This is a genomic window from Yersinia vastinensis (genome assembly GCF_902726565.1).
Taxonomy (GTDB): Bacteria; Pseudomonadota; Gammaproteobacteria; order Enterobacterales; family Enterobacteriaceae; genus Yersinia; species Yersinia vastinensis.
The window spans coordinates 230,687-461,372 of sequence record NZ_CACVAF010000001.1 but is presented as its reverse complement, the minus strand read 5'-3'; the positions used below and the strand labels follow the sequence as shown (position 1 = coordinate 461,372).

Below are 230,686 nucleotides of genomic sequence, written 5' to 3'. Positions count from 1 at the left end.
ACGTTCTAAATGCTGCAATTTATGACGACAATTCCATTCATAGATGATTTTAATTACCACAAAAAAATTCATCCTTTTAAATAAGGTTATTTTTGTCTTATCTTCGCAGTATAAAATTGAATCATTCAACCCTAGAATGCACGGCATTAATATTCATAGGGTAGAGGTCATTTTTTTCATGCTTGATAAGCTCGATAATGCATTCCGCTTCCAGCAAGACGCTCTAAGCTTATTAACCCAACGTCAGGACATATTGGCGTCTAATATCGCTAATGTCGATACACCAGGGTATTTAGCCAGAGATATTGATTTCTCACAGCAATTAAAAAATGCAGTGGATAGAAATGCACCTGAACATGGCCCATTAACTCTGGCATTAACGTCTGGAACACATATTGCTGGCGTGGCTCCGGCCATTGATAACAGCCAATTACTTTATCGAATTCCAGATCAACCTAGTGCCGATGGTAATACGGTGGATATGGATCGTGAACGTGTCAGCTTTGCTGATAACAGCATGAAATACCAATCCAGCCTAACAATTCTCACTTCACAAATTAAAGGCATGATGAGTGTCATCAATCAAGGTTAATTATCGCCATGTCAACATTCAGCATCTTTGAAATATCGGGTTCGGCTCTGGCAGCGCAATCAAAACGGCTTAACGTCAGTGCCAGCAACATGGCCAATGCAGACAGCATTGCCGGGCCTGATGGCCAGCCATACCGCGCCCGACAAGTTATTTTTCAAGTCAATAGCGCACCAGGGCAGGAAATTGGCGGCGTCCAAGTGAGTGATGTCGTGGAAAGCACTGAACCAGACCGCATGCTCTATGAGCCAGCCAATCCGCTCGCTGACGATAAGGGCTATGTGCGTATGCCAAACGTCAATGTTGTGAATGAAATGGTCAATACCATTTCCGCTTCACGTAGTTATCAGGCCAATGCTGAAGTCATTAATACGGCCAAATCTATGATGTTAAAAACATTGACTCTGGGTCAATAAGGAACGGAAAAATGGCTGTTTCACCGGTAATGAATGGAAGCAACGCAAGTGCGGCAAGTAGTGGAAACACTGCCGAGGATTTAACCAATAACTTTATGACGCTCCTCGTTGCGCAGATGCAAAACCAAGATCCAACCAACCCGATGGATAATAACCAGTTAACTTCCCAACTGGCACAGTTCAGTACAGCATCAGGCGTTCAACAGCTTAATTCGACGCTGAGTCAGGTGGGCACCCTTGTCACCAGTATGCAACAGATGAATGCTGCGGATTGGGTCGGTCGAAGTGTATGGGTTGAAGGTAATACGTCCGTTTCCTTTGAAGAAAATGGCAATAAAGAATTTGGCTTCAATATGGATTCTGACGCCGACAAAGTCACTGTCACTCTAACCGACGCGCAAGGCAATGCTTATTCTGCCGAATTAAAAGACATCAAAGCCGGTGTTAATAAATTTACGCTTGATGATCTCAGTGGTTTCCAACCTGCCGAACCACCTGCTGACGGTGGTGGGTATAAAGTCTCGTTCTCCGCATCAAATAGTGATGGCAATACTCCCAATATTGAGTCCCTGAAGAAAGCCAAAGTAGAGAGTGTTTCATTCTCAGCGACGGGTGCTGTATTGCAGTTGGGCTTAAATGGCAGCGCCACATTAGGTGAGGTTTATTCCATTGAGTAATCAGATTTCAATATTTCATTCTAGTATTCAGGAAAATTAATTATGAGTTTTTCACAAGGTCTTAGTGGACTGAGTGCAGCTTCACAAGCACTTGATGTGGTTGGTAACAATATTGCGAACTCCCAAACTGTCGGGTTTAAATCGGGTTCTATCGCCTTTGCCGACGTATTTGCCGGTTCACAAGTCGGTATGGGCGTACAGGTATCGTCGGTTAATCAAAACTTCAGTGATGGTGTTTTAGGTGCGGGCAGCAGCAGCCTTGATATGGGTATTCAAGGGAATGGTTTCTTCCGTTTAACCAATGAAGCCGGGCGCGTATTTTATAGCCGAAATGGACAATTTAAATCCGATGAAAACGGCTATATTGTCAATAACCAAGGTATGTTTTTAACCGGTTTTCAAGCTACCGGCACCCCGCCTGCTATTCAGCCGGGAGCGGCCATCGGTCAAATTCAGATTCCATCAGGACAAATGCCTGCTCGTGCCTCTGATGGCGGCACACTGAGCGGTAATCTGAACTCAGGTACTGAAGCAATAGACCAAACTGCCAATCCATTCGATCCTTCAGACAATAAAAGTTATAGCTCCATTAGTCAGGTAGATGCTTACGACAGCTTGGGGAATAAGCACACCATCAATATTTACTACGTTAAAACCGGTGATAACGAATGGAAAGCCTATTCCAGCAATGTCACCGCTCCAGAGCTAGATGCTAGTGGTGATCCGGTTTATCAGGAGCTAGCACTGAATTTTGACACTTCGGGACAACTGACCACGAATCCAGCAAAGTTGAATGTAAGAGGTGCAGCCTTTAATGGCGGCGAGCCACTGGATTTTGATTTGGATATGGCGGGTATGACCCAACAAGCATCGGATACGGCCATGGATAGCCCCACCACCACCGGTTATGCCCCCGGCCTGATGAATGGCTATGTGGTCGGTGACAATGGACAGATTATTGCCAGCTACAGTAACGGTCAGAAGCAATTATTGGGTCAGGTGGTACTGTCGAACTTCACCAACCCTGGTGGATTGTCTTCTCAAGGCGATAACTGCTGGTCTGAAACACCAGAATCAGGGCAGCCCGTCACCGGTATTGCTGGCACTGGAAACTTAGGCAATTTATATGGCAATCGCCTCGAAGCATCCAACGTTGATCTGAGCAAAGAGATGGTCAACATGATCGTTTATCAGCGCAACTATCAGTCCAACTCACAGACCATTAAAACCCAGTCTGAACTCCTTCAGATTCTGGCTAACCTCGGTTAACGGCTGACTTCTATGGATCGCGCAATCTATACCGCAATGGGTGCGGCTAACGCCGCCCTTAATCGTCAGGGTGTGGTGTCAAACAACCTGGCGAATGCCTCCACGACCGGATTTCGTGCACAACTTTCTGCTTTTCGTGCCGTGCCAGTTGACGGGCCGTCAGTTGCAACTCGCACATTAGTGACGGAATCGACGCCCTATCACGATGACTCGATGGGGACCATCAACCAAACGGGCCGCAATCTGGATGTTGCACTACCGCAAGAAGGTTGGTTGGCAGTCGAACTGCCAGATGGCGCAGAGGGCTACACCCGTGCTGGCAACATCGAAATTGACAGTGAAGGTCTCCTGACAGTCAGAGGACTACCAGTGCTGGGTGATGGTGGTCCAATCAATGCACCGCCACAGGCAGAGTTGACCATCGCCCCCGATGGCACCATTACTGCACGCGGTGCTGGAGAGGAACCTTCCGCGCTGGCTCAGGTTGGGAGACTGAAACTGGTCAATGCCAAGCTTCAGGATCTGTACCACGGCGACGATGGTCTGTTTCATATCGCATCGACGTCACCCAATGCCGGACAGGCTCAGTTGCCTGCGGATCAGGATTTACAGTTAGTTCCCGGCGCACTGGAAAGCAGCAATGTCAGCCCAGTGAAGTCAATGGTGGACATGATTGCCACCGCACGCGGCTTCGATATGAACATGAGAGTCATCAGCGCTGTGGATGATAACGATAAGAAAGCCAACCAGCTACTGGCTATGGGGTAACCCCCGGCAAAGAGGAATTTCAGTATGATCCGTTCTTTATGGATTGCCAAAACAGGTCTTGAAGCGCAGCAAACCAATATGGATGTGATATCCAATAACTTGGCAAACGTCAGTACCAATGGCTTTAAGCGTCAGCGGGCGGTGTTTGAAGATTTGCTTTACCAGACGCTGCGTCAACCTGGCGCCCAATCTTCAGAGCAGACCACGATCCCTACGGGGCTGCAACTGGGTACAGGTGTGCGCCCTGTAGCCACCGAGCGTATTCATAGCCAAGGTAACCTGACTCAAACGAATAACAGCAAAGACTTGGCGATTGAAGGCCACGGCTTCTTTCAGATACAGATGACTGACGGCACAACAGCTTATACCCGCGATGGCTCTTTCCAGTTTGATCAGAATGGTCAATTGGTGACCTCCAGTGGTTATCCCGTTCAGCCCGCTATTACCATCCCGCAGGATGCGGATACCTTAACGGTAGGGAAAGATGGCATTGTCAGCGTCACTGTGCCAGGGCAAACCGCACCACAGCAGATAGGGCAGCTCACACTCAGCACCTTCATTAATGATTCCGGCCTCGAAAGCATTGGTGAGAATCTCTATCGGGAAACGCAATCTTCCGGTGCTCCCAATGAAACGACACCGGGCCTGAATGGAGGTGGATCCCTTCGACAAGGGTATATCGAGACCTCCAACGTCAACGTTGCGGAGGAACTGGTCAACATGATCCAGACTCAGCGCGCCTATGAAATTAATAGCAAAGCCGTATCAACATCAGACCAGATGTTGCAACGCCTGACACAACTTTGATAGCACCCATAAGTCCGGCCTCTGTTGTAAAAATGGGGGCCGATTTATGGCTGTTTTTGACCGCAGTGGATGAAATGAAAAACCAGCCTTGTTCCACCCTATCCGACATGAATGCTTGCCAGATATTCCCAAAGACTTTAATCCCAAAGACTCAACGCATCATACGGTTGTCTTCAGTGTCAGCGGTGCTGGCGTTGTTTCTGACCGGATGCGCCTATATCCCTCATAAGCCTTTAGTCGATGGTGTAACAACGGCCAGCCCGGCGTCACCGGCAATGACCGTCGCAAATGGGTCCATTTTTCAAACCGGACAGGCGATGAGTTATGGCTATCAGCCGATGTTTGAAGATCGCAGACCAAGGAACGTTGGCGACACCTTAACCATTGTGTTGCAAGAGAATGTCAGCGCCAGCAAAAGCTCATCAGCTAATGCCAATCGAGGCGGTTCAACCGGGTTATCCCTTGATACTGTCCCCAGCGCACTCTCTGGATTGTTAGGCGGCGACCGTGCGAATACCTCCATCAGCGGCTCCAATGATTTTTCAGGCAAAGGTGGCGCGGCGGCGAAAAACACGTTCAGCGGTACGATTACCGTTACAGTTCAACAATTGTTAGAGAACGGCAACCTGAGGGTCGTCGGCGAAAAACAGATCGCGATTAATCAGGGTACCGAATTTATTCGTTTCTCCGGCGTCGTCAATCCACGCACGATCAGTAGCAACAACTCAGTGATATCTACCCAAGTTTCCGATGCACGTATTGAATATGTCGGGAACGGATATATCAACGAAGCACAGCAGATGGGCTGGTTACAGCGTCTGTTCCTTAATCTTTCTCCTTTGTAATGAACAGCCAATGAAAACTTCATTTCTCACGTTGTGTCTGAGCCTACTTTGTACTGGCTTGATTTTTTTTACATCGAAAGGCGCTCAGGCCGAACGAATTCGTGATCTCACCACCATTCAGGGGATTCGCAGTAACTCCCTGATGGGGTATGGGTTGATTGTCGGGTTGGATGGCACCGGGGACCAAACGATGCAAACGCCCTTCACCACCCAAAGCCTTAATAACATGCTATCTCAGCTAGGGATAACCGTTCCGGCGGGCACGAACATGCAGCTCAAAAATGTGGCCGCCGTGATGGTGACCGCTGATTTGCCTCCCTTTTCACGACCCGGCGAAAAGATAGATGTGGTGGTTTCTTCTCTGGGCAATGCGAAAAGCCTGCGCGGTGGCACGTTGCTGATGACGCCGCTAAAAGGTGTCGATAATCAGGTTTATGCCTTGGCACAAGGCAACTTGCTGGTATCCGGTGCGGGTGCGCAAAGTGGCGGTAGCCGGGTACAAGTCAATCAGTTAAATGGTGGGCGAATCAGTGGTGGGGCCACGGTTGAACGCGAAGTACCGCTCAACTTTGCAAACCAAAATGTCCTGCGGCTGCAACTCAATGACGAAGATTTCTCGCTGGCTCAACAAGTCAGTGATGAGATAAATCGCCGCTTTGGTGGTGCAACAGCCATGGCGGAAGATTCCCGCACGATTAAGCTTTTCGCCCCTGCCGACAGCGCGGGGAAAGTGCGATTCCTAGCGGATGTACAAAATATTCCCATTCGCGTTGGTGTCATGGACGCCAAAGTGATTGTTAACTCCCGAACCGGCTCCGTCGTCATGAACCGCTATGTTGCCTTGGATGCTTGTGCTATTGCGCAAGGCGATTTAACCGTTGAAGTCACGCAAACCAACGAAGTGAGCCAACCAGACACCCCGCTGGCAGGTGGACAAACGGTAGTGACGCCGAATACACAAATATCGATTCGCGATCAGAATGGCTCTTTGCAACAGGTGAAGACTAGCGCTGATCTCAATAGCGTGGTGCGGGCACTGAACAGTTTAGGGGCAACACCGAATGATCTGATGTCGATAATGCAATCAATGAAAAGTGCCGGTTGCCTACGCGCTAAGTTGGAGACCAACTGATGAGTAACGCACTCTTTTCTACTGGCGCAGCCTTTGATGTTCGCAGCCTCGATGCATTGAAACGTGAAGTTAAAAGTAACTCTCAAGAAGGGGTGAAAGAAGCGGCAAAGCAGATGGAGGGCATGTTTATTCAAATGATGCTCAAGAGTATGCGTGACGCTTCATTTAAAGACGGTCTGCTGCACAGTCAGGAAGCGGATATGTTTACCTCAATGTACGATCAGCAAATATCTCAGGATATTGCTGAGCAAAGCAAAATGGGATTTGCCGACTTGATGGTCAGACAAATGGGTGGGCAGCCCTCAATGACACAAAATACTGTGGGGGTGGCCCCCGCCCCGTATAGCTTGAATATGGACGCCGTAAAGCGGCGAGAAACAACGACTCAACAAGTATCCCAGACAAATGAAGCCAGTCTATTGTCGCGCTTTAGCGGGGGTGTAGAAAAAAGCGCTGATTTTATTTCCCGCATGCTGCAACCCGCTATCACTGCTGCGCAAAAAAGCGGTATTCCACATCAACTGATTATTGCTCAAGCGGCACTTGAATCGGGTTGGGGAAATAAAGAAATCACGACAACAAATGGTAAACCAAGCCATAACTTATTTGGCATAAAGGCGACGTCAGATTGGAAAGGCGATACAACGGAAATAATGACAACTGAATATATCAATGGCACGGCACAAAAAGTGAAAGCCGCATTTAAAGTCTATCCATCATATTCAGATGCACTGTCAGATTATACTGCGTTGCTAACAAACAATCCGCGTTACCAGAATGTTGCGAAAGCTAATTCACCAGAGCGTGCAGCACATGCATTACAGTCCGGCGGTTATGCTACCGATCCGAGCTACGCCAAAAAATTAATTAACATCATTCAGCAGGTCAAAGGGAACATCCATCAGGGCGTGAATGCCTATAAAACGGATCTTTCTTCATTATTTTAGCCAATCACTGTTTAGTTAATTTTTTGACAACCGATAGTTTATATATGGTGCGAATTTTCCTACAGAATTTTCTTGAAGAGGTTCGTCAGTAAATTTTACGAATAATACAATGTCGGTGATTTATGAATCTGATTAATTTGGCTCAGAGTGGACTGAGTTCGGCACAATCTGCACTCAACGTCGTTGGTAACAATTTAAATAACGCCGTGACGCCAGGATACAGCCGGCAAAATATTATGTTAGGCCAAGCCGGGGGGAAAACCACGAACGTTGGTTTCTTTGGCTACGGTGTTCAAGTTAATGGCGTACAGCGCGCTTACGATGGCTTTATTAATAATCAAGTGCGTGGCTCAATGACTGAGTTTATGGGGTTAAGCAGCCGTGCCCAACAACTTAGTCAGATAGATAATATGCTGGGTGACGATACCGATAATATTTCAGTCACCATGGGTAATATCTTCGAATCACTTAAAAAAGTGAGTAGTGATCCTGTCAGTGCAGCCGCTCGCCAAGGCGCATTAGGCCAGTTCAAGGCTATTTCCAATCAATTTAATAGCAACAGCAACACACTCAATGGATTGGAAAAAAGTACCAATACACAAATTACCCAGAGTGTTGCAGATATCAACGCCAGCGCCAAGCAACTGGCAAAACTGAATCAAGAGATTGAAAAAATTCATGGTCAAACGGGTGACCTGCCTGCTGATTTACTTGATCAGCGCGACTCACTGCTCAGTGCGCTTAGTGAGCAAGTGGGGATCCGGGTCAATGAAAACACCACGACGGGTCGAGTCGATGTCACATTAGCGAATGGTATGCCATTGGTTAATGGGGACCGCGCCTACCAACTGGAAGCCTCCGTTTCTTCTGAAGACCCTTCTAAGACGGTTGTGTCCTACATCGATGCCGCAGGCAATAAAATGCCGTTGGATGAATCGAAAATGACCGGTGGGAAACTAGGTGGGTTATTTAAATTCCGTAACGAAGATTTAGTCGATGCCCGTAATCAGTTAAACCAACTCGCTTTGCAAATGGCGAATAAGTTTAATGAGGTTAACGCTAACGGTTATGACCGAGAAGGCAATGCCGGGGGAGATCTATTCAACATCGCGAATCCTGTAGCCTTAGCTAACCGCAATAATACCAGTGATGCCACTCTGGATATTAGCTATTCAGATATTAGTAACGTCAAAGCTGAAGATTATACCCTCACCTATAAAGGCCCTGGTCAAAATGACTGGGAAGTACAAACTCGCGATGGCAGAACGATTACGCCCACCATTGGTAGCGCTGGTGAACTTGAATTTGATGGTATTTCTATTCAACCACAGGGCACGCCACAACCGAATGACAGCTTTGTCTTCAACCCAACAGCGGGGGTTGCATCAGGGCTCAGCGTTGCAATTACTGACGGCGATAAAATAGCAGCTTCAAGTTCATCTGATCCGTCCGATGAAAGTAATAATGAAAATCTTGAAGCCATGTTAGGCATTCAAAATATGACGTTAGTCGGTAATGCAACCTTGACGGAAGCTTATGCCAGCCTAGTCAGTTCTGTCGGTTCATCCATGACAGCGCTAAAAGCCGAAGCGACCACCACAACAAAGGTACTTGAGGCTGCGCTATATCAACAACAGAGTATTTCTGGGGTTGATATGAATGAGGAGTACATGAACTTACAAATGTATACCCAATATTATCAAGCTAATGCACAAGTGCTTCAGACAGCAACCACCCTCTTTGATGCACTACTCAGTATTAGATAACGTCCCATTCTATGGTGCCACCAGCAGTTTGATAAAAGATTAAGGAAATAGCGATGCGTCTCAGTACCCAGTATATGTATCAGAATAATATCAATAGCATGTCGAAGGCCATGACCGCTGGAAATGATATTTATACCCGGATGTCAGCCCAGAGAACCTTGCTAACACCTTCTGATGATCCTGGTGGTGCTTCACAAGCGATCATTTATCAAAATGCGCTGGCAAATATGCAGCAATTTGATACTGCGCGCTTGTACGCCCAAGATGCACTGCAACAGGAAGACAACACGCTCACCTCCATTGGTAACATCTTAACCAAAGAGTTAAGTGCGAAAATTGTTGCTGGCGGCAACGGTGCCTTTTCAGACGCAGATAGAGAAGCATTGGCGACTGAATTACAAGGTATCCGCGATAACTTGTTGAATTTAGGCAACACCACTAATGGCAGTGGCCGCTATATTTTCGGTGGTTTTAAAACGGGAGCAGAGCCTTTCCAAAAAGATGGCACCTACGTGGGCGGAGATACGCCAATAACCCATTTAGTTGCAGACAGCACCGAAATTCAAGTGAGCCATCTGGGTAGCGATATCTTTTTAAGTGGGAGCAGCGACGATATTTTCGCTGCATTGGATAACGCTATTGCAGCGCTAAATGAACCTATTGTCGATGATGCTGACCGTGAAGCACTGCAAAAAACACTCGATAGCACCAATATTGCCATCAAGAAAGGCATTGATAACCTCGGAAAAATACAGGCTGAGGTTGGAACCAGCTTACAGCAGATAGAATCGCTGGGGCTACGCTCGGATGTGCAAAAAATCAATATTCAGACGCTGTTACAACAAACTGTCGGCTCAGATATAGATACATTTATTACATTAACATCTCAATCGAAAATGTCGGAATTTGCACTCAGCGCTTCAATGATGGTTTTCCAGAGTATGCAGACAATGTCGATATTTAATATGTAGTATCAACATTGCAATATTTCGCATTAGCAGGATTATCAACCTGAATATTTAATAATCATTCTCATTATATTTCTGAGGTACATCTACAACAGTTCACTGTTGGTGATTAAGGATCGTCATGTTTAAAAAATTAAAAATATCCACAGCTTTATCTATCGTGATTGCTATTTTTGCACTGTTCCTCATGCTGATAACAGCGTTCAGTGTGTTACATGCCATTGCGAATAAGGATAACTTTAATCGTGCTATCGTCGTCTCTAAAAATATAGAGGTCATGAGTGATGCCATCTTTAACCTTAATAGTGGGCTGGCGCATGTTAATGGGCTGATGTCACGCACAAGTCTTAATCGCCCTGTTAAGCAAGAATCTATTGATCGCGCCAAAGATATTCTCTCCCAAGCTAATATTGATATGAAAACCTTTATGTCAATGCCGTTTAGCTCACCAGAGGAAAAACAAGTCGCGATAGATTTGAGTAAACAGTTTGATCGGGTACTGAATTTATCTCTAGCAAAAGTTAACTACATCCTTGACCCGGCAAGTTCCCCCGATAACATTGACAATGAAATGCAAGAACGTGCGTCCTTAAGAGAGCAAATACAGCGTCACAGTCAAATTATCAACCAGCTTAATAACGAATATATTCAACAAGCCGAAAACGATTATTACTCGATGGTTACGATGGCCGCTATCGTGTTGGGCTGTTCAATCGTGATGATGTTCTTGGTTCGTATCTGGCTAAAACGTGTTTTGATATCACGAATGGCGCAAACATCTCAATCGATCAAAAAGATTGCTGCGGGCGATTTGAGTGAAGAAATACAAACTGGGGATGAAAATGAACTGGGCCTGATGTTGATTGAGCTGGAAAAAATGCGCACGTCACTAACCGAAGTTATCTCTGGTATCCGTGATGGTGTGAGCCATATTTATGGCAATGCTCAAGAAATATCACTGGGTAATAATGACCTTTCTGCACGTACCGAAGAACAGGCTTCAGCCTTACAGCAAACCGCAGCTAGCATGGAAGAGCTAAAAACCACTGTTCGTCAGAACGCGGATAACGCCCACACCGCACGCCAATTAGCAGAAAGTGCCAGCCTTAATGCTCGTAATGGTGGCGATGTGATGAGTAATCTCGAAGAAATTATGCAACAGATTACGCAAAGCTCACGCCAGATTGCTGATATCAACGGTGTCATCGACAGTATCGCTAATCAGACCAATATCTTAGCCCTGAATGCCGCAGTAGAAGCGGCCCGAGCAGGCGAACAAGGACGTGGCTTTGCCGTTGTTGCCGGTGAAGTCCGCAATCTGGCCAAGCGCAGTGCTGATGCCGCCAAAGAGATTAGCCAGCTAATAACCACTTGTGTTGCAAATATGAATACTGGTTCTCAGCAGGTTAATGTAGCGGGAACAGTTATGAAGGATATTGTTAATTCTGTGACCCAAGTGACAGACATTATGGGGGAAATCACCTCAGCTTCAGATGAACAAAGCGCGGGCATCAATCAAATTGCGCAAGCCGTTAACGAAATGGATCAAGTTACTCAACAAAATGCTGTCATGGTAGAAGAGGCAGCAACCGCAGCCAGCAGCCTGGAAACACAAACAGAAGCGCTGGATAACATCATTTCTGAGTTCGTTCTCAATCCATCTCTGCATAAAAATAGCGAACTAAGCAATACTCTAAAGCCGGTTCGCCCTAACCAAGAGATGCATAAAAAAGACTCAGAAGTGAATAAAAATGCAGTTGAGGCGCAGTGGGAAACCTTCTAAAAAGGGGTCAAAAAAGCATTAACGGCACTAACAAGTACCTTGGGTTATAATTTTTTTCCGTGATTGGTTTGTTCTAAGGATAAAATTGAAGTTCCGGATTGCGCATTATTGTATCGCCTTATCAGGCTATTTGATCTCGCATTAATCCTTAATAATGTCGTAAATTTTTTGTCGGCTGGATAATGTAATTGTGAATGGTATTTATACCCATAACGGCGTAGTAGAGAAAGATGAGCTATGGCCGAAATATGGCTTTATAGTTCGGCACGAGGCTCTGCGTTTACATGCCAGATTACCCGCCAGCGTGGAATTGGACGATCTTATTCAGGCCGGTGCAATAGGGCTACTGACCGCAATTGAACATTTTGAACCGAAGAAAGGTATTGCACTAAATATGTATATTACCCAGAAAGTACGCTGGGCAATGATAGATGAACTACGGGAGCGAGACTGGGTTCCGCGCAGAATTCGCAGTAATGCACGCGAAGTGGCATTAGTCATTCAACGCATTGAGCAAGAAAGTGGCACAGTCGCAACAGAAGCTGATGTTGCAGCAGGGATGGGCATTACATTACGTGAATATCAGCAAATTTTGGCCGAGACCAACACCAGCCAACTTTATTCTCTTGATGAGCTACAAGAAGAGTTGGCAGACAGTGTTGAACAGCCAGATACTGAACATGAAATGCTAAATCCTCTGCATGAATTGATGAAAGAAAACTTAACCAAGCATATCAGTCAGGAAATAAAAGCACTGCCGGAAAGGGATCAACTATTATTGAATCTTTATTATCAGCAAGATCTCAACATGAAAGAGGTTGGCATCTTGCTGAAGATTACGGAAACAAGAGTCAGTCAGTTACATAGTCAAGCCATTAAACGTCTGCGTGCCAGATTAGATTCTCGGCATAAATAAAATTATAGTAGACAATGAAAATTTTATGTAAATAAATATATTTATTAACTTTAGTGTTACTAGTAATTCTTAATTAAAAAATAGCACAGATTATTAATAGTTAATGAGATTAAAAGTTGAGCTTACAGAATAAAGCAGTTAGTATATAGAAAATGTTCCACACACTTCCAATTACTTTGAAATATTAGGTAAGATAAGTCGTCTCCGCTTGCTACTGTATTGTGTCAAATGAGACTGAGGTTGGTGAAGGAGTATTTTATTTATGCTGAGTAAGTATGATTAATCAGCTATTTTTCATAACGTTACAACCAATACGTTGGTAAAAATATCCCTATGGAAAAAGTGCTAATTTTCACCACTTCAATATCATTGCTTTAATTATAATGATCACATGTCAACAAATTAATTAACATTAATTTATTCTCTCATGTAGTCAGTGAGATGAATATGGTAACGAAATATGATTGAAAAAAATATTGACGAACAGCTGCAACGGATTCATGACATCAACTTGTCCTATTTGCTACTCGCCCAACAATTAATTAGAGAAGATAAGTTTGCCGCAGGTTTTCGCCTGGGATTGACTGAAGCAACCATTGATACTTTAAAGGAACTCTCCCTCCCTCAGTTGATAAAACTAGCATCAACCAACCAGCTCATTTGTCGCCTTCGTGTTGATAATGAAATTGTGATTGATAATTTGACTAAAGACTCCCGTATTGAAGCATTACAACAAATTCATACCGGCATCATTCTATCAACCAATCTGCTGAACTCGCTTTCTGAGCAAAATCTTACACCAACTTAAAGGAATTTGTGATTATGAGTGAAAAAAGTATATTGCAGGAAATCAAAGAAGTACAAATAGCCATGGAGTTGATTTCTTTTGGTGCTCGTATGCAAATGTTGGAAAGCGAAACGAGTCTCAGCCGCAGAAGATTATTACGCCTTTATAAAGAACTCAGAGGATGCCCTCCCCCTAAAGGTATGTTGCCTTTCTCGGAGGACTGGTTTATGGCATGGGAACAAAATATTCATTCATCTATGTTTTATAATATTCACCTTTATTTGCAAAAAACCGAACCCTGTCGGCCGATTGAAGCAACTGTAAAAGCTTATCGTTTATATCTGGAACAATGCCCACCTCAACCAGGTGAAAAACAAGTTCTTGGATTAACCCGTGCATGGACATTATTGCGGTTCATTAATTGTGGAATTATAGAACATACAGAATGCTGTATTTGTGGTGGTGGTTTTGTTGTAACAAGTGAACATTCAAAGAACCCATTTACGTGCAGTTTATGTAGCCCACCTTCTCGTGCAATTAAGAAATGTAAAACACCTGACTTACCATTGGAGAATACTTCCACAGTCTAACTAATTGGGCAGTTAAATATTCTTATCGTAAATAATAGTATCGGTTAAATATGATACGGCCACCCCGTGCGTGAAATTTATAAAAACCAAATATTTAGGTGAGATCAGGGCATTAAATTATTAAGGAGTATATGTGCTAGTCATTATTGGTTATATGGTAGTCATTTTGACTGTTTTTGGCGGATTCAGTCTCTCGGGGGGGGAATTAGGCGCGCTTTATCAGCCAACAGAACTTTTGATTATTGGCGGGGCGGCCGTAGGGGCTTTTATTGTCGGTAATAACGGTAAATCGATAAAAGCGACGATTAAAGCCTTCCCCCATTTATTCAAAGGTTCACATTATACCAAAGCACTTTATATGGACCTGATGGCTATGATGTACTTACTGCTGACCAAAGGTCGGCAGAATGGGTTGATGACACTGGAAAGTGATATTGAAGATCCGCAGAACAGTGCTATTTTCTCGGCTTATCCACGCTTACTTGCTGATCCCATGTTGATGAATTTCATCGTCGATTATTTACGTCTGATGGTCAGCGGCAGTATGAATGCGCATGAAATAGAAGCATTAATGGATGAGGAAATCGAAACTTGCGAACATGAACATGATGTTCCTGCCAATAGTCTCAATGTCGTCGGCGATGCTCTCCCTGCTTTCGGTATCGTAGCCGCTGTTATGGGGGTGGTTAATGCCTTGGCCGCAGCAGACAGGCCAGCTGCCGAATTGGGCGAACTCATCGCGCATGCCATGGTAGGCACATTTTTAGGTATTTTGCTGGCTTATGGCTTTGTTTTACCTCTGGCCACGCTGTTACGTCAAAAGGGCAGCGAGCAAATCAAAATGTTGCAATGCATTCGGGTTACGTTGCTTTCCAGCATGAATGGCTATGCGCCACAAATTGCTGTCGAATTTGGCCGTAAAACCTTGTTATCGTCAGAACGTCCAACGTTTATTGAACTGGAAGATCATGTACGCGAGGTGAAATCCTCGGCAAATAGCAGCGCGCCGGATAGCGCATCATGAACAAACAGTCACAGCCAGTCATTATTGTCCGTAAACGCAAACGTGCAAAACATGGCCACCACGGTGGGACCTGGAAAATTGCCTATGCCGACTTTATGACAGCCATGATGGCCTTCTTTTTGGTTATGTGGCTGCTCTCTTCTTCTACCCCTTTGCAACGTGAACAAATTGCTGACTATTTTAGAATGCCGCTGAGGGTCGCGATATCAAATGGGGATCGATCCAGTTTAAGCGATAGCCCTATTCCCGGTGGGGGAGATGACTTAATTAAGCAAGATGGTGAAGTATTTAAGCAAACGTTAAACAAAATTGATAAGCAAAAAAGTGCAATGAATTTACTGCGAGCACATCAGAAACTGGAAAACTTAATTCATAACGATCCGCGGCTAAGTGATTTCCAATCAAATCTACGACTGTCTCTGACCGATGACGGGCTGCTTATCCAGATCATTGATAGTCAAGAACGTCCGATGTTCAAAATTGGCAGTAAAGAACTGGAACCTTATATGCGGGATATTCTGCTGGCATTAGTTCCGGTACTGAATGACCTGCCAAATAAAATTAGCGTAACAGGCCACACAGACTCATTACCTTACGCCAGTGGCGAAATGGGATATAGCAATTGGGAATTATCATCCGACCGCGCCAATGCCTCGCGACGCGCGCTGGTGTCCGGCGGATTAGCTGATAATAAGTTTTTGCGGGTCATTGGTACTGCCGACATGATGAATTTGGAAAATATGAATCCAAATGATCCTATCAACCGACGGATCAGCATTTTAGTTCTGAGTAAAAGTAAGGAAAAAGACATTCTGGAAGAGGATACCGTATTGCAGAGCGTGGCAGATAATCAAGGCAGTGAAAAGATAAAAAATGAATTGAAAATGATGTCTACCGGCGAAGCCACTCCGGCAAAAGTCGCGCCGATAGCCGAAGTTTTAGCTAATCCTACACAGGAAAAGGTTGAGCAAGATGGACATAAGTGATTTTTACCAAACCTTTTTTGATGAAGCTGATGAATTGCTCGCCGATATGGAAATGCATCTTCTGGAGCTTGATTTCGTTTCACCTGATAAAGAAATGCTGAATGCCATATTTCGCGCAGCTCATTCAATAAAAGGAGGGGCCGGCACCTTTGGTTTTACCGTATTGCAAGAAACGACACACATACTGGAAAACCTGCTGGACGATGCGCGACGTGGTGAACTGAGGTTAAACAGCGACATCATTAATCTGTTTCTGGAGAGTAAAGACATTATGCAAGATCAGCTTGATGCGTATAAATCCTCGCAGGAACCTGACCAAGACAGTTTCCATTATATTTGTACTGCATTGCATCAAATCGCTATGGAAGATAAGCAAAATAGCACTCCGGCGGAGGCACCACCACCACCGATACAACACCCTCCCCTTCCTACCGCGCTAGACTGTAATACACTGACGGTATTACTCAGTGCTATCCCTGAAGCAGACAAAACAGTCTTGCTTGAGGAATTAGCCAATCTGGGTGAAGTTATTAGTCAGCAGCAGCAAGGCGATGTATTGCAGGTTGAATTGCAGACCACAACATCGGCTGACGATATTCTCGCTGTATTATGTTTTGTACTCGAACCCGAGCAAATTACGATTACGGTGTCCCAGCCAGAACAAAATACTGCCACTGCGTTACCTATCATTGCGGCAACCCCCTCGCCTGAAAATAGTGTAGCAACGTCAGACGAACAGGCTTCAGAGACTCCCGTTAACTCGCCTGCTTCTCGGCCCAAACCCACACCTAAAGCTCCGGCGACAGAGTCAGGAAGTTTGCGAGTCGCTGTCGAAAAAGTTGACCAAATCATTAATCAGGTTGGTGAGCTGATTATTACTCAGGCGATGCTTTCACAGCTTTCAAGCTCTTTGGACCCTGCCCTGTATGACACGTTGATTAGCAGCATTGGTCAGATGGAGCGTAACGCCCGCGACCTGCAAGAATCAGTGATGTCTATCCGCATGATGCCAATGGAATATGTTTTCAGCCGTTTCCCACGTCTGGTCCATGACCTAGGGGGAAAACTGGGTAAAGAAGTTGAGCTGACCTTAAGAGGGGGGTCTGCTGAATTAGATAAGAGCCTGATTGAACGGATTATTGATCCCCTAACCCATTTAGTCCGTAACAGTCTAGACCATGGCATTGAGTCGGTAGATATCCGTCAAGCTAAAGGAAAGCCGGCCAAAGGTAACCTGACACTCTCTGCGGAGCATCATGGTGGCAGCATCGTCATTGAGGTTATTGATGACGGCGCGGGGCTTAACCGTGAAAAAATCTTGGCTCGCGCGCAATCGCAAGGATTAGCGATCAGTGATAACTGGAGTGATGAAGAAATTTGGATGCTGATTTTTGCCGCCGGTTTTTCTACGGCCGAAACAGTCACAGATGTTTCAGGGCGTGGTGTTGGCATGGATGTGGTACGCAGAAATATCCTAGCCATGGGGGGACATGTCGAGATCCATTCAGTTCAGAATAAAGGCACCACCATTCGGATTATTTTGCCGCTAACATTGGCAATACTGGACGGTATGTCGGTACGCGTCGGAGCTGAAATCTATGTCTTGCCACTGGGAACGGTGATGGAATCACTCAAACCCTCTGAAAATGCGCTGTACCGTATGGCAGGCGATGAAATGATGCTGCAAGTACGAGGAGAATATTTACCGCTGATCGAATTGCATCAAATTTTCGATATTGAGAGTGATTCAACACTGCCTAATGACGGTATTGCGGTGATTTTACAAAGTGCCGGTTGCCGCTATGCATTGTTGGTCGATCAGCTCATTGGGCAACATCAAGTCGTCGTGAAAAACCTTGAACTTAACTATCGTAAAGTCCCTGGAATATCTGCGGCAACCATTTTGGGTGACGGCAGCGTAGCATTAATTCTAGATGTTGCGGCTTTGGCGACACTGTGCAAAAACAAAACAGTCACAGAAAAATAAAATTAACGTTTATTGATTAAATGAGGTAATTCAATGCATTTATCTGGAGCAGAAAAACATTTTGGCGATCAAAATGCCGGTCACGAATATCTAATATTCGCCCTAGGAAAAGAAGAGTACGGTATCGAAATCCTTAAGGTTCAGGAGATTCGAGGGGTTGATCGTGTTACCCGTATTGCTAATACGCCTGATTTTATTACTGGGGTAATGAATCTTCGCGGCGTTATCGTTCCTATCATTGATCTACGAATCAAATTTCAACTGCAATCAGCAGAAGTAAATGATAACACCGTCATCATCGTTTTAAACTTGGCCAATCGCATTGTCGGTATTGTAGTCGATGGGGTTTCTGATGTTCTGGCATTAAATACTGAACAAGTAAAGCCCGCACCGGACTTCTCTGTCACCCTCTCAACAAAATATTTATTGGGTTTAGGCGCACTTGATGATCGCATGCTTATTTTGGTTGATATAGAGAAACTGCTTAACAGTGAGGAAATGGAAATCGTTGAGCAAGTTGCTGATGCCAGCTACCCATAAAATAATGCCAGAGACGCTTATCCTGTTACGGAACTCTAAAAATGTCGCAACCTAAATAATAGAGCGGCACAGAATAACCTATTTTATTTCATTGTATTATCAACGATAACTCATTGAGTATTAGAGTCATTATTAAATAATTACTATTAACAGCAGAATTACAAATCAATAAGGATCGTCATCGTGTTATCTAATATTAGCGTTAAAAAGATGGTGAGGTTCTATCTTTATATCATTGCCTTTCTTTTTATTGTCATTGCCGTATTGAGTGTAAGATCATCGAATATCTCGCGAGAAAATTTTGACAATACCCTCAGTCAACATAGGCGGGTGAAGTTATTAGATCAGGCAATGTATAAACTGATGGATATGCGAGGCGATATTCTCACGATGAAAATGGAGAATATGACAGGTGAAGGGCCGAATCAGCGCTTGATCAATGTAGTGACAAACAATAACAAAGCAGTGCGGACAATTGTTAGCCAATGGGTAAGTGAGCCAAAATCATCACCTTATGCACAAGAATTATCAGAGAAAAGCAGCGTACTCTTTCTGAAGATTCTCGACAATTTTATGCTACAAATTAATAGTCAGCAGATAAGTGCCGCGATTATCAATGATACTAATGCGCTGATGGTACAACTTGAACCACTACTCACTGAATATTTAGATCTCAGTGGCAGCGTGATGAATGAATATGATATCTATGCCGATTATTTACATAATACGCTGTTGATCACGCTAGGTACAATTAGCCTATTCTTTGTCGTGCTCTATTTCTCTCTGTTGAGATACATCACCCGAAACATACTTAATCGTCTCTCCGAAGCCTCACAGATTTTTGCTGAAATAAGTATCGGTGTGTTGTCGAAGAAAGTCCCCCAGTGTGGCACTAACGAGATTGGTAAACTCTTTGCCAACATTGAAGCTATGCGCGAGTCACTGGCTAAAATAATGAGTGGCGTAAAAGAAGCTGTCATTAATATCAAACATAACTCGGTGGAAATTGCAGAAGGCAATAATGATTTATCTTCGCGTACCGAAGAGCAAGCCAGCGCCTTACAAGAAACTGCGGCCAGCATGGAACAAATCAAAACCACGGTTGAGAATAATACCGCGCATGCCCATGAAGCAAATAAACTGGCAACAGATACCAAAGAGATGGCTGATAGTGGCTCCATTGTTATGGTTGATGTGGTGCATTCAATGGATACCATTGCCAGCCACGCCAATCAAATTTCCAATATAATTAAAGTGATCGACGGTATCGCGAGCCAGACCAATATTTTGGCACTCAATGCCGCTGTTGAAGCCGCTCGAGCCGGTGAACAGGGTCGTGGGTTTGCCGTCGTGGCAACCGAGGTGCGCAACTTGGCGCAACGTAGTGCTGATGCCGCAAAAGAGATCCGCGGCTTAATCGAGCGCTCAGTACAGGATACTCAAGCAGGTAGTAAGCGCGTAGACAGTGCAAAAAATACCATGTCTGAAATGGTGGCAATGGTCAGTAAAGTCAGTGAGATTATGCAGGACATTACCCAAGCATCTGAAGAACAGGCGATGGGTATCCGTCAGGTGGCAGTCGCTATTAATGAAATGGATATTGTAACGCAGCAAAACTCAGCCTTGGTTGAAGAGTCTGCCGCTATCACTAGTTTAATGAATGAACAGACCACAATACTAGAAGATATGGTGTCGGTTTTCCAAGTTGAAAGTGAGCAGCACCACGCATAATTTTTATCAATCAATCGTTCCAAAAAAGCGGCAGAATTTTCTGCCGCTTTTTTTATGGTTTTTTCACTACGGTACATTTGGCCTTTAACTGATAATGAGTTCGTTGGGATTATTTTGTGGAATAAACATAAACCGAATATTATGGGTCTATTGATTCAAGGGTAAGATAACGGGAGTCGGGGAGAGAATCACTTTCATTTCAATCTTATTATCGAGGGAGAAATAGAATTCCGCAGACTCTTGGTTCATTATCAATTCAATACAGGGTATTTCTCCCGTATAGTGACCCACGACACTTCTAATCTCTTGTTTTATTTGATTCATCACATCATCAAGTAATACATTGCTCTCATCATTAATGACTTTCATTACATATCCTCTTGAGTGACCAGCCAGAATAAGCCATGTCAATAATATTGGGTGTTCTTTACTTTATATATTACCACCTTAATAATATAGATTTCGTGATATATATTTAAAACTTATCAATTACCCCCTAACAAATCAACACAGTAAAATAACACTGAATCCAAGAGATAATTAATATCATTGCTCCAATATATAATCAGACGGATATTATAGATAATAAAAAAATCCCCCCAGCCTATAAAAGCTGGGGGGATTTAAGCCCAAAAAATACGGTGAGCTAAGGGGACTTCAGGACAATTAACGTAGCAGGGATAATACGTTTTGTGGAACCTGGTTCGCCTGAGCCAACACGGTGATACCGGCTGATTGCAGGATATTTGCACGGCTCATATTAGAGACTTCAGAAGCAAAGTCAGCATCCAAAATACGTGAGCGAGACTCGCTCAGGTTATTTACTGTGCTGTTCAAGTTACTGATAACAGAATCAAAACGGTTTTGAGCAGCACCTAAACTAGAGCGCAGTTTATCTACGTTTGCCAATGCATCATCGATAGTTTTTAATGGCGCGCTGGTTGCCGCAGCGATTTGGTCGTCAGTTGCCGCAGCGCCTTGAGTAAATGCAACACTCGCAGGTACAACTGGTGGACCTGCATCTTCAGCTGTGAAGGCCGCATCCAGTTGGATGGCAACCGCAGTACCATCTGCTTCTTCACCGATAGCGATGTAAGTAACCTTGCCATCTTCGTCGGTCAGTGTAGAGATAGTCCCTTTGCCACCAGCACCGAAAGCTTCAGTTTCCATAGCAGTAATAGCAGCTGCATCTAAAGTGACGCTAACTTCATTAGCGCCATCTAGGCCACTAACGGTCATACCCGCTTTAACACTACCCACCGTAAAACCACTATCATTAGTGATCGCAAAACCATCCATGCCTAAGGTTTCTGCATTCATCTGAGACAGTTGGATATCAATGGTTTGGCCATCGTTAGAGCCGACTTGAATGCTCAAAGTCTGATCTTTGCTCAGTACTTTTACACCGTTAAATTCAGTCTGTTCAGAGATACGGTTGATCTCAGCCAGACGCTCATTGATTTCGTCCTGGATTGACTGACGGTCAGATTCAGAGTTGGTACCGTTCAGTGCTTGTGCAGTCAAACGACGGATATTCTGCAAGTTATCGTTAACTTCGTTCAGTGCGCCTTCAGTGGTCTGAGCGATAGAGATACCGTCATTGGCATTACGTGATGCCTGTGTCAAACCGTTGATGTTGGCAGTAAAACGGTTGCTGATCGCCTGACCTGCAGCATCATCTTTCGCGCTGTTAATACGCACACCAGAAGATAAACGCTCGATTGCAGTTCCCAGTGAGGACTGAGATTTATTCAGATTATTTTGTGCAACTAAGCTCAGTGAGTTGGTATTAATGACTTGTGCCATGAAATTTCTTCCTCATATATTGATAATGTATTACTGCAATTTCTTTGCAATAGATAATGCGTATTTCGTTCGCATATTAAATACATCGGCATAGGAAAAATTCTCTAAATAGCTTAATGCATTTTTTTTCAAAATATTTAAACCGTTTACGCACTGACTTTAATTTCTTCATAACGTCATCAATTCATCCAAATGGCCATCAATTGAAATGGCGCCATAAGTGTCGTCAATTGCACGGTTAGAAAATTTCATCTTAGAAATATTCCTATTTATTTTTAATCCTATTCGATGAAAAGAGGTAGAGATTGTTTTTTTGTGGCGATGGAGTTGATGAGCAAGTGACAAAAAATTAAACTTAATACTATTAACACCGATATTTAATAGTGAAGTGTAATGACAATTACATAAATTCTATATAGGAGAATTAAATGGCTTCCTTATCATCATTAGGTATCGGTTCAGGAATGGATACTGCCACTATGCTTGAGCAGATCAAAGCCGGTGAGCAGACCCGTCTGAAACCCTACACCTTGATGCAAACCAGCTATAAAGCAAAAGTGTCGGCATGGGGGCAAATATCCAGTTCACTCTCTGCATTGCAGAGCAGCGTTAAAAAACTGACTTCTGAAGCTTTTAATACTTTAACGGTCAGCAGCAACAAAGCGTTCACCGCAACGGCAACTAGCGATGCCACTGCTGATAGTCATTCAGTAAGCATTTCGCAACTTGCCACAGCACATAAAATTAAGACCGAAGGTTTTGAGAGTGCAGATGAGCTACAAGGTGATAAAAATGGTGGCATACGTACGATTACCATCAGCACTGGCGATGGTAAGAGCACCACTGTTGAGCTGAAAGATGACGAAACCTCACTCAACCAAATCGCTAAAGCAGTTAACAAGTCAGATGGCAATGTTGCGGCGTCTGTACAGCGTACCGATGATGGCTATCAACTGGTCTTCACCTCAAAAAGCACGGGCAGCGAAGGCAAGATGACCGTCAGTGTTCAGGGCGACGATGCCCTCAGTGACGTACTGGATTCGAGTAAGGGCATGCAGGAAGTGACCGAAGCTCAAGATGCGAAACTCAAAGTTGATGGCAGCGAATATACCCGCTCAACCAATAACATCTCCGATATTATTACCGGGGTGACGTTGGTACTGAAAGAAGTGTCGGAAAAAGACGACGCGGGAGAAAGTAAATCAGAGCAGATGACACTGACCAGAGACACATCAGCCATCAAATCCAGTGTTAAAGATTTCGTTGAAAAGTACAACGCGCTGCTCAAGATAACATCAGCCGCCAGTAAATACGTCCCCAATGAGACCTCAGGACTGTCAGATTCTGATGTCGCGACACAGAATGGGCAAAATGGCGCCCTGATGGGAGATAGCACCTTACGTGGCATGGTCAATGATATTCGTTCTTCAGTAAACAGTGTTTACGGTGACCCAGCGTCGGATTACAGCGCACTGGCTGATTTAGGTATCAAGATTGATGCCGCTACCGGCCAAATGACGCTCGATAGTACCAAGTTGGATGCCGCCATTGCCGATAACCCAGATAGCATCGCTGATATGTTCATGGGCCGGGGCGAAAATGATGGGCTAGCAACATCATTGAACAGCATCATTACCGAATATATCGGTGACACAGATAAAAAAACCGATGGGATCATTAAGACATCAACGGATGGCCTTGATTCACAGGTCAAACTGATGGATGCCCAGATTGAAAAAACACAAAAGTTAATTGACGCCCAGGTTGAACGATATCGGGTACAGTTTCAAAACCTCGACTCAACCATGTCAAAGCTAAACAGCATGAGTAACCAGCTCGCATCCATTTTAGCAACAATCTAAGTTTTTATTTATTCACTACTGGCCGGAGGTATTTACCTCCAGCCCATTCATGACGGAGTCGATATGTATTCAAATCCGGGAAGTAAAGCCTACGCCCGAATTGACTTAGAGAGCCAACTGGCAGGCGCATCACCTCATCAATTAATTTCAATGCTGCTGGATAGCGCATTAAATGCCGTATTAAGGGCAAAAATTCATTTTGAAAATGGGAATATCGCCAAGCGTGGTGAAATGATCTCTAAGGCTATCAATATTATTGATAATGGCTTGCGAACATCATTGGATCACGAAAAAGGTGAACATATCGCACAAGAACTTGAGAGTTTATATGACTATATGTCACGTACGCTTCTTCAAGCTAATTTACGCAACTCTCCTTCAGGACTGGCAAGCGTTAGTGAAATACTGACAAATCTTACCACGACATGGAAGGAAATCGAACCTAAGGAAAAGTAGACTTAAAATGGTTAATTCACTCTCAGTAGATTATGAAGATATTTATAAACTAAATTTGAACCTACTCGATATGGTCAAACAAGGAAAATGGGAAGAGTTTATCGAATTGGCAGAGGTCTATATTAGCTCATTGCAAAATGTCATCGAAAAACGCCCTGTTGAGATGATACAAGAAGATAAAAAAAATCTACGTGTGATTATAACCAGCTTGATTGAGAATGAAGAGGAAATAACCAGGGTGCTTAAAAATCGCCTAGACGTATTGAGAAAAGATATGTCCTCTCTGCATCGTGGGAATAAATGCAGTAGAGCATATTCGTCACAATACACCTCTGCTTTCCATTAATGCTAGGACAGGCTATTTTAATCATGAAAATAGCCCTCAATCTCATCTGATGCGTTGGTGACACCAACGCTACCGATGCTTTTCACCGCACTCTCTCACGACAATATCTATTCTTTTATCCAAACCTGATCGACAGATGACTAACGATAAATAATCGTCAGTTGATTGCTTACTACATTAAGAGGCGGTAACAGCTGTCCCTGACTGTTGACGGAATAAATAAAATAAAAAGGCCCGCGAGAGGTCAGCTCACTATCAATTCTTTTTTGCCCAGATAATGAGTCCAATAAAATACATTTATGCTGACTACACAACTTTATCTGTAAACCCGGAGGTGGCGCTGAGAGCAACTCAATACGCCAGGAAATTTGCTGTAATTTCGCATTAGCAGGTAGCATCGGTGTCAGAGGGCGGCTGGCCAATATTTGCCCACCGACACTAATAACGCCCCCAGCGCTACTACCACTCCATGAGCCACTGATGGCCGCGGCTACCAGCGGAAAGAGGGTCAAAGACAAAAATATTAATGCTGACAATTTCATTCTTTACCCCCAATGATATAAGACATTCGCACGGTACGGTTATTGCTGATTTCCTGATTAGACAGCACCGCCAGTTGCGGGAATGCTCGACGTAGGAAGCGTGATAGCATGAATCGGAGAGGTTGATTCACCAGCACCACCAATGGTGCGCCAATAGCGCTTTGTTGCAAGATAGCCTTCTCGGTTTGCTGCATGATGTTCTGTGCTATACCGGGTTCGATAGCGCTGCCACTTTGTGTGGCCTGAATCAGTAGCCGTTCAAGATTAAGATCCAAGCCGATCACTTGAATTTCATCATCACCCGGGAACCATTGCTGAGTAATCGCCCGCCCCAATCGGATGCGTACTTGTGTCGTTAATTCATCAGGATCACTTTGGATACCGGCATATTCGGCAAGCGTATCGATGATGGTTCTAATGTCACGAATGGAGATGCTTTCCGCCAGCAAGTTTTGCAACACTTTATGGAAGGTGGTGAGCGAGATAGTGCCCGGAATAAGATCTTCGACTAATTTCGGCATGTCTTTTGTCAGTCGCTCCAACAATTGCTGAGTTTCCTGACGACCAAACAGTTCATCGGTGTGCAGTGAGATCAAATGATTCAGGTGTGTGGCGATAACCGAGCTGGGATCAACCACGGTATAGCCTTGCGCCTGCGCCTGTTCGCGCAGCACTTCATCAATCCACACGGCCGGTAAGCCAAACGCCGGATCCTTGCAAGCCACTCCCGCCAGTTCGCCTTCGGCACAGCCGGGGTTAATCGCCATCCAGCGTTCTGGCTGCGTTTCTCCGCGACCAATTTCGACCCCTTTCAATAAGATACGATAATCCGTAGGGGCCATATCCAGATTGTCGCGGATATGGACAGGAGGAGGAAGAAACCCCATCTCCTGAGCAAATTTCTTACGGATACCACGGATACGGGTTAATAACTGGCCTTTTTGCTCGCTATCAACCATCGGTATCAGCCGATAACCCACTTCTAAACCCAGTACATCTTCATGTTGAACATCAGACCAAGAGGCTTCGGTAACCTGTGGCTCTGCTTTTGTTGCGGTTTTATCGTCCTTGTTCGCGGCACGCTTGGTTCCGGCAGGATTGGCTAACTGATGACCTCGAATCCACCATGCCAGTCCCAGTAACCCGGCGGTAAACACCAGGAAAACAAAGTTGGGCATGCCCGGGATAATACCGAATAGCCCGGTTACACCGGCTGCCAAGACCATTACCCGCGGATTATTAAACAGCTGGCTGACCATCTGCTCGCCCACGTCCTGATCAGTGGCAACCCGAGTCACAATGACCCCCGCAGCCGTGGAAATAACCAGCCCTGGAATCTGTGACACCAAACCATCACCAATGGTCAGCAAGGTATAAGTTGCCCCGGCCTCTGCAAACGACATGTCGTGCTGCATGATGCCAATCATCAAACCGCCGATGACGTTAATCGCCATAATCATTAAGCCGGCAATCGCGTCACCACGCACGAACTTACTGGCACCGTCCATTGAGCCATAGAAATCAGCTTCTTGGGTAACTTCACTACGGCGACGTTTGGCTTCTTCTTCGCCAATAATTCCGGCATTCAAATCAGCATCGATCGCCATCTGTTTACCCGGCATACCATCAAGCACAAAGCGGGCACCCACCTCAGCAATACGCCCTGCCCCTTTGGTTATCACCATAAAGTTGATAATGACCAAAATGATAAACACGACAATACCGATGGCAAAATTGCCGCCAACCAGAAAATGTCCAAAAGCATCAATGACCTGACCGGCAGCCCCATCACCAGTATGACCATTCATCAGAATAATACGTGTCGAGGCAATATTTAGTGCCAGACGTAATAAGGTGGAAAACAGTAGCACGGTAGGAAATGCCGAGAAATCCAACGTATTCTGCGTAAACATGGCGACCATTAATATCATTAGGGAAAGTACGATATTAAAAGTAAATAACAGATCCAGAACAAAAGCGGGCAACGGCAATATCATCATTGCCAGAATAGTCATGATTAATACCGGGCCTGCCAGTATTTGCCATTGCGATTGCTTAAAATCGGGTAACCGTAATTTGGTGGCTAAATTTGCCATCATTCTTGACTCTCTTGTGCAAAGTCCAGTGCGACAGGCACTGGAAGATTCTCTGGTTTTTTCGGCAGTACACCACTGCCTTTTCGCCAGCGTTTGACGCTATAGACCCAGGCCAGTACTTCTGCGACGGCACCGTATAACTCCGTTGGAATCTGCTCACCTATCTCACAATGGCGATACAGAGCACGTGCCAACGGCGGTGCTTCAAGCATAGGAATACCGTGCTTCAACCCTTCTTCTCTGATACGCAATGCAATATCTCCGGCACCTTTAGCCAGCATCGTCGGGGCCACCATGCCCCCCTCTTTGTAGCTAAGAGCGATGGAGTAATGTGTGGGGTTGTTAACTATCACATCAGCATGAGGAATATCGGACATCATGCGCTGACGTGCAGCAGAACGTTGGAGCTGTTTTATTCGCCCTTTTACGTGGGGATCGCCTTCTTGCTGCTTAAATTCATCACGTATTTCCTGGCGGCTCATGCGTAATTTTTTAAGATTACTCATGATCTGATAGAAAACGTCATAACCCACCAATGGAATGAGCGCTAAAATAACCGTCAACAAGCAGCCGGAAATAATGGCTCCGGTATCCTTTAATGCAATAGCGACCGGTTGATGAATCAGCTGAATCATCTTGGCTTTGTTACTCAAAATAAAAATGGCGCAGGCAGAACCCACCAACGTCACTTTTAATACGCTCTTCAATAACTCAGACACAACTTGTGTCGAAAACATGCGTTTGAATCCTGATAAAGGATTCAAACGCTTGAGATCCACCTTTAAAGACTTACCACTTAAATTCAATCCACCTAATAACATCGGCGATGAAATACCGGTAATAAATAAGCCAAGCAAAATGGGCAACACCGAGAAAATGGCGGCTTTAAAAATGCCATGGCTACGGATAAGCATCGTCTTGCTATCCAGTACCAATAACCGGTCAAACATTAGTCCGTTGTGCAGCAACCGAGCCAGCATGCCGATAACATGACTACCGCCCAGCAAAATAAGCAGCCATCCCACCAATAGCATTAACAGTGAGGTTAATTCCTTAGATCGCGGAATCTGCCCCTCCTCACGGGCTTTCGATAGCTTATGGGGGGTGGGTTCCTCTGTTTTTTCTACATCACTTTCTTCGGACATGACTTTTACTAAACATATTGCCGCACGGGCTAACTGACATCATAGGAGAAATTAAAACCCCAGCGTTTCGAGCAAATCATCAACCTGATCCTGTGTGGCAACAACTCCTGCACCGGATTGATTAATCTGAGGGCCATTTTTCAAATTGTCGTTCTTGTCATCAAGGGGTGATGCCGCCTCTGGCATATTCTCGACCAATACTTGAATCAGCTCATTCTCAACACTTTCAATTAGCTTCATCATGTTTTGAATCACCTGACCAGTGAGGTCCTGAAAGTCCTGAGCCATCATGATTTCCATTAATTGCTCATTGGTTTGACGAGTAATTTTCGGTGTTTCATGCAAAAAATTACGGGTATCAGTCACCAACTCTCGGGCCATCGGTAATTCAATCGGGTCCTCAAACCAGGCATCCCACCGCGCGGTCAGTGCCGTGGCTTTCTCACCTAATTCATCCTGAAGAGGGCGGGCAATCTCCACGCACGTCAATGCGCAATCCGCTGCCTGTGAGGTTTTCCCCACCACATAACTTAAGCGGTCACGTGCATCAGGAATAGCTTCCGCGACATCCATAATGGCGCGATCCAAACCGAAGTTAGCCATGCTATCCCGTAATAACCGGGTGAGATGACCAATGCGGGAGAAAATATCCTTAACGCTATCGTTCGATTGCTTGTTGGGTGTTGTATTCATGGCTCACCATCCAAGTTTTTCAAATATTTTGTTGAGCTTCTCTTCCAACGTGGCCGCAGTGAAAGGCTTAACAACATAACCATTCGCGCCAGCCTGCGCTGCTGCAATGATATTTTCCTTTTTCGCCTCAGCGGTGACCATCAACACCGGAATTTTGTTCAGATTTTCATCTTTGCGGATTTCAGAGAGCAATTGCAGGCCATCAAGGTTAGGCATATTCCAATCGCTAATCACAAAATCAAATTTAGATTCACGTAATTTATTTAATGCATCTTGGCCATCTTCCGCTTCATCAACATTCTTAAAACCAAGATCCTGAAGAAGATTTCGGACAATGCGGCGCATGGTGGCGAAGTCGTCGATGACCAAGAAACGCAAATTTTTATCTGCCATACTTTTATCCTATGAAAGTAAAATGCACCCAATGAAGGGTGCTTAATGATATGAAAAGGGAATGAATTAAATTCGACGTGCCTGCCCGACAACATTACTGAGTATGTGTTGGCTTATATCTTCAAGATCGACAACTTCACACGCCGCTCCAGCAGTAATCGCTTCACGGGGCATACCGAATACCACACAGCTTTTTTCACTTTGAGCCAAGGTATGCGCTCCCGCTTTGCGCATCTCTAATAAACCCTGTGCGCCATCACTGCCCATTCCGGTCAAAATGGCCCCTACTGCATTTTTCCCAGCAGACTTTGCAACCGACCGGAACAACACATCAACAGAGGGCCGATGGCGGTTAACCGGTGGTAACTTATTCAATTTGATATGGTAATTCGCGCCACTGCGGATGAGTTCCATATGCAGATCCCCCGGCGCAATGTAGGCATGTCCCGGTAAAACGCGATCGCCATCTTCACCTTCTTTCACCGCAATTTGGCACAACGTGTTCAGGCGCGCAGCAAAAGAGCGGGTAAACCCGGGTGGCATATGTTGGGCGATAACAATACCTGGGCAGGTCAAAGGCATAGGGATTAATACTTGCCGTAACGCTTCGGTACCACCAGTGGATGAGCCGATAGCAATGATTTTTTCACTCCCCACCAATGGAATAGAGAGGGTTTTAGGGGCATGGGCTTGTCGGTCACTGCGCTTAACTTGCACTTTTGACGCCATACGGATTTTTTCTGCAATAATTTCAACGTATTGCATCATTCCGTCTTTAAGCCCCATTTGAGGCTTAGTGACAAAATCCACAGCGCCTATTTCCAAAGCACTCAGTGTTATTTCGGATCCCTTGCCCGTTAACGATGAGACCATAATGACCGGCATAGGACGCAGACGCATTAAACGTTCCAGAAAATCCAGACCATCCATGCGCGGCATTTCTACGTCCAGAGTCAATACGTCGGGGTTAAATCGTTTAATTAAATCTCGGGCAATGATTGGATCTGGCGCGGTGGCGACCATTTCCATATCAGGTTGCTGATTAACAATATCACTCATGATGCTGCGTATCAGCGCCGAATCGTCAACACAAAGTACTCTTATCTTATTCATAATTTCTCTTGAGCTAGGTAATACACTGACTGACCACGCAGACGGAAAGGCCCATTCATATTGTTAAAATGCTCAGAATGGCCAGCAAATAAAAGCCCTCCCGGCTTTAGCATTTTGGCAAAACGTAACATCAGCTTTTCTTGCGTCTTTTGATCAAAATAGATCATGACATTGCGACAAAAAATAGCGTCAAATGGCGCAGGCACATCCCAATTCAAATCCAGCAGATTCAGTTGCTGATACTGAATGCTCGAGAGCAGTTCTGGCCTGACTTTCACCAGATTTTCCTGTGCTCCGGTGCCGCGCAGAAAATAGTTCTTTTTTTGCTCAGGAGACAAGTTTCCCAGATCAGATAACCGATAAACGCCATTATTTGCTTTCTGCAAAACCTCAGTATCGATATCGGTGGCCAACACTCGCGGCCCCCCCATACTGCGCCCCAATGTCTCATCCAGTGTCATGGCAATAGAGCAAGCCTCTTCCCCGGTAGAGGCAGCGGTACACCACACGGTATAATTCGCAGCTCTGGCCTGGGCATGTTTCGCCAAAAGAGGGAAGTGATACGATTCCCTAAAAAATGATGTTAGGTTGGTCGTCAACGCATTAATAAAGGGTTGCCATTCATCACTGTGTTGGTCTGACTCCAGCATTTTTACGTAATGAGTGAAACTCGTCAGTCTTAAATCACGTAATCGTCGTGAAAGGCGGTTATAAACCATGTCACGTTTTTGGCTGGTTAGCACAATTCCTGCACGGTGATAAATCAGTGCACTGATTTTTTGTAAAACTTGCTCTGAAAGTTCTTCTTGAATACGAAAATTTTTATTGCTCAATTTTTAACTTCGCTAATATTTCTGATTGAAAATACCCTTGCGATAGATAACATTGATAAACTTTGCCATATTTAAACCTGTAGTATTCATTTACTGACGATATAAGATGTTGTTTCCTAAACGTCAGAGCCAGAGATATTCAATAAATTAATAGCCAAAATCATCAATCAATCGTATTGTCATCTTGTTGAGTAAAACGAGTGTTAAGTTAAAAGTTATACCGACATATTCATGACTTCCTGATACGCACTGACTAATTTATTGCGTACCTGAACACCAAGATTTAACGCTAGAGATGACTTTTGCAAAGAAACCATAACATCATTAAGACCAATATCAGTCGCGCCACTCATATAATCTTGCGACTGAGTCTTAGCTTGGGATTGCATTGCATTAATGCTATTAACACTGTTAAATAATATGTCGGAAAACTGTAATGGTTTCTCGACACTTTGACGGTCTGAAATTAAAGGTGATTTTTGAAACGTAGACGCTTGTTGCGCCTGAAAATTAATTTGCTCCAAAACACCACTTATCGATTGAATAGACATTATTATTTCCTTTAAAACGGCGCAATGAAACTCTTCCGTTTTTCCTATTCGCATTTAGTAATGACAGCCTAACATAAGCCTCTACACATAAAATAACTCAATAAGCTGACAGAAGTTTCCGCTTATTGGTACTTAAAAAAAACATAATTAGCAGATAATACGCAGCTGGAATTCTGTCTGTGTATTTACCGCTTCGTTTCCTATCCCCGTAACCGGAGTGCTGATTCGCAATAATACGCCTACTACATTGCGTCATTTATTTTTTTACAGGACTACGGCATGAATGCCACAACAAACGGTATAAAAAACAATAATACAGCTAATTTAATGGCAGCATTAGAACGTATTCGTGCTAGTCCAAAAATTATTCTCCTCATTTGTGCTTCAGCGGCAATAACGTTACTTATTGCACTATTACTTTGGGCGAGAACACCTGATTACCGAGTTTTATACAGCAATATATCTGATCAGGATGGTGGGGCTATCGTTGCGCAATTGGCGCAAATGAATGTGCCTTATCGTTTTGACGATCGCGGTGGTGCCATTATGGTTCCTGCCGACAAAGTCTATGAAGCTCGTCTTAAGTTAGCGCAACTCGGATTACCCAAGGGAGGCTCAGTCGGCTTTGAATTACTGGATCAGGATAAATTCGGTATCAGCCAATTTAGTGAACAGGTTAATTTCCAACGCGCGCTGGAAGGCGAACTATCACGCACCATTGAAACCCTTGGCCCAGTAAACTCTGCTCGGGTACATTTGGCTATCCCCAAACCCTCGATGTTTGTCCGTGAGCAAAAACCCGCGTCAGCATCAATTACCGTTAATCTAAGTCATGGGCGCTCGCTCGATAGTGGACAGGTCAGCGCCATCACCTACCTTATCGCCAGTTCCGTACCCGGCTTAAATGCAGATAGTGTCACGATTGTCGATCAGAATGGGCACCTATTAACCCAACGGGGCGGTCAGGCGATTCAAACGTCGCAACTTAAATTTGCAAGCGAAGTAGAAGCCGATTTTCAACAGCGCATTCAATCGATTTTAGCCCCGATTGTTGGGCGCAATAATGTCAAATCACAGGTCACTGCGCAGCTTGATTTCACCACGCACGAACAAACGGCTGAACAATTCCAGCCCAATACTGCTACCGACAGAATGGCTATCCGCAGTCGTCAATCCAGTGATTCTGAACAAGGCGGCAAAAATACGGTAGGGGGTGTACCGGGAGCACTCAGCAATCAGCCTCCGGTTCCTGCAACTGCCCCTATCACTCAACCGCCTGCGACAGCACCGGCCAACCAAGCCACTACACCAACGGCTCAAGGGGCAACAACTACGGCTGCGGCACCTATTCCGTTCAATAATCGCCGGGATAACACCACCAACTACGAACTCGACCGCACCCTGACCCATATTAAGCGCAGCACCGGTAGCATTGAACGGCTCTCCGTCGCCGTCGTCGTTAACTATCTGCCTGCTGAAGACGGTAAACCGGCGGCACTCCCGAAAGCGCAAATTGAGCAAATTACCGCGTTAGTGAAAGAAGCCGTCGGATTTTCTGCTACGCGTGGTGACACCGTCAATATCGTCAATTCACCGTTTAGCCATGTCGAAGAAGATGAGGCTGCGCCTGCGTTCTGGAAACAAGCGGCCTTTATCAATCTGTTGATGAGTGCAGGCCGCTACTTGTTAGTGGCGATAGTGGCATGGTTCCTTTGGCGCAAGGCAATCAAACCGGCCTGGATGCGCAATCAGGAACTGCTATTGGCACGCCTGGAATTGGAGAAAGAAGCCCGTCAGGCGGAGCTGGATGCACATAAACGTAAAGCAGAAAGCGGCGCAAGAGCCAAAGCGGAACAGCGCGTTGAAGCTGAACTTAATACGCGAAATCTGCGAGAAATGGCAGAGCAAGAACCACGGGTTATTGCTCTGGTCATTCGCCAGTGGATGAATAAGGACCTGAAGTCATAATGAATGCCTCTGAGAAAAGTGCGATTGTCATGCTGACACTCGGTGATGGGCTGGCGGCAGAGGTGTTCAAACACCTCAATACCCACGAGGTCAAACAAATTAGTAGCGCCATGGTCAACATGGGCGGTTTTACCCATGAACAACTGAGCACCGTCCTGAAAGAGTTCCAGCGCGATTCCAGTGACTTTGCTGCACTCAGCGTAAATACCAATGACTATTTGCGTAGTGTCCTGGTTAAAGCTCTGGGTGAAGAGCGTGCGTCAAGTTTGCTCGAGGATTTGCTCGATACACAACAAGGCACCAATGGTATTGAGACATTGAACTTTATGGAGCCTCAAGCCGCGTTCGATTTGATCCGCGATGAACATCCGCAAATTATCGCCACCATTTTGGTACATCTAAAACGTGGGCAAGCCGCTGATGTATTGAGTAAATTTGACGATCGCGCCCGTAACGACATCATGCTACGTATCGCCACGTTTGGTGGCGTTCAACCTGCTGCACTACAAGAACTGACTGAAGTCCTTAGCAACTTACTGCATGGCCAGAACCTAAAACGCAGCAAAATGGGTGGTGTACGCCCTGCGGCAGAAATTCTCAACTTGATGAAAAATCAGCAAGAAGAAGCGGCAATTGAAGCGGTACGCGAGTTCGATCAAGAACTGGCACAGAAAATTATTGATGAAATGTTCCTGTTTGAAAATCTGGTTGAGATTGAAGATCGTAGCATTCAGCGCATTCTGCAAGATATTGATAACGAATCACTTATCATTGCACTTAAAGGGGCTGATGCACCGCTGCGCGATAAATTCTTCCGCAATATGTCCCGACGTCAGGCCGATATTATGATGGAAGATCTCAGCTCCCGTGGCCCGGTACGTATGTCTCAGGTCGAAGCCGAACAGAAAAGCATTCTGCTAATTGTCCGGCGTTTGGCGGAGTCCGGTGAAGTGATCATTGGAGGAAGCGACGATGCCTATGTCTGATCACGAACCCAAGCTCGAATGGCAGAGTTGGCAGCCTCAGAATTTACTGGATGAATATGAGCAGCCAGAAGATGAAGTGATCCATGTGCCAGGCGATTATCAGTCCGATGAATTACTTCAGGCCGAACTATCCAGAATCCGTGCGCAGGCAGAAAAAAAAGGATTTGCACAAGGGCAGCTCAAGGGCGCGGAGGAAGGAAAGAAGCAGGGTTATGAGGATGGATTTAGTCAGGGGAAAAAAGAAGGTTTTGAGCAAGGATTGACGGAGGCCAGTGCTCAACAGCGCGAGACCGGTGAACGTTTCTCTCACCTGCTTGAAGAATTTAATGTTGCGCTAGACAGCCTTGATAGTGTTATTCCGTCTCGTTTAGTGCAGCTATCGCTCACCGCGGCACGCGCTATCTTGGGCAAAAACATTGTTTGTGATAATGAAGTTCTGCTGGAAAAAATTCAGCAATTATTACAGCAAGAAACGTTATTCAAGGGAAAGGCACAGTTATGGGTCAATCCTGCGGATATCGACATCGTTGAGCAAAATGTCGGTAAATCACTTGAATCAATGGGATGGGAGCTGCGCGAAGATGCGCACATTCTGCCGGGCGGGTGCCGGATAACCTCTGCCGAGGGTGAGTTCGATGCCACCATGAATACGCGCTGGCAAGCATTATGCGAACTGAGTCGTGAGGATTACCCCACATGACGATGCGCCTAAAGAACTGGCTGGAAGTCATTGATAGAAAAGAAAAACAAATTAGCTCACTCCCGCCTTTTCAACAGTATGGAAAGTTAACCCGAGCGACTGGTTTGGTCATGGAAGCCGTTGGCCTGAAATTGCCTATCGGTACGTTATGTATCGTGGAGCGTAACACTGGCCAAGGTACGGATAAGGTCGAGAGTGAAGTTGTTGGCTTTAATGGCGAAATTCTCTATCTCATGCCGTTGGAAAATGTCGATGGCATTTTACCTGGCGCACGTGTTTACGCGCTGGAAAGTGCCGCAGGGATTACCAAAGGTAAGCAACTCCCTCTCGGTCCGGAACTGTTAGGCCGCGTACTTGATGCGAGTGCGCGCCCTCTTGATGGACTACCACCGCCGGGTTGCACGAAATATGCCCCTTTATTTACCCAACCGGTTAATCCCTTATTACGTGACCCCATAAAGCATGTACTGGATGTCGGGGTCAGGGCGATTAATGGCCTGTTAACTGTTGGTCGAGGCCAACGTATGGGGCTGTTTGCCGGTTCCGGGGTCGGTAAAAGTGTCCTCCTTGGCATGATGGCTCGCTATACCAAAGCCGATGTCATTGTTGTGGGGTTAATTGGTGAGCGTGGTCGAGAAGTCAAAGACTTTATCGAGAATATTCTTGGAGAAGAAGGACGTAGCCGCTCAGTGGTGATAGCTGCGCCTGCCGATGTGTCCCCCATCTTGCGCATGCAGGGGGCGGTGTACGCCACCCGTATTGCTGAGGATTTCCGTGATCGGGGCATGGATGTGCTGCTGATTATGGACTCCCTGACCCGTTATGCCATGGCGCAACGTGAAATTGCCTTGGCCATTGGTGAACCACCGGCAACGAAAGGCTATCCCCCTTCCGTGTTTGCAAAATTACCTGCACTAGTAGAACGGGCGGGCAATGGCGTTAAGGAAGGCGGGTCGATTACGGCCTTTTATACCGTCCTCACTGAAGGCGACGACCAACAAGACCCTATTGCCGACTCTGCCCGCGCTATTCTCGATGGGCATATCGTTTTATCACGGCGATTGGCAGAGTCCGGTCATTATCCGGCTATCGATATTGAAGCATCCATCAGCCGGGCAATGACTGAACTGATTGAGCAGCAACATTATAGAAAAGTACAAAATTTCAAACAGTTGCTTTCTTCTTATCAACGCAATCGTGACCTCATCAGTGTAGGGGCCTATGCCGCAGGTAGTGACCCACTGCTGGATAACGCTATCCGCCTCTATCCTGAAATGGAGGCTTATTTGCAGCAAGCGATTCATGAAAGCAGCAGTTATGAAGAAGCCAGCACCAGACTATCTGAAATATTTTCTGACCCAGCAAAACCTCATAAGAGTAATTAATTATGGCCATCACCAATCCGATGGATGTCCTGCGCGAACTTGCAGAACAAACGTTAAGTGATACCACGGTTCAACTAGGCAAAGTACAGCAAGCCTATGCCCACGCGGCAACTCAACTTAAGCAACTGGAAAGTTTCGAACTGGAATACCAACAACAATTGCGTACCAATGTTGCCAGTAAAGGTATGCCGGTCGCTGAGTTACTCAACCGCCAATCCTTTATTGACTCGCTGGGGAGTGTCGTTAAACAACATGCCGGACATGTTACTCAGTGCCAGCAGTCTGTCGATCAGACATTACTGACATGGAAACACGACAAACAACGCCTCAACGCATTCGAGACGCTTAAAAGCCGAGCTGATAGCAAGCGGATGTTAAAAGAGAGCCGTCAAGAACAAAAAATGATGGATGAATTTGCACAACGTGCCTGCATGGGAAGAAAAACCTTATGATCGTCAAGGCGATACCCGCGGTTAGCCATACCACAACAAAAAATAGCGCCTCCCCTGCAACCGACTTGCTGGATTTTTCTAACACGTTTGAAAAAAAACTCTCGATGCAAACGGCCAACTCAACCTCGAGTCATGCCGTTTCCTCACCTAAGCACCCACTTACCGGGCAAGGAAAAGAGGCTGAACGACCTGAAAATACTGAAGTTATCGATAATATGCTCGCGGACGCTTCTGTTGAAATACCCGATATGCCACAACCCGCGCCGCCCTCTCTTCAGGTAGACCCACAACTCGAGCACTTACAACAGTTGATCACCCAAGCAGCGCAAAGTGCAACCCTGCCCCCTGTTTCCGTCGTTGCATCACCCACGATTGAAACAGCAAACGAGCCAATCACTGCGGATATGGTTGAGGCATTGGCTGATGATCCCAATGAGCCACAAAACAATGAACGCCAAAATAATGCGCTCATATTGCCAAATCAGAATATAGCCAAAAATACCCCTCAGATTTCTCTACCGGTATTGGATGGCAAGCAAGGAGCGGATAATGTTGCAGCGGAACAGCATGAAGCCTTCCTTGCACAAATTAACCATGCAGACAAAAATCAACAGGAAAACCCGGCTGCTCCAGTCAAATCAGAGCCGAATGCACCGCTCCCATTAACCCCCGAAAACCGTTTGTCGTTGACACCGGATACGGCACTTCGCCCACATGTTTCCCTTATTAATGACGCACCCGCCGCTCAACCGGCAGCCGCCACGTCCCCTGCCGTCCTAAACCAAGCCTTGGGGACGCCAGCATGGCAACAAGCGGTTAGCCAACAACTGGCCTATTTTTCACGAAATGGCATCCATAATGCAGAATTACGCTTGCATCCTGAAGAGTTAGGATCGTTACAAATTAATCTACGACTGAGCAACGATCAGGCCCAAGTTCATTTTGTCGCGGAAAGTCATCAAGTTCGCGCCGCGCTTGAAGCGGCAATGCCACATTTGCGTACTTCCTTGGCTGAATCAGGTATTAATCTGGGACAAAGTAGCGTCGGTGCGGATTCATCATCATCGTGGAATGCATTTTCTCAACCAGAGGGATCAGCAAAACAGCCTCAATTTAATGATGAAAGTGAGAATCTGAAAGCTGGCGGGGAAGAAAATAACGAAGTGGCAACTAAAATTGTTAATTATTCCAATGGAATAAATACCTTTGTTTGATGAAATAACCCATCAAATGAATTACTGACAATAATTCAATTTCTTCAATGAATTGTCCCGGAGGCTAGCTGTAATAGAATGCATGGCTCATCCGGGCGTCGGTGATTATCGAGCTTTGGGGTATTTTATAATAGGGTTTTTCAAAAAATGACAAAAAAGAACCAGAAAGCCAACGGGGGAGGAAAAAAATTCTCCCCGGTAGTTTTATTATTGATGTTAATTTCTATAGTGGCTTGTGCCTTGGCTGGTTATACTTTTTATGAAATGAAAAACATTAAAGATAATGTATCAGATAATGGTAAAAAGGCAGCGCCAACACCAGAGCCTATAACGCCATTATATGTACCATTAGATACCTTTACCGTTAGCCTAAAACCCACGCCAGCCGACAGTGATCGTGTATTGTATATTGGTCTGACGTTACGGGTAAAAGATGATAGTTCAAAATTATTGGCAGATCAGTTCTTACCGGAAATACGCAGCCGATTATTTATCCTTTTAGCGCATCAATCCGCGGATAGATTATCGACCGAGGAAGGGAAAAACCAATTAATTGAACAAATTAAAAGCGTTGTCAGTAAGCCTCTTGCACCAAATCAAAACATAGTGGCTACCGATGTATTATTTAACGCGTTTATCTTACGGTAATTCATGATGTCTGACAGTATATTATCTCAGGCCGAAATAGACCGTCTATTAAATGGCGGCAGTAATACTGAAACTGAAAATGTAGTCAATAATTCGGCAGCAGACCTCGGTATTAAACCTTACGATCCCACGACACAACGCCGTGTTGTTCGTGAGCGTTTGCACTCACTCGAAATCATTAATGAGCGTTTTGCTCGTCAATTTCGAATGGGGCTGTTTAATCTTTTACGCCGTAGCCCAGACGTCACCGCTGGAAATATTAAAATTCAGCCATATCATGAATTTGCACGTAATCTCCCGGTACCAACCAACCTTAATTTGGTGCACATGAATCCCCTGAGAGGCACAGCACTTTTTGTCTTCTCACCGAATCTGGTTTTCATGGCAGTAGACAATTTGTTTGGCGGCGATGGGCGCTTTCCGACCAAAGCAGACGGGCGTGAATTTACGCCGACAGAACAGCGAGTCATTAAACGCATGCTCACCATGGCCCTTGAGGCCTATGACTTTGCATGGAGTTCTATTTTTAAACTTCATACTGAATACGTGCGTGCTGAGATACAGGTCAAGTTTACCAATATTACCTCATCACCGAATGATATTGTGGTAACCACTCCCTTCTATGTCGAAATAGGCCCACACCGGGGCGAATTTGATATTTGTATTCCCTTTAGCATTATTGAACCGCTACGCGAGTTGCTTACCAGCCCGCCAATGGAAAACTCTAGACAAGAAGAAAAACAATGGCGAAATACACTCGCCTCTCAAGTTAGAGAAACTGAACTTGAATTAGTGGCAAATTTTGCTGATATCACAACCCGCCTTTCACAAGTCATGAAGATGAAAGAAGGCGATGTTATTCCCTTCGATAAACAAGAGAATATTGAAGCCTGTGTCGATGGTGTTCCGGTATTTTCGGGTAAATACGGTTGTGTAAATAAGCAATTCGCTCTCAAAGTCGAGAAAATGATGAACCCCTCGCTATTATCTTTAAAAAAGGAGTAATTCCCCAATGAGTGACACCACACCTACGTCTGGTGCTGATAAGCAATCTATTGATAATCTTTGGGGTGAGGCAATGAGCGAGCAACAGGCCGCAGATAATATCCCAGCCAAAGATAATCTTGTTCCGAACTTTTCTGAAGATCTCGATTTAATTCTCGATATTCCAGTAAAAATGACGGTCGAATTAGGTCGCACTAAAATGACGATTAAGGAACTGCTGCGTCTAAGTCAGGGATCTGTCGTTTCTCTGGAAGGCCTGGCCGGCGAACCTTTGGATATTCTCATCAATGGTTATTTAATTGCACAAGGTGAAGTTGTCGTTGTATCCGATAAATTCGGCATCCGCATTACCGATATTATTACACCTTCAGAAAGAATGTATCGCCTGAGTCGATGATGGATACCCAGCCCCAAATTCAGACAACACCCTCGATAATTGATGCAACCACCCCAGGCTCATTATTAGCCAGTGTCGGCGGTACGCTCGTGCTGATATTACTGATTATTGCCGCCATGGCATGGCTTGCCCGTCGCGCAGGATTTGCGCAACGTTTTCCCAAGGGAAATCAGGTGTTGTCTGTCGTATCCAGCCAAACACTGGGGCAGCGCGAGCGCCTCATCGTAGTCGAAATGGAGAATAAAAGACTGCTGCTCGGCGTAACGTCGGCTCAAATAAGTTGCCTTGCGACATTTGATAAACCAGAGGGTGATGACCGGTTTACTGATCCCCCCTTATCCACAGATTTCCAATCGACACTGATCGGCATGTTAAAAAAGCAAAAAGTAGGACCCAAGCCATGAATACCGTTTCGCGCCCATCCATTCGCGTCTGGCTCCCTCGAATTGTATTCATTTTAGTGATTATCGGTATTTTGCTACCGTCACAGGGGGCTTGGGCTGCGGGAAGCAATGTGATGCTCACGCGCTCGGTCGATGGTGAGAATTGGTCACTGCCCGTGCAAACGTTAGTATTACTCACTTCATTAACGTTTTTGCCCGCTATTCTGCTCATGATGACCGGTTTCACCCGTGTGATTATTGTGTTGGGTTTACTGCGTAACGCACTCGGTACTCCCTCAACTCCGCCGAATCAAGTCTTGCTGGGGCTGGCCCTATTTCTGACCTTTTATGTCATGTCGCCCGTTTTTAATGAAATATATAAAGACGCTTGGCAACCGTTATCCGAAGATAAAATTTCGATGGAAACCGCGTTAGAAAGAGGCGTACAACCGTTGCGCACTTTCATGCTCGCACAGACCCGAGAAACAGATCTGGCACTTTATACCCGAATGGCGAAGGAAGAGAATTTCCAAAGTCGAGAAGAAGTCCCATTAAGAATTTTACTGCCTGCCTTTGTCACCAGTGAGCTTAAAACCGGTTTTCAGATTGGTTTTACCGTATTTATTCCCTTCCTCATCATTGATTTGGTGGTTGCCAGCGTATTAATGGCCTTGGGTATGATGATGGTTCCTCCCGCAACAATTTCATTACCCTTTAAATTGATGCTGTTTGTTCTGGTTGATGGTTGGCAATTATTAATGGGCTCTTTAGCACAAAGTTTTTTTAGTTAAATAGGATTTAAAAATGACACCGGAAAGCGTAATGGCAATGGGATTTCAGGCCATTAAGGTCGGGCTGATGATTGCAGCACCACTGCTATTTGCCGCACTATTTACTGGTCTTATTGTGAGTATTTTGCAGGCATCAACACAAATAAATGAAATGACATTATCATTTATACCTAAAATCCTGACCATCATTGCCGTTGGCTTGGCACTAGGGCCATGGATGTTGAGTGTTTTCCTTGACTACACCCGCGCACTCTTCAGCAATTTGCCCTACGTTGTCGGATAGTCATGCTAACCCTCTCAATTGCCAGTTTATACTCAATTATTAATCAGTTTTTTTGGCCAATGTTGAGAGTATTGGCGTTGTTCAGTACGGCCCCAATATTCAATGAAAAAGGAATTGGTAAAAAAACCAAAGTTGGATTGGCGACTATCATCGCATTACTAATTGGCCAAAATCTTCCTAACCCTCATATTGAGATTTTTTCTATTTCAGGATTATGGGTTGGTGCTCAACAGTTTATTATTGGCGCATCAATAGGATTGGTCATACAACTGATATTCGTGGCAGTACGAAATGCAGGTGAGATTATTGGTTTGCAAATGGGGCTATCCTTTGCCACTTTCTTTGATCCTGCCGCAGGCGGAAATATGCCGGTCATTGCCAGAATACTTAACCTTCTGGTGACATTACTCTTTTTGACCTTCAATGGGCATTTATGGATGCTCAGTATTTTAGCTGACAGTTTTATTTTACTCCCTATTAGTACGAATACATTGAACCCAGAGGGTTTTATTTATTTTCCTCATATAGCAGGGTTGGTTTTCAGATTCGGGTTAATGTTAGGTTTGCCGATAATTACATTATTACTGTGTCTTAATCTAACCCTGGGGCTGCTGAATCGCCTAACCCCTCAGTTATCCATTTTTGTCGTGGGCTTTCCTTTAACGCTTAGCGTCGGAATGGCTGCGATGTCAATGATCATGTACACGTTAGCGCCATTTTTCGAAAATATGATGAAGGAGATTTTTGAGCATGTATCGCAAATGATTATTCTTCTGTCCTGAGTCTTATTTCTATTCAGTATCGCATGATTTGCATGCGTGCTATTTACCATTTTCAAACCAATGGCTAATAAATAGCCATATAAAAATCTAATTATTAATAACCATTACCTACACATATAGCAAATCAATTATAGAGGTAAATATGAAATCATTAAAAATATCCACATTAGTAAAATTAATATTAGTCACACTCTGTTTCACAATAATTATCATTTCATCTTTTGCATTTAAATCTATGCATCAGGCCAACATTTCATTTGGAAATATTGATTTCCTTATGAAAGATATTACTGAACTACGACAAATGAGTAGTTATCTGGCAAATGTTCGCGGTGATATTAACTTTGTTCATAATGACACAACAATTGCACCTGAGGTGTTAGATAGGAAAGCGATTGTCATTAAAAGCGCTCTTGATAATGCCAGAAAACATGTTGATATTTATAATAATATAAAAGCATTGGATGATGAAGGCGATAAACTTTCAGCAGATATTTATAACAACGCATTAGCATTAATTGAAGCCTACACAGCAAACATGAAATCAATTGCTGTACATAACAATCACGGTTTTAACAATGGCGCACTCGAAACGGCTTTAGATAAAGCGATTTTAGCTTATGAACTTCATGTTTCTGAGCTACAAGATAACATCAGCGCTAAGTTTGAGTCAGACAGTGCTTCTTTCACGATAATTGCTGCTTTATTACTCGCTCTGGCCATTATTATCTCGTGTGTTTCATATTTCATTATTAAGAAAAATGTGTTCAGCCGCCTGCAAATTGCATCTTCTATGCTGGAAAAAATTGGTACTGGCGAACTTTACCATGAGTTTGATATTGGAGCTCGTAATGAAATAGGAACCATGTTTGAATCACTGAAAAAGATGAAAACATCGATCAGCAAAATCATTACTTCGGTGAGAAGCACGGCTGAAAATATAAGAAACGATGCTTCTGAAATTGACAGTAGTAACCACAATCTGGCATCGCGAACGGAAGAACAAGCCAGTGCTCTGCAACAAACTGCGGCGAGCATGGAAGAAATAAAAACCACGGTGTCGAATAACGCAGAAAACGCCAGACAGGCCAATACCCTGACTCATCAGGCTAAAACAGCGGCAAACAGTGGCTCTGCTGTCATGAGCGATGTGGTTAATACCATGGATAAAATTTCTCAAAGTGCCCGTAAAATTTCTGAAATTAACCGAGTGATCGATGGTATTGCCAATCAAACCAATATTCTGGCACTGAATGCCGCCGTGGAAGCAGCCAGAGCGGGGGAACAAGGTAGAAGTTTCTCTGTCGTCGCAACTGAAGTCCGAAATCTGGCTAAACGCAGTGCTGATGCCGCTAAAGAGATCAATCAACTGATTAACGAATCGGTAAAAAATGTCGATGATGGGGCAAAATTAATCGAAGATGCAGGTAAGGCAATGCAGGAAATTGTGACCTCTGTGACTCACGTGAGTAATATTATGCAAGAGATCACTCAAGCCTCTGAAGAACAAAGTACCGGTGTTAGCCAAATAGCAATGGCTGTGAATGAGATGGACTTAGCTACTCAGCAAAATGCGACGATGGTTGAGGAATCTTCTATTATCACTCAAAATATGAATCAGAATGCCAAACAACTGGCTGATATCGTTTCCGTATTCAAAGTTGAACTGATTGAAACGGCCAACGAAAATAACCAGAAAGAAGTGACGCGTAAGAAAACCAAGCCGCATAATATGATTGCTAAAGAATCAGGGGTAAAGAAACATTCACTCGCGACAGCAACTGATGATGAATGGGCTGAATTCTAGTCCTTTCAATCTCAGCTAACTTAAAAAATAAGCCAGAGCCGGTATATAAACGGCCTGGCTTATTCATAATATAAAAATGACTATTAAAACCTAAAAAGCATCAATCACGGACCTACAACTTTACTGTTTTCTATCGTGCTTTCAAACGGATAATTCTGCAGAAGTCATTATCTTATTTTTATGTTCATCTTCATCGTCATCAATGTGAAAGACAGCAACCGTCGCTGATAATTCTTTTGCTTGATTGCTCAAGGTACGTGTATTTTGAGCCGATTCCTCAACCAGTAAGATATTTTGCTGTGTCATGGTATCTATCTGATTAATTGCGACAGTAATCAAATTAATACCCGCGCTTTGCTCATCAGAAGCAATGGCAATTTCCTGCATGATATCGCTGACCTCAGTGATTGAATTAACAATACCACTCATCGTGTTGCCTGCGTTCGTCACAAGCTGAGAGCCATGTGAAATATTACCGACAGCGTCGTTTATCAGCACATGTATTTCTCTGGCTGCATCACTACTGCGTGAAGCTAAATTTCTGACTTCAGCGGCAACAACTGCAAATCCACGCCCTTGTTCACCGGCCCGTGCAGCCTCAACCGCAGCATTCAACGCCAGAATATTAGTTTGGCTGGCAATGCTGTTAATAACACTAGTAATTTCTGCAATTTTTCTAGCGCTTTCCTCGATATCGGTCATTGTTAAGACAACATTATGCATAATGTCAGCACCATTTCTGGCCGCCTGACTTGCAGTATGGGACAGCGTATTTGTCTGCTGGGCGTTCTGGGCATTACTGGCAACTGTCGTTTTAATCTCCTCCATACTGGCTGCCGTTTCCTGTAACGCGCTAGCTTGTTGTTCAATACGGGAAGATAAATTGAAATTAGCATCAGCAATCTCTGCCGAGCCATGTGTAATAATAACCGTGCTCTCTTTGACCGAAGAGATGGTTTTTTTCAAAGAGACCTGCATATCTTCTAAACGAGAAAACAGGAAACCTATTTCGTTTTTACTTCTATATGAAATCTTAGAGCTTAAATCGCCTCTATTTATCTTGTCAAAAACATCACAGGCCAGCCTGATTTTAAGGATTATATTTTTATTAAACCAGACTCCAGCAACTACCATAATGACCAGATAAAGGGATAAAAGAATGATGGCAATAACATAAGATTGTGATTTTACATTATTCGCATTCGCGAGTACTTGCATGTAAGCATCAGTGTTAATTGTTGAAAATGCTTTAACATCTTGGTCAATTTTTCTGAAAAGATCACCAATACTTTGGTTTTGACTGTTACTATATCGCCCATCGGCAAGCTCATTTAATGCATTATCATAATAATCGAGAGCAAAGGAAATATCCTTCTTAAATTCAATAGATATTTCGTCGTAAATTTTATCATTTTTTATCTTCTCATTATAAGAGATAAGCAACCCTCTTGATGACGTAATAAGCTCTTTGATATAGCTAATCCATTCATCATTGACTGGTTTTTTTTGTGCACTGTTGAGTGCTTGTTCATTGAACATACCTCGTATTATCGCAATGTTATAATTTAGATTATCGATCTCATCTCGTTGCATTTTTGTTTTTTCTGCAAATAGAGTCTGCTCATAACCTTGGCTTGACGAGTATATGTCATGAACCGCAAATGAAATGATCATGACTAGCAGTAATGCCATAATAATTTTGACAGCGTTTAATAAAGAGATGTTACTCATAATGTATTCTCATTCTATTCTATACCGACTTTACTCATAGGAACTAAAGAGTGAATATCGATCGTATTGAGTATTAAATAGGAGTTTAATACTCAACGTATTTATTAGGTCTTTTATCTGAATGCGAAAATAGCCATACTCACGTTCATGACAAAGAAAATCTTGTTGTTGTCCTTTTATCTAATTTACTGCTGTGTCGCTATCGGGCTTAATACGAAACATAGCGACAACTTCAGTCAAGTGGCAGGCCTGTGCTTCCAATAGCGTTGCTGCTGACGCAGATTCTTCGACCAATGAAGCATTCTGTTGGGTAACTTGATCCATTTCTGTCACAGCAACCCCTACCTGCACAATACCGCGGCTTTGTTCGTCAGATGCTGAAGCTATTTCACTCATAATATTCGTTACGTGAGTAACTGCATCTACAATTTCAGACATTGTCTCACCAGCATGGGTCACCAATCCTGAACCCATACTCACTTTTTCCTCGGAGTCTTCGATTAACATTTTTATATCTTTTGCTGCTTCAGCACTGCGTTGAGCCAAGGTACGTACTTCGGTGGCGACAACAGCGAATCCTCGCCCTTGTTCTCCAGCGCGGGCCGCTTCCACAGCGGCATTCAGTGCCAGAATATTGGTTTGGAAGGCAATGTTATCGATAACATTGGTGATATGAGCAATTTTTCGCGAACTATCCGCAATTTCGCTCATCGTGTGCACAACATCATTCACCACTTTTCCGCCACGCTGGGCGGTTTTAGAGGTATTGAGTGCCAATTGGCTCGCCTCAGAGGCATTTTCAGCATTCTGCTTAACCGTTGCCGTCAGCTCCTCCATGCTCGCAGCAGTCTCTTCCAGTGCAGCCGCCTGCTGCTCTGTACGTGAGGAGAGATTATTATTGTTGACCGATATTTCGCTGGCTCCGGCTAAAATAGTATCGGCACTGGTACGAATTTCACCTACCGTATTTACCAGACCGGCCTGCATGCTGCGCAGTGATTTTGCCAATTGACCCATTTCGTTGGAGCCATGAACATCAATATTGTGGATTAAGTCACCACGAGAAATATGGTGAATACTATTAACAAGCTTATTGAGTGGAGTGAGTAACGTAACACGGACTCCTAACCAGACGCCTATCATTACCAATAGGAGAATCACCAAAATACAAATAACCGCCCATACAGCCATATTATAAGAACTCTGGCTATCATTAATTGCTTTCTGATTAAAGGTATTCATACCCTCAATGACGGCATTATATGCTCTTTCAAAATCATTTTGACTTTTCTGGACCTCTAATTGATATGCCGCGTCAGTATTCCCCGCATCGACAAACCCAATCAGGTCGGTAAGGCTATTATGCAAAATGCTGTAACTTTGTTTTAACTCCTGAAAAGTTTTTTCATCATGATGAGGCATTGCTTCATACGCAGCCCAATACATTTTTGCATCATTAAAACGTTCTTTAGCTGCGGCTAATTGTTCATTAAACTCTTTACGCCCTTCCGCTGTACTGCCATCCTCCAGAAGGTAGCTGAGTATGGCTCTATTAGACTGAAGGCGGGTTCGTAATAAATAGGCCCAAGCTCCGGTCAATTCAGTCCGTTGATTACTGATATCTTGCTGATCAGAAAAATTTTCTCTATCGCTACTCAATATCGGAAAAAATACCGCGACAGTGCCCATTTGTAGTAAGCAAAATACAATCAATAACGCAACTAAAACATTAACAATTTTAAAATTATTTAGCATTTTACCTTTCTCCTTGTGTACTTATATAAATCGGCCCACAAGAAAAAAACATAATAGTTAAAAGTTATCATTTTCGATCTATCGATCGATATTTACGATCAATCATAGAGATTTATCTTATTCGTCCTTATTATTGAGCTATATCATTGCGGTATTCTTAGAAAGGAATATTCCGTCATTAGCTCCCCCTCAGAGGAGGGTGACACCCACGATAACCCTCTACGATGTATAGTGAATCCCGTTAAAATTTATACTTGCACAAATGAAGAAGGGTAAAAAAAATGGAGAGGAATATATCTTTTTTACCATCAATCGCGACTAGCTGTATTTTTAATCACCTTATCCATCTTAGTAAAAAGCATACATTTCAATAACAATAAATAGCTATCAAATAACTTTCACTTTCAATATGGCAATAACTCTTTACATACACAACATGGGTTAATTATTAAACATGCCAACAAATACAGTCTAGAATTGTATGCGCTTTAGTGAATCGATAATGTTCTAGTGGTCATTAAACTATTTATTTTTTAATAATTAATTATCACGGTATCGATAAAAGAGTACTTACGCTAGATATAGGGCGGTTCCGCAATAGTTTTCGCTATCGATTACTGGCATTAAAAATCGATAATATACTTTTTAAATTAAATTCCTAACATGATATTTTCATTATTATAGCTTGGAGGTTTTATGAAAAAACTCATAATAGTTTTCACATTAATGATATTCTCATTCTGTACTTTTAGTCAGGATCAAGATGTCAATAACCCCAGTGAATCAATACCAACAGATATAAGCGTTGATTCCCCTACCCCTGAGGAAATTGATTGCTGTGAGATATGCTGTAATATTGCATGTGCAGGTTGTTATCCACCCTAACAATGCACGTCCAGCGGCTTGAAGCATGGCGAGTATAAATATCAGGAGAAAAAGCCACACATGAATAGGAACCGCATATCTAAACTCTTTACGGTGGCAATAGCCTTTATCGGGACGGTTACCCTGATTCCTACTGCACTCGCCTGTACTAGAGCCGTTTATCTGGGGCCTGAAGATTTAGTCATAACCGCACGTTCAATGGATTGGAAAGAAGATCTTCATTCAGATTTATGGTTATTTCCTCGAGGAATGGAACGCAACGGAAATGCTGGCCCTAACTCCCTTGTTTGGACCTCAAAATATGGCAGCGTGATCACCGCAGCTTATAATATTGCAACCACTGACGGTATGAATGAGAAAGGTTTAGTGGCAAATATGCTGTGGCTAGCAGAGTCTCAATACCCTGAACCTAGCGCTAGCAAACCCAACCTCTCACTGGCCGCATGGGGCCAGTATGTACTGGACAATTTTGCGACCGTCGATGAAGCCGTTAATTATTTTAAAAATGATCCTATCACAGTATTAACCAGTAAAGTCCCCGGGCAAGAGAGGCTCGGTACGATTCATCTCACCTTGTCTGATGCCAGCGGTGACAGCGCAGTCTTTGAATATATTGATGGTAAGCTCAATATCCACCACAGCCGAGAATATCAGGTCGTCACTAACTCACCGACCTACGATAAACAATTGGCCATCAATTCGTATTGGCAGAGAATTGGCGGCACAACAATGTTGCCGGGCACCAATAGTTCCAGTGATCGTTTTGTTCGCGCACAGTTTTATATCAACGCAATTCCAAAATATACCGATAAGCAACTTGCTACAGCGAGTGTACTGAGCGTTATTCGTTCGGTATCCGTCCCATATGGTATCAGCACACCGGATGAGCCAAATATTTCTTCCACCCGCTGGAGAACCCTCTCCGACCAGAAGAATAAAATTTACTATTTTGAATCCACCTTGATGCCAAATACTTTTTGGGTAGATTTTAATAAGATGGATTTTGCAAAATCCAGTGAAGTTAAAAAACTAAAGGTCAATACTCCGCAAGCAGCGCAATATACCGGTGATGTTTCATCTCATTTCCAACCAGCAAAACCGTTTGAATTTGAGTCAGTTGCGCCCAAAGTGTAAACCTGCTCGTGAAATAACAAGATGGGTTGGAGAACGAGAAATAGCTCTCCAACCCCCATCACTGAAATCCTATTGATTCTGCGCCTATAGCGGTTCTGAGGCGCGAGTCATTTTCCCCATCACGAAAGCCAGATTAGCTGCCGCTACCAAAGAAGCGGCATGAGCATCCGTACTCATTTGTTGAGCATTTAATAAACCATTCGCCGCTTCATTTGCGACCGTGATAGTGCCGACACCATTACGGTATGACTCCAGCGCAGCGTCATAAGCAATAAACGAGGTTTTCACTAGTTCTAATGCCGCCTGATTGGATTCAAGCGCAGAACGCAATGTATCAGCCGCAACTACAATTTCGCGTACTGCCAACTCCTGTGTTTTCTTAAAACCTTCAGCAGCGGCAGCTGCGCGAGATTCGGCCTCTTTGACTCTGGCGGCGCGTATCCCGCCATCGTAAATAGGTACACTCACCCCGACTAAAATGCTGGACGATGAAGTTTGCTGGCTGATACCCGGCAGGCCTTGAATATCGAAGCGCCCATCCCCTCCAGCAACAGCGCCTGCCAGATAGACCTTCGGCAGGAAATCGGCCTCGGCCGCTTTGATTCCTGCGCTAGCCGCTTGTGCTGCGGCATAACTGGCAAGAACATCTGGCCGTTGAGAAAGAGCTAATCGAATCATCTTTTCTGTCGGCGGGCTGGCAACATCGGGTAGTGCACGATCCTCAGCGTAACTGACCTTAATAGCCAGCGATGGTGAAACCCCCATCGCACCAAGCAGCGCCTGATAAGCATCGCGTTCCGTGCCCTTGGCAACCACACTGCGTAATTTAGATTGCGCGACTTGCTGGCGAGCCAGTGCGACTTCTACTGATGTAGCAATGCCATTTTTCCTGCGTTGTTCTGCCGCATCCTGAATTTTGAGGCTGTTGCTCAATGTCTGCTCTGCAATTTGCGTCTGGGTTTGTGCTGCACCATATTGAAAATAGGTGCGAGTGACGTCGTAAATAAGCTTCTGGTGCATACCATTAAAGCTCACATTGGCAGCATAAGAGGTGTGTTTGGCGGCCTCAAGCAATGCACTACGTTGCCCAAAATCAAAGATAAGCCACTGGAGTGCTAACGCCGGAACCACTGCACTCCCGGAGGTTTTAAAATCCTTTTCGCCACCGATGGCATAAGGTAACGGCGTAGTGGTGTTCTGATAACCCCCAATGACACTCGCAGAAATCATCGGTAAAAATATCGCCTCACCCATCCCGACTGCCAATGCCGCCTGTCGCGCCTGCTGCCAGGCAATGCGCGTATCCGGATTTTGATTCTGAGCAATATCGATAAGCTCGGGTAGTGAGTAAATATGCTCACTTTTTATGGCTGGGGAGGGGGGTAACTCTGCCACTTGCGGATTAGAGGGTACGGAGAAGTTACTGGCCCCCACTGAGGCTCCAGTATTCACATCCGGCGTCCAAGGCTCAGAATACGATGTTGGAGCAAGATCCAAGCGATCAGTGGCACAACCGGCCATTAACATGCTCAACCCCATTGCCGTGCAAGTCAGACTTATTTTGGCTATCCGGGCCGTCAGTACAGCGTGCGTCATCATGTCATCAATTTCCCAGAAGTTCCTCAAGTCGCTTTATGCGTTGTTGAATAGTCAGCTCAATTGGCGATAACGCTTGCAGTGAATATTCACTTTTCTGTTTTTGTTCATTCACTAAGGGGGAGGAGGCGTCACCTGCCGAGAGCCGGCGCAGTTGTTCAACGTCTGACAACGATTTTTCAGTAGAGAGATACAGTGTTGGGCATAATCTCCCTATTTCCAGCAATATTGCCTGTAAACGGGCGCACTCTTCACGTGAGGGGCGCAATTGCCTTGGCTCAAAGGGAACCAGAGCCAACTCTTCTCGTGCGCTGGTTATCTCAGCTTCAACTGTAGTGGCTTCTCGCAACAGCGCTGGCCGTGCATTGGAGGGTAAAGCCGCCAAATGAGTCAATCCTGTTAGCGCTTTATTGATACGAGCGCGTACCGCATCGGCAATCGCCACCGGCCATAATCGGGTGAAAATCAAATACACCACTAAGTTACCCAGCAGGATACCTATCACCCTGTCGAGTGCCACGCCCATATCAGTGCTCGGCCCGAAGCCTTGTAATACCGTAAGCAGAAAAGCCAACCCGACCTGTACCCCCGCATAAGCGATACGTTCGTTACCACACGACACCCACGCCGCCAAAATCACGCCACCAAATACAAGCGCCATCAATTGCCCAATCTCATTCATATAGGGAATGATGAAAATGATCGCCAGTACCCCCATCAATGCACCAATCAAGCAACCGATAATCCGCAATACCAGCTTATGTACGGTCTCACCCGTGGTGCCTAGCGCAGCCACATAACAAGTGATCATGGCAGTATGGATGTCCTGCCAATCCAACGCGGTGTAAACCAAATAACAGATAAGGGCCGCTGCCGTGGTCTTTAGTGCAAAACGTTGATGAACAGGGTTAGTGAGCGCATCGGCTGCAAAGAAGGTGTCTTTCGGTGCATCAGGATCGGGTTGATTGTCGCCGTTAGCCAGCGCAATCAGCGCGTTTCTGATTTCAGCGATTTCATCGCCTGTCGCGTCAGTAGTCAATGTGGGGGTAACCCCCAACGCCCCCGCCGCAACCGCTTCACCCGCGCGAGCGCAATAAGCGGCAAGCTCCAGACGTACATTTTCAGGTGTGGTGGCGGGTAAAATAGATGTCGCCAATAGCAGCCGATAACTGTTTTTTACTGCGCTGTCGAGCCAAGCCGCCTCAGCAGAGGGCCGTAGATGAAAAATACGCACAAAGAGCGCCCGCTGCTGATGCTCATTTTGCCCTTCCTCTAGTAGGTCCACCACCTTGGACATATTGATGGCATTGGGTTCACGCAACGCTTCGGCCACCGTCATTAATCGCTCGGATAAACTGGCGCGTAACAATCGCTGCGGCGCTCGGCCAAGAAAAAGATTAAATCCAATGATGAGCAACATCGGGGCGACCGCCATTAACCAAGCATAGAGCAGCCCGCGCGTCGCCACTTCCCCCATAGGAATATCACTCAGTAACGTCATCACAAAAGCGATAACCAGCGCAATAATACTACCGGCAGGGCCAAGTTTGCTCGCTGATCCCAGATAGAGGAATAAGAACGAACTAACAATCAAAGCAGCCATACGCAGAGGTGCTGCTTCCAGCGTGAAATGGATAAGCAGAAACACCAATCCGACCACCAGCGAGACCAACACCGTAATAGCAATAGCCATCACCATGCTCTCAACACCATCCGGTTTCATTACGAAGATGATGAGATAGCAGCTAATCGCAGATTCTGGAATGCCATAAACCATCGCGACCATCGCCATCAGGGCACATAGCGCCGCAACACGCCAAGCCATGGCAATTCGCCCAGGGAAAAAGGCCAGATCCGCTCTTGCCTGACGGATCATGCCGCCAAGCGTACCGTCAGCAACCATCGTCATTTCGCACGATAACCACAGCTGTCGCACCAATACGCATCAGATCTTCTGGTGGATTATCCAGACTGATACGAACAGGGAAGCGTTGAACAACACGAACCCAATTCAGTGACTTCGGCACATAAGGCAGCCCACGAGGAATATTGAGCAAATCTTCAGAACTGACCCCCCATCCAATCCCCTCGACCCTTCCCTGAATCGCCCGTTGACGGTCTGCCATGACATACACCGTGGCACAATCACCGACCTTGATATTCTTTAGCTCAGTTTCACGGAAAAATGCCGACGCGTGCCAATGCTCAGTATTGATGAGGGTAAAAATAGCCTGATCCGGGATGACAAACTCCCCGGTAGAGACCGTCAACCCCACCACGCGGCCATCATGAGGTGCGCGAACTTGTGTGTTTGCCAGTTCTCGCTCTGCCATAGCCAGTGCCGCGCGACGAGCAACCACGAGCGCCTCAGATGCAGCCGTGGTGCTCACCAAAGCTTCAGCAGCAAAAGACTGTTTTAATGCTTGCTTCAGGCTGACCTCGGCATCATGTTTTGCCGTCGCCGCATCATCAACCTGCTGCGCCGTTACATAGCCTTTAGGTAACAGTGGCTGTAGTCGTGCCAGTGTCTGAGTGGCCAATTTAAGATTGGCGCGCGCCCGGACAATCTGTTCATCCGTAATCGCAGCATTGGACTGTTCAGCCACCACAGTTCTTTGTTGAGTATCTCGAGCGGCCTCGGCCATTTTCAGCTCCGCTTGCGCCTGTTCAACACGCAAACGATAAATATCCTGCTCAATAGTAAACAGCAGGTCACCTCGCCGGACTTTGCTATTTTCCTCGACATTAATCGAGATAATTCGACCAGGAACCGAGCTGACCACATGCACCACACTCGCCCCCAGTTCCGCATCTTCAGACAACGGATTCAACGTGGTTTGCCGCACGGAAAGCCATCCAGTGATGGCGGCCACCACAATGATAATCCCGGCAACAATCAATGCCAGTTGCCGCTTGCGCCCACTCCCCTGTAGCTTATTCATATTCACCATTCATCGCGCAAAGAGTAGTAGGGAACACATGAATGCCACGGCAAGCGCCAGACAGACATAGACCAACAACCGCCATGGCAACACCTCGTCAATACCAATACGAATAAACAGGACACGTGCAATCACCGCCGCGATGATGCCAATAAAAGCGCAAGCCAGCCAAGAAGGGAAATAGGAACCCAATAGCGCAAAAGAGGGAGCCTCTGCTCTGGTGCAGCCACTCAGGGCAATTGCCGATAACAGCAACCATGACTTACGCCATTGATGCTGATTATCGGAACCTAAGTGCTTGAAAGAAATCAACTGCCGCCTCCCAGAGTATTTTTGAAAATTTGCCCATCTTTCATTATTACGCGGAATGCTGTCTCTGGTTGGGCAAGAAGTTGAATATCAGTGAGGGGATCACCATCAACCAAAATCAAGTCAGCCAGCGCCCCATTCTCCACCACGCCCAACTTACCGGGATAGGGGTTTCTTGGGCCAGAAAAGGCACAAAGTTCGGCATTAACACTGGTCGCCATCTTGAGCACTTCAAGCGGTGTATACCAGCGAGTCAGTTTAGCCAATTGCGCACCCTGTCTTGTGGCTAATCGCGCATCAAATAGCGTATCGGTGCCCCACGCTGTTTTGATGTTATATTTTTTCGCCAGCATATAAGCATTATCAGTGCCAGCAACCATTTCGAGCTGCTTGGCACGTGAGGCCGGGCTTGCCATTGGCACTGCATCCTCGTCATCAAGGAAAGGCTGCAAACTCCACCAGATACCCTTTTCAGCCATCAATTGCACCGTTTCTTCATCCACCAATTGGCCGTGCTCAATACATTTAACACCGCCTTTGATAGCCATGGTGACAGCTCGTGCAGTATAGGCGTGAACCGTGACATAGGTGCCCCAATTGTCTGCGGCAGTGACTGCTGCCTGAATCTCTGGCACCGACCCTTCCGTCACGCTGATGGAGTCATACATGGAAGCCACCCCCCCGCCTGCCATATATTTAAGTTGCGATGCCCCTCGCATCAGTTGTTCTCTGGCACGCAATAGCACCTGATCGGCACCGTCAGCAATCGCCGTCATTCCCACGCGCTCGGCGTAGCTAAGAGGGTCCGATGGCGTATGGGGCAACTCACCAATCAGGCGGAAATCGCCATGCCCACCGGTTTGGGTGATAAAGGCCCCCGATGGGAAGATGCGCGGCCCGATGGCAACATGTTCATCAATCGCACGTTTTAGTCCAAAAACCGGCCCGCCCATATCACGCACTGTGGTAAAACCACGCATCAATGTGGCGTCGGCTTCGGCAATGGCCAGGGCCTGAATATAGTTAAAATCGGCTGTCATCGCAGTCATCATGGATGGACGAGCCATTATCGCGTGCCAGTGCGCATCAATCAGCCCTGGCATCAGTACACCACCACCACCATCAATCAGCTCAACATCTGGCGGTAGCGCTGTACCCACTGGCTCTACCGATTTGATCTTGTTGCCTTCTACCACGACCCGCAATCCATCCCGCAAATGGTCTGAAACACCATCAAAAATACGAACATTCGTAAACGCCATCACGCGCACAGCATTAGCCGCCACATCTCTTTTTTGTCGTTTTGTGCCCGGCACCGCAGCAGCCACAGTGGCCGCAGTAATGGGGGCGGATTGAGCCGCTTTCTGGGAAAAAACAGTATTGATGCGTACAAATGCAGGGCTATGGCAGAGGCAACCTTCAGAATGCGTGGAGGGGAGCTTAATGAGTGGCATATGAGACATAGAATTCTCCTGTAGGAACTGTTCCTCCAATGAATAATCAGAGGGCTGCGCACTCGATCATAGATCATATTCTCTTGTAACAACTTATTTTTATGTCAAAAGCTAACCAGAAATAGTGATAGATCTCTTATCCTCGCGAGATAGAAAGCGGGCAGCCGCGTTTTTGTTTTTGATAGGTGAATTTTATTTCCCTCTATGGCAATATACATAACATATATGTTTCGTATAGGTGCTTTATGGGCATTGTTAAAATCTCCGATCTAATGCATGAGAACCTTCGCATTGCCAGTAATGCTATGAGCCGGTCAATTAATGCACAGGCTGAACACTGGCTCAAAATGGGCATGTTGGCCGAGCTATATCCACAGTTGAGCCACCATGAGCTTGCGCGGGCATTGGTTCAAGCTGAATTACGAGGCGGAGCTGACATTGCCAGAATCATCCAAAATGAAACTCATACGTTTGATAAAGAAGAGAACGCGCAATGACAGATGTCAAAATCCACTCACCAGCAGAGATTGAGATGGCCCGTGCCGCAGGCCAGGCCGCAGCAAAAGTACTGGAAATGATCACGCCATATGTCCGCGCGGGCATCACGACGGATGAAATTGACCGGTTGTGTCACGATTATATTGTGGATGAGCTAAAGGTTATCCCTGCCAACATTGGTTATCACGGGTATACCCGCACGGTTTGTACTTCTGTAAATCACGTGGTTTGCCACGGGATCCCATCGGATAAAAAACTCAAAAAAGGCGATATTGTTAATATTGATGTCGCCATCATTAAAGACGGCTGGTATGGCGATACTAGCAGAATGTACTTTGTCGGCGAGCCATCCGTCAGAGCTAAACGATTGGTCGATATTACTTATTTATCCATGGTTGCGGGTATTAAGGTCGTACGTCCGGGAGCCACGCTGGGAGATATCGGGGCGGCCATTCAACAAGTGGCTGAGAGCGCAGGATTTTCTGTCGTGAGGGAGTATTGTGGTCACGGTGTCGGGCAGGAATATCATACCGACCCGCAAATACTGCACTACGGTACACCGGGAGCAGGAATGCCGCTGAAGGCAGGAATGATTTTCACCATTGAACCGATGATTAATGCCGGTAAAGCGGCAACCAGCGTCCTTTCCGATGGCTGGACGGTTGTTACCAAAGACCGCTCTCTTTCAGCACAGTGGGAACATACCATTGCGGTGACAGAGACAGGGTATGATTTACTGACACCTTGGCCAGAAGGCACTGGTGAATACGCACCAATCTAATGTTCTCCGCTATTCGTGGCGGATTCGTTTGCCACGAATAGCAGAAAAGTCACATTCAGTCTCTTAACGATAATAAATCGCAATGTGCTGATCTTGCACTTTTTCTATTCTGATTTTGATATCAAAGATCGCTTCAAGAACATCAGGTTTCATAATTTCTTCTGGCGCCCCACGATAAATAACCGCACCGTCTTTCATTGCAATAATATGGTCAGAATAGGCAGAAGCGAAGTTGATATCGTGAATGACCAGTATGATGGTTTTATTCAGCTCATCTGCCGCACGACGTAATTGTTTCATCATCGCGACGCAATGTTTCATATCCAAATTATTCAGTGGTTCATCCAACAGGATATATTTCGTATCCTGACAAAGAACCATGGCAACATAAGCCCGCTGCCGTTGCCCACCGGAAAGCTCATCAAGATAGCGGTCTTTTAGCGGCATCAGATTGAGGAATTCCATTGCTGCATCAATATGTTGGCGATCGTTTTCATTGAGCCGACCTTTAGAATAGGGGTAGCGACCAAAACCAACTAAATCTGAAACGGTCAGCCGGCTGGTAAAATGATTCTCTTGACGTAAAACAGACAAAATAGTCGCCAGCTTATCCCCAGAGGTTTTCGCCACATCCAGCCCATTAAACATTACGCTGCCAAGATCTGGCGTCAGTAAACGGCTCATAATCGACAGCAATGTAGACTTTCCGGCACCATTAGGCCCAATAATTGAGGTAATTCCACCCGAAGGTATATTCTCATTTATATTATCGAGTACCAATGTGTCTTGGTATTTTTTATATATGTCAGTTATTTCAATCACACCGGAGCCTTTTTTATTAAAAGATAAATAAATAGCGCACCACCCACAAACTCAATCACCACTGACAGTGTTCCCGACATATTCAGTAAGCGTTCGAGAATCAATTGCCCACCAACCAACGTAATCGCGCCCAGTAAAAAAACACCCGGTAGCAAATATTGATGTCGGAACGAGCCAACAATGGGGTAAGCCAGATTCGCGATCAGTAGACCTAAAAATGTCAATGGCCCGACAAGTGCGGTAGAGATAGCCACCAGCAATGAAACCAGCAGCAAAATTGCGGTTATTTTTTTCTGGTAAGCAACGCCCAGATTAATCGCAGTGTTTCTGCCCAGCGCAATAACATCGAGGCAATGGCGCATGCGCCAAACAACAATACCCACGATAATAATTATCCCAGTAGACAGGGCAATAATTTCTGGTGCCGCTCGCGTGAAAGTCGCAAATACCCTTCCCTGCAATATGGCAAACTCGCCAGGGGAAAGCAGGCGCTGCATCAGGCTAGATAAACTACGAAACAGCGTACCGCACACCAACCCAACCAGCAGCACCTTATGCAGGTTAATGCCAACACCTGTCAGTAACCAACGATAAAGAAATACCGAGAACAGCAGGAGCAACGCCGACTCGCAAAGAAACTTACCAGTAATGCCTAACACCCTAAACCCGTTGGCATCGACAAAAAATATCAACAGGGTTTGTATCAGGATAAAGAGTGCTTCAAGCCCCATAACCGAGGGCGTCAAAATACGGTTATTGGTGACGGTTTGGAATAAGACAGTGGCAATACCAGCAGCAAATGCGACCAATAACATCGTGGCTAAAATAAGACCGCGATGCACCAGTACATAGTGAATATTGCCCCTGAGATTAATTGTCATAAACAAAACGATTGCACCAAGAGCAATAAAACTCAATAACATGAGCCGCTTTGCTGGGAGGCTTAATGTTTTATTTTTCTCGTGGGCCAGAGCGCCTGTTGAAGAATGTTCATTAGCCTGCATGACGTTTTGTCCTAACAATTAATAACAGGAACACGAACGCACCAATCGCGCCCAGAATAACGCTGGCAGGTATTTCAAACGGATAGCTGACTAACCGACCAATAATGTCGCACAACACCACCAAACCACCGCCACACAACGCCACCCAAGGAATAGTACGGCGTAGATTATCGCCCATTGCCATACTGACAATATTAGGCACTATCAATCCCAAGAAAGGCAGCACGCCTATGACCACCACCACCACACCACTAATAATGGCAATAATGGACATTCCCATGAGCATAACGCGCTGATAGTTAAGGCCAACATTGACAGAAAAGTCACGCCCCATCCCAGCAACGGTAAAGCGATCGGCAATGAGACAGGCAATCAGGGTTAATGCGCCGACTATCCATAACAGTTCATAGCGACCCTGTAATACTCCGGAGAAATCACCCGATTCCCAACTCCCCAGCGATTGCAGCAGATCAAACTCCATTGCCAAGAAAGTTGTCACGGCACTGAATACCGCGCCCAGCATAATGCCGGTCAGCGGTACCATCAGCGCCGATTTCATTCTCATTCGTGCGAGCAACAGCATGAAAAGTGCGGTTCCACCCATCGCAAATACCGTAGCCACCAGCATCTTAACCATCACCGGTGCCGCAGGGCTAAACACCATCACCAACAATAGACCTAGGCTGGCGGACTGCGTTGTCCCCGCGATAGAGGGTTCGACAAAACGGTTTTGAGTCAGCATCTGCATGATAAGCCCGGCAACACTCATTGCGCTGCCCGCCAAAACCAATGCCAGAGTTCGCGGTACACGGCTTATCACAAAGATATCGCGCATCTCCGGGTCAGACCAAACCTCGGAAAATGTGACATTCCCAGCACCAATAAACAGGCTGCATACCATCAGGCCCAGTAAAATAACCAGGCCGGTAATAAAGCTAAGATTTTTCATTAGTGAGAATTACTGCGCCGCGGTTTGTTTATCCAGCACTGTGTTAATTTTATCCATCAGTTGCGTATAGCTCTGCACACCACCGGCAATATAAAGCGAGGCTGAGTCGAGATAAATAATGTGATTGTTTTGCCATGCTTTGGTTTTACGAATCAGCGGATTATCCAGAATCTGCTGTGCAGATTGGCCTTCAGCACGTCCAATGGCATTATCGCGATCCAGAACAAATAGCCATTCAGGGTTAGCATTGAGGATAAATTCAGAGGTCACGACATTCCCGTGACGGCCTGTTTCAGTGAAGGTTGCCGCTGGCGTAAACCCTAATTCGTCAAAAACAAAACCGAAACGGGAGCCGGGCGTGTAAGCCGACATCTTGCCACCACTGATCATTAAGACCATAGCTGAACCTGCGTTGGCGGATTTTTGCTTGATGGTATTTATCTGAGAGGTGAAGTTATCCAGCAGCGTTTTTGCCTCTGCTTCTTTACCAAAGATGGACGCCAATTGCTCAGTGCGATGCGTCAAGCTTTGGGTGAAATGCTGAGTATCAACATCAAGAGCGATAGTCGGTGCAATAGCGCTAAGTTTGTCATAAGCATCTTGAGCACGACCACCAGCAATGATCAAATCAGGTTTAGCCTGACTCAATGCTTCATAATCCGGTTCAAATAATGTCCCGGCATTCAGATACTCTGAGCCACTGTACTTGGATAAGAATTCGGGGAGATGAGTACTCGTCTGCGGGACACCAGCAACTTTAATGTGCAGAGCGTCAGCGGTATCCAAGACTGATGGATTCAGTATGATAACTTTTTGCGGATTTAGTGGAACCTGAGTGGTTCCCTGCGCATGTTCAATACTTATTTTTGATGTTTCTTCAGAGGTCTTCGATGAATCATCACATCCGGTAATGACAGCAGTAACTGCCAGTAATGATGAAAATAAAGCTAAACGTAATCGCATTTTCTCTCCTGAAAAGTGGGGATGTAAATATCCTTGAGTGCTAACGCTAATGATTTGCATTACTAGTGATGGGATGATACCGATCTATTCTTGTGATGAACAGATTACATTGTCAGTCTTCTGATTAATCTGTGGAGTAAGTCGCCGCCATGACACATTGAGTAGATTTTTATATTGACCCCCAAAAAAATTAACTCATTGTATTTCATTGATAAATAAAAAATCATTTCAAAAAAAAACACGGGCAGCGCTATTGTGGAGAGATAACGATTTTTCCCACAAGCTGTAGGAAAATAGAATAATAAGACGCCGTTAGCGGTAAAGAGGGGGGCATATCATGGTGCTGGCTAAAACATCACCGTATTAAATCCCCGCCCCCTTTTTCTATTAGGGGCGAGGAGAGTGATATCGTTAACGCGCAACAGCTTCAATAATAGACAGATAACTCCCGGTCTCTATGATGCGATTGATTTTCAGATCAGCCTTGGCAAGCAGCGCTTTTAATTCAGTCTCAGTGCGCTCTCTCCCACCATCAAAACTGGCCAACATGAGAATATCCATAGTTTTACCGAAGTGTGGACGGTTACCTTCTGGAATGATGGTATCCATAATGAGCACTTTGCCATTCGGTTGCATGGCCTTGCGGCAGTTGTGCAATATCTCGGCTGACTTTTCATCTGGCCAGTCATGGACGATATATTTCAGCATATAAATATCGGCTGGCGGGCATGACTCGAAGAAACTACCCGATTGGAGTTTCCAGCGTGAGTCATCCCCTAATTCACCCAGACGGGTTCTTGCCACAACGGGTTCGCGATCGAATAAAATACCGTGGAGAGTGGGATTCGCTTGCAACACGCTCAACAGTAGGCCCCCCATCCCCCCAGCCACATCCACCACCGTCGCATTTTTCGGGAAATCGTAACTACGCACCAAACACGGGTTTTCCACCCAGGACATCGAAGACATACCCGCGTGGAAATCTCTGTCAGGGGTGTGATTCTCTGGGTTTGACCAATACTCGAAGAAAGAAGTACCGAAGATTTTCTTAAAGGCAGAATGACCCTGAACACTTTCGGCAATGATGCCTAAAGGACGCCAAAAGGTTTCATCCGTCAGCATTAAAACAGCACCACGCAGTGAATGAGGCGAAGATTTACAGAGAAGCTCTGCTGCGGGAGTCAACTCAAATCGTTGTCCGTCAACTTCTTTAAAGACATCACGAGTCGCCAGTAACCGCATCACACGATGTAAAGGTTGCTCCTCAACCCCCATTTCTTGCGCAAGCTCTTTGGTTGTTTTTGGCTTGTCTAAAAGATGGTCGGCAACCCCGACAAGTGCTGCGGCTCGAAGTGCCGCCTGATAGCTATAGCTCATGATTTGATCTATTAAGAATAATGCCGCTTTTTCACTTTCAGGTGTAAATGTCTTATTAGTTTTCATGCTTATAATGCCTCTAATATAATATTCAATAGGATTGATAATCGAGACAACTAAACAAACTTTCTATCTAATTTAAGGTAGAGAGTTAGCTCGGATATATAATGGTTGTAAAAAAAAAATGCGCTACCCATTAGTATTAAATATATTTAATAGCGTATGTGTTTTTTTATTTACATGTGGGAATTAATATTTACGCCAATAAAAAAATAATTATGTCACTTTTTATCTATTTGATTTTATTTAAAAAATAAATTATTTATTTTTTTGGATTACATAAAAAAACACTAAAGACATTGATATTGTTGGTGATAGAATTAATTTCACATTAAAAATAGCAGATAGTAAATTCACGTAATCTTAAATAACATTAAACATATATTTAAATAAATAGAATATCATTTAAATTCTAATAGTATTAAAGTGTAAAAATAAAAAAATGATTAAATAGAATATGTTGATCAAAAAAATCATACTAAAAAACTGCATAATGCAATCGATAGTTAAGCTAAGTAACTCAATCATGGGTTTAGTCGCGATGGAGAAGTGACATTTGCTATGGAAAAGCTATGCTGGTGAAGAATGACCCGCGTTAAGTCATTTATTAATCATATGTTAATGAATGGTTATCTGTGATTTCACTTAGTATACTTATCGATATGTAATTCATTATTCTGGCGTGAAAAGTATGTCGACCTATGCATGGCGTAGTACCGTTTGGATTGCGGTATACCTATTTTTTATTTTGGCTCCGCTGTTGGCGTTATTGACAGGGACATTGCCCCCAGCCCGAGATTTCTGGACTGAACTTTCTATCGCACTCGGTTATGCCGGTTTAGCCATTATGGGGTTGCAATTTGGCCTGACGGCGCGTTTTCGATACGTCACTGAGCCTTGGGGCGAGGATATTATTTACCACTTCCACCGACGCATTTCGCTGATCGCCGTTGGATTGGTTATTGCGCACCCCATTATCCTATTTGTTGTTCGTCCGGAATTACTGGCTTTGCTCAACTCCTTTGAGGCTCCGTGGCGCGCCCGTTTTGCAGCACTCTCTACTTATTCGCTAATTGCTTTAGTTATTACCGCATTGTGGCGAGTGCAATTAAAAATCCGTTATGAAATCTGGCACTTATCTCATATCATTCTGGCTGTAGTTGCCGTTATTGCGGGAATTGCGCATATGGTGGGTTGGGGCTTTTACCTCGACGATCCATTAAAAAAAGCGCTGTGGATTGGACTGATTCTTTTTTGGTTTGGCTTGCTGCTGTATGTCCGTATCGTTAAACCACTCTTTATCTTACGCCGCCCCTATCAGGTGGTGGAAGTTCGCCAAGAGCGCGGAGACACCACGACACTGGTGATGGCACCACAAGGCCACGAAGGTTTTCGTTTTACCCCCGGTCAATTTGGTTGGCTCACCGTCTGGGGCAGCCCATTCAATATCACTGGGCACCCTTTTTCCTTCTCCTCCAGTGCCGAAGTGAGTGATGGGCGTGTTGAAATGTCGATCCGTAACTTAGGGGATTTCACCCGTAATATTGCGAAAATCCCTGTCGGACAACGCGTTTATCTGGATGGCCCCTATGGCGCATTCACCTTGGGCAATCCAGCTGACATGCATGTTTTGGTCGCCGGTGGTGTTGGAATAACCCCGATGATGAGCATGCTACGGACATTGGCTGACCAAGGTGATCAGCGCCCTGCACTTCTGCTTTACGGTAGCAAAGATTGGGAGTCCATTACATTTCGTGAAGAATTGGATGCCTTACAATCACGGCTAAATCTGCAAGTGGTGCATGTCTTATCCAACCCATCGTCAGACTGGACGGGAGAGAAAGGCTTCATTGATGCTGAGATTTTTAAGCGGTACTTGCCGCCCCCCTATGCCAGCCATGAGTATTTTATCTGTGGCCCGAATATCATGATGGATGCTATTGAGAAAGCATTGGCTGAAATTGGTGTTCCTATGTCGAAATACCATTCTGAGCGCTACAGTTTTGCCTGAGGAGGACACAGATGCGGCGTTTATTTGCTGAACGGCTGGTGATTGCTACCGCCATTATTGTCATTGCAGTGGCGGTCTTGTTTGCCTGGTTACGCGTTGCTGGCTAAGTCGGTTTCTTCTCACCGCTATCGATGAGGTCAAACATCGGAGGGCACCCCCCCCCCCACTTTTACCTTTAAATAATAAGGAGATCTCCAAACTCATATGTTGACACTGCTTCATCTGCTTTCCTCTGTTGCCCTACTGGTGTGGGGAACACACATCGTCCGCACGGGTATCATGCGTGTTTATGGTGCCGATTTGCGCCGGGTACTAAGTGCCAGTATCCAGAAAAAACCGACGGCGTTTATCGCCGGGATTGGTGTTACAGCTCTGGTACAAAGCAGTAATGCCACGGCGCTACTGGTCATTTCGTTTGTGTCGCAAGGGCTGATTTCCTTGTCACCCGCATTAGTGATTATGCTGGGTGCTGATGTCGGGACGGCGCTGATGGCACGGGTGCTCACCTTTGATCTCTCTTGGCTGTCACCGATGCTGATTTTAGGCGGGGTGATTGTCTTCCTTGGGCAGCGTAAAGCGCGTATTGGCCAAATGGGGCGGGTGTGTATTGGCCTTGGGTTGATCATTTTGGCGCTGCAATTAATTGTCACTGCTGCCGAGCCAATTACGCAGGCAACCGCTGTTCAAGCGATTTTCTCCTCCCTGACTGGGGATACCATTCTGGCACTCTTGATTGGTGCACTGTTCGCCATGATCAGTTATTCCAGTCTGGCTGCCGTGCTGTTGACGGCAACTCTGGCCGCTACCGGTTTGGTGCCTCTGAATATCGCCCTTTGCATCGTGATAGGCTCGAATCTGGGCAGTGGTCTGCTAGCGCTGATCAGCAGCCGTGGGCAGAATGCCGTTTCCCGGCAAGTCGTGCTGGGGAGCTTGCTGTTCAAGGTCATCGGCTGCATTTTGGTCGTCCCGTGGGTCAATATGCTAGGGAAGTGGCTGTACGGGCATAACTTACCGGCAGCCGAAGTGGTCATTTATTTCCATGTTTTCTATAACCTACTTCGTTGTTTACTGATGCTGCCATTAGTGGGCGTGATGGCGCGGATCTGTAGCCGGTTAGTCAGTGATGACCAAAGTGTCGTACAGCCTGTCGCGCCACGCTATCTTGATATTACGGCGATTGATACTCCATCACTGGCGTTGGCTAACGCTGTGCGAGAAACCCTGCGTATGGGGGATGTGTTGGAGCAAATGCTCTTGCGCTTTAAAGAAGTGCTAGAGGGTAATAAGCAGCAAAAGCATGAAGTCAGTTTGCTGGAAGATGAAGTCGACATGCTTTATAGCGCAATAAAACTATATTTAGCGCAGATTCAGCAAGATGAATTAGGTGAAATTGATTCGCGCCGCTGGGCTGAGATTATTGATACGGCGGTCAATCTCCAACAGGCGGGCGATATTATTGGCCGCATGACATCCGATGTTGCCGCCAAGTCGCTTAATGCACGTAAGCCGTTTTCAGCTGAAGGGTTTGAGGAGCTGAGTACTCTTCATGCCCGACTAGTGGCAAATCTGGATTTAGGCATGTCGGTGTTTTTATCGCGGGATATCAATAACGCCAAGCGCCTGCGTCGCGCCAAGCACCGCTTTCGCTTACTGAACCGTCGTTATTCTCATGCTCACGTTGAACGCTTACACCAGCAAAACGTCCTGAGCATTGAAACCAGCAGCCTGCATATGGGGCTATTGGGTGATATGAAGCGCCTGAACTCACTATTTTGCTCAACGGCTTATCATGTGTTGGAAGTGCAAGAAGAAGCATTGGATTGAGCCGATAAAGGGGCTGCGCCATAGACAAGAAAATCAGCTCGTGGCCCGCTTATCTTGCCCAATCGTCGAGGATTTGCTGTGTGGTTTTTACTCTGATGCGATTGTCGGGAACAGTCAGATCAGCCCAAACCTCATTATGATGCGCAATAAGCTGTTCAGCAGTCACATGTCGGCGATTTGCCGTGGTATGGGCATCTGCTGCGATGGTTAGGGCATAACCTTTGCTAGCAGCAATTTTGATAGTGGTATCAACGCAATAATCTGTGGCACAGCCGCAGATTGTTAGATGAGGTGCACTCAACTCGGCAATCACGTTGTCGAGTTGAGTACGATAAAATGCGTCACAGGCGGTTTTATTGACCGAAATTGCACTTTCCGGGCGGTGCAATTCTGGTAATAGTTGCCACAATTCACTTCCTTCAGCCATTTCATTTTCAATATGCTGAATGAAAATAACGTGGTCAGCCCGGTCTATTAGCTGGTTAATACGCGTGATACGGCCTTGGCGATCAAAGCGGGGGTGGGCAAAAACGCCGTTTTGCATATCAATGACAACAACAACCTTTTCTATGGCCACGCCAACCTCTGCTATTTATGTAAAATCCCCGCTTAAATTAACACAAAATCTCCAGCTTATTTTTTCAGTTGCAATGTCGTCATGCAAGTTTGGCTTTCGGCTTGAGTCGTAAACGGTGAGATTGCCGTCATCCCCTGATAACTGACTTCAATTGTCCCTTCGGTATTACGTGGTAACCACACACCGACAAAACCATTTTGGTAACTGGTGAGTTTATCTTGCAGGATAACTTTCCCTGTTTTATCGGTGATTTTCACATCAAACGGGGTATTTGCCAGCTCCCCACGACAGCCCGATAAACTGTGATTAAAGCAGGGGTGAGTTTGGGTTATATAAGGTGCAAAAGAGAGGTAAAACTTATCACCCAATGGGAAAACATACTGTTGCTGCCCATCAGATAACATTAATTCAGTACCGGTAACTGAAGCTGAATAGGCTAAAGGCCGCTCCTGCTTAGATTGGTCAATTGTTTCAATCATCTGCTCAGTGGTTTTTCCTGATAAACCATGCTGAGTCAAAAACGCTGTTTCTGCGGGGGATGCGGGCTGCGCCAAGGCGAAATGGCTGAAAGTGACTGCGGCTAGAGCAACAATAGCCAGTCGGGCAGTTGAAGCAAATGTCTTTTTCACTGTCATGGATTCCTTTAAGGGTATAAAGAGAAGTAGCAATAATGATAAGTAAGATAAACCCTCCCCCAAGGGGAGGGTCAAAGACAGATTTGAAAAGAAAGGTAAGTCACTGTATAGAATTGACTTTTATTGATCTGAGTCAAATTGAAACCGTGATGTAACCCACAGTACGCCTTAATTAATATCTGGGTGCTGGGCAATCAGGTTCTTTCTCTTTTTCTCAAGTTCAGCAATTTGCTGGTCAATGTCTTCAATATTCTGTTCGATATTGTCATGGTGTTCCTGCAATATCTCTTTTGCCTCTGCCCTGTCTGATGCAGCGGGAGTCGCTCCTTTCAGTGGTTTATTCGCTGTCTCTTTCATAAAGATCCCCGTCACCAAACCAATGATGGCCACAATCATCAAATAATAAGCAGGCATAAACAGGTTTTGCGTCGTTTCCACCAACCAAGCTGCAGCCGTAGGTGTCAGGCCCGCAACCAGTACGGAGATATTAAAAGCAATGGCTAATGCGCTATAGCGAATATGCGTTGGGAACATCGCTGGCAATGTCGACGCCGCCACACCGGTAAAGCAGTTAAGTAAAATGGCCAGAATCAGCAAGCCACAAAATATCAAGCCAATAATTCCGCTGTTAATCAGAATAAAGCTAGGAATGGCAAGAATAAATAACCCGATACTGCCGAAAATAACAAAAGGTTTGCGACCAATTCTGTCGCTCATTAATCCCATTACCGGCTGAACAAATAGCATCCCCAACATAATGGCAATAATGATCAATACACCGTGATCTTCCGAATAATGCAGGCTGTGCGACAGGTAGCTTGGCATATAGGTCAACAGCATGTAATAAGTGACATTCGTTGCCATCACCATACCCACGCAAATAGCCAGATTCTTCCATTGCTTCGTGAGAATTTCACGAAAAGAGACTTTCGGGGGCTGGGCAATGCTGTGTCGCGAGTCATTGTCCATTTTATCTACGTGCTGCTGGAAAGTAGGTGTCTCTTCCAGTGCATGACGCAGGTAAATACCAATTAACCCCAATGGAGCCGCAACAAAGAACGGAATACGCCATCCCCATTCAAGGAAGCTGGCTTCTCCCACAATACTGGAAATCAGCAGCACGACCCCCGCGCCAAGCACAAAACCGGCGATGGAACCAAAATCCAGCCAACTGCCGAGAAAACCCCGTTTTCTGTCCGGCGAATATTCAGCAACAAAAATCGCGGCGCCGGTATATTCCCCCCCAACAGAGAAGCCCTGCGCCAATTTCGCCAGTAACAGCAATATCGGCGCCCATATCCCTATCGAGGCATAGGAGGGAATCAGACCAATACAGAAGGTACTGACCGACATAATAATAATGGTAACTGACAGGACTTTCTGCCGCCCATATTTATCGCCCAGCGCCCCAAAGAATATGCCGCCCAAAGGCCGCACCAAGAAAGGCACAGAAAAGGTCGCCAATGCCGCGATCATTTGAATACCAGGGTCAGCACCAGGGAAAAATACTTGTCCAAGTGCGAATGCGACAAAACCATACACACCAAAATCGAACCACTCCATGGCATTACCCAACGCCGCGGCAGTGATAGCTTTCTTTAGTTTGGCATCATCAATGATCGTAATATCATTGATTTGCATCGGTTTAACGCTTTTTCTTCGTAGTCCCATTTTTTCTTCCTTTATGTTCCCAATAACTCCACTGCATAAAGCATGAAAAGAGTGACGCGCAGTCATTTTGATGAAAATTCAAATTTTGTGAGGTATTTATAAGAATAGTTGTAAACGAGGAGATGTGTAGGATGGTTCAACCTGCAATCATTAGATATGTTAACGTAATATTATCTAAAATGCATGTTTGATAAGCGATAAAAGAGGGCGAAAGTGAATTTTTCCGCCATTTTAGTTTGATTAATCAGTTAGATATACTAGTTGAGTCGCCCGTTATATAAGCGGGCCTTACGCCCCCGTATAATGCAGGGTTATCACTTTCATCTTTAAGCTGCACACCAGATAGACGCCGCTGGAAAGATTGCTCTAACAACCATGCCAACCTAAATGCCGCTTGAGGATAATCCAGCCCCTCTGGTCGAATATTCGAAATACAGTTACGCTCCGATTCCAACCGTTGGGTATTAGGCCCCCAAGTCATATAGACACCTAAGCTATCAGGGGAAGAGAGACCCGGTCTTTCACCAATCAAAATAACCACCGCTTTGGCCTGCAAACACTCCCCGGCATCATCGCCCAATGCCACTCTGGATTGATGAGCCAATACCACCGGAGCTAGTGATAAGCCAAGTGTCTGCAAATAAGGCAGTAAGGCTTCAACCAGAGGAATTGCCTGTCGGTGTACCGCCTTGGATGATAAGCCATCACCAATTACCAGCAAAACATCCGCTTGCTTATCAGGCCATGCGCACAACTGTTCACGACTTGGCTGCGACAGTTGTCGCCCCAGATCCGGGCGACACAGATAAGTGGAACGTTCTGGTGCAGCACTGTTCACGGTAATGGTGGTTAACCCTAAGCCAGCTAATTGACTGGCAAGATCTTCGCTGAGAAAGGGCTGATGCACCGCATCGCGTGCTTGCGCATGCGCCAAGCCGAATTTGAGCAACTCACTGGTCGGTAAACTGGCACCGGTGCGACCTAGAGCGATACGGGCTGCCGTAAATTGCCGCAAGCCTGCCCAAGGGTTACAGTGCAGTAAATCATGCTTAGGACTCATGGGGCGACCTCCAATTGAGGCAACTGAGCCAAAAGTGGATGATTCATCGCGGTGTCACGCAACTGCCCATGTGCATCCATAATATTCATTTTTTCCAACCATAAACCAAACTCAGGAGCATGTTTTAAACCGAGCAATTGGCGAATATAGAGCGCATCATGGAAGGAGGTACTTTGATAATTCAGCATAATGTCATCAGCACCTGGGATCCCCATCATAAAGGTCAATCCCGCCGCCCCCAGTAAGGTCAAGAGGGTATCCATATCATCCTGATCCGCTTCGGCATGATTGGTGTAGCAAACATCACAACCAAGCGGGACTCCCAGCAGCTTGCCGCAAAAATGGTCTTCTAAGCCCGCACGGATAATCTGCTTTCCATCATAGAGATATTCTGGCCCGATAAAACCGACCACGGTATTGGTCAACAATGGAGAGAACCGGCGGGCAATGGCGTAGGCGCGGGCTTCGCAGGTTTGCTGATCTACACCAAAATGGGCATTTGCCGACAAGCAACTCCCCTGCCCGGTCTCAAAATACATCACATTTTCGCCCACCGTGCCGCGCTTAAGGCTCAGGGCCGCCAGTTGCGCTTCCTCAATTAAAGCGAGATTGATACCAAAACCGGCATTGGCGGCTTCACTGCCTGCAATTGACTGAAAAACCAGATCAACCGGCGTGCCGCGCTCTATCAGTTTAAGGGTGTTAGTAACATGGGTTAACACGCAAGATTGGGTTGGGATCTCAAAGCGGTGGATCACATCATCCAGCATATAATTCAGTTTCTCCAGCAACGGCAAACTGTCACTGGCAGGATTAATGCCAATCACGGCATCGCCACTGCCATACAGCAGGCCATCGAGCATGCTGGCCGCAATCCCCTGCAAGCTGTCCGTAGGGTGATTAGGTTGTAGTCGCACACTTAAATGGCCCGGTAGGCCAATGGTGTTACGAAACCGAGTGATAACACAGCATTTCTTCGCTACCAGAATCAAATCTTGGTTGCGCATGATTTTGCTCACTGCAGCTGCCATTTCCGGGGTAATACCCGCACTGACTTGTGCCAACGTCGCACTGTCTGTTTGCTCACTGAGCAACCAATCACGAAAATCCCCCACCGTCAGGTGTGCTATCGGGGCAAAAGCCAACTGGGAGTGCGTATCAATGATCAAGCGCGTGACTTCATCCTGCTCATAAGGAATCAGCATTTGCTGTAGAAAGTTTTTTAACGGCACATCGGCCAATGCCATACGTGCCGCTATGCGCTCTTCAGCCGTTTGCGCCGCAACACCCGCCAAATAATCCCCTGAACGTGCGGGTGAAGCTTTCGCCATCAAATCGCGCAAATCACCAAAATGATAGCGACGATGGCTCAACGTTGTCTGGTACATAACGCGTCCCTTAACTTAGCAGGCCGCCGAAGCAGCCTGAATAATCATCATGACGTCTACATTACGAATGCAATATCACTCAGCACCACTCAGTTGCGGATCGAATGCAGCCGCCGCCCGTGAACTGTGGGTCAGACGGAAGTAAATATAACCAACCAACATCATTCCGGCGAATATCAGCGCCAACAATGGGTTGTAATAGATCATTGCCACCAAGCAGACGACTGCCAGAACCAATGCTAATGCAGGGGCAAACGGATAGAAGGGAGCCGAGAATGGACGAGTGAGCCGAGGTTCGGTTTGCCTGAGTTTAAATAACGACAACATCGAGGTGATATACATCACGATGGCACCAAAAACGGACATTGTCACGATATTGGCTGTCAGCGGCATGCCACCAATGACAATCAGCGAATCGGAGAAAATTGCCGCAATCCCCACCACTCCACCGGCTAATATCGCCAGATGCGGGGTACGGAAACGCCGATTAACGGTTGCCAGAGGTTTAGGTAAATATCCAGCACGAGCCAAAGCAAAAATCTGACGTGAATATCCCATAATTATGCCGTGGAAAGAGGCTATTAGGCCAAATAACCCAAGCCATACCAGCATATGCAGCCAACCACTGTCACTGCCCACTATAATTTTCATCGCTTGTGGTAGAGGGTCATTAATATTGGATAACTTCGTCCAGTCCCCCACGCCGCCGGCAAAAACCATCACACCGAGAGCCAGTACCACTAATGTCAGAATACCGCAGATAAAAGCACGCGGGATCGTGCGCTGTGGGTCTTTAGCTTCTTCAGCCGCCATCGACGCACCTTCAATTGCCAGGAAAAACCAGATAGCAAAAGGAATTGCGGCAAAAATCCCCGACATAGCCCCCAGACTAAAGGTATCCGCACCAGCCCAGCCCCCTTTCACAAAATGGCTGGCCTCAAATCCCGGCGCCACCACGCCCATAAATACCAGTAATTCAAAAATCGCTAATATTGTGACCAAGAGTTCAAATGTGGCGGCAATACTGACGCCCAAAATATTCAGTGACATAAACACCAGATAAGCCCCAACAGCGACCCATTTGGGATCAATGGCGGGGAATTGCACATTAATATAGGCACCAATAGCCATCGCAATAGCAGGCGGTGCAAATACAAACTCAATCAATGTTGCGAGGCCCGCAATAAAGCCACCAGTAGGGCCAAAAGCACGGTGGGCATAAGCAAATGGCCCCCCGGCATGGGGAATAGAAGTGGTTAACTCGGTAAAACTAAAAATAAATGCGGTATACATGGCCGCAACACCCAATGCCGTAAACAGGAATCCTAAAGTTCCCGCCTGCGCCCAACCATAACTCCAGCCAAAATACTCGCCGGAAATAACCAATCCGACAGCAATCCCCCACAACTGAAAACTACCTAATGTACGTTTTAATTCCGGAGCCTGTTTCGCCTGTGACATACCTTATCCCTGCCATTTGCCAGTAATAGTACGGTCTATGGCTAAAGCAAGGTTTGTACCAAATAGCAGGCACCCACAAATTGGCAGTAATAGCCGTACTTTGTGTAATGAGAAATGAGCATGTGGTAAGAGGGAGGCACTGACAGTACGCCCTTTTTAGAGGCAAATGCACGAAGATGCGGCAGCAATGTCACCCCATCACGAGGTGACATCTCAGTAGGCCAATATTTACGCTTGCGGCCCTTCATCCGAAGGGGGCTTGCGTGTTTTGGTCCATTCCCGTAGCCGCTGAACATGTAAATAGAGCGCAGGAATAAACAAAATCCCCACGGCAGTAGCCATTAACATGCCACCAAACACCGTGATACCAATGATCTGACGGCTCATCGCCCCCGCACCACTGGCAAAGACCAGTGGCATCACACCGAGGATAAAGGAGATTGCCGTCATCATTACCGCACGAAAACGCTGCTTGGCGCCGTCTTGGGCCGCTTGTGCAATCGTCGCGCCCTCTTCTCGCCGTGCTTTGGCGAATTCGACAATTAATATCGCATTCTTAGCCGCCAGCCCTATGAGTAGCACTAAGCCTATCTGTGCATAGACATCGTTAGCAAAGCCCATGGCTGATAACCCAGCAACCGCCCCTCCCACAGCAAAGACGACCGAGAGAATGACCACCAGCGGGATACTCCAGCTTTCATATTGGGCCACCAAGAACAGGTAGGCGAACACCAACGCCGCCAGATAAATAAAGACCACCTGCCCGCCCGTTTGCTGCTCTTGCCATGACATGCCACTCCAGCTGTAGCTGTAACCCTGCGGTAAATTCTGTGCTAATAGTGCCTCCATCGCCGCCATGGCCTGACCGGAGCTGGCTCCATCAGCCGCAGAACCGTTAACCGTCACCGAAGGGAACTGGTTAAAATGGCTGATAAAGGGAGCGCCAACAGAAGGTGTTAGCGTGACCAAGTTGGCCAAACTGACCAATGCTCCATTATCACTGCGCACATTCATACTATTTATCTGCGCAGTACGCTGGCGGAAATCCATATCATTTTGTAATTGCACTCGGAACATACGGTTATTCAGTGTGAAATCACCCGCATTCATCCCACCCAGTGATGTTTGCAACGTCTGGAAAATGCGGCTGACAGGCACTTGTAATAATGCGGCGCGATCCCTATCAATGCTCAGATTGACTTCAGGTACTGAGGCACTGAAGGTGGTAAATACTCGGCTGAGTTTCGGGTCTTGGTTGGCGGCAAATATAATCCCCTGACTCACCTGTGCCAGCTCCTGTGGTGATTGCCCCAACAGAGCCTGAATACGCAAATCAAAACCTGAAGCATTCCCCAACCCAGCAATGGCTGGCGGATTCACCGCCATAATCGTCGCCGAAGGAATAGTGGCTAAATTGGCCTGAATATTGGCCAGCACCTGATCAATATGAGGTCGTTGCCCCCAAGGTTTCAGCATGACAATGGCAAAACCGGCATTGGGCGAGTTATTACCACTGAGCAAACTAAAGCCGGTGATTTTTATCACATCTTCAACGGCGTCATTGGCCGTCACCTGCTGATACATCTGATCCATGACCGTCTGAGTACGATTCAACGAAGCGCCATCCGGCAGTTGCAAACTGACGAAGAAATAGCCCTGATCTTCCTCTGGCAGGAATGAAGTTGGCAGACGGGTATAACCCCACCAAGTTGCCAACCCTACCAGTAACAGAGCGGCAATACTGAACACAGCACGGCGACTAATACGGCCTGTTAATCCCACATACCCATCACGTGCGCGGTCTAATCCACGGTTAATAGCGCCAAACACGCCGGTATTCGACAAAGTACGCCGCTTTAGCAAGACCGCACACAGCGCTGGACTGAGAGTCAACGCATTAATACTGGATAAGATCACTGCCGCCGAAAGGGTGACGGCAAATTGACGGTATAGCTCGCCCACAATGCCCGGTAAAATGGCAATAGGAACAAATACCGCCATTAGCACCAGCGTGGTGGCAATAATCGGCCCTGCAATCTGGCTCATCGCCTGCTTAGTGGCTTGCGCGGGTGTCAGATTAGGATCATTCGATAACAAGCGCTCAACGTTTTCGACTACCACAATGGCATCATCCACCACAATAGTCAGCGCCAGAATAATGGCGAACAAACTGAGTGTATTCGCCGAATAACCGAAGACATAAAGCACTGCAAACGTGCCCAGCAGCGATACTGGAATGGTGAGCGCGACAATAAACGTCGCCCGCATACTTTGTAAAAACAGATACACCACCGCCAATACCACAATGAGAGTCAATGTCAGTGAGAGAGCAATTTCATGCAAGGTTGCGGTGACAGGTAACGTGGAGTCGTAGTTGATTTCATACGTCAGATCCGGTGGGAAAGCCGCCGACAAACGAGCCATCTCATCGCGCACCCCATTAGCCACATTTAACGCATTGGCTCCCGGAACCGGATAGACCACTAAGAATGCAGATTCAGTTTGATTTTGTGCTGCGCTAACCTGATAGTTCTGCGCCCCCAGCGCGACACGCGCAATATCACCCAGCCGAATCATCCCGCCCTGCGGGTTGCTGCGAATAATCACATTGGCGAATTGTTGTGGATCGGCAAGCCGCCCTTGCCCACTGATAGTCAGGGTTTGCTGCTGGTCTGGCGTCGACGGTGACGAACCAATCTGCCCGGCAGCGGCTTGCACGTTCTGTTGTTGTAATGCTGCGATGATATCTTGCACGCTGACATTCAGTGACTCCATACGTTGTGGATTCAGCCACACCCGCATACTGTAATCACGCGCACCAAACACCTGCACATCACCGACACCATTGATACGTGCGATAGCATCACGCAACTGAATGCTGGTGTAGTTGCTGACAAATAGCGCGTTATGAGTCTGTTTCGGCGAAAAGACACTCACCCCTAACAACAGGTTCGATGCCCGTTTGCGCACTGAAATACCGTTTTCATTCACCTCGGCAGGCAGTTGAGCGCTCACCTGAGAAATACGGTTTTGTACTTCAACGGCGGCCATATCCGGATCAGTCCCACTGGAGAACGTGATGCTCAACTGATAGCTGCCGTTGTTACCGCTGGTGGACTCCATATACAGCATATTGCTGACGCCATTGACCTGTGCTTCTAGCGGTGAGGCAATAGCTTGCGCCACATCGCGAGCACTCGCTCCCGGATAAACCGCACTGACAGATACCACTGGCGGTGTGATATCAGGATATTGCTCCACGGGAATAACGTGCAATGACACCCAGCCAACGATGGTTATCACCAGCGCAATAACAATGGCAAATTTGGGACGACGGATAAAGAAATGTAGCATCTGGCCTTCCCCTTAGTTCGCCGTCAGTGGCGCAGCAATACTGGCGCTCACTGTCATGCCGGGCCGGACATGTTGCAGCCCAGACACAATAACGCGCTCGCCGACATTCAGACCTTCTTTCACTTCATATTGCTGTTCAAACTGCGCGCCAAGAGTCACTGGCCGCACTTCAACCTGATCGTTATCCGTCACCACCAAGACAAAATGGCCCTGCTTATTTTGCTGTAACGCAGCGATCGGTATAGCCGTCACCGCTTTTGCCGTTTCTGTTGCCAGCGAGACATTCACCACCCCACCGGGTAAGAGTAAATGCAGTGGATTAGCAAAGCGGGTGCGAATTATCACTGTGCCGGTCTGTTTATCAATTTGGTTATCAACAGATTCAAAAACACCAGTTTCCGGGTATTGCTTGCCATTTGCCAATTGGATGCGCGGAGTGAAATGCCCAAACGGCAGTGCGCTATTATCGCTGGTTGATGGATTTTTCGCTGACAATTGATAGGTAGCCGTAATGTAATCTCGTTCATTAACGGCGATTGCCACCCGAATAGGATCGAGCTGCACGATACTCACCAACGTGCCACTGGCCGGGTTAATCAAGCTACCAACATTAAAGCGGCTGTGGCCAATCTGGCCGGAGATCGGCGCAGTAATGCGCGTAAAGCTGAGTTGGAGTTGCTGAATTTGTAGGTTTGCTTGTGCCTGAGCCACCGCAGCCCGGTTGATATCCCGCTGTGCTTGTGCCTCATCGACTTCCGCTTGGCTCACTGAGCGGTTACTGCCCAAGCGTTGTAAACGGGTGAGATTCACCTGTGCATGGTTAGCACTGGCGGTTGCGCTGTCTAACTGCGCCTGCGCCTGAGTGACTGAGGCCTGATGTAACGCGGGATCAATTTCATACAAAAGCTCGCCCTGTGTGACCATCTGCCCTTCGGTAAATAGCCTAGCGGCAATAAACCCCTCAGTTCGTGTCGTAACATCCACTGCCTGAATAGCTTCCACCCGACCAAGATATTGCAACGCACTGTCTGGTATCGTCGAAGTTACAACGGCTACAGTCACCGCTGGGAGTGGCGCTTCCGCCATTGCATTATTTGCCCCAATACCCAGTAATAAAATAATGGCATAGGCGGTCAAAGAAGGTCGCCGAGTGCTTAAGATTCGCTGCAAACTAAGGGTTATCCGGCGGCGAACCCATTTCAGTGTAGACATGATCATTTGTTCCTTACTCTCGGCGGGGTAATAAGTTGGGTATGGCATTAATAAGTTTAGCGGGATTAGTCATATTTTGGCGTCACTTTAACGTCTTGCGACAAAAATTCCTATTGCACTGAATGTCGTCGATACAGCAAGAGATTATGGCTAATTTAAAATGATACCCGCTGGAAGTAACTGGAAAAAAATTCAACACAAACTCTCAGCTTGGCCGAGAAATAGAGGGGGGTATGGTAGACCGCCCAGATATTGGCACTTTGCGCATATTCAGGCATCACTCGCACCAAAGTCCCATTCTGTAATAGGGGAGCAACATCCCACAATGAGCGCAACATAATGCCACGGCCATTTAGCGCCCACTGCAAAACAATCTCGCCACTGTTAGAAGAGAGGTGTCCCGATATCTTGACTGACTTTTTGCCCTCCTTACTTTCTAATTCCCACACGCCGACTGTCTGATCTCGCTCCTGAGTAAACAAACAATCATGCTGCTGCAATTCATGAAGCGTGGTAGGAGTACCCTGCCGCGCTAAATACTCAGGTGATGCGCAAATAATTCGCTGATTTTTGGTTAGCATCCGGCTGATATAACTCTCCGAAATATCGTCGTTTACCCGAATATCGAGATCAATCTGGTCTTTAATCAAATCGATCTGTTTATCAAATAACTCAAAATGAATTTGCAGGTCAGGATAACGGGCCATTAACTCAATAATAGCGGGAGCAATATAGTTACGGCCAAAACCAAAACTACACCCAATGCGCACTTTCCCGGAGGGTTGCTCCTTTATCTGGGATACTTCATTTTTCAGTGCCGTTAATCGCTCCAGTATATCGAGAGCGGATTGGTAGGTCAGTGTACCGGTTTCTGTCAGTACCACTCCACGAGAGGAGCGGTGCAATAACTTGACGCCGAGCTGTAATTCCAACTGCTGAATACGCTTGGTCACGAATGCCGGCGTTTGTCCCAAACTTTCAGCCGCAAGCTGAAAACTACCACTATTAACCACGGCGATTAATACCTGCAAATCTTTAGGTAAGGGATAGTGATCGAGACTCATTACGCTATTCCTGAATTGAAATATTGATATTGCTACTTTAACGCTTTCTGACCTGATGCAACCAATGAATAACAACAAAGTTTTGATGTCTATAACCGTAATTATTGTGATTGGCAACTTTTGGTTGTTTTTCTGTTATTTATTTGTTGCTCAACGATGCCATTATGTCATTTATTTATTTTTGACGGAAATGACATATTTTGCTAACCCCAGCTTTATAAAGAAAAAAAGAGAATTCACGTTTTGTTAATTGAATAATCACACTTCAAAATCGAAATAATCCACAATTTTTGTGGTAGTTTGTTTTCACTGCCGGTAGCGCGATAAAAAATAAATAAAGCACACCTTTATTTAGTCATCATTTAATGGCGTATCAGCCATTATTTATGCTGGAGAGTATTCATGAGCATAATTGAGCAAAGCGATGCAGTCACCAAACTTACCGATATTATTGCCGATTTTACCGCAATGATATCTACTCGCATGCCAGACGATGTTGTTGATAAATTAAAACAGCTTCGAGAATTAGAAAATGAGGGCATGGCAAAGATTATTTACCATACCATGTTCGATAATATGGAAAAGGCCATAAAACTGAATCGCCCAGCCTGTCAGGACACAGGCGAGATAATGTTTTATGTCAAAGTTGGTACTAACTTCCCATTATTGAGTGAATTACAAAATATTTTAAAGGCCGCTGTACAGCAAGCCACAATAAAAGCGCCATTGCGACATAATGCGGTCGAAATATTTGATGAGATCAATACCGGTAATAATACCGGTAGCGGTGTTCCTTGGGTGACCTGGGATATTCTCCCCAATGCTACCCACGCAGAAATCGAAGTGTATATGGCTGGAGGAGGCTGCACTTTACCCGGTCGCTCTAAAGTGCTTATGCCATCCGAAGGATACGAAGGAGTGGTGAAATTTGTCTTTGAAAATATTTCAACACTGGCTGTCAATGCCTGCCCGCCGGTGCTGGTTGGCGTCGGTATTGCCACCTCGGTAGAAACCGCCGCCGTATTATCACGTAAAGCTGTATTACGCCCAATTGGGAGCCATCATCCAAATCCTATTGCTGCTGATTTAGAGCGCCGTCTGGAAGAAGGGCTGAATAAACTTGGTATTGGGCCACAGGGATTAACTGGGAAGGCCTCCGTTATGGGGGTTCATATTGAGTCAGCAGCGCGTCACCCATCGACAATTGGTGTTGCCGTCTCCACTGGTTGCTGGGCACACCGCCGCGGAACCCTGTTGGTTCAGCAAGATTTAACGTTCGAGAGCATCTCCCATACCCGAGGTGACCAATTATGAAAAAAGTATTAACAACACCAATTAAAGATGAAGATCTGGTGGATATTAAAGCCGGCGATGTTATTTATCTCAATGGCACATTGGTGACATGTCGCGATGTTTGTCATCGCCGCCTTATCGAATTAAAACGTGAGATCCCATTTGATTTACGAGGTAAAGCTATTTTCCATGCTGGGCCAATTGTCAAAAAGAATGGTGATAAATGGGAAATGATCTCAATTGGCCCAACCACCAGTATGCGAATGGAAAGTTTTGAAAAAGAGTTTATTGAGCAGACGGGGGTTAAATTAATTGTCGGTAAAGGTGGCATGGGACCAAATACTGAAGAAGGCTGTAAAACACATAAAGCGTTGCATGCTATTTTCCCGGCAGGATGTGCAGTATTAGCTGCAACACAAGTCGAGGAAATAGAAGAAGTCCATTGGACGGAATTAGGTATGCCGGAATCACTGTGGGTCTGCCGAGTGAAAGATTTTGGGCCACTAATCGTGTCTATCGACACCCATGGTAATAATCTTATTGAAGCCAATAAAAAATTGTTTGCTGAAAAACGCGACGCTATTGTCGATGAAATCTGTGAACATGTTCATTATATTAAATAATAATGATAACCGGAGGGGCTACCCCTCCTTTATTCATAAAAGGATCTGACTATGGCAAAGTTAAATTTGTCATGGCGATTATTAACGCCCATAGCAGTGGCGATTATTATCGCTTTATTTCCTTCACCCAGTGGATTACCTGAACACGCATGGCTTTATTTCGCTATTTTCTTTGGTGTTATTGTTGGCTTAATTTTAGAACCTGTGCCGGGTGCGGTTGTGGCAATGACCGGCTTGGCTATTATCGGCGTGCTCTCTCCTTGGTTGCTTTACAGCCCTGAACAACTAGCTGAACCCGGTTTCAAATATACGTCGAAAGCACTCTCTTGGGTGGTTTCCGGTTTTTCAAACTCGGTTATCTGGTTGATATTCGCGGCATTTATGTTTGGAACGGGTTATGAAAAAACAGGATTAGGCCGCCGTATCGCTCTGTTGTTAGTCAAGAAAATGGGACATAAAACCCTGTTTCTAGGGTATGCCATTATGTTCTCAGAACTACTCTTGGCCCCCGTTACACCGTCTAACTCGGCGCGAGGTGCGGGGATAATCTACCCGATTATCCGTAACTTACCGCCACTTTATGATTCACAGCCCAATACTCCCGGAATACGAAAAATTGGGTCGTATATCATGTGGATGGGGATCAGTGCAGATTGTGTCACCAGCTCCATATTTTTAACGGCTATGGCCCCAAACTTGCTATTAGTCGGTTTACTCAAGTCCTCGTCAGATGTGGCGCTATCTTGGGGGACGTGGTTTATCGGTATGCTGCCATTGAGCATCTTATTGGTTATTCTCGTGCCGTGGCTCACCTATGTACTTTATCCACCAGAAATTAAGCAAGGCAATCAAGTACCTGAATGGGCCAAAAAAGAACTAGAAATCATGGGGCCACTGTGTCGGCGTGAAAAAATAATGCTGGGGCTGATGATTACGGCACTGGTGTTATGGATCTTCGGCTCTGACTTTATTGATGCCGCCATGGTGGGATATTCCGTTGTCGCTGTGATGCTACTGACCAAAGTGATTACTTGGGACGATATTATTAGCAATAAATCAGCCTGGAGTGTCTTCTTCTGGCTGGCATCCTTGATTGCTCTGGCTACAGGGTTAAACCAAACCGGCTTTATCTCTTGGTTTGGACATCACATTGCTGGCAGCCTATCAGGGTTCTCACCCACCGCCATTATGATTTTGCTGGTCACTATCTTTTATGGTTTACGTTATTTCTTTGCCAGTGCAACAGCTTATACTTCAGCATTAGCGCCCATGATGTTGGCTGCTGCATTAGTGATCCCCGAAATACCGTTATTGACATTTAGTCTTATGATTGGCGCTGCCATCGGGTTGAGCAGTATTACCACACCATATGCAACAGGTCCTAGCCCTATCTATTATGGTAGTGGCTATTTGCCGACTGCCGATTATTGGCGTTTAGGCGCAATATTTGGCGTGCTGTTCTTGGTATTGCTGCTATTAACCGGATTAATTTGGATGCCTTTAGTTATCTAACACCTCACCTGTCATTGCCCGATCAGAGCAATGGCAGGTAATCATTCCCCACGATCATTTCTCCGCTTAACTTCTCATCTCTGTTTCACCACAAGAATAGATCCATCACATATTGGCAATAATAGGGTAGGCATTGGCTAAATTTATTCCTATTCTTTTTGTTTTGATGAAAAAATCGCAACAAAACATTAAATTATCCTAAGCTCAAATTATAATTTGACGGAGTTATGTTAGTTTAGATTGCCTCAGAGTCTTCACTTCCTGCTGATTAAATAAATATTTCTATAATACTTAATATCAGCCCGAATTTTGTAAGAACGACACCCCATGTGATTGGCGTTGCAAGTTGACCCAAATGCAAAAGGTCTAAGGGAATTCACTATGACAGACTCCAAGCCGCAAGAATCGCGGACAAGAGGGGAAAATGTTTTCTTTGCAAAGCAAACTTTGCAAGCCATGGCCCTGTTAGTTGGGGCGACCATCATTATTGCGGCGGTCGGTATTATCTACATCGCCTCACAACTCAACGAACGAGCAATCTCCCAAAGCCGTTTTCTCGTTGAGAAAGCATGGGAAATGCACCAAAGCGCAATCAAGAGCAGAATAAAAGACAATGCTTTTTGGGGCGATGCGTATGAACATTTGCATGTAAAAGTTGACCCTGAGTGGGCTTATGTCAGCCAAAATCTGGGGCCATCACTTTATAATGATTTTAATTACGAAGGCGTGTTTGTCGTTGATGGGCAGAACAAAACCCGTTATTCCGTCATCAATGGGCGGCTGACACAAACCACACTACCCGATTGGCTTAGCGAGGATATTACGCCCTTAATTGATACCGCGCGTACTCAAGCCGCAACAGAGTTTATCGCCACTGAAACTATCGAAGTTGCCGGGCGACCAGCCATCATTGCAGCGGCAGCATTAACGACGGGAAGTGATCCGCGCGTTAAATCCGTGTCAGGCGCGCCGTCAGTCTTGGTGTTTGTCGATCTTCTGACACAGGCCGAGCTGAATGCTCTGGGTGAAGATTACGGTATTCATCAACTACGCACCCCACGAGACAAAAAAGATTTTTCTTCCAGTCCCTCATTCCCTTTATCTTCCAGTGATAACAGTAAGTTAACCTTACATTGGAGCCAAGATATGCCGGGGGCACAGCTTCTCAACATATTACTCCCGCTCTTGGCACTGGTTGCCATGATTCTGGGATTAAGTGGCTGGTTAGTACTGCGGCGAGCCATGTCTGGGGCTCGAGTGGCCGATGAAAACAGGTCAGCATTAATTGCCAGTGAAGAACGCTTTCGCCATGTTGCGGAAGCTGCAACCGACTGGTTATGGGAAACTGATGCTGACCTGCGAATTACTTATTTATCCCAACGATTTTTAACCATCACCGGGCTAAGTGTGGAGCAGTGGTTAGGGCGCAACCTGGATATTTTGTTGAATTGTGACGTTATTCCTCTGCGTTCTTGGTTGCAGTACACCCATCAGACCGAATCCCGCAATGAACTGCAATGCACTTATTTCTCTGCCAAGGGGGATAAACACATCTGCCGTATCTATGCCAAACCGATTATCAAAGATGACAAAATTATTGGTTTTCGCGGCACGGCATCCGACATCACCCGAGAAATAGAAGCACAGGAACGTATTCAGCATCTTTCTTTGCATGATGTGTTGACAGGTTTACCTAACCGCCTACGAATGAAGGAGTTTTTGGAAAGTAAATTACGCAATCTGGCCGCATCTCCACACCCATTGGTTATTCTTAATGTTGACTTGGATAAGTTTAAGCCAGTCAATGATACCTATGGGCATGTTACAGGCGATTTGGTGCTACATCAGGTCTCTGAACGTTTGAGAAGTTGCTTGCGCGACCAAGACTTAGTGGCCCGTCAGGGGGGCGATGAATTCATTCTGATTATTACCGGACTGGCTTCAATCAAAGAAATTGAACAGCTCTGCGCCCGTGTTATTGCCCGAATTGAAAGCCCTTATGTTATTAATGGTCAGGATATTTATATCGGTGCCAGCATCGGTATTGCTCTGGCACCACAAGATTCCATGCATGCCGAGGAGCTACTCCGCTTCGCAGATATTGCGATGTATGACGCTAAAAATAGCGGTCGCAACCGCTGGAGCTTCTACTCCAGTGAAATGAATGACCGTTTGATGCAACGCAGCGAACTGGAGCGATTTTTACGCCAAGCCGTCAAACATAATGAATTTAGTCTTTATTATCAGCCGCGTTATCGTATCGAGGGGACGCAACTGACTGGAGCCGAGGCTTTGGTACGTTGGAATCACCCCGTTCTAGGGTTACTCATGCCCGATCAGTTTATTGCCTTGGCTGAAGAAACTGGGCTTATCACCTCGATAAGTGACTGGACCATGTTACAAGCCTGCCAAGATGCATCGACATGGCCTCCGTCGCTGATTGTTTCTGTCAATATTTCTGCCATTGAATTTCGCAGCCAGCGTTTGATCGAGCGAGTGCGACAAGTTCTGCTGCTTACCGGGTTACCCAGCCATCGGCTGGAATTGGAAATCACTGAACGGATAATGATTGAAGACGCTGACGGCGCATTTAAAACCATGATGGCCTTGAAAACCCTTGGAGTGCGTTTGTCGATGGATGATTTTGGTACGGGATATTCATCACTGAATTATCTGCGTCGCTTCCCGTTCGATGGCCTGAAAATTGATAAGAGTTTTACTGACGAACTGGCAGAGTCACATGAGGGCCAATCGATTGTGGAGGGTATTATCAACCTCGGCCATGCATTATCAATGACGGTCACGGCCGAAGGGGTAGAAACCGCAGAACAACTTGGGCAGTTGCAAACGCTCATGTGTGATGAAGTTCAAGGTTATTTCTTAGGCAAGCCTATGAGATTAAATGAGTTATCGGTGCTTATCCGAAATGCCCATTACGGTGAATAACACAAGAAAATACCGCCACGCCTCTGGAACAATAACGGTGAGAGGCGCGGCGGTAGCAAGATATTGACGAGTTAATTAGCTCTTGGCTCTAAAGTTAACAATGTCATAGACCAATCCATCGACGGTACTCTTCACGTCATCCGCTGTAATTGGCGTATTACTGTTACTGATATCTTTACCATACGCTTTACGCACGACCACGATGACCGGTTTACCCGTATTCGAGTCAATCACCTGCACTTCTAGATAGAGCGCAGTATGCTGAGTACGATTCCCCGTGGCCGCCATAGTGCCAGCGATAACAGCGGCGATAGGAACCACTTCATACACTTGAATATCTTTAGTCTCAGCAGAAACAGCCGTAATTGCCGCACGAACAATTAATGTATTCGGCCTTTTCGGTGAATTAACCAGAGGTAATTGTTGGCTAAAAGCCGCTTCAAGTTTTTTATTCGCGTAAGCTAAAACTTGATCTAATGTTTTCTGACTTACACGCTGAGTTGGTGTCGAACGAGGGTAATAGACTAACGGTGTATAATAAACACCAGTATAGTTATTCACATTAAAATCAGGTGCAACCCAGCGCAGTACTTTTTGACCACTGGCGGATTCCGTTTCTTGTAACTTACTGTAATCAGCTAAGAAACCAGAAAACTGTGCACTGGTTGTTACTTTTGAGGCGCATCCTGCCACTAATATCCCGACGGCAAAAAGCACCGCTATTTTATAACCTTTCAGAAGATTCATTGTTTTTTTCCTTTATGTTTATTAGGGACCTAAAAAACAGGAATGCAGAAAAAGACCGGGAAGACCAAAGAATGAGAGTGCTCTCCATTTCAATTCTAAACCATGGCAAATTATTTGCTGGATATAATTTAAGCCTCCGCAGAGGCCATAAATTAAATTTAATCTGAGAGTCAAAACGTAGCAGAAAGGGGATTAAATCAGGAAAAAACTAAATACCGATCGTTTTCAATTGATAAAGACCATCAAGAAATGCCGGAATAAAACTCCCCGGCCCGGCGACATGCTGAGAAACCTGCCCACCAACATGAGACATTATTCGGCACGCTGTCGCGACATGATGCAATCGATCTCCCTCCAGAGCACAAAACGCCGCCACTACCGCAGACAGAGCACAACCGGTGCCAACCACGCGGGTCATCAGTTGATCGCCCCCCTCCACGGCAAAATCTCGTTGACCATCGGTGATGTAATCCACCTCTCCGGTCACCGCAACCACCGTCTGAATCTGCTGCGCCAACTGACGAGCGGCGGGCAAAGCAGCCAATGACGTGTCCAGACTGTCAACGCCGCGCCCCATGGTCGCCATGCCACTCAATGCCATGATTTCGGATGCATTGCCGCGTATGGCGGCCGGTTTAAGCGTCAATAAATGACGGGCGAAATCGGTACGATACCTCAGCCCACCGACGGCAACCGGATCCAGCACCCATGGCGTGGTTGCGTGATTGGCCGCCGCAATAGCAGCCAACATGGATTCTGCTCGCGATTGATGCAGAGTACCAATATTGATCAACAACGCATTGGCCATTGTGCTGAATTGCCCTGCTTCTTCAGGTTCCACTACCATCGCAGGAAAGGCCCCTAACGCCAGCAGCACATTGGCCGTAAAAGACTGCACCACTTCATTGGTCAGGCAGTGAACCAAGGGCGGCGTAGTATGAAATTGTTGTAAACAGGCCGTCGCCAACGCATCAGGGAATAACGCCGGAGCACGAGAATGGTCAGAGTGAAGGGTATGCATGTGGTCTCCCGCCCATAAATGAGACAAATATAATAAGCAACCTTATGTTATTCCACGGGCGGCAGCAATCAGAGCCTGCCCTAGCGATAGCCCTCCATCACCCGCAGGTAAACGCTGTGGTATCAAGAGCTGGAAATCATGCAGTTGTTCACATAATAATTCGCGCAGTAGTTGGTTATGTAATACCCCCCCCGAGAAAGCAATGGTATCAATACCAGAGCCTTGCGCAGCCTGACGAGCCAAGGAGGCAAAGCCCTGTGCTAAGGCAAAGTGGAAAGCATAAGCGCGCTCTGCCGGTGCCGCATCGTAAGCCAACCATTGCTGCCAGAACGTGGCTAAATCCAGTTGATTACCGTGCAGCGGCAGTGTGACAGGAGGAACGCTTCTGGTACTTTGCCATGCCAGTGCCTCTAACTGACAAGCCGCCTCCCCCTCCCAACTGATGGTGTGTGGCACAATATTCAGTGCCGCCGCTACTGCATCAAAGAGTCGACCGGCCGAAGAAGCCAGTGGAGTATTAATTCCTCGCTCAATGGCCCGCGCAAGGATCTCACCCTGCGGTTGTGGAATGGCGGCGGCTTCGGGTACGTTTTGCCCCGCCGGAACAAAACGCTGTAACTGCGCCAATAAATTGCGCCACGGCTGACGAGAAGCCAGATCTCCTCCGGGCAATGCCACCGCAGGCAGACCACCAATATATTCACAATTCACATAATCTACGCGTAAACATTCACCACCCCACAATTGACCATTTGCACCATATCCCAACCCATCCAGTGCGAGACCAATCACTGCTCCCCCCTCGCGCGGCCAGCCATGCTCTGCCAGACATGTCACCAAATGTGCGTGATGATGCAACACCTCCATGCAAGGAATATTCTGCTGTGAGGCCAACGCGTTACCCAATTGATGGCTGACATACCCGGGGTGTGCATCCACCACCACCGCCTGTGGTGTGAAATGATAAATGTCGCAAAATAACGTTAATAACTGCTGCTGTTGTTGTGCGATATCACTATCAGCCAAGTCGCCCAAATGCTGACTCAACACAGCATTGCGGTCACGCAGCAGGCAAAAAGTATTTTTCATGTCGGCGCCTAGCGCCAGAATAGCGGGTTGCCGGCTAAAGCCTGGGGGTAGCTCGAAAGCATCCGGCACAAAACCTCTGGCACGGCGCAGCATTTCAGCGCCACTGGGTGTGAAGCGCACCAGCGAATCGTCAGCACGCTGCACAATTTCTCTGTCGTGCAGCAACCAATGGTCGGCAATATCACTTAACGCACTTAGAGCTTGCTCATTACTGAGTGCCGGGGGTTTGCCGCTACCATTGCCGGAGGTCATAACCAATGGACGAGCGGCTTGTTGCAGCAACAAATGTTGTAGTGGATTAGCGGGTAACATCACACCAATTTCTGGCAGCATGGGGGCAACTAATGTACTGAGTGGGCTAATCAGCGGCTTTGCGACTAACACTATTGGGGCTGCGGGGCTACGCAATAGCCGAAGCAAAGCCTCGCTATCGGTATTTTGCACACACGTTTTCAGCCAACGTGCATCTGGCAACATAACCGCCAGTGGTTTCGATGGGCGATGTTTACGCGTGCGTAAGCGCGCCACTGCACGGCTATTGGTCGCATCAACGGCGAGATGAAAACCGCCCAGCCCTTTGATGGCAACAATCTCTCCGGCCAATAGTGCCGTGGCAGCCTGCTGCACCGCCGCGAAATCTTGTGCGACGGTTTGACCACTGGCATCACTCAGCCACAATTGCGGGCCACAATCGGCGCAAGCATTGGGTTGTGCATGAAAACGGCGATCTGCCGGGTGGTCATATTCCGCCTGACAGGCAGTACACAGCGGGAACTTGCCCATAGCCGTGTAGGGCCGGTCATAAGGCATGCGGTGGATAATAGTAAAACGCGGGCCACAATGGGTGCAGTTGATAAAAGGATAATGATAGCGGCGATTGGTGGAGTCATTCATTTCACGCAGGCAAGCATCACAGGTTGCAGCATCCGGCACGATTTGAGTGTCCATCTGCCCGGCCCCGCTATGGTGAATCACAAAATCCTGCGGCGGCCGCCCCCAGTGGTAAGGTGCACTGACGATGCTGTCGATGTGAGCCAGTGGTGGGCAATCGAGTGGGAGTGCCTGTAAAAAATCGTCTACTGCGAGTGATTGCCATAAATGAATCGTCACACCGGCACTGTCGTTACTGACATCGCCACGCAGACCAAAACGATGGGCAAGTTGCCAGACATAGGGACGAAAACCCACCCCTTGTACCTTGCCTTTTACCCGCAGGCGAAGACCGTTGTCATCCACAAAAAACTCCTAGCCCCAAGCCTTGAGCACTACAGCAGTGTATCTATCCCCAAGTCCTTGACGTTGCGTGGCAGCGTCAAGGATGCGTGAGAGGGTTAACAAATTCGCGGTAACGGCTCATCAAGAGGCAAATCCAGCCGGCGCGAGACACCAAATGCACCACACAAACGTACTTGCTTGCGTTCAGTCACATGCCCGATAACCGCCGCATCCTGACCTAGTGGGTGGCGATGCAACTCTGCCAAAACAGCCTCTTGTGCCTCTGGGGAGACCACCAGTACCAACTTACCTTCGTTAGCGAAGTTGAGCGCATCCAGCCCCAATAATTCGCAAATACCACGCACCGCTGGTTTCAATGGTAGATCCACTTCGTTGATTTCCATACCGCACCCACTGGCGGCAGCGAACTCATGCAAAATAGCGGTGACTCCGCCGCGCGTAGCATCACGCAATGCCCGCACCCCTGCAATATGGTGTAGGGGGGCAATAAGCGGTGCTAGCAAAGCACAATCACTGCTGAGTTCTGCCTCCAACCCCAATCCTTCACGCAGATTCAAAATCGTCGCGCCATGATCCCCTAAGGTGCCGCTGACAATAATTCGATCACCGGCACGGATCATCGCAGTCCCCCAGTGCAGATCCGCTGGGATCACACCGATACCGGTGGTGTTAATAAAGATCTTATCCGCCGCACCGCGCTGCACCACTTTAGTATCACCAGTGACTATCTGAATCCCCGCCTGTTGTGCGGTAGCCGCCATTGACTGCACAATGCGTTCAAGATCAGCCATCGCCAACCCTTCTTCCAGAATAAAACCGCACGAAAGATAACGCGGTGTCGCCCCGCTGACCGCCACATCATTAGCCGTACCACATACAGCCAACTTGCCAATATCACCGCCGGGGAAAAAAATAGGATCAATGACATAGCTGTCTGTCGATATTGCCAGTCGATCGCCAAAAGTGGTCAAGTCCGCCAGCGCAATACGCGCCTGATCTTCACGCTCATTTAGCGCCGGGTTCGAAAATGCCGCCAAGAACAGTGACTCAATCAAGCTTTGCATTGCCCGCCCACCACTGCCGTGGGCTAGGGTGATTTCTGTGTTGTTCATTCGATTATGGCCTGATTATTGATTTTGATAGCTATCGTGTTTGATAACTATCGATATTGATAGTAGGCGGAACACGCCCCTTCAGAGGAAACCATCAGCGCCCCAAAGGCATTGTCTGGTGTACATTCACCACCAAATAGCGGGCATTGATCTGGCTTACAGCGCCCGGTCAGCACATCACCGCAACGGGATCGCGGATCGTCTGCCACTTGCTGCTGCTGCGGTTTGAAACGCAATTCAGCATCAAAAGTTTGATAGGCTGCGCTAAGTTGCACACCAGAATCGGCTATCTCACCCAATCCGCGCCACTCACTACTGACTTTAGCAGCAAACACTTCATCCAGCGCCCGCTGCGCTAATACATTACCGCGGTCTGGCACAATGCGCCGGTATTGATTCTCTACTGCGCAGCAGCCATTGACCATCTGCTCCAACAGCATCGCCAACCCTTGTAAAATATCCAACGGCTCAAAACCGGTGACTACCAGCGGTTTATGAAATTGATCACAAATAAAGCTGTACGGCGTGGTGCCGATCACCATGCTGACATGGCCGGGAGCCAGAAAACCGTCGATCCGCACATCCGGCTGTTGCAGCAGACTGCGCAGGGTAGGGATGATGGTGATGTGCTGGCAGAACAGACTGAAATTGGTCAGCCCAAGCCGCTTGGCTTGTTGTAGCGTTAAGGCACTGGCGGGCATGGTCGTTTCAAAACCCAAGCCGAAAAACACCACTTCGCGTGACGGGTTATTCTGCGCCAGCGTCAGGGCATCCAATGGCGAGTAAACAACGCGAATATCTGCCCCGCGCCGCTTGGCATCCAGCATAGAACCATGACGCCCCGGCACCCGCATGGCATCCCCGTAAGTGCAGAAAATCACTTCTGGGTGGGCGGCAATCTCCAGACAACTGTCAATACGTCCCATCGGTAGGACACAAACCGGACAACCCGGCCCATGGACAAACTCCAACCCCTCCGGTAGCAATTGATCAAGACCAAATTTAAAAATGGCGTGTGTATGACCGCCACAGACCTCCATGATCTGCAACGGTAAGCGCTGTTGATCCGGGATCTGCGGCAGCAAGTTTTCGATGCGCGTCAGTAACGCCGCCACTAATGCCGGGGAGCGGAATTCATCAACGTAGCGCATCATTGGCCTCGCTGGCGTGATCATCTAGATCTAACCCAACTGCTTGCATGTGCGCTAACGCCGCCAGTGTCTGTTGGGCTTCATCTTCATCAAGTAAGCTCATGGCGAACCCGACATGCACCAAGACCCATTGGCCGAGCAAGTCAGCCGGTGTCTCATCACATACCAACGCAATATTGATTTCGCGTTTCACGCCATTGACTTCCACCCAAGCCAATTGGTGGATATCTTCACCTACTGCCACAATTTTACCGGGTACGCCTAAGCACATCGCTGCGCCTCCAGCCATTCCAGCCACAAGTCCATCCCTTCGCCGCTACTGGCCGACAGGGCAATTACCTGAATCTCAGGGTTCACCTGACGAGCATAGGCAATGCATTGTTCAACATCAAAATCCAGATACGGCAACAGATCGATTTTATTGATGATCATCAAGGTGGACGCGGCAAACATATGGGGATATTTCAGCGGTTTATCTTCACCCTCGGTAACCGAGAGCACCGCCACTTTATGGCGCTCGCCCAGATCAAAACTAGCCGGGCAGACCAAATTACCAACGTTTTCAATAAACAGCAGGCTGCCATTGGTCAGCCCTAAACGATGTGCGGCATCATGCACCATCTGCGCATCCAGATGACAACCTTTGCCAGTATTGACCTGAATAGCAGGTACGCCAGTGGCTCGGATACGCTCGGCATCATGGGTTGTTTGCTGATCCCCCTCAATGACGGCACAAGGTACTTGCCCGGCCAACAGTTGCAAAGTGGTCGTCAACAACGTGGTTTTACCGGAACCGGGGCTGGAGACCAAATTCAGTGCCAGAATATGTTGTTCAACAAAATGCTCACGGTTGTGACTGGCTAAGTGGTTATTTTTGCTTAGAACATCTTGCTCAATTTGCAGTAAACGGCGCTGTCCCATCCCCGGCGCATGGCTACCGGCCTCACCCTGCCCATAATGCAGCCCTTGTTGGTCATCATGAACCTGCGGAGCGAAAGGTTCGGCCGCCGGTGCGTCAGTGTCCTCCGGTTCCCCCCCTACGGCTGGCTCTGGCCCCTTTCCGTGATAGTGATGGTGAACATCGCCCTGATGATAATAATAGTGGTGATGAACAATGACGGGCTGTGTGCCTTTAGCGACATATTTGTTTTTATGTTTATGCTGAGTTTTTTGCGCACAGGCAGCACTTTCGTGGTGATCATGATGATGGTCGTTATCGTGGTGATGATCGTGATGATCATCATGGTGGCGGTGATCATCATGGTGGTGGTGATCATCATGACGATGATTATCGTCGCCTTCGATCTTTTTCTCGCCGCTGGCGCAACCACAAGTCGTACACATAGGAATTCACTCCTTCAAGATTATTCCACTTCTATCTGTTTTACCTGCAAATTGCTGCCGCTCTCGACTTGCAGAGCATGGCTGCCACAATGCGGGCACCCGGCATCATGCCGTTCAATAGCAACACTGGCGCTACACTCCCAACACCAGGCTTTGGCCGGTAAATAACTCAAATGTAATTGGCAACCCGCGGCCAATGTCTGGCGGCTGGCGCTGTCAAAACTAAAACGCAAAGCACTCTCTTCAATACAAGAGAGTGCGCCAATTTCCAGCCATACTGCCGTTATCCGTTTAGCACCGTGTGACTGCGCCTGTTTTTCAATAAGCTCCAGCGTGCTGAGGCATAAGCTGATTTCATGCATGCTGATTTTTCATCTGACTGACTTTGTTAAACAGCGCTCGTCGCCGTGGATTTGCAGGTGCATCAGCATCAACTACTGGCAGTGACAATGCCATCCGCGCACTCTGTTCAGCCAGTTGCACTGCTTGTTCTGCACCAAGTGACGTTTCCAGTGGTGACATCAGCGAGCGGCTTAGATATTGGCCACAACCGGCAACCTCACTGACGGTAAAACCAATGTTGCCACAAGGCAGTGCCAACATCAGGCGCTCACCCACAATACGGCGATCCCAACGTTGCTGCGGCCCCGGTAAGACCACCAAACTCAACATCCATGGAGTCAATAACGCGCCAATCCATTGCTGTTCAAATAACTGAAATCCACAGGCCCGTAATGGAATGTGGTCACGGTAAAAAGGTAAGTGACACATTTCATCAGCGGCTATTTGACTAAACACCTGTTCCAATAATGGCGCAGGATTTGCTGGATGGCCCACAACGACATCAGACATGGCTTTCTTCCCGTGCTTTAAGCGTAATGCCGCTGACGTGCAATGCCGCAATAATCTGTTCCAGTGCCGGTTCAATGGCCCGTGAGACCGTAGGGGTCAGGCCAATCTTCGGTTCCAGAGACTCGGGCACCACCCCCACAAGGGTGAGTTTGTCCGGGAATTCGTCAGTCAGTTGCAATGCCATTAACACGTCGCATAGCCCCAACTGATGCGGTGACACTTTGCGGCTAAACATGGCTGGGATTTCTTTATCCCGCAGCACGGCCACCGTTCCCGGTGGCTGGCCGGTTATCACCGCATCGGCAATAATCAAATGCGCGCGATTCGCCATGGCTTCCATCAACTCCAAACCGGCAGTGCCACCATCAAGCACCTCAACCCCGGGCGGGATGTGAAAGCGCTGCTCCAGCGCTTCGACAATCCGTACACCGACAGCTTCATCACTGAGTAATAAGTTACCTATACCTAATACCAAAATCCCCATCACAGCACCTTGACTTTGGTCACTTCGTTGCCCGTTGTATCAACAATATGTACAGCACAAGACATACAAGGGTCGAATGAGTGAATGGTCCGCACCACCTCCAGCGGTTTGGCAGGATCAGCAACGGGTGTCCCCACCAGCGCTTGTTCGTAAGGCCCCGGTTCACCATTATAATTGCGTGGCCCGGCATTCCAGGTCGAGGGCACCACCGCCTGATAATTGGCAATCTTGCCATCTTTGATAACCACCCAGTGCGACAGCATGCCGCGCGGCGCTTCTTCAAAGCCCACACCACGGATTTCACCGGTCAGCGGAATATCAGGTTTAATAAAGGTCTCGACATCACCAGTACCGATGTTGGTCACCAGCGCAGTCCATTGCTGGGCCAGCGTTTCATGCAACACGCAGCAGTGCACCGCACGGCCAATAATACGACCTAATGTTGAAGGCAATTGTTCAGGCGTGATGCTCTGCCCACTCAATGTTTGGTATGCCGCGCCAATGTCGTTAAAGTGCTGCTTGGTTGGCTCATGCCCTGCTGCCATACCGCACATCAGCCAAGCCAGTGGCCCAACTTCAACAGTTTTGCCATAGAATGTTGGCGCTTTAACCCAAGAATATTTGCCATCTTCCTGCCAACCCGTGTAGTTCGGGTTGGTTTTACCCTCCCACGGTGCCAGCGGTTCGTCATCTTTATACCAAGCATGTTTGCCACTTTCGGCAATGCCGCCGATCAAGTAAGGATCGTTATGATTGGCAATAGGACGGAAGGTGCCGTTCTCCAAATACCCCCCCGGTAACAGGAAGGTTTCTCCTTTGCGATCAACCGGTAGCTCCGGCACGCTCAGGTAGTAATCAGCCCCTTTGCCTAAATTGAGCCAGCCCGGGTAATGAGCGGCGATCACCGCGGTATCCACTTTGTAAACTTGCTCAATAAAGCTGCCCAAACGATCGATAAAGGATTTCACCAACATCAAACGTTCCAGATTCAGCACGCTCGGCATATCCAGATTGATCGGGTTAGCCACCCCACCGACCGCCAGATTCTGGATGTGTGGCGTTTTCCCCCCCAGAACTGCCACGATGCGGTTAGCGTCACGCTGGCATTCCAGTGCTTGCAGGTAATGCGCCACGGCGATCAAATTGACTTCCGGCGGCAGAGCCATTGCCGGATGACCCCAATAACCGTTAGCGAAAATACCGAGCTGCCCACTGGCAACCAAATCCTTGATTTTCTGCTGTACGCGGGTGAACTCTTGCTCACTGTTAAGCGGCCAACTGGACAACCCTCTTAGCATTTCTGCCGCTTTTCGCGGAGACGCTTGCAGCGCCGAGGTCACATCCACCCAGTCCAGTGCTGACAACTGATAGAAATGAACAATATGGTCATGGATACTGTGCGCAGCCAGAATCAGGTTACGGATGTGTTGGGCGTTAACCGGTACTTCCATTCCCAATGCATTCTCTACCGCTCGCACCGAGGCAATGGCATGGATGGTGGTACACACGCCACAAATGCGCTGCACAATCATCCAGGCATCACGCGGATCATTGCCTTGTAAGATTTCTTCCATGCCGCGCCACATGGTGCCGGAGGACCAGGCTTTAATGACCTTACCGTCCTCAATTTCGCAGTCGATCCGCAGGTGTCCCTCAATTCGGGTTACGGGATCAATGGTGATGCGTTGGCTCATGCTTTACCTCTGTCTGATTATTCTTATGTAACTGCCCGTGAGCAGGAAGCACCGGCAACAGTCGAATCAATAAAATGTAGGCACAGACCTCTATGGCAACGAAGCCAATGGAGATCAGGATTTCACTGGTGGTTGGGAAATAGTTGTAGCCGCCGCCGGGGTTAAAGGCCAATAGCGAGTAATTAAGCCGCCAAAGTGCCCCACCGCCAATCATGCACAGCGCACCGATAAACAGTAAGCGGCTGTCTTGTCTGGCTTTAGGAATGCGGAAGATCAGTAATGGCAAGGCCATCAGTACGATTTCAGCCCAGAAGGCGATGGCATAGCGGTCAAAGTGCCACAGATAATCGGTCTTATCGCGCACAATAATCTCACCGAGGCGTAGCACAATAAACAGCAGTAGGAAGACATCAATAATGGTCGTTAGCCGCGTGAACAACGGTGCTTCATTTGCCCCTCGCCCCCGCAATCCGGCCTGAACCAATGAACCTTCAAAGATAACAATGGAGAAGCCAAGAATGACCGCCGTAAGTAGAGAGAACAACGGCAACATTTCATAGCTTTGCCATAGTGGATGAATCTTGGCACCGGCAGCAATCATCAATGACCCCATTGAAGATTGGTGCATAGTTGGTAATAGCGCACCGAGGGCAATGACAAAAAACATGATTTTGTTGAGCCGCTTGAGTGACACTTTCCAGCCAAGCCGTTCAAACAGCGCCGGAGCAAACTCCACGGCCATGACGCCGATGTAAATCGTCATACAGACCGCAGTTTCAAACAGCACCGAGTTCACGTTGAAGTGACCGGGGATAAAGAAGTAAGGCAGATTCCAGTAGCGGCCCACATCAATGGTTATCGACAAACCACCGAGTGCGTAACCAAACAAACTGGCAAGCAGTGCCGGGCGTACCAGCGGGTGATATTCGCCACGGTTAAATACATAAACGGCCCAAGCCAATGCCCAGCCACCACACGCTAAACCGGTGCCGACCAGTAAGTCAAAGGCAATCCAGATCCCCCATGGGAAACCGCCATTCAAGTCACTGACTGACCCTAGCCCCAGCACTAAACGTTTGACAATCAACAGTGCACATAGCACCACAAAAGGCGCTAACAGCATGACGGGCCAACTGACCAGCCGCCCACCCAGTGGGCTAGATTTATGCATCGTCATCGCGACCTTCCTTTTTATCCTGCGTCTGCGGCTTGTCATGATGATCATCATCGACTTCATGATGATTGTTTTTGCGCTCATCGCGTGTATTGCGGTGCACCAACGCGGTGACACCCGCCAATACCGCCAGCGGCAAAATCATGCCTTTATACAGAGTGTGCTGGACGTGCTCAGAGCGAGCGCCGGTTGCCAGTTCCGCCAGTGGCGGCAAATCGAGTTTCTCCGCCGGTATCCCCGTCAACACCAGAACCTGCGTACCGCCGCCCTCTTTCTCACCATAAATATGCTTCTCATAGTGAGCGACCGGATGTTCATAGGTGTCATTGGCACTCAACGTCTGGCGTGGGAAACGGTAGTTTTCACCCGGCGTCAATGTCAGTCGCCGTTGGGCCTCTGACAGCAGCTCTTCACGAGTACCGAATATCACCGCCCCGGTCGGACACACTTCAACACAGCCGGGTAAGCCGCCGTTATCCAGACGCTCGACCCCTTTTTGGTTACACAATTCGCATTTATGAATCATGCCGAAGGGATTGTCGTAATCATATTTCGGCACATTGAACGGACAACCGACCATGCAATAACGGCAACCGGTACAGACATCAGGGTCATAGTGAACGATGCCGGTTTTGGCATCTTTACGCAGGGCACTAACCGGACAGACAGAGACACAATTGGGATCAACGCAATGCATACATTGCTTTTTGATATAGGCGTAGCCATCTTCCAATTGGTCTTTATTAATTCCCGCGCCACTGGTCCAGACTTGAATAATATTGTTGGTAAAGGGGCTAAGTTTGTCGTTCTCTGACCAAAGGGCGTCACCGCTGGCGTATATTTCGCTATGATTGACCTGCTGACATTTGCTTACGCATGCTTGGCAGCCAACACATAATGTCGAGTCGTATAACATCCCCAACGCACCGGGAATCGGTGGCCGGTTCTGTACCTCAGCCTTGGTGCTGGGCGACAATCCCGCCAACAACACACCGCCAGAGGCTAATTTGAAAAAGTGACGTCGATTCACGGCTACTCCTCCCGCGATGAGTGATCGTCATCTTTACGGCGCTGTTTCTGTTGCCGCCCCAGTTCACGTACCGTCATCAGGCTGACACCGGCGACCAATCCCACAACGCCACCCAACAATGCCGTCGCCGTCGTCGAGACCTTGCCGCCTTCGGTGTTATTGATCCGCGGTAACTCGGCACGTGGTGTCGGGAGTTCCACACTGGACAACTGTGCGATGCCTTTGGTGAAACCGATCCCCTCTTCATTACAGCCGTAGCAAGGATGCCCAATCCCAACCGGCCAGATACCGCCACCGATATCGCAAAACTCCAGTGTCGGGCAGTTGCCGTAGGTTTCCGGCCCTTTACAGCCAAGATGGTAAAGACACCAGCCCTGCCGATGACCTTCATCACCAAACTGGCGGGCAAAACGACCAGCATCAAAATGTGGACGCCGTTCGCAGTTTTCATGGATCAAGCGGCCATACGCAAAAGTTGGACGGTTCTTGGTATCCAATGCCGGTGGTCGTTGGAAAGTGATGATATGGGCGACTGTCGCCAGAAAGTTGTGGGGATTTGGCGGACAACCGGGAATATTAATAACGGTTTTGCCCGGCAACACCTCTTGCAAGCTGACTGCGCCTGTCGGGTTCCCCCCCGTGGCAGGTACACCGCCCCAAGCAGAACACGAGCCAATGGCAATAATCGCTGCCGCATGTTCCGCAGCTTCACGGATATGCTCGACAATAGGTTTTCCAGCGACCATGCAATAAATCCCACCGTCTTTCAGTGGGATAGAGCCATCCACCACAAGGACATATTGCCCTTTGTATTTTTCAATCGCGTGGTGTTTATTCTCTTCGGCCTGGTCACCAAAGGCAGCCGAAAGCACCTCGTGATACTCCATCGAGATAACACTTAGCAGCAAATTCTCAATGGTTGGATGAGTTGAACGTAACAGTGCTTCGGTACAACCGGTACACTCCTGCGCACCAATCCAGATAACCGGAGGGCGCTGAGGTGAACTCACTGTAGCGGCGATTTCAGCAGCGGCCTTGCTGCTGAGACCCATGGTGGCAGCTAACGCTGCACAAAGCTTCATAAAATCACGACGGTTAACGCCATGCTGGGAAAGCATGTTTTTTCCCCTATTTTTATTATTCTACTTATACCCACTAAATTTCAAATTTCAGGAAAACAGCAAGCACACCTGTGATTTGAAAGATGACGAGTATACCCTTAGATTAAACATGGTTTTGTGTTAATATTTTGTAACCTTAGAAATTTAAATAAGTTGATCTTTGTCAATGGATAATTGATTGAGTTAAGGCGAGGGGAATATCTGTGAACTAAAACCGTTTCAGCAAAATATTTCATTTGCCTGAGAATAGAAAATCTGTCAGGTGAGGTGTTAGATGGAATTGAATATCATTAACTGAGTATAGCTAATTAATGAAATGACTTTAATTATAAATTACTGACTTTAGTTATTTAACTGAAAATGAAAATTCTATCAGACCTAGAGATGAAATGTACAACTTGACTCAATGAAGTTAATCTAATTAATAGAAAATAGATATTTTCACCTTGAAAACGTTGAAATATTGCGTTCTAAAAATCCTCACAGACACTACTGCCACCTTGTCAGAATGCACTTTTAGCGTTCTTCTCCATGAGTCGCAAAATGCTGCGCAGAAAATCGGCAAGAATCCGTTCTCATTGTGCTGATGATTAACCAAAACTGATTCTTTTAACATTTAACTTAACCCCAATTTTTTCTAAACTCTGTTAACAATATCCCTCATTTTTTGTCATTTTATAAAAAACAAAACAGAAAAAAGTGGAGAATATAAATCACATGACGTGATTAATTATTAATTAATTCCCTATCCAAAATATGAATTGTTAAATCAGAAAAGCACTCGGATTCTTAGCAATTTGATTAGCTTTGAGGATTTCAACGTACTATTTTGCTATTTTTTAATGATAAATCTTATTGTTACAAAACGGATCGGTGTAGGACGTCGCTGGATAATACCAAACACAGACATAACTCGTTATAGGTATATTTGATCGCGGATTGAACTTTAAACCGTGCTAAATAGGAGGTACTTCTTGGTGGTCATTGGCACAATCAGTACAAAGCTACGCCTCCCTGACTTACGCTGCGCTGCTCCATCCGGCGCACAACATGGCAACCGCCCTTATCACCGCTATTTATATATTTTGTATATGAATCAATTTATTGGTAAATAAGTCATGCTATTATAAATTCACCGGTCAATATTCAACCGGTTATGCGCTAGGCATCGTTTACGCTGCAACTTCAAGTAGGAAGGGTCTCTATGATAAAACCATTCATTATTGCTACTATCGCCGTCGCCACACTCAGTGGTTGCGTCAATAACAATACCCTTTCGGGCGATACTTTCAGCAGCTCTCAGGCGGGTCAAGCCCAAGCGGTAACTTACGGTACTCTGGTTTCTGTGCGCCCGGTGACAATACAGGGTGGCGACGGAAATAATGTTGCAGGCGCAATTGGCGGTGCGGTAGTCGGGGGTTTCTTGGGTAATACTCTCGGTGGCGGGACTGGACGTCGTCTTGGTACTGCAGCTGGGGCCGTAGCCGGTGGTGTTGTGGGTCAACAAGTTCAGAGCATGATGAACCGCAATAGCGGTGTTGAACTGGAAGTACGTCGGGATAATGGCACCACCTTCCTAGTGGTTCAGGCTCAAGGGGTGACACAGTTCCATGCTGGTCAGCGCGTCACTATCGCCACTCATGGCAATACTGTCACCATCACTCCACGCTAATTTTGGCAGCCACATATTCGTGATGCGGATATGTGGTTGTCATCAATAAAAAACACCGCCCAGCCCGGGGTATTCGAGGGAAGGTTGGGCGGTGAAAAATATAAATGTAATTACTCGGCTTTCTTCGCTGCCGATTTCACTACATTCTCTCCGTGATTACCGAAGAATTGATAAAGGGTGTCAGAAGCTGTTTTGGTTAACACCATAATCTCAATTCGACGATTTTTTGCCGCTAATGGGTCAGTGGAATCCAATAACATCTGATCTGCCATCGCATTAATTTGCAATACTCGCTCATTGCCTAGCCCCCCTTTGACTAGCGCCTTATGCGCCATCAACGCCCTTTCCCCCGATAAGTTCCAGTTGTTGTAACGTACTTGGTCACGATAGCGGGAAGCATCGGTGTGCCCGGTAATAATGATTTTATTGTCCATTTCATTAAACGCCGGAGCTAACTCAGCCAGTAAACGACTGAAAAAAGGTGTCAATACCGCGCTACTGCGCTGGAACATATCTCGCTGTTTATCATCTTGAATCAGAATACGCAGCCCTTGAGGAACCACTTCCATTTGTAGATTAGATTGTGCGTCATAAGCGGACGTTATTTGCATGATTATGCGTGATAACTCTTCCATCTCCTGACGGGACTTATCCACCACCTCTTCCAAAGACAATTCCGGTTCCGGCACTTCCACCGCCAAGTTGCTTTTCGTTTCTTTCGCTTGTTCCAAACCATCAATACTGTCAGAGAATTTCCCTCCGCCGCTCCGGCTTTGAGAGGGAATGGAAATAAAGGATTGCTGTGAGAAAATGGTCTTGCCATTCAGTTGCGCGACAATTTCTTGTCGCTCATATTCTGGGACCACCCCCACAATCCACAACACCATGAACAGCGCCATCATCGCGAGCGTAAAATCGGCAAAAGCCACTTTCCATGCGCCGGAATGCCCCCCTTCATGTTTTTTTCTGGCGGCCCGTTTGATGATGGTAGTTTGTCCGCCTCTGGCATGACTTCTCATTACGCGCCTACCATCATCAACTTGTTAATCCAGGAGTCCAATGTGGCAAACGTGGGTTTACTGTCCAACGGCAGCATTTTGCGGCCGGCATCGACCGCCAGCAGCGAAGGTTTACCTGCCACATGATTAACCAGCACCATGCGCACACATTCAAAGAACGTCAGTTTCTTCTTCATGGCTTGTTCCATGGCGTTCGCCAACGGATCCATCAGGCAATAGCAGATAAAGACCCCGAGGAAAGTCCCGATCAAAGCGGCGGCAACTTTAACACCGATAAGCGCTATCGAACCGTCAATAGATTGCATGGTGATAATAATGCCCAAGACAGCGGCACAAATACCAAAACCGGGCATGGCTTCAGCAGTGCGATGAAAAGAGCGAGAGGGAACCAGAAGCTCTTCTTCGACTGCGGATAACTCCTGCTCCAGTATCCCTTCCAGCTCATGCTGATTGATTTTCCCCATCGCCATTAAACGGAAATTATCTGAGATAAATGTCACCAGATGCTGGTCTTGTAAAATCAGAGGATAGCGTTGAAATAACGGGCTATTCGCCGGAATTTCAATATGCTCATCCAAGCGTTTTAATCCACCTTCATCAACCATCTCTAATAATTCATATAACAGCATTAATAATTGCTGCTGGAATTCAGCGGTATATTCACTTTTACGTGTCACCGCTAGAATCTGGTGCCACATTTCTTTTAATACATAACCAGGATTTGCCAATATCATGGCCCCGACACCAGAACCTAAAATAATAATTATTTCCCCGGGCTGCCAGAAGGAAGATAATATTCCGCCTGACATAATATAGCCGCCAATCACACATACCATAATGACCAGCAGGCCAAATAACTTCTGCATAACACCCTCGACATTTTAAAAAAATGATTTAATTTTTTGCACTAATTTCTTATTAAGTTGACAGATTCTGGCTTCCGTGAGATCTAAAACTTGGGCAATTTCTTTCATACTCAATTCTTTTTGGTAATAAAGATGCAGAATCATTTGCTCTCGCTCTTCAAGTGAAGCAATAGCCTGATGAAGATTGTCTTCAATAATAATGCTCTCTTCCAACTGCCTGCTTTGTAAAGCATCGGTGGGGGTTTCCAATGAGAGAATATCATCCAGACTTTCCATTGCTCCGGCACTCTCTAGCAATAAATATTCTTGATACTCCTCCATCGTCAGTTGTAGCTCTGCGGTAATTTCCTCAAAACTGGGTTCATGGCCCAATTGCCGCGCCACTTTACGAATTGCCTCATTGGTTTTATGCGTTTTTTGCCTTAACCTGCGCGGACGCCAGTCATGCTCGCGCAATTGATCAAGTACCGCACCACGAATTCGATGAACAGCATAGGCAGCAAATTGCCCGTCAGGATGACCATAGCGGCGCAATGCCTCTAATAACCCCATCAGTGCAACTTGCTGCATATCCTCCTTGCCGATAACACTGTCTGCCTGAAATGAAAGTTGCCTGACAATACGTTTTACCAGCGGCAAATACGCTTCCAGATATTTCCTCTCATCGACAGGCGTCAGTGCTAAATTATCGTTAATTTCCATTATTGACATAGCGATTACTGGAAGACCATTCGGCTAATCACCACATCATCAAATGGCATTGGCGCATTTAATTTTTCAAAATCCTTTTTATATTCGCCCATTAATTGGCGACGTAAATCGACAATAGAGGTATTTCGTACAACCTGATAATCCATATTAGAAAGTAAATTTACGGTAGCGGATTGAATAGCTGGAACCATTGCAATCACTTTTTTAACATCATTATCATCACCCGTTGCAAGACCCAATTCAAGCTGTAAGTAGCGTTCGGATTTATTGTCTTTTAGCGTAATAATAATGTTCTTAATTTCAACAAACTGAACCGCTTTATTTCCTCGCACAAATGACTGATTGATGGCAGCGGGTGTACTCTTAAACTTTGCCAAAATAGCATCATGATAATTGGCTGCGACCGCGGCCAATATAATTAACAATAGGAGTACCCACACTTTCATTGAAAATGTTTTTTTCTTGCTATTCATTTATAGTCCTTTATACGGTGATGAGGAGTGTACCGTCGTCGGCACTCATATCCACTTGCGTCTCAATATGACGGGCAGCCAAAATATCGTCATGTGGTTTCTGATGCTGCGGTTGTCGTTGCTGTTGCTGACTATTTGCCGATATCTGTACATCGACAGCAGCACTGTTTTGCCCGATTAATGTCTGTCGCAATTCACCACTACTGTGCTGCAATGCCCGATAGACATCCCCCTGACTCGCATTGATATGAACTTGTAGTTTTCCTCCTTCCATATGCACTGAGATATCAATTTTGCCCATCTCAGGGGGATCAAGGCGGATAGTGGCATGCTGTACTTTATTTTCGACCTGCAATTGCAGGCGCTCGCCCAACACAGTCCGCAATTGCTGCGACCATTCCGGTTGATTTTTTGCCAGTGTTAACGGGTTTTCCATGCGCGGAGTGGCGGCATCATACTGACTGTTCGCGACATGTCCGTGAGTGACAATATTGATGATTGACGGCATTAAAGGACTCACACCCTCTGGCAGCATGCGCCCCACTGAAGCACTCTCGCTAGCAGCAACCACCGGTGGTGTGATATCCAGCCGTGGCCCCATCGAGGCCAAAAAACTCATCAATGGGAATGACTCTTTCAACTGGATTGGCTCGACACTGCTGTGCGAGAAAGTCTCAACTGGCGATAAGCCTGACACTGGTTTGTTTTGCACTGGAGTCTGAAGTAACACATCAAGCAATTGCTGATTCTGCTCATTCATTTGTGCCGCGGGAGCCGCATTCTCTCCACTTCCCTCCCCCTCCACCTGCGCTATCAAATCCATCACCACGGAAGGTCTTAACGAAATGGGTTGATGCGGCTTCCACGCTTGTGAAAGCGCCTCATCAAATGCCGCCAAATTGTTAGCCCCTGCTTCTTGTGCATTACCGGCGATCGGTGTGTTTTCCGCCCCCAGCTCAGATGTCAGCGGGCTACTCACCTGAGTAAAGCCACTTAATGTCATCACCGCAGGCCCTCTTCCGTAGACATATTTTGGTATGCCGTGATGGCCATCGCCGCGTAGGCGGTAATGCCGGGTTGAGCTTGCCGTAATTGCGCCATACTGCTTTTTAAATGTGTCTGATACAGCAAAGACTGCTGATAAACCCACTGATAGCGGCTTTGCAATTGCTGCATTGCCTGCTCAACAACCTGCGACATGGGATCCCGCTGTCGCAAAATGGTGACGAGCTGGTCAATCCGTTTGTTTATCAGTGGCATATGATCCCAATTATCCTGTTGTACCACATCAAGCAAATCTGACTGCAATTGCTCAATTAATACTAAACCATTCATTCAGTATCCTTTATGGCTTCCCAGCCACTGCGTAAGGTGGCCAATATTTGTTCTACTTCAGTGACTAAATCAACGGATAACTGATTACTGGCGTCGTACAGCCGATAAACACAGAAGTCATAAATTTTGCCGAGATTAACAACTAATTCGCCACCACGTTCAAAGTTCAGTGAGCTGGTCAGTGCATTTAAAATATCAATGCACTTATTGATGCTCTGCGCCTTGTGTTCATAGCGTTTAGCAACAATATGGCTTTTGGCCCGAACCAACTCGTCTTGCAGGCCATCAAACAGCATCAGCACTAATTGATGTGGTGTCGCAGCCGCCGCCTGGATGGCAATATCAGCCCCCTGATAAGAGCTGCGCTCCTGATTGATATACATTATCTATTCCTGCCCAATCATCGGTTAAAACCCCAAGCCTGCATGTTCAATGCCATCTGTGCTGAAGCATCTTTTATCTTGCTAAACTGCAACAGGTAGCGCTCAAGTGCTCTGTTATATTGTTCTTCCAACATATCAAGCTGCTTGCGAGTGCTAGCACTCTTACGTTCAATCGACTCCGTTCGTCCTTTAAGCAATCCGTTGTTTTTATTGACATAAGGCTCGATAGCGTTATCCAGTTTTTTCAATAATCCCGTGTCGTCATTGAGCAAAGTTACTAAGGCTTTAGGAGCATCTTTTATGGCCTGTTCAAACTTTTTGCTGTCGATCTCCAACCCACCATCACGGTTGGTTTTAATCCCAAAATCGAGAATACTTTTGCCATCAATACGCTGACGAACCAGGCTATTAAGAACACTGTTTAAGGCACTAATGCCATTATTCGAGTGACTGCTATAGGTTGGTGAAGCCTCTTTATCTTTACTCTCATCCGGTTTATCCCGTGTTGGCATCACCAGTTTCTTAACACTATTAAATGCATCAACAAATTTCTTAACTTGCTCTTGTGTTGCGGAAGTATCCATCTCAACACCGATATGCAATGGCACATCGCCCGTTTTCTGCACTTTCGTCAGGTTGATGGTGACGCCTTCCACCACGGAATCCAGCACATTGCTCGCGTGGTTAATTTTAATGCCGTGATTCTCTTCCCCTAACCAAACCTCGGCATCGGCAGCGGCCGACAGCGTCTTCTGCTGTACCCCAGCAAAAACCGTCGTTCCCATACCCGGCAATGTGATTTCATTGGCAGCGCCACTGTTATTGCTGCTTAAGGTCAGTACAACCTTGCCGCCATTGCGGATAAGTGAAGCCGTCACTAGCTCTTTGTTATCACTGTCTTTGTTATCTTTATTTTTATTAATCGCCTCAGCCAGCTCGGTAACACTGTTCAATGAGCGGGTATCAATGCTTAAAGTTTTACCCGCAATCTCCAGCGTAAAAGTACCCGTAGCACTCGTCACATCGCTGTCCTTCAGATCTTCCAATGCCAACTGATGAGAACTTGCCAACTGTTTAACAAAAAGGGTGTAGCTGCCTTTCACTGCTTTGTGATTCGCCGTCACAGTGACAATGTCGTCATCACTGGAGGTCGTTTTAATCTTTAAGACCCCTTCATCTTTTTTATTCATACCACTCAGGGCGGTACGAAAATCATTTAGGCCACTTTGTATTTTGTTTAACGCATCTTGCTCTTTCTTAAATTGTGTCTGTTGGCCTTTTAATCGATTTACACGCACCCCGAACAAACTATTTGCTGCACTTTGCGCCATCTGGCTGGGATCAAAATCAAGCATGCTATTACTCCCGGTATAATCTGCGTTATTCAGCCATTTAAAATAGCAATTACCATGCCAATTTTAAGCCACTGATATTTAATGAATGTTTTATCTAGGGGAAATAACTCTTCTCCGTGGAAAGGGGCGGAATAAAACAATAGGGGAAAAAATACCGCCCGAAAGCGGTATCTGGTTTTAATCAGCGGTCCTTCCCGCGAACACTTGAATTAGCCCAACAGATTGCCAATCATGTTTACCATGCCGTTAGACTGCTTGAGCATCATTGAGCTGGTCTGCATCAGCATTTGGTTACGGGAAGAGTTAGTCATTTCTACCGCAAAGTCGGTATCCATAATGCTACTCATTGCCAGTTCGGTATTGTCTTTCATGTTCGACAGGTTAGCGGCACTGGAATCCAGACGGTTGATGCTAGCCCCCAGTGTGGAGCGCATTTCACCGTAAGTCGCCACCGCGTTTTCTAGCAATGTCACCGAATTCATTGCCGTTTTAGCGCTACGAATAGTCATATTGGCCACACCGGCTTCATAATCATCACGCTCAAAAACAGCGTCCAGCGCTTCATTCGCTGTTTTGGTTGCGGCAATGGCCGAATCCCAATCAGTTTTAGCGCTGGTAACAGCAGCAGCAGTAGTAGGTGCTGCACCAGGGGCGGCAGCGGCAGCTACCGCGTTATCATAAGCGGTCTTTTTCGCTGTTTCTTCCGTGGTTTTTGTGGTTACGTCTTTTTGCGCTGCGTCTAAAGCTTTTTCCAGTGCAGTACCTGCTGCGTCGGCTTTCACTTCTTTGGTCACACTGTCAATCAGGCCACCAATTTGCTTCGACACATCCAGCGTCAGACCTTCACCTTTCTGTGCGCCCGTCTGGAAATTCAGCTTGCCCGTCAATTTGCCACCGGTGGCAAACAGTTTTTCACCGCTGTAGCTGGTATTGTCCAGAATGCTTTTCAGCTCCTGACCCAACTGTGTGAACTCTTTTTGCAGCGCATCACGGTCGCCTTTGGCGTTGGTGTCATTGGCTGCCTGCGTAGCCAAATCTTTCATACGGTTCAGGATGTTGTCTGACTCAACAAATGCCCCTTCCGCTGTTTTCAGCATAGATTTGGTGTCTGAAATGTTACGCATCGCCACATTCATGCCACGTACCTGACTATTCAGACGGGAAGCAATCTGCATACCTGCGGCATCATCAGAGGCCGAGTTAATGCGCTTGCCGCTGGTCATACGCATTGCTGCGATGGTTTGTGATGCATTGGCGCGGTTCAGTGAGTTGATAGCTGACATGCTGGAAGCATTGGTAAAGATGGACATTGCCATGGGAAGATTCTCCTCAGTTCGGGGCTAACCATTAGCGCCCGTCGTACTGAGTAAAAGCGGCCCATGATGAGATAAAATTAAATGGCGCTAAAAAATTATTAATCACCTTGTGATACAGGATATAGAAACGGCCTTATTTAAAACCGTATAAATGCCCAATTCCTATGGATAAAATTAATATTCGATTTTTTTGATTAATTATTCGCTTTATCAGAATAACCATACTCTTGGGGTCTTCAATGTGTCCCCATAACAATAAGATAATTGTTACTTCATACCCTAATTAAAAACCATAAAAATCATACCAATAAAAATAGCTCAATGAATTAGTTGATTATTTTATGCTGTTTGAACAATAATATTGAGGATACGAAAGTTTAGCTTAAAATCAATTCATCATAGAAAGATTAAGAATTTATCTTATTCGGTAACCGATTATCCTGAAAACTTTCGTAACGAGTCTAAATTCTTAATTTCTTTTTACCGTTTAAAGCAGCAGGGTGGCATCGTATATTTTCTTGGATATTCGCCAGCTTAATGCCTGGATAGCAATGGTGCTATCGTAACTTACAGCTACCTGTACATGAAAATGATAAAAAAAACCTATGTCGTTAACGACTATGTCATCGACCTGATTTCTGGATTTATTACCCACCGAAAGACAGGTGAGACAAAGCGTCTTGGTGAATATCAATTAAAATTGATCACTGTGTTACTGGAACATGTCGGTGAAATATTATCTCGTGACGAGATAACAAACCTAGTGTGGCATCGCCGTGTTATTGGCAATAACAGTTTACCAAATGCTATTCATACCCTGCGCATAGCACTCGGGGATGAGAACAAACAACAACGTATTATTCAGACAATTCCCAAAATGGGTTATTTACTGGATCCGGAATTTTGCGAAATTATTGAAGAAAACAGTGAAGATCAATCTGACGAAAAAAATAACACGTTTCAAGAAGGTCACTCTACTGACAGTCTAGCGCCCCCCCTGTCAGCCAAGGACCAAGATAACGACTCAATACACGCCTCAGATGAAAAGTCATCACCGCCAGTGGAATCAGAAAAGACGGATCTTACTGAAGTCTCGCCTGCATTTCCCATACAAAAAACACCCCCTCAAACGGTCAGAAAACGTCCGACATTCAGCCGTTTGAGCATAATTTTATTGGTATTGTTGGTTATCGTCATCGGTGCCGGTGGTAGCTACATTCTTTATCAGAAACCTGCTACCCCCCACTACCAAGCCGTTGAGCAAGACTTGGGAATGTACAGCAACATCCGTATTTTCCAACTGGTCGACTCACAGTTATCACTACAGGATAAGGAAAAACTGAATCAGCGTTTGAAAGACACTTTCTATATGATAAATAAGCAAGTTAAATCAAAAAACATGCATATTTCTGTTTACTATTTTGTGTCATTAAGACGCCTGGATTTTAATTTTTCAGTCGAGAGTCAATGTGAGAATAAGCAACTTGGCATGACAATTTATCATTGGCGGCAGAGTGAACAATTACTCAATAATTTAATTTATCGAGAGATGGAGAGAAAAGTGAATGAAATGGCTCAATGTTAAAAACGGAATGATGCTGACAATATTGGCACTTTTCCTTTCATTAGCAGCGGTCAGAGTCTCTTCTGAAGTTAGCCCACAACAACCCCTACAAGCCCAATTACAGATGGGTTTCTATGATTTGTTGTCACAACAAAAAGAGATTTATGACGCCAGAATCACAACAACGCAAGGTGGTGTGATCAGCACAATTACTAACCCTAACGATAATCGCTTTATTTTTAAGGGGAAGTTTACAGTACACAACGCGCCAAATGGTCAGCTCAGTTTTAATTACAGCCCGATATTTTTCAATAACCCAACCTCTGGTCGTATGATTGATGGCTTTTTGGATTATTTGGTCCATAACACTGTGTACATGACCCCCATGGTCATTGATGGGCAACCATTATTATTTGGTCAAAGTGGGATTGTTCTTGGCGAAAAATCAAAGGGGAAATAGCCCCCCTTTGATTTAATTTATGGCAATGAATGGCACTAAGATAAAAGTTAATTACCCAGCAAATTTCTGACGGTTAAGTTATGTATATTTCCTTGCCCATTCAGTGCCTGTAACAGTAAGTTATAGTGCGTTTTTCCTTGAGCCAATTTATCAGCCAATGATTCCGCCAATAACTGCACTGAATCTGATGACGGGAAGCTGCTCATACTTTCAATACTTCTGTGCACTTTTTGTTTATGTTCATTAAGCTCTCGCATTTGACCGGTCATTTGCGTTAGTGCTTGCTGCAAACTGCCCAAGTGTTTTTTAGCCTCTGTTGGCTGCTCAGTCATATGGCGAATATCATCAACTAATGCCGTTTCAGCGGTCAATGTTACAGGCTGAGTATCACCAGAATTAAAGCGATAACCCTCGCCGCGTACGCGAAGCTGGTTAACGTCTTGCCAACGTTGTTCGTCAATACTGAACCGGACTTGGCCATTGGGCATCAATTCACCATGAATTCCTAAGCGCCCTAACCCTTTGTTCAGCACCAACAGATTCTGACGGGCATTTCCCTGCGCAGGGAAGCGAATGGCAACAACTTTATTTTCAGTACCTTGTAAAGAAAAAAGGAGCGTTTCCTCTTGTGGGGATTGCAATACTTGCTTGGCATCCTGCCAGTTGAAATTAACTTTTACCGCCTGCCCCAGTGCAATATTTAATTGCCGATCAACCGTATTTGCTGAAGCTAATCTGCGACGTTGTAACCAGTCGACCGTTTTCTCCGCTAATTGCTGCACTTCAGTACTGACTTTCCCTTGCTGTACAGCATGATGCAATTGAGCAATTTTACGTTCAGTTTCATGTAAATACCGATCCGCTTGCTGTACAGCGGTCAGTTGCTGATTAAGTTGCACGTTATAGCGTAATGGCTGGCTAGAGATAAATGGCGAGTCCGGAAAATTCGATATTACCTTGCTTTGCTTCTGACCATTAACAGGCTGGTGCTGATGAACGGCCAGCGGATGACTGGATGCCTTGTTTCCACGCAGCCCGTGAGTGGCGTTAAATCCTACCTGCATGACATTTATTCAGCTTATATTAAGTTAAAAAGAGAAAGATTATTGACTTGATTGTACATTTTAAAAGTACTTATCAAGGCATTTTGGTGAGCCTGCATTTCAAACATCATTGTCTGAGTTTCAACTTCATCTAATCCCACCAAATTGCGCGCAATATCGTTATTGGCCTCTTCATTTCTTTCATGGGTATCTGAAAGTAAATTAATCCGATTTTGGCGGCTACCCAATTCAGTTTCTGTGGCAGCCATATAATGGGTTGCATCATCAATCAAAGCCAACATATCATTTAACTCAGAGGAATAACTGGTTTTATCTGGGTTAGTTTTCATTTCATCGCATAACTTTTTTAATTTAGTTAGCGTGTTCGTGCCACCCGAGCCTTGCAGACCAAAGGCGTCCTGCACATGTATATTTTCACGAACACTTATCCCATTGGCCGTAATTGTCTCGCGATAATCATTATTACCATCGTAATGATACTCTTGGGTAGCCGCATCATATCTAATAGGCTGAGTATCCGTCGCAGTACCCGAAAAAAGATAACGCCCCTCACCACTTTTAGAATTTAAGAATGTCACAATCGTTTCTAAGCGAGCTTCAATCGAATTGCCGTAGCTGGCCATATCTAAAGTGCCACGGCTGTCATTTACTGCTGCCAGTAATTCATCTTTAATATCATCCAGTTCGCTTTTTAATGCAGTGACATTCTTTTCCTGCTTGGTCAAACTATTATTTAATCGTGAGATATTTTGTTTATATTGATTAATTGCTGATTGTTCTTGTTCTAATTGCCCCATCCATGTACTGGCAATAGGATCATCAGACGGCACCATAACCCGAAGCCGGCTATCTATCTGTTTCATTAGCTTCTCTCGCTCGGAGTTGCTATTGCTAACCGATTGATGCATGGTGGCCGCCATCATTGAAGTGGTGATTCTCATTGTTATATCCTTATTTAATGTTAAAACAGGGCTAATAGATCACGGAATAGTTGGTCACCGGTAGAGACAACTTTAATATTCGATTGATAAGCACGTTGATATTCCATCAAGTTCATTGCTTCTTCATCTTTCTCAACACCGCTAACACTCTCACGTTCACGAGTTGCTTGAGTTAATACATCGTTTGCTGCTTTTAACTCAGTTTTATTCCGACCACTTGCCACACCAATATCACTAAATAACCCAACACAAGCATCACTCAAGCTCGAACGATGGCCGCCATTGAATGTAATTTGTTTATCTTTAATCGCAATAAGTGTATGCAAATTAGCATTATCGCCTGGCCCCTTGCCATTACCCGCCAGTGCCAATTGTTTTAATCCGATGGCATTAACTTGCAGCATACTACTGGGATTGCTGGTATTAAATGTAAACAGTGCAGCCCCGGCATTCCCCTCTAAATCTGTACCTCTCGCGAGCTGATCGTTAAATTCTTTTGCCAGTTCTTCAGCAACATCACTTATTGTTTCCTGAACACTGCTCAATATACCGGTTTCATAATCATATAAGCCCCCTAACTGGCCACCGCATGACATATCTATCGGAGATTGGTTGCCAGAGAAGCTAAGATTCAGTGTTGCAACACTCGTGTTTGGATTCGCGACGACGGATGCAGCAACAGAACCATTGACCAGCGGTTGCCCATTCTTCAAAGAAATATTGAAGCTCCCATCCGTCGCTTGTATTGAGCGGATATCCATTAAAGTGCTTAATTCTTTTATTTGTTGATCACGTTTATCCAATAATGCATTGGTATTGACCCCCGTTGACTCTAATTGCACTATTTTCTGATTGTAATCAGCAATCGAATGGGTCAAAACATTAATTTGCTCCACACAACTTGCCCGTTGATTTGCGATAGCCTGTTTCTGATCGGCGATAATTCTGTTTGTATTATTAATGCGTAGAGCAAGAGCATCCGCAGTATTGATAATATTCTGTCTCTGGGGCAAAGAATCAGGAATTAATGTTGCACCATTTAAAGCTGCATAGAATTCATTCAATCCTTTAGAAAGACTGGTACTTTCCGTCGATACCGCAGATTCCAACTTATCCAAATAACGTTGCTTACCATTGAAATAAGCATTCTGGCTATTAGCCCGCCACTCTTGTTTGACCAGATATTGATCTGACAGGCGCTTAATACTGTCGACACGGACACCGCTTCCGGCATTAGGCCCCACACCATGAGCACCAATAGCACTTTGTTCTGCCCGTTGACGTGAATAACCTGCAGTCTTCATGTTGGCAACATTCATTGCCGTGGCACTTAGGTGCGCCTGAGCAGCTTGCGCCCCGCTAAATGCAGTTTTAATAAAATTCATGGTATTCCCTGTTATCTATTTTCGGTTATTACCGATTTAATGGTTAAAAGCGGCTATTGGATATCCATCCTTAAATAGCCGACACGGGGAAGGTGGCTTATTGCCCAACTTATTGATGACCTAATTGCTGAATTAGCAAATGGGCAATACCGCTGCTGCGCTGTGACGCCAGCGTGGAAGCCAGCTTGTCATCATAAAAGTCACGCATCATGCGCTGTTGTTTGCTGTTAAAGGGGTCATCCGCCGCCGCCAGTGCTTCGCCCGCTTTGCGCATTTGAGCCAATAATGTGCGCATAAAAAGCGCCTCAAATTGCACTGCCGCTTGTTCCAGATTTTCAGGCAATAAATCGCCAGAAAAACTCCCCGGGATGACCGGAGCTGATTTATTAATTGCTTCAACCATATACGCGCCTTAAATCACATAATTATCTTAAATAACGACCAGTTCGGCATCTAATGCCCCCGCTTCATGCAAAGCTTGTAATATCGCCATAATGTCATCAGGGGAGGCACCTAAACTATTGATAGTGTTAACGATACTGCGTAATTTCGTGCCATTGGGCACCACCACCATTTGATTGCGGCCTTTGGTCACCTCGATATCACTGTCAGGTGTGGTAACGGTTTTACCTCCGCTTAATGCGTTGGGTTGGCTGACATTTTTCTTTTCGCGAATACTGACCGTCAGATTGCCGTGAGAAACCGCGGCAGAGTGCACAATGACACCCTCACCAATCACCACCGTGCCAGTTCGAGCATTAAACACCACGCGGGGTGACTGCTTACCGGCATTGATTTGCACATCTTCCAGCAATGACATGAAAGAGACGCGCGCGCCGGCATCCTGTGGTGCATTGACCATCACATTCGTGGCACTTTGCGCCACTGCCGTATTGGCACCAAATGCACGGTTCAAGGCCAAGGCCACATTATTGGCCGATTTAAAGCTAGGCCGTTTCAGGTTAAGCACCACCTGACTGTTGCTTTGAAAATCACTCGATATCTCACGCTCAACACTGCCACCATTCGGGATGCGCCCCACGGTTGGTGTATTGACTGTGACACTGGAACCGCTGTTCCCTTCTGCTTTGATACCGCCCACAATCACATTGCCTTGCGCCAATGCGTAGACCTCACCATCAGCACCGCGCAATTGGGTAAGTAACAACGTGCCACCACGCAAGCTTTTTGCATCACCAATCGAGGACACGGTGATATCAATGGATTGTCCACGGGCATAACCCGGAGGTAAGGTGGCACTGATAGCCACCGCCGCCACGTTTTTGACCTTAGGATCCATTTTTTCCGGCAACTGCACACCAAACTGGCGCAGCATGTTCGCCATAGATTGGCCAGTAAATTTCACCTGATTTTTATCGCCCGTGCCGTCCAAACCCACCACCAAGCTGTAGCCCACCAGTTGGTTACCACGAACGCCCTGAATATCAACCAAAGAGCCAAGGGGCTGGGCCATTACGGCGGGGAGCGCAAACCACAATCCCACCAGCACAAAATAACGTCGTAACATGTCGGCTCCTGCCTAGATAGGGAATAACGGGTGGTTAAAGAAGCGCGTCAACCAACCGGCTGAGTTGGCATCACTAAGCGCACCACGGCCTGCGTAGGAAATTCGCGCATTGGCGATACGCTGAGAAGAAACCGAGTTGTCTCGCTCAACATCATCAGCCCGTACTAAACCGGTGACACGCATGTACTCATCCCCCTGATTGAGAGTGAGCCACTTCTCGCCACGAATCACCAAGACGCCGTTAGGCAACACTTGATGCACTGCGACAGTAATGGAGCCTCGTAGCATGTTTTGCTGGGCGGAGGTGGCGCTGCCGTCAAAGTCGCGCTTACCGGAGATAGAACCACCGAACTTTTTCAGTTTTTTCCCCAAGACTTCGGGGATGCCCAAGCTCATATCGTTCTTTTTGCCAAAATTGGTTTTCGCCTGCTTGCTCGATTGGGTCGACTCATCCAATTTGACCGTCAGAATGTCGCCCACCCGATAGGCACGCCGGTCCTGCAATAGCGACCAGTTATAAGCGGGCTGAAACAGCCCGCCTCCTGCGTTGACCGCGGACGGTTGCACCAGATTGGCCGGTGGAGCGAAGGCGGCGTCATCTTTATGCACCAGCAGCGCTGGGGTTTCACAACCACTCAGCGCCAATACCAGCGGTGTTAATAGTAAAAAACTTTTCATTCATCATTCACTTTTCAACGGGGATGCTGGCGGTTACAACTTTTGAGTCACAAACTTCAGCATGTCGTCAGCAGCAGAAACCATTTTGGCGTTCATCTCATAAGCACGTTGTACCGTGATCATGTCGACCATCTCTTCAACCACTTGCACATTGGAGCCTTCCAGTGAACCGTGTTCTAACTGACCAAATGCTTCTTCACCCGGCACCCCTTCCACCGCCGTGCCACTGGCCACGGTTTCTTTGTACATATTGCCGCCAACGGCCTCTAAACCGGCTGGATTGACAAAATTGACCAGCGTGATCTGCCCCAATTCTGCGGCCTCTGCCTCCCCGCCTACGCGAGCCGTAACAGTGCCGTCTTTGCCTATCGCCAAATCCTGTGCCCCCGCGGGCAACTCGATTTGGGGGATAAGCGGCATGCCCTGCGCGTTGGTCAACACACCATCAGCATTGATGGATAAATTGCCCGCACGGGTATAGGCAAGGTCACCGTCGGCGGTTTCAATTTGGAAAAAACCCTGACCGGCAATAGCCACATCAAATTCACCCTTGGTGACCTTAATATTGCCGACAGTAAATTGTTTTTGTGTCCCCACCACCTTGGAGCCGCTACCAAACTGAATACCATTGGGGGTGGCATTATTTTGGTCCAGCGGTGTACCGGGGGTGCGTTGGTTTTGATAAAACAGGTCTTCAAACACCACACGGTCACGTTTAAAACCGTCAGTGTTGACGTTCGCCAGATTGTTCGAAATCGCGTTCATCTTGGCATCTTGTGCCGCCAAGCCGGTTTTACTGACCCATAAGGCAGGATTCATAAAGACTGCTCCCTAAAATTACTATCCATAAATAAGCATGTGTCGCGGCAGAGGTTAGCTGCCGCGAATCATCCGATTACCCGTTTGCGCCAACTCTTCGGCCACTTTCATCATTTTGATTTGTGCTTCAAATTGGCGACTAAGAGAGAGACTGGCAGTCATTTCGCTGATGGCTGATATATTGCTGCTTTCCAGATGTTGGCTAATCACCTGAATATTTTCATCACGGGGTGCAGCACCACGGCGGGCGACCAATAAGCCACGGTTATTCTTGCTAAGTTGGTTAGCCGGAATATCCACCAGTTTGATGCGGTCAACGTCTGCGGGTGTTTTGATGATGCCGTCTTGAGGAATAATGGCGATGGTGCCATCATCGGCCACCGAGATGCTGGAATACGGCGGCAACACAATCGGACCGCCATCTCCCAGTACTGGCAACCCATTGATGGTCAAATCACCGTCCGGGCCGACATTCATTTGCCCATTACGGGTATAAGCCTCACGGCCCCCATTGAGTACAGCAATCAACCCACGGTCTTTCAGCGCAATATCCAGATCGCGACCCGTTTCTTGCAAACTACCTGCGGTCATGTCGACCCCACCATTTTGGCTCAGTACCGCCACACGGCTGCTGTAGCCGCCACCCGGCACCTGAGCCGCCGTGGCGCGCTCCAAATCGGCACGAAATCCCTGCGTGTTAACGTTCGCCAGGTTATTAGCATGAATTTTTTGTTGCGTCAGACTGCGGTTAGCCCCGCTGACGGCGGTATAGAGAAGCTTATCCATTACAGCACCTGGAATAGCGCATTCATCATGCTGTCATTGGTGCTAATGATTTTGGTATTCGCCTGATAATTACGTTGCGCGGTCATCAAACCAACCAACTCAGCGGTTAAATCAACGTTTGAAGCCTCTAATGCGCCGGCTTGAAGCGTGCCCAACAGCCCTGAACCGGGAACACCAATGAGCGCCGCTCCAGATTTTCCTGTCGCGGTCCAAGTGGTGCCGTTTTGCGCTGTTAAGCCATTGGGATTGGCGAAGTTAGCTAAGGCTAGCTTGCCTTGCAGCATCCGCTCACCGTTGCTGAAGGTGGCATAGACTGAGCCATCATTTTCAATGCGCTCGCCATTTTTGGTACCTGCAGTGTAACCATCACCTTTGTTGGTAGTCGTTAGAAACTCAGATTGAAATTGGGTTGTACCGGTGTAATCAAGGCCAATCGTGAAGTTAGCTGCACCTGCAGGAGCATAAGTTCCGGTAATGTTTTTGCGGTTACCAGCGGTCATCACACCGGAGGTATCAAACTGTAATTGATGAGTTACCCCCCCTTGTACTGCACCATCAACGGCATAATGAACATTCCACTCACCCGCTGTCGCACCTTTCACAAAGTATTGTGTCACCGCATGTTGACGGCCCAATGAGTCATAAGCAGTCGATGCTGAAGTGTAGTTAAATGTCGCTTTATTGTTCGAATCGAAAGGGGCCACCGCAGGGGCACTGTCACCCGCAGGCAAGTTCGCTGTAAAATCCAGTTGACTGGTGGCTTTCGCTGGTAGTCCTGCGGTACTTATCTTCAAATCACCGATATTACCGGTCTGCATATTCCCCGCAGCATCAACAGGATAGCCCTGTAATTTCATGCCACTGGCATTAACCAGAAAGCCATTTTTATCGGTTTCGAACATGCCCGCACGAGTATAAGCCTCGTCACCGTTGCTGCTTTTCACCACAAAAAAGCCATTACCCGCGATAGCCAAATCCATTGCTCTGTTCGTATTGTCAATGGAGCCATCTTTGCTGATATTTTGGGCCACGCCGCTGACACCAACACCGAGCGCTTGAGATTGCGCATACATCGAGGAAAACTCAGTTCGGCTAGACTTAAACCCTTTGGTGGCAGAGTTGGCAATATTGTTACTGATCGTGCTCAACTGCTCGGTCACTGCACTCAGGCCGGTATTGGCAATGTTAAAACTCATAAAATATTTCTCTTATAAAATAATGGGTTACTTTTAAGGTTTGTTGATGCTGGGTTACACACCAAATTGTTTAATTTTGCTGTAAGGCACATCGCCAATACCGGCAACATTCAGTTGTGCAGTCCCCCCTTTGGGCGGGATACGTACCGTGTTGACGGCCCCGGCCAACTCCAGCGGAATCAACTCTTCCCCACTGCTGCTCACGGCACTGAGTTCGTATTGGCCCGGCTTAAGGTTGTGTTTGGCAGGATCAATGGTGAAATCCACATGACCGGCATCTTGTTCACCCAAATCGATGCGATGCTCTTGCCCTAATGCATCAGTCAAAAACAGCGCTACCGTGGATGCCGCCTGCTCAATGGTCAGCCGCCCGCTTTGGCTTTGCTTACCCAGCTCAACAGTGCTGCTTTCTACCATCACTTTTTGTCCGACCAAATTGGCCGTCGCCATGGCCTGCATCCGCTCCATCTGCACCGTGTTCCGGTTCAACAGTTTTGCCATGTTCTCGGTGGATTGAACTTGCGAGAGCTGGGCCATTTGGCTGACAAACTCTGTGCCATCGGTTGGGTTCAGTGGATCCTGATTCTGAATTTGTGCCACCAGCAGCGTCATAAACTGATTATTAAGCTGCTCTCCCATAGGAAGCTCCCCACCCGCAGGGGAGAGCGAGTTATTTGCTTTCGTTGATGCATTTCTGGTTTCATTAATATTCATCATTAGCGCTCTCCGAGCCTTAACACACTCTGTTGCATACTTTTGACACTGTTGAGGACTTCAACATTGGTCTCAAAACTGCGTGAAGCCGACATCATGTCTGCCATCTCCGAGACCACATTTACCGCCGGGTAAAACACATAACCTTGAGGGTTAGCCAGCGGATGATTCGGCTCGTGGCGCTGCACCGATCCCCCGGTTTCCACTACATCCAGCACTTGTACCTGCGCACCGGTGATACCGCGAAGATTTGCGGCGCTACGGGGGGAATACACCGCAGAAAAGACCGGACTACGCGCCTTGTAAACATCAGCCGCAGTGGCTGCAGGTGACTCCGCATTCGCCAGGTTGCTGGCGATAGTATTGAGCCTGATGGTTTGGGCCGTCATCGCAGAACCTGATACCCGATAAATATTGTTAAACGACATTTGTTATTTCCCTTCAATCGCTTGCTTCAAACCCGTTAGTTTCATATTGAGAAATGACAAGCTGGTTTGATAATCGAGGGCATTTTTTGAGAACTCCGCCTGCTCAACATTCAATGCCACCGTGTTGCCATCCTGTGAGGGTTGATAGGGCAACCGATATTTCATTTGAGGTGATGCCATTTGAGGTGATGTCATCCCAACCGCACCTCGTTTTGCCCGTTGCATTTCAGCGACAAAATCAATATCTTTAGCCTGAAAATTTGGCGTATTCACATTAGCCAAGTTGGCGGATAGCAGTTCTGCTCTGGTCAGTCGAAGCTGCATCGCCGTAGGGTGAATCCCTAATGCTTTCTGAAAATCAATGCCCACAAAATACGTCCTGATTTGATGTTTAAACGCTGTTACTGCACGAATTCACACCCAACAATGCAAACAACGTGCCAGGTTTATAACATCATGATTAATAACATTTTTTCACCATTTAACTCGCAAAAAAGGAAGCGAGACTTCCTCTCGGTAACGACCTTTTCTGTCCGCCACCGCCGCCGATGGATATCCCTCTTTATTGGCCTTATGTCACTGTCAGTGAACGTGGCTCACAGCGCTGAAATCCACGCTCGAAAACAGGTTCATGCGCAGGTATTGCAGGCAGCCAGTGCTGAAATTAGCCAAACAGCCAAAAATAAAAATTGGCAGGGCTATAGCGTAAAAATGAATATTTTTATTCCGGCAGAAGTCAGCCGCTATAAGATTTGCCAAAGTGCTCTTCGCGTAGCTTCCCCCATGAATGGGCATCATGATTTATCGCGTTTACGTTATGACATTTGCTGCCCTGATGGTCAGGGCTGGGAATTGGCTGTCACAGTAAAACCGGATATTTATCTGCCGGTTTGGGTAGCAAAAAATACGCTTGAGCGCGGCAAAGTGGTGGCACCCAGTGATATTGAATTGAAGAAGAAGAATATTTCGACGGCGCAGGGAGGCTATATCACCAACCCGGATGACATTGTCGGATTCACTGTCAAACGGCGTATCCGTGGCCTACAAAGCGTGACCGCAACACAGTTAGAGCAACCTGTTTTAGTCACCCGCGGGCAGCATGTCTTGATGATTGCGCAGCAAGATGGCATTGAAGCACGCATGCTAGGTGAAGCGCTGAAAAATGGCCGTAAAGGTGAGCTTATCAAAGTCAGAAACCTCAGCAGCAAACGCACAGTCAGTGCCATTGTCGATGACATTGGTAAAGTGAGAATGCTGGGTATCACGACAAGTTAAGTTTTGACCACTCTGTGACGCTTTATCTTAATAACCAAGATATCTATCAGGTTGTGGGCCAAAACCCACAACGCAACAGCGGCGGCTCTGCTCACCGCGAGATAACTGACCATAAGGTGATTAGATATGGAAATTAATACACATCGACAACAAATGATGGTAGCGGCACAGGTGGCAAAAGCGGAGAATGCGCCCGCTATTCAAGCAATAGTGCCGATTAAGGCAATTGCGGACATCACACAGCATTCAGCCTCAACCGCAGAACTGCATGCCCAATTGCAGGCAATGCCAGAGATTGACAGTCAAAGAGTGGCTGCGGCCAAAGCAGATATTCAAGCGGGCAAAGTAACACTGAATAGCGCTGATATTGCCAAGGCAATAATCAATTTCCACAGGAGCTGACCCCACGATGGAAACTGCACTGGCAATAAAACAGCAAAGAATTCAGCAGTTGTTGGTGTCTATTCAGGAAGATCGCAAACGTTATATCGCCCTGGAGAAGTTACTTGTCAAACAGCGAGAATTCATGATTAGTCATGATACACAAGCGCTGAAGCAGCTCAATACAAATCTGACAGAACTATATGATATTATTGACAAAACATCCACTGAACGCCGGTTATTAATGCAAGAGTTGCAACTACCTGCTCATAAAGAGGGTATGCATATGCTGATCTCCAAATTGCCAGCGCACTATCGTGAACACGCCTATGCATTATGGGCCGATTTACGCCTTCGAGCCGATGCTTGTCGCCAGCAGAATCACCATAATGGTCTGCTGCTGACAATGCAGATGGACATTTTGTCTTCATTGACAGAAACAAAGTCAGATTTTCTATATGCGGGTTGATGCCTGACTATAGCGGTTTCCAATCCACTTTTATCGCAGTGACATTATGTGATATTCCCCCCCAACGAATCGCCCTAGTTTTTCTCACTAAGGCGATTTTTTATTGGCTTAATTCATCTAAAAATGAGCATAAAAAAAGCACTCAAATTGAGTGCTCTGATAGCGGCAGAGACTGTTTTTATCTTTAATAAGATTAAGCGTGTGTGATGCGACGCCCCAGTATTTCCATAATAGGGCGCATCGGGGGGCGTTTGTGTTTTTGGAGTGCCTCACGAGCTTCCCAACGATCGTGAGCTGCCTGGAGATTTAACCAAAATTCGGGTGTTGTCTCAAAAAGCTCAGAAAATAGCGTCGCTTCTTCTACCGTTAAACGACGACGCCCCTTGCACAACCGATTAACGGTAGCACGGGTAACTCCCATGATCTCTGCCAATTCTTCCTGACCGATCCCCAGTGGAGTCAAAAACTCTTCCTGCAAAATCTCACCCACAGTGGTGGGTTCACGGGTCGTGGTATCAAGCATAAATCCTCCTACTAGGGGTCTTGATGAGGATCAAAGTAGATGTTTTCAGCATACCCCTCTTTCCACTGAAACATTAACCGCCACTGAATATTTACTCTCATGCTGGACCAACCATCAAAAAGCCCAGACAGACGCTTGTAGTCATTACTCGTTGGGATAAACAGATCTCGCTCGCTGTGTGCCGCAGCTAACATATCAAGCTTTTTAGCTAACTGACGTTCTATTGTTGCCGGTATTGCGCGATCTCGCTTACTTTCCATGTAGAACAGTTCTAAATTTTTATCCCGAAAAGACTTAATCATTTTCTGTTCCGTCATTCCATTCGACAGAGTGACTGTATCATTTATAGTTACAACGTGTAAAATATAAAGTTACATTCATGTGGCGTATAAAATAGACGATAAGCATAAAAAAGCACTCAAATTGAGTGCTTAACGATTGAGTCATCTCTCTACGGTATTGCGCCGTTGCCAGCATTGTGCCGCTTGACTATCTGTGGCCTTTTGCTCACTGCGCCCCTGTTCCAACTGGTGCTGTTCTTTCTGCTGCTCCAACACGATAGCCACGGTTTTTTCTTGGCGGGCTTGCTGTTGTAACTGGATTTGCAACTTGCCAACTTCCATCGTCGCCAAAACCTGCTCCTGCTTTTGCCAATCAATAACACGCTGAATATGCCGCTTATAGTGCGCATTATTGGCCATTTGTAAGGCCGCCACCTTGGTCTCGGTATTTGACGACAAATTCGCTAATGAAGACAGTGCGTTGATATTGCTCTGATAGCGCTGACAAAGCTGCTTTTGTTGTGCCAGTTGGCTACTGGCTTGGTTCAATGCTCGTTGGCGTAGCTGCTGTAATTGTTGCAGCGTTTTGATCATATTCATTCGCATGCCTTTTCATTACACGGATATAGCACATTCAGATGCTCAAGAGTGGCCGCAAGTGATGCCGGTTGGCTCACTTCCTGGCGCAGAAAATCAATAATTGCTGGGTAAGATTGTACCGCCCGATCCACCGCAGGATCGGCACCTGCCACATACCCTCCTAGTGGGATCAAGGGCTTGATCTCCATGTAATCGGCATAACACTGTTTTAATAATCGCGCCGAGAGCATCTGTTCACGCGGCGATATTTGATTCATACAGCGGCTGATGGACTGGCCAATATCAATGGCAGGATAGTGGCCGGCTTCTGCTAATTTTCGCGTCAGTACAATGTGACCATCCAATACCGCTCTGGCACAATCGACGATGGGATCCTGCTGATCGTCGCCTTCCGCCAAGACCGTATAAATAGCGGTCATGGTGCCATCACCATCGCTGTTACCTGCACTTTCAGCCAGACGGGGAATAATACTGAAAGCAGAAGGTGGGTAGCCCTTGGTTGCGGGAGGCTCCCCCAATGACAGAGCGATCTCCCGTTGTGCCATGGCGTAGCGGGTCAGGGAGTCCACCAGTAGTAACACGTCTTGGCCTTTATCACGATAATAAGTGGCAACGGAATGGCACAACTCAGTGGCCTTAATCCGCATCAGCGGGGATTCATCTGCTGGAGCAGCAATCACCACTGACTTAGCCATACCACTGGCCTGCAATGAGTGTTCGATAAACTCTTTCACTTCTCGGCCACGCTCGCCAATCAACCCGACCACCACGACATCGGCCTGAGTGTAGCGCGTCATCATGCCCAGCAGCATGCTTTTACCTACGCCGCTGCCAGCCATCAATCCCACCCGTTGCCCTTTTCCAATGGTGAGCAGGCCATTGATGGCTTTAACACCGACATCCAATGGTGCACTGACTGGCTGGCGTTGCAGTGGATGAATTTGCGGCAATTGCGGCGCCAAGGGCGTATCGCCACTCAGTGCCCCTTTGCCATCGATGGGTTCGCCCAGACCATTAACAACTCGCCCGAGCCAACTGTCACCTATCATTAATTCGCCGTCCAACTCACAAGGGAAGACCCTCGATCCGCCCATCAAACCATCGGGTTGTTTAAAGGGCATCAAGTAGGTGACCTCCCGGTCAAAACCGACCACTTGGGCATCGATAAACGTTTCTGCCGTACTTTCAATACGGCAACGTTGGCCAATAGCCAAACGGCACCCCACACTTTCCAGCAGAATGCCGTTAACACGCACTAAACGGCCAGAAACTCTGGCTAAGTTAATGTTATCAATAGATTTTAAGGCATTATCTAGTGCTGCGAGTTCACCCATGTTCTTGATCCGGCAGCAAGCTGTTTTTCAATGCGTCAACACATTGATCCAGACGATGCTGGCAACCCACATCAATTTCCGTGGTGTCTGTTACCACTCGGCACTCACCGCTGACCATATCTGCATCGGCAACCAAACCCCATTGTTGGACTTTCTCTGGTGCAACATCATTAATGCGACCCAGCTCAGTAGGGTTCAAATACACTTTCAGTTGAGTCGGGACGGCAGGCTGGGCCGCCAAGGCTTCTTCCACGAGCGCCAGCAACTGCGCTGGCTGCAACGCCAGTTCACAGCGGATGACCTGACGAGTGACTTTCTCCACCAATTGCAGCAACTCATCACGACGGCGGTTTTCATAGGTCCGTAAATAGTCACGCATTTTGGCGACATAATGGGAGAAAGGCTCCACCGCCTCATTAAAACGGCAGCTCTCCAACTGCCGCCCTTCCACTTTTCCTTTTTGCACACCATCGTCATAGCCCAAACGGACGCCTTCCTGATATCCCTCCTCTTTTCCATCGCCGAGGCCCTTACTGAATCCTTGGCTCACCCCCTCTTGGAATCCTTCCATGAGCTGTTTTTGGTATTCCGCCGGATCCATAATCCCCCCTTCAGCAGCCTGGGGGTTTTGACGATGCTGGCGTAAAGGCGGAAACTGATGCACCCGCACGCTCATTTCGCCGGCGCGAGGGCTATTTTTCTTTAGCATTGCCTTACTCCATGGTCTGTTCAGCGAACAATTGCACTTGGATTTCGCCCGCTTCTGCCAACTGACGCACCTGCACCATAATTTCTTTGCGCACATGCTCTACCCGGCTCACCGGCACCGCCCCCATGCGGTTTGTGGCATTTTGCAATTGCTGTATCTGGCGTTTTGGCAGCACGTCATAGATAGCTTGGCGCAACACCGGCTCGGTGCCTTTCAGGGCAATCGCCCAGTCGCTCATCGGTATATCATCCATCAAGCGCTGCAAAGTCACTTCACTCTGACGGCTCAGAATAAAGAACTCATACATTTCATCTTTGAGATCATTCAAGACCTCTTCGTCACGCTCCCCTAATTGCTCCAGCAGTTGTTGCTGGTTACCCGGAATTCGATTGACGATATTGGCGGCTTGTTTTATCCCCACCACTTTAGAACCGTGTTCTGACAGCACGGCAACACCGCGCTCAATCAGGCGATCCAGCTCATCCACCACATCACGGTTCACATCATCAAGTTTGGCAATGCGATATAGCACATCGTCCTGGCGGCCCTTTTCCAAATAGGCCAGCACTTCGGCGGCAACATCTGGCGGCAAAAAGGCTAAAAATACGGCCTGCAATTGCAGATGTTCCTGCTCAATCAGTGCGGCCAGTTGTGGTGTGCCTACCCACTGCAAGCGCGTCATACGGTGGCGAATTTCGTCACCGTAAATGCCATTAATCACACTCTTGGCAATGTCACTGCCCAAGGCTTTATTCAAGATGCCCTGAAGATAACTGCGCGATGCGCCGTTAATTCCACTTTGTTCGCGATAATCAATAAAGAAATCATCCAGAGCCTGCCGCGCATGGTTCAACTTGACCCCATGCAGACGAGACATCGTCTGGCTGATACACACCACCTCTTCACGACTCAGCTTTTGCATCACCATCGCCGCCGCTTCTTCACCGATACTCAGCAACAAAATACCGGCTTGCTCTAGACGGCTGCGAATGGGGGCAGCCGCTGAGGGGGTATCACTGACGATCGCGTCATCATTCTGATTGGGGTTTAATTCGTTCATTATTATTAATCCATTGTTTAATGACTTCGGCGACACGTTCAGTTTCTGACTGAGCCAATTGTTGTAAGTGGCTAATTTTGGTTTCTAAACCAGAGCCTTGCGGCGGCAGATTGTCATTCTCTTGGAATGAGGAGCCTGATAATGCCCGCTCTAACTCACTGAGACTTGGGGCTGTACCATTGATTACCTCCGAACTCTGCCCCTCCTCACTCTGCGTGAGACCCACAACTTGCTCATCCTTACGCGTCAGTCGCTTCACTAATGGCCGCAGACCAAATAACAAGAACAGCAGAGACAGCAAGCCGATACCGAGAATCTCAGCCCAGCGGAACGTTGTTGGGTCTTGCCACCACTTAATGGCAGGATCTTCCATCAAAGTCGGCGCAGTAAATGCCAGCATATTCAGGGTCAAAGAGTCTCCACGCTTAACATCAATACCGGCGGCATCTTCAATTAAACGCTTTAATTCATTCATCTGTTCCGGTGACCATTTTTCCAGTGCCGGGGCCGATTTATTCAAGATAACGGCCACCGTCATCTTCTCCAGCTTAAAGCCGGGATAGCGAACATGGCGGATATCACGGTCATAGGTGTATTTACGCTGGGCCTGACTGCGGCTGATGGTAGGTGAAGCCCCAGTTTGCTGTTGCGCGGCCGGCTGATTACTTAAAGAACCCGGTATTCCCATCGCCAGTTCATCGGTGCCATTTTCCTGCTGGATATTTTCATCACTGATACGCGGTTCCGCGCCAAATCGCTCCAGTGTTTCTTCAATGCGGCTTAAATCAAGCTGTGTTGCCACACTGATGCGATAGTTATTGCTACCCACTACGGAACTCAGCAGGTTGGCAATGCTTTTCTCGGTTGTGCTTTGTATGTAATGGGCTAATTCAGCGCCACTTTTCACACTTGGCATACCATTACTGTGGGCCTGATAAGCTTGCGATAGCAGCTCACCATGTTGATCGACCACTCGAACATTGGCCGCTTTCATACCGGGAATGCTACCCGCAACCAACTGGACAATAGCCCCCACCTGCTCTGTTTTCAGAGTCTGGCCATACTTCAGCCGAACCACCACCGAGGCACTACTTTCTGAGCGGTTACTGATAGCAAAAGAGCTGGCTTCACTCATCCCTAAGTGAACGCGGGCATAATCCACGGCACTTAATGCCATGATGCTTTGCGCCAGTTCCCCTTCCAGACTGCGTTTGTAACGAACATTTTGGATAAACTGGCTGCTCCCCAGCATTGTTTCCTTATCCATTAATTCGTAACCCACTGGTAGCGTCGCGGTAATCCCTTTGGCAGCCAGCAACATACGCGCTTTGCCTAATTGATGTTCAGAGACGAGTACCTGACCGTTGTCTGGGCTAATCCGATAGGCAATGGCCTCCCGATCCAAGACTTCAATCATCTGCGCGACGGGAATATTTTCCTGCGAACCAAACAGCGCGGTATATCCCTGCGCATTACGCCATAGGCTGAAAATAATGACGCCAGTGACCAAAATGGCCACAGCACCCATGAGAATGTTTTTTTGATGATTACCCAACGGGATGAAGGATAATTTTTGCTTAATTTTCTCTAACACCGATTTACCCTACAACGCTGTATTCATGACTTCATCCAGTGCAGAGGTAAGCTTGTTACGCACTTGCACCATCGCGGAGAAAGCCACACTGGCTTTCTGACTTGCTAACATCGTGCCGGTTAAATCATCACTGATGCCCATATCCATGGCGGTCTGCTTATTGCTGGCCACATGTTGTAAGTTATCCACGCTGCGAATCGCACTGTTGAATACGGAGGAAAAAGAGGGGGAATTCACGTCCTTTTCCGGACCCCATAAGTGACTCTCATTGACCTGCGGGACTGTGCCAAACTCAATGCGATGACTTGCCTGAGCAGCCATCTGCTGCATTTCCAACATCACAGGCAATTGCAGACGTGGCATATTGATAGCGCCGACCTTATCCATCTTTTTTCCTCTTACGAGTAACACTCGATGTCGATACCATCTTCACGCATATTGGCCAGCCGATATCGCAAAGCGCGGGGAGTAATACCTAAAAATGCAGCGGTCTTGGATTTATTTCCCTGATGTCGTTTTAGTAAATCCACAATATATTGATACTGGGCCAACCGACCACGTAATTTAATATTGCTGCCATGATCGGTCGGCTGAAAATTTACAACTGACGATGTCAGATTATTGGCTTGCGTTTCACTTTCTACTGATGAAAAGTCATGTGCCGTAGATAAACCTAAATGTGGTGTATCTATCAGCCCGTTATTACTCATAATAATCCCTCGCTGAATAACATTTTCTAACTCACGAACATTACCCGGCCAAGGGTATGCCTGTAACTGATTTTGCGCGCGTGGCGTTATATTTATTTTTACGTCTAAAAAGTTTTTATATTTATTAAAAAACGCCATCACCAGCGGCATAATATCTTCTGGTCTTTCTCGCAAAGGTGATATATGGATAGGCACAACAGACAAACGATAATAAAGATCCTGACGAAAACGCCCTTCGGCTATTTCAATACTCAAATCTTTATTAGTTGAAGCAATAATTCTGATGTCGAGTGGAATTCGTTTATGACTTCCCAAACGCTCAACTTCTTGTTCTTGTAATACTCGAAGTAATTTAACTTGCAGCGCCAATGGCATATCGCCAATTTCATCTAATAATAATGTTCCACCATTGGCCTGTTCAAATTTACCTGCGACACTGGCTACCGCCCCTGTAAAAGCACCTTTTTCATAGCCGAACAGAATGGCCTCCAGCATACTCTCAGGAATCGCTGCACAGTTTACGGCCACATACGGTGAATTATCGCCCATGGCTTTCTGATGGATATATTTTGCCACACACTCTTTCCCCGTACCTGTTTCCCCCGTAATTAATACAGGAACATTAAACTCTGCAACACGACGAGCTAGCGAGAATACACTCACACTGGAGGGAGCATTCGCGACAAAACCATGTTCGCTCTTCGATAACATATCTACAGTCATATTCATCACAATGTATTTCCTCTCCAGTAAAGCGGATGAAATGCGCTCAATAATTAATAATACGACACAAAAAAAACAGTCTTAAATGGTTAACAAATAAAAATACGAAGACCACGGCGAATTATTAATAACGGTTCATAAAGCAATGGCGTAAATCATTGAGAACGAGACTATAAACACCCTATTGTAAATAAAGTAATTAAATAAAAATTAAAAAAATTAACCCATACAAATCAATCAATTAATGATTTATCTACTTGTTTTGTAAATAAAAAACAAATAAATTAATAAAGTATTCACTATTGTATTGAATTGTAATGACTGGTTTAATTAGCACCGATAAAACTTAAGCAACAAATACACAGAATAGGATGCATTAATATATTTGCCACTCTTTATTCAAATAAATACTAATGGGTATGGAAGCCTATTGTTCGGCAATAAAAGTGACTTACTGGTATTAAAACTATCTCACTCATCACCCCTATTGGTGGAAATGAGGAAAATTAGCCTGACTCTGATTTTGGATAAACCATGCAGCAAAACAAAGCTAAAGCAAAGGTTCATAACAAGGACTCGCTCCCCAAAGTGATGACATTAGACATTAATAAACTAGGTCGTCCATATCATAAAATACCCAAGATAGTGGGTGACTACTTTGCTGTTATTGAAAATAACATTAGTCTCTATTTTTTAAAAAAATATCGCATTAATATCAGTTTATTAGATATTAAATTCGAAACCGACTGTCAGTATAAGAATGCAAAGATACTCAGTAGCCAAATGGGTGATATCGCCTTTGATATTGATCGGACACTCCTGCTCAATATCCTCAATGATTACTATGGGTTGACTAAAGAAAAAAACATTACTTCAAGCATACAAAGTTCACCCATAACGCAGACAGAAGAAAGGTTAAAAAACAAACTTAGTATTGAGATTGCAGAACTTATTCTTAACCAACCAACTTTCGGTGAACCACTGGTCATAAAAAACAATAATGCTCATCCTATTGTGTATTGGTCATACCGTATGGATTTTTGGCTAAAGGGATATGAGCAATGTGGTTTCACATTACTGATTGACCTACCTCATGTTGATAGGTTACTCAATACATTAAAAAAAGAATATCAAGAAGAGAAGAAAAAAGCGCAAAGCTTATCAGTGAAACAATTTGATTTGTTAATAAAAAAACTACCTGTTCGGCTAACAAGCCAATTAAGTTGCAGCGAACTAACTTTTGCTGAACTAATGAACTTAAAAGAAGGCGATATTATTCCCGCCGCACTACCTGAAAATTTCCCGGTATTTATTGGCTCGGAGCCTTTATTTAGCGCTGTGGTGACAGAAAGCCGCGGAAAGCTATTTTTATCTGAATTTAATGACAAAACTAATGAGATAAACCATGACTGACCAAACACTCGAACTCAGCAATGATATGGACTTTAACTTTTCACTGGAGGAGAGCGCAACTCTCGCTCCCCAGACAATTGAAGTCGCCGAAGTACCCGTAATTGATAACAGCCTGCATGAACAGCAACGCAAAATATCTCTGTTCAGTCGCATCCCTGTCACTCTGACATTGGAGGTCGCCTCGGTAGATATCCCTCTTTCTGAACTGATGACGGTGAATAATGATTCAGTCATTGAATTGGACAAGCTGGCGGGTGAACCGCTGGATATCAAAGTCAATGGCATCATGTTTGGTCAGGCTGAAGTCGTGGTTATTAATGAAAAGTACGGCTTGCGTATTGTCAGTTTTAACAGCCAAGGCTTGGGTGAACTCGCTTTATGATCTTAAGCCGCCTCCCCGTCACCACTACCAGCATCTTGAGTTGTGGTCTGATTATTTGTGGACTGCTGTATTCCCCCCTTCTTTTGGCGCAAGACGGGGGAATTACCCTATTTAGCACGGTCCCTACGGCTGCCGGTCAGGATTATAACGTCAAAATTGAAATCCTGATCTTGATGACACTGCTTGGTTTGCTGCCCATCATGATGCTAATGATGACCTGCTTCACTCGCTTTATTATCGTGTTGGCAATATTGCGTCAGGCGTTGGGATTGCAACAAAGCCCGCCGAATAAAGTGCTGACAGGGATTGCGCTCGCTCTAACCCTCCTGGTGATGCGCCCGGTATGGACTAAAATCCATCAAGACGCCGTTATCCCTTTCCAAAATGACGAAATTACATTACCGCAGGCACTAAGCCGAGCCGAAGTTCCACTCAAGAATTACATGCTGGCACAAACCAGCACTAGCTCGTTGGAACAGATGATGGATATCGCTCAAGTCACGGGTGAACCCCAGTTGCAGGATCTGACGGTGGTCACCCCAGCCTACATTCTCAGTGAGCTGAAAACCGCTTTCCAGATTGGCTTTATGATCTACATTCCGTTTTTGGTCATCGACCTGATTGTCGCCAGTATTTTAATGGCGATGGGCATGATGATGTTGTCGCCACTCATTGTCTCACTGCCATTCAAATTGATGTTGTTTGTCTTATGCGATGGCTGGACATTGATCGTCGGTACGCTGACCGCCAGCGTTCAGGGGCTATAGCATGATGACTACAGATATTGCCGGAGACATCATTGCAGCAGGGTTGTATCTGGTCTTGATTATTTCCATCGTTGCCATTATTCCCAGCTTACTGACGGGCTTACTGGTCAGCATCTTTCAGGCCACCACACAGATTAATGAGCAAACTCTCAGCTTTCTACCACGACTAGTGATGACCATGCTAGTTCTGATTTTTGCAGGGAAATGGATGCTCACCAAACTGAGTGACTTTACCGTCAGTATCTTCCACCAAGCTGCACAGTTGGTGGGATAAACCGCGATGGGAATTGATATCCAAACACTAACAGCACCGCTATTCGCACTCTGGTTACCCTTTGTGCGGATTTTGTCGTTTTTGCATTTTTGCCCAGTTATCCAACATCGAGCCTTTACGCGTAAAGCGAAAATTGGCACAGCCTTGCTGCTCGCGATGCTGATAACCCCGATGCTCAATCAACCGATGATTATCAATGAGTTGCTGTCAATGAATTCACTCTTGTTGGTCGGAGAACAAATTCTGTGGGGCTGGTTATTTGGCTCAATGCTGCAATTAGTTTTCGTCGCATTACAGGGCGCGGGTCAGATTTTATCTATGAATATGGGTTTGGGTATGGCAGTGATGAATGATCCCACCAGTGGTGCCTCTACTACCGTGATTTCGCAGATTATTTTTGTCTTCGGTGCACTGATCTTTTTCACTCTGGATGGGCATTTGTTATTCGTCACCATTCTGTACAAAAGTTTTGTCAGTTGGCCGATAGGTGAAGCAATTAATGATTTTTCACTACGTTCACTGGCACTAAGTCTGGGTTGGATAGTGTCATCCGCCACACTGCTGGCATTGCCGACAACCTTTATCATGCTGATTGTTCAGGGCTCTTTTGGCCTACTCAATCGCATATCTCCAACACTTAACCTTTTCTCTCTCGGATTTCCAATCGGCATGTTATTCGGCTTGCTCTGCTTGCTGCTATTGGCAATTAATGTGCCGGACCACTATCTCAATTTGACCAACGAGATCTTGGTGCAACTTGAACGGATGAAGGTGCGCTAATGTCTGCCAGTAGCGGAGAGAAAAGTGAAAAACCCACCTCGGGAAAACTGATAAAAGCCAGAAAGAAAGGGGATATTCCGCGTTCGAAAGATGTCACCATGGCTGCGGGTTTGGTGACATCCTTGATCACTCTGACATTGTTTCTGCCCTATTACAAAGAGCTGATTAGTGAGTCATTTTTGGCCGTTGGCCGCATGGCGGGGAGAACGAATGACCCCATGGCACTCGAGCAATTATTGCGGACTAATTTGCTTATCTTTAGCAAATTTCTGGCTACGTTGGTCCCCATTCCGCTGGTCAGTATATTGGCAACGTTAATACCCGGTGGTTGGAATTTCACCCCTGTAAAATTGCTACCTGATTTTAAAAAACTCAGCCCATTGGCCGGTATTAAAAAAATATTTTCTGCTAGTAACGGCACTGAAGTACTAAAGATGTTGGCGAAATGCAGCATTGTACTTTACACCCTATATCTGGTGGTTAATAACTCACTGGCTGATTTATTACGCTTACAGGCATTGCCATTGCAGGAAGCAATCACTGAAGGTTTTATCCTATATCACGGTGTTTTAGTGTATTTCATCACCATCATTGTGATCTTTGCCGCAATAGATATTCCCCTCAGTACATATCTCTTCACCAAGAAAATGAAAATGACCAAACAGGAGGTCAAACAAGAACACAAAAGTAATGATGGTAATCCAGAAATTAAAGCTAGGGTCCGTCAATTACAGCGGCAATTTGCAATGGGGCAAATTAACAAATCAGTGCCTAGTGCTGACGTTATTATTACTAACCCAACGCATTTCTCAGTTGCATTAAAATACGCCCCAGAGAAAGCGAGCGCGCCCTATATTGTCGCAAAAGGGAAGGATGACATTGCGCTATATATCCGAAATATCGCTAAAAATCATGATGTTGAAATTGTTGAATTCCCTCCTTTAGCACGTGCTATTTACCATACAACCAAGGTTAATCAACAGGTTCCCGCCCAGCTTTATCGCGCAATAGCGCAGGTACTAACCTATGTTATGCAGGTCAAGTCTTGGCGTTCCGGGCAGGCCAATATGCCGGTGTTAAATACCCACCTTGGTATTCCCAAAGAGATGCAGAAATTCCATGATGAAAAATAAACTAAATAATCTTGCACATACATTAAAAGAGATACATATCACTGTTCCAATATTATTGCTCTGTGTGCTAGCAATGGTTATTTTGCCATTGTCGCCAATCGTATTGGATATTTTATTTACCTTTAATATCGTTTTGGCTGTATTGGTTTTATTGGTCAGCGTCAATAGTCAACGGCCACTTGATTTTGCAGTATTCCCAACCCTATTGCTAATTGCGACCTTGCTTCGCTTAACACTGAATGTGGCCTCAACTCGCGTGGTATTGCTCGATGGGCATGAAGGGCCGGGGGCAGCAGGTAAAGTGATTGAGGCTTTTGGTCAGGTGGTCATTGGCGGCAATTTCGTGGTGGGTTTTGTCGTCTTTATTATCCTCATGATTATCAACTTTGTGGTTGTGACAAAAGGTGCCGAGCGAATTTCTGAAGTCTCTGCACGCTTTACGCTAGACGCATTACCCGGCAAACAGATGGCGATTGATGCCGATCTTAATGCAGGGTTAATCAATCAAGAGCAAGCACGCCTACGCCGTAAAGAAGTTGCCAGCGAAGCCGATTTCTATGGTGCAATGGATGGTGCATCCAAGTTTGTTCGTGGTGATGCTATCGCCGGTATTATGATTTTGGTGATCAACGTTATTGGCGGTATTTGTATTGGTATTTTTAAATATGATCTGAGTGCCAGTCAATCATTCCAGCAATATGTATTACTCACCATCGGTGACGGCTTGGTTGCACAAATTCCGTCATTATTATTAGCCACTGCGGCAGCAATCATTGTCACCCGAGTCAGTGATGGTGGTGACATGACTGATGAAATTAAAGATCAGTTGCTGGCTAAACCTACCATTTTGTATGCTGCGGCATTCGTGATGTTCATTCTCGCCATTGTACCGGGGATGCCCCATCTCGCCTTTCTCAGCTTCACCGGATTACTCCTGTTCGCCGCTCGTCAGCAAAGTAAAAAAATACAGCAAGCGGATGTTGAACCCGATCTTACGGCCCTCAACCAAGCCATCTCTGATGATAATTCGCTGAACATCAATTGGGATAATATTCCTGTCGTCGAACCTATCGGCCTTAATCTTGGTTATAAATTAGTGACATTGGTCGATGAAGCAAAAGGTCGTCCTCTGATTCAACGTCTACGCGGTGTGCGGCAAATTATTTCAGAGACTTGCGGAATTTTATTACCAGAAGTTAAAGTGCGAGAAAATTTTCGCTTAAAGCCCTCTCAGTACACGATCAATGTGAATGGTATTAAAGTCGCCGGAGGGGAAGTTCATATTGATAAGCTGATGGCTATACCGACCTCAGAACAGTATGGTGAAGTGGATGGCATTTTGGCGATAGATCCAACTTATGGTCTGGCGGTCGTGTGGATTGAGCCACAAGATAAAACGAGCGCCCTAAACTTCGGTTACCAAATCGTTGATTGTGCCAGTGTGGTTGCCACACATGTTAATAAAGTCGTGCGGGACCATTTACCGGTGTTGTTTAACTATGATGACATAACGCAATTACACCAACGCCTTGAGTCATTATCCCCTAGGTTGGCTGAAGACTTGACCACTGCGCTTAATTTTAGCCAGTTATTGAAAGTGTATCGCCAATTATTAACCGAGAATGTCTCCCTAAAGGATATCGTGACCATTGCAACTACGTTATTGGACAGTGCGAATATCACCAAGGACTCACTCTTATTAACTTCTGATGTGCGTTACGCATTGCGAACCGGGATCGTTAATAGCATGAATGGTGATGATAAAAATCTGGCGGTTTATACCATTAATAATGAACTAGAGAATATGTTGCTGGGATCATTGAATCAGGCGCAACAAGCAGGGAAAGTAGTTTTAGATAATTTCCCTGTCGACCCTAATATCCTAACCCAGCTACAACAAAATATGCCCGTCATTAAAGAGCAAATGAAAGCAGAGAATCATCCCCCTATTTTACTGGTAACACCACAACTACGGCCATTGATAGCGCGTTATGCTCGGTTATTCTGTAATGGACTAAATGTGCTGTCTTATAATGAAGTGCCTGATGATATGGCACTAAATGTGATTGGTACACTGGAATAAAAGCCACCATCCCAAAGATGGTGACTCCCATGGAAGAACTGAACAAACGAGCAAGTCCCGATGAGCTGACTCAAGTCAGTGATTCGGGCGCGTGAGAGCAGCTAACAACCCTGCAACTTCATGTCGCAGGATGGAATCCAAAGTCATTGGTGTTGCAGGTAGGCAGCAAACGAGCAAGTCCCGATGAGCTGACTCAAGTCAGTGATTCGGGTGCGTGAGAACAGCTAACAACCCTGCAACTTCATGTCGCAGGATGGAATCCAAAGTCATTGGTGTTGCAGGTAGGCAGCAAACGAGCAAGTCCCGATGAGCTGACTCAAGTCAGTGATTCGGGTGCGTGAGAACAGCTAACAACCCTGCAACTTCAAGGACGCAGGATTTAATTATCAATAAACGTCTGCTGCCACTCACTAATCGTCTTCGGCCTTTTCTCTTTATCTTCAGGCACATTAGTAAAATAGTGAATACGCAGGTTGCCGTTCTTTTCTGGTGCGACGAAGGCGGCCCATATTTGGCCGGTGCGATTATACATTATGATTGATGCCCGCTTATTTGCGGCCCCTCTAACCCAGGTAGATAATACTTTTGCACCCCGGTTATCGAGATCATGGCTATAAATATAGACGTTGGCTGAGGCAACAAATTGGTCATAATTTTCACCCACTAAATGACGGAACTCTTTATCGACGGCTGCATCAGTGAAAATACCGATAGAGAGTAGACTTGGCGTTTCGCGGGGATCTTTTTCTGCTCTTACATATTGACCATCAATAAAAACATCTTTTGGCATCGAAATACGACACCCCCAGCTACCATTGCTGTGTACTTGCATGGAACCGTCTTTTATCGGAATCAATAGTAAGCGGCAATTAGTTGTGTTTTCAATAACATCAATTACTGCTAACCCTTCAACTTTCCGTGCTTCTGCTCTGAAATTACCGGAATTTTCGCCCGACCAGGCACGACTATCAATACTAAATCCCCAATCTGTAACCCGATTGATTTTAATTACACCGCCGCGATCATTGCCTTTCGTGACATTCCACCACTGGCCACCCCAGTTGAAATTTTTGTCGATATCAGACATAGAAGCGATGCCTTGGAAATAAGCTCGTTGGATACAACTATCACTGGTACAGCTATTCAGGGCTTTTTCCCATGCCCGACGCTGCTGATAAACAGTTTCAGTGTCATATTTTACTAACATGGCTTGATAAATATCGCTGAATGTCTGATCCAGCCAGTGTAGATCCTCATCGCTACACACCGTGTACTCAACTGGTGTCGCGGCACGTTGGCAGTTAATAGCAAAAGATGATGATGAGATAATCATCATCAACAGAAAGAAAATACCGCGACGATAAGACATATTCATTATTTAACCCGATGAAAAATATGTTTTTTATTATTAATGAGATAATTTAAAGCGTGCTTACTATATCTTTTTTAGGATCAAAAATCTTTAACAGATAATAAAAAGCCACCCAATTGTACTAAACATTCAGCACAATCAGGTGGCTCACTGATATTATTTATTTTAACAATAATTTCTGTAAATTCTATGGCTTAATTTCAATCACTATTATGCAGATCTCGCGTTATCCGACAGATTAAAAACAGCAACGGCCTCAGTAAGTTGGCGAGCCTGCTCTTCAAGTGAAGCTGCAGCAGCAGCGGACTCTTGTACTAAAGAGGCATTTTGCTGTGTCACACCATCCATCTCGGCAACAGCTTGACCAATTTGGCCAATTCCGCGGCTTTGCTCATCAGACGCCGAGGCGATCTCCCCCATAATATCAGTCACATTTGTCACAGCCTGAACAATACTGTTCATCGTATCCCCCGCTTCAGAGACTTGCTTAGACCCTATATTGACCCGAGATACCGATTCACTGATAAGCCCCTCAATTTCTTTAGCTGCCTGTGCACTGCGTTGAGCCAAATTGCGCACTTCGCTGGCGACAACGGCAAAACCGCGGCCTTGCTCACCTGCCCGAGCGGCTTCAACTGCGGCGTTTAATGCCAGAATATTTGTCTGGAAAGCAATGCTGTTGATCACACCAATGATATCGGCAATGCGGCGCGAACTTTCGGTAATACTGCTCATGGTCGCGACCACGTCACTAACAATACGCCCACCATTTTGTGCGGTGGTCGAAGCATTCTCAGCCAACTTACTGGCCTGATGGGCATTCTCCGCATTCTGTTTTACTGTTGCATTCAACTGTTCCATGCTGGCAGCTGTTTCTTCCAGTGCCGCAGCTTGTTGCTCAGTACGCGAAGAGAGGTCAGCATTACCTGCTGCAATTTCACCTGCGCCGGTATAAATCGCATCGGTACTATTACGAATAGTCGATACCGTGTTCACTAAGCTATTTTGCATTTCGCGTAAATAGGGGATCAATTGTCCAACACAGTTACGCCCAAACTCGGCCATTGGGCGGCCTAATTGCCCTTCTGCCAAACGCTTAAAGTGTAATTTAATCGCATCGAGTGGGTGCACCAAATAGCTGACGATATAGCGGTCAGTTAAGAAAAGAATAATGACACCCGCAATTAATGCAGCCAGCAGTGCCCGTTGGCACCAAGCCACTAACAATTCAACCCGCAAGCTGGCTGCTTCCGTTGATGCATCAACAGTTGCATTATATTTCTCAACTGCAGCACCAAATTCACGACTCAATGGCGGGTAACTGTTATTAAACAGATTGTTATAATCTTCAAAGCGATTATCACTCACCGCCTTAAACATGGGTTCAATCCCTTTATTTAATAATGTTGACCAGCTATCGATGGTTTTATCCGTTAATGGCGGGTCCATACCCTCATGGGGCTGAAGTTTAAACATCGCCAAAGCCTCTTGCGTATTTTTAAGCGCGACACCCGCCGAAGCTAATTCACGATCAGCATCAGCCACGGCACCACTTTGGCGATAAGCGGCAGCACGATTTAAGCGTGTGACCACCCGAAAATATTGATCATTACCACGGTTAATAATATTAATGTTTTTCTGTTGGCTAGAGCTTTGCTGCAAGGAGTGTGTTAATTGGTTAAGTGAATATAATGTAAAGGTAGAAACGCCTCCCCAGAGCAACAAAAATATAACAAGAATAGATAATAACGCCATCCTGATGGTGATATGTTTTAGAAAATTCACGGGAATGCACCTGTGTTTTATTTTTTAGTTTATTTCCTTGAGATTTCAAGGTGTTTATCACTGATAATTTCCGCAGAAAAAAGTCTTATTATCAGGATTAATTACTAAAATAGCATAAAACCGACACAAAAGATCAAGATGACCGATCAATAATAACCAACCGATTGATTTTACCTATTAAAATGTAAATAACGATCGCTTTTTTTGATCGTAAAATGATGAGAAATCCTCAGTATTTACTTCAGTAATATGTGTTTATTTTGAATATAAATACAACATTGACATGTCTATTAACTGTTATAACTATAAGCTGATTAATTAATTTATTTTCAGCAATACTATTCACTAATTTTAAGTCAGTAGAATTAAACACTCTATTAAATAAGATTAGGCGAGATAAATAAAATACTAACAAAAATTCACATCAAACCATCTGGCATGATATTCAGCAGAATTTATCTATTTATTTGTTTTGGCAATTTTGTATTTTTTTGAAAATGAAAGTACAACGAAGGAAATAACTATTTTATGCAATACACAAGGGGAAAATACATTACGCCACACTGGCTATCTCTAAGAGAAAAATAGCCAGTGACTTTCTTTGCTCACTGGCCTGATATACCTTAATTTGTCGTAGGGATGGCACCAAGTGGTTGCCTAAATTGACTTAAATTATGTTGATACTCGAAAAGATCATCCAGCCCGTTCTGGTGAGTGATGGCAACCAGCGTACAGTGAGGAAGATACTCTTTTAGCAGCGACAATAACTGTCTGGCGGTTGTGGTATCCAAATTGCTGGTTGCTTCATCAAGGTAGAGGGTATCTGGTCGATTAACCAATGCTCTGGCAAAAGCCAAGCGTTGGCGTTCACCACCTGAGAATATTCGATCCCAATTGAGTCGCGCATCAAGCCGGTCCTGCCAATTCGATAATCCCACTTTATGTAATATCGATCGCAGATAGTCATTATCCACGACAACAGCTTGGGGATAACACAGCAATTCGGCCAACGTTCCCTGCCCCAGATAGCTCTGCTGCGGCAACAATAGGTTTCGCCCTTGCGGTACATTCCAACGCCCTGAATAATAAGGCCATAAACCACTCAAGGTGCGTAACAATGTGGATTTTCCTAAGCCACTTTCTCCCGTGATTCGATGCCAGTGACCTTGAATACAGTGCAATTTTATATCGGCTAACAGAGGAATACCTTGTGGTGTCGACAGTGATAAATCTTGGGTAGCTAAATCTTGCCCCTCTGTTGCCAGTGGCTGTTCACGCTGTTCATCCAAAATAGCCTGTTTAAACTGGCTTAAACGTTCCAGTGTCGCCGACCAAGACACCAGCAGGCGATATGCACGCACAAACCAACTTAGAGCACTGTATACCTGACCAAAAGCACTGCGGATTTGCATTAATCCACCCAGTGTCACCGTTTTATTTAAGAAGGCGGGCAGCGCGGCAAAAATAGGGACAATTAAGCTAATACGACCATAACCGACGGTGAAAAAGCCCAAATTACGCTCGCTATTCATTAACGCACGCCAATTGGTCACAATCGCTGAGAAATTACGCTTTAAATGGCGTTTTTCCTGATTTTCGCCACCGTATAGGGCAATTTGCTCGGCATTATCGTGTTTTCGCAACAATGAGGCACGAAAATCAGCCTCTGCTTTTTGCTGTTGGTAGTTTAAGCCATGCAACCTTTTACCAATCCAGTGCGTTATCAAACTGCCCAGCAAGGTATAAATGACGGCCACCCACACCAAATAACCATAAACAGTGATATTTTTTCCCCACAGCGTAAATTGCTGCACACCAGAGAGATTCCACAAGATAATGACAAATGAGGATAACTGAGCAAAATTGACAATAAATGAGATAAATAACTCAAGGGTTTTAGTGACAAATAAATTGATGTCTTCAGCAATACGCTGGTCAGGATTATCCATTTTCCCATTGAGTGATAAACGATAAAATGCCCGTTTAGCGAACCAACTGTCGATCAATTGTTCGCTCAAGGCACCACGCCAACGAATGGTTAGCAGCTTGATCAGCCAATCTTGATAGACATAAATTGCAATGTAAATAGCGATATAGACGCTATATTCTTTGACTAAACCATAGAGTTTCGTGCTGTCGAATGCCCCGAGTGCATCATAGAAGGACTTACTCCAATTATTAATTCTAATATTCAGATAAACCACGCCAAAACCTATAGCGAGTATCGAGGCCAATAGCAGCCATGCCTGCCAATTTTGGCGTTTACCCCAGAATGGCCGGCTCAAGTCGAGTAGCATTGCGAACAGCTTTTTCACGGCTGTTTCTCCCCAGAATGCACGATGTTCCCTTGCACTTCGGCCTTTTGCTGCCGTGGCTGAACTATCGATACCACACTGTTATTCGGGTTATATAGCTGTGCTGCTGCTGCACGAACCCCTGGTAAGGTAATGGAATCTGCTAATGACTTCACTTCCGTCAAATAATGCGGATCGCCATAATTCTCGTCACTGAGGATCAACAATCGCATTTGAGTCGCCGGGTCACTGAGGCGAGAAGCTTGATTGCGCTTGAAGTGGCTCACGGCACCATGAATATCTTGCTCGGTAATCAACGCCGGTAACTGAGCAAAAATTTGTTCAGCTTGGCGTAATAACGCCTCAATCCGTGCTGGCTCACTGCCAAAACTCATCGTAGTTTCAACCCGGTTTTTTTTATCCGTTAATGTGCTATCAATCTTCATACGATAGATACCCAGCGAATCATCTCGTAAGGCCGCTTTGAGGTATTTCCGAGCAAGATCCTGCGCAATAGCAACTTGAACGGCCTGTTGTGGTGTCCATTTCAGTGGGGTAAAGCTCCAGACGTTTAAATCTGATCGCGGCTCTACATTCCATTTATTGCGTGTTTCACGATGACCCGGCTGTGGTAAATAGTCTGGCGCAGCGGCAATCTTTTGCCGAGGGATACCCGCCAGATAGCGCGAGACTTTTGCCTGCAAGTCAGTGGGTTCCATGTCCGTCACCAGATAGAACGTAGCTGGTGCAGCCGCACTTCGCCGCCATTGAGACAACAGCTCATCCTGATTTATCGCCATTAACTGCGCGCGCGTGGGCCGAGCAAAGGCTTCTTTACCAAATCGTAATTGAGTGATTAATTGCTCTTTATTATCACCAACAGAATCTGCGCTTTTTGCCGTCATCCGCAGCAGAGAGCTTAAGCTCTCTTTCATCACGTCTGCTGCAATTTGTGGTTGCTGATGCAGGCTATGATATAACCGCAATAAGTTATCCAGTTTTGCAGTATCGGTCTGGCCACTTATCTGCAATTCAGTCGGACTTTGATTAAAACTGAGTGAAAGCCCTTGCTGCTTTCTCCAGTCGGAAAATTGCTCTGCACTCCAGCCCTGCGGGCCACTTTGCTGCACAAGTTGCGCCGCTAACTGAGCCTGCCACGGATTAAGGTCTGGAGACATAAATCCCGCATGGCTGACGGCAGTAAACCAGACTTTTTTGCCTGCCTGAGGTGAGCGTAGCCAAACCACGCGGTCGCCATTACTGAGATGCCAAATATTGACGTGTTGCTGCGGATAATGTTGCTGGTGCACAACCGTGCCGGAAGCCTTGATGACAGGTAATGCAGGAATAGCGATAGCCTTTGGCTTAGGTTTTAACGGGGCAATAACGGTGTTGTTGAGATGTTGATCTGCACGCAGAATCGCCCCAGATGTTGGCAATACAAACGGTGCACTCCCCGGTACAGTAAATTGAACTAAACGGTCGGGAGAGGATAGCCAGCGCTGAATACGTGCATTGACTTTATCGGCATCTATATATTTCAGCGCCGTTGCTGCCCATTGGTTAATTTGATTTTGGCTGGTCATCGGCTTGTCTTGAACCAGCGTATCACTGACTTTTTGTACCCATTCGGCAAAATCACGGCGCTCTTCACGCCCGTTGCTTTTCGCCAAGGTTTCCAGCAACTCTTGTTTGATGTCGTTAATATCTTCAGCCGCGATCGGGTAACGTTGCAAACGCTGAATTTCACTCTGAATCTGTGTTAACCCATGATGATGCCCATCTGGCGTCACTTGCGCAAAAATACCCAACGCGGATGTCGTGCGGCCGATAAAGGATTTTCTGATAACCATGGTGCTGACTGCGGGCGGGAAAGTATCTTGCTGGCGGCGGAGCTGACGGCTAAGTGCTGTGAGTGCAATTTGATCTACCAAGCGTGCGTATAATCCGTCATAGCCTGTAGCGCGGCTGGCCGATTCATCAAAACGATATACCCAAGAAACCTGACTGCCGCCACTTTGACTATCTTGTAAACGAACGACACGCAATTGTGTGGATAACGTCGGTTCATAATAGTTTCGTGCTGCCAGTGCATTGCCAGATAACGGCGCAAAATAGCGGTTAATCTCTTGTTGAACTTTTTCACGATCAATATCACCGGTAATAATTAAATGCATATTACTCGGTACATACCAGCGCTGATAAAAAGCATTTAATTCACTGACGGGCAAGATTCTAATATTTTTCTCATCACCAATAACAGGCCGCTCGGGATAGCGGGAAGCAAAACGAATAGCCTGGATTCGCTGCTGATTCATCCGCTCGGCTACACCGAGTTTGCTGCGCCACTCTTCATAAACAATTTGTCGCTCACGATCCCATTCTGGCTGAGTCATATTGCTGTATCCCGCCATCTGGCTTAATACCGCCAGTGCCTCGGATAATTGTTTATTCCCTTTAGGTGGACTGAACAAATAGGCTGTGCGCTCATAATTGGTCATTGCATTATAGTGTTGCGCTCGTACCCAGCCTTGTTTATGTAGAAACTCAGAGACCCCCTGCGGATAATTTTTACTGCTGTGAAACACCATATGCTCCACCATATGGGCAACGCCACTCTGTTGATTTTCTTCATCTAAAGAGCCTGCGCCAACGATCAGACGAATATCTACTCGCCCATTTTGTCCCACCAGCGGCACCAGTAAATAGCGCAAACCATTGGCCAGTTTCCCCTCAATGATTTCCGGTGCTGGGCTGCTAATTTCCTGTGCGTAGGCAACAGAACCCCCAGTCAGCAGCAATAAAAATCCTGCTGACCAATAGCGCAATATGCGTGTCATATTTATCCTTATTATTTAAAATTGCTTACCAGCTATATGTCACATCCAACCAATATTGACGGCCCATCTGATAATCTGATTCCGTTTTATTGACATGATTAAGTACGTTGAATATATCCAGCCCCACTTTAATATTTTGTTTTCCTAGCGGCTGGGTATAAGAAACTCGCCAATCAAGGTTAATATTCGGGCTGAATTGTTCTTCTTCATACACATCCATTGTGCCGCTATATCCCTGACAACGTATATCTGTGTTACAAGCGACAGTCTCACGGCTTGTTATAGCCCGATAGCCAGCGATATAACTCAGCCGCTGTGTCCAATCCAAACGCCATGCAGGAATTTCTGTATTTAATTCCGCGAATGCAGACCACGGGCGGTTAAAATTATCTGCAGGTTTATCGATATTCCTGATCACCTTACCTTTATAGATAATGCGTTCATCAGGATCCGCCTCATCGTCATAAGTGCCGTTTGTGCTATAGCTGCGCTGAATATTTGCCCCTAAATTCCATGACAAAACCAGCGAATGCCAATCAATTGGCGCAACCGGTGCCACGGTTAGAGAATAGGTATCGGCCTTGGTGCTCCCGCCATTGGTCATGACATAGGTCTTCGTACCCTCAAGTTTTTCTGCAGCAAATTGATCTTTACCCTGCCGATGTACCCACTTTGCTGTCCAGATAGTGTCACCAATGCGTTGTTGTAAGCCGAGGTTCAACTCGTCACTGTAGGGGGTATTAAGTTGGCTGTAGTTATAGTTGGTGGTTGATTGCGTTTTGCTATAAACCCATTCATCCGGTGTCGCCATTGGGGTTTTCCCCTTGGTACAACTCCCACTGGCTGACAGATGTCCTGCACGACATTCGAGGTAAACCTGTTTGCGGGATTCGCGTAATTTGTAAGCCAGAATATTGCCCGCATAATAACGGTTGGCCCCGGCAAACAGCTCGGTATGATGATTGTTCCAGACGTCATAAGTGGCATTAAAACGTGGCGAGATATTGAGGTTTTTCATGTAATCGTCATAGTCCACGCGCACGCCAGGCATCATGGTTAGACGAGAAAAAGCCGCAGTATCCTGCAAATAAATACCATAAGTGCTGGCATTGACGTCAGTTTTGCCCGCGTCATACACCGTGCGCTGGTAGAAATATTGGTCACCATCAACACAACCAATATCACCGTGGCAAACCACTTTTGGCGCTGCAATTTGGTTAGTGAAACCATAGCTGGTCGTCGGGCGGTTATAGCTTGCCGTAGAGAACTCAGCGCGGTAGCCGATATCGACTTTGTGACTCACCGGTCCTGTAGAGAAACGATTGAATGCCATATCTTGCTGTAAAATTTGGCTTTTCTGCTGTGTTTCTACTTTTCCATAGCCACCAAAACCAGCCAAGCTGACTGAACTGCGCCAATCAAAACTGGGGCTGGCCATCCAGGCAAAATAGTTCTGCTCTTGGTTATCAATGGTGTTTTCATTTTGCCGATACGCCAACTTGGTATTGAGGGAACCCCATTGATTCTGATTCTCCCAATCACCATTAATGCTATAACCGCCGCCTTCATTGGTGAATTTACCATTCATGGTATTGGCGCGAACAAAAGTCGAGCTGTGCGGTGAATACAGTAGGGTCAGATTAAATTTATTATTTTCGTCGCTGTCCCAAGAGCCACGTAATAAATAAGTTTCGCTCAGCCGGGATTGAGCTTCCCACTTTTGCATATAGGTGTGCCAATAAGGGATGGCCGACTCTTTGCGATTATAAGAAAAAGTAAAACCGGCATGGTCATTTAGGGGCTGATTAACCGTGATGCTGTAAAAGTTCTTGGTAAACTTTGGTTGAGCATCCGGCGTGCTGGCTTTATTAAAAGTGGCTTGTTTCTTCTCATCAATTTGGTACTTAGCCCAACTAGAGCGCGTCGTGCGATAAGAAATATTGCCACTGGCTTCGGTAAATGATGGGCGTTTCAGCGTGGCATCTACCACCCCCCCGGTAAACTGCCCGTATTTAGCGGAAATATTACTGTCATATACCGAGACTGAATCCAGTAAATGGGTATCAATCCAGAAGGCTTCGGGGTGGCCGGCAGGAAAGTCGGCCCCTGAATTACCATTTGGCGCTTTCTCAATATCGCCAACATTATCACCGGGATTTAGCCGATCATTGTTGGATAATCCATCAACAATAAAATTGTTGTTATAAAACTTTTCCCCATGGAAAGAGACCACCTCAGGGGCCAACTCTCCTGGTGTGGTGCTATTTCGTGACGTTTCAGGAAACTGCACATTAGGATTGGTACGTAATAATTCGGTGATATTGCCATTGCCGGTAGGCTGCTTGGCAATATCCGCTTCAGTGAGTTGTTGGCTGCCTATTTGTAATTGACCTGGCGCACGCCCACGCACCGTCATCACATCCCCGCGGTGTTGAGTGCTGTTAGCCGTCTTTGGTCCTATTTCATTGTCAGCATCGGCGCTTTCCCCAGTTGCGGTAGCCAGTGGGCGCAAAATATAGCTGCGACCATCTGCGGACAATTCCGCATACAATCCACTGCCTTTGAGCAGTAATTCCAGCGCCTGCGACGTGCTGTAATGACCACTGATTGCAGAGGCCTGTTTGCCGATTAATAAGCGGCTATCGACACCAAATGTTATCCCGGTTTGTTTGGAAAATTTCGTTAGCGCGCTATCTAACGGCTGCGCAGTAATATTGATGACTCTAGTGACGCTACCACTGTCTGAAATAGCAGTAGCCAACGCTGAAGTACCGCCAGACAGAATGACTGCCAGCAATGTATTCAGCAAAATTTTCCTGCTCATGTATTTACCCTGAAATATTTTTATGTTTTCAGGATCAAAGACGCACCAAATAAAAAAACGGGCAGTTGATAATGAAATTAATTATCATTTTCATGAAATAAAATTTAATTCATTGAATAATAAATTATTTTTTAGACAACCAGACGATGCCGGGTAATGATGTATTCACATTTAGCGGCAATGATTGTCCGAGTAAATTGAGTGCCTGATCGCTGTCCGTGGCCGGTAAAACACCGGTAAAGCGTAATTGGCTTAATACTTCGCGGCTACGAGGGTCGATATACATCAGGCCTGCGCGATAACGTGTTAGTTGCTCAATCACCTGCTCAAGAGAGGCATTCTCAAAAATTAGTTGGTTTTGCACCCAACTATCTGCATTAGGGTTCACTGAGATTGGGCGGGTAATAGCATGTTTATTTAGGCTAATTTGCTGACCCGCTGCCAATAACACTCTGACTTGTGGGTTTTCATTAGCGCTGACGGCGACAGTGGACTCCACCACCGCCACGTGAGTTTCTGCCACTTGCTGTTCAACCGTGTAACGGGTCCCCATGGCCAGTGCCTGTGCATCACGGCTACTGACCACAAAGGGGCGCTTCGCGTCATCTTTCGCCACAATGGCGTACACTTCACCCCGTCGCAATGTGATCAGACGTTGCCCTGATGAGTAATCAATATCAACTGCGGAATTGCTGTTAAGAATGATTTCACTGCCATCATCCAAAGAAATATGTTTTATTTCGCCCAATGCGGTACGTTGATCCGCCAGCCAATAACGATAAGGTAGCTGGCTAAGAAGCAAACCACTGACCATCAGTGCCAACCAGATAGAGACCCGCAGCCCTGAGCGACGACGTACTGGCTCAGGACTCATGCTCTGCCATAAGCCACTCATTTGCTGATAGATTTTTTCGTGCTGCTCATTTTGTTGACACCAGTGATACCAAGCATCTAACAGTTTATTGTGCTCTGGACTGCCCGGTGTTACCTCAGAAAAATGCAATAACCATTGCGCAGCATCTTGCTGAATTTGAGCAACTCCGCCATCAGGGTTATGAGTGGTTTTATGCATGGTTTTCCTGACAAAAGATGCGGCTATGACAATGAATAAGTGCCTTGGCAAGATACTGTTTTACGCTGCTTTCGCTGATACTGAGAGCCTCGGCAATCTCGCTGTAACTGCGCCCTTCAACACGCGCCATTAAGAATGCACGGCATACATTGTCATCCAGTTCACTGACTAGAATCTGTATCGCCTGTGCTACCAACTGATTGACTGCCGCTCGCTCTTCTGCCGATTGCGCGTACTGATCTTCCGCCATCTGCGCTAATGCCACCAAAGCATCCTGCTCCAGCTTACGTTTGCGAAATTGGTCGATCATCACATGATTGGCCGTGACCATTAGATAAGCTCTAGGTTGGCGGATCACACTTGGATCGGCCATGGTCAACAATTTGATAAAGGTGTCATGCGTCAGATCCGCAGCACTATGGTGGCAACCCACTTTTTTGCGTAACCATCCTCGCAACCAGCCCTGATGAGCCAGATAGAAGTTACTCCAGAAAGTGGTCATATGCGTCATGGAGGCCAGCGTATAAAAGTGGTGAGAGGGAACTTTGGCGATCAAAGCTTAACGATAATCATTATCGTCTAAATGATTTGGCAGACGCAATAGCTTTAACTATCTATATATTGAGCTAATAATTTGTATTATTGCATCAATAAAAGATGGGGTAATAATGATAAGTCAGTTAATTAACTCAATTATTGAGTAATTTTTAGAGTAATAAGGCTAATGAACATGCTGGGGATGTGGACATAAAACGTCGTTTTACTGCTTAAAGCTCACATGTTTTGCCTAAAGCACAATTATCGGCAAATATTTCCCTTGTCACTCAATATCAGGTCAGATGGCGCTAACTTAGTATTGATGTAAATAGTTATCTTAATAATAATGACTATCACTCCACTTTGACGTGATAAATTATGACGCGATACCCACAGTGTCAATCAATTCAAGGCCGATATTGACCGGTATAACATCCTTAACGTTGCGTCTTAAAACAGAAAGAGAAAACACCATTATGTCCCTTGGCATCCATCACATTCAGGGCAAAGAATTCCGTTCAGTATTGGCTGGACTGGGGATTGTGAGCCTTATTTTCTTCTTGTTCGGCTGTAAACCGGCTGAAGAAACAACAGGCCAGCAAGCCCCTTCATCAGCCAGTGAAAATACCTCCGCATGGTCGCGCACAGTAGAAACGACAAAAGGCCCGGTGACACTGACACATCAGCCAAAACGTATTGTGTCTACCAGTATCACCATCACCGGCACCCTATTGGCCATTAATGCGCCCGTGATAGCTACGGGAGCCACGGCGCCCAATACCACCGTGGCAGATAATCAAGGCTTCTTTACACAATGGTCAGATGTTGCACAAGCGAAAAAGTTGGTGCCAATCTACCAGACAGAACCAAATGCAGAAGCTGTTGCGGGTATGGATCCAGACCTTATCATCATCTCTGCCACTGGCGGGGATTCAGCGCTGAAGCTGTACGAGCAGTTATCGGTCATCGCGCCCACATTGGTGATTAATTACGATGACAAGAGCTGGCAAGAGCTGGCTATCGTGCTGGGGCAAGCAACAGGACATGAAGCCGATGCTCAACAGGTGATTGATAAATTCACTGATCGGATTAGTGAGGTTAAACAGAATATTACGCTACCACCGCAACCCACCTCTGCATTTGTCTATCAGGCGGCAGGGAGCACAGCCAATTTGTGGACAGAGAATTCAGCGCAGGGAAAATTGTTGCAGGAGCTAGGCTTCACACTGGCGCAAGTCCCTACTGCCGTGAAAGGTAATACCAGCATGGGGCACCGCAAGGATATCATCCAACTCGGCGGAGAGAAGCTGGCTGAAGGTCTTAACGGCGAGACCATTTTGCTGTTTTCCGGTGATCAACCGGCGGTGAACGCATTGAAAAACAACAAATTTTTAGCTCACATCCCGGCAATTGAACACAACCGAGTTTATGCTGCGGGCTATGATACATTCCGGTTGGATTATTATAGTGCGAGTAATTTGTTAGCGCGGATTGAAGGCATGTTTAAGGCGAAACCTTAGTTTTTATCTGCGAGCTGCCTTGCCCTATCTCTTCGCTCGGCAGCTCAAAATAGGTGCTTGGCATCAAAATCAACCGGCAAAAAATTGCCAATGCATTCCCATAATAAGTCGTGGTAGTATGCATCAAACAAATAATAATGATAATCAAAACGATAAGAATACTCATTTGTTAACAAAGAGTTACAATGCCAGCAACTGACTCCCCAACCTCATCTTCATTAAAATCAGCAAAACCGGTCCCGACTATAGGGAGAAGCGCATCCTACCATCCGGGGGTTTTGCTATTACTCAGTATTATTGCATTGATATTGGTTATGGCTGCTAGCCTGATGCTCGGTGCTAAAGCGATCCCTTTTTCGGTGGTCTGGCAGAGTTTACTTGGGCATCACAATAACGCAGACAGTATTTTAATTTTGGAATCACGCCTGCCGCGAACCTTAATTGGTGTACTTGCTGGTGCCGCGCTGGGGTTATCGGGAGCAGTGATTCAAGCCCTTACCCGCAATCCACTGGCTGATCCGGGGATTTTAGGCGTCAATGCTGGCGCCAGCTTTGCAGTAGTGGTCGGCATTACCGTTTTCGGCGTTCATGCCATTTATGGCTATATGATTTCCGCATTTATCGGTGCCATGGTGACAACACTGGTGGTGTATTGGGTCGGCACTCTGGGGGGCGGACGGGTGAATCCTCTACGCCTCACCCTCTCAGGTGTGGCCATCGCCGCTGTCTTATTGGGGATTTCGACCGGGATATCACTGACCCACCCACAGGTCTATGACAGTGTGCGCTTCTGGCAAGCCGGTTCGCTGGATATCCGCAATATGTCCGTGGTGATAGCCGTCACACCGGCCATTGTTCTCGGCTGTATCATTGCTTTGTTGCTGGCCCGGCCCCTCAATGCAATGCATATGGGGGAAGATTTAGCCGCAGCAATGGGGACACGTATTGCCCAAACTCAGTTTTGGGCCGTTGTTACTGTCACTTTACTCTGTGGTGCTGCCACCGCTGCAGTAGGCCCTATCGCCTTTGTTGGCCTAATGGTGCCGCATATTGCTCGCTGGATTGTCGGGCCGAATCAATGTTGGGTATTACCTTTTACTTTGGTGATGACCCCCATTTTGTTATTGGTCTCTGATATCGTTGGCCGCTTTCTGGTCCCCGGAGAATTGCGGGTCTCCGTCGTAACCGCGTTTATTGGCGCGCCATTATTGATCTGGCTGGTTCGACGGAATAAAAGGATGACCGCACTATGAAACCCGTCACTTCCCCGTGGTTATTGGGCCAACCTGATGGCCCGATAAATCTACGTATTCAGCCACGCCGCCTGATTGTTGGTTGTTTATTGCTGCTAACCTGTCTATTGGGGGCCATGCTGGCATTAATGGTTGGCACTCTCTCGTTATCTCCCCTGCAAGTCATTACTGCCTTATTCGGCCACGCCGAAGGGGCGGCGAATATTATTGTCAATCAGTGGCGGTTGCCCCGAGCGCTGATGGCATTGATTTTTGGTGCCGCGCTGGGTATCAGTGGCGCAATATTTCAATCACTGGTGCGCAACCCGTTAGGCAGCCCCGATATTATTGGATTTAATGCTGGCGCTTATACCGGAGCGCTAGTGGCGATCACGTTGTTTAACGGCAACTATTTTGAGATAGCCAGTAGCGCCCTCGGCGGTGGATTGCTCTCCGCCATGGCGGTGTATCTGTTGGCTTACCGCCAAGGAATTCAGGGATTTCGCTTAATTATTGTCGGTATTGCAATGGGGGCGATGCTCACGGCATTTAATACCTGGCTGACCATCACGGCATCATTGGAAGCCGCAATGACCGCCGCCGCATGGGGAGCCGGTTCGCTTAATGGGCTGACGTGGGCGAAAGGGCTGCCATCCGTGATGTTTATCTTTATGGCTATCGGAGCTGCTATGTTACTCAGTCGGCGCATGCCATTGCTGGAAATGGGCGATGATGCCGCCGGGGCTTTAGGTGTTCCAGTCGAAAGAACCCGTTTGAGCTTGATGGCGATTGGCGTCATTTTGATGGCAGCAGTCACTGCCGTTGCCGGGCCAATATCCTTTATTGCTTTAGCTGCACCACAGATTGCCAAACGTCTGACAGGCACCCCTTCCGTCACCTTAACAGCTTCTGCGCTGATGGGGGCGCTATTATTGATTGCGGCTGATTTGTGCGCCCAGCACCTATTTTTACCGAATCAGTTGCCAGTTGGTGTGGTTACCATCAGCATCGGCGGCTTGTATCTTATTTGGCTTTTAATCCGGGAGTCCGGGCGCTCATGAATATTGTCAGCCCTGCCACACACGCTGCTCGTTTGCAGGCCCAGGCCCTGACTCTGGGTTATGACGGTAAGATAATCAGTGAAAATCTGAGTGTTGTCATTCCAGATGGGGAATTTACGGTTATTGTCGGCCCAAATGCCTGTGGGAAATCGACATTGCTGCGAGCCTTAAGCCGTTTACTCAAACCGCAAGCCGGTCAGGTCATTTTAGATGGCAAGAATATTGCTCGCGTTGACACCCGGCACGTTGCACGTCATTTAGGGTTATTGCCGCAAAGTTCGCAGGCCCCGGACGGTATCAGCGTGCTGGATTTGGTCGCGCGGGGTCGCTATCCTCATCAAAAATTATTACAGCAGTGGACACAAGCCGACAAGCTGGCCGTCAGCAATGCGATGCAAGCCACGGGGGTGAGTGATCTGGCTGACAGACCGGTAGATGCCTTATCCGGCGGGCAGCGTCAGCGTGTTTGGATAGCCATGGTGCTGGCACAGCAAACGCCATTATTACTGTTGGATGAGCCAACGACTTATTTGGATATTGCTCATCAGATTGATTTACTTGAATTATTTAGTGAATTGAATCAGCAGCATAATCATACCCTCGTTGCTGTCTTGCATGATCTTAATCATGCCTGCCGCTATGCCACCCATATTATCGCCATGCGCGATGGGCAGATTGTTGCACAGGGCAATCCTCGGGAAGTGATCACGGCCGATCTGGTGGAGCAGGTGTTTGGTATGCCATGTTTGATCATTGATGATCCGGTGTCGCATACCCCGCTCGTGATCCCAAAGGGCCGGTTTTAGGGCCTTACTGAATAGTTCTGCTGTTGATTCTGATCGCCGAACACGAAAGAAATGGCAAAAATCGGCGATAAAAACAGATGAATGTCAGATTGCTGACAAACGCCGTTATTGGGGAGTGCATGCCGATGAGGCCATAGCGGCATAAGCCGCCAGAGCGCCCCTCGGTGTGGCTATGCCCGAGTATCTTGGGTTAAAAAACCACATTGTTTACAGCCTTTTTATTGGCATTTGGTTGCTTACACTTCCCCCAATCATCCTTCTGGGGAACCTAATAAACAGTGCAGCCCATCAATCAAGCCACCGCGCCAGCACAAAGCATCGTGGCCACCAGCATAAATTCGATAATGCAACCGATGCCCCGCCTGACGCAGCGCTTCACTCATGGCTTCATTGACTTGATAAATCACATTCTCACGACGGCCTGCCTCCATAAAAATATCCAATGGATGGCCCGCCCCCAAACCTTGGTAAACCTGTTCGGTCAGCCAGCCCCGACATTTAGCCGTTCCCGCTGTCAATACCTTAAGATTATCAACATCTGGCCACCAAAATGACCCTGACTGGCTTAGTACACAGCCAAAACGCTGCGGCCAATGTAATCCAGCGTATAACGACGCCAATCCACCAAAACTTTGCCCAGCAACCACAGTACGAGAAGCCTTCTCAGTGAAAGGTTGCAGCAAGGCCACTTGTGGCAGTAGTTCAGTTTGTAGTGCCTGCCAAAAATCCTGATTGCAGGGTAATTCCTGCGCGCGATGCGGTTGGTCGATAATATCGATCAACACATAGACACTGGCGGGTAAACGACCGGCAGCCGTTTCATTATCCAATACACCAAATATCGTCTGCCCCTGCGCCCAATACTGACCATCGAGCAAGATGGCCAATGGACGCTCGGTTTTATCTTCCGCGCCAAGACCTTGGCTATCAATTGTGTGGTAAATCCACACCTTGCGACAATTACCTAACCGCGTGCTATGCCAAGTGATCAACTGCAACCGCGTTGGATCGGTTGGCAGTGCTTGGCCCGCATCAATTGGCTGCCAAGCAAGCTGGGGCAAGGCATCGGCCAAATGCACCGCTGACAGTGGCCTTCCCCGGTAACTGCCATGGGCGGCCGTGGGATTTAACGGATCGTTTTCTGCCTGATCTAGCAATGAAATCCACCAATTACGCTGCGCCTGACGTCGTTCTTGTACTGTCCCTTCGGGCAAATTTAGGCACTGCTCGGCAGTAACAGGAATAAAGCAATAACTGCCGCGAAAATCAGACTCCACCTCAGCCTGCCAATACCACACATCCGTCTGGCCCAAATGCTGGAGGGTTTCAGGGTGCACGCTATGGTGGTCAGTGACGCCGTTAACATCGATATAAACTGCGTCGTGTGCCTTTGCTTGCCGATCACGCCACAGGAAGGTCAGTTTTACTTTGCCAGCCGCGACTGGTTCCACCAGTGGAGTTCCCCATTGCGCTATCTGCTGCCACCATGGGTCACTGCCAACCAAAGGGTCTGCTAACAAACGTTGACTGTCCGGGTATTCATTTGTCGTGCCCACACGCCATCCTCTTCATTTCATTGCTCAAGTCTATTAACCCTTAGCGTGCAAATTTTATCCGGCTGCAATCTGATAACGAGTTAAATTCATTCGTGATTATTATATAAATACAAATAATATTGAGAGGCATTATTATTTGCAATGATATGATGCACACCCTTTCTAAAATGCCACCTATTTCCCTGATATGGGTTATTGATATTTCCCCCGTCGGTTCGGCTGATGCGGGTTTCACGATGGCTAGTGTTTAAAGATAAGTAAATTTTCGCTACGACTCACTGTATTTTCTCCCGTGACTTAAAAATAAATCTAACAAATTCATCATGCTAACCTTTTAATAACCTTTCATTTCATTCCGCGTAACCGGACAAAACCATTCTAAAAACAGGGAGATAGTCCTATACTCGCTGACAGGGCTATTTAATACCGCCACTTATTCAGGGTAAACATGCCAGCATTTAAGGGATTACCACAGCTTATGCACCGGATGCGCGCCAGTAAAATGCGCATGTGCGGTATGCTGCTGGTTGCCTGCTGGTTGATCCTCAATGCGCAATTGGCTATTGCTGGCCATCAGTGTGATATTACCCCTGCCGCTTCACCGGTATTCACCCAGCATCAAGGGCATTTACAGCCAGATCGTTTACAGCACTCATCAATGCACGCGATGCCATCAATGATGGATATGTCGCATGGTCAAGCGCAAAACTCTTTGTGTGAAAAACACTGTGTTCCAGACTCGATTCAGTCTGATAGCGGAGTACTGGTGCTCGCGGTACTGCCGACCCACACGGAACTAATGTTGGCAGATGCACAGCAAACACCACGTGTGCATCATGTTGACTGGCACACTCCCCCCATTGTCGGGCCACCCACTGAAATCGCTTTTTGCCGATTTAGAGAATAGATCCAGACATTTTTAATCACATTATTCACGCCGTTTTGGCGTGTTGTGTTTACTTTATGTTTTGGAGCTATTTCTATGAAAGTCTTATCCCACGCCCTTTCCGCTACGGCGGGTATCGTGTTTTGTGCTGCGGCACTGTTCTCCACTTCTCTTTTCGCGGCTACCGTGCCTATGGCTGACAACATGCCAATGTCCCATGACCATGGGGCGATGATGACCGATACTGCACATGATAACCCTGCGGCGAAAGACACCAATAACTACCACTCCCGTGGGCAAATCAAAGCCTGGAATGCCACCCGTGTTTCCATCGCCCACAGTGCAATTGCGGCCCTAAACTGGCCCCCTATGACCATGACTTTCGACCTGCCGGATGATTTGCTGGCCGCCCCCCTCCCCGTGGGGACGCAGGTCACATTCAGCTTCCGCCAGACTGAACAAGGTTATCAGCTCACCGCCATCTCAGCACAGCAGCCGTAAGGCGGGAGCCAAAATGAACCCTCAATTTAATCACCCACAGCAGGTGCGGTTTTCGGCTGCATTGAACTTAGGACTGGCCCGCTGGTTGATGGCTGTAGCATTGGGCCTGCCCACCCTCAGCTATGGCGCGAATATCACATTGGAACAAGCGCTGGTTTCCGCGCAGCACTATTCTGCCGAATTGTCTGCCAATCAACATCAGGTTAATGCACTCGAAAATATGGCAAGTTCTGCCACTCAACTGCCTGATCCCAAGCTGAAATTTGGCATAGAAAACCTACCAGTCGGAGGCAATAATGACCGCCGTTTTACCCGTGAGGGTATGACGATGCAGCGAGTTGGCATCATGCAGGATTATGTCAGCAGTGATAAGCGGCAGAGAAAAGCCGATACCCTGAGTGCTGAAGCCCGCAAAACCGCGGCGGGAAGCGAAACTATCCGTACCCGGCTACAAAAAGAGACCGCGCAAGCTTGGCTGGATCTAGCACTGACTGAACAGGCAGTGAGTGATGCCAAAATCTTGGTGCGAGAGAGTGAAAAACAAGTGGGATTACAACGTGCTGGCGTCGCCAGCGGTAGCACGTTACCCAGTTCAGTGCTGGATGCCCGCCTGACACTTTCCGCCATGCAAGATAGATTAACCACTGCCCAGCGCGATGTGGCATTGGCGCAAACCCAACTGACTCAGTTGACTGGTATTGAGGTTCAACACATCAATGGCCCGCTGCCCTCCTTCACTCGTCTACCCGCTGATATCGCCGTCTTACGCGATGCCATTAATCAGCATCCAGAAGTCTTGCTTGCCAGCCGTGAGGCCGAAGTAGCCAAAGCGCGTTCTGCACAATCTGCTATTGCTGCCACACCAGACATTGGTATTGAAGTTTATTACGCCAAACGAGCGCAAGAGTATGACGATATGGCGGGGGTGATGATAACTGTCGACCTCCCGCTATTCCGCTCGCAACGTCAGGATAAAGACTATGCCGCCGATGTTTCTCGCACTATGGAAGCCAATGACCAACTGACCTTACTGACCCGTGATCATCGGGCGCAGCTCGATACCCTGCTGGCGCAGTATCAGGCCACGCAGCAACTATGGCAACGGCAGACCAATGAAGTTTTACCGCTGCAAAAACAACGAGTTGATTTAATCATGACGCAGTATCAAGCCAATAAAAGCGATTTGAGCAGTGTCTTGGAAGCAAGACGCGCCCTACTCGACAGCCAACTCAATACCAGCAACGCCGCCCGTGAATTAGCGCGTACTTGGGCTGCCATCCGTTATCTGACCCCGCAGGAGATCGCGCGATGAAAAAGTTATTCAGTCTGACTTTAGTGGCTGTCGCCGTCATCAGTGGCCTCACTGGCTATCTATTAGGGAAACCCGCGCCCCATGCCACGTCAGCGATGGCAACCCGTGCTGACACCCCCGTAGAGAATGGCCGTAAAGTACTTTATTGGTATGATCCGATGTCCCCCGGCCAGCGCTTCGATAAACCGGGAAAATCGCCCTTTATGGATATGGAGTTAGTGCCGCGTTATGCCGGCGAAACCGAGGACGATGGCGGCGTGACCATCAGCGCCCGCCAACAACAAAATCTGGGGGTGCGCACCGCACCGGCTGAAATGCGGACACTCGACTATCGCCTTACGGGTTATGGCACTGTCGCGACAGATGAACGTGGCGTGCAAGTGATCGCAGCACGGGCGAACGGCATTATCGAGCAATTATATGTGAGAGCCGATCAGCAACCGGTGATGAAAAATCAGCCCTTAGCACAGTTATGGATACCGGATTGGAGTGCCGCGCAGCAGGAGTATTTGGCCATTCGGCAGTTGGGTGATGGCCCATTAACCGCCGCCGCCCGCCAGCGGCTACAACTGCAATTTATGCCAGAAGAGGTGATTCGCAGCGTAGAAAAAAGTGGCCAACCACAAACTCGGGTGACATTACGCTCCCCTGCCAATGGTTACGTCAATAAGCTGGATATCCGCGCAGGTTCACAAGTGACAGCAACCCAATCGTTATTTGAATTAGCCAATCTTGATCCTGTGTGGATCGTAGTGGATTACCCACAATCACAAGCCAGTTTAGTCCAAATGGGCAGTGAGATTTCCGCCACCACCGCCAGTTGGCCAGGTGATGTCTTTCACGGCAAAGTGAGTGAGTTATTACCCAATATGGATCTCACCACCCGCACTCTAAAAGCGCGAATCGTTTTGGAAAACCCCCAGCAGAAGCTAAAACCGGGTATGTACCTGAATGTGCAGTCTGCGCAATCGGGTAACCTTGAACCCGTGCTCGCCATTCCGCAGGAAGCGTTACTGATGAGCGGCAACCGCAATAGGGTGTTGCTGGCGCAAGGTAATGGTCATTTTAAACCGGTAGAGGTCAGTGCCGGACAAACTCAGGATGGCTGGGTTGAGATCAAATCAGGGTTGAGCGACGGCCAGCTTGTCGTAACCTCAGGGCAATTCCTGATTGATTCAGAAGCCAGTTTACAAAGTGCCTTGCCGCAAATGGATGACACCGCTGAAACCCCCACGCCAGTCATAGATGACAGCGCGAAAACGCCGGTTGATGTCTACTCAGTACAAGGAGAGGTCAATGCGATTAACGGCTCAACGATCACCTTGTCCCATGGCCCGATAGCTGCATTGAAATGGGGGGCAATGACCATGGATTTCTTGCTGCCACCGGGCAATTTATCGCCAGAAATTACTGTCGGCAGTCAGGTGAATTTTACCTTCACCTTAAATGAGCAAGGTGCGCAGATCCGCCAGATCCAACCAGTAAAAACCCATAACAACACAGATATCCATGGGAGCCACTTATGATTGCAGCCATTATCCGCTGGTCATTGCGCAACCGGCTATTGGTGCTGTTGGGGGCGGTGATGATGGCAGCATGGGGGATTTGGTCCCTGCAACAGACACCGCTGGATGCCTTGCCGGACCTGTCAGATACGCAAGTCATCATTCGCGTCAGCTATCCCGGCAAAGCACCACAAGTGGTCGAGGATCAGGTCACTTATCCATTGACTACCACCATGCTATCCGTACCCGGAGCCAAAACAGTGCGCGGCTTTTCCATGTTCGGCGATGCCTATGTCTACGTACTTTTTGATGATGGTACCGACCCTTACTGGGCGCGTTCACGCGTACTGGAATATCTCAGTCAAGTGCAATCCACTCTGCCTGCCGAAGCCAAAACCTCATTGGGGCCGGATGCAACTGGCGTCGGTTGGATCTATGAATATGCCTTAATTGATCGAACCGGCAAACACAGTTTGGCGGATCTGCGCGCCTTGCAGGATTGGACACTCAAATTTGAATTGAAAACCGTGCCGAATGTCTCGGAAGTCGCCAGTGTCGGCGGCATGGTACGTCAGTATCAAGTAGTGCTCGACCCCGAACGAATGCGAGCGCTGAATCTCTCCCATCAGCAAATTGCCAATGCCATTGCCGACAGCAACCAAGAAGGCGGCGGTTCTGTACTGGAAATGGGCGCTGCCGAATATATGGTACGCGCGAGCGGCTACCTGAAAACGCTGGATGATTTTAGAAATATCGTGATAACTGCCCGTAGCGGCATCCCTATTTTACTGTCCGATGTTTCCACCGTGCGTATGGGGCCAGAAATGCGGCGTGGGGTTGCGGAACTGAATGGCGAAGGGGAAGTGGCTGGGGGTATCATTGTGATGCGCTATGGCAAAAACGCCCTAGAAACTATCAATGGTGTGAAAGAGAAACTGCAACAGATTCAGCGGAGTTTACCCGCTGGGGTAGAAATCGTGCCCGTTTATGACCGCTCACAGCTCATTACTCAAGCCATTGACAGTTTGTCGTTTAAATTGCTGGAGGAATTTTTGGTCGTAGCAGTCATCTGCTCGCTATTTTTATTCCATTTCCGCTCTGCCTTAGTGGCAATCATTACCCTACCGCTGGGTATCCTTGGTGCCTTTATTGTCATGCACTATCAAGGTGTTAATGCCAATATTATGTCTTTGGGGGGCATTGCCATTGCCATTGGTGCCATGGTGGATGCGGCGATTGTCATGATCGAAAACATGCACAAAGTGTTAGAGCAATGGCGACGAGATAATCCAGGACAGACACCCGTTAGCCAAGATTATTGGCGCATTTCAGAGCAAGCGGCGATTGAAGTCGGCCCAGCACTGTTTTGCAGCTTATTGATAATCACCCTGTCATTTATTCCAGTCTTTACCTTGCAGGCACAAGAGGGGCGAATGTTTTCGCCGCTAGCCTTTACCAAAACCTATGCCATGGCGGTTTCCGCAGGGTTAGCCATCACATTGGTGCCAGTATTAATGGGCTACTTTATTCGCGGAAAAATTCCTAACGAAAATGCCAACCCTATCAACCGCTGGTTGATCGCCCTCTACCATCCGGTGTTAACTGCCGTACTGGCTCGGCCAAAAACCACATTGGCCATTGCGGGTATGCTGTTACTCGTCACACTGTATCCGCTCAGTCGCTTAGGCAGCGAATTCATGCCGGCACTGGATGAAGGCGATTTGCTGTATATGCCCTCGACACTACCGGGGATTTCTGTCCGTGAGGCCAGCTATTTATTGCAACAAACAGATCGCCTGATCAAAACCGTTCCCGAAGTGGATACCGTGTTTGGTAAAGCCGGACGAGCCGAGACGGCGACGGATCCCGCGCCCCTTACCATGATCGAAACGACTATCCGTTTTAAGCCCAAAGATCAGTGGCGGCCCGGTATGACCATGGATAAATTGATCGAAGAGTTGGATGCTACCGTTAACGTTCCCGGCATTGCTAATCTGTGGGTTCCCCCGATCCGTAACCGGCTGGATATGCTGTCGACGGGAATTAAAAGTCCGGTCGGGATAAAGGTCAACGGTAAGAATGTGCAGCAAATTGAGCAAGTGGCACAGCAAATTGAGCAGGTGGTGCGCAAAGTACCGGGCGTCACCTCAGCACTTTCTGAACGCCTTGCGGGTGGTCGCTATGTCGATATTGATATCGATCGCAAGCGTGCTGCCCGCTATGGTGTCTCGGTCAAGGAACTGCAATCACTAGTAGAAACGGTGATTGGCGGACAGAACATCGGCGAAACGATTGAAGGTCGTGAACGTTATCCTATCAATCTACGTTATCCACGGGAAATACGTGATTCACTCCAGAAATTACGTGATCTGCCGGTGGTGACCGCCAGTGGCGGGCAAGTGGCGCTATCGGAACTGGCGGATATCAAGGTGGCAGAAGGCCCGCCTATGCTGAAAAGTGAAAATGCCCGCCTGTCTGACTGGGTATATATCGACTTACGGGGACGGGATCTGAAATCAGCCGTCACGGAGATGCAACAAGCCGTCGCCCAGCAAATTACTTTGCCAGAGGGCGTCTCACTTAGCTGGTCTGGGCAATTTGAATATCTGGAACGGGCGACAGCAAAACTAAAAATTGTACTGCCTGTCACCTTGATGATTATTTTCGTACTGTTGTATGTGACGTTCAGTAGTGTCCGTGATGCAGCCCTGATCATGACGACTCTGCCCTTTGCGCTGATTGGTGGGGTCTGGTTGCTCTATGGGCTGGGATATAACTTTTCTGTTGCCGCCGCGGTTGGCTTTATTGCACTGGCGGGGGTTGCGGCGGAGTTCGGGGTCATCATGGTGCTGTATCTTAATCAAGCGGTGAAAAAACATCAGCAACCGGGTGTTGCCATGAGCCACCGCGAGATGAGCGCAGCCATTCACGAAGGTGCCGTGCTGCGTGTACGACCAAAAGCTATGACCGTCGCCACCATTATGGCAGGCCTACTTCCCATCATGTGGGGAGGCGGCACAGGTTCAGAAGTTATGCAGCGAATTGCTGCCCCGATGATTGGTGGGATGGTTAGTGCACCGCTGCTTTCAATGCTGGTGATTCCGGCGGTCTACATGCTACTGCATAAAAAAGAGCATCAGCCGTCATAAAACCTCAATAAGCATCATCCTAGCCCCGAGTTTTGTCAGACAAGATTCGGGGCTTTCTTATGAGTTCTCATCGCTTCTCAGTATGCCCAGTATGGCGGAAGGTTAAATTAACCCGATATGCGCCCGTGCTTGGTGAAAATCCCGCTTTAATCGGCAGCACGCCATGATAATTTAAACGTGATGGCCCGCCCCACACCACGACATCCCCTTCACTCAATAAAACTCTTTGACACTTTGCCTCACGAGATAACCCACCAAACTGAAATATTGCGGGTAATCCTAGTGAAACGGAAACAATTGGCTGGCGTAAATCCAGTTCATCTTTATCCTGATGTAATGACAATTTGGCCCCAACATCATAGCGATTTATCAAACAAGCATCGGGTTGAAAATCGGTAAAACCGGCTTCGCGGGCAGCCAAAATAGCCAAAGTCAAAAATCGATCAGGCATAGCGGGCCAACGCTTTTGGGTTAAAGGATCAATCGAACTGTAGCGATACCCCTGTTTATCGCTAACCCAACCCACAGATCCACAATTACTCATCGCGACAGACATCCGATAACCGCCAGGGGTCACAAGATGGCGAAAAGGAGCAACATGGGTTATTTCGGCAACATCAGATAACAGTGATAGCACCTGATCCTGAACATAGTGATGGAGAACCATAGCTCCGGGGGATAACTCTTCTGTCCAAGGCTCTGCGGGTAACTGGGAAAAGAGATCCATTGTCATAACTGGCCGCCTCAGATTAAGGTCGTTGATGGTTAAGATAGTCGATGATTAAGACCATTGCAGTTTACCCCAATCGCCATGAGATCGGCACATCCAACAGATTTACCAATAGCGAACTCAATCTAATACTCACTATCTCGCCAATTTAACTCGCCTTTTTCATCATTTATCTATTTTTTCACCCTCTGAACTCATAATAAATATTATATTTAATTTCTTATGGTGAAAAAACAAAAAGCATCGCTAAAAATATGGAAGATTAATGTCGCAATGACAACGTGTTGATAAATAAAAGATAATAAACGAATAAGAAACACTGATAAATAATAATAACAAATAGCATACTCAGGCTAAATACGTGCTTGTTAAAAACAATTGCATCATGCAAGAATACATCGGGTAGTCATTAAAAAAGATTGAGACTTTAAGTAAAGACAAATCAACAATGAATTAATAACCTTAATATTGCTATTACATGGTAAAAATCACTTTCTAGACCGATAATATCAATGAGAAAAATTCACGTAGCATAAACCCGAATTACCCACAACAAGATAAAATATTAACGTACTCAAAGAATAAAAAAACACCTTATACAGGATAGGTAGCCATCAATATGGAGACAAATGAGATTGTGTTTAAATTAGAAGGAACGGTACTATTTTCTCCCACACAACGTTGTTTAAATGGTCCTGATGGTTCAGTTGTCATTTTGACTGAAAATAACCTGAGGTTTTTACAATTGTTGCTTAATGGGGTGACTGAAAAAGAACAAATTATTAATCAGGTATGGAAAGAACAACGTGGTGCAGTCAGCGAAAGCAGTTATTATGGACAACTCTATATGTTGCGTAAGGCATTTCTGCAGGTTGGGCTGAAAGAGTCTCTTATTCATACTATTCCACGCAAAGGTGTGCGCTATACGGGGTCTGTAAGTCAGGTGAGTATTGGTAGAAAGGTTGATAATGCGCAAAATAACGATGAGGCTGATCCAACGCCTGCCACATCTGAGTCTCTTCAAATAGCGACGCTCCCTTTACCCATCAATAGTGTGGCAACATCAGTTCTTGACATATCCGCTAAACAGAGTTTTTTGCAAAGCAATCGCTGGAAAAAATTGATTTCCTTGCTGGCATTTTTTTCTTTCTGTTGGCTCTCATTCCTCTCTGTCTTAATCATTATTATCTTATTCGGTGGCGATCAACCACATTACTAATACTCCCAATAAAGCTAATATAATTTTCAAAGACTAAATGATGATTGCAAAAAGGAATTTCGGAAAAAAAAACCGTTTAATAGCTACCACTACGAACGAGACGAATATAAAACGTAGCGATTCGGATAGTAGCAAGATACCTAATGAGTACCTATATAACGGGATATTCCCAATACATTTAACAAGGAAAATAATCATGATGAACTCAATCACTAAAGGCTATGTCACTGCTCAACTGAATGCACAAGAATTTATGAAAAATCAGCGTGGTTCTATTATTGAATACGTGATGGTTATTGCATTGGCAGGTATTTTGATTACTGCAGCTAAAGAGCCTTTAACAACATTAGTGACTGAACTGGTAGATAAAGCTAAGACTTCTGTAAATCCATAACCACAAGGTTAAGAAGACATAATTTAGCTTTCCACGTTAATATGGCAACTCCAAGTTGTCATATTAACCCTATCATAACATAGGGAGTAGTATTGAATACATTCCAAATACTGTTAATAGTATCGTTAGCACTGCAATTGCTCCTAATCTGTTATAGCGATATTCGTCATCGTATCATTAGCAATAGGTTTGTTATGACTACTGCCATTAATACGTTAGCTCTAGGTTTTTTGACATACAATACTGTAAGCATTGTTATTCCACTATTGGCTCTACTAACCGGCTACATTCTGTTTTATTTTAACTATATTGGTGGGGGGGATGTTAAGTTAATCAGTGCATTGTTGTTTGCTCTAAATATAGAGCAATCACTTGATTTTATTATCTACACAGCAATTATGGGCGGTGTAGTCATGTTAATAGGTTTATTGATCAATAAAAAAGATATTCAACAGCGGGGTGTCCCTTATGCTGTGGCAATTTCAAGTGGTTTTTTATTATCTCTGTTTTTATAAACAGACGGTAAGCTATTCTTAGAATATCAGAGGTAATAATTATGAATAGAAAATTTATTTTATTTTCATCTATTCTTATAGTTGCAATAGGAATTATTGGCATACTAATGGGATCAGAAGATAATGATAAAAAATCGGATAATTTAATCAATCTCAATAAAGAAAAAGAAATCACCATCAAACTTGTCAAAGCAACACGAGATTTATCCTCTGGTATGTTATTAACTCCCAATGACTATATCATAAAAAAAACGACAGTTCTGGAGTCAAGTCAGCTGATAAAAAATGACCTCACTACCCTGACTAATATTAATGGATATTTACTAAAAACGAATATCATTAATGGGTCATATATCACGAAAGATATGCTTATTTCACCTGATAGTGATGAATTCATGCATCAGAATCTAAAAAATGGTCATATCGTTTATAAATTCAATATCAATAAACAAAATGAATATTTACTCGATACATTAAATATCGGTGACGAAATCTCAATACAATTGAGAACGCTCGAAACAGATAAAAGTAAGGGTTTTGAAAATAGTACCACAGTGATGGCAAGTCATCTTAATGATAGAAAAAAACAAAGTTACTCACTGAGTGAGATTATTCAAAACATTAAAGTAATAAGAATAAAAAAGTACTCAGAAAACGAATTATCAGAAAAAAACAGCAAAAATCAAAAGACTGAAGATATGTTCACGGGGTATATTTCCGTCATTATGAAAACAGAGGATCTTGACCTTATGCATATAGTAGAAAAAGCAGGCGATATATTCCTCACACCAAGTTACACGCATGATAAGGACAATATCAGACCTAAAAATTTATATGACATCCTTCCAACACTGCGCACAATAAGAGAGTTAAGAGGATGAAAACTTCGTGGTTAAATTATATAATTAGTAACTGCCTATTTTTTATATTTATTATGGTTCTATGTCTGATAACCATAAATAAGGCTAATGCTAAGCCTATTTATCTATCTACTGGGGAGTCATATATTATAAATACTCAGGATGAGATAGATACTGTTTTTGTATCTGCGGCCACTATCGCCGACTATGAGATCGTAGGGAAAACCAGTGTTGTTGTATATGCTAAAGATGAGGGAATGGCCGAATTTATTTTATTTAACCGCAATCATAAACCAATAATAAAATCGGCCATAATGGTCAATAATATCATTACTAATGTAAATAAAAGAATACAGGTTGAATACCCAGAAAGTGATGTAAATATTAATAAAATAGGTGGTAGCTATATTCTCACAGGAATGGTCGAATCAGAAGAGGCCAAGGACACCATTGCTAATATTATTGGCGAAGCTATTGGTAGTAAGAGGATAACAAACTCTCATGATGAGTCTTTAAACACTACGAAATATTCTGGCATCATCAATAAGCTAAAATTATCACAGTCTAATCAGGTCAATGTAAAACTAACTATCGCAGAGGTCACAAAAGATTTCACTGAAAATATTGGAATAAACTGGAGCACAATAGGTGACTCAGTCGGTTCTTTTCAGTTATTTCAATTTAATGCCAAAGGCATCAGTACATTAGTTCATGCCATCAACGATGATGCCATTGCTCGTGTTTTAGCTGAACCTAACCTATCAGTTTTATCGGGTGAAAACGCATCATTTTTAGTCGGTGGCGAAATACCTATTGTCAGCACGACCCCCAACAGCAAGGACGTCAGCTATAAAGAGTTTGGTATTAAATTAAATATCGGTGCAAAGGTGAGTGATAAAAAACGTATCCGTATCGTCTTAAATGAGGAAGTCAGCAGTATAGGTAAAGCATTTAGTCTTAATGGTGGAGACTCATACCCCTCCCTCAGAACACGTAAGGCAGCGACAACATTAGAATTAGGGGATGGCGAAAGTTTCATATTAGGCGGCCTCATTAGCCGCAACGAAAGAGAATCACTTAAGAAAATACCGCTCATCGGCGATATCCCTCTATTTGGTGCATTCTTCCGCAATGCTCAGACGGAACAAAGCCAAACGGAGCTTATCGTGATTGCCACCGTCAATTTAGTGAATCCAGTGTCAGAGAAAGAAGTAGAATTACCCGATTTCATGCATACCTCAACCCTTGAGCGATTTTTTAACTTTACTCATATTATGGAATTAAAAAGAAAACAAATAGCCAAGGAGTTTCTACGTAAAGGCGGTTTTATTAAATGAAATGGTTAAAATTCAGTAAAGACGGTGGCATATGCAATTAATTCTAAATAAGGATCTAATTAGTAAGAAAGAAAACAAAGCAAAGAATACTATTGTGATAATCTCTAAAAGAAAGTGGCTTATAGAGAAAGTGTCTGAAAAAATACGACTCGCCGATATGAATAGTATTAAGGAAATTGATAAAGATATATTCACAGTACCATCAGTCAACTTACCTGAACATTCTATCGGTGTCATCATCGATATTGGTAATGATGAAAATATAGAAAATATACTAAACCTAATAAAAAACCACACACCACGTGATTGCTGGTGCATATTAGTTGGTGATATTGACTCCATAAGTATTGCGCAGCAATTCACAGAACGAGGAGTTCTATATTTAAACATACAGTCTCAATCAGATGAACTCACACAACTATTGCTCAAAGGAATACAAATAGAGTCAGAAAGAAAAGCATTTTGTATTAGCGTATTAGGGTGTAAAGGAGGAATAGGAACCACATTACTCAGCTACCACTTGGCTAATGAGATCACTCATATAAAAAAGTCCCCTACTTTATTATTACAAGGTAATCATGGCTCTCAAGATCTTGACCTTGTCACCGAAAAAAAAATGAATGATGAGATGTCAATATATAGCAAAAATCTTGATCTCATGTTCTGTAAAGAACGAAAATTAAGTGACATTGATACGCAAACCAATAAAAAACATAATTTCATTGTGTTTGATCAGCCAGTACATAATATAAAAAAAGAGAGAATAACAGATTATATTGAGCAATCAAATTGCATAGTTATCTTGTTTGACAATAGTATGATGTCAGTTCGTGTCGCCAAAGAATTCATTGTGTTCTATGAGCGATTCAAACGTGATAATAAACAAGCCATTAGATTAATTCTATGCTTAAACGAAAGCCGACCTGTTACAAAAAATATGTTAGACACGACTGATATACGAACATTATTGGGACGGAGTATTGATATACATATACCCTACATCTATAAGACAAAAGACTCACTAAATGATCATAATTACTTTGGAAGAAAAAAAATAAACTCTTTAGCAAAAAACACATTAGGCATAAGAGTAACCCCATCAATAAAAAACAACGAATGGGCAAAAAAAATAATGGCAATGCTAAAGGGTATAAAATGAAAATATCATTAAGTATTCAAGAGTTGATCCGTGAAAAAATGCTGGCGAATATTGATATAGATAAAGTTGAACATCTTGTTGATGATTACAATGAACTCAGAGGCTTTCTCTCACAAACATTCTACGATTTATTTAATGACAATGAATATCAGTTAACAACCCAAGATCAGAAAAAAATCATCGCTATGATTGCTGATGAAATTACTGGTTTTGGACCATTAAGAGAATTAATGGAGGATGACTCTATTAGTGACATTATGGTTAATGGCCCAAATAAAATATTTGTTGAGCGTTTTGGCTTGATAACCCTCACTAATCACCGTTTTATTAATAACACCCAACTGACTGATATTGCCAAGCGCTTAATGCAAAAGGTAAACCGGCGCATTGATGAAGGCCGCCCTTTGGCTGATGCGCGTCTGATTGATGGCAGTCGTATCAATGTCGCGATGAGCCCGATTGCTTTAGATGGCACTGCACTTTCTATAAGGAAATTCAGCAATAATAAACGAAAATTAGAAGACTTAGTTGATATGGGAGCAATGAGCAGCGATATGGCGAATTTTCTGATTATCGCGGCAAGCTGCAGAGTGAATATCATTATCTCTGGTGGCACTGGCTCCGGCAAAACAACATTACTTAATGCGCTATCAAAATATATTTCTAAAAATGAAAGAGTGATCACCCTAGAGGATGCTGCAGAATTAAATCTGGAGCAACCTCATGTCGTCAGAATGGAAACGCGCTTAGCTGGTTTGGAAAATACTGGGCAAATCTCTATGCGTGATCTGGTCATTAACTCACTGCGAATGCGCCCAGATAGAATTATCATTGGCGAATGTCGAGGTGAGGAAACCTTTGAGATGCTTCAGGCAATGAACACTGGCCATAATGGTTCAATGTCGACACTCCATGCTAACTCCCCCAGAGATGCTATTGCGCGCCTGGAAAGTATGATCATGATGGGGCCTGTTAATATGCCTCTTTTTACGATCCGCCGTAATATAGCATCTGCAATCAATCTTATTGTGCAGGTTTCTCGCATGAATGATGGTTCAAGAAAAATACGCTATATCAGCGAAATTATGGGGATGGAAGGCGATAATGTTGTTTTACAGAATATTTTTTCCTTCCAACCAGCTAAAACACGCGATGAACAAGGTAAGATTCAAGGTGAATTTATCAACCATGGGCTGTTCAGTCGTTCTTCTGTTCGAGTCAATGCAGATATTTATAATTTATCAAATGAATTAAATAGTCTTTTTTCCATGGTGGGAAAATGATTTACTACATAATATTGCTATCTGGAATATTATTGATTTTATTTAACACTCTTAAATGGAGAAAAATAAAAAAATCCGTCATCAATGTTAATAAAAAAAGAGTGTTAAATGATTCTCTGTTTATTTATTTTTTTAAAAAAATATTTATCGAATGGCAGCAATATATAAAAAATATTATTAGTAACAGAAATAAAATACATATTGTTACTCCTATGGTTTACTCAATAGTAATTTATGTCACCAATTTTATTTACATTAAAGTAAATATCACACTAAGCATCATCTTCATTTTCATTAGTGTTATTTATTTTCAAATAAAATCATCAAGAAAAATACATCACTCTCTTTTTAAAAAGGATTTTCCAGAAGTTCTTTTAATGATCAATATGGCTGCCAGTAGTGGTTCGAGTATTAATCAAATGCTTGAACGCTGTGGTCAAGAAATCAACGGTCCACTAGGAAATGAGTTTAAACTTATCTGCCGCAGACTTAATCTAGGAGAATCACCGGAAACTGTTTTTTATGATGCCTATCAACGTTTTAATTATCCTGAATTTTATTTTCTTATAACAATTATTCTCCTTAACCTCCAGCAAGGAGGACAATTAAGAGAGTTAACAAATAGACTGTCACAAGTGATATCAAAGAATAAAACCACTGAGCAGAAAAAATTAGTTATAACGGCTCAAACACGAATGTCAGTAAATATTATTTCTGTTATGCCTATTGCATTTTCACTTTTACTCTATTTTATAGACCCCACGAGTATAGAATCCATATGGAATCATCCCTCAGGGAGAGGGATATTCTATTACATAATAATTAGCGAGGTTATTGGAATTATTTTAATAAGAAAAATGCTCAGGAGAGCACTATGAAAATATTTTTTATTTTGCTAATAATCATAGGGCTAGTCTTTATAATTAAAGTAAAGAAAAGGAGAAGTAAGTTATTAACCTATAATAAAATAAATGATATTGACAAATCACAAGGGAAGAGGGAGGTAAAAAAAGAAATAAACAACCAAGAGGAGAATATTACTAAATTTATAGAGATTCCATTTATTCTTAGTAAGAATATTTACTCTAAATTACTCATTGTAATAATAAGTTTTATCGTTGTGGTTTTCTTGTTATTGACAAAAACAATCAATATTAACCTTGATACGTTTATTGTTATTGGATTAATGACTCTGATGAGTACTTTATATCTACCAAAAATACTCATCAAGAATATAATCCGCAAAAGAACTGAGTGTATTCTGATATCATTGCCATTTTTTATTGATATTACTGCAGCATGTGTTCAATCTGGTATGACAATAGACAGTTCATTAAATTATGCCGCCAAGAAATTTAAATTAATCAATTCAGATTTAAGTCTGATAATGATAAAAATGACAAAACGCGCTGAAATAAATGGACTAGAGTCAGCAATTAAAGAGCTTCATCAGTGTTCTAGCACCGTAGAAATAAGAATGTTCTGTAGCGCACTTCAATACAGCATTAGTTTTGGTTCGAGTGTTTATGATCAACTGATTAAATTATCTCAAGATATGAGAGAGATGCAATTGCTAGTAACCGAAGAAAAAATCAGTAAGTTATCAACAAAACTGACTTTACCATTATTTCTTTTTATTCTTATTCCGTTTATCGTTCTAGTTATATCGCCTAGCATATTGGAGATACTCACCTATGTTCAAAAAAATTAATATCACTATTGTTTTTTTATTTTTAATTATGCTAATAAATGGTTGTTCATGGAATAAAAAAATGGATAAAAAGGAGTTTACCCATCGTGAAACCATTCTGACTAAAGCAAAGAACTATGGTGGGCTAATTACTTTATATCGCAATGAATTAAAAATAGAAGAAAATGAGGATATCAGATTAAAGTTGTCTACTGCCTATTATCAATCAGGAGACACTAAGTCATCATTATATTATCTTCAGCCGATTGTCCATAAAAAAAGTGAGTCTGTTTATTTATTGCAAGCTAAAAATTTTATTGATAGAAATGACAATATCTCAGCTAGAACTGTTACTAATAATCTATTAGAAATCGCCCCTAAGAGTGCTGAAGCACATAATATAAATGGTATCGTTTTAGCAAGCAGTGGTGAAATTAGCAAAGCAGAAAACGCCATAGAAAACTCACGATCCTTATTTATTTCTGATGAAATAGCGATGAATAATCTTGCTGTTATTGCAATGCTTGATAACCGTTACACGGATGCCGTGAGAATATTACTCCCTGACTATCTGGCAGGTAAGAGAGGTCGTTTAATGCTGCATAATTTAGTCTTTTCATTAGTTAAGGTTAATGATAAACGATACGCAAAAAAAATAATCATCGCTGAAAAAATGGCGATAGAACCCGATGAACTTATCTTAGCCCTTAGCCAAGTTAATCGCCCTTATGAAAATAAAACGTCCATGGATATAGAGTGATGAAGAGGTCAATTACCCTATTCTTTCGCCAAAATAACGGCTCTATTACAATAGAGTACGCTATATTATTCACTTTATTCATATTCATGCTACTAACAAGTGCGGAAATTTCCCGCTTACTCTACATCTCTTCTAGTTTAGATTTAGCTATTTCTGAAGCGGCGAAGTCAGCTAAGAATAAGAAATCAAACGATAATATTAGTTATTTATCTGTATTAAAACAAAATTTAACTAAACAGAAAGGTATGTTAGGGACTTTTATCACCAAGGATAACCAAGTTGACGCAAGAATATTTTTTTACCAAAACTTATCTGATATTATCAATAATAATCCCTCAGATAACACTAGATCACCACTGGCTAAATATACTGTAAGTTATTTATACCATCCTATTTTCTTCCCTTTTTCAACACACTGGTCAAAAACACTATTATCACGTGAGGTTATTTTTGTACAAGAAAATTAACCATAGTCATTTTGTTAAAAATTTTCATGGTGCCATTGTTATTGAGTTTGTTTGGGTTTTCTTGATAATTTCAATTTTTATAAAAGCAATGATCTTTGTTGCTGAAAATTATTCAACCATGGGAAAACTAGATCGTATTTCATATTCACTAGCAGGAATAATACGTGAAAGAACAAAGCTATATAACGATGATGGTTTATTAACTCAAACACAAGCCGAACAATTAAAAATGCTTGCTGATAAGATGCTCCTTAGTTCAGGGTTCTCGCCACAGGATTTATCAATAAAGATAGAAACACTACATTTCATGCCGGAGGATTCTTCTAATATTGGGGAGAGAGCTATTGATAATACTAAAAGTTTGTCATTCAATGTGGGTCCTTGTGAACCCCAAAAACCACTACAAGAGTTGAAAAACTTATCTTCGTTCAGTAATGCGGGAAGATGGATACCCCTTTATCAAGTGACATTATGTTTGTCTGCATCAACCCACTCCGTCACATTATCCAATTTTGGATGGCCGACTATTCCTATAAAGTCATCAGCGATCACCATCGAACGTTAATTAATAAACGGGCAGAATCACATTAATTATAAAATAAAGGATATTCATGCTGAGAGATAATTATTTCCTTAGAAAAATAAATAATTTTATATTTTTTATAAAAAATGAGAATGGAGCTATATTATTACCATTTATTATTTTCCTTCCTGTTTTCATCGGTCTAATTTTTTTATCTTTTGAGATCTCACATTTTACACAGAAAAAAGCCAAGCTCTCTGATGCTATTGAGCAAGCCACATTAGCATTAACTGTTGAGAACAATGATAACCCTGATGATAATCAGCAGCAAAAAAATACTGATCTGGTTAGAAATTATGCTAGTGCATACTTGCCATCAGAAAGGTTCTCCGATGCCAAAATAGAGATAAATAAATATCAAGACCATCTTGAATATAATGTCGCAATAACAATGAATTATCCGGCTTCATTTTTAAATAAAGTATCATTCTTGGGAAAAAACCGAACTATCGAAGCCCATGATAATTCAGCAGCTATAAAATATATTCCGATTGATTCTCAACCAACAAACGTAGTATTTGTTACTGACTATTCAGGTTCGATGAATGATCACTTCGATAATTCTCATATTCAAGAAACAAAAATTGAAGCATTAAGGCGAATATTTAAAGATCTCGAAAGTATTATAAAGAATAATAGCAATATTAATTTTATTGGTTTTGCCCCTTTCTCTTGGGGAAGTAAACTGGCATATGGCAACAATTCTGACAATTTGAAATATCACGCAGTTTGCCACTTTCCATTTGTGCCAAAAAAATTCAGAATTGATAACGACTATTTAAGTCAATATACGCTCTCTGGATTAAAAAAATTCCCTGAACTGAAAACTCTAGAGGATATTGATACCATTCAATATGGTCAATGCACCTCAAACGATTACGATAGAATTCACGTAGAGATTAATAATAAAATAGATGAAGACAATGATAACTATAAAAAGGCCCACGATCACCTTGAACACTCATGTCATATTGAATATTTTGACACGATAGTTGAAATTATTGAGGATAACATTGACTATAAGAAAACAATTGAGTCTATAAACAGACCTGATAAAACTCTAGATATTAAACTATCAAGTGTACTTGATAAAGACATATGTCTGAGAGACTCCGATGCTTATATTTATGACATATTCAATATGCAAAAAACAGATTTCTCAAAATTATTAGAGGCCGAGCCTTCAGGAGGAACATTAGTCAGTTCAGGTATTTTGGCAGGAAACAATATGCTCAATTACACATCAAATAAAAAGTTAATGATTATCCTTTCTGACGGTAATGATGATAGTGGTAATTTAACAACTAATATAAGCCAAAAGCTTATTGATATGGGGATGTGCGAACGAATTAGAGAGAACGGTATTAAAATGGCATTTATTGCCATAGGGTATGAACCAAGAGATGATATTGATTGGAAGAAATGCGTAGGAAATGAAAATTTCTACCTTGCGCATAATGCGCATGAGTTAGAGATAGATATTAAGCAGGCTTTAGTAACGAATACTGAGGTGGGGCGCAATATACCGAAGAACTGATATCAGGCGCGGTTATATTCACCGCGCCTGTGATTGACTACTTAGCGCCGCCCGCTTCCATGCCGACTAACCCAACTTTCAGATAACCCGATTTACGCAGTGCATCCATCACACTCATCAGGGTTTCATAATCCACCACTTTATCCGCTTGGAAGAATATGGTGGTTTCTTTATTTGACTGAGTCACTTTATCTAGCGCTGCCGCCAATGTATCGCGGTCAACTTGCTGATCGCCCACATAAAGCTGGTTATCAGCTTTAACGGTCAGAAACACAGGTTTCTCTGGCCGCGGCTGCGGTACTGCTGAAGACGCTGGTAAGTCCACCTTGATATCAACAGTGGCCAATGGTGCGGCCACCATAAAGATAATCAGTAATACCAGCATGACATCGATAAAAGGTGTCACGTTAATTTCGTGCAGTTCACCACTTTCATCAAGATTATCGTTCATCCGCATGGCCATAAATCACCCCGCACGCAATTGGTGAGGAAGTTTTGGTGACTTTGCTTCAGCGCTACTGCTCAAATCAAGGTCACGGCTCAACAGCAAGAGCACTTGTGCGGCGACATCCCCCACCTGAGCACGATAAGAGCCAATCAGACGAGCGAAAATATTATAGATAACGACCGCAGGAATTGCCGCCACCAAGCCAAGAGCCGTTGCCAGCAAGGCTTCTGCAATACCTGGCGCAACAACAGCCAGATTGGTGGTCTGTGAGTGAGCAATACCGATGAAGCTATTCATGATGCCCCAAACCGTACCAAACAACCCGACAAACGGAGAGATTGCACCGATAGTTGCCAGGAAGCCATTGCCTTTACCCATTTGGCGGCTAATGGCCGCTACACGGCGTTCCAGACGGAAAGCCGTACGCTCTTTAATACCATTGTTGTCGGTAGACTCTGCTGAGAGTAAGCGCTCATTTTGCGCCTCACGGAGCAACAGTGCACTGATACTTTCAGTTGAAAAGGCTTCTGCCCGCTCAGATGCGGTATCAAGATCAGTTACCGCGCCGATAACCTCGTGCTCTTGTTGCAAACGGCGGCGAGCACGGAATAACTCTGTACCTTTAGAGAACAGAATGGTCCAAGTCACGATGGATGCCAGTACCAGGCCAATCATTACGCCTTTAACGACCGCATCAGCATGTTGATACATACCCCAGACAGAAAGGTCCATTGCCAGCCCTTGTGGTGCTGGTGCCGTCAGCGGCTGAACCCTAGGTGCGGGGGCAACATCTGTATTGGCAGAAGTTGCAGCAACCGGTGTAATTTCTGGTGCAGGTAATGGTGTTGATGTTGCAGTTGTTGGTGTGGCAACAGATGCAGCGACTGCACCGCTGTTGCCTGGCGCGGCGAGTGCATGACCGGCTAAACCTGCCACCAGCAATAATGCCATCGCGCCTTTCATCATTCGGCCTTGCACGAATGATTTATCTTTAGTCTCTTTGCCAGCTGTTTTCACGCTGTGCCTCCACCCAATATGCATATCAATTTAAGGACGAAATCAGCTGCCGATCATATCAAACAAATGACGGATTGATAGTAATTATCATTAGTATTTGAGCCTATTTTTTGAGAAAAAATAAGAATTCCCCTGATATCAGGGACTACGCGACATGACAAACGAATCAGCATTCTTGACTGTACAGTCGGGGTGACATGAAATGTAAAGATGAGACGGGGTTTATCCCTCATGACTATTCCTTAATAAATCCCCTATTTCGTCAATTACGCAGCATTTTTCCATCACAAACGCACAGAAAACAGCGGGTCACCCTCTTGAGTTTTTTTCATGGCAAAAGCTGCTTCCACACCACAATCCTCATGCTAACGTAAGGAATACATCCCAATAATGAATGCTGTCCAAGGAATGATGGGCATAGCTTATAAAAAAGGTGGCAACGCAATCATGTCTGCACATAAATCAGCAACAGAAAAACTGGAAACAATCTTAGTGAGCGCGGGTAGGAGTAAGAAGTTTACTCAAGGCTCGGTCAATACTGTCATCCAGCGAGCCTCTTCTCTGGTATTCGATACGGTAAAAGCGAAAAAGCATGCGACTATTAATCGTGGAAATGGTGAATTGTTTTATGGTCGTAGAGGCACGCTGACCCATTTTTCCCTGCAAGAAGCAATGACCGAGCTGGAAGGTGGTGCTGGCTGTGTTCTTTACCCTTGCGGCGCTGCGGCGATCAGTAATGCCATTTTGTCATTTGTTTGTGCCGGTGATCATGTGCTGATGACTGGCTCTGCTTACGAGCCAGCACAGAGTTTCTGCGATAAAATTTTATCGCGCATGAATATCACCACCACCTATTTTGACCCTATGATGGGGGCCGAGATAGCCTCACTGATTACACCACAAACCAAAGTGGTATTCCTTGAGTCCCCCGGCTCTATCACCATGGAAGTACAGGATATTCCGGCAATTGTGAAAGCCATTCGTGCCGTTTATCCCGAAATGATTATCATGATGGATAATACTTGGGCGGCGGGAGTGCTGTTTAAAGCATTGGATTTTGATATTGATATCTCTATCCAATCAGGAACTAAATATATTATTGGTCATTCCGATGCGATGCTGGGGATTGCCGTTGCTAATGCTCGTTGTTGGGAGAAATTGAGAGAAGACTCTTACCTAATGGGGCAAATGGTGGATGCAGACACCGCCTACCTTGCCAGCCGAGGGCTACGCACTTTGAGTGTGCGTTTAAAGCAGCATGAAAAAAACAGTATCGATATCGCGAACTGGTTAGCTCAGCGCCCGGAAGTCGCGGCGGTCTACCACCCCGCATTCCCCGATTGCAAAGGCCACGAATTCTACAAACGAGATTTCACCGGCTGCAATGGTTTGTTCTCGTTTGAATTAAAGGAAGAACTGACTCAGCAGCAATTAGAAGCTTATCTCGACCACTTTACCCATTTCAGCATGGCCTTCTCATGGGGCGGTTTTGAGTCTTTAATTCTCGGCTATCAGCCAAAAGATATTCAGGCCATCCGTAAATACCAGAGTGAAGGGATAAAAGGGACATTGTTCCGCCTGCATATTGGCCTGGAGAACGTGCAAGATTTACAGGACGATTTAGCCGCAGGATTTGAGCGCATCAAAGCAACGCAGTAGTCGTCTATGTTCAACATGATTTGTTAATACGCGGTAACAATAGCCGCGTATTAATCCTCGCTTACACAAATAGTATCAATGACAGGTATATATCCACTCAAAAATTTAGTTATTGAGGATAAGATCAATGTGGATTAGCACCATTACGGATACACTAGATAGGTCCTCACAACAATATCCTCACATGATAGGCAAACAGGAATAGAAATGGATGTATTACGCGAAATCCTTCATGCCTTATGGCAGCAGGATTTTAGTAAACTTGCCGACCCGAATGTGATTTGGGTCATTTACGGCATACTCTTTACCACCCTCTTTTTAGAAAATGGTTTGCTACCGGCTTCTTTCCTCCCCGGTGATAGTTTGTTGCTATTGGCGGGTGCATTGGTTGCCAAGGGCGTCATGGGATTCTTACCCACCATCATTATTCTGACCGCCGCAGCCAGTCTGGGCTGTTGGTTGAGCTACCTGCAAGGGTTGTGGCTGGGTGATACCAAAGTGGTAAAAAGGTGGTTGTTACAACTGCCCGTTCATTATCGGCAACGCGCCCATAACCTCTTTGTTCGTCATGGTCTGGCGGCCTTGATCGTTGGCCGGTTCTTGGCATTTGTGCGAACTTTATTACCGACATTGGCCGGTATTTCGGGGCTGAACAGTGCACGTTTTCAATTCTTTAACTGGCTCAGTGGGCTGCTCTGGGTGGGCAGTGTTGTAGGGCTGGGTTATGCCCTTAGCCATATTCCTCTGGTTAAGCATTATGAAAATCAAGTGATGACGGCGTTGATGATTTTACCCATCGTCTTATTACTGGCGGGTTTGATTGGTACACTGGTTTTGGTCTGGTGTAAGCGCAAAAGCGTCACTGAGTAGTCGCCTTAACGTTATGCTACTGAACGGCGCTTTGTGCGCCGTTTTTTGTGGGTGTAGAACGGGAATTGATTCAGTTGGTGCGTAGCTTGGCCAGTTCTTCACTAGGAGTCAGGCCGAAGTAGCGTTTAAATTCGCGACTAAATTGTGAAGCACTTTCATACCCGACTTTATTAGCTGCAGTGCTGGCTTTTAGCCCATCGTGCAGCATCATCATCCTCGCACGATGCAGCCGATAAGATTTCAGATATTGCAGCGGCGAGGTGTTGGTCACCGCTTTAAAATTATGATGAAACGCCGAGACGCTCATATTCACATCTGCGGCCAACTGCTCCACATTCAGATTATCGGCAAACTGATTTTCGATACGCCGCAGTGTTTTGGTAATTTGATTGAAGTGCCCATGGCGGTTAACCAATGCCTGCAATGCCCCACCACACTGACCGCAGAGTACGTAGTAGATAATTTCTCGCACAATCTGTGGGCCAAGCACTCGGGCGTCACGCGGATTAGCCATGACATCCAGCAACCGCTCTGTTGCACACAGCATCTCTTCTGTTAATACCGAGGCGTTGACACCTGATGCATTAGCGAAAGGTTTATCCAGCTCATCGTCACCAATATCTATAATGAGATCCTGTAGCATCTGGTTATCGATATGGATAGAGATCCCGGCTAGCGGTATCTCTGGGCTGGCAAACGTTTCACACTCAAACGGTAAAGGCACCGTCAGAATAAGGTAGTTTTGGGGATCGTACTGAAATACTTTACTGCCCAAATAACCGACTTTATGCCCCTGAAATATAATCACCACACTGGGGGTATACATTACAGGCGTGCGCGGTTGATGAGCGGTGGAGTACAGAATCTTCACCTTTGGCACGGCACTGGGCGTTAAGCCATTGCCCTGAGCCAGACGAGTAATCTTCCCAGCCATCTGTGCCTGGATATCAGTAACCTCAACCATGGTGCTTCACCTGCTTCTGTTATCTAAAACAATCTGACATAAATTGTGCAATATTTTGGTTTTTTTCTACAGTGATTTGGAGAAATAGGCAAGAGCTAGGCAGAAATGTGCATTGAGGTATCCCATCAGGTTACCGACAATGACTACCAATAAAATTAACAGTGCAGTTATTGCTGTTTATTCATCCCTTTAAGCTGGAAGACAAATTATCATGCAAAATTTCACCCTTCATACCCCAACTAAAATCCTGTTTGGTACTGGTCAGATAGCGCAGTTGAATAAAGAAATTCCTGCTGATGCACGTATTTTAATTACTTATGGTGGCGGCAGCATCAAACAAAATGGTGTGCTGGATCAAGTTCATAAAGCACTTGAAGGTTTTGATTTCCTTGAGTTTGGAGGCATTGAGCCAAACCCTACCTACGAAACGCTAATGAAAGCCATTGAGGTTTGCCGTAAAGAAAAAATCACCTTCCTGCTCGCTGTCGGTGGCGGTTCAGTATTGGATGGCACCAAATTCATCGCAGCTGGCGTCAATTATCCACAAGATCCATGGCATATTTTGGAAACAATGGGGCGCGATATTACCGAAGCCCTCCCGATGGGTTCTGTGCTGACCTTACCGGCCACCGGCTCTGAAGCTAACAATGGTGCGGTTATCAGCCGCCGTAGCACCGGTGATAAACAACATTTCTTCTCTCCATACGTACAACCACTGTTCGCAGTGCTGGATCCAGAAGTGACCTATACCTTGCCACCGCGCCAAGTGGCTAATGGTGTGGTCGATGCATTCGTTCATACTATTGAGCAGTATCTGACCTATCCGGTGGATGCAAAAGTACAAGATCGCTTTGCTGAAGGCCTGTTGTTAACACTGATTGAAGACGGCCCGAAAGCGCTGAAAGATCCAAAAAATTACAATGTCCGCGCCAATATCATGTGGAGCGCCACTATGGCATTAAACGGCCTGATTGGTGCTGGTGTGCCACAAGACTGGGCAACCCATATGCTGGGGCATGAACTGACAGCACGTCATGGGTTGGATCACGCACAAACATTGGCAGTGGTATTGCCTGCCCTGCTGGTCGCCAAGAAACAGCAAAAACGCGCTAAATTACTGCAATATGCTGAGCGCGTCTGGGGCTTACGTGAAGGTACTGAAGACCAACGTATTGATGCTGCCATTGACGCAACTCGTCATTTCTTTGAGGAAATGGGTGTTGCAACTCGCCTGTCAGCCTACAAACTGGACGGTAGTTCAATTCCGGATCTTATCAAAAAACTGGAAGAGCACGGCATGACAGCGCTGGGTGAACATGGCGATATCACTTTAGCCGACAGCAAACGTATCTACGAAGCCGCGGTCTAACAAATTGAGCTGTCGAGACTAAACTTACATCATCAACTTACAGCATCGCAAAAGTTGGCTGATACAGTCCAAATCTATACCGAAATTATTGGCATTGCAGGTGGGCAGTTAACCCTCTGTAATGCCAAGAAAAAGGTATGAAGCTAAGGAGATAAACATGGCAACGCAACCCATTATCAAACTCCACGATGGAAATTTGATGCCACAACTCGGCCTTGGCGTTTGGCAAGCAAGTATTGAAGAGACACAACTTGCTGTCAGCAAAGCGCTGGAGGTTGGCTATCGATCAATCGATACTGCGGCAATTTATAAAAATGAAGAGGGGGTGGGTCAGGCACTGAAAACCGCTAACCTTCCCCGTGATGACGTCTTCATTACCACTAAATTGTGGAATGACAGTCAACGCAACCCAAAACAAGCACTGGAAGAGAGTCTGGAAAAACTTCAGCTCGACTATGTGGATCTCTATTTAATCCATTGGCCAGATCCGACTCAGGATCGCTATGTTAGCGCTTGGCGCGAATTGATTGCGTTGAAAGAAGAAGGTTTGATCCGCAGTGTCGGGGTTTGTAACTTCACGATCCCTCATCTGCAACGGCTCATTGATGAAACAGGCATTGCCCCTACCGTCAATCAAATTGAGCTACACCCGCTGCTACAGCAGCGCCAGATTCATGCTTGGAATGCTACACATCATATTGCGACTGAATCCTGGAGCCCGCTGGCACAAGGGGGTAATGGCGTGTTTGATCAGGATGTCATTCGTCAATTAGCGCAAAAGTACAACAAAACACCGGCACAGATTGTCATCCGTTGGCATCTGGATAGTGGGCTGATTGTTATCCCGAAATCAGTAACACCAGCCCGAATCAGAGAAAACTTCGAAGTCTTTGATTTTAAATTGCACAAAGATGAAATGACGGCAATTTCGAAGTTGGATTGTGGCAAACGCCTAGGGCCAGACCCGGATGTTTTCGGGTCTGACAGCTAAGCCAACTTAATGGTGTTTAGCTTTCCCTCTGGCAGCACCCGCTGCCTTATTGACCGGCGCTCTGTTTGCGCCGGTTTTGTTTGTACCTGACGATTTAGCCGCAGGCACGCTATGGGTTGCCTGCGATTTTTTACCTGTCGGTGCTGCATTTGCGCGGCTACTCGGCTGACGTTGGCGCGTGATGGAGGTATGTTTGGTCAGCGCTGGAGTATGCTGACGATACGCTCGGCGTGCTTCACGTTGTTCTTCCAGCGTCGGAGCGGGAACCAAGCATTCGCGGCGACTACCAATCAAATGTTGTAGCCCCATGTCTTCCAATGCTGTACGAATCATTGGCCAGTTAGCCGGATCATGGTAGCGCAGCAATGCTTTATGCAACCGTCGCTGACGATCACCTTTCGGAACCACCACATCCTCACTCTTATAATCCACTTTCCCCAGCGGATTCTTGCCGGTGTAATACATGGTGGTGGAGTTCGCCAGAGGAGAGGGGTAGAAATTCTGTACCTGATCCAGACGGAAGCGGTTTTTTTTCAGCCAAAGAGCTAAATTGACCATATCTTTGTCTTCAGTCCCAGGATGAGCGGAGATGAAATACGGAATCAGATATTGCTCTTTACCGGCCTGTTTGGAATAGGTGTCAAACAGCTCTTTAAAGCGCTGGTAGCTCCCCATCCCCGGCTTCATCATTTTAGAAAGTGGCCCTTCCTCAGTATGCTCTGGTGCTATTTTTAAATAACCCCCCACATGATGACTGGCTAATTCTTTGATATAACGCGGATCTTCAACCGCCAGATCATAGCGAACACCGGATGCAATCAGGATTTTTTTAATCCCTTTCAAATCACGCGCGCGCCGATACAACGAGATAGTCGGCTGATGGTTGGTGTCCATATGCGGGCAAATTTCAGGATAGACACAAGAGGCGCGACGACAGGTTTGCTCGGCTCGAGGCGACTGACAACGCAGCATATACATGTTGGCCGTTGGGCCACCAAGATCGGAAATAATACCGGTAAATCCGGGGACTTTATCGCGAATTTCTTCAATCTCGCGAATAATAGAATCTTCAGAACGGCTCTGAATAATGCGCCCTTCGTGTTCAGTAATCGAACAGAATGAGCAGCCACCATAGCAGCCACGCATGATATTGATGGAGAAGCGAATCATGTCGTAGGCTGGAATCGGTGATTTACCATAGGATGGATGTGGTACACGCTGATAAGGAAGCGCGAAGACGCTATCCATCTCTTCGGTGCTCAATGGGATCGCCGGCGGGTTGATCCAAATGTAGCGATCACCGTGTTTTTGCATCAAAGCCCGTGCACAGCCAGGGTTAGTTTCATGGTGCAAAATCCGTGATGTATGGGCATATAACACTTTGTCTGCTTTCACTTTTTCATAAGATGGCAGCAAGACGTAGGTTTTTTCCCATGGCTTTGGTTTGGCAGCCCGCACGGTAACAGGCTTGGCCTCCGGCTCAGGCACGGTGTCCGTAGCACACGGCAAGTCTTCACCATAAGGATTGGGGATAGCTTCAATACGGCCCGGTTTATCCAGACGCGTTGAATCCACACCACTCCAGCCCGGCAATGCCGTTTTTCGCATCACAACGGTATTACGCACATCCTGAATATCAGCAATTTTCTCACCATTAGCTAAACGGTGTGCCACTTCAACCAACGGCCGCTCACCGTTGCCATACACCAGCATGTCAGCTTTCGCATCCACAATCACCGAGCGACGCACGGTATCTGACCAATAATCATAATGAGCGATGCGGCGTAAACTCGCTTCAATTCCGCCGAGCAATACCGGCACATGGCTATAAGCTTCTTTACAGCGTTGGCTATACACCAAGGTGGCACGGTCTGGCCGTTTACCACTTTGGTTATCCGGCGTATAAGCATCGTCATGGCGCAACTTACGGTCAGCGGTATAGCGGTTGATCATTGAGTCCATATTGCCCGCAGTGACCCCGAAGAACAGATTTGGCTCACCCAACCGCATAAAATCATTTTTATTCGTCCAATCTGGCTGGGCAATAATCCCCACGCGAAAGCCCTGAGCCTCCAACATGCGGCCGATAATCGCCATACCAAAACTTGGGTGGTCTACGTAGGCATCACCAGTGATGACAATAATGTCACAGCTATCCCAGCCTAATATGTCCATTTCTTCGCGAGACATCGGTAAAAATGGCGCAGTGCCATAGCATTCAGCCCAATAAGGCTGATAAGAAAACAGGTCACGCTCTGGCTGGATCAGGCTGGTACTCATGGCAACACTCTTTGAATTGGGGAAAGTTGAGGTGGTTCGGGTTAAGAAATCATCACCGGGCGGCGATTATACGCATTTATCCATGGAAAGAGGAAGGATATCTGTTTTGAATGCGGGATTCAGGTGAACAGTGTGTGTCGGTTTGGTTGATATTCGTTTGGTGATTTCATTCGGTTGCTAAAGTTTCACTGCCCCCAACCAGATATAGTTGAGGGCAGTGAAAAACAATCACTAAACGCGCCCACCCAAACCTTAACCAACCATCGGTGCTGCCTGCGTCACCAACTGCCCCGCAGAGCCGCGATCGGCCATTTCAAGGGTCTGGCTGTAGAACAAGAATGGGAAATGTTCGGAAGAAACTTGATTGAAATACACCAACAACTCCACGTCGCCATCAACCCAGACCGTATCTTTCCAACCACGGTCCTCCGCCATTGCTGGTGCGCCATTTACATTCTTCACCAAGAATGAAACCCCCTGAATATGGAAAGCTTGTGGCATATCGGCATGCAAGGTCCAGCGTTCCCAAGTACCTTGTTGTGCTTGGGCATCCACGCGGCTCATATCCCAAATAACACCATTAATCCCCGGTAAATCATCCCCCAGACGGAATTCGCGAGAACGCACCACACTGCCATCCAAAATCTGATCAGATAACAAACGCATTGGCAGATTGTCGGTGACCAATGGTAATAAACCCGTTGGTTTTAATGTCAGCACCAGAGTAGAAATCAAAATACTTGATGGCTCAAATAATCCACGCAAGCGGTCCATAATCCCGGCAGATTCACCCGCTGTAATGGACACTTCACTCCCCTGTGACATATCAATCACCACTTCACGCCGCTCACCCGGTGCTAATGAGAGTTGCTGTACTGCAACAGGTGCTGGCAGAAAACCCTGATCGCTGGCAATGACATGCAGTGGGCGGCCATCACTTAACTGCAAGGTGTAACGACGGGAATTTGAAGCATTCAATAAACGTAACCGCACCCAACCACGAGAAACTTCAACAAATGGGCTTTGTACGCCGTTAACCAGCAATGTATCCCCGACAAAACCCCCTTTGGCAGGCGGGTCATATTCTGGGACACCAAAATTATCCAGCCGTTTATCTTGAATAATGATCGGGAAATCATCCACGCCGTAGTGGCTCGGTAGCGGCATCGCCTTGCTAACTTCATCTTCCACCAGCCACATCCCGGCCAACCCATTATAGACATGGGGTGCCATGCGGTTTGGAGTATTGGCATGATACCAACAGGTGGCGGCGGGTTGGCGTATGGGCAAGACCGGTGACCAATCAATACCGGGGGAAATCATGCGTGCAGCTCCCCCCATTAAAGTGCCGGGGATTTGCAACCCACTGACTGTCATTGATACCGGTTCAGTCAAACGGTTGCTGTAAATGAGCTTGACGTCATCACCGCTGAAAACCCGAACTGTCGGCCCCAGATACATACCATTGATACCCCATACAGCGGCTTTCTGCCTGCCACTGAATGCCCAATGTGCCCGTTGTAAGGTCAAGAATAGCGGTTGACCACGACGCGACTCCAGTAAGGGTGGAATAGGTAAAGAGGGTTGTTGGGTACTATTAGCCTGTGCCCTCAACGGCAACGAGCCTGCGCCTAGCGCTAAACCCGCAGCCTGAATGAACTGGCGACGACTGAGTGACATATCTTCTCCGTGAAAACCACAATCAAACTTACTGCAAAATTTTGCCTGACTGCGAATAACGCTGAAGGACGGCAAAACGCTCACGACCAGAGTCGTTTAAATGAAAATCCAAATATTGACTTCAAACCATATAACTCGCGCAGAGTAACAGGCCTGTTGACGCGAATAGATTATTTTTCAGTTGCGGTCTGCTGCGCCTCTTGGGCAATTTCCGCATCGAGTTGCTCAATTTTAGCCAGCATCAAATTGCGGCAATGCTCTGACAACTCCCGAACGCGATCTTTGCCATACCCTGTGGTATCCACTGGCGGCATGATTTCTACAATGACTTTACCATTCGACCAACGGTTTAAGTTGATGTTGTTGGTACTGGAAACACAGATTGGCACAATGGGTACGCCGGCGGCGATCGCGGCATGGAAAGCCCCCGTTTTAAACGGCAGTAAACCACGACCACGGCTGCGCGTGCCTTCTGGGAACATCCAGATGGAGATATTTCTTTTTTGTACCTGCTCTACCACTTGAGCAATAGTGCCATGCGCCTTGGCACGATTATCACGATCAATCAGCAGGTTACCAGTTAGCCAATATAATGGGCCGAATAAAGGTATCCACAGCAAGCTCTTTTTGCCCACCGTAACAGTGCCAGACTGAACCACATTCGACATCGTGACCATATCGTAATTATTCTGGTGGTTAGCGATGTAAATGCACGTACCGTAATTCGCCGCTTCTGGGGGAATGCGCTGTTCAACTGTAATCCCAAACAATACCGACATCCGGCCAAATAGATGGGCGAACGTTGCGAGATTACGCGGGTTTCGTGGACGAAACAGGCAATAAATAGAGCCAAACACACACACGAGAAAACAATATAAAACAGCCACCACAGTGCGCAAAATTAATAGCATAACAACCTCTTAAACACTCAAATACACGTAACCGGCGCTAGTATAACGGCTTCCAGGCAAAACACCGCGCAGATTCCTTACCATGATGATGTTACGCGATAGCGCACGCAAATTGCGTGCGCTGTCTGTTACATTTACGGGCCGCAGTCCTCATTACGTTGAAGATGACTCTTCACTATCTGTTGGTCTTGGTGGTGCATCAACATCAACGCGATCAATACGTTGCAACCCACGCGGTAACGGTGAACCTTTTCGGCCACGTTCAGCACGGAACTTCTGCAAATCTTCTGGTCGTAAGGTTAGCTTACGTTTACCGAAGTGAAGTGTAATTGACGTTTGAGGCGGTAAGACAAATAGCCATACCAGGCGATCTTTGCCCGCTGCTGCATCTGCCGCTGGAATCGAGACTATCTTATTGCCCTTACCTTTTGATAATTCAGGTAAATCAGCAACTGGGAACATCAACATACGGCCAGCAGCAGTGATGGATAACAGCATGTCATCCGGACCATAAATTTCTAACGGCGGTAGCACTTTGGCATTTTCCGGTAAGGTAATCATCGTCTTACCGGCACGGTTTTTAGCAACTAAATCATTGAAAGTACAAACAAAACCATAGCCGGCATCTGATGCCATCAATAGTTTCTGAGAGTCTGGTGCCATCAATACCTGTTCAATGGTTGCCCCCGGCGGTGGCGTGAGTTTGCCCGTCAGTGGCTCCCCTTGTCCACGAGCCGATGGCAGAGTTAGAGGGTCTAGCGCGTAGCTCCGGCCCGTTGAGTCAATAAACACCACCGGCTGATTGCTCTTGCCCCGTGCAGCCGCACGGAAGCTATCGCCTGCTTTATAACTTAAGCCCGTCGGATCAATATCATGGCCTTTGGCACTGCGCACCCACCCCATTTCAGACAACACAATGGTCACTGGCTCAGAAGGGACAATGTCATGATCACTCATGGCTTTGGCTTCACCACGCTCAGTCAATGGTGAGCGGCGATCATCACCAAAAGCGGCGGCATCTGCCTGAATTTCTTTCTTAATCAGGGTATTTAATTTACGTTCTGATGCCAACAGCGCCTGTAATTGATCACGCTCTTTGGCCAACTCATCCTGTTCACCACGGATCTTCATCTCTTCTAATTTGGCTAAATGGCGGAGTTTCAGTTCGAGGATTGCTTCAGCCTGAGTTTCAGAAATAGCAAAATGCTGCATCAGCAGTGGCTTGGGTTCATCTTCAGTGCGGATGATATGAATAACTTCATCGATATTCAGGAAGGCAATCAATAAACCTTCTAAAATATGCAGCCGCTTGAGGACTTTTTCTAACCGGTAATTCAGTCGGTTACGGACTGTTTGACGACGGAATACCAGCCATTCGGTCAGAATCTCTAATAGCCCTTTCACGGATGGGCGATGATCCAGACCAATCATATTCATGTTAATGCGGTAACTTCTTTCCAGATCAGTGGTTGCGAACAGATGGTTCATCACTTGATCCAGATCGACGCGATTGGTACGTGGAACGATTACCAAGCGCGTAGGATTTTCATGGTCAGATTCATCTCTTAAATCCTCAACCATCGGCAACTTCTTGGCGCGCATTTGGCTAGCAATCTGCTCTAGCACTTTGGCACCCGAAACCTGATGAGGTAATGCGGTGATGACCGCGCTACCATCTTCTTTCTTCCACAATGCCCGCATCCGTACTGAGCCACGGCCATTCTGGTAAATTTTACGAATTTCATCACGCGGAGTGATGATTTCTGCTTCTGTCGGGAAATCCGGCCCTTGTACAAACTCCAGCAACTCATCAAGAGAAGTTGCGGGTTTATCAATAAGTGCAACCACCGCTTGTGCAATTTCACGCACATTATGCGGAGGAATATCGGTTGCCATCCCTACGGCAATGCCGGTCGTCCCATTGAGCAAAATGTTCGGTAGCCGCGCAGGTAGCATCTTCGGCTCCTGCATGGTGCCATCAAAGTTCGGTACCCAATCAACCGTGCCTTGCCCCAATTCTCCCAGCAATACTTCTGCATACTTGGATAAACGAGATTCGGTATAACGCATCGCCGCAAAGGATTTAGGGTCATCCGGTGCCCCCCAGTTCCCTTGCCCATCAACAAGTGGATAGCGATAAGAGAATGGCTGCGCCATCAACACCATGGCTTCATAACAAGCACTGTCGCCGTGTGGGTGATATTTACCCAACACGTCACCCACGGTACGAGCAGACTTTTTGAATTTTGCGCTATTGTTCAGCCCCAGCTCGGACATTGCGTAGACAATGCGCCGTTGCACCGGTTTCAAACCATCGCCGATGAACGGCAACGCCCGATCCATGATGACGTACATGGAATAGTTCAGATAGGCGTTTTCAGTAAAGGTGTGCAGCGGTAAGCGTTCTGCACCGTCATGAGTCAAATCACTCATTACTCAATTATCCTCAGACTCTGGTGGCAATCACTGTAGGTCCAGATCAGCACCGCAAGTTCATTGTCGATTTCTGCCCGCGATAGTACCTCATCTGCGGGGTGACTGTCACAACCCACAGATAATCTCAATCTTTCATGCTGAGTGGGACTCATTTCTAGCTCACTGAGCTAAAAAAGATGCAAATTATTTTAAATTCACCTCTTTTGTTGCTTATTGAGCAACAGTGTTATGCATTATTGCGCATTTTTTTCTGGTATCGAAACCGTTAGCATACTCAGCATTACCGGTTGGGCAGAATTAAGTCCCCGTTTCAAAAGGATTATATCAATGAGTAACATATTAATTATTAACGCAATGAAAGAGTTCGCGCACTCTAAAGGGGCGCTAAATCTCACTCTCACTAATGTAGCTGCCGAGTTTTTGCGGGAAAATGGTCATCAGGTTAAAATAACGACCGTTGACCAAGGCTATGATATTGAAAGTGAAATTGAAAATTATCTGTGGGCCGATACCGTTATTTATCAAATGCCAGGTTGGTGGATGGGTGAACCTTGGGTTTTGAAAAAATATATCGATGAAGTCTTCACCTATGGCCATGGCCGCCTGTATCAAAGTGATGGACGTACCCGCTCTGATGCCACTAAAGGCTATGGTTCTGGTGGTTTGATTCAGGGGAAAACCTATATGCTTTCAGTGACCTGGAATGCACCTCTGGAAGCGTTTACTGACCCAAATCAGTTTTTCGAAGGCGTGGGTGTTGATGGCGTTTATCTGCATTTCCATAAAGCAAACCAGTTCCTTGGTATGGAACCATTACCAACATTTATGTGCAATGACGTGATTAAACAGCCTGATATTGAAGGCGATATCAGCCGCTACCGCCAACATCTGGCTGAAAACTTTACGTGTCCGGCAGCTTGATTTCACACCATCACAAGTTGAGTTAATGATGATTACTGTTTTTGCAGAAATAAAAGTTAAACCGGGCCGTCGTCAAGCAGTATTGCAAGCCATTGAAAAGTTGCAACCTGCCGTGCTCGCCGAAGAAGGTTGTGGTGGTTACGCACCGATGATTGACGTGCCGACCCAACTTGACTGGCAAAAGGTGTCGCCGGATTCTATTTTCATGATGGAAAAGTGGCAAAGCGTTCAGCATCTGGAGCAACATTTGCAGATGGAACACATGCATCAGCATCGCGAAGTAGTGAAAGATGATGTACTGGATGTGGTTATTTATATTTTAGATAACGCTTAGTCTGGTTTATTGAAGTTGCAGCACAAACGCGGCAACTTCAATTAATTTAGCGACGATTCGATTACAGCGGGTTAGTGGTTATCTTTAAGCCAATGGCTCGTCTTAATCTGCTCACTGACGTAATCCAGAAAACAGGTAATCCGCGCCGCAAGTTGGGTATTACGATAATAAACCGCATTGATTGGCTGCCAGGTTTCCAGAATTTGATCCGCCATCACCTCAACTAAACGCCCCGCTAATTGATCCTCTCGGGTCATAAAGTCAGATAACTCGACGATCCCCTCTCCCTGTAAAGCCAGTAAGCGCAGTGTTTCACCACTGGATGCGGCTAAATTAGGTGTGATTGACGAGCGCCCGCCCGGTAAATGGGGCAGCGACCACTGATTTAGAAACTCCGGTTGGGTGAATCCAAGCAAGCTGTGATTTGCCAACTCATCAATGGTGTTGGGCGTACCGTAGCGTCGCAGATAGTCTGGACTAGCGAGAATGCGTACTCGACTGGCACCCAGCAAACGAGCGTGGATAGTAGAATCACGTAGCGCGCCGATACGAATGGCAATATCGGTACGCTGCTCAAGTAAATCGATATTAAGATCGTCAGTATTCAGCTCAAGAATAATTTGCGGATATAACGTCCGAAAACCGCTGATCATCGGCACAATCACATGTTGCATAAAAGGTGCCGCCGCATTGATACGTAACCGTCCAGCAGGTTTTAAGCGCCTTAGGGCAATTTGTTCTTCGGCATCATCCACAGCACCCAAAATCTGCCGCGCATGACTGAGGAACAGTTCGCCCTCTTCGGTTAGCTCCAACCGCCGGGTAGTGCGACGCAGCAGCGTCGTCGCAAGCTTTTGTTCCAACCGGCTCAATGCACGGCTGATACCCGATGTTGTCTGGCTGCGCTGCTCCGCTGCTGCCGTAATGGAGCCACAGTCAACTACCGAGGTAAACGCCTGCAACTCTTCCAACGTCACTTTCATCGATCAAACCTCGATTTCAGCGGTATCCCCTTTCTCTTGCAGCCAATTGCGGCGATCTTCGGAGCGTTTTTTCGCCAATAGCATATCCATCATTGCCATGGTTTTATCCACATCCTCATCACCAATAGTCAACTGCACCAAACGGCGAGTGTTAGGATCCAAGGTAGTTTCACGCAACTGCAATGGGTTCATTTCACCCAACCCTTTAAAGCGCTGAACATTTGGCTTGCCGCGTTTACGTTTCAGTTGCTCCAGCACACCCGCTTTTTCTTCTTCATCCAGCGCATAAAACACTTCTTTGCCCAAGTCGATACGATACAGCGGTGGCATTGCCACATACACGTGCCCATTGCGCACCAGAGTGCGGAAGTGGCGGACAAACAGCGCGCATAACAACGTCGCAATGTGCAAACCGTCAGAATCCGCATCCGCGAGAATGCAAATTTTACCGTAACGTAACTGGCTCAAATCATCGCTGTCTGGATCAATACCAATTGCGACCGAGATATCATGAACTTCTTGTGAAGCGAGGACTTCATCTGAAGAGACTTCCCAAGTATTCAGGATCTTACCTTTCAGCGGCATGATAGCTTGATATTCGCGGTCACGTGCCTGTTTGGCTGAACCACCTGCGGAATCCCCTTCTACCAGAAACAGTTCCGTCATGCTCAAGTCCTGCGAAGTACAATCTGCCAGTTTACCGGGGAGGGCCGGACCGCTGGTTAACTTCTTACGCACCACTTTTTTCGCCGCACGCATGCGGCGTTGAGCACTAGAGATAGCCATTTCAGCTAACTGTTCTGCCGCTTGTACGTTCTGATTCAGCCACAGGCTGAAAGCATCTTTTACAACACCAGATACAAAGGCCGCGCACTGACGTGAGGAAAGCCGCTCTTTCGTCTGGCCAGCAAATTGTGGGTCCTGCATTTTTACGGACAACACATACGCACAGCGTTCCCAGATATCATCAGCCGAGAGTTTAACGCCGCGTGGTAGAATATTGCGGTATTCGCAAAACTCGCGCATGGCATCAAGTAAACCCTGACGTAAACCATTAACGTGAGTACCGCCCTGCATGGTCGGGATCAAGTTAACATAACTTTCGGTCAGCAACTCGCCGCCTTCAGGTAGCCATAACAGCGCCCAATCGATGGCTTCGGTATCACCGGCAAAAGAGCCAACAAACGGCACTTCTGGCAGTGTAATCAAGCCATTAACCGCTTCCATCAGATAGTCAGTCAGGCCATCGGCATAACACCAGCGCTGCTCGGTATTATTCACCTGATCTTTAAAGACGATTTCGACACCTGGGCACAGAACCGCTTTGGCTTTCAGTAAATGCGATAAACGAGATACCGAGAATCGCGGACTATCGAAGAAAGAAACGTCTGGCCAGAAATGCACGCTGGTGCCGGTATTACGCTTACCACAGGTGCCAATAACTTGTAAATCCTGCACTTTATCGCCATTTTCAAAGGCGATGCTGTAGATTTGGCTATCCCGACGCACCGTGACTTCTACGCGTTTGGATAAGGCGTTAACCACTGAAATCCCAACACCGTGCAAACCGCCAGAGAACTGATAGTTTTTATTAGAGAATTTGCCGCCTGCATGCAAACGACACAAAATCAGTTCAACCGCAGGAACACCTTCTTCTGGATGGATATCAACCGGCATCCCACGACCATCATCAATCACCTCCAGTGATTGATCGGCGTGCAGAATCACGTCAATTCGGCGGGCATGTCCTGCCAGAGCCTCATCGACACTGTTATCAATCACCTCTTGACCAAGGTGGTTTGGTCGCGTGGTATCCGTGTACATTCCCGGACGACGGCGCACTGGTTCTAAACCGCTGAGTACTTCAATGGCATCAGCGTTATAGCTGGATTCAGTCATGGTTTGATTAATATTCGGCTAATGGTTGGAAGGCTAGACATGACCGACAGGCCATAATGGCCAGCGGTACAATACCCACTGTTTGGGTGAAGCTTAAACCACCAGATATCAAGCGGTTGCTAGCCCTAAAAAAGTTACAATCGGGGAGAAGTAATGATCAAAGCCAATAAAGGCGTGATTCCCACCTGATTCTACTGTTTGCCGACAAGGGGTGTAATAGGCAACCGCTTGACGGTAGTCGAGGATCTCATCCCCGGTTTGCTGCAATAACCAGAGTAAATCCGGTGATTCCAGCTTTTCAATCTGCATAGCTTTCAGATCATAAATATGTCGAGACTCTAACACATATTGTTGCCCGGTGTAGGGGTTCTCATTCTCGCCCAGATAATCATTAAGCAGCTCAAATGGCCGCACTGCCGGGTTCACAACCACTGCGGGAATACTCAAACGCTGGGAAAGCCAAGTGGCAAAATAACCACCAAGGGAGGAACCTACGATGCCAATGGATTGCCCGGCTTTGTCCATCACAATACTTTCCAGCATTTCTGCTGCCTCCGCCGGATAGGGCGGCAATTGGGGTATCAGCATTTCAATATGAGGATGATGCTCTTGCAACCAACTTTTGAAGGTGGTGGCCTTCGCCGAGCTGGGGGAGCTATTAAAGCCGTGAATATATAGAAGCGTACTCATCAATAACCATCCGAGTCCATGTCCGGGCAGAACTCATCACTGGCTAACCGACGAACCTCAGTTTCAAGTATTCCATCAGGCAGTAAATCGAGGTAGCGCCATCCCGGGGCCACAGTATCAAGTGTAAAATTAGTACAGTGCGGTTTGAACTGCACACAAGTAGAAGGGCTGGCTAGCAAGCGCTTACCATACCAGTCGAGATCCAAATCCTGATGGATATGACCACACAATAATGTCGTCACACGTGGATAGCGAGTCAGTACTGCTGCAAGCATATGTGCATTACGCAGACTGTGCTGATCAAGCCAAGTGCAGCCCGACGGCATAGGATGATGATGCAATAATACCAGTGTATAGCGTTCTGGATGTGCCACCAGGCAACGTTCCATCCACTCCAACTGATAGTCACTCAGTTCACCATAAGGTACGCCAAAGACCTGGCTGTCTAACAAAAGAATTTGCCAGTTATCCCCGACCAAAACATGCTTTGAAGGCGCAATACCCGCATCCGCCAAAGCATCGACCATCGCGGGTTGGAAGTCATGATTACCGGGGAGCCATACGCAAGGCGCAGACAAACGTGAGATGCCTTTCGCAAAATTCTGATAAGCGGCAACAGAGTGATCCTGAGCCAAATCGCCAGTCGCAACAATAAGATCAAAGGGGTGCTGCTCAGCAATAATCGCATCCAACACAGCGCGATAACTGCGGGAAGTATTTACACCCAGCAAGGTCTCATGTTCACCCGCAAAGAGGTGGGTATCTGTTATTTGTAAAATTCTGACCTTGGCCCCACTCGCCATAGGCAGTTTAAACAGGCTTTCCAAATGGTGTCCTTGTTTTTGTACCTTTCCCAACCAGAGTTATCAGATCTGTAGGCAAGGCGATAAGTCTGTCTAACAAACCGGAACTGCCACTGCTCCATGCGCCAAACAATAGCGCAACCAGTCAGCAAGAAACTGGTTAATTTGATGCTTTTCGTCCCGCTGATGCAACTTTTTATTCGGATAATCATAACTTGCTTTGAAGCGGGAGATCTGCTGACTGGCACACACTTCCGCGACCTGCGCATCATGATAAAGCCGCACTACCATTGAGGGCAGGCTCCAATGGCTCACCGTAGGCTTGGTTTGTACTATCTCTACTACAGAAGTGTAGCGGGTCGATTCAATAATTGTCAGTTGATAGCTGGCGCCATTCACCTGATAAGCCACACTTTCGCCCACTTCGTCGATGCGCGGTATCAAACGACGCAATTGTGCGAAATTTGTTTCGCATACTCGCATCATTTCAGGAAAATCAGGTGTGTAGCGCTTAACCATTATTATGCTCGCTTTTTTTACAACTGCCATTCTGCTCTCAGGGATTGATGGTGCAACGCCAACCATTGTAATGCAATGATGGAGGCTGCGTTATCAATAGCACCTTCCTCAACCCAACGACAAGCCTGTTCGCGGCTGACAACGTGCACTCGAATATCTTCATTTTCATCTGCCAACCCATGAATACCGCTTGCAGTTGTCGCATCGACTTCACCGACCATGATAGATAAACGCTCACTGGTCCCCCCTGGGCTGGCTAAATAACTGAGCACGGGTTTACAACGACCAATATCAATTCCCGCTTCTTCTTGGGCTTCGCGACGAGCGACTTCTTCGACGCTTTCGCCCTCTTCAACCATTCCGGCTATCATTTCTAATAACCAAGGTGATGGGCTGCTGTCAATCGCAGCGATTCGCAATTGTTCGACCAATACCACTTCGTCGCGCACAGGATCATATGCCAATAACACCGCAGCATGACCACGCTCAAAAATTTCGCGTTTGACCTCCCCACTCATTTCGCCATTAAACAGACGGTGACGAAACCGGTATAAATTCAGTGAAAAAAAACCACGGTACAGTGTTTCACGTGCAATAATTTCCACATCATTCTTGTCGAAGGTCACCGGTGAGGGTTGTTTTGATGTCATTGCGTTATCTCCTTACTTAAGTATCTAACCTGAATTGTGATTTTTGATGACACCTAAATGACATCACACAAGGCTGATAACTGTGCAATCATACATTTCATTAGTCATGCTTTTTTATTAAAAATATCACCGCACCTTGGACTTCAAGCCATATCCTGACAGACTTAACGCAGGCTACAAGATTTTAAAATAGCAGGCATCATTAGTTGATAAAAATCAGTTAATAGATAGAAATGAGTGGGTGAACAAAAATTAGCGGTTTGATAAATACGTTTTTATAGTGATGATTTGATAATCGGTAGTTTGATAAACAGGGTGCGATACAGGTTAGTTGTCTGAATACTCATTTAGGTTTGTGATAGATTTAAGTAAATTTAGGCGAGATGGCACAATCAGCCACCTTATCCCATTGGCAGACTCTGATAGAATCGGCAACAATTCGTCTATCGACAGCTACCATAGTAATATTTGCCGCATAAATGCTGCACAACAAGGACTGCAAATGAAGAAACTGCTCCCCCTTCTTATCGGGCTGAGTCTGGCTGGTTTCAGTACCATGAGCCAGGCAGAGAACTTGCTGCAAGTTTATAAGCAAGCCAGGGATAGTAACCCGGATTTACGCAAATCAGCGGCTGACCGCGATGCTGCATATGAAAAAATTAATGAAGCTCGCAGCCCGTTGTTACCACAGCTTGGTTTAGGTGCGGGTTACACTCATACCAATGGTTTCCGCGATGCTTCTGATAATCCAGATAGCAATGCAACGTCAGGTTCTCTGCAACTGACCCAAACTATTTTTGATATGTCTAAATGGCGCGCGCTGACTTTACAAGAGAAAGCCGCAGGTATTCAGGACGTCACATTCCAGACCAGCGAACAACAACTGATTCTGGATACAGCTACAGCTTATTTTGCTGTTCTAAACGCCATTGATACTCTGTCTTATACCGAAGCGCAGAAGCAGTCTGTTTACCGCCAGTTAGACCAAACAACCCAGCGCTTTAATGTGGGTTTAGTGGCCATTACTGACGTGCAGAACGCCCGTGCCAGCTACGATACCGTATTAGCGGATGAAGTGACCGCGCGTAATAATCTGGATAACGCACTGGAAAACCTGCGGCAGATTACGGGGGTTTATTATCCTGAACTGGCGTCACTGAATGTCGATCGTTTGAAGACTGAACGCCCACAAGCCGTCAATAACCTGTTGAAAGATGCTGAGAAACGTAACCTTTCTTTGCTTTCTGCCCGTTTGAGTCAAGACTTGGCTCGTGAGCAGATTAAATCAGCAGAAACGGGCTATATGCCAACAATCGATTTGACCGCTTCATCTTCCGTTACCAATACCCGTTACAGCGGGGGCACACCAAGCACCCAGCAAGTGAATACAGATGCAGGTCAAAACAAAATTGGCGTACAACTGAGCTTACCTCTGTATAGCGGTGGTGCGACGAATTCTGCGGTGAAACAAGCGCAATATAATTTCGTCGGTGCCAGTGAGCAGTTAGAAAGTGCCCACCGCAGTGTGGTGCAAACGGTGCGTTCCTCATTCAATAACATTTCAGCCTCAATCAGCAGTATTAAGGCCTATGAGCAAGTGGTCATTTCCAACCAAAGCTCATTGGATGCCATGGAAGCGGGCTATCAGGTGGGGACTCGTACCATCCTGGACGTACTGACTGCAACAACTAACTTGTATCAGTCCAAACAGCAACTCGCTAATGCACGTTATAATTATCTGATTAATCAGTTAAATATAAAATCTGCACTGGGCACGCTGAACATGAATGACCTGATGGAACTGAATGGCGTATTGGATAAACCTGTTCCAACCTCAGCCACCAGTTTAGCGCCAGACAATGCCAATCAGAATGCTTATGCCGATGGCACCAGCACTCAGTCAGCACCGCGCGCGACCACCGTTAGCCAGTCAACAACCACAACACCGGCTGCGACACGTAACGGTAATCCATTCCGTAACTGATTTTTATTGGTGTGGACTCTCCGGGCACAGTATCCAAGCTGTGCCCGGTTTATTTTTATTTCCCCCTCTTTTGTCGCTAAGCACTTTTTATCAATGAAAAAAGTGAAGTTACCTACAGCATTTCGTATAACTTTGTAAAGTCTGCTACTCATCAGCCCTCACGCTTTAATTTCATACACATTTCCCCTATTCTTAGGACACTAACTGGGAAAGGGCATTGAAGGCCCGGAAATGAGATAAATAACGATGAAACGGACTCAAAACATTAATCAAGAGACTTTCCGTAAATCCTGGCGCAGTTACCGCCTCGCGCCAGTAGCTTTAGCGGTCAGTGCCGTATTTATGCTGGCAGGCTGTGAAAAAACCGATGAAACCGTCTCTTTGTACCAAAACGCTGATGATTGTTCTCAGGCGAATCCGTCAAAAAGTGCGGAGTGCACCACCGCATACAACACGGCATTGCAGGAAGCCGCTAAAACTGCGCCTAAATATGCAACCCGTGAAGACTGCGTTGCAGAATTTGGTGAGTCACAGTGTACTCAGGCTCCAGCACAAGCGGGCATGGTTCCTACCTCTTCACCGTCTTCTGAAACTACAGCGGCAGCACCACAACAAAGCGGCAGCATGTGGATGCCATTGATGGCCGGTTATATGATGGGCCGGATGATGGGAGGCGGCGCAAGCCAGCCATTATTCACCTCAAAAGCGCCAAATAGCCCTGCCAATGGCAAGTTTGTCGATGCGACAGGTAAAAACTTTGGTTCAGCCACCACAGGCCGCACCATGACAGTACCGAGAACGGCAATGGCACCGAAACCTGCGGTGACGAATACCATCACCCGTGGTGGTTTTGGCGAGTCAGTTGCCAAGCAGTCTTCTATGCAACGTAGTGCGGCAACATCATCTAAAAGCAGCACTCGTAGTATGGGCGGCTAAGGTCTAATTAATGAAACGTTTAGCGATTAGCGAACGCCCGGACTGGCGCGAAAAAGCCACCGAATTCGGTTTCCGTTTTCACACCATGTATGGCGAACCGTACTGGTGTGAAGATGCATATTACGAATTCACACTCGCACAAATTGAAGAGTTGGAAGATACCACCGCTGAATTGCATCAAATGTGTTTGCAAGTGGTTGATAAAGTGGTGAATAGCGACCAACTAATGGCGAAGTTCCGCATCCCAAAACATTGCTGGGATTTTGTCCGCAGTTCATGGCGAACCAATCAGCCATCGCTCTACTCTCGCCTTGATTTGGCCTATGACGGTGTTAACCCAGCGAAATTGCTGGAAAATAATGCAGATACGCCAACGTCATTGTATGAAGCCGCCTTTTTCCAATGGTTATGGCTGGAAGACCAGATCAATGCGGGTAATTTGAGTCAGGATTCCGACCAATACAACAGCATGCAAGAAAAGCTGATTGAGCGTTTTGCTGATTTGCGCGACAACCATGGTTTTAGTTTGCTGCATCTGGCCTGCTGTCAGGACAGTGAAGAAGATCGCGGTACCGTGCAATATCTGCAAGATTGCGCACTGGAAGCCGGTTTGCCTACTGAATTTATGTTTATGGAAGAGATAGGCTTAGGGGAGAAAGGGCAATTTACTGACTTGGATAATCAGGTTATCAGTAATTTGTTCAAGCTCTATCCGTGGGAATTTATGTTCCGCGAAATGTTTTCTACCAAGCTGGAAGATGCTGGCGTACGCTGGTTGGAACCGGCCTGGAAGAGCATTATCTCCAATAAAGCGTTGCTTCCTTTGCTGTGGGAGATGTTCCCTAATCACCCTAACTTGTTGCCTGCTTATTTTGCTGAAGATGATCATCCTGCCATGGATCATTATGTCACCAAGCCGCTATTTTCACGGGAAGGCGCCAATATTCAGATAGTAGAAAACGGCAAAGAGGTGGCTCGAGTTGATGGGCCATACGGTGAGGAAGGCATGATTGTTCAGCAATTCCATCCACTGCCTAAGTTTGGTGACAGCTATACGTTGATTGGCAGTTGGCTGGTCAACGATCAACCCTGTGGTATTGGTTTGCGTGAAGATCGCGAACTGATCACCCAAGATCTGTCGCGTTTTTACCCCCATATTATTTTAGGGTAAGAGCACACCATTAAAGTAAGGGAAAGCATCGGCTTTCCCTTACCATTTTTAACAAGTTGCTTTTATTGCTCAGTGACTCGTGGGGTGACTGCAACGATGGTTCACCCCAACAGCTCAGGCCGTTACGACCCATTCGGTACATTCCCCCCATCTGCCGAGAGGCGTAGCGAGCTAAATCAATCTGGGTGCGCCCAGCGCGGAGTGCCTGAGTATATACGTACCGAGCACTCTGCTATCTCAGAGTGACGACGCGCAGTGGCCTATCTGTACCGACAACATACTCAACGACCCCATCTCAATCCCATCTGTCGGAATCGAAATCGGCTCTTTACCATCCCAACTCCCCAACACATACAGTAATGGTAAGTAATGCTCTGGTGATGGGTTGGATAACTCAGCCCCATCATGCTGCATAAAGTTAACCAATGGATGGTTATCACCTTGATAATTCAGGTTATCACGTACAAATTGGTTGAACGACTCAGCCCATGGATATGGGTTACTCTCCCCCTGCCATCTGACCATACGCAAGTTATGCACCACGTTACCACTGGCAACAATCATCACACCCTGATCACGTAGCACCGCCAGTTTACGGCCTAATTCATAGTGGTATTCTGCCGGTTGCGTGCCATCAATACTCAGTTGCACGACAGGAATATCAGCCTCAGGATACATTTTGATCAATACCCCCCAACTCCCGTGGTCCAAGCCCCACTCACTGGTATCAGCTCGCACAGCAATAGGTGCTAGTAATTGTTGAATCTGTGCCGCCAATGCAGGGGAACCCGGGGCCGGATATTGGGTATCAAACAGTGCCTGTGGGAATCCACCAAAATCATGAATAGTCCGAGGTTTATCCATGGCAGTGACTGCTGTACCACGGGTATACCAGTGGGCAGAAATAGCCAGAATTGCCTTAGGACGCGGTAATGTCTCACCCAACGCACGCCATGCCTGAGTGTAACTGTTTTCTTCCAGCACGTTCATCGGGCTACCGTGGCCGAGAAACAGTGCAGGCATACGAGAGGTGTTCATAAAAAATCCTTACTGTTAAGAAAAAGAGTGGCGCTAAACCATAGGGAATACATTACGCGCTTTTTTTTCATTACACAGCCGGATAACAGTGATGAAGATATTCAATAAATTTGAAGGGAAAAATAGAGGAGGAAATACCGTTAAAATACCGAGGCGGTAGAAAATCACCGGGCAGCAGTCTATTCAAGAAAATAACGGCAACCCGGTGTATGAGCCACAAGATCAAGAGGCAATATCAGTTGATATTGCCATCAGAAGTTAGCTGGCTTTTTTAGCTTGGGACTGAAGATATTCAGCCAAGTCATCAATTGTCACGACAGGCATATCATGCAATTTGGCGAACTCAATCACTTCTGGTGCATGTGCCATGCTGCCATCGTCATTGGTCAGTTCGCACAATACGCCAGCTGGTTTGTACCCTGCCAGCGTGGCCAAATCGATAGATGCTTCGGTGTGACCACGGCGAGTTAACACACCGCCCGGTTGGCCGCGCAGCGGGAAGACATGCCCAGGGCGATTAAGGTCAGCAGGTTTCGCGTTATCAGCAATGGCAGCCCGGATAGTCGTCAAACGGTCCGCAGCAGAAACCCCAGTAGTTACACCTTTAGCCGCTTCAATTGTCACGGTAAATGCCGTCTGGAACTGGCTAGAGTTGTGGGTGACCATCATTGGCAAATCAAGCTGTTGACGGCGTTCATCAGTGATACACAGGCACACAATGCCACTGCCATGGCGAATAGTCAGCGCCATCTGCTCAACAGTCATTGCTTCGGCAGCAAAGACTATATCGCCTTCGTTTTCACGACTTTCGTCATCCAACACCATAACGCCACGGCCTTGACGCAGAGCATCAATAGCTCGTTCTACACGCTCAACAGGCGTGCCAAAATCTGATAGAAGGGTCTGATTCATGGTAAAAAACCTCATTAAAATTATGGATTACCAGAATCAGGGCGGTCTTGAGGAGTAAATGGCCATTTTTCTATCTTGATTTAAACAATAGAAATAGCCGAAATAACGCAAGCGAGCCATAGGCCCGGCAAATACCGTTACTCTCTCCCATCCGGACTATAACCGTCGGCCCCGGAATTACACCGGATCTGCTGACCTCTACCTCGCTCTCATTAACAAGAGAGACAACGTGAGCGCTCGCGGGCTTTTGCACAGCGACACAGGAATGCCACAACACAATTTACCGCCGGTGGGGACTTGCACCCCGCCCTGAGAATAAGCTCTACGACTATAGCGCTATTGATTCGCTGGGGCAATTACCAAAATGTAGATGTGTGGAGGTTTATACAATTTGCATCTGGCATTACACTAGAGAAGGTAACTACACATCTAATTAGGGAAACACCATGATTGACCCGAAAAAAATTGAACAAATCGCCCGCCAGGTGCATGAGTCTATGCCGAAAGGTATTCGCGAATTCGGGGACGACGTCGAAAAGAAAATCCGCATGGTGCTGCAATCGCAGTTAACCCGTCTGGATTTGGTTAATCGTGAAGAGTTCGACGTACAAACTCAGGTATTGCTGCGCACCAGAGAAAAATTAGCGTTGCTGGAGCAGCGTATGGGCGAGCTAGAAGCCAAATTTAACAGTGCTCCTGCCGTGAGTGATGAGAAAACTGGCGAATAATCATTCGATTATGATAAGGGCGCTCTAATCGCGCCCTACGTTGATGCTTATGACGGTATAGCCTGTCCACGAAACCTCGACATCAGCATCCACAACAATGCAAACATCAGCAAGGCGTATAAGCTTTTCCAGCCAATCATAACCAGCAATATGCAACACAACACACTACCAATCACCGACATCACCCGCGAGCGCCCCTTTAGTAAACGAATCCCCGCCAGCATGCACAGCAAATAAATCAGTACAAAAATACCATTGGCGTAAACAATCAGCAGATCCAGTGGTAGAGATAACCCGTAAATCAGCAAGGCAAAAGTCAGACAACTACCGACCACCGCAGTGAGCGCATTAACCGGTGTTTTCCCAGCGGAGAGCTGCGCCAATTTACTTTGTGGGCGCACCTGAGCTTGTGACCAGACCATGCGAGCAAAGCTCTGGGTGTAGATATTGACACTGGCAAAGCAAGCTAAATAACCAATAATGCAGGCAATCCACAGCGCATGTGCACCAAAGAGTTGCACCACAATATTGGGCAGTGAAGCTGCTGCGGCCTGCTGTTCACCATAGGCATGGAAATGCAGCACAGCGACGGTACATCCCCAGTACACTGCGCCAGCAACCAGTAACCCAACTATTAAGGCTCGAGGAAAATCACGTTCAGGATGGCGAAACTCTGTGGCCAGATGCGCGAAAGCTTCTAACCCGACAAAACACCAAAACATCACTGCCAGTGCGCTAAACATATTTGGCGGGGAAATATCGTGCACTGCGGGCCAGGGTATTTGCGATGGGTGAATATCCCCCTGCCACCAAATAGCCACCACCAGCGCGATGACCAACAAAGCGATCAGGGTTTGCACGTTGGCACTAGACCCAGCACTGCGAGTCCCCAGCAGCCAAATAACCAGCAAGGTCATCAGTTGTACCATCAACAGCCCGGTATCGCTCCAGCCAAAAGTCGCCTGCCAAAAACCGGCAGCAATTTGTAGCGCAGCAGGTAAACCAACCGGAATGACAGATAAAAATAGCCAGCCGGTCACTTTCCCAAGCTTAGGGCCGAATGCCATCGTGACAAAATGAGCCGCGCCCCCTGCACTGGGAAAGTGGCGGCCTAAAGCGGCAAAAGCGATAGCAATCGGAAAGACCAGCACAATCAGCACCGGCCAAGCCCACAGACTGTCGTCACCTGCCAGCATTGCGGCCAACGCAGGGACGGCAAAGACGCCAGTTCCCAGCAGTGAGGTGGATAGCAACCCGACTCCTTGTGCCAGGCTTAACTCCTGTTTTAGTCCCACTTCACCGCCTTTTTCTATACCTAATCTATAATACCCAAAGTCATTGGAGTGGCAGGTAGGCAGCAAGCAAACACATCCCGATGAGCTTACTCAAGTAAGTGATTCGGGTAAGTACGCGCAGCTAACACCCCTGCAACTTCAAGGCCGAAGGGTATTTAGCCGCGGCCATTCTTGATTGACTGAATAATATTGGTGGTAGAAACACCATCTTCAAAATTCAACACCTTAACTTCACCACCGGCGGCCCAAACTTCTGCACTACCGGCAATCTCATCTGGCTTGTAATCGCCGCCTTTCACCAGCAAGTCCGGCAAAATATCAGCAATTAAGCGCTGTGGCGTATCTTCTTCAAATGGTACAACCCAATCCACTGCTTCCAACGCGCCCAAAACAATCATGCGCTGATCCAATGGATTCACTGGGCGTTTTTCGCCTTTCAGCCGCTTAGTTGAGGCATCGCTGTTAACTGCAACAATCAGGCGATCGCCCAATTTGCGAGCATTGGCTAAGTAGGAAACATGACCGGCATGGAGAATGTCAAAAATGCCATTGGTCATGACCACTTTTTCACCACGCTGGCGGGCCTGCATCACCGCTTTTTTCAGTTGCTGCTCATCCATCACGCCGAAACCTGTTTCAGCTCGGCCACGGATAGCATTTTCCAACTCAATGGGAGAGACCGTCGAAGTCCCTAACTTACCAACCACAACGCCAGCGGCAGCATTGGCCAAGAAGCATGACTCTTCAAGTGTATTTCCCGCCGCCAATGCAGCAGCCAGTACCCCAATCACCGTATCGCCGGCCCCAGTCACATCAAATACTTCCTGCGCCTGAGTCGGTAAATGCAGCGGTTTTTTCCCGGGTTGTAGCAGTGTCATCCCTTGTTCGGAGCGAGTTACCAGCAAGGCTGAAAGCTCAAAATCAGCCACCAGCTTCATACCCCGGCTGACCAACTCCTCTTCGTTTTTACAGTGGCCAACCACCGCTTCGAACTCAGATAAATTAGGTGTCAGTAGGGTTGCGCCGCGATAACGTTCAAAATCGCTACCTTTAGGATCGATAAGAACCGGCACTTTTGCTTTACGCGCCAGTTGGATCATTGGCTGCACGCTGTTCAATGCACCTTTCGCGTAGTCGGACAGTACCAGTGCGCCAATCTGCGGCAGTGCTTGTTGAATGCGTTCAAAGATAGGCTGAGGATCAACCCCATCAAAACCTTCTTCAAAATCCAAGCGGATCAGTTGCTGGTTACGGGAAAGCACTCTCAGCTTGGTAATCGTTGGGTGAGTTGGCACCGAGACAAAATCGCAACGAACCTGAACTTCATTGAGTTTGCTGGTCAATGCGCGCGCAGCATCATCAATACCAGTCAATCCAACGAGCCGGGAGATTGCACCAAGGGAGGCGATGTTCATCGCAACGTTTGCAGCACCACCGGGACGTTCTTCGATGGTATCCACTTTCACGACCGGCACCGGTGCTTCTGGTGAGATTCGGCTGGTTGGGCCATACCAATAACGGTCTAACATGACATCACCAACGACTAATACACCCGCGCGGCGAAAATCAGGCAGCGTGACTTTCATACGTTAGCCCCCCAAAGTGAGCTGTTATTAACCCCGAAAACACACATCCCTTCGCTCCAATTTTGTATTTGTTATACCCAATACTACGACTTGAAAGATAGCGGGTATATAGGGTGCTGGATAATATCACAGACACCTTATATCCCATTAATAACTGGAATTTATACGTTCACAGGTGCAGCAACCAGCCATTTGTGCCAGCTTGCAGCCACTTGTTCTCTTTCTGTGATAAAGCTATCAGCCGAGACTTTGCTCGATTGCTCCTGCAAAGCTAGATGATGAATTTCATCACGCATGGTGACATAAGCCCGCGTCAGTGCTGCTGCTTCCTCAGGTGCCATAATGTCGTAATTGGCCATCAACTCAAAAATACGCACATTATCAGACCAGCGGGTCAGGCGTGGTTCGGTGGCGGCATAGCGCAACACCAGATATTGCGCAATAAACTCAATATCAGTAATCCCCCCCTCATCCGCTTTGATATCAAAAACATCGCGCTGCTTACTGCCCAAATGTGTACGCATTTTCTCACGCATTTCGCGAACTTCTTGCTGCAACTGTGGATCTTCACGATGGCGGCAAAGAATTTGCTGGCGGATAGTATCAAACTGTTGATGTAACGCAGGATCGCCATAGACAATTCTGGCTCGAACCAACGCCTGATGCTCCCAAGTCCAGGCTTCATTCTGCTGATAATCAGCAAAGGCCTCAACGGTACTCACCAGCATGCCAGCTTCACCGGATGGCCGCAGTCGCGCATCGACCTCATACAAAATACCTGATGAAGTACGAGTGCTGAACAAATGCATCACGCGCTGCGCCAAACGCAGATAAAACTGGCGGCCATCGATACTGCGCTCGCCGTCAGTCATCACATCCAACGGGCAATCCAGTAAGAAGACCAAATCCAAGTCTGAGCTATAACCCAGTTCCCACCCCCCCAGTTTGCCGTAACCAATGACAGCAAAACCACGGCCTTCACGCTGCTGCAAATGGCTAGGCTGACCATAGCGCGCGACCATCTGGCCCCACGCTTGTTGGATAACCGCATCAATAATAGCTTCAGCCAGATAGGTTAAGTGATCACTTACTTTCATGACCGGCAGAGCCTCAGTGATATCTCCTGCGGCGATACGTAGTTGCTGGGCCTGTTTAAACTGGCGCAACGCCTCCAACTGCTGTTCTTCATCATCTTCTGGCACCCGCAGCAAATATTGGCGTAATTCATCGCGGTAAGCGCCGGGATCCAATGGCTGATAGAACGATTGCGGATCGAGCAATTCATCTAATAACAGCGGATAGCGCGCCAATTGGCTGGCGACCATCGGAGAGGCAGAGCATAGGCGAATAACATGTTTTAGTGCCGCATGGTACTCCACCAGCAATTCCAGATAAGTCGTCCGCGTGACGATACTCAGCAACAATTGAATCAGACGACGCAGGGCAATATTGGCATCCGGGCGTGGACAGATTTCAGCAAACAGCCTCGGCATTAGCTGATCCAGTACCTCGCGGCCACGCGGGCCAATGGTGCGTTTATCGACATCATGGCGAAAATCATGAATAGTGATCAGCAACTGGCTACGAGCAGCTTCATCTAAAAGCGGAGTCAATGGTGCTAAATCACGCTCTTCCAGCGCATCCTGCCATAAACTTTTATATAAACCATGGCAAGGATCTTCGCCGATATCAGGGGTATCATCGCCAATTAGGTCATCAAAAACCAAGCGCACACTCTGCATATGCTGCTCTAGTGCACGATTCATCTCCGCCCAATTTGCAAACCCCATGCCCCACGCTAATCGGGCCTGATTCAGTGAATCACTGGGGAGTGTCTGGGTTTGTTCGTCGCCAATGGCTTGCAGTAAATTCTCTAGCCGACGCAAAAATAGATAACTGTCACTCAGATAAACCACCTGCTGCTCAGGCAATAACCCCAGTTCAGCCACCGCCTGTAAGGTCGGCAGTAAAGCCCGCTGCTGTAAACGCGGCTCACGACCTCCGCGAATAAGCTGGAACACCTGCGTAATAAATTCAATTTCGCGGATCCCTCCGGCCCCTAGCTTGATATTATCTTTCAGGCCGCGACGTCGGACTTCACGAGCAATCATCCCTTTCATGTTACGCAGCGACTGAATCACGCTGAAATCGATATAGCGCCGAAAGACAAAAGGCCGCAAAGTCTGACGTAATTCTTGACTGTAATGATCTTCGGCACCGCCCATCAGGCGAGCTTTAACCATGGCATAGCGTTCCCAGTCACGCCCCTGTTCTTGGTAATAATCCTCCAGTGCGGCAAAACTCAGCACCAGTGGGCCACTGTCACCAAACGGGCGCAAACGCATATCCACCCGATAGACAAAACCGTCTATCGTTTGCTGATCCAGCGCCTTAATAAGCCTTTGGCCTAAACGCGTGAAAAACTGCGCATTATCGAATTGGCGGCGTCCCCCCTGTGTTTGACCATTTTCAGGGTAAGCAAAAATCAGATCGATATCTGACGAGAAATTCAACTCGCCCCCGCCTAATTTCCCCATCCCCAAAATCAGCAAAGGTTGTGGTTCACCCTGACTGTTCGTTGGCGTACCGAACTCTCGACAACAAGCCTGATACAACCAATCACGTGCAGCAATAATAATACTTTCAGCCAGCCAACTTAGCTGCTGTAAAGTATCGGTCGTCGTGCTGGTTTGCTGTGCCTGTGACCACGCAATTCGCACCATAATCCGGCGACGAAACAGCCGCAATGCCGCTAACAGCGCTGCTTCGTCTTGAATTTCAGCCAGTGCCTGACTTAGCCACTGGGGGTAATATTGCCATTCATCAGCTTGCGGCGGTTGCTGATGCAGCTCGTCCAGCCATTCAGGGTGAATCAGTAACATGTCACTGACAAAATCACTCAACACCAATACCGCAATATCTTCATCGGTTAATACCGGACAAACCGGCAGTTCCTGAAAACGCTGTACAATGTTTTGCGCCTGCACCTGTAGTTCTGATGAAAGTGGCAACATTTCGAATTCCTATATAAAAACAGCCTGCAAAAGCAGGCTGTTCATCATTTAGCGGGCAGCACCATTGCGCCAAAAAGCGGGCTGAGATAAGGCTTCCTTACGGGCGGTATCGCGCCAATGTCCTTGACGCTCCATAATCGCCTGTTGCAAGCCAAACCAGCCATCAATATATGGATGCCATTCATTCTGTGGGTAAAAGCCAGAGAGTAATTGGAAAGACATAATCTGCCGATTTAAACGCGGAAGCTGTGCCAAATAACCGTCGTCGTCCAGATTATGTGCAAAAGCCTCTTTTAAGTCTGCAGCACTCCGACTCAGCATGATGTCGCAGAAACGTTTAAATGAACCATCGAACTTGGTCAATGCTTTGGCATCCATAAATGGCCGCCAGGCAGAAGTCACCAGCCACGATGTGAGCGCTAACTTACATTTAAGGTAATCAGCGCTGTAACACAGTAATTCTGCATTGGCATTTTTCGGCTCTAACTGTGGCTCTAATGCAATCAATAACGCGCGCAACTCAGTGCTAGCCTTACGTGGCACTAATCCACCGAAAATCGCCAGTGACTGGCGAATCATCGCCAATGCTTCAACAATCATTGCTTTAGCCGCAGGCTCACCACGCAACCATAACTCTTCGTGGTATTGCCAGTGATCCAGAGCCATTTCCAACCCAGCGACCATCCCCTGCTCAACGGTTGATTTTGGTGCTGGCTGCAACACTAATAGCGGGTGCAATTCACGTGGTGGATTGCCTTGTGCTAAATGATAACCACGTGCCGCTTTACTCAGATTGCCCTGACGCAGACCGCCGATTTGCGCCAATTCAGTGGCTAACGCCAGTAAATCCGCCTGATGGCCGTGTTTGAGTTCTAGCTCAATTTCACTTAGTGGCTCTGACAGTTCAACTGCATTATCTGCGCTGTTAGACGAAATAGTACCTTGGTCAAGAGCAAGCTCTATCTCGCTCTCACCGTAAGTAATTACCCACTTCTCACGAGTGAAATCCGTGCGAAACAGAGGCTGTAATTCGGCTTGTAGCGCCTTTACATCCCAACCTTCAGGCCAAATGTCGGCAGGGAAACGGGCCAAATCGAGTTCATCGCTATCAATGTCAACATTGTATTCAGGACGTTGATGTAAACCACCGACAACTTTACCGCCGGTCTTTACCGTCATTTCATAACGGCCATCATAACCACGAATGCGTAAACCAATATCATGTTGGCGCAGACGATTATCCGCCGTTTCAAAGTAGATATTAGTCAATGTTTGCGGCGCTGAATGCTGGCTTTGCCAAGACGCGATTTGCGCTGGCAAAGCGGCAATGGCCGCAGGAGTAGCAATAAATTTCAATTCTATTTCAACGGTCATAATTTCATTCACACCGGTATGTTGCGAGATTACGGGCATTATGCCTTTTTTGTGGTGATTTGCCTGTTTTACACAGATAAGCCCACGCGGCAGCCCCAAGTCAAACCCTATTTTAACCTGTTTTAGCGGGTCTGCCCTAAGGCTTCATAAGACAAATTTTCATCGCGGTTAAAATGAGCAGTAAAATGGCTAAAGCCGCGCTGGCTATGAGAGTAAGATAGTTCTCATTCCGGTTTATGCGTTGCGTCGGCAAACTGAACACACTACTATCGACACATATATTCACTCATAAATGACTCTCTAATGCAGAAATTACGCCTAATTTGCCTCGCCATGCTAAGTCTCACTCTTTCTCTGAGCGCTTATGCTGAAGAAAAACGCTACATCTCTGATGAGCTAGATACCTACGTTCATAGTGGCCCCGGTAACCAATACCGAATTGTTGGCACACTAAAAGGTGGGGATGAAGTGACCCTGATAAGCGTTAATGACGGCACAAATTATGGCCAAATCCGCGACAGTAAGGGAAAAACGACATGGATCCCGCTGGATCAACTGAGTGAGACACCAAGTTTACGTGTTCGAGTACCTGATCTTGAGCAGCAGGTCAAAACACTGACGGACAAACTGGCGAACATTGATAATAGCTGGAATCAGCGCACCGCAGAAATGCAGCAGAAAGTGGCGGCCAGCGACAGTGTTATCTCTGAATTGCAAAAAGAAAATGAGTCTCTGAAAAACCAGTTAGTGGTTGCTCAGAAGAAAGTCAGCGCGGTGAATCTGCAATTAGATGACAAACAGCGCACCATTATCTTGCAATGGTTTATGTATGGCGGCGGTGTGGCGGGAATTGGCTTGTTGCTGGGCCTGATACTGCCACACTTGATCCCAAGCCGTAAAAAGAATAACCGCTGGATGAACTGACACCCATTTGGTACGAAGAATCTCTATAGGTTGTCCACTCAGGGCGGCCTATAGGTCAATCTGTTCTCCACACCCAACTATACTGAACTGATTGCTGGTAATTTTTGCGGTCAGTTATAGAATCGTCGCCATCTCCGCTTTATCTCCAGCGCTATCACACCAAGAACGAAGGGTTTAACTCAAAGTTATTGGCGTTATGGCTAGGCGGCAAACGAATGAATCCCGATGAGCTTACATCAGCAAGTGATTCGGGTGAATGAAAGCAGCTAACAACGCAATAACGTCAAAAACGAAGGGTTAGTTAATATGGAAATCTACCTGGTCGGCGGTGCCGTCCGCGACAGCTTATTAAACCTCCCCGTTACTGAACAGGATTGGGTCGTCGTGGGCGCTACCCCGGAACAATTACTGGCGCAAGGTTACCAACAAGTCGGTAAAGATTTTCCTGTATTCCTTCATCCTGTGAGTCATGAGGAATATGCTCTGGCCCGCACTGAACGAAAATCAGGCCAGGGCTATACTGGTTTTACTTGTTATGCCGCGCCTGATGTGACGTTGGAAGAAGATTTACTGCGTCGCGATTTGACCATCAATGCGATTGCTCGTAATCATGATGGAGAGCTATTTGATCCCTACAATGGTCAACAAGATTTAGAGCATCGCGTGTTACGGCACGTCTCTGATGCGTTTGGCGAAGACCCACTGCGTGTTCTACGCGTTGCCCGTTTTGCTGCTCGTTTTGCTCACTTGGGCTTTACTGTCGCCCCTGAAACTCAATCATTGATGGCGGCAATGGCCAAAAGCGGCGAGCTTTCAGCTTTGACACCAGAGCGAGTGTGGAAAGAAACCGAGAAAGCGCTGAAAACACAAAGCCCACAAATCTATTTTCAGGTCCTGCGTGATTGTGGCGCACTGGCAGTTTTGTTCCCTGAAATTGATCGCTTATTTGGTGTCCCTGCTCCAGAAAAATGGCATCCCGAAATTGATACCGGTATTCATACGCTGATGACGCTCGCCATTGCCGCTCAACTCAGTCCAGAAGTTGACGTGCGCTTTGCTGCTCTGTGCCATGATTTAGGCAAAGGACTGACACCAAAGGAATTTTGGCCTCATCACCACGGACACGGCCCTGCGGGAGTCAAGTTAGTTGAGCAGTTATGCCAACGTTTACGAGTGCCAAACCCGGTGCGAGACTTAGCAAAGCTGGTCGCGGAATATCACGACCTTATCCATACAGTGAATAAGCTCCGCCCTGAAACCCTGCTTAAGCTGTTTGATGCAATTGATGTTTGGCGCAAACCTGAGCGCCTTGAGCAGATGATTATGACCAGTGAGGCTGACGCTCGGGGCCGTACCGGTTTTGAAGATAATCCTTATCCACAGGGTGATTATCTGCGAGCCGCGTTCCATGTGGCGAGTGGTGTATCGGTGCAGGAAGTGGTTGCCACTGGGCTGCAAGGCTTGGCTATTCGTGACGAGCTAAAACGCCGCCGTCAGCTTGCATTAGCACAATGGAAACTAACTCAAGAAGTGGTTTCGCCTTAAGTTCTCGGTGGTACTAACATAAAAAAAGCCCTGATTATTCAGGGCTTTTTTTATGGGGAATAATCACTGAATCACGATATATAGACCCAATACACTGCGGCAGCTACCACAAAGCGATAAATGGCGAAAGGCACAAAAGAGATGCGCTTAATCAGTGATAGGAAGGTTTTGATAGCAATCAGCGCGACGACAAATGCAGTGATGAACCCGACGGCAAACATCGGTAAATCACCCCACGTCAGGAAATGCAGGCTTTTATATAAATCTAACCCACTCGCCCCTAGCATCATCGGTACAGCCAAAATAAAGGAGAATTCAGAAGCGGCGTAACGGTTAACGCCAACCAGCATCCCGCCAGAAATAGTGGCACCTGAGCGAGAGAAACCCGGCCACAACGCCAGACACTGGAAGCAACCGATCGCAAAGGCTTGGCGATAAGTAATATCATCCAGCCCAATAGCCTTAGGATTTTTCGGTTTAAACCATTCGGCCGCTAGCAACAATATGCCGCCAGCGACGAGTGCATACATCACACTGTGTGGGTTAAACAGTGATTTGATAACATCGTGAAAAACTAACCCTAAACCCACTGCTGGGAGCATCGCCAATAAAATATGGCCCAATGTCAGGTGCCCACTGGTTTTCCCTTCGTGAGGGACTTTACCGAAATGAATGCCAATCAGGCCGAACAAGCGCCGCCAGAACACGACGACCACAGCCAAAATCGACCCTAACTGAATAATAACCTCAAAGGTTTTTGCTTTATCGCCGGTAAAGCCCAAAAGCTCGCCGACAATAATCATATGCCCAGTAGATGACACCGGTAGAAACTCAGTAAGCCCTTCCACCACACCCAAAACAAAAGCCACAAACAGCGAATACATATCCGTCATCTACGATACCCAAGCCATGTGAGATCACAAAAAAACGGCAATGCTGCAAACTGTACCGATAAAAACAATATCGGTCGTTAACAAAACAATGCCGTTCAAATTCAATATTGCTTAATTTATCACGCCATATGATGCAATCAGACCACATTATTGATGCTGTGTTGCACTTTTATGTCACGACAGCGAAAAAATATGCTATCTACAGAGCAATGCGTCAGTTGGGCCGTTGGCCGCGCTCAATCACCACGCCGACATTGCGTGCTTGCGCCACAGCTCCCGGTTTACTGACCTTAATTCTCACCCATGGAGAATTAAACTGCTGGAGTAATAGCTCGGCAATCTCTTCAGCCACTCGCTCAACCAACGCGAAACGCTGCGATTCTACGTGTTTTATGATGGTGTCACTGATATCTGCGTAGCTTAGGCAGTCATTGACATCATCACTGACGGCTGCCTTACGATTATCCCAGCCCATTTCGATATCGAACACCAGCTTTTGCTGAATGGTCTGTTCCCAGTCATAAACACCGATAGTGGTTATGACACTGAGTTCCTCAATAAATACGATATCCATCACGTCATTCTCTGTTTTTGTGCCTGCCGGATACCACTTCCAGCCGAATATGCGTATTATCCACTGATGTTGCGATTAAAACGATCATTATTCGACAGGGCGGTGTTATGAGTGCTATCGCGCTTGGCATGATTATCTTCGCGTATTTGTGTGGCTCGATTTCCAGTGCAATCCTGGTCTGCCGGGTTGCCAAGCTACCCGATCCGCGTGAGCATGGCTCCGGCAATCCCGGAGCAACCAACGTACTGCGCATCGGTGGCCGTGCTGCTGCCGCAACAGTACTGATTTTCGATGTACTGAAAGGTATGCTGCCAGTTTGGATTGCTTACCTGCTACACGTTTCGCCACTCTATCTTGGCCTGACCGCCATTGCAGCCTGCCTTGGTCATATTTACCCGGTATTCTTCCACTTTAAAGGTGGCAAAGGTGTTGCCACGGCATTTGGTGCTATTGCGCCTATCGGCTGGGATTTGACCGGCCTAATGACCGGCACTTGGCTGTTAACCGTGTTACTGAGTGGCTACTCATCTTTAGGGGCCATTATCAGCGCCCTGATAGCCCCCTTCTACGTCTGGTGGTTCAAACCCCAATTTACCTTCCCGGTCGCCATGCTTTCCTGCCTGATTTTGATGCGTCACCACGATAATATCCAACGTTTATGGCGCGGCAAAGAGAGTAAAATCTGGGATAAACTCAGAAAGAAAAAGCAGAAAACCCCTGCCGAAGAAGCCGCAGAGTTAGAAGAGAAAGAAGATTAATTTATTGAATTACTTCACCACCCCGCCAAAGTCAGAATGGCTAAGCAGGAGCGAGGCAAGGCGCAAAGGAATGAAAAAACGCAGTGGACTTATGGTCCATGAGTATTTTGAATGACTGCGGCAACACAGCCGCAGCCCCGCTTAGCCTTTCTGATCAGACTTTCGGTAACTCACTCAACGGCCAGCGCGGTCTCACCGACACCGCCAACTCGCTATTCACACCGCTTTTCAGCCGAATCAGCCCCGCATAAGCGATCATCGCGCCATTATCGGTGCAAAATTCAGGCCGTGCGTAAAAGACTTCACCGCCACGCTTTTGCATCATTTCTGCCAATTTTGAGCGCAAGGTACGGTTAGCGCTCACGCCGCCGGCAATCACTAAACGTTTAAAACCGGTTTGATCCAGTGCGCGTTTGGATTTGATTGCCAACGTATCAACGACTGCATCTTCAAACGCGCGGGCAATATCAGCGCGTGTCTGATCATCGTCACCATTCGCTCGAATAGTATTCGCCGCAAAGGTTTTCAGGCCAGAAAAACTGAAATCCAGCCCTGGGCGATCAGTCATTGGGCGCGGGAAAGTAAATCGCCCAGCGATCCCCTGTTGTGCCATACGCGATAACATCGGCCCGCCAGGATAATCCAACCCTAATAATTTAGCTGTTTTATCAAAGGCTTCACCTGCTGCATCATCGACAGACTCCCCCAACAACAGATACTCACCAATACCCGTCACACTGATTAGTTGTGTGTGACCACCAGATACCAGTAGCGCAACAAACGGGAACTCTGGTGCATTATCTTCCAACATCGGCGCCAGCAAGTGGCCTTCCATGTGATGGACGGGCACAGCGGGGACACCCCAAGCAAAAGCTAATGCGCGGCCAACGGTCGCTCCTACCAGCAATGCGCCAACCAAACCCGGACCTGCGGTATATGCCACACCATCAATGTCCTTGGCGCTAAGATTGGCTTCTTTCAACGCGGCTTGAATCAATGGCACAGTTTTGCGCACATGATCACGGGAAGCCAGCTCTGGCACTACGCCACCATAATCAGCATGCAATTTAACCTGACTGTACAGTTGGTTAGCCAGCAGACCGGTTTCATCGTCATACACTGCAATTCCGGTTTCATCGCAGGACGTTTCTATACCCAAAACTCGCATTACATTTCCCATCATTCACGTGCGGCCGACAGTTTAGCATAACCGTGTCTCACGTCATGATTTCTGATCCTAAATTGAACAGAAAAGCGGCATTTTGGCACGCCAATAACGTGAATGTTGTTGATAGTTGTCGCATTTGAAAAGAATGTTGATAAATTCGCTCAATGGCCCTGTTTAGTATATAATCAGCGGCCGTCGCACTCTCGGCACCAACTTTCTTGTAAAGAACGGGGGCGACATCACAGGGGCGTGCCTGTTTCAATTTGCTGTGGTGCTTTACAAAGCAGCATCCATTGAAGTAAAATTCCGCACCATTTTGAGAAGGCTGGCGATTGGCCAGCAGCAAACCGATTTCTATTGAGGTGAGAGGCACATGCCGGTAATTAAAGTACGTGAAAACGAGCCGTTCGACGTAGCTCTTCGTCGTTTCAAACGTTCCTGCGAAAAAGCAGGTGTTTTAGCTGAAGTTCGTCGTCGTGAGTTCTATGAAAAACCGACTACCGAACGTAAACGCGCTAAAGCTTCTGCTGTAAAACGTCACGCGAAGAAATTGGCTCGCGAAAACGCACGCCGCACTCGTCTGTATTAATTCTTCGGGGGTAACCCCACCGCGTCATTTTTTATGTTCTAAGAATGCGCAGATCGAGTAGTTGCATACGAAGGCCGTGCTTTCCGAAAGGAATGCGCGGCTTGTTCTCGTTTATGGACTGACCGAATAGGGGCTTATGGCTGGACGAATTCCACGTGTATTTATCAATGACTTGCTGGCTCGTACCGACATCGTCGATCTTATCGATGCCCGGGTAAAGCTGAAGAAGCAGGGCAAAAATTATCACGCGTGCTGTCCGTTCCATCATGAGAAAACACCCTCATTTACCGTTAACGGCGAAAAGCAGTTTTACCACTGTTTCGGCTGTGGCGCTCATGGTAATGCTGTTGATTTTTTGATGAATTACGATCGACTGGAATTTGTCGAAAGTATTGAAGAATTAGCCACCATGCACGGGCTGGAAGTGCCTTACGAGGCAGGAACCGGCACCACCCAGATCGAACGTCACCAACGACAAAGTCTTTATCAACTGATGGAAAGCCTAAGTGCATTCTATCAACAATCACTCAAGGGCCAGAACGCCAATCAGGCACGCGAATATCTTAAACATCGCGGTTTGAGTGAAGAAATCATTCAACATTTTGCTATCGGTTTTGCCCCCCCAGGTTGGGACAATGCCTTAAAACGTTTTGGTCGTGATGGCGAAAGCCGCACTGCGCTGAACGATGCAGGGATGTTGGTGACTAATGATACAGGGCGAACTTACGATCGTTTTCGTGAGCGCGTCATGTTCCCTATCCGCGATAAACGCGGGCGTGTTATCGCTTTTGGTGGGCGAATTCTGGGTGACGGAGTGCCGAAATACCTCAACTCCCCGGAAACAGAAATTTTTCATAAGGGCCGACAATTATACGGCTTGTATGAAGCGCAAGTGAACCACCCCAACCCAACCCGCTTACTCGTGGTTGAAGGTTATATGGATGTGGTGGCACTGGCGCAATTTGGTATTGATTACGCTGTTGCCTCACTGGGTACAGCAACGACCGCGGAGCATATTCAGTTATTATTCCGCGCGACGGATAACGTCATTTGTTGCTATGACGGTGATCGGGCAGGTAGAGATGCAGCCTGGCGCGCATTGGAGACTGCACTGCCCTATCTCAATGATGGACGTCAGTTACGCTTTATGTTTTTACCTGATGGCGAAGATCCCGATACTCTGGTACGTAAAGAAGGAAAAAATGCATTTGAACAACGGATGGAGGAGGCGCAGCCACTCTCAACCTTCTTGTTCGAAACATTGATGCCGCAGGTTGATTTGAGTAGCCCAGATGGGCGCGCCAAATTAAGTACTCTGGCACTCCCTCTGATAAGCCAAGTGCCCGGTGAAACCTTGCGTCTTTACCTGCGCCAACAGTTAGGTAGTAAGTTAGGTCTGCTTGATGATAGCCAGCTTGACAAGTTGATGCCGAAGCAGTCTGAAAACATAAATAGCTACCAGCCGCCCCAGCTAAAACGCACAACCATGCGTATACTTATAGGGCTACTGGTACAAAACCCACAACTGGCTACACTTATCCCCTCGTTGCAGGGTGTTGAGCAAGCCAAGTTAGCCGGTTTACCGTTATTTATTGAGTTGGTTGAGACTTGTTTAGCCCAACCGGGGTTAACAACCGGACAGTTATTAGAACTGTACCGTGATAATAAATTCAGCCAACAACTTGAAACTCTCGCAACATGGAACCACATGATTGTTGAGGACATGGTCGAACAGACTTTTGTCGACACGCTAACCAGCCTGTATGACTCCATATTGGAGCAACGTCAGGAAACACTTATAGCGCGTGATCGTACACATGGATTAAACGCCGAAGAACGTAAAGAGCTTTGGTCTTTGAATCTGGCGTTAGCCAGAAAAAAATGAAATACCTAACGGCTTAATTGCCGATAAATGTGGGGGCGAATCCCCATAACATGCCGTCATAGCGGGCAACGGCGACAAAAAAAACAGCCCCAAATGCTATTGTTGGCGGTTTCGCCGACCGACACCAACCCAAATACTCTGAAGTGTGGATACCGTCTTATGGAGCAAAACCCGCAGTCACAGCTGAAGCTACTTGTCACCCGTGGTAAGGAGCAAGGCTATCTGACCTATGCTGAGGTCAATGACCATCTGCCGGAAGATATCGTCGATTCCGATCAGATCGAAGACATCATCCAGATGATTAATGACATGGGCATACAAGTGCTGGAAGAAGCACCTGATGCCGATGATTTAATGCTGGCCGAGAACACCACTGATACCGACGATGACGCGGCTGAAGCTGCTGCACAGGTGTTGTCCAGTGTTGAATCCGAAATCGGGCGTACTACCGACCCGGTGCGTATGTACATGCGCGAGATGGGTACCGTTGAGCTGTTGACACGTGAAGGTGAGATTGATATCGCCAAACGTATCGAAGACGGTATCAATCAGGTTCAGTGTTCAGTTGCTGAATATCCTGAAGCCATTACTTACCTGTTGGAACAATATGACCGCGTTGAAGCGGGTGAATCTCGTCTATCTGACCTGATTACCGGCTTTGTTGATCCAAACGCTGAAGAAGATATTGCACCAACAGCAACTCACGTTGGTTCTGAATTATCCTCTGAAGAGATGGATGACGACGACGACGAAGATGAAGACGACGAAGAAGAAGAAGACGATAACAGCATCGATCCAGAGCTGGCTCGTCAGAAATTCAGCGAATTGCGTGAGCAGTACGAGAACGCGCGCATGGAAATCAAGAAAAACGGTCGTAGCCATGCAAATGCTGCTGCCGAGATTCTAAAACTTTCCGAAGTCTTCAAACAGTTCCGTCTTGTACCGAAGCAGTTTGACTATCTGGTCAATAACATGCGTGCCATGATGGACCGCGTTCGTACCCAAGAACGCATCATCATGAAACTGTGTGTTGAACAGTGCAAAATGCCGAAGAAAAACTTCGTGACACTGTTTGCGAGCAATGAAACCAGCGACACTTGGTTTGCAGCCGCAATCGCCATGGGTAAACCATGGTCTGAGAAACTGAAAGATGTATCGGATGATGTTCAACGTAGCTTGCAGAAACTACGCCAGATCGAAGAAGAAACCGGTCTGACAATTGAGCAAGTAAAAGACATCAACCGCCGTATGTCTATCGGCGAAGCGAAAGCGCGTCGTGCCAAGAAAGAAATGGTTGAGGCTAACCTGCGTCTGGTTATCTCTATTGCAAAAAAATACACCAACCGCGGCCTGCAATTCCTTGATTTAATTCAGGAAGGTAATATCGGGTTGATGAAAGCAGTAGATAAATTTGAATACCGTCGTGGTTATAAGTTCTCAACTTATGCAACTTGGTGGATTCGTCAGGCAATCACCCGCTCTATCGCGGACCAGGCGCGTACCATCCGTATTCCGGTGCATATGATTGAGACAATTAACAAACTCAACCGTATTTCACGCCAGATGCTGCAAGAGATGGGCCGCGAGCCAACGCCGGAAGAGCTGGCTGAGCGTATGCTGATGCCGGAAGACAAGATTCGCAAAGTGCTGAAGATTGCGAAAGAGCCAATCTCAATGGAAACCCCAATCGGTGATGATGAAGATTCACATCTGGGCGATTTCATTGAAGATACCACTTTGGAACTGCCGCTGGACTCTGCAACCTCTGAGAGCCTGCGTTCTGCCACTCACGATGTGTTAGCTGGCCTGACCGCGCGTGAGGCGAAAGTTCTGCGTATGCGCTTTGGTATCGATATGAACACTGACCACACGTTAGAAGAAGTGGGCAAACAGTTCGACGTTACCCGTGAACGTATCCGTCAGATCGAAGCTAAGGCATTGCGTAAACTGCGCCATCCAAGCCGTTCTGAAGTGCTGCGTAGCTTCCTTGACGATTAATCGTCAATTGCAGTGACAAGCACACAAAAAACCCCGGCATGCCGGGGTTTTTCTTTTTAGCCTGATACTGAGTATTTTGGCGATATCCATCTCTCTCTACCCATTAAGCCCGTAAAAAACCTTAATTTTGTGCATAAAACACCCATCTGATTCTTCAGCTCTAGACCGCAGGATAAAAACTACCGTATAATCAGCGCCCAAGTCTGGCCCCTTAGCTCAGTTGGTTAGAGCACGCGACTCATAATCGCTTGGTCACTGGTTCAAGTCCAGTAGGGGCCACCAAATTTAGAAAGGAGTTAGATGAGCAATCGTCTGACTCCTTTTTTATTTGTTTTGAATCACCGACGATGCTCTGTTTAGAATAAAAAACACAAAAAAAGAGGTGCCGTTTTCACTGGCACCTCAAACGTCAAAGAAGAGTGATGGATTTAAGGATAGATTTTATATTTCTCGCGTAGCTTTAAATAATTATTAATGCCGGGTTGCCAGTTGGATTCTAGATAATTTACTGTTTCATCAATGGTCAATTTCCTTTCTGTGGCTTCTTCCATTAATTTAACCAAACTGCGTGTACCGGTTAATTTAGCGAGCCAAAGGGGACGGATTAAAAAGTATTTTTCCTGATAATCCAGATAGTTGGACTCCATTTGTGGTGGGATGACCATTGAATAACCCGCCTCTTTAAATTTGAACCACCATTCAACAAAATAACGTATCGTCGGTTGGATATCGGTTATATCTGTTGCAGAAAATCTCTCGCCACAGACTTCTTTCCCCGCATGCGGCCACCCTGTTTTCTGCTGGTTAATATCAACGTCATAACAGGTATTAATATAAAACTCCTTACTTGGGAACCCTAATTGCTCAAAAGGATAATCCGAGCCTCTCCCCATATTGACACTGGTTGCTTCAAATATTCCCAAAGAAGGATAGAGATGAATAGCCAGATCACTGCGTAAATTGGGCGAAGGTCTCACCGGCAATGAATACGGTGACTCATGTGTATAATTCCCCATGGCGATGACCGTCAAATTCTGAGGAGGAAACTGATAGGCTTTGACACCAAAAGCTTTCCAATGAGTATCATCAAAATGCGTTAGCCATCCCTCATTCACTATCATCTTAGCAAACTCACCCGACGTCAGCCCATGTACCATAGGCACAGGATGCATCCCTATACCCGAGATATTCTCTTCTTCAAGAATTGGTCCGTAGACATGATTACCCAGCGGATTAGGTCTGTCGAACACCATAAACTGCTTATGGTACTTTTGCAGACTTTCCAGCATATGGTGCATAGAAATGGTGTAGGTAAAATAACGGACACCCACATCCTGTAAATCATAAATAACAATATCGACATCAGATAATTGTGCCTCGGTAGGATGTGCACGCACGCGACCATCCTTATCTCGACCATACAACGAAATAATAGGGAGACCGCTCTGTTTATCAATATGATTATCATCGCCTAACCCAGCCTCAGCATTTCCACGTATGCCATGCTCAACAGAGAATAATGTTGTCACAGTGAAATGGTATTTTTTTTGCTCAGATAATAATTTGTCGATGGTATGACGCCCTTCTTTATTAATCGAGCTTTGGTTTACCATTAAGCCAATGCGCTTATTTTTAAGTTGTGGTCCATACACATTTTCCTGATCGATACCTAAAATAATGTCTTGAGTGACCTTGGCATAGCCAACATTTATCATAAATAATGAACACAGACACAATAATGTTTGCAGGAAATATCTCATTCCTTATCTCTCACGATTAATGAATTAATATTCTGATATAGCTTAATTAATATCAGAAGTTATGCCTCAACTCTACCGCCCAGAACCAAAAATTGTTACTGGTCTTATTGTTATTTGTCCAAGTCTGCTCAGGACGATAATAAGTATCTGCAAATATTGAGGTTTGCTTCGTCAGTGGATAAAGCACTTGGAAACCATAGCGGCTACGATTTTTTTCTTTATACAGTGTTTCATGATTATTCGAGTCACGAAAACTCTGTGTCCCCTTGACCAAGGCCAAGCGCGTATAGGGCATCAGTAGTAAACCATTATCAAATTTATAGCGGTAAAGGCCCCATAAGAAATGCTCTTTGTTATAAAGGGTATTTACCAACTGTTCATCAATGTATAAATAGTTGAGCCAAAGTGAGTTTTTCTGGTTAAAAGTGATATTAGCCCCAGCGAAATGCTCATTAATTTGACTCCAATCTCGTTTATAGACTCCGTAATTTCCTTTGGCACGTGCATAATCTAACTTCCGATCTATCAAGCGAAATGAGAGACTGGCGTTAAAACTTAGACTTTCTGAATATTTATAATATGCCTGTGGACGGATCCAAATTTCGTGCCGTTCTTCACCTTTACGAACATCTCCCTTATAGGCAGGATCTGCCAGTACTGGATTATTAATCGAAGGGAAGTGCCAGTTGTCGTTACGATAACCAAGACGTAACTTTGTATTGCCACTTTTACCATCATAAGTAAAAGGAAAAGTTCTGGTGACCCCAGCCTGCCAACGTGTACGGTCATATTCTGGATTATTGTCCAAATATGTTTTTAAGAACTGAACGTCATATAACCATAATGAGTCATTCTGATAGATATACGCACCGACATAAGGTGATGTTGCCATACTTCCTTTGATAAACTTCCAACTCTCGTCACTGTCTATTTCTTGCTCTGCGCCAATATAGGTATCAAAATTCCATGCTTTTTGTCTTAGCTTATCTTGTGCCTCTTTTTTTTCTTGTTCTATTTGTTGGATTCTTTTATTTAACTTAATAATTTCTTGGTCATAGTCAGTTTCAAATTCATCGGCAAATACGGGCATGCACATCGCTATGGCGCTAAGCACCATCAATCCTTTTGCTATATTCATTTTAACCTTCCGTGATATTTATAACATTGTTAATCCATAACCACGTGGATAGAGTATTTGGCTATTATCTGGTGTTCTAATATCAACAGGTAACTTTCCGCGAGGCTCTGCCAACACATCTAACTTACCCTTTGGTCCTTGGAATAATGTTCGTAGTCCGCTGCGAATGTTTGTTTCCAGACTGTTGCGTACGTTATTGGTCACATCAAATCCAGTAATACCATAAATTGCGATATTAGCTTTAACACCAGATAAATAGGCTATGTCGTAAGGATTTCGGCTAGATATCACCACTAGAGGGATATTCTCTTTGTTAGCAGCATCGATAATTCGCTGCGCATTAACAGGATTAAGCTTAAGGTTATAAGTTGCCAAAATAATAAAGTTCTGTCCCTTGATCTGATTTGCTATATCCTCAGAGCTAATATCATCTTTATCCAGTTTGATCACTTGGCTTTTAACATCAAAGGTGACATGAAATTGATTTGCAATATCATGAAGGTGTTTGGTAATTAGCTCATTACGTGGTTTTTCATCAGAAAACACCATTATGCCATTCTGCGGTTTAAGATGATAAGGCAAAACATTATCGTTTTTAATCAGTGTGATAGCCTGTTCAGAGATAAAGTTCTCAATATTTTTATGATTTTCTGAAGCAACAATTTTTTCCGCTATTGCAGTATCATGTGGATCTGGAGAAATACGCTTATTGAGTTTGGTATAAATCACCCGCTGCGCGGCATCATCAATGCGTTGTTTAAGTGCTGGGTCCTTTGCAGATTCAGCCTTCAAATAGCCATAAAGTGCATTAAGTTGTTCAACGCTAGCGCTATTTTTAATTTCCATCGGCATTAATACAATGTCATTCCCCGCCATAATGGCTTGTTTAATAGACCAGTTGCGATCAAAATTGTTGGTAATAGCCCCCATATCCATGGCATCAGTCAGAATTAAACCATTATATTTAAGCTGATTGCGTAAAATATCCGTTAGGATCGGCTTCGATAATGTCGCGGGGGTACCAATTTTCTCGCCTTTAATATTTGTCAGCTGGGTGTTATCAAGTGCCGGTACGACAATATGAGCAGTCATAATGGCATCGGTCACCGGCATAACATCAACAAAGGGTTTTAGCTCTATTTGTTGCCATGCAGCTTTATCAATATTAACAGTTGGTAGCGCAAAGTGAGTATCCGAGGAGACATTGCCATGGCCGGGAAAATGTTTTAGCGAAGTCAGTACATTGGATTTATGAATACCCTGAATATAACTACGTGCTAACTCCCCCACCAGCACCGGATCATCTGAGTAAGAACGGACCCCAATGACAGGATTATTTTGGTTATTATTGACATCAACTACTGGACCAAAGTTAAAATTAAAACCAAGGCTGGATAATTCATAACCATGTACACTCCCGGCTTGTTGCGCCAGTTTTGCTGATCTTGTCGCCCCTAATGCCATATTTCCCGGCATTTCAGTCCCGACTCGTAAACGGGTGACATATCCCCCTTCTTGATCGGTGCTAATAAACAACGGTAAATTACTACGAGCACGCTGTAGATTATTAATGAGCTCAACTGTCTGCGGGGTATCAATTAGATTTTCTCTAAAAAGAATAATTGAGCCTAAATGGTAGTCATGAATTATTTGGCTGACAGTATCATTGATTTCAGTGAAGGGCTTTTTATCACTGCTGTTATCATTACTCCACGAACGAATATCAACCATCAATATTTGCCCAAGTTTTTCATCAAAATTCATTTTAGAGATGACTTTTTCAGCTGATATTTTTGGTGATAACCACATTTCTTTAAGTTGTGAGTCTGGAATAACACCTGCATTTGTGCAGGTGCTAAATAATAGAATCGCGGGTATTATTTTTTTCATTAATTCCTCCGTTATTTACGTTTGCCGGGGGATTTTACTTTTTAGCTCACGCAATAAAGTGATAATTATCACAGTTGATTGATTCACCATTTTTCACTAAAAGGAATATTATTATTCCTTTTTTATAAGTTTATTTCCTAAAGCCTGATACTTAAGGCTCTGGAGCAAGGAATAACTTTTCGACATCAGGAATACTTATTATTATTTTTTTCTCGATATCACTATTTAACAGCCATCCATGACTCATATTGTAGGAAATCTCTTACTAAATGAAAACTGTAAAAATAAAAGCTGGCAATGAGATAGCCTGGATATATCACCTACATTACTGAAAATGCTATTCGTCCCGGCTCGCATATATCAATCATCCAGATTATTTATTGTCATACTTGCGTTCAGTATCAATGGTTTAGCCATTTCTTGTCGCAGTTGCATTAATGCCAGAAAAATCAGATCGGTGAGTGTATTTTGAGCCGTTCGCGAAGAAATCGAAGAGCTTCTCCACTCATTTTCATCAGAAATACTCTCAAGGACATAATCTGCAATTTTAGCCAGCGGAGAGACTTTGCTGCCCGTAATGGCTATTACAGTTGCCCCCTGTGCTTTAGCAACAGTTGCAGCAATTCGCATATCTTTCCTTCTACCGGTGAAAGAGAGGACTATCTGCACATCTTTAGGGGTCAGTGTCAGGGCAGCAGCAATCTGCACATGAAGGTCGGCTTCAACAAGGGTCACTATACCTATCTTCTGTAATTTGTAACTCAGGTCTTTTGCTGTAAGCCCTGATCCCCAAATCCCCACAATCTGTACTCGTGAGGCGGTATTAATCAGAGAGACAACATGCTGGAAAACAGAGAAATTTATCTTGCGAGTTGTCTCCATAATGGAGGCCGTTTTCTCGTGTGCCAGTTTTTGCGCCATCACCATCAGTGAATCTTCTGATGAGATGGAGTTATGTAGCGCTTTATGTGGGTAAGATTTAAATAAATTATTCCGTCCCAATTCCTCGCTAATGGCAAGTTTCAACGCAGGGAACCCTTTCATTCCAATCTTCTGACTAAACTTTACGATGGCTGATTGGCTCACACCAGCATCCTCTGCAAATTGAGAGGAAGAAATGCTGAGGATCGCCTCTGGGTTATCAAGAATATATTTTGCAATTTTTTGCTGATTTTCTGCCAGCTCAGGCAGTAACCAGGTTATTTCATTTAGAATCGACATCAAAAATTTCCCTGTAAAAAACAATAGATTATTCCAGCATCAATACCTTTATTACCTAGGCGTAACTGCATAAATATTATGAAAATAATTTTTATATTTGTGGTTTTTTATCTGTGCTTATTCCTCAAATTGCTCATGCTTAGAATAGATTTTGCCGTGATAAACATCACATTTAATAAATAAATAATTCCTTAACATCGCCGATAATTTAAATAAAAGGAAGTCCCAATGAAGATTAATCTAAGCTCAATGGTTACGGAAAGCCGAAACCCCGCTAGTGCTCAAATTGACACTCTTTCAACACTGGATATGCTCGAGATTATCAATAATGAGGATAAAAAAGTCCCTTTTGCGGTAGAAGAAAAACTGCCTGAAATAGCTAAGGCGGTTGATCTTATTGCAGAGGCTTTCGCACAAGGCGGCAGATTAATTTACTGTGGGGCAGGGACTTCTGGGCGATTAGGCATTCTGGATGCCAGTGAATGCCCACCGACTTATGGTACACCACGGGAGATGGTCGTTGGCCTCATTGCTGGCGGAAATACCGCTATTTTACAGGCCGTTGAAAATGCCGAAGACAGTCGTGAAATGGGCGAACAAGACTTGTGCAACCTTAACTTTAATGCCCGTGATGTGCTCGTCGGTATTGCTGCGAGTGGTCGCACACCCTATGTCCTCGGAGCGATGGCTTATGCGCATCGTGTTGGGGCGACGGTTGTGGCCATCTCTTGTAATCAGAATAGCGAAATGAGCAAAGTAGCAGATATCGCCATTGAAGCCCTCGTCGGGCCAGAAGTTGTCACCGGCTCTTCACGAATGAAAGCAGGAACCGCACAGAAATTAATTCTAAACATGCTAACGACTGGCGCCATGATCCGAAGTGGTAAAGTTTATAGCAACCTGATGGTGGATGTTGAGGCAACCAATGCCAAGTTGGTACAACGCCAGATCGACATTGTTGTTCAGGCAACGGAATGTTCCACCGATGAGGCGCAAGACGCACTTAATGAATGCAACCGCCACTGCAAAACAGCCATTATGATGATACTAAGTGGTCTGTCTGCTGAAGATGCGGGAGCGATCCTTAACAAGAATAAAGGATTTATCCGTAAAGCACGGCAGGAGATCAAAGTATAACTATGGCAAAAATAACGGGTTCGACGATAGAACAAATTTTACTCTGCATTGGTGGGCGTCAAAATATCACCGTCTGCGGAAACTGCATGACAAGGTTGCGTCTCACGTTACGAGATCGTCAGCTCATACAATCAGAAAACCTGAAGAAAATCCCCGGAGTCATGGGGGTGGTCAATGGCGACGATCAACTGCAAATTATTCTTGGCCCGGGCAAAGCTCAAACGGCCAGCGAGATGATGAACAAGGTTTTAAGTGCTGAACCACAGCAGGCCAATGGCAGCACTGATGATGTTGATCTACAAGTGCTGGCAAGCCAGACCAAACAACAGATGAAAGCAAAACAGAAAAGTGCTGTTCATAACTTTCTGACCAAATTCGCGACCATCTTTACCCCACTTATCCCGGGCTTCATAGCCGCAGGCTTATTGCTGGGGATAGCAACGCTACTGCAACAAACACTGGTTTTGGAAGGTGTAACCCCATCCTCATGGTTGGTGGGGCTTATTGCTTACATGAAAGTGTTCAGCATCGGGTTATTTACTTTCCTGAGTATCCTCATTGGTTTTAATACTCAGAAAGCTTTTGGTGGGACCGGCGTCAACGGTGCGATTATCGCTTCGTTATTTATTTTACGTTATGTACCAGAAGGGACCGTTGGCTATTACGCTGGGATGGAAAACTTCTTTGGGCTGGTGATTGATCCCCGCGGCAATATTATTGGTGTTCTACTGGCGTGTATGGCGGGTGCATGGATTGAGCGGCAGGTGCGCCGATTTATTCCTGATAATCTGGATATGATCCTCACTTCGACAATCACGCTACTGATTACCGGTGCAATTACCTTTGTGGTCATTATGCCTTTAGGTGGCGAGCTGTTTAAAGGCATGTCTTGGTTGTTTATGCATTTAAATGGTAACCCTTTTGGCACGGCTATTCTCGCTGGGCTATTCCTGATTGCCGTGGTTTTTGGTATCCATCAAGGGTTTGTGCCGGTCTATTTTGCCTTAATGGATGCGCAAGGATTTAACTCGCTATTTCCTATTTTAGCCATGGCGGGTGCAGGCCAAGTGGGGGCGGCATTAGCTCTTTATGCGCGGTCACCAAAAGGGTCTGTTCTGCGAACTCAAATTAAAGGGGCTATCTTCCCTGGACTATTGGGTATTGGTGAGCCACTTATTTATGGTGTGACGTTGCCGCGCCTGAAGCCATTTATTACCGCCTGTGTCGGGGGGGCTGCGGGTGGCTTCTTTATTGGTCTTGTTGCTTGGATGGGGCTACCGGTAGGCTTGAATACCGTATTTGGTCCATCAGGTTTAGTGTCTATTCCGCTGATGACATCAGGACAAGGGATCTTTGCCGGAATGCTGGTTTATATCGCCGGCCTACTGATTTCATATATCGCTGGATTTATTCTGACTTGGTTTTTCGGACACAAGAATATCGATTTAAGTTAGCGTGTTATCGCCAAACATTCTTAATGTGGCCCTGTATTACAGGGCCATTCTATTTTATTCAGTAATATGAATTTGTGGTTAACGGCTTTTATACAGGTTATATCCCAGTTCTTGAGCTACTGAGGCCACCATTTTTTGCCCACGAACACTATTGCCTATCGGATCAAGTGGCGGCGAAAATGCGGCAATACCCATCACACCGGGTACAA

210 protein-coding genes, 1 tRNA gene and 1 riboswitch (1 of these 212 only partly in view) are annotated in these 230,686 nt (G+C 46.1%); of the genes, 100 read left to right on the top strand and 111 right to left on the bottom strand.

All coding sequences use genetic code 11. From position 1 onward, the window contains the following. Positions 1 to 178: 178 nt before the first annotated feature. The 20 genes from flgB (HUZ92_RS02060) to HUZ92_RS01965 all read left to right on the top strand — a co-directional run bounded on the left by flgB (HUZ92_RS02060) (position 179) and on the right by HUZ92_RS01965 (position 20,528). A complete protein-coding gene (flgB, locus tag HUZ92_RS02060; RefSeq protein ID WP_050097946.1) occupies positions 179 to 592 on the top strand; it encodes a flagellar basal body rod protein FlgB in 414 nt (137 codons plus the stop codon). 8 nt (positions 593 to 600) lie between these two features. After that, positions 601 to 1,005, top strand: coding sequence for a flagellar basal body rod protein FlgC (gene flgC, locus HUZ92_RS02055; protein WP_050097945.1), 405 nt, complete (start codon positions 601 to 603; stop codon positions 1,003 to 1,005). Positions 1,006 to 1,016: 11 nt separating this feature from the next. Beyond that, positions 1,017 to 1,682: a flagellar hook assembly protein FlgD gene (locus HUZ92_RS02050; protein ID WP_050097944.1), complete on the top strand. Its 666-nt coding sequence runs from the start codon at positions 1,017 to 1,019 to the stop codon at positions 1,680 to 1,682. Positions 1,683 to 1,724: 42 nt separating this feature from the next. Then, positions 1,725 to 2,951 carry a flagellar hook protein FlgE gene (flgE, locus tag HUZ92_RS02045; RefSeq protein WP_050097943.1) on the top strand — a complete coding sequence of 409 codons (1,227 nt, stop codon included), beginning with the start codon at positions 1,725 to 1,727 and terminating at the stop codon, positions 2,949 to 2,951. Positions 2,952 to 2,963: 12 nt separating this feature from the next. Then, positions 2,964 to 3,719: a flagellar basal body rod protein FlgF gene (locus tag HUZ92_RS02040; RefSeq protein WP_050097942.1), complete on the top strand. Its 756-nt coding sequence runs from the start codon at positions 2,964 to 2,966 to the stop codon at positions 3,717 to 3,719. 24 nt (positions 3,720 to 3,743) lie between these two features. After that, the gene (gene flgG / locus HUZ92_RS02035) at positions 3,744 to 4,526 is read left to right on the top strand and encodes a flagellar basal-body rod protein FlgG (RefSeq protein ID WP_050097941.1); all 783 of its coding nucleotides are present in this window, start codon (positions 3,744 to 3,746) and stop codon (positions 4,524 to 4,526) included. A gap of 74 nt (positions 4,527 to 4,600) precedes the next feature. Then, positions 4,601 to 5,371, top strand: a complete 771-nt coding sequence (locus HUZ92_RS02030) for a flagellar basal body L-ring protein FlgH (protein WP_235896999.1) — start codon at positions 4,601 to 4,603, stop codon at positions 5,369 to 5,371. 10 nt (positions 5,372 to 5,381) lie between these two features. Then, entirely contained in the window at positions 5,382 to 6,503 is a 1,122-nt protein-coding gene (locus HUZ92_RS02025; protein WP_050097940.1) for a flagellar basal body P-ring protein FlgI, read from the top strand. After that, on the top strand, positions 6,503 to 7,450 hold the full coding sequence (flgJ, locus tag HUZ92_RS02020) for a flagellar assembly peptidoglycan hydrolase FlgJ (protein WP_072087736.1): 948 nt from the start codon (positions 6,503 to 6,505) through the stop codon (positions 7,448 to 7,450). The genes HUZ92_RS02025 and flgJ overlap by 1 nt, the downstream gene beginning before the upstream one ends. A gap of 122 nt (positions 7,451 to 7,572) precedes the next feature. Further along, the gene (flgK, locus tag HUZ92_RS02015; protein WP_145579853.1) at positions 7,573 to 9,216 is read left to right on the top strand and encodes a flagellar hook-associated protein FlgK; all 1,644 of its coding nucleotides are present in this window, start codon (positions 7,573 to 7,575) and stop codon (positions 9,214 to 9,216) included. Between the two features lie 53 nt (positions 9,217 to 9,269). After that, positions 9,270 to 10,187 carry a flagellar hook-associated protein FlgL gene (gene flgL, locus HUZ92_RS02010; protein WP_050097937.1) on the top strand — a complete coding sequence of 306 codons (918 nt, stop codon included), beginning with the start codon at positions 9,270 to 9,272 and terminating at the stop codon, positions 10,185 to 10,187. Between the two features lie 118 nt (positions 10,188 to 10,305). After that, positions 10,306 to 11,967, top strand: coding sequence for a methyl-accepting chemotaxis protein (locus HUZ92_RS02005; protein ID WP_145579852.1), 1,662 nt, complete (start codon positions 10,306 to 10,308; stop codon positions 11,965 to 11,967). A gap of 190 nt (positions 11,968 to 12,157) precedes the next feature. After that, the gene (locus HUZ92_RS02000) at positions 12,158 to 12,883 is read left to right on the top strand and encodes an RNA polymerase sigma factor FliA (RefSeq protein ID WP_050295983.1); all 726 of its coding nucleotides are present in this window, start codon (positions 12,158 to 12,160) and stop codon (positions 12,881 to 12,883) included. Between the two features lie 460 nt (positions 12,884 to 13,343). Then, complete coding sequence (flhD, locus tag HUZ92_RS01995; RefSeq protein ID WP_050097934.1) at positions 13,344 to 13,691, top strand: flagellar transcriptional regulator FlhD; 348 nt, start codon at positions 13,344 to 13,346, stop codon at positions 13,689 to 13,691. 14 nt (positions 13,692 to 13,705) lie between these two features. Further along, the gene (gene flhC / locus HUZ92_RS01990) at positions 13,706 to 14,260 is read left to right on the top strand and encodes a flagellar transcriptional regulator FlhC (protein ID WP_050097933.1); all 555 of its coding nucleotides are present in this window, start codon (positions 13,706 to 13,708) and stop codon (positions 14,258 to 14,260) included. A 133-nt stretch (positions 14,261 to 14,393) separates the two neighbouring features. Further along, entirely contained in the window at positions 14,394 to 15,284 is an 891-nt protein-coding gene (motA, locus tag HUZ92_RS01985) for a flagellar motor stator protein MotA (RefSeq protein ID WP_050097932.1), read from the top strand. After that, positions 15,281 to 16,270 carry a flagellar motor protein MotB gene (gene motB / locus HUZ92_RS01980; protein WP_072086520.1) on the top strand — a complete coding sequence of 330 codons (990 nt, stop codon included), beginning with the start codon at positions 15,281 to 15,283 and terminating at the stop codon, positions 16,268 to 16,270. Before motA (HUZ92_RS01985) ends, motB begins: the two co-directional genes overlap by 4 nt. After that, on the top strand, positions 16,257 to 18,257 hold the full coding sequence (cheA, locus tag HUZ92_RS01975; protein WP_050097931.1) for a chemotaxis protein CheA: 2,001 nt from the start codon (positions 16,257 to 16,259) through the stop codon (positions 18,255 to 18,257). Before motB ends, cheA begins: the two co-directional genes overlap by 14 nt. Before the next feature lie 33 nt (positions 18,258 to 18,290). Continuing rightward, positions 18,291 to 18,797: a chemotaxis protein CheW gene (gene cheW, locus HUZ92_RS01970; protein ID WP_050097930.1), complete on the top strand. Its 507-nt coding sequence runs from the start codon at positions 18,291 to 18,293 to the stop codon at positions 18,795 to 18,797. Positions 18,798 to 19,148: 351 nt separating this feature from the next. Next, positions 19,149 to 20,528: a methyl-accepting chemotaxis protein gene (locus HUZ92_RS01965; protein ID WP_235896998.1), complete on the top strand. Its 1,380-nt coding sequence runs from the start codon at positions 19,149 to 19,151 to the stop codon at positions 20,526 to 20,528. A 147-nt stretch (positions 20,529 to 20,675) separates the two neighbouring features. On the opposite strand, the gene HUZ92_RS01960 is transcribed toward HUZ92_RS01965, so the two are convergent. Beyond that, a complete protein-coding gene (locus tag HUZ92_RS01960) occupies positions 20,676 to 20,897 on the bottom strand; it encodes a hypothetical protein (RefSeq protein WP_050097928.1) in 222 nt (73 codons plus the stop codon). A gap of 297 nt (positions 20,898 to 21,194) precedes the next feature. Beyond that, entirely contained in the window at positions 21,195 to 22,334 is a 1,140-nt protein-coding gene (locus HUZ92_RS01955) for a FliC/FljB family flagellin (RefSeq protein ID WP_050097927.1), read from the bottom strand. 428 nt (positions 22,335 to 22,762) lie between these two features. Between HUZ92_RS01955 and fliD (HUZ92_RS01950) the strand changes: the two genes are divergently transcribed. From fliD (HUZ92_RS01950) to fliT, 3 genes are all read left to right on the top strand, one after another. Then, positions 22,763 to 24,196, top strand: a complete 1,434-nt coding sequence (gene fliD / locus HUZ92_RS01950) for a flagellar filament capping protein FliD (RefSeq protein ID WP_050097926.1) — start codon at positions 22,763 to 22,765, stop codon at positions 24,194 to 24,196. 63 nt (positions 24,197 to 24,259) lie between these two features. After that, positions 24,260 to 24,652, top strand: coding sequence for a flagellar export chaperone FliS (gene fliS / locus HUZ92_RS01945; RefSeq protein ID WP_050097925.1), 393 nt, complete (start codon positions 24,260 to 24,262; stop codon positions 24,650 to 24,652). Positions 24,653 to 24,659: 7 nt separating this feature from the next. Continuing rightward, a complete protein-coding gene (fliT, locus tag HUZ92_RS01940; RefSeq protein ID WP_230678367.1) occupies positions 24,660 to 24,998 on the top strand; it encodes a flagellar protein FliT in 339 nt (112 codons plus the stop codon). A 140-nt stretch (positions 24,999 to 25,138) separates the two neighbouring features. Here the strand turns inward: fliT and HUZ92_RS01935 are convergent, their stop codons facing one another. From HUZ92_RS01935 to fliE, 8 genes are all read right to left on the bottom strand, one after another. Further along, on the bottom strand, positions 25,139 to 25,540 hold the full coding sequence (locus HUZ92_RS01935; protein ID WP_050097924.1) for a flagellar protein FlhE: 402 nt from the start codon (positions 25,538 to 25,540) through the stop codon (positions 25,139 to 25,141). Next, on the bottom strand, positions 25,537 to 27,636 hold the full coding sequence (gene flhA, locus HUZ92_RS01930) for a flagellar biosynthesis protein FlhA (protein WP_050098156.1): 2,100 nt from the start codon (positions 27,634 to 27,636) through the stop codon (positions 25,537 to 25,539). The genes HUZ92_RS01935 and flhA overlap by 4 nt, the downstream gene beginning before the upstream one ends. Then, complete coding sequence (gene flhB / locus HUZ92_RS01925) at positions 27,636 to 28,781, bottom strand: flagellar biosynthesis protein FlhB (RefSeq protein ID WP_050097923.1); 1,146 nt, start codon at positions 28,779 to 28,781, stop codon at positions 27,636 to 27,638. The genes flhA and flhB (HUZ92_RS01925) overlap by 1 nt, the downstream gene beginning before the upstream one ends. Before the next feature lie 51 nt (positions 28,782 to 28,832). Continuing rightward, positions 28,833 to 29,474 (bottom strand): protein phosphatase CheZ, encoded by a 642-nt coding sequence (cheZ, locus tag HUZ92_RS01920; protein ID WP_050097922.1) that lies wholly within the window; start codon positions 29,472 to 29,474, stop codon positions 28,833 to 28,835. A 3-nt stretch (positions 29,475 to 29,477) separates the two neighbouring features. Further along, positions 29,478 to 29,867, bottom strand: coding sequence for a chemotaxis response regulator CheY (gene cheY, locus HUZ92_RS01915; RefSeq protein WP_050097921.1), 390 nt, complete (start codon positions 29,865 to 29,867; stop codon positions 29,478 to 29,480). 66 nt (positions 29,868 to 29,933) lie between these two features. Then, positions 29,934 to 30,980, bottom strand: a complete 1,047-nt coding sequence (locus tag HUZ92_RS01910; protein WP_050097920.1) for a protein-glutamate methylesterase/protein-glutamine glutaminase — start codon at positions 30,978 to 30,980, stop codon at positions 29,934 to 29,936. Next, positions 30,977 to 31,813, bottom strand: coding sequence for a CheR family methyltransferase (locus HUZ92_RS01905; protein ID WP_050097919.1), 837 nt, complete (start codon positions 31,811 to 31,813; stop codon positions 30,977 to 30,979). Before HUZ92_RS01905 ends, HUZ92_RS01910 begins: the two co-directional genes overlap by 4 nt. A 215-nt stretch (positions 31,814 to 32,028) precedes the next feature. Next, positions 32,029 to 32,364, bottom strand: coding sequence for a flagellar hook-basal body complex protein FliE (gene fliE, locus HUZ92_RS01900; RefSeq protein ID WP_050097918.1), 336 nt, complete (start codon positions 32,362 to 32,364; stop codon positions 32,029 to 32,031). A 279-nt stretch (positions 32,365 to 32,643) separates the two neighbouring features. Between fliE and fliF (HUZ92_RS01895) the strand changes: the two genes are divergently transcribed. The 14 genes from fliF (HUZ92_RS01895) to HUZ92_RS01830 all read left to right on the top strand — a co-directional run bounded on the left by fliF (HUZ92_RS01895) (position 32,644) and on the right by HUZ92_RS01830 (position 45,165). Then, positions 32,644 to 34,332, top strand: a complete 1,689-nt coding sequence (gene fliF, locus HUZ92_RS01895; protein WP_050097917.1) for a flagellar basal-body MS-ring/collar protein FliF — start codon at positions 32,644 to 32,646, stop codon at positions 34,330 to 34,332. After that, complete coding sequence (fliG, locus tag HUZ92_RS01890) at positions 34,332 to 35,318, top strand: flagellar motor switch protein FliG (RefSeq protein WP_050097916.1); 987 nt, start codon at positions 34,332 to 34,334, stop codon at positions 35,316 to 35,318. Before fliF (HUZ92_RS01895) ends, fliG begins: the two co-directional genes overlap by 1 nt. Further along, the gene (locus tag HUZ92_RS01885; RefSeq protein WP_080985765.1) at positions 35,311 to 36,018 is read left to right on the top strand and encodes a flagellar assembly protein FliH; all 708 of its coding nucleotides are present in this window, start codon (positions 35,311 to 35,313) and stop codon (positions 36,016 to 36,018) included. The genes fliG and HUZ92_RS01885 overlap by 8 nt, the downstream gene beginning before the upstream one ends. Further along, positions 36,015 to 37,403: a flagellar protein export ATPase FliI gene (fliI, locus tag HUZ92_RS01880; RefSeq protein WP_050097915.1), complete on the top strand. Its 1,389-nt coding sequence runs from the start codon at positions 36,015 to 36,017 to the stop codon at positions 37,401 to 37,403. The genes HUZ92_RS01885 and fliI (HUZ92_RS01880) overlap by 4 nt, the downstream gene beginning before the upstream one ends. Before the next feature lie 2 nt (positions 37,404 to 37,405). Beyond that, positions 37,406 to 37,855 carry a flagellar export protein FliJ gene (gene fliJ, locus HUZ92_RS01875; RefSeq protein WP_145579850.1) on the top strand — a complete coding sequence of 150 codons (450 nt, stop codon included), beginning with the start codon at positions 37,406 to 37,408 and terminating at the stop codon, positions 37,853 to 37,855. Then, a complete protein-coding gene (locus tag HUZ92_RS01870; RefSeq protein ID WP_050295981.1) occupies positions 37,852 to 39,069 on the top strand; it encodes a flagellar hook-length control protein FliK in 1,218 nt (405 codons plus the stop codon). Before fliJ (HUZ92_RS01875) ends, HUZ92_RS01870 begins: the two co-directional genes overlap by 4 nt. Positions 39,070 to 39,216: 147 nt before the next feature. Further along, on the top strand, positions 39,217 to 39,717 hold the full coding sequence (gene fliL / locus HUZ92_RS01865) for a flagellar basal body-associated protein FliL (protein ID WP_050097912.1): 501 nt from the start codon (positions 39,217 to 39,219) through the stop codon (positions 39,715 to 39,717). 6 nt (positions 39,718 to 39,723) lie between these two features. Continuing rightward, positions 39,724 to 40,722 carry a flagellar motor switch protein FliM gene (fliM, locus tag HUZ92_RS01860; protein WP_050097911.1) on the top strand — a complete coding sequence of 333 codons (999 nt, stop codon included), beginning with the start codon at positions 39,724 to 39,726 and terminating at the stop codon, positions 40,720 to 40,722. 7 nt (positions 40,723 to 40,729) lie between these two features. Next, on the top strand, positions 40,730 to 41,119 hold the full coding sequence (gene fliN / locus HUZ92_RS01855) for a flagellar motor switch protein FliN (protein WP_050097910.1): 390 nt from the start codon (positions 40,730 to 40,732) through the stop codon (positions 41,117 to 41,119). Continuing rightward, a complete protein-coding gene (fliO, locus tag HUZ92_RS01850; protein ID WP_050295980.1) occupies positions 41,116 to 41,523 on the top strand; it encodes a flagellar biosynthetic protein FliO in 408 nt (135 codons plus the stop codon). The genes fliN (HUZ92_RS01855) and fliO overlap by 4 nt, the downstream gene beginning before the upstream one ends. A 113-nt stretch (positions 41,524 to 41,636) precedes the next feature. Next, on the top strand, positions 41,637 to 42,293 hold the full coding sequence (fliP, locus tag HUZ92_RS01845) for a flagellar type III secretion system pore protein FliP (RefSeq protein ID WP_072086536.1): 657 nt from the start codon (positions 41,637 to 41,639) through the stop codon (positions 42,291 to 42,293). 13 nt (positions 42,294 to 42,306) lie between these two features. Next, positions 42,307 to 42,576, top strand: a complete 270-nt coding sequence (fliQ, locus tag HUZ92_RS01840) for a flagellar biosynthesis protein FliQ (RefSeq protein ID WP_050097907.1) — start codon at positions 42,307 to 42,309, stop codon at positions 42,574 to 42,576. A gap of 2 nt (positions 42,577 to 42,578) precedes the next feature. Then, entirely contained in the window at positions 42,579 to 43,358 is a 780-nt protein-coding gene (gene fliR, locus HUZ92_RS01835; protein WP_050097906.1) for a flagellar biosynthetic protein FliR, read from the top strand. Positions 43,359 to 43,635: 277 nt separating this feature from the next. Then, on the top strand, positions 43,636 to 45,165 hold the full coding sequence (locus tag HUZ92_RS01830) for a methyl-accepting chemotaxis protein (RefSeq protein WP_174846773.1): 1,530 nt from the start codon (positions 43,636 to 43,638) through the stop codon (positions 45,163 to 45,165). A gap of 141 nt (positions 45,166 to 45,306) precedes the next feature. On the opposite strand, the gene HUZ92_RS01825 is transcribed toward HUZ92_RS01830, so the two are convergent. Together HUZ92_RS01825 and HUZ92_RS20965 are read right to left on the bottom strand one after the other, a co-directional pair. Next, complete coding sequence (locus tag HUZ92_RS01825; protein WP_050097904.1) at positions 45,307 to 46,896, bottom strand: methyl-accepting chemotaxis protein; 1,590 nt, start codon at positions 46,894 to 46,896, stop codon at positions 45,307 to 45,309. 180 nt (positions 46,897 to 47,076) lie between these two features. After that, positions 47,077 to 48,651 (bottom strand): methyl-accepting chemotaxis protein, encoded by a 1,575-nt coding sequence (locus HUZ92_RS20965; protein ID WP_050097903.1) that lies wholly within the window; start codon positions 48,649 to 48,651, stop codon positions 47,077 to 47,079. Positions 48,652 to 49,596: 945 nt separating this feature from the next. Here HUZ92_RS20965 and HUZ92_RS01815 point away from each other — a divergent pair. Next, complete coding sequence (locus HUZ92_RS01815) at positions 49,597 to 50,670, top strand: linear amide C-N hydrolase (RefSeq protein WP_050097902.1); 1,074 nt, start codon at positions 49,597 to 49,599, stop codon at positions 50,668 to 50,670. 84 nt (positions 50,671 to 50,754) lie between these two features. Here HUZ92_RS01815 and HUZ92_RS01810 read toward each other — a convergent pair whose 3' ends face one another. The 5 genes from HUZ92_RS01810 to HUZ92_RS01790 are packed head-to-tail and all read right to left on the bottom strand — an operon-like array spanning position 50,755 to position 56,980. Beyond that, entirely contained in the window at positions 50,755 to 52,269 is a 1,515-nt protein-coding gene (locus HUZ92_RS01810) for a TolC family protein (RefSeq protein ID WP_145579848.1), read from the bottom strand. 4 nt (positions 52,270 to 52,273) lie between these two features. Continuing rightward, the gene (locus HUZ92_RS01805) at positions 52,274 to 54,175 is read right to left on the bottom strand and encodes an FUSC family protein (protein ID WP_174846772.1); all 1,902 of its coding nucleotides are present in this window, start codon (positions 54,173 to 54,175) and stop codon (positions 52,274 to 52,276) included. After that, a complete protein-coding gene (mdtN, locus tag HUZ92_RS01800) occupies positions 54,159 to 55,208 on the bottom strand; it encodes a multidrug transporter subunit MdtN (RefSeq protein WP_050140227.1) in 1,050 nt (349 codons plus the stop codon). Before mdtN ends, HUZ92_RS01805 begins: the two co-directional genes overlap by 17 nt. Before the next feature lie 9 nt (positions 55,209 to 55,217). Further along, entirely contained in the window at positions 55,218 to 55,520 is a 303-nt protein-coding gene (locus HUZ92_RS01795) for a YtcA family lipoprotein (protein ID WP_230678365.1), read from the bottom strand. After that, on the bottom strand, positions 55,517 to 56,980 hold the full coding sequence (locus tag HUZ92_RS01790; protein WP_050295977.1) for a metal-dependent hydrolase family protein: 1,464 nt from the start codon (positions 56,978 to 56,980) through the stop codon (positions 55,517 to 55,519). Before HUZ92_RS01790 ends, HUZ92_RS01795 begins: the two co-directional genes overlap by 4 nt. Before the next feature lie 236 nt (positions 56,981 to 57,216). Between HUZ92_RS01790 and HUZ92_RS01785 the strand changes: the two genes are divergently transcribed. Both HUZ92_RS01785 and map read left to right on the top strand, forming a co-directional pair. Further along, positions 57,217 to 57,468, top strand: coding sequence for a ParD-like family protein (locus tag HUZ92_RS01785; RefSeq protein WP_050097898.1), 252 nt, complete (start codon positions 57,217 to 57,219; stop codon positions 57,466 to 57,468). Next, the gene (gene map, locus HUZ92_RS01780) at positions 57,465 to 58,250 is read left to right on the top strand and encodes a type I methionyl aminopeptidase (protein ID WP_050097897.1); all 786 of its coding nucleotides are present in this window, start codon (positions 57,465 to 57,467) and stop codon (positions 58,248 to 58,250) included. Before HUZ92_RS01785 ends, map begins: the two co-directional genes overlap by 4 nt. Positions 58,251 to 58,313: 63 nt before the next feature. On the opposite strand, the gene HUZ92_RS01775 is transcribed toward map, so the two are convergent. The 5 genes from HUZ92_RS01775 to HUZ92_RS01755 form a co-directional block, all read right to left on the bottom strand. Continuing rightward, positions 58,314 to 59,072, bottom strand: a complete 759-nt coding sequence (locus HUZ92_RS01775; protein WP_050097896.1) for an iron ABC transporter ATP-binding protein — start codon at positions 59,070 to 59,072, stop codon at positions 58,314 to 58,316. Continuing rightward, positions 59,069 to 60,076 (bottom strand): iron chelate uptake ABC transporter family permease subunit, encoded by a 1,008-nt coding sequence (locus HUZ92_RS01770; protein ID WP_050097895.1) that lies wholly within the window; start codon positions 60,074 to 60,076, stop codon positions 59,069 to 59,071. The genes HUZ92_RS01775 and HUZ92_RS01770 overlap by 4 nt, the downstream gene beginning before the upstream one ends. Next, complete coding sequence (locus tag HUZ92_RS01765) at positions 60,066 to 61,025, bottom strand: ABC transporter permease (RefSeq protein WP_050097894.1); 960 nt, start codon at positions 61,023 to 61,025, stop codon at positions 60,066 to 60,068. The genes HUZ92_RS01770 and HUZ92_RS01765 overlap by 11 nt, the downstream gene beginning before the upstream one ends. Positions 61,026 to 61,034: 9 nt before the next feature. After that, entirely contained in the window at positions 61,035 to 61,988 is a 954-nt protein-coding gene (locus HUZ92_RS01760) for a siderophore ABC transporter substrate-binding protein (protein WP_050097893.1), read from the bottom strand. A gap of 411 nt (positions 61,989 to 62,399) precedes the next feature. Then, a complete protein-coding gene (locus HUZ92_RS01755) occupies positions 62,400 to 63,431 on the bottom strand; it encodes a methyltransferase (RefSeq protein WP_050097892.1) in 1,032 nt (343 codons plus the stop codon). Positions 63,432 to 64,116: 685 nt separating this feature from the next. On the opposite strand from HUZ92_RS01755, the gene HUZ92_RS01750 reads away from it, so the two are divergent. Together HUZ92_RS01750 and HUZ92_RS01745 are read left to right on the top strand one after the other, a co-directional pair. Then, positions 64,117 to 65,436, top strand: a complete 1,320-nt coding sequence (locus HUZ92_RS01750; protein WP_050097891.1) for a ferredoxin reductase family protein — start codon at positions 64,117 to 64,119, stop codon at positions 65,434 to 65,436. 204 nt (positions 65,437 to 65,640) lie between these two features. After that, positions 65,641 to 67,260 (top strand): Na/Pi cotransporter family protein, encoded by a 1,620-nt coding sequence (locus HUZ92_RS01745; RefSeq protein WP_050097890.1) that lies wholly within the window; start codon positions 65,641 to 65,643, stop codon positions 67,258 to 67,260. Positions 67,261 to 67,309: 49 nt separating this feature from the next. On the opposite strand, the gene HUZ92_RS01740 is transcribed toward HUZ92_RS01745, so the two are convergent. The 9 genes from HUZ92_RS01740 to ttdR all read right to left on the bottom strand — a co-directional run bounded on the left by HUZ92_RS01740 (position 67,310) and on the right by ttdR (position 79,682). Next, entirely contained in the window at positions 67,310 to 67,837 is a 528-nt protein-coding gene (locus HUZ92_RS01740) for an isochorismatase family protein (RefSeq protein WP_050097889.1), read from the bottom strand. 56 nt (positions 67,838 to 67,893) lie between these two features. Further along, a complete protein-coding gene (cueP, locus tag HUZ92_RS01735) occupies positions 67,894 to 68,466 on the bottom strand; it encodes a copper-binding periplasmic metallochaperone CueP (RefSeq protein ID WP_050098152.1) in 573 nt (190 codons plus the stop codon). Positions 68,467 to 68,640: 174 nt separating this feature from the next. Continuing rightward, positions 68,641 to 70,143, bottom strand: a complete 1,503-nt coding sequence (proP, locus tag HUZ92_RS01730; RefSeq protein WP_050140143.1) for a glycine betaine/L-proline transporter ProP — start codon at positions 70,141 to 70,143, stop codon at positions 68,641 to 68,643. A 244-nt stretch (positions 70,144 to 70,387) separates the two neighbouring features. Then, entirely contained in the window at positions 70,388 to 71,203 is an 816-nt protein-coding gene (eutC, locus tag HUZ92_RS01725) for an ethanolamine ammonia-lyase subunit EutC (RefSeq protein WP_145579847.1), read from the bottom strand. After that, on the bottom strand, positions 71,200 to 72,591 hold the full coding sequence (locus tag HUZ92_RS01720; RefSeq protein WP_050097886.1) for an ethanolamine ammonia-lyase subunit EutB: 1,392 nt from the start codon (positions 72,589 to 72,591) through the stop codon (positions 71,200 to 71,202). The genes eutC and HUZ92_RS01720 overlap by 4 nt, the downstream gene beginning before the upstream one ends. Before the next feature lie 75 nt (positions 72,592 to 72,666). After that, the gene (gene eat, locus HUZ92_RS01715; protein WP_145579846.1) at positions 72,667 to 74,052 is read right to left on the bottom strand and encodes an ethanolamine permease; all 1,386 of its coding nucleotides are present in this window, start codon (positions 74,050 to 74,052) and stop codon (positions 72,667 to 72,669) included. Between the two features lie 228 nt (positions 74,053 to 74,280). Next, positions 74,281 to 77,406: an efflux RND transporter permease subunit gene (locus tag HUZ92_RS01710; RefSeq protein WP_145579845.1), complete on the bottom strand. Its 3,126-nt coding sequence runs from the start codon at positions 77,404 to 77,406 to the stop codon at positions 74,281 to 74,283. A 12-nt stretch (positions 77,407 to 77,418) separates the two neighbouring features. Next, the gene (locus tag HUZ92_RS01705) at positions 77,419 to 78,618 is read right to left on the bottom strand and encodes an efflux RND transporter periplasmic adaptor subunit (RefSeq protein ID WP_072086517.1); all 1,200 of its coding nucleotides are present in this window, start codon (positions 78,616 to 78,618) and stop codon (positions 77,419 to 77,421) included. A gap of 155 nt (positions 78,619 to 78,773) precedes the next feature. Then, entirely contained in the window at positions 78,774 to 79,682 is a 909-nt protein-coding gene (ttdR, locus tag HUZ92_RS01700) for an L-tartrate utilization transcriptional activator TtdR (RefSeq protein WP_080985759.1), read from the bottom strand. A gap of 402 nt (positions 79,683 to 80,084) precedes the next feature. On the opposite strand from ttdR, the gene ttdA reads away from it, so the two are divergent. From ttdA to HUZ92_RS01680, 4 genes are all read left to right on the top strand, one after another. Then, a complete protein-coding gene (ttdA, locus tag HUZ92_RS01695) occupies positions 80,085 to 80,996 on the top strand; it encodes a L(+)-tartrate dehydratase subunit alpha (protein ID WP_050140147.1) in 912 nt (303 codons plus the stop codon). Beyond that, the gene (ttdB, locus tag HUZ92_RS01690; RefSeq protein WP_050097881.1) at positions 80,993 to 81,598 is read left to right on the top strand and encodes a L(+)-tartrate dehydratase subunit beta; all 606 of its coding nucleotides are present in this window, start codon (positions 80,993 to 80,995) and stop codon (positions 81,596 to 81,598) included. Before ttdA ends, ttdB begins: the two co-directional genes overlap by 4 nt. A 51-nt stretch (positions 81,599 to 81,649) precedes the next feature. After that, entirely contained in the window at positions 81,650 to 83,110 is a 1,461-nt protein-coding gene (locus tag HUZ92_RS01685) for an anion permease (RefSeq protein WP_050140148.1), read from the top strand. Positions 83,111 to 83,491: 381 nt separating this feature from the next. Then, complete coding sequence (locus HUZ92_RS01680; RefSeq protein WP_050140149.1) at positions 83,492 to 86,056, top strand: bifunctional diguanylate cyclase/phosphodiesterase; 2,565 nt, start codon at positions 83,492 to 83,494, stop codon at positions 86,054 to 86,056. Between the two features lie 75 nt (positions 86,057 to 86,131). Here HUZ92_RS01680 and HUZ92_RS01675 read toward each other — a convergent pair whose 3' ends face one another. The 14 genes from HUZ92_RS01675 to hybO all read right to left on the bottom strand — a co-directional run bounded on the left by HUZ92_RS01675 (position 86,132) and on the right by hybO (position 100,108). Next, positions 86,132 to 86,803, bottom strand: coding sequence for a DUF3313 domain-containing protein (locus HUZ92_RS01675; protein ID WP_050097878.1), 672 nt, complete (start codon positions 86,801 to 86,803; stop codon positions 86,132 to 86,134). A gap of 208 nt (positions 86,804 to 87,011) precedes the next feature. Then, positions 87,012 to 87,824: a hydroxyethylthiazole kinase gene (thiM, locus tag HUZ92_RS01670; protein WP_050097877.1), complete on the bottom strand. Its 813-nt coding sequence runs from the start codon at positions 87,822 to 87,824 to the stop codon at positions 87,012 to 87,014. Positions 87,825 to 87,866: 42 nt separating this feature from the next. Further along, positions 87,867 to 90,149 carry a carbamoyltransferase HypF gene (hypF, locus tag HUZ92_RS01665; RefSeq protein WP_145579844.1) on the bottom strand — a complete coding sequence of 761 codons (2,283 nt, stop codon included), beginning with the start codon at positions 90,147 to 90,149 and terminating at the stop codon, positions 87,867 to 87,869. Positions 90,150 to 90,244: 95 nt separating this feature from the next. Further along, a complete protein-coding gene (gene hypE / locus HUZ92_RS01660) occupies positions 90,245 to 91,261 on the bottom strand; it encodes a hydrogenase expression/formation protein HypE (protein ID WP_050097875.1) in 1,017 nt (338 codons plus the stop codon). Positions 91,262 to 91,308: 47 nt separating this feature from the next. Continuing rightward, the gene (gene hypD / locus HUZ92_RS01655) at positions 91,309 to 92,412 is read right to left on the bottom strand and encodes a hydrogenase formation protein HypD (protein ID WP_145579880.1); all 1,104 of its coding nucleotides are present in this window, start codon (positions 92,410 to 92,412) and stop codon (positions 91,309 to 91,311) included. Beyond that, entirely contained in the window at positions 92,399 to 92,683 is a 285-nt protein-coding gene (gene hybG / locus HUZ92_RS01650) for a hydrogenase maturation factor HybG (RefSeq protein ID WP_050097874.1), read from the bottom strand. Before hybG ends, hypD begins: the two co-directional genes overlap by 14 nt. Next, on the bottom strand, positions 92,674 to 93,756 hold the full coding sequence (gene hypB, locus HUZ92_RS01645; RefSeq protein ID WP_050140151.1) for a hydrogenase nickel incorporation protein HypB: 1,083 nt from the start codon (positions 93,754 to 93,756) through the stop codon (positions 92,674 to 92,676). Before hypB ends, hybG begins: the two co-directional genes overlap by 10 nt. A gap of 20 nt (positions 93,757 to 93,776) precedes the next feature. Then, the gene (gene hypA, locus HUZ92_RS01640) at positions 93,777 to 94,118 is read right to left on the bottom strand and encodes a hydrogenase maturation nickel metallochaperone HypA (RefSeq protein ID WP_050097872.1); all 342 of its coding nucleotides are present in this window, start codon (positions 94,116 to 94,118) and stop codon (positions 93,777 to 93,779) included. After that, positions 94,111 to 94,608 (bottom strand): hydrogenase-2 assembly chaperone, encoded by a 498-nt coding sequence (gene hybE / locus HUZ92_RS01635; protein ID WP_050097871.1) that lies wholly within the window; start codon positions 94,606 to 94,608, stop codon positions 94,111 to 94,113. The genes hypA and hybE overlap by 8 nt, the downstream gene beginning before the upstream one ends. Further along, on the bottom strand, positions 94,601 to 95,092 hold the full coding sequence (locus HUZ92_RS01630) for a HyaD/HybD family hydrogenase maturation endopeptidase (protein ID WP_050097870.1): 492 nt from the start codon (positions 95,090 to 95,092) through the stop codon (positions 94,601 to 94,603). Before HUZ92_RS01630 ends, hybE begins: the two co-directional genes overlap by 8 nt. Beyond that, positions 95,092 to 96,786, bottom strand: a complete 1,695-nt coding sequence (hybC, locus tag HUZ92_RS01625; protein WP_050097869.1) for a hydrogenase 2 large subunit — start codon at positions 96,784 to 96,786, stop codon at positions 95,092 to 95,094. Before hybC ends, HUZ92_RS01630 begins: the two co-directional genes overlap by 1 nt. Further along, positions 96,764 to 97,963, bottom strand: a complete 1,200-nt coding sequence (gene hybB, locus HUZ92_RS01620) for a Ni/Fe-hydrogenase cytochrome b subunit (protein ID WP_050097868.1) — start codon at positions 97,961 to 97,963, stop codon at positions 96,764 to 96,766. Before hybB ends, hybC begins: the two co-directional genes overlap by 23 nt. After that, on the bottom strand, positions 97,950 to 98,990 hold the full coding sequence (gene hybA / locus HUZ92_RS01615) for a hydrogenase 2 operon protein HybA (protein ID WP_050140152.1): 1,041 nt from the start codon (positions 98,988 to 98,990) through the stop codon (positions 97,950 to 97,952). The genes hybB and hybA overlap by 14 nt, the downstream gene beginning before the upstream one ends. Before the next feature lie 2 nt (positions 98,991 to 98,992). Then, complete coding sequence (gene hybO / locus HUZ92_RS01610; RefSeq protein WP_050097866.1) at positions 98,993 to 100,108, bottom strand: hydrogenase 2 small subunit; 1,116 nt, start codon at positions 100,106 to 100,108, stop codon at positions 98,993 to 98,995. Positions 100,109 to 101,315: 1,207 nt separating this feature from the next. Between hybO and HUZ92_RS01605 the strand changes: the two genes are divergently transcribed. Beyond that, positions 101,316 to 101,783: an outer membrane lipoprotein gene (locus HUZ92_RS01605; protein WP_050140153.1), complete on the top strand. Its 468-nt coding sequence runs from the start codon at positions 101,316 to 101,318 to the stop codon at positions 101,781 to 101,783. Positions 101,784 to 101,893: 110 nt separating this feature from the next. Here the strand turns inward: HUZ92_RS01605 and lafU are convergent, their stop codons facing one another. From lafU to HUZ92_RS01560, 9 genes are all read right to left on the bottom strand, one after another. Continuing rightward, complete coding sequence (gene lafU, locus HUZ92_RS01600; protein WP_050097864.1) at positions 101,894 to 102,802, bottom strand: putative lateral flagellar export/assembly protein LafU; 909 nt, start codon at positions 102,800 to 102,802, stop codon at positions 101,894 to 101,896. Next, the gene (motA, locus tag HUZ92_RS01595) at positions 102,802 to 103,668 is read right to left on the bottom strand and encodes a flagellar motor stator protein MotA (RefSeq protein WP_050097863.1); all 867 of its coding nucleotides are present in this window, start codon (positions 103,666 to 103,668) and stop codon (positions 102,802 to 102,804) included. The genes lafU and motA (HUZ92_RS01595) overlap by 1 nt, the downstream gene beginning before the upstream one ends. A gap of 15 nt (positions 103,669 to 103,683) precedes the next feature. Beyond that, positions 103,684 to 104,370, bottom strand: coding sequence for a FliA/WhiG family RNA polymerase sigma factor (locus tag HUZ92_RS01590; RefSeq protein ID WP_080990645.1), 687 nt, complete (start codon positions 104,368 to 104,370; stop codon positions 103,684 to 103,686). Positions 104,371 to 104,384: 14 nt separating this feature from the next. Continuing rightward, entirely contained in the window at positions 104,385 to 104,852 is a 468-nt protein-coding gene (locus tag HUZ92_RS01585) for a flagellar basal body-associated FliL family protein (protein WP_050097861.1), read from the bottom strand. A gap of 10 nt (positions 104,853 to 104,862) precedes the next feature. After that, positions 104,863 to 105,858 carry a flagellar hook-length control protein FliK gene (locus HUZ92_RS01580; protein WP_145579843.1) on the bottom strand — a complete coding sequence of 332 codons (996 nt, stop codon included), beginning with the start codon at positions 105,856 to 105,858 and terminating at the stop codon, positions 104,863 to 104,865. After that, entirely contained in the window at positions 105,855 to 106,187 is a 333-nt protein-coding gene (locus HUZ92_RS01575) for a hypothetical protein (RefSeq protein WP_050097859.1), read from the bottom strand. The genes HUZ92_RS01580 and HUZ92_RS01575 overlap by 4 nt, the downstream gene beginning before the upstream one ends. After that, the gene (fliS, locus tag HUZ92_RS01570) at positions 106,184 to 106,570 is read right to left on the bottom strand and encodes a flagellar export chaperone FliS (protein WP_050097858.1); all 387 of its coding nucleotides are present in this window, start codon (positions 106,568 to 106,570) and stop codon (positions 106,184 to 106,186) included. Before fliS (HUZ92_RS01570) ends, HUZ92_RS01575 begins: the two co-directional genes overlap by 4 nt. Positions 106,571 to 106,587: 17 nt before the next feature. Then, positions 106,588 to 107,925, bottom strand: coding sequence for a flagellar filament capping protein FliD (gene fliD, locus HUZ92_RS01565; protein WP_145579842.1), 1,338 nt, complete (start codon positions 107,923 to 107,925; stop codon positions 106,588 to 106,590). Positions 107,926 to 108,134: 209 nt separating this feature from the next. Then, entirely contained in the window at positions 108,135 to 109,241 is a 1,107-nt protein-coding gene (locus HUZ92_RS01560; RefSeq protein ID WP_174846771.1) for a flagellin N-terminal helical domain-containing protein, read from the bottom strand. Positions 109,242 to 109,830: 589 nt separating this feature from the next. On the opposite strand from HUZ92_RS01560, the gene HUZ92_RS01555 reads away from it, so the two are divergent. After that, on the top strand, positions 109,831 to 110,826 hold the full coding sequence (locus tag HUZ92_RS01555) for a winged helix-turn-helix domain-containing protein (protein WP_174846779.1): 996 nt from the start codon (positions 109,831 to 109,833) through the stop codon (positions 110,824 to 110,826). After that, on the top strand, positions 110,807 to 111,265 hold the full coding sequence (locus HUZ92_RS01550) for a hypothetical protein (RefSeq protein ID WP_050097855.1): 459 nt from the start codon (positions 110,807 to 110,809) through the stop codon (positions 111,263 to 111,265). The genes HUZ92_RS01555 and HUZ92_RS01550 overlap by 20 nt, the downstream gene beginning before the upstream one ends. A 47-nt stretch (positions 111,266 to 111,312) precedes the next feature. On the opposite strand, the gene HUZ92_RS01545 is transcribed toward HUZ92_RS01550, so the two are convergent. The 12 genes from HUZ92_RS01545 to flgB (HUZ92_RS01490) all read right to left on the bottom strand — a co-directional run bounded on the left by HUZ92_RS01545 (position 111,313) and on the right by flgB (HUZ92_RS01490) (position 121,173). Further along, positions 111,313 to 112,329 carry a hypothetical protein gene (locus HUZ92_RS01545; RefSeq protein WP_050097854.1) on the bottom strand — a complete coding sequence of 339 codons (1,017 nt, stop codon included), beginning with the start codon at positions 112,327 to 112,329 and terminating at the stop codon, positions 111,313 to 111,315. 14 nt (positions 112,330 to 112,343) lie between these two features. Next, positions 112,344 to 113,252, bottom strand: a complete 909-nt coding sequence (locus HUZ92_RS01540) for a flagellin N-terminal helical domain-containing protein (RefSeq protein WP_174846770.1) — start codon at positions 113,250 to 113,252, stop codon at positions 112,344 to 112,346. Positions 113,253 to 113,290: 38 nt separating this feature from the next. Beyond that, complete coding sequence (gene flgK / locus HUZ92_RS01535; protein WP_050097852.1) at positions 113,291 to 114,655, bottom strand: flagellar hook-associated protein FlgK; 1,365 nt, start codon at positions 114,653 to 114,655, stop codon at positions 113,291 to 113,293. A 109-nt stretch (positions 114,656 to 114,764) separates the two neighbouring features. Beyond that, positions 114,765 to 115,058 carry a rod-binding protein gene (locus tag HUZ92_RS01530; RefSeq protein ID WP_050097851.1) on the bottom strand — a complete coding sequence of 98 codons (294 nt, stop codon included), beginning with the start codon at positions 115,056 to 115,058 and terminating at the stop codon, positions 114,765 to 114,767. A 27-nt stretch (positions 115,059 to 115,085) separates the two neighbouring features. Next, positions 115,086 to 116,183 carry a flagellar basal body P-ring protein FlgI gene (locus HUZ92_RS01525; protein ID WP_050097850.1) on the bottom strand — a complete coding sequence of 366 codons (1,098 nt, stop codon included), beginning with the start codon at positions 116,181 to 116,183 and terminating at the stop codon, positions 115,086 to 115,088. Between the two features lie 12 nt (positions 116,184 to 116,195). Then, on the bottom strand, positions 116,196 to 116,861 hold the full coding sequence (flgH, locus tag HUZ92_RS01520; protein WP_050097849.1) for a flagellar basal body L-ring protein FlgH: 666 nt from the start codon (positions 116,859 to 116,861) through the stop codon (positions 116,196 to 116,198). A 33-nt stretch (positions 116,862 to 116,894) separates the two neighbouring features. Beyond that, entirely contained in the window at positions 116,895 to 117,680 is a 786-nt protein-coding gene (gene flgG / locus HUZ92_RS01515; protein WP_145579840.1) for a flagellar basal-body rod protein FlgG, read from the bottom strand. A gap of 54 nt (positions 117,681 to 117,734) precedes the next feature. After that, positions 117,735 to 118,466 carry a flagellar basal body rod protein FlgF gene (locus HUZ92_RS01510; protein ID WP_050097847.1) on the bottom strand — a complete coding sequence of 244 codons (732 nt, stop codon included), beginning with the start codon at positions 118,464 to 118,466 and terminating at the stop codon, positions 117,735 to 117,737. Next, complete coding sequence (gene flgE, locus HUZ92_RS01505; protein WP_050097846.1) at positions 118,466 to 119,662, bottom strand: flagellar hook protein FlgE; 1,197 nt, start codon at positions 119,660 to 119,662, stop codon at positions 118,466 to 118,468. The genes HUZ92_RS01510 and flgE (HUZ92_RS01505) overlap by 1 nt, the downstream gene beginning before the upstream one ends. A gap of 54 nt (positions 119,663 to 119,716) precedes the next feature. Further along, on the bottom strand, positions 119,717 to 120,376 hold the full coding sequence (gene flgD, locus HUZ92_RS01500) for a flagellar hook assembly protein FlgD (protein ID WP_145524565.1): 660 nt from the start codon (positions 120,374 to 120,376) through the stop codon (positions 119,717 to 119,719). Positions 120,377 to 120,378: 2 nt separating this feature from the next. Next, positions 120,379 to 120,804 carry a flagellar basal body rod protein FlgC gene (flgC, locus tag HUZ92_RS01495; RefSeq protein WP_050097845.1) on the bottom strand — a complete coding sequence of 142 codons (426 nt, stop codon included), beginning with the start codon at positions 120,802 to 120,804 and terminating at the stop codon, positions 120,379 to 120,381. Positions 120,805 to 120,807: 3 nt separating this feature from the next. Beyond that, positions 120,808 to 121,173 carry a flagellar basal body rod protein FlgB gene (gene flgB, locus HUZ92_RS01490; protein ID WP_050097844.1) on the bottom strand — a complete coding sequence of 122 codons (366 nt, stop codon included), beginning with the start codon at positions 121,171 to 121,173 and terminating at the stop codon, positions 120,808 to 120,810. A 57-nt stretch (positions 121,174 to 121,230) separates the two neighbouring features. Here flgB (HUZ92_RS01490) and flgA point away from each other — a divergent pair, with 57 nt between their 5' ends. The 3 genes from flgA (at position 121,231) to flgN (ending at position 122,929) form a co-directional block, all read left to right on the top strand. After that, positions 121,231 to 122,079, top strand: a complete 849-nt coding sequence (flgA, locus tag HUZ92_RS01485; protein ID WP_050097843.1) for a flagellar basal body P-ring formation chaperone FlgA — start codon at positions 121,231 to 121,233, stop codon at positions 122,077 to 122,079. A gap of 126 nt (positions 122,080 to 122,205) precedes the next feature. Further along, on the top strand, positions 122,206 to 122,481 hold the full coding sequence (flgM, locus tag HUZ92_RS01480; RefSeq protein ID WP_050097842.1) for a flagellar biosynthesis anti-sigma factor FlgM: 276 nt from the start codon (positions 122,206 to 122,208) through the stop codon (positions 122,479 to 122,481). A 7-nt stretch (positions 122,482 to 122,488) separates the two neighbouring features. Beyond that, positions 122,489 to 122,929, top strand: a complete 441-nt coding sequence (gene flgN, locus HUZ92_RS01475) for a flagellar protein FlgN (protein WP_050097841.1) — start codon at positions 122,489 to 122,491, stop codon at positions 122,927 to 122,929. Positions 122,930 to 123,122: 193 nt separating this feature from the next. Here the strand turns inward: flgN and HUZ92_RS01470 are convergent, their stop codons facing one another. The 9 genes from HUZ92_RS01470 to HUZ92_RS01430 all read right to left on the bottom strand — a co-directional run bounded on the left by HUZ92_RS01470 (position 123,123) and on the right by HUZ92_RS01430 (position 130,472). Continuing rightward, entirely contained in the window at positions 123,123 to 123,452 is a 330-nt protein-coding gene (locus tag HUZ92_RS01470) for a HigA family addiction module antitoxin (protein ID WP_050097840.1), read from the bottom strand. Positions 123,453 to 123,463: 11 nt separating this feature from the next. Continuing rightward, positions 123,464 to 123,754 (bottom strand): type II toxin-antitoxin system RelE/ParE family toxin, encoded by a 291-nt coding sequence (locus HUZ92_RS01465; RefSeq protein WP_050097839.1) that lies wholly within the window; start codon positions 123,752 to 123,754, stop codon positions 123,464 to 123,466. Positions 123,755 to 123,895: 141 nt separating this feature from the next. After that, positions 123,896 to 124,333 (bottom strand): flagellar export protein FliJ, encoded by a 438-nt coding sequence (gene fliJ, locus HUZ92_RS01460; protein WP_235896997.1) that lies wholly within the window; start codon positions 124,331 to 124,333, stop codon positions 123,896 to 123,898. After that, entirely contained in the window at positions 124,330 to 125,667 is a 1,338-nt protein-coding gene (gene fliI / locus HUZ92_RS01455; RefSeq protein WP_145579839.1) for a flagellar protein export ATPase FliI, read from the bottom strand. Before fliI (HUZ92_RS01455) ends, fliJ (HUZ92_RS01460) begins: the two co-directional genes overlap by 4 nt. Next, positions 125,660 to 126,376, bottom strand: a complete 717-nt coding sequence (gene fliH / locus HUZ92_RS01450) for a flagellar assembly protein FliH (protein WP_050296185.1) — start codon at positions 126,374 to 126,376, stop codon at positions 125,660 to 125,662. Before fliH ends, fliI (HUZ92_RS01455) begins: the two co-directional genes overlap by 8 nt. 4 nt (positions 126,377 to 126,380) lie before the next feature. After that, positions 126,381 to 127,436, bottom strand: a complete 1,056-nt coding sequence (locus tag HUZ92_RS01445) for a flagellar motor switch protein FliG (protein WP_050097836.1) — start codon at positions 127,434 to 127,436, stop codon at positions 126,381 to 126,383. After that, the gene (gene fliF, locus HUZ92_RS01440; RefSeq protein WP_145579838.1) at positions 127,408 to 129,030 is read right to left on the bottom strand and encodes a flagellar basal-body MS-ring/collar protein FliF; all 1,623 of its coding nucleotides are present in this window, start codon (positions 129,028 to 129,030) and stop codon (positions 127,408 to 127,410) included. The genes HUZ92_RS01445 and fliF (HUZ92_RS01440) overlap by 29 nt, the downstream gene beginning before the upstream one ends. 9 nt (positions 129,031 to 129,039) lie before the next feature. Further along, positions 129,040 to 129,417, bottom strand: coding sequence for a flagellar hook-basal body complex protein FliE (locus HUZ92_RS01435; protein WP_145524542.1), 378 nt, complete (start codon positions 129,415 to 129,417; stop codon positions 129,040 to 129,042). A gap of 11 nt (positions 129,418 to 129,428) precedes the next feature. Beyond that, on the bottom strand, positions 129,429 to 130,472 hold the full coding sequence (locus tag HUZ92_RS01430; RefSeq protein WP_145524540.1) for a sigma-54 interaction domain-containing protein: 1,044 nt from the start codon (positions 130,470 to 130,472) through the stop codon (positions 129,429 to 129,431). A gap of 525 nt (positions 130,473 to 130,997) precedes the next feature. On the opposite strand from HUZ92_RS01430, the gene HUZ92_RS01425 reads away from it, so the two are divergent. The 7 genes from HUZ92_RS01425 to HUZ92_RS01395 are packed head-to-tail and all read left to right on the top strand — an operon-like array spanning position 130,998 to position 137,295. After that, the gene (locus HUZ92_RS01425) at positions 130,998 to 131,876 is read left to right on the top strand and encodes a FliM/FliN family flagellar motor switch protein (protein ID WP_050097832.1); all 879 of its coding nucleotides are present in this window, start codon (positions 130,998 to 131,000) and stop codon (positions 131,874 to 131,876) included. Beyond that, positions 131,869 to 132,258, top strand: coding sequence for a flagellar motor switch protein FliN (fliN, locus tag HUZ92_RS01420; protein ID WP_050097831.1), 390 nt, complete (start codon positions 131,869 to 131,871; stop codon positions 132,256 to 132,258). Before HUZ92_RS01425 ends, fliN (HUZ92_RS01420) begins: the two co-directional genes overlap by 8 nt. Continuing rightward, positions 132,255 to 133,025 carry a flagellar type III secretion system pore protein FliP gene (gene fliP / locus HUZ92_RS01415; protein ID WP_050097830.1) on the top strand — a complete coding sequence of 257 codons (771 nt, stop codon included), beginning with the start codon at positions 132,255 to 132,257 and terminating at the stop codon, positions 133,023 to 133,025. Before fliN (HUZ92_RS01420) ends, fliP (HUZ92_RS01415) begins: the two co-directional genes overlap by 4 nt. 1 nt (position 133,026) lies before the next feature. Beyond that, on the top strand, positions 133,027 to 133,299 hold the full coding sequence (gene fliQ, locus HUZ92_RS01410) for a flagellar biosynthesis protein FliQ (protein ID WP_050097829.1): 273 nt from the start codon (positions 133,027 to 133,029) through the stop codon (positions 133,297 to 133,299). Positions 133,300 to 133,305: 6 nt separating this feature from the next. After that, the gene (locus HUZ92_RS01405) at positions 133,306 to 134,079 is read left to right on the top strand and encodes a flagellar biosynthetic protein FliR (RefSeq protein WP_050140155.1); all 774 of its coding nucleotides are present in this window, start codon (positions 133,306 to 133,308) and stop codon (positions 134,077 to 134,079) included. Further along, entirely contained in the window at positions 134,079 to 135,212 is a 1,134-nt protein-coding gene (gene flhB / locus HUZ92_RS01400; protein ID WP_050097827.1) for a flagellar biosynthesis protein FlhB, read from the top strand. Before HUZ92_RS01405 ends, flhB (HUZ92_RS01400) begins: the two co-directional genes overlap by 1 nt. Further along, positions 135,199 to 137,295 carry a flagellar biosynthesis protein FlhA gene (locus HUZ92_RS01395; RefSeq protein WP_050097826.1) on the top strand — a complete coding sequence of 699 codons (2,097 nt, stop codon included), beginning with the start codon at positions 135,199 to 135,201 and terminating at the stop codon, positions 137,293 to 137,295. The genes flhB (HUZ92_RS01400) and HUZ92_RS01395 overlap by 14 nt, the downstream gene beginning before the upstream one ends. Positions 137,296 to 137,674: 379 nt before the next feature. Here the strand turns inward: HUZ92_RS01395 and HUZ92_RS01390 are convergent, their stop codons facing one another. The 7 genes from HUZ92_RS01390 to HUZ92_RS01360 all read right to left on the bottom strand — a co-directional run bounded on the left by HUZ92_RS01390 (position 137,675) and on the right by HUZ92_RS01360 (position 149,993). Further along, on the bottom strand, positions 137,675 to 138,664 hold the full coding sequence (locus HUZ92_RS01390; RefSeq protein ID WP_404705041.1) for a lysozyme inhibitor LprI family protein: 990 nt from the start codon (positions 138,662 to 138,664) through the stop codon (positions 137,675 to 137,677). Positions 138,665 to 138,877: 213 nt separating this feature from the next. Continuing rightward, positions 138,878 to 140,452 (bottom strand): methyl-accepting chemotaxis protein, encoded by a 1,575-nt coding sequence (locus HUZ92_RS01385; protein ID WP_050097824.1) that lies wholly within the window; start codon positions 140,450 to 140,452, stop codon positions 138,878 to 138,880. Between the two features lie 623 nt (positions 140,453 to 141,075). Then, positions 141,076 to 142,767: an ABC transporter ATP-binding protein/permease gene (locus HUZ92_RS01380; RefSeq protein ID WP_050097823.1), complete on the bottom strand. Its 1,692-nt coding sequence runs from the start codon at positions 142,765 to 142,767 to the stop codon at positions 141,076 to 141,078. Then, positions 142,764 to 145,586: a M16 family metallopeptidase gene (locus HUZ92_RS01375; protein WP_050296191.1), complete on the bottom strand. Its 2,823-nt coding sequence runs from the start codon at positions 145,584 to 145,586 to the stop codon at positions 142,764 to 142,766. Before HUZ92_RS01375 ends, HUZ92_RS01380 begins: the two co-directional genes overlap by 4 nt. Positions 145,587 to 145,611: 25 nt before the next feature. Further along, the gene (locus HUZ92_RS01370; RefSeq protein WP_050097821.1) at positions 145,612 to 148,410 is read right to left on the bottom strand and encodes a TonB-dependent receptor; all 2,799 of its coding nucleotides are present in this window, start codon (positions 148,408 to 148,410) and stop codon (positions 145,612 to 145,614) included. 124 nt (positions 148,411 to 148,534) lie between these two features. After that, positions 148,535 to 149,482, bottom strand: coding sequence for a FecR family protein (locus HUZ92_RS01365; RefSeq protein WP_050097820.1), 948 nt, complete (start codon positions 149,480 to 149,482; stop codon positions 148,535 to 148,537). Beyond that, positions 149,475 to 149,993 carry a sigma-70 family RNA polymerase sigma factor gene (locus HUZ92_RS01360; RefSeq protein ID WP_050097819.1) on the bottom strand — a complete coding sequence of 173 codons (519 nt, stop codon included), beginning with the start codon at positions 149,991 to 149,993 and terminating at the stop codon, positions 149,475 to 149,477. Before HUZ92_RS01360 ends, HUZ92_RS01365 begins: the two co-directional genes overlap by 8 nt. Positions 149,994 to 150,495: 502 nt before the next feature. Here HUZ92_RS01360 and fepB point away from each other — a divergent pair. The 4 genes from fepB to HUZ92_RS01340 all read left to right on the top strand — a co-directional run bounded on the left by fepB (position 150,496) and on the right by HUZ92_RS01340 (position 154,638). Beyond that, the gene (gene fepB / locus HUZ92_RS01355) at positions 150,496 to 151,539 is read left to right on the top strand and encodes a Fe2+-enterobactin ABC transporter substrate-binding protein (protein ID WP_174846769.1); all 1,044 of its coding nucleotides are present in this window, start codon (positions 150,496 to 150,498) and stop codon (positions 151,537 to 151,539) included. A gap of 185 nt (positions 151,540 to 151,724) precedes the next feature. Beyond that, on the top strand, positions 151,725 to 152,792 hold the full coding sequence (gene fepD, locus HUZ92_RS01350) for a Fe(3+)-siderophore ABC transporter permease (protein ID WP_145579837.1): 1,068 nt from the start codon (positions 151,725 to 151,727) through the stop codon (positions 152,790 to 152,792). Beyond that, positions 152,789 to 153,832, top strand: coding sequence for an iron-enterobactin ABC transporter permease (gene fepG / locus HUZ92_RS01345; protein ID WP_050097815.1), 1,044 nt, complete (start codon positions 152,789 to 152,791; stop codon positions 153,830 to 153,832). The genes fepD and fepG overlap by 4 nt, the downstream gene beginning before the upstream one ends. Beyond that, a complete protein-coding gene (locus HUZ92_RS01340) occupies positions 153,829 to 154,638 on the top strand; it encodes an ABC transporter ATP-binding protein (protein ID WP_050097814.1) in 810 nt (269 codons plus the stop codon). Before fepG ends, HUZ92_RS01340 begins: the two co-directional genes overlap by 4 nt. Before the next feature lie 251 nt (positions 154,639 to 154,889). On the opposite strand, the gene fes is transcribed toward HUZ92_RS01340, so the two are convergent. Next, complete coding sequence (fes, locus tag HUZ92_RS01335; RefSeq protein ID WP_145579836.1) at positions 154,890 to 156,194, bottom strand: enterochelin esterase; 1,305 nt, start codon at positions 156,192 to 156,194, stop codon at positions 154,890 to 154,892. A 478-nt stretch (positions 156,195 to 156,672) separates the two neighbouring features. Between fes and HUZ92_RS01330 the strand changes: the two genes are divergently transcribed. The 5 genes from HUZ92_RS01330 (at position 156,673) to HUZ92_RS01310 (ending at position 163,547) form a co-directional block, all read left to right on the top strand. Next, positions 156,673 to 157,101, top strand: a complete 429-nt coding sequence (locus tag HUZ92_RS01330; RefSeq protein WP_050098146.1) for a hypothetical protein — start codon at positions 156,673 to 156,675, stop codon at positions 157,099 to 157,101. 75 nt (positions 157,102 to 157,176) lie between these two features. After that, positions 157,177 to 157,581 carry a copper-binding protein gene (locus HUZ92_RS01325; protein ID WP_050097812.1) on the top strand — a complete coding sequence of 135 codons (405 nt, stop codon included), beginning with the start codon at positions 157,177 to 157,179 and terminating at the stop codon, positions 157,579 to 157,581. Between the two features lie 13 nt (positions 157,582 to 157,594). Beyond that, a complete protein-coding gene (locus HUZ92_RS01320; protein ID WP_050097811.1) occupies positions 157,595 to 158,893 on the top strand; it encodes a TolC family protein in 1,299 nt (432 codons plus the stop codon). Beyond that, on the top strand, positions 158,890 to 160,419 hold the full coding sequence (locus tag HUZ92_RS01315) for an efflux RND transporter periplasmic adaptor subunit (RefSeq protein ID WP_145579835.1): 1,530 nt from the start codon (positions 158,890 to 158,892) through the stop codon (positions 160,417 to 160,419). Before HUZ92_RS01320 ends, HUZ92_RS01315 begins: the two co-directional genes overlap by 4 nt. Then, positions 160,416 to 163,547, top strand: a complete 3,132-nt coding sequence (locus tag HUZ92_RS01310) for an efflux RND transporter permease subunit (protein ID WP_145579834.1) — start codon at positions 160,416 to 160,418, stop codon at positions 163,545 to 163,547. Before HUZ92_RS01315 ends, HUZ92_RS01310 begins: the two co-directional genes overlap by 4 nt. 67 nt (positions 163,548 to 163,614) lie before the next feature. Here the strand turns inward: HUZ92_RS01310 and alkB are convergent, their stop codons facing one another. Continuing rightward, the gene (gene alkB / locus HUZ92_RS01305) at positions 163,615 to 164,280 is read right to left on the bottom strand and encodes a DNA oxidative demethylase AlkB (protein WP_050097808.1); all 666 of its coding nucleotides are present in this window, start codon (positions 164,278 to 164,280) and stop codon (positions 163,615 to 163,617) included. Positions 164,281 to 164,896: 616 nt separating this feature from the next. On the opposite strand from alkB, the gene HUZ92_RS01300 reads away from it, so the two are divergent. The 13 genes from HUZ92_RS01300 (at position 164,897) to HUZ92_RS01240 (ending at position 176,081) form a co-directional block, all read left to right on the top strand. Next, positions 164,897 to 165,496: a winged helix-turn-helix domain-containing protein gene (locus tag HUZ92_RS01300; protein ID WP_145579833.1), complete on the top strand. Its 600-nt coding sequence runs from the start codon at positions 164,897 to 164,899 to the stop codon at positions 165,494 to 165,496. A 196-nt stretch (positions 165,497 to 165,692) separates the two neighbouring features. Continuing rightward, positions 165,693 to 165,890: a hypothetical protein gene (locus HUZ92_RS01295; RefSeq protein ID WP_050097806.1), complete on the top strand. Its 198-nt coding sequence runs from the start codon at positions 165,693 to 165,695 to the stop codon at positions 165,888 to 165,890. A gap of 92 nt (positions 165,891 to 165,982) precedes the next feature. Beyond that, entirely contained in the window at positions 165,983 to 166,405 is a 423-nt protein-coding gene (locus tag HUZ92_RS01290) for an A24 family peptidase (protein WP_050097805.1), read from the top strand. Between the two features lie 41 nt (positions 166,406 to 166,446). Then, complete coding sequence (locus HUZ92_RS01285) at positions 166,447 to 167,286, top strand: CpaB family protein (protein WP_050097804.1); 840 nt, start codon at positions 166,447 to 166,449, stop codon at positions 167,284 to 167,286. Further along, on the top strand, positions 167,283 to 168,602 hold the full coding sequence (locus HUZ92_RS01280; RefSeq protein ID WP_050097803.1) for a type II and III secretion system protein family protein: 1,320 nt from the start codon (positions 167,283 to 167,285) through the stop codon (positions 168,600 to 168,602). Before HUZ92_RS01285 ends, HUZ92_RS01280 begins: the two co-directional genes overlap by 4 nt. 31 nt (positions 168,603 to 168,633) lie before the next feature. Further along, positions 168,634 to 169,761 carry a pilus assembly protein CpaE gene (locus HUZ92_RS01275; protein ID WP_050097802.1) on the top strand — a complete coding sequence of 376 codons (1,128 nt, stop codon included), beginning with the start codon at positions 168,634 to 168,636 and terminating at the stop codon, positions 169,759 to 169,761. After that, positions 169,758 to 171,044 carry a CpaF family protein gene (locus tag HUZ92_RS01270; RefSeq protein ID WP_050097801.1) on the top strand — a complete coding sequence of 429 codons (1,287 nt, stop codon included), beginning with the start codon at positions 169,758 to 169,760 and terminating at the stop codon, positions 171,042 to 171,044. Before HUZ92_RS01275 ends, HUZ92_RS01270 begins: the two co-directional genes overlap by 4 nt. Further along, positions 171,041 to 171,922 carry a type II secretion system F family protein gene (locus HUZ92_RS01265; protein ID WP_174846768.1) on the top strand — a complete coding sequence of 294 codons (882 nt, stop codon included), beginning with the start codon at positions 171,041 to 171,043 and terminating at the stop codon, positions 171,920 to 171,922. Before HUZ92_RS01270 ends, HUZ92_RS01265 begins: the two co-directional genes overlap by 4 nt. Further along, positions 171,919 to 172,755, top strand: a complete 837-nt coding sequence (locus HUZ92_RS01260) for a type II secretion system F family protein (RefSeq protein ID WP_145580101.1) — start codon at positions 171,919 to 171,921, stop codon at positions 172,753 to 172,755. The genes HUZ92_RS01265 and HUZ92_RS01260 overlap by 4 nt, the downstream gene beginning before the upstream one ends. Next, complete coding sequence (locus tag HUZ92_RS01255) at positions 172,739 to 173,494, top strand: tetratricopeptide repeat protein (RefSeq protein ID WP_145580102.1); 756 nt, start codon at positions 172,739 to 172,741, stop codon at positions 173,492 to 173,494. Before HUZ92_RS01260 ends, HUZ92_RS01255 begins: the two co-directional genes overlap by 17 nt. Continuing rightward, the gene (locus HUZ92_RS01250; protein WP_145580103.1) at positions 173,494 to 173,961 is read left to right on the top strand and encodes a TadE/TadG family type IV pilus assembly protein; all 468 of its coding nucleotides are present in this window, start codon (positions 173,494 to 173,496) and stop codon (positions 173,959 to 173,961) included. Before HUZ92_RS01255 ends, HUZ92_RS01250 begins: the two co-directional genes overlap by 1 nt. Further along, positions 173,945 to 174,526 (top strand): tight adherence pilus pseudopilin TadF, encoded by a 582-nt coding sequence (gene tadF, locus HUZ92_RS01245; protein ID WP_235897010.1) that lies wholly within the window; start codon positions 173,945 to 173,947, stop codon positions 174,524 to 174,526. Before HUZ92_RS01250 ends, tadF begins: the two co-directional genes overlap by 17 nt. A 46-nt stretch (positions 174,527 to 174,572) precedes the next feature. Further along, a complete protein-coding gene (locus tag HUZ92_RS01240; RefSeq protein ID WP_050097796.1) occupies positions 174,573 to 176,081 on the top strand; it encodes a pilus assembly protein in 1,509 nt (502 codons plus the stop codon). A 37-nt stretch (positions 176,082 to 176,118) separates the two neighbouring features. Here HUZ92_RS01240 and exbD read toward each other — a convergent pair whose 3' ends face one another. Continuing rightward, a complete protein-coding gene (exbD, locus tag HUZ92_RS01235) occupies positions 176,119 to 176,544 on the bottom strand; it encodes a TonB system transport protein ExbD (RefSeq protein WP_004390102.1) in 426 nt (141 codons plus the stop codon). Between the two features lie 3 nt (positions 176,545 to 176,547). Continuing rightward, positions 176,548 to 177,546, bottom strand: a complete 999-nt coding sequence (exbB, locus tag HUZ92_RS01230; protein WP_072086513.1) for a tol-pal system-associated acyl-CoA thioesterase — start codon at positions 177,544 to 177,546, stop codon at positions 176,548 to 176,550. Between the two features lie 447 nt (positions 177,547 to 177,993). On the opposite strand from exbB, the gene metC reads away from it, so the two are divergent. Together metC and HUZ92_RS01220 are read left to right on the top strand one after the other, a co-directional pair. Continuing rightward, positions 177,994 to 179,205 carry a cystathionine beta-lyase gene (gene metC / locus HUZ92_RS01225; protein ID WP_050098143.1) on the top strand — a complete coding sequence of 404 codons (1,212 nt, stop codon included), beginning with the start codon at positions 177,994 to 177,996 and terminating at the stop codon, positions 179,203 to 179,205. A gap of 207 nt (positions 179,206 to 179,412) precedes the next feature. Continuing rightward, the gene (locus HUZ92_RS01220; protein ID WP_050097795.1) at positions 179,413 to 180,075 is read left to right on the top strand and encodes a DedA family protein; all 663 of its coding nucleotides are present in this window, start codon (positions 179,413 to 179,415) and stop codon (positions 180,073 to 180,075) included. Between the two features lie 70 nt (positions 180,076 to 180,145). Here HUZ92_RS01220 and HUZ92_RS01215 read toward each other — a convergent pair whose 3' ends face one another. Next, positions 180,146 to 181,039, bottom strand: coding sequence for an AraC family transcriptional regulator (locus tag HUZ92_RS01215; protein WP_145580104.1), 894 nt, complete (start codon positions 181,037 to 181,039; stop codon positions 180,146 to 180,148). A gap of 211 nt (positions 181,040 to 181,250) precedes the next feature. On the opposite strand from HUZ92_RS01215, the gene yqhD reads away from it, so the two are divergent. Both yqhD and dkgA read left to right on the top strand, forming a co-directional pair. After that, positions 181,251 to 182,408, top strand: a complete 1,158-nt coding sequence (gene yqhD, locus HUZ92_RS01210) for an alcohol dehydrogenase (RefSeq protein WP_050097793.1) — start codon at positions 181,251 to 181,253, stop codon at positions 182,406 to 182,408. A 157-nt stretch (positions 182,409 to 182,565) separates the two neighbouring features. Beyond that, positions 182,566 to 183,399, top strand: a complete 834-nt coding sequence (dkgA, locus tag HUZ92_RS01205; RefSeq protein WP_050296204.1) for a 2,5-didehydrogluconate reductase DkgA — start codon at positions 182,566 to 182,568, stop codon at positions 183,397 to 183,399. Between the two features lie 6 nt (positions 183,400 to 183,405). Here the strand turns inward: dkgA and HUZ92_RS01200 are convergent, their stop codons facing one another. From HUZ92_RS01200 to parC, 4 genes are all read right to left on the bottom strand, one after another. Continuing rightward, positions 183,406 to 185,679 (bottom strand): YgiQ family radical SAM protein, encoded by a 2,274-nt coding sequence (locus tag HUZ92_RS01200; protein WP_050097791.1) that lies wholly within the window; start codon positions 185,677 to 185,679, stop codon positions 183,406 to 183,408. Positions 185,680 to 185,931: 252 nt separating this feature from the next. After that, on the bottom strand, positions 185,932 to 187,359 hold the full coding sequence (ftsP, locus tag HUZ92_RS01195; protein ID WP_145580105.1) for a cell division protein FtsP: 1,428 nt from the start codon (positions 187,357 to 187,359) through the stop codon (positions 185,932 to 185,934). Between the two features lie 170 nt (positions 187,360 to 187,529). After that, positions 187,530 to 188,270 (bottom strand): 1-acylglycerol-3-phosphate O-acyltransferase, encoded by a 741-nt coding sequence (locus tag HUZ92_RS01190; RefSeq protein WP_050097789.1) that lies wholly within the window; start codon positions 188,268 to 188,270, stop codon positions 187,530 to 187,532. Positions 188,271 to 188,423: 153 nt separating this feature from the next. Further along, the gene (gene parC / locus HUZ92_RS01185) at positions 188,424 to 190,703 is read right to left on the bottom strand and encodes a DNA topoisomerase IV subunit A (protein ID WP_050097788.1); all 2,280 of its coding nucleotides are present in this window, start codon (positions 190,701 to 190,703) and stop codon (positions 188,424 to 188,426) included. 330 nt (positions 190,704 to 191,033) lie between these two features. On the opposite strand from parC, the gene HUZ92_RS01180 reads away from it, so the two are divergent. Both HUZ92_RS01180 and HUZ92_RS01175 read left to right on the top strand, forming a co-directional pair. Then, positions 191,034 to 191,627, top strand: coding sequence for an NAD(P)H-dependent oxidoreductase (locus HUZ92_RS01180; RefSeq protein WP_145580106.1), 594 nt, complete (start codon positions 191,034 to 191,036; stop codon positions 191,625 to 191,627). A 28-nt stretch (positions 191,628 to 191,655) separates the two neighbouring features. Then, a complete protein-coding gene (locus HUZ92_RS01175) occupies positions 191,656 to 191,961 on the top strand; it encodes a putative quinol monooxygenase (protein ID WP_050140173.1) in 306 nt (101 codons plus the stop codon). A 71-nt stretch (positions 191,962 to 192,032) separates the two neighbouring features. On the opposite strand, the gene HUZ92_RS01170 is transcribed toward HUZ92_RS01175, so the two are convergent. The 6 genes from HUZ92_RS01170 to nudF all read right to left on the bottom strand — a co-directional run bounded on the left by HUZ92_RS01170 (position 192,033) and on the right by nudF (position 197,505). Then, on the bottom strand, positions 192,033 to 192,944 hold the full coding sequence (locus HUZ92_RS01170; RefSeq protein ID WP_145580107.1) for a LysR substrate-binding domain-containing protein: 912 nt from the start codon (positions 192,942 to 192,944) through the stop codon (positions 192,033 to 192,035). A gap of 3 nt (positions 192,945 to 192,947) precedes the next feature. Beyond that, positions 192,948 to 194,843, bottom strand: coding sequence for a DNA topoisomerase IV subunit B (parE, locus tag HUZ92_RS01165; protein WP_050097784.1), 1,896 nt, complete (start codon positions 194,841 to 194,843; stop codon positions 192,948 to 192,950). A 108-nt stretch (positions 194,844 to 194,951) separates the two neighbouring features. Beyond that, the gene (gene yqiA / locus HUZ92_RS01160; RefSeq protein WP_174846767.1) at positions 194,952 to 195,533 is read right to left on the bottom strand and encodes an esterase YqiA; all 582 of its coding nucleotides are present in this window, start codon (positions 195,531 to 195,533) and stop codon (positions 194,952 to 194,954) included. Continuing rightward, the gene (gene cpdA, locus HUZ92_RS01155; RefSeq protein WP_050097782.1) at positions 195,533 to 196,360 is read right to left on the bottom strand and encodes a 3',5'-cyclic-AMP phosphodiesterase; all 828 of its coding nucleotides are present in this window, start codon (positions 196,358 to 196,360) and stop codon (positions 195,533 to 195,535) included. Before cpdA ends, yqiA begins: the two co-directional genes overlap by 1 nt. 69 nt (positions 196,361 to 196,429) lie before the next feature. Continuing rightward, positions 196,430 to 196,855, bottom strand: coding sequence for a DUF1249 family protein (locus tag HUZ92_RS01150; RefSeq protein WP_050098142.1), 426 nt, complete (start codon positions 196,853 to 196,855; stop codon positions 196,430 to 196,432). A gap of 17 nt (positions 196,856 to 196,872) precedes the next feature. Continuing rightward, positions 196,873 to 197,505, bottom strand: a complete 633-nt coding sequence (gene nudF / locus HUZ92_RS01145; protein ID WP_050097781.1) for an ADP-ribose diphosphatase — start codon at positions 197,503 to 197,505, stop codon at positions 196,873 to 196,875. A 502-nt stretch (positions 197,506 to 198,007) separates the two neighbouring features. Between nudF and tolC the strand changes: the two genes are divergently transcribed. The 3 genes from tolC (at position 198,008) to HUZ92_RS01130 (ending at position 201,596) form a co-directional block, all read left to right on the top strand. Beyond that, positions 198,008 to 199,489, top strand: coding sequence for an outer membrane channel protein TolC (tolC, locus tag HUZ92_RS01140; protein ID WP_050097780.1), 1,482 nt, complete (start codon positions 198,008 to 198,010; stop codon positions 199,487 to 199,489). A gap of 246 nt (positions 199,490 to 199,735) precedes the next feature. Beyond that, entirely contained in the window at positions 199,736 to 200,425 is a 690-nt protein-coding gene (locus HUZ92_RS01135; RefSeq protein ID WP_050097779.1) for a DUF1190 family protein, read from the top strand. Positions 200,426 to 200,435: 10 nt separating this feature from the next. After that, positions 200,436 to 201,596, top strand: a complete 1,161-nt coding sequence (locus HUZ92_RS01130) for a glutathionylspermidine synthase family protein (protein WP_050097778.1) — start codon at positions 200,436 to 200,438, stop codon at positions 201,594 to 201,596. 237 nt (positions 201,597 to 201,833) lie between these two features. Here the strand turns inward: HUZ92_RS01130 and ygiD are convergent, their stop codons facing one another. Then, positions 201,834 to 202,634, bottom strand: a complete 801-nt coding sequence (gene ygiD, locus HUZ92_RS01125; RefSeq protein WP_050296208.1) for a 4,5-DOPA-extradiol-dioxygenase — start codon at positions 202,632 to 202,634, stop codon at positions 201,834 to 201,836. A gap of 258 nt (positions 202,635 to 202,892) precedes the next feature. Further along, positions 202,893 to 203,546, bottom strand: a complete 654-nt coding sequence (ribB, locus tag HUZ92_RS01120) for a 3,4-dihydroxy-2-butanone-4-phosphate synthase (protein WP_050097776.1) — start codon at positions 203,544 to 203,546, stop codon at positions 202,893 to 202,895. A 135-nt stretch (positions 203,547 to 203,681) separates the two neighbouring features. Beyond that, positions 203,682 to 203,867, bottom strand: a riboswitch (FMN riboswitch). Positions 203,868 to 203,992: 125 nt separating this feature from the next. Here ribB and ubiK point away from each other — a divergent pair. After that, positions 203,993 to 204,274, top strand: coding sequence for a ubiquinone biosynthesis accessory factor UbiK (gene ubiK / locus HUZ92_RS01115; RefSeq protein ID WP_050097775.1), 282 nt, complete (start codon positions 203,993 to 203,995; stop codon positions 204,272 to 204,274). A 47-nt stretch (positions 204,275 to 204,321) separates the two neighbouring features. On the opposite strand, the gene yjeH is transcribed toward ubiK, so the two are convergent. The 4 genes from yjeH to HUZ92_RS01095 all read right to left on the bottom strand — a co-directional run bounded on the left by yjeH (position 204,322) and on the right by HUZ92_RS01095 (position 211,543). Then, positions 204,322 to 205,569: an L-methionine/branched-chain amino acid transporter gene (gene yjeH / locus HUZ92_RS01110; protein WP_050097774.1), complete on the bottom strand. Its 1,248-nt coding sequence runs from the start codon at positions 205,567 to 205,569 to the stop codon at positions 204,322 to 204,324. 155 nt (positions 205,570 to 205,724) lie between these two features. Beyond that, a complete protein-coding gene (hldE, locus tag HUZ92_RS01105; protein ID WP_050097773.1) occupies positions 205,725 to 207,155 on the bottom strand; it encodes a bifunctional D-glycero-beta-D-manno-heptose-7-phosphate kinase/D-glycero-beta-D-manno-heptose 1-phosphate adenylyltransferase HldE in 1,431 nt (476 codons plus the stop codon). Between the two features lie 161 nt (positions 207,156 to 207,316). After that, on the bottom strand, positions 207,317 to 210,169 hold the full coding sequence (gene glnE / locus HUZ92_RS01100) for a bifunctional [glutamate--ammonia ligase]-adenylyl-L-tyrosine phosphorylase/[glutamate--ammonia-ligase] adenylyltransferase (protein ID WP_050097772.1): 2,853 nt from the start codon (positions 210,167 to 210,169) through the stop codon (positions 207,317 to 207,319). 48 nt (positions 210,170 to 210,217) lie between these two features. Next, on the bottom strand, positions 210,218 to 211,543 hold the full coding sequence (locus HUZ92_RS01095) for a CYTH domain-containing protein (protein WP_050098141.1): 1,326 nt from the start codon (positions 211,541 to 211,543) through the stop codon (positions 210,218 to 210,220). Positions 211,544 to 211,846: 303 nt separating this feature from the next. Between HUZ92_RS01095 and HUZ92_RS01090 the strand changes: the two genes are divergently transcribed. Continuing rightward, positions 211,847 to 212,467 carry a TIGR04211 family SH3 domain-containing protein gene (locus HUZ92_RS01090; RefSeq protein ID WP_050097771.1) on the top strand — a complete coding sequence of 207 codons (621 nt, stop codon included), beginning with the start codon at positions 211,847 to 211,849 and terminating at the stop codon, positions 212,465 to 212,467. 306 nt (positions 212,468 to 212,773) lie between these two features. After that, a complete protein-coding gene (locus HUZ92_RS01085; protein ID WP_050097770.1) occupies positions 212,774 to 214,012 on the top strand; it encodes a multifunctional CCA addition/repair protein in 1,239 nt (412 codons plus the stop codon). A gap of 71 nt (positions 214,013 to 214,083) precedes the next feature. Here the strand turns inward: HUZ92_RS01085 and bacA are convergent, their stop codons facing one another. Continuing rightward, a complete protein-coding gene (gene bacA / locus HUZ92_RS01080) occupies positions 214,084 to 214,905 on the bottom strand; it encodes an undecaprenyl-diphosphate phosphatase (RefSeq protein ID WP_145580109.1) in 822 nt (273 codons plus the stop codon). A 214-nt stretch (positions 214,906 to 215,119) separates the two neighbouring features. Continuing rightward, the gene (gene folB / locus HUZ92_RS01075; RefSeq protein WP_050097768.1) at positions 215,120 to 215,479 is read right to left on the bottom strand and encodes a bifunctional dihydroneopterin aldolase/7,8-dihydroneopterin epimerase; all 360 of its coding nucleotides are present in this window, start codon (positions 215,477 to 215,479) and stop codon (positions 215,120 to 215,122) included. 107 nt (positions 215,480 to 215,586) lie between these two features. Here folB and plsY point away from each other — a divergent pair, with 107 nt between their 5' ends. Further along, a complete protein-coding gene (gene plsY / locus HUZ92_RS01070) occupies positions 215,587 to 216,237 on the top strand; it encodes a glycerol-3-phosphate 1-O-acyltransferase PlsY (RefSeq protein WP_032911234.1) in 651 nt (216 codons plus the stop codon). Between the two features lie 154 nt (positions 216,238 to 216,391). Here the strand turns inward: plsY and tsaD are convergent, their stop codons facing one another. Next, the gene (gene tsaD, locus HUZ92_RS01065; RefSeq protein ID WP_050100753.1) at positions 216,392 to 217,405 is read right to left on the bottom strand and encodes a tRNA (adenosine(37)-N6)-threonylcarbamoyltransferase complex transferase subunit TsaD; all 1,014 of its coding nucleotides are present in this window, start codon (positions 217,403 to 217,405) and stop codon (positions 216,392 to 216,394) included. A gap of 373 nt (positions 217,406 to 217,778) precedes the next feature. Between tsaD and rpsU the strand changes: the two genes are divergently transcribed. The 4 genes from rpsU to HUZ92_RS01045 all read left to right on the top strand — a co-directional run bounded on the left by rpsU (position 217,779) and on the right by HUZ92_RS01045 (position 222,159). Next, a complete protein-coding gene (gene rpsU, locus HUZ92_RS01060) occupies positions 217,779 to 217,994 on the top strand; it encodes a 30S ribosomal protein S21 (RefSeq protein WP_001144069.1) in 216 nt (71 codons plus the stop codon). A 136-nt stretch (positions 217,995 to 218,130) separates the two neighbouring features. Next, positions 218,131 to 219,879: a DNA primase gene (dnaG, locus tag HUZ92_RS01055; RefSeq protein WP_050100749.1), complete on the top strand. Its 1,749-nt coding sequence runs from the start codon at positions 218,131 to 218,133 to the stop codon at positions 219,877 to 219,879. Positions 219,880 to 220,038: 159 nt separating this feature from the next. Next, entirely contained in the window at positions 220,039 to 221,877 is a 1,839-nt protein-coding gene (rpoD, locus tag HUZ92_RS01050) for an RNA polymerase sigma factor RpoD (RefSeq protein ID WP_050296209.1), read from the top strand. 205 nt (positions 221,878 to 222,082) lie between these two features. Continuing rightward, positions 222,083 to 222,159, top strand: a tRNA-Ile gene (locus HUZ92_RS01045). Between the two features lie 146 nt (positions 222,160 to 222,305). On the opposite strand, the gene HUZ92_RS01040 is transcribed toward HUZ92_RS01045, so the two are convergent. The 4 genes from HUZ92_RS01040 to HUZ92_RS01025 all read right to left on the bottom strand — a co-directional run bounded on the left by HUZ92_RS01040 (position 222,306) and on the right by HUZ92_RS01025 (position 227,886). Continuing rightward, complete coding sequence (locus HUZ92_RS01040; protein WP_050100746.1) at positions 222,306 to 223,637, bottom strand: exo-beta-N-acetylmuramidase NamZ family protein; 1,332 nt, start codon at positions 223,635 to 223,637, stop codon at positions 222,306 to 222,308. Positions 223,638 to 223,689: 52 nt separating this feature from the next. Then, on the bottom strand, positions 223,690 to 224,775 hold the full coding sequence (locus tag HUZ92_RS01035; protein WP_050140181.1) for a hypothetical protein: 1,086 nt from the start codon (positions 224,773 to 224,775) through the stop codon (positions 223,690 to 223,692). Positions 224,776 to 224,793: 18 nt separating this feature from the next. Beyond that, positions 224,794 to 226,665: a glycoside hydrolase family 3 protein gene (locus HUZ92_RS01030; RefSeq protein WP_050140182.1), complete on the bottom strand. Its 1,872-nt coding sequence runs from the start codon at positions 226,663 to 226,665 to the stop codon at positions 224,794 to 224,796. A 360-nt stretch (positions 226,666 to 227,025) separates the two neighbouring features. Then, positions 227,026 to 227,886 carry an SIS domain-containing protein gene (locus HUZ92_RS01025; protein WP_050100740.1) on the bottom strand — a complete coding sequence of 287 codons (861 nt, stop codon included), beginning with the start codon at positions 227,884 to 227,886 and terminating at the stop codon, positions 227,026 to 227,028. 228 nt (positions 227,887 to 228,114) lie between these two features. On the opposite strand from HUZ92_RS01025, the gene murQ reads away from it, so the two are divergent. Continuing rightward, positions 228,115 to 229,023: an N-acetylmuramic acid 6-phosphate etherase gene (murQ, locus tag HUZ92_RS01020; protein WP_050100739.1), complete on the top strand. Its 909-nt coding sequence runs from the start codon at positions 228,115 to 228,117 to the stop codon at positions 229,021 to 229,023. Between the two features lie 2 nt (positions 229,024 to 229,025). Next, positions 229,026 to 230,477: a PTS N-acetylmuramic acid transporter subunit IIBC gene (murP, locus tag HUZ92_RS01015; protein ID WP_050100737.1), complete on the top strand. Its 1,452-nt coding sequence runs from the start codon at positions 229,026 to 229,028 to the stop codon at positions 230,475 to 230,477. A gap of 78 nt (positions 230,478 to 230,555) precedes the next feature. On the opposite strand, the gene glsA is transcribed toward murP, so the two are convergent. Continuing rightward, positions 230,556 to 230,686 carry the final stretch of a glutaminase A gene (gene glsA / locus HUZ92_RS01010; RefSeq protein ID WP_050100735.1) on the bottom strand. The gene runs 808 nt beyond the window's last position, so the window shows 131 of its 939 coding nt (coding positions 809-939); its start codon lies off the right edge, out of view; the stop codon is at positions 230,556 to 230,558.

What these genes read in the sequence shown, in the direction of transcription:
- flgB (WP_050097946.1), top strand. Translation starts at nt 179, where the DNA reads ATGCTTGATAAGCTCGATAATGCATTCCGCTTCCAGCAAGACGCTCTA.
- flgC (WP_050097945.1), top strand. Translation starts at nt 601, where the DNA reads ATGTCAACATTCAGCATCTTTGAAATATCGGGTTCGGCTCTGGCAGCG.
- HUZ92_RS02050 (WP_050097944.1), top strand. Translation starts at nt 1,017, where the DNA reads ATGGCTGTTTCACCGGTAATGAATGGAAGCAACGCAAGTGCGGCAAGT.
- flgE (WP_050097943.1), top strand. Translation starts at nt 1,725, where the DNA reads ATGAGTTTTTCACAAGGTCTTAGTGGACTGAGTGCAGCTTCACAAGCA.
- HUZ92_RS02040 (WP_050097942.1), top strand. Translation starts at nt 2,964, where the DNA reads ATGGATCGCGCAATCTATACCGCAATGGGTGCGGCTAACGCCGCCCTT.
- flgG (WP_050097941.1), top strand. Translation starts at nt 3,744, where the DNA reads ATGATCCGTTCTTTATGGATTGCCAAAACAGGTCTTGAAGCGCAGCAA.
- HUZ92_RS02030 (WP_235896999.1), top strand. Translation starts at nt 4,601, where the DNA reads ATGAAAAACCAGCCTTGTTCCACCCTATCCGACATGAATGCTTGCCAG.
- HUZ92_RS02025 (WP_050097940.1), top strand. Translation starts at nt 5,382, where the DNA reads ATGAAAACTTCATTTCTCACGTTGTGTCTGAGCCTACTTTGTACTGGC.
- flgJ (WP_072087736.1), top strand. Translation starts at nt 6,503, where the DNA reads ATGAGTAACGCACTCTTTTCTACTGGCGCAGCCTTTGATGTTCGCAGC.
- flgK (WP_145579853.1), top strand. Translation starts at nt 7,573, where the DNA reads ATGAATCTGATTAATTTGGCTCAGAGTGGACTGAGTTCGGCACAATCT.
- flgL (WP_050097937.1), top strand. Translation starts at nt 9,270, where the DNA reads ATGCGTCTCAGTACCCAGTATATGTATCAGAATAATATCAATAGCATG.
- HUZ92_RS02005 (WP_145579852.1), top strand. Translation starts at nt 10,306, where the DNA reads ATGTTTAAAAAATTAAAAATATCCACAGCTTTATCTATCGTGATTGCT.
- flhD (WP_050097934.1), top strand. Translation starts at nt 13,344, where the DNA reads ATGATTGAAAAAAATATTGACGAACAGCTGCAACGGATTCATGACATC.
- flhC (WP_050097933.1), top strand. Translation starts at nt 13,706, where the DNA reads ATGAGTGAAAAAAGTATATTGCAGGAAATCAAAGAAGTACAAATAGCC.
- motB (WP_072086520.1), top strand. Translation starts at nt 15,281, where the DNA reads ATGAACAAACAGTCACAGCCAGTCATTATTGTCCGTAAACGCAAACGT.
- cheA (WP_050097931.1), top strand. Translation starts at nt 16,257, where the DNA reads ATGGACATAAGTGATTTTTACCAAACCTTTTTTGATGAAGCTGATGAA.
- cheW (WP_050097930.1), top strand. Translation starts at nt 18,291, where the DNA reads ATGCATTTATCTGGAGCAGAAAAACATTTTGGCGATCAAAATGCCGGT.
- HUZ92_RS01965 (WP_235896998.1), top strand. Translation starts at nt 19,149, where the DNA reads ATGTATAAACTGATGGATATGCGAGGCGATATTCTCACGATGAAAATG.
- HUZ92_RS01960 (WP_050097928.1), bottom strand. Translation starts at nt 20,897, where the DNA reads ATGAAAGTCATTAATGATGAGAGCAATGTATTACTTGATGATGTGATG.
- HUZ92_RS01955 (WP_050097927.1), bottom strand. Translation starts at nt 22,334, where the DNA reads ATGGCACAAGTCATTAATACCAACTCACTGAGCTTAGTTGCACAAAAT.
- fliD (WP_050097926.1), top strand. Translation starts at nt 22,763, where the DNA reads ATGGCTTCCTTATCATCATTAGGTATCGGTTCAGGAATGGATACTGCC.
- fliS (WP_050097925.1), top strand. Translation starts at nt 24,260, where the DNA reads ATGTATTCAAATCCGGGAAGTAAAGCCTACGCCCGAATTGACTTAGAG.
- fliT (WP_230678367.1), top strand. Translation starts at nt 24,660, where the DNA reads ATGGTTAATTCACTCTCAGTAGATTATGAAGATATTTATAAACTAAAT.
- HUZ92_RS01935 (WP_050097924.1), bottom strand. Translation starts at nt 25,540, where the DNA reads ATGAAATTGTCAGCATTAATATTTTTGTCTTTGACCCTCTTTCCGCTG.
- flhA (WP_050098156.1), bottom strand. Translation starts at nt 27,636, where the DNA reads ATGGCAAATTTAGCCACCAAATTACGGTTACCCGATTTTAAGCAATCG.
- flhB (WP_050097923.1), bottom strand. Translation starts at nt 28,781, where the DNA reads ATGTCCGAAGAAAGTGATGTAGAAAAAACAGAGGAACCCACCCCCCAT.
- cheZ (WP_050097922.1), bottom strand. Translation starts at nt 29,474, where the DNA reads ATGAATACAACACCCAACAAGCAATCGAACGATAGCGTTAAGGATATT.
- cheY (WP_050097921.1), bottom strand. Translation starts at nt 29,867, where the DNA reads ATGGCAGATAAAAATTTGCGTTTCTTGGTCATCGACGACTTCGCCACC.
- HUZ92_RS01910 (WP_050097920.1), bottom strand. Translation starts at nt 30,980, where the DNA reads ATGAATAAGATAAGAGTACTTTGTGTTGACGATTCGGCGCTGATACGC.
- fliE (WP_050097918.1), bottom strand. Translation starts at nt 32,364, where the DNA reads ATGTCTATTCAATCGATAAGTGGTGTTTTGGAGCAAATTAATTTTCAG.
- fliF (WP_050097917.1), top strand. Translation starts at nt 32,644, where the DNA reads ATGAATGCCACAACAAACGGTATAAAAAACAATAATACAGCTAATTTA.
- fliG (WP_050097916.1), top strand. Translation starts at nt 34,332, where the DNA reads ATGAATGCCTCTGAGAAAAGTGCGATTGTCATGCTGACACTCGGTGAT.
- HUZ92_RS01885 (WP_080985765.1), top strand. Translation starts at nt 35,311, where the DNA reads ATGTCTGATCACGAACCCAAGCTCGAATGGCAGAGTTGGCAGCCTCAG.
- fliI (WP_050097915.1), top strand. Translation starts at nt 36,015, where the DNA reads ATGACGATGCGCCTAAAGAACTGGCTGGAAGTCATTGATAGAAAAGAA.
- fliJ (WP_145579850.1), top strand. Translation starts at nt 37,406, where the DNA reads ATGGCCATCACCAATCCGATGGATGTCCTGCGCGAACTTGCAGAACAA.
- HUZ92_RS01870 (WP_050295981.1), top strand. Translation starts at nt 37,852, where the DNA reads ATGATCGTCAAGGCGATACCCGCGGTTAGCCATACCACAACAAAAAAT.
- fliL (WP_050097912.1), top strand. Translation starts at nt 39,217, where the DNA reads ATGACAAAAAAGAACCAGAAAGCCAACGGGGGAGGAAAAAAATTCTCC.
- fliM (WP_050097911.1), top strand. Translation starts at nt 39,724, where the DNA reads ATGTCTGACAGTATATTATCTCAGGCCGAAATAGACCGTCTATTAAAT.
- fliN (WP_050097910.1), top strand. Translation starts at nt 40,730, where the DNA reads ATGAGTGACACCACACCTACGTCTGGTGCTGATAAGCAATCTATTGAT.
- fliO (WP_050295980.1), top strand. Translation starts at nt 41,116, where the DNA reads ATGATGGATACCCAGCCCCAAATTCAGACAACACCCTCGATAATTGAT.
- fliP (WP_072086536.1), top strand. Translation starts at nt 41,637, where the DNA reads ATGCTCACGCGCTCGGTCGATGGTGAGAATTGGTCACTGCCCGTGCAA.
- fliQ (WP_050097907.1), top strand. Translation starts at nt 42,307, where the DNA reads ATGACACCGGAAAGCGTAATGGCAATGGGATTTCAGGCCATTAAGGTC.
- fliR (WP_050097906.1), top strand. Translation starts at nt 42,579, where the DNA reads ATGCTAACCCTCTCAATTGCCAGTTTATACTCAATTATTAATCAGTTT.
- HUZ92_RS01830 (WP_174846773.1), top strand. Translation starts at nt 43,636, where the DNA reads ATGAAAGATATTACTGAACTACGACAAATGAGTAGTTATCTGGCAAAT.
- HUZ92_RS01825 (WP_050097904.1), bottom strand. Translation starts at nt 46,896, where the DNA reads ATGAGTAACATCTCTTTATTAAACGCTGTCAAAATTATTATGGCATTA.
- HUZ92_RS20965 (WP_050097903.1), bottom strand. Translation starts at nt 48,651, where the DNA reads ATGCTAAATAATTTTAAAATTGTTAATGTTTTAGTTGCGTTATTGATT.
- HUZ92_RS01815 (WP_050097902.1), top strand. Translation starts at nt 49,597, where the DNA reads ATGAATAGGAACCGCATATCTAAACTCTTTACGGTGGCAATAGCCTTT.
- HUZ92_RS01810 (WP_145579848.1), bottom strand. Translation starts at nt 52,269, where the DNA reads ATGATGACGCACGCTGTACTGACGGCCCGGATAGCCAAAATAAGTCTG.
- HUZ92_RS01805 (WP_174846772.1), bottom strand. Translation starts at nt 54,175, where the DNA reads ATGACGATGGTTGCTGACGGTACGCTTGGCGGCATGATCCGTCAGGCA.
- mdtN (WP_050140227.1), bottom strand. Translation starts at nt 55,208, where the DNA reads ATGAATAAGCTACAGGGGAGTGGGCGCAAGCGGCAACTGGCATTGATT.
- HUZ92_RS01790 (WP_050295977.1), bottom strand. Translation starts at nt 56,980, where the DNA reads ATGTCTCATATGCCACTCATTAAGCTCCCCTCCACGCATTCTGAAGGT.
- HUZ92_RS01785 (WP_050097898.1), top strand. Translation starts at nt 57,217, where the DNA reads ATGGGCATTGTTAAAATCTCCGATCTAATGCATGAGAACCTTCGCATT.
- map (WP_050097897.1), top strand. Translation starts at nt 57,465, where the DNA reads ATGACAGATGTCAAAATCCACTCACCAGCAGAGATTGAGATGGCCCGT.
- HUZ92_RS01770 (WP_050097895.1), bottom strand. Translation starts at nt 60,076, where the DNA reads ATGCAGGCTAATGAACATTCTTCAACAGGCGCTCTGGCCCACGAGAAA.
- HUZ92_RS01765 (WP_050097894.1), bottom strand. Translation starts at nt 61,025, where the DNA reads ATGAAAAATCTTAGCTTTATTACCGGCCTGGTTATTTTACTGGGCCTG.
- HUZ92_RS01760 (WP_050097893.1), bottom strand. Translation starts at nt 61,988, where the DNA reads ATGCGATTACGTTTAGCTTTATTTTCATCATTACTGGCAGTTACTGCT.
- HUZ92_RS01755 (WP_050097892.1), bottom strand. Translation starts at nt 63,431, where the DNA reads ATGAAAACTAATAAGACATTTACACCTGAAAGTGAAAAAGCGGCATTA.
- HUZ92_RS01750 (WP_050097891.1), top strand. Translation starts at nt 64,117, where the DNA reads ATGTCGACCTATGCATGGCGTAGTACCGTTTGGATTGCGGTATACCTA.
- HUZ92_RS01745 (WP_050097890.1), top strand. Translation starts at nt 65,641, where the DNA reads ATGTTGACACTGCTTCATCTGCTTTCCTCTGTTGCCCTACTGGTGTGG.
- proP (WP_050140143.1), bottom strand. Translation starts at nt 70,143, where the DNA reads ATGGGACTACGAAGAAAAAGCGTTAAACCGATGCAAATCAATGATATT.
- eutC (WP_145579847.1), bottom strand. Translation starts at nt 71,203, where the DNA reads ATGAGTCCTAAGCATGATTTACTGCACTGTAACCCTTGGGCAGGCTTG.
- HUZ92_RS01720 (WP_050097886.1), bottom strand. Translation starts at nt 72,591, where the DNA reads ATGTACCAGACAACGTTGAGCCATCGTCGCTATCATTTTGGTGATTTG.
- eat (WP_145579846.1), bottom strand. Translation starts at nt 74,052, where the DNA reads ATGTCACAGGCGAAACAGGCTCCGGAATTAAAACGTACATTAGGTAGT.
- HUZ92_RS01710 (WP_145579845.1), bottom strand. Translation starts at nt 77,406, where the DNA reads ATGCTACATTTCTTTATCCGTCGTCCCAAATTTGCCATTGTTATTGCG.
- HUZ92_RS01705 (WP_072086517.1), bottom strand. Translation starts at nt 78,618, where the DNA reads ATGTCTACACTGAAATGGGTTCGCCGCCGGATAACCCTTAGTTTGCAG.
- ttdR (WP_080985759.1), bottom strand. Translation starts at nt 79,682, where the DNA reads ATGAGTCTCGATCACTATCCCTTACCTAAAGATTTGCAGGTATTAATC.
- ttdA (WP_050140147.1), top strand. Translation starts at nt 80,085, where the DNA reads ATGAGCATAATTGAGCAAAGCGATGCAGTCACCAAACTTACCGATATT.
- ttdB (WP_050097881.1), top strand. Translation starts at nt 80,993, where the DNA reads ATGAAAAAAGTATTAACAACACCAATTAAAGATGAAGATCTGGTGGAT.
- HUZ92_RS01685 (WP_050140148.1), top strand. Translation starts at nt 81,650, where the DNA reads ATGGCAAAGTTAAATTTGTCATGGCGATTATTAACGCCCATAGCAGTG.
- HUZ92_RS01680 (WP_050140149.1), top strand. Translation starts at nt 83,492, where the DNA reads ATGACAGACTCCAAGCCGCAAGAATCGCGGACAAGAGGGGAAAATGTT.
- HUZ92_RS01675 (WP_050097878.1), bottom strand. Translation starts at nt 86,803, where the DNA reads ATGAATCTTCTGAAAGGTTATAAAATAGCGGTGCTTTTTGCCGTCGGG.
- thiM (WP_050097877.1), bottom strand. Translation starts at nt 87,824, where the DNA reads ATGCATACCCTTCACTCTGACCATTCTCGTGCTCCGGCGTTATTCCCT.
- hypE (WP_050097875.1), bottom strand. Translation starts at nt 91,261, where the DNA reads ATGAACAACACAGAAATCACCCTAGCCCACGGCAGTGGTGGGCGGGCA.
- hypD (WP_145579880.1), bottom strand. Translation starts at nt 92,412, where the DNA reads ATGCGCTACGTTGATGAATTCCGCTCCCCGGCATTAGTGGCGGCGTTA.
- hybG (WP_050097874.1), bottom strand. Translation starts at nt 92,683, where the DNA reads ATGTGCTTAGGCGTACCCGGTAAAATTGTGGCAGTAGGTGAAGATATC.
- hypB (WP_050140151.1), bottom strand. Translation starts at nt 93,756, where the DNA reads ATGTGTACGACTTGTGGTTGCGCCAGCGGCGAGAAAAAGATCGAAGGC.
- hypA (WP_050097872.1), bottom strand. Translation starts at nt 94,118, where the DNA reads ATGCATGAAATCAGCTTATGCCTCAGCACGCTGGAGCTTATTGAAAAA.
- hybE (WP_050097871.1), bottom strand. Translation starts at nt 94,608, where the DNA reads ATGTCTGATGTCGTTGTGGGCCATCCAGCAAATCCTGCGCCATTATTG.
- HUZ92_RS01630 (WP_050097870.1), bottom strand. Translation starts at nt 95,092, where the DNA reads ATGGGGATTTTGGTATTAGGTATAGGTAACTTATTACTCAGTGATGAA.
- hybC (WP_050097869.1), bottom strand. Translation starts at nt 96,786, where the DNA reads ATGAGCCAACGCATCACCATTGATCCCGTAACCCGAATTGAGGGACAC.
- hybB (WP_050097868.1), bottom strand. Translation starts at nt 97,963, where the DNA reads ATGACGATGCATAAATCTAGCCCACTGGGTGGGCGGCTGGTCAGTTGG.
- hybO (WP_050097866.1), bottom strand. Translation starts at nt 100,108, where the DNA reads ATGCTTTCCCAGCATGGCGTTAACCGTCGTGATTTTATGAAGCTTTGT.
- HUZ92_RS01605 (WP_050140153.1), top strand. Translation starts at nt 101,316, where the DNA reads ATGATAAAACCATTCATTATTGCTACTATCGCCGTCGCCACACTCAGT.
- lafU (WP_050097864.1), bottom strand. Translation starts at nt 102,802, where the DNA reads ATGAGAAGTCATGCCAGAGGCGGACAAACTACCATCATCAAACGGGCC.
- motA (WP_050097863.1), bottom strand. Translation starts at nt 103,668, where the DNA reads ATGCAGAAGTTATTTGGCCTGCTGGTCATTATGGTATGTGTGATTGGC.
- HUZ92_RS01590 (WP_080990645.1), bottom strand. Translation starts at nt 104,370, where the DNA reads ATGGAAATTAACGATAATTTAGCACTGACGCCTGTCGATGAGAGGAAA.
- HUZ92_RS01585 (WP_050097861.1), bottom strand. Translation starts at nt 104,852, where the DNA reads ATGAATAGCAAGAAAAAAACATTTTCAATGAAAGTGTGGGTACTCCTA.
- HUZ92_RS01575 (WP_050097859.1), bottom strand. Translation starts at nt 106,187, where the DNA reads ATGAATGGTTTAGTATTAATTGAGCAATTGCAGTCAGATTTGCTTGAT.
- fliS (WP_050097858.1), bottom strand. Translation starts at nt 106,570, where the DNA reads ATGTATATCAATCAGGAGCGCAGCTCTTATCAGGGGGCTGATATTGCC.
- fliD (WP_145579842.1), bottom strand. Translation starts at nt 107,925, where the DNA reads ATGCTTGATTTTGATCCCAGCCAGATGGCGCAAAGTGCAGCAAATAGT.
- HUZ92_RS01560 (WP_174846771.1), bottom strand. Translation starts at nt 109,241, where the DNA reads ATGGCAATGTCCATCTTTACCAATGCTTCCAGCATGTCAGCTATCAAC.
- HUZ92_RS01555 (WP_174846779.1), top strand. Translation starts at nt 109,831, where the DNA reads ATGATAAAAAAAACCTATGTCGTTAACGACTATGTCATCGACCTGATT.
- HUZ92_RS01550 (WP_050097855.1), top strand. Translation starts at nt 110,807, where the DNA reads ATGAAATGGCTCAATGTTAAAAACGGAATGATGCTGACAATATTGGCA.
- HUZ92_RS01545 (WP_050097854.1), bottom strand. Translation starts at nt 112,329, where the DNA reads ATGCAGGTAGGATTTAACGCCACTCACGGGCTGCGTGGAAACAAGGCA.
- HUZ92_RS01540 (WP_174846770.1), bottom strand. Translation starts at nt 113,252, where the DNA reads ATGATGGCGGCCACCATGCATCAATCGGTTAGCAATAGCAACTCCGAG.
- flgK (WP_050097852.1), bottom strand. Translation starts at nt 114,655, where the DNA reads ATGAATTTTATTAAAACTGCATTTAGCGGGGCGCAAGCTGCTCAGGCG.
- HUZ92_RS01530 (WP_050097851.1), bottom strand. Translation starts at nt 115,058, where the DNA reads ATGGTTGAAGCAATTAATAAATCAGCTCCGGTCATCCCGGGGAGTTTT.
- HUZ92_RS01525 (WP_050097850.1), bottom strand. Translation starts at nt 116,183, where the DNA reads ATGTTACGACGTTATTTTGTGCTGGTGGGATTGTGGTTTGCGCTCCCC.
- flgH (WP_050097849.1), bottom strand. Translation starts at nt 116,861, where the DNA reads ATGAAAAGTTTTTTACTATTAACACCGCTGGTATTGGCGCTGAGTGGT.
- flgG (WP_145579840.1), bottom strand. Translation starts at nt 117,680, where the DNA reads ATGAATCCTGCCTTATGGGTCAGTAAAACCGGCTTGGCGGCACAAGAT.
- HUZ92_RS01510 (WP_050097847.1), bottom strand. Translation starts at nt 118,466, where the DNA reads ATGGATAAGCTTCTCTATACCGCCGTCAGCGGGGCTAACCGCAGTCTG.
- flgE (WP_050097846.1), bottom strand. Translation starts at nt 119,662, where the DNA reads ATGAGTTTTAACATTGCCAATACCGGCCTGAGTGCAGTGACCGAGCAG.
- flgD (WP_145524565.1), bottom strand. Translation starts at nt 120,376, where the DNA reads ATGAATATTAATGAAACCAGAAATGCATCAACGAAAGCAAATAACTCG.
- flgC (WP_050097845.1), bottom strand. Translation starts at nt 120,804, where the DNA reads ATGTCGTTTAACAATATTTATCGGGTATCAGGTTCTGCGATGACGGCC.
- flgA (WP_050097843.1), top strand. Translation starts at nt 121,231, where the DNA reads ATGCAAACAACGTGCCAGGTTTATAACATCATGATTAATAACATTTTT.
- flgM (WP_050097842.1), top strand. Translation starts at nt 122,206, where the DNA reads ATGGAAATTAATACACATCGACAACAAATGATGGTAGCGGCACAGGTG.
- flgN (WP_050097841.1), top strand. Translation starts at nt 122,489, where the DNA reads ATGGAAACTGCACTGGCAATAAAACAGCAAAGAATTCAGCAGTTGTTG.
- HUZ92_RS01470 (WP_050097840.1), bottom strand. Translation starts at nt 123,452, where the DNA reads ATGCTTGATACCACGACCCGTGAACCCACCACTGTGGGTGAGATTTTG.
- HUZ92_RS01465 (WP_050097839.1), bottom strand. Translation starts at nt 123,754, where the DNA reads ATGATTAAGTCTTTTCGGGATAAAAATTTAGAACTGTTCTACATGGAA.
- fliJ (WP_235896997.1), bottom strand. Translation starts at nt 124,333, where the DNA reads ATGAATATGATCAAAACGCTGCAACAATTACAGCAGCTACGCCAACGA.
- fliI (WP_145579839.1), bottom strand. Translation starts at nt 125,667, where the DNA reads ATGGGTGAACTCGCAGCACTAGATAATGCCTTAAAATCTATTGATAAC.
- fliH (WP_050296185.1), bottom strand. Translation starts at nt 126,376, where the DNA reads ATGCTAAAGAAAAATAGCCCTCGCGCCGGCGAAATGAGCGTGCGGGTG.
- HUZ92_RS01445 (WP_050097836.1), bottom strand. Translation starts at nt 127,436, where the DNA reads ATGAACGAATTAAACCCCAATCAGAATGATGACGCGATCGTCAGTGAT.
- HUZ92_RS01435 (WP_145524542.1), bottom strand. Translation starts at nt 129,417, where the DNA reads ATGGATAAGGTCGGCGCTATCAATATGCCACGTCTGCAATTGCCTGTG.
- HUZ92_RS01425 (WP_050097832.1), top strand. Translation starts at nt 130,998, where the DNA reads ATGCAGCAAAACAAAGCTAAAGCAAAGGTTCATAACAAGGACTCGCTC.
- fliN (WP_050097831.1), top strand. Translation starts at nt 131,869, where the DNA reads ATGACTGACCAAACACTCGAACTCAGCAATGATATGGACTTTAACTTT.
- fliP (WP_050097830.1), top strand. Translation starts at nt 132,255, where the DNA reads ATGATCTTAAGCCGCCTCCCCGTCACCACTACCAGCATCTTGAGTTGT.
- fliQ (WP_050097829.1), top strand. Translation starts at nt 133,027, where the DNA reads ATGATGACTACAGATATTGCCGGAGACATCATTGCAGCAGGGTTGTAT.
- HUZ92_RS01405 (WP_050140155.1), top strand. Translation starts at nt 133,306, where the DNA reads ATGGGAATTGATATCCAAACACTAACAGCACCGCTATTCGCACTCTGG.
- flhB (WP_050097827.1), top strand. Translation starts at nt 134,079, where the DNA reads ATGTCTGCCAGTAGCGGAGAGAAAAGTGAAAAACCCACCTCGGGAAAA.
- HUZ92_RS01395 (WP_050097826.1), top strand. Translation starts at nt 135,199, where the DNA reads ATGATGAAAAATAAACTAAATAATCTTGCACATACATTAAAAGAGATA.
- HUZ92_RS01390 (WP_404705041.1), bottom strand. Translation starts at nt 138,664, where the DNA reads ATGTCTTATCGTCGCGGTATTTTCTTTCTGTTGATGATGATTATCTCA.
- HUZ92_RS01375 (WP_050296191.1), bottom strand. Translation starts at nt 145,586, where the DNA reads ATGACACGCATATTGCGCTATTGGTCAGCAGGATTTTTATTGCTGCTG.
- HUZ92_RS01370 (WP_050097821.1), bottom strand. Translation starts at nt 148,410, where the DNA reads ATGAGCAGGAAAATTTTGCTGAATACATTGCTGGCAGTCATTCTGTCT.
- HUZ92_RS01365 (WP_050097820.1), bottom strand. Translation starts at nt 149,482, where the DNA reads ATGCATAAAACCACTCATAACCCTGATGGCGGAGTTGCTCAAATTCAG.
- HUZ92_RS01360 (WP_050097819.1), bottom strand. Translation starts at nt 149,993, where the DNA reads ATGACGCATATGACCACTTTCTGGAGTAACTTCTATCTGGCTCATCAG.
- fepB (WP_174846769.1), top strand. Translation starts at nt 150,496, where the DNA reads ATGTCCCTTGGCATCCATCACATTCAGGGCAAAGAATTCCGTTCAGTA.
- fepD (WP_145579837.1), top strand. Translation starts at nt 151,725, where the DNA reads ATGCCAGCAACTGACTCCCCAACCTCATCTTCATTAAAATCAGCAAAA.
- fepG (WP_050097815.1), top strand. Translation starts at nt 152,789, where the DNA reads ATGAAACCCGTCACTTCCCCGTGGTTATTGGGCCAACCTGATGGCCCG.
- HUZ92_RS01340 (WP_050097814.1), top strand. Translation starts at nt 153,829, where the DNA reads ATGAATATTGTCAGCCCTGCCACACACGCTGCTCGTTTGCAGGCCCAG.
- HUZ92_RS01330 (WP_050098146.1), top strand. Translation starts at nt 156,673, where the DNA reads ATGCACCGGATGCGCGCCAGTAAAATGCGCATGTGCGGTATGCTGCTG.
- HUZ92_RS01325 (WP_050097812.1), top strand. Translation starts at nt 157,177, where the DNA reads ATGAAAGTCTTATCCCACGCCCTTTCCGCTACGGCGGGTATCGTGTTT.
- HUZ92_RS01320 (WP_050097811.1), top strand. Translation starts at nt 157,595, where the DNA reads ATGAACCCTCAATTTAATCACCCACAGCAGGTGCGGTTTTCGGCTGCA.
- HUZ92_RS01315 (WP_145579835.1), top strand. Translation starts at nt 158,890, where the DNA reads ATGAAAAAGTTATTCAGTCTGACTTTAGTGGCTGTCGCCGTCATCAGT.
- HUZ92_RS01310 (WP_145579834.1), top strand. Translation starts at nt 160,416, where the DNA reads ATGATTGCAGCCATTATCCGCTGGTCATTGCGCAACCGGCTATTGGTG.
- alkB (WP_050097808.1), bottom strand. Translation starts at nt 164,280, where the DNA reads ATGACAATGGATCTCTTTTCCCAGTTACCCGCAGAGCCTTGGACAGAA.
- HUZ92_RS01300 (WP_145579833.1), top strand. Translation starts at nt 164,897, where the DNA reads ATGGAGACAAATGAGATTGTGTTTAAATTAGAAGGAACGGTACTATTT.
- HUZ92_RS01295 (WP_050097806.1), top strand. Translation starts at nt 165,693, where the DNA reads ATGATGAACTCAATCACTAAAGGCTATGTCACTGCTCAACTGAATGCA.
- HUZ92_RS01285 (WP_050097804.1), top strand. Translation starts at nt 166,447, where the DNA reads ATGAATAGAAAATTTATTTTATTTTCATCTATTCTTATAGTTGCAATA.
- HUZ92_RS01280 (WP_050097803.1), top strand. Translation starts at nt 167,283, where the DNA reads ATGAAAACTTCGTGGTTAAATTATATAATTAGTAACTGCCTATTTTTT.
- HUZ92_RS01275 (WP_050097802.1), top strand. Translation starts at nt 168,634, where the DNA reads ATGCAATTAATTCTAAATAAGGATCTAATTAGTAAGAAAGAAAACAAA.
- HUZ92_RS01270 (WP_050097801.1), top strand. Translation starts at nt 169,758, where the DNA reads ATGAAAATATCATTAAGTATTCAAGAGTTGATCCGTGAAAAAATGCTG.
- HUZ92_RS01265 (WP_174846768.1), top strand. Translation starts at nt 171,041, where the DNA reads ATGATTTACTACATAATATTGCTATCTGGAATATTATTGATTTTATTT.
- HUZ92_RS01260 (WP_145580101.1), top strand. Translation starts at nt 171,919, where the DNA reads ATGAAAATATTTTTTATTTTGCTAATAATCATAGGGCTAGTCTTTATA.
- HUZ92_RS01255 (WP_145580102.1), top strand. Translation starts at nt 172,739, where the DNA reads ATGTTCAAAAAAATTAATATCACTATTGTTTTTTTATTTTTAATTATG.
- HUZ92_RS01250 (WP_145580103.1), top strand. Translation starts at nt 173,494, where the DNA reads ATGAAGAGGTCAATTACCCTATTCTTTCGCCAAAATAACGGCTCTATT.
- HUZ92_RS01240 (WP_050097796.1), top strand. Translation starts at nt 174,573, where the DNA reads ATGCTGAGAGATAATTATTTCCTTAGAAAAATAAATAATTTTATATTT.
- exbD (WP_004390102.1), bottom strand. Translation starts at nt 176,544, where the DNA reads ATGGCCATGCGGATGAACGATAATCTTGATGAAAGTGGTGAACTGCAC.
- metC (WP_050098143.1), top strand. Translation starts at nt 177,994, where the DNA reads ATGTCTGCACATAAATCAGCAACAGAAAAACTGGAAACAATCTTAGTG.
- HUZ92_RS01220 (WP_050097795.1), top strand. Translation starts at nt 179,413, where the DNA reads ATGGATGTATTACGCGAAATCCTTCATGCCTTATGGCAGCAGGATTTT.
- HUZ92_RS01215 (WP_145580104.1), bottom strand. Translation starts at nt 181,039, where the DNA reads ATGGTTGAGGTTACTGATATCCAGGCACAGATGGCTGGGAAGATTACT.
- yqhD (WP_050097793.1), top strand. Translation starts at nt 181,251, where the DNA reads ATGCAAAATTTCACCCTTCATACCCCAACTAAAATCCTGTTTGGTACT.
- dkgA (WP_050296204.1), top strand. Translation starts at nt 182,566, where the DNA reads ATGGCAACGCAACCCATTATCAAACTCCACGATGGAAATTTGATGCCA.
- HUZ92_RS01200 (WP_050097791.1), bottom strand. Translation starts at nt 185,679, where the DNA reads ATGAGTACCAGCCTGATCCAGCCAGAGCGTGACCTGTTTTCTTATCAG.
- ftsP (WP_145580105.1), bottom strand. Translation starts at nt 187,359, where the DNA reads ATGTCACTCAGTCGTCGCCAGTTCATTCAGGCTGCGGGTTTAGCGCTA.
- HUZ92_RS01190 (WP_050097789.1), bottom strand. Translation starts at nt 188,270, where the DNA reads ATGCTATTAATTTTGCGCACTGTGGTGGCTGTTTTATATTGTTTTCTC.
- parC (WP_050097788.1), bottom strand. Translation starts at nt 190,703, where the DNA reads ATGAGTGATTTGACTCATGACGGTGCAGAACGCTTACCGCTGCACACC.
- HUZ92_RS01180 (WP_145580106.1), top strand. Translation starts at nt 191,034, where the DNA reads ATGAGTAACATATTAATTATTAACGCAATGAAAGAGTTCGCGCACTCT.
- HUZ92_RS01175 (WP_050140173.1), top strand. Translation starts at nt 191,656, where the DNA reads ATGATTACTGTTTTTGCAGAAATAAAAGTTAAACCGGGCCGTCGTCAA.
- HUZ92_RS01170 (WP_145580107.1), bottom strand. Translation starts at nt 192,944, where the DNA reads ATGAAAGTGACGTTGGAAGAGTTGCAGGCGTTTACCTCGGTAGTTGAC.
- parE (WP_050097784.1), bottom strand. Translation starts at nt 194,843, where the DNA reads ATGACTGAATCCAGCTATAACGCTGATGCCATTGAAGTACTCAGCGGT.
- yqiA (WP_174846767.1), bottom strand. Translation starts at nt 195,533, where the DNA reads ATGAGTACGCTTCTATATATTCACGGCTTTAATAGCTCCCCCAGCTCG.
- HUZ92_RS01150 (WP_050098142.1), bottom strand. Translation starts at nt 196,855, where the DNA reads ATGGTTAAGCGCTACACACCTGATTTTCCTGAAATGATGCGAGTATGC.
- nudF (WP_050097781.1), bottom strand. Translation starts at nt 197,505, where the DNA reads ATGACATCAAAACAACCCTCACCGGTGACCTTCGACAAGAATGATGTG.
- tolC (WP_050097780.1), top strand. Translation starts at nt 198,008, where the DNA reads ATGAAGAAACTGCTCCCCCTTCTTATCGGGCTGAGTCTGGCTGGTTTC.
- HUZ92_RS01135 (WP_050097779.1), top strand. Translation starts at nt 199,736, where the DNA reads ATGAAACGGACTCAAAACATTAATCAAGAGACTTTCCGTAAATCCTGG.
- HUZ92_RS01130 (WP_050097778.1), top strand. Translation starts at nt 200,436, where the DNA reads ATGAAACGTTTAGCGATTAGCGAACGCCCGGACTGGCGCGAAAAAGCC.
- ygiD (WP_050296208.1), bottom strand. Translation starts at nt 202,634, where the DNA reads ATGAACACCTCTCGTATGCCTGCACTGTTTCTCGGCCACGGTAGCCCG.
- ribB (WP_050097776.1), bottom strand. Translation starts at nt 203,546, where the DNA reads ATGAATCAGACCCTTCTATCAGATTTTGGCACGCCTGTTGAGCGTGTA.
- ubiK (WP_050097775.1), top strand. Translation starts at nt 203,993, where the DNA reads ATGATTGACCCGAAAAAAATTGAACAAATCGCCCGCCAGGTGCATGAG.
- hldE (WP_050097773.1), bottom strand. Translation starts at nt 207,155, where the DNA reads ATGAAAGTCACGCTGCCTGATTTTCGCCGCGCGGGTGTATTAGTCGTT.
- glnE (WP_050097772.1), bottom strand. Translation starts at nt 210,169, where the DNA reads ATGTTGCCACTTTCATCAGAACTACAGGTGCAGGCGCAAAACATTGTA.
- HUZ92_RS01095 (WP_050098141.1), bottom strand. Translation starts at nt 211,543, where the DNA reads ATGACCGTTGAAATAGAATTGAAATTTATTGCTACTCCTGCGGCCATT.
- HUZ92_RS01090 (WP_050097771.1), top strand. Translation starts at nt 211,847, where the DNA reads ATGCAGAAATTACGCCTAATTTGCCTCGCCATGCTAAGTCTCACTCTT.
- HUZ92_RS01085 (WP_050097770.1), top strand. Translation starts at nt 212,774, where the DNA reads ATGGAAATCTACCTGGTCGGCGGTGCCGTCCGCGACAGCTTATTAAAC.
- bacA (WP_145580109.1), bottom strand. Translation starts at nt 214,905, where the DNA reads ATGACGGATATGTATTCGCTGTTTGTGGCTTTTGTTTTGGGTGTGGTG.
- folB (WP_050097768.1), bottom strand. Translation starts at nt 215,479, where the DNA reads ATGGATATCGTATTTATTGAGGAACTCAGTGTCATAACCACTATCGGT.
- plsY (WP_032911234.1), top strand. Translation starts at nt 215,587, where the DNA reads ATGAGTGCTATCGCGCTTGGCATGATTATCTTCGCGTATTTGTGTGGC.
- tsaD (WP_050100753.1), bottom strand. Translation starts at nt 217,405, where the DNA reads ATGCGAGTTTTGGGTATAGAAACGTCCTGCGATGAAACCGGAATTGCA.
- rpsU (WP_001144069.1), top strand. Translation starts at nt 217,779, where the DNA reads ATGCCGGTAATTAAAGTACGTGAAAACGAGCCGTTCGACGTAGCTCTT.
- dnaG (WP_050100749.1), top strand. Translation starts at nt 218,131, where the DNA reads ATGGCTGGACGAATTCCACGTGTATTTATCAATGACTTGCTGGCTCGT.
- rpoD (WP_050296209.1), top strand. Translation starts at nt 220,039, where the DNA reads ATGGAGCAAAACCCGCAGTCACAGCTGAAGCTACTTGTCACCCGTGGT.
- HUZ92_RS01040 (WP_050100746.1), bottom strand. Translation starts at nt 223,637, where the DNA reads ATGAGATATTTCCTGCAAACATTATTGTGTCTGTGTTCATTATTTATG.
- HUZ92_RS01035 (WP_050140181.1), bottom strand. Translation starts at nt 224,775, where the DNA reads ATGAATATAGCAAAAGGATTGATGGTGCTTAGCGCCATAGCGATGTGC.
- HUZ92_RS01030 (WP_050140182.1), bottom strand. Translation starts at nt 226,665, where the DNA reads ATGAAAAAAATAATACCCGCGATTCTATTATTTAGCACCTGCACAAAT.
- HUZ92_RS01025 (WP_050100740.1), bottom strand. Translation starts at nt 227,886, where the DNA reads ATGTCGATTCTAAATGAAATAACCTGGTTACTGCCTGAGCTGGCAGAA.
- murQ (WP_050100739.1), top strand. Translation starts at nt 228,115, where the DNA reads ATGAAGATTAATCTAAGCTCAATGGTTACGGAAAGCCGAAACCCCGCT.
- murP (WP_050100737.1), top strand. Translation starts at nt 229,026, where the DNA reads ATGGCAAAAATAACGGGTTCGACGATAGAACAAATTTTACTCTGCATT.